The organism is Nocardia salmonicida NBRC 13393, from assembly GCF_001613085.1.
Classification (GTDB): domain Bacteria; phylum Actinomycetota; class Actinomycetes; order Mycobacteriales; family Mycobacteriaceae; genus Nocardia; species Nocardia salmonicida.
The window spans coordinates 1-173,150 of the sequence record NZ_BDBR01000022.1; the positions used below are offsets into that span (position 1 = coordinate 1).

Annotated in this window: 158 protein-coding genes; 104 read left to right on the plus strand and 54 right to left on the minus strand. The window is 67.7% G+C overall.

Annotated features, from left to right (window positions below):
- Positions 1-573, plus strand: a 573-nt coding sequence (locus tag NS1_RS21350; protein WP_218019959.1) for an NAD(P)-dependent oxidoreductase, incomplete at its 5' end; no start/stop codon positions are given.
- A gap of 1,823 nt (positions 574-2,396) precedes the next feature.
- Here NS1_RS21350 and NS1_RS21355 read toward each other — a convergent pair.
- The 4 genes from NS1_RS21355 to NS1_RS21370 all read right to left on the minus strand — a co-directional run bounded on the left by NS1_RS21355 (position 2,397) and on the right by NS1_RS21370 (position 6,906).
- On the minus strand, positions 2,397-3,401 hold the full coding sequence (locus tag NS1_RS21355; protein ID WP_084503893.1) for a helix-turn-helix domain-containing protein: 1,005 nt from the start codon (positions 3,399-3,401) through the stop codon (positions 2,397-2,399).
- A gap of 134 nt (positions 3,402-3,535) precedes the next feature.
- Positions 3,536-4,528, minus strand: coding sequence for an alcohol dehydrogenase catalytic domain-containing protein (locus tag NS1_RS21360; protein WP_218019960.1), 993 nt, complete (start codon positions 4,526-4,528; stop codon positions 3,536-3,538).
- Between the two features lie 136 nt (positions 4,529-4,664).
- Positions 4,665-5,396 carry an MmcQ/YjbR family DNA-binding protein gene (locus NS1_RS38625; protein WP_063816221.1) on the minus strand — a complete coding sequence of 244 codons (732 nt, stop codon included), beginning with the start codon at positions 5,394-5,396 and terminating at the stop codon, positions 4,665-4,667.
- Positions 5,397-5,469: 73 nt separating this feature from the next.
- Positions 5,470-6,906, minus strand: a complete 1,437-nt coding sequence (locus tag NS1_RS21370) for a carboxylesterase family protein (protein ID WP_062987097.1) — start codon at positions 6,904-6,906, stop codon at positions 5,470-5,472.
- A gap of 540 nt (positions 6,907-7,446) precedes the next feature.
- Here NS1_RS21370 and NS1_RS21380 point away from each other — a divergent pair.
- Positions 7,447-7,779: a hypothetical protein gene (locus NS1_RS21380; RefSeq protein ID WP_176580390.1), complete on the plus strand. Its 333-nt coding sequence runs from the start codon at positions 7,447-7,449 to the stop codon at positions 7,777-7,779.
- An 88-nt stretch (positions 7,780-7,867) separates the two neighbouring features.
- On the opposite strand, the gene NS1_RS21385 is transcribed toward NS1_RS21380, so the two are convergent.
- Positions 7,868-8,221 (minus strand): aminotransferase class I/II-fold pyridoxal phosphate-dependent enzyme, encoded by a 354-nt coding sequence (locus NS1_RS21385; RefSeq protein WP_062987101.1) that lies wholly within the window; start codon positions 8,219-8,221, stop codon positions 7,868-7,870.
- A gap of 243 nt (positions 8,222-8,464) precedes the next feature.
- Here NS1_RS21385 and NS1_RS39215 point away from each other — a divergent pair, with 243 nt between their 5' ends.
- The 3 genes from NS1_RS39215 to NS1_RS21400 all read left to right on the plus strand — a co-directional run bounded on the left by NS1_RS39215 (position 8,465) and on the right by NS1_RS21400 (position 14,480).
- Complete coding sequence (locus NS1_RS39215) at positions 8,465-9,412, plus strand: tyrosine-type recombinase/integrase (RefSeq protein WP_373864357.1); 948 nt, start codon at positions 8,465-8,467, stop codon at positions 9,410-9,412.
- Positions 9,413-9,786: 374 nt separating this feature from the next.
- Entirely contained in the window at positions 9,787-10,188 is a 402-nt protein-coding gene (locus NS1_RS21395) for a DUF1003 domain-containing protein (RefSeq protein ID WP_062987103.1), read from the plus strand.
- Positions 10,189-11,693: 1,505 nt separating this feature from the next.
- Positions 11,694-14,480 (plus strand): cation-translocating P-type ATPase, encoded by a 2,787-nt coding sequence (locus NS1_RS21400; RefSeq protein WP_062987105.1) that lies wholly within the window; start codon positions 11,694-11,696, stop codon positions 14,478-14,480.
- A gap of 965 nt (positions 14,481-15,445) precedes the next feature.
- Here the strand turns inward: NS1_RS21400 and NS1_RS21405 are convergent.
- Entirely contained in the window at positions 15,446-16,429 is a 984-nt protein-coding gene (locus NS1_RS21405; RefSeq protein ID WP_062987107.1) for an alpha/beta fold hydrolase, read from the minus strand.
- 212 nt (positions 16,430-16,641) lie between these two features.
- Here NS1_RS21405 and NS1_RS21410 point away from each other — a divergent pair, with 212 nt between their 5' ends.
- Both NS1_RS21410 and NS1_RS21415 read left to right on the plus strand, forming a co-directional pair.
- Positions 16,642-17,460 (plus strand): HpcH/HpaI aldolase/citrate lyase family protein, encoded by an 819-nt coding sequence (locus NS1_RS21410; RefSeq protein WP_062987109.1) that lies wholly within the window; start codon positions 16,642-16,644, stop codon positions 17,458-17,460.
- A 32-nt stretch (positions 17,461-17,492) separates the two neighbouring features.
- Positions 17,493-18,185, plus strand: coding sequence for a hypothetical protein (locus tag NS1_RS21415; RefSeq protein WP_062987111.1), 693 nt, complete (start codon positions 17,493-17,495; stop codon positions 18,183-18,185).
- Here the strand turns inward: NS1_RS21415 and NS1_RS21420 are convergent.
- From NS1_RS21420 to NS1_RS21460, 9 genes are read right to left on the minus strand one after another with little or no spacing between them, the layout of a single operon-like run.
- Positions 18,139-18,882, minus strand: coding sequence for a maleate cis-trans isomerase family protein (locus NS1_RS21420; protein ID WP_062987112.1), 744 nt, complete (start codon positions 18,880-18,882; stop codon positions 18,139-18,141). The genes NS1_RS21415 and NS1_RS21420 overlap by 47 nt on opposite strands.
- A gap of 3 nt (positions 18,883-18,885) precedes the next feature.
- A complete protein-coding gene (locus tag NS1_RS21425) occupies positions 18,886-19,527 on the minus strand; it encodes a hypothetical protein (protein WP_062987114.1) in 642 nt (213 codons plus the stop codon).
- Complete coding sequence (locus NS1_RS21430) at positions 19,524-20,312, minus strand: SDR family NAD(P)-dependent oxidoreductase (RefSeq protein WP_062987115.1); 789 nt, start codon at positions 20,310-20,312, stop codon at positions 19,524-19,526. The genes NS1_RS21425 and NS1_RS21430 overlap by 4 nt, the downstream gene beginning before the upstream one ends.
- The gene (locus NS1_RS21435; protein ID WP_062987117.1) at positions 20,309-21,226 is read right to left on the minus strand and encodes a hypothetical protein; all 918 of its coding nucleotides are present in this window, start codon (positions 21,224-21,226) and stop codon (positions 20,309-20,311) included. The genes NS1_RS21430 and NS1_RS21435 overlap by 4 nt, the downstream gene beginning before the upstream one ends.
- Positions 21,223-21,912: a hypothetical protein gene (locus NS1_RS21440; protein WP_062987119.1), complete on the minus strand. Its 690-nt coding sequence runs from the start codon at positions 21,910-21,912 to the stop codon at positions 21,223-21,225. The genes NS1_RS21435 and NS1_RS21440 overlap by 4 nt, the downstream gene beginning before the upstream one ends.
- Positions 21,909-23,030 carry an aromatic ring-hydroxylating dioxygenase subunit alpha gene (locus tag NS1_RS21445; RefSeq protein ID WP_062987121.1) on the minus strand — a complete coding sequence of 374 codons (1,122 nt, stop codon included), beginning with the start codon at positions 23,028-23,030 and terminating at the stop codon, positions 21,909-21,911. Before NS1_RS21445 ends, NS1_RS21440 begins: the two co-directional genes overlap by 4 nt.
- Entirely contained in the window at positions 23,024-23,989 is a 966-nt protein-coding gene (locus NS1_RS21450; RefSeq protein WP_062987122.1) for a dienelactone hydrolase family protein, read from the minus strand. Before NS1_RS21450 ends, NS1_RS21445 begins: the two co-directional genes overlap by 7 nt.
- A gap of 43 nt (positions 23,990-24,032) precedes the next feature.
- Positions 24,033-24,842, minus strand: a complete 810-nt coding sequence (locus NS1_RS21455; RefSeq protein ID WP_062987124.1) for an oxidoreductase — start codon at positions 24,840-24,842, stop codon at positions 24,033-24,035.
- Between the two features lie 19 nt (positions 24,843-24,861).
- On the minus strand, positions 24,862-26,475 hold the full coding sequence (locus NS1_RS21460) for a carbon-nitrogen hydrolase family protein (RefSeq protein ID WP_062987126.1): 1,614 nt from the start codon (positions 26,473-26,475) through the stop codon (positions 24,862-24,864).
- A 237-nt stretch (positions 26,476-26,712) separates the two neighbouring features.
- On the opposite strand from NS1_RS21460, the gene NS1_RS21465 reads away from it, so the two are divergent.
- From NS1_RS21465 to NS1_RS21480, 4 genes are all read left to right on the plus strand, one after another.
- Positions 26,713-27,831 carry a hypothetical protein gene (locus NS1_RS21465; RefSeq protein ID WP_157125329.1) on the plus strand — a complete coding sequence of 373 codons (1,119 nt, stop codon included), beginning with the start codon at positions 26,713-26,715 and terminating at the stop codon, positions 27,829-27,831.
- Complete coding sequence (locus NS1_RS21470; protein WP_062987130.1) at positions 27,828-28,418, plus strand: neocarzinostatin apoprotein domain-containing protein; 591 nt, start codon at positions 27,828-27,830, stop codon at positions 28,416-28,418. Before NS1_RS21465 ends, NS1_RS21470 begins: the two co-directional genes overlap by 4 nt.
- A 19-nt stretch (positions 28,419-28,437) precedes the next feature.
- On the plus strand, positions 28,438-29,016 hold the full coding sequence (locus tag NS1_RS21475) for a neocarzinostatin apoprotein domain-containing protein (RefSeq protein ID WP_157125330.1): 579 nt from the start codon (positions 28,438-28,440) through the stop codon (positions 29,014-29,016).
- 67 nt (positions 29,017-29,083) lie between these two features.
- Positions 29,084-29,383 (plus strand): Dabb family protein, encoded by a 300-nt coding sequence (locus NS1_RS21480; RefSeq protein WP_062987134.1) that lies wholly within the window; start codon positions 29,084-29,086, stop codon positions 29,381-29,383.
- A gap of 36 nt (positions 29,384-29,419) precedes the next feature.
- On the opposite strand, the gene NS1_RS21485 is transcribed toward NS1_RS21480, so the two are convergent.
- Genes NS1_RS21485 through NS1_RS21505 form a run of 5 tightly spaced genes read right to left on the minus strand, consistent with a single transcriptional unit; the run spans position 29,420 to position 35,127 of the window.
- Positions 29,420-30,841, minus strand: coding sequence for an aldehyde dehydrogenase family protein (locus NS1_RS21485; protein WP_062987136.1), 1,422 nt, complete (start codon positions 30,839-30,841; stop codon positions 29,420-29,422).
- The gene (locus NS1_RS21490) at positions 30,838-31,986 is read right to left on the minus strand and encodes an FAD-dependent oxidoreductase (RefSeq protein WP_062987138.1); all 1,149 of its coding nucleotides are present in this window, start codon (positions 31,984-31,986) and stop codon (positions 30,838-30,840) included. The genes NS1_RS21485 and NS1_RS21490 overlap by 4 nt, the downstream gene beginning before the upstream one ends.
- Complete coding sequence (locus NS1_RS21495) at positions 31,983-33,371, minus strand: aldehyde dehydrogenase family protein (protein WP_062987140.1); 1,389 nt, start codon at positions 33,369-33,371, stop codon at positions 31,983-31,985. Before NS1_RS21495 ends, NS1_RS21490 begins: the two co-directional genes overlap by 4 nt.
- Complete coding sequence (locus tag NS1_RS21500; protein WP_255284630.1) at positions 33,368-34,642, minus strand: acyl-CoA dehydrogenase family protein; 1,275 nt, start codon at positions 34,640-34,642, stop codon at positions 33,368-33,370. The genes NS1_RS21495 and NS1_RS21500 overlap by 4 nt, the downstream gene beginning before the upstream one ends.
- The gene (locus tag NS1_RS21505) at positions 34,639-35,127 is read right to left on the minus strand and encodes a flavin reductase family protein (RefSeq protein ID WP_062987142.1); all 489 of its coding nucleotides are present in this window, start codon (positions 35,125-35,127) and stop codon (positions 34,639-34,641) included. Before NS1_RS21505 ends, NS1_RS21500 begins: the two co-directional genes overlap by 4 nt.
- A 128-nt stretch (positions 35,128-35,255) precedes the next feature.
- On the opposite strand from NS1_RS21505, the gene NS1_RS21510 reads away from it, so the two are divergent.
- Entirely contained in the window at positions 35,256-36,041 is a 786-nt protein-coding gene (locus tag NS1_RS21510) for an IclR family transcriptional regulator (RefSeq protein ID WP_062987144.1), read from the plus strand.
- Positions 36,042-36,048: 7 nt separating this feature from the next.
- On the opposite strand, the gene NS1_RS21515 is transcribed toward NS1_RS21510, so the two are convergent.
- Positions 36,049-36,756, minus strand: coding sequence for a hypothetical protein (locus tag NS1_RS21515; protein WP_062987146.1), 708 nt, complete (start codon positions 36,754-36,756; stop codon positions 36,049-36,051).
- Positions 36,757-36,858: 102 nt separating this feature from the next.
- Between NS1_RS21515 and NS1_RS21520 the strand changes: the two genes are divergently transcribed.
- The gene (locus NS1_RS21520; protein WP_062987148.1) at positions 36,859-37,755 is read left to right on the plus strand and encodes a poly(ethylene terephthalate) hydrolase family protein; all 897 of its coding nucleotides are present in this window, start codon (positions 36,859-36,861) and stop codon (positions 37,753-37,755) included.
- Between the two features lie 73 nt (positions 37,756-37,828).
- Here NS1_RS21520 and NS1_RS21525 read toward each other — a convergent pair whose 3' ends face one another.
- Positions 37,829-38,446, minus strand: coding sequence for an isochorismatase family protein (locus tag NS1_RS21525; protein ID WP_062987150.1), 618 nt, complete (start codon positions 38,444-38,446; stop codon positions 37,829-37,831).
- 13 nt (positions 38,447-38,459) lie between these two features.
- Entirely contained in the window at positions 38,460-39,674 is a 1,215-nt protein-coding gene (locus NS1_RS21530) for a CaiB/BaiF CoA transferase family protein (RefSeq protein ID WP_062987152.1), read from the minus strand.
- 158 nt (positions 39,675-39,832) lie between these two features.
- Between NS1_RS21530 and NS1_RS21535 the strand changes: the two genes are divergently transcribed.
- Positions 39,833-40,750 (plus strand): hydroxymethylglutaryl-CoA lyase, encoded by a 918-nt coding sequence (locus NS1_RS21535; protein ID WP_062987154.1) that lies wholly within the window; start codon positions 39,833-39,835, stop codon positions 40,748-40,750.
- A 55-nt stretch (positions 40,751-40,805) separates the two neighbouring features.
- On the opposite strand, the gene NS1_RS21540 is transcribed toward NS1_RS21535, so the two are convergent.
- Genes NS1_RS21540 through NS1_RS21550 form a run of 3 tightly spaced genes read right to left on the minus strand, consistent with a single transcriptional unit; the run spans position 40,806 to position 44,259 of the window.
- Positions 40,806-42,218, minus strand: a complete 1,413-nt coding sequence (locus NS1_RS21540) for an MmgE/PrpD family protein (protein ID WP_062987156.1) — start codon at positions 42,216-42,218, stop codon at positions 40,806-40,808.
- Entirely contained in the window at positions 42,215-43,042 is an 828-nt protein-coding gene (locus NS1_RS21545) for a cyclase family protein (protein WP_062987159.1), read from the minus strand. Before NS1_RS21545 ends, NS1_RS21540 begins: the two co-directional genes overlap by 4 nt.
- A 29-nt stretch (positions 43,043-43,071) precedes the next feature.
- A complete protein-coding gene (locus NS1_RS21550) occupies positions 43,072-44,259 on the minus strand; it encodes a CaiB/BaiF CoA transferase family protein (RefSeq protein ID WP_062987160.1) in 1,188 nt (395 codons plus the stop codon).
- Between the two features lie 138 nt (positions 44,260-44,397).
- On the opposite strand from NS1_RS21550, the gene NS1_RS21555 reads away from it, so the two are divergent.
- The gene (locus NS1_RS21555; RefSeq protein ID WP_062987162.1) at positions 44,398-45,867 is read left to right on the plus strand and encodes a dihydroorotase; all 1,470 of its coding nucleotides are present in this window, start codon (positions 44,398-44,400) and stop codon (positions 45,865-45,867) included.
- A gap of 43 nt (positions 45,868-45,910) precedes the next feature.
- On the opposite strand, the gene NS1_RS21560 is transcribed toward NS1_RS21555, so the two are convergent.
- Entirely contained in the window at positions 45,911-46,804 is an 894-nt protein-coding gene (locus NS1_RS21560) for a DUF4437 domain-containing protein (protein ID WP_062987164.1), read from the minus strand.
- 83 nt (positions 46,805-46,887) lie between these two features.
- Here NS1_RS21560 and NS1_RS21565 point away from each other — a divergent pair, with 83 nt between their 5' ends.
- From NS1_RS21565 to NS1_RS21580, 4 genes are all read left to right on the plus strand, one after another.
- Positions 46,888-47,484, plus strand: a complete 597-nt coding sequence (locus NS1_RS21565; RefSeq protein ID WP_056810993.1) for a TetR/AcrR family transcriptional regulator — start codon at positions 46,888-46,890, stop codon at positions 47,482-47,484.
- Positions 47,481-48,224, plus strand: coding sequence for a maleate cis-trans isomerase family protein (locus tag NS1_RS21570; protein WP_062987166.1), 744 nt, complete (start codon positions 47,481-47,483; stop codon positions 48,222-48,224). The genes NS1_RS21565 and NS1_RS21570 overlap by 4 nt, the downstream gene beginning before the upstream one ends.
- A gap of 89 nt (positions 48,225-48,313) precedes the next feature.
- Positions 48,314-49,003: a hypothetical protein gene (locus NS1_RS21575; protein ID WP_157125331.1), complete on the plus strand. Its 690-nt coding sequence runs from the start codon at positions 48,314-48,316 to the stop codon at positions 49,001-49,003.
- A gap of 71 nt (positions 49,004-49,074) precedes the next feature.
- Complete coding sequence (locus tag NS1_RS21580; RefSeq protein WP_062987170.1) at positions 49,075-49,896, plus strand: class II glutamine amidotransferase; 822 nt, start codon at positions 49,075-49,077, stop codon at positions 49,894-49,896.
- Between the two features lie 35 nt (positions 49,897-49,931).
- On the opposite strand, the gene NS1_RS21585 is transcribed toward NS1_RS21580, so the two are convergent.
- The 5 genes from NS1_RS21585 to NS1_RS21605 form a co-directional block, all read right to left on the minus strand.
- Positions 49,932-51,638, minus strand: coding sequence for a SulP family inorganic anion transporter (locus tag NS1_RS21585; protein WP_062987172.1), 1,707 nt, complete (start codon positions 51,636-51,638; stop codon positions 49,932-49,934).
- A 132-nt stretch (positions 51,639-51,770) separates the two neighbouring features.
- A complete protein-coding gene (locus NS1_RS21590) occupies positions 51,771-51,998 on the minus strand; it encodes a three-helix bundle dimerization domain-containing protein (RefSeq protein WP_307591946.1) in 228 nt (75 codons plus the stop codon).
- Positions 51,999-52,056: 58 nt separating this feature from the next.
- Complete coding sequence (locus NS1_RS21595; protein ID WP_062987174.1) at positions 52,057-53,184, minus strand: glutamate--cysteine ligase; 1,128 nt, start codon at positions 53,182-53,184, stop codon at positions 52,057-52,059.
- A gap of 65 nt (positions 53,185-53,249) precedes the next feature.
- Positions 53,250-53,681, minus strand: coding sequence for a DUF7144 family membrane protein (locus tag NS1_RS21600; protein ID WP_062987176.1), 432 nt, complete (start codon positions 53,679-53,681; stop codon positions 53,250-53,252).
- A 541-nt stretch (positions 53,682-54,222) separates the two neighbouring features.
- Positions 54,223-54,738, minus strand: a complete 516-nt coding sequence (locus NS1_RS21605) for a MarR family winged helix-turn-helix transcriptional regulator (RefSeq protein ID WP_056810973.1) — start codon at positions 54,736-54,738, stop codon at positions 54,223-54,225.
- Between the two features lie 92 nt (positions 54,739-54,830).
- On the opposite strand from NS1_RS21605, the gene NS1_RS21610 reads away from it, so the two are divergent.
- The 7 genes from NS1_RS21610 to NS1_RS21640 all read left to right on the plus strand — a co-directional run bounded on the left by NS1_RS21610 (position 54,831) and on the right by NS1_RS21640 (position 64,192).
- Complete coding sequence (locus tag NS1_RS21610) at positions 54,831-56,936, plus strand: MMPL family transporter (protein WP_062987178.1); 2,106 nt, start codon at positions 54,831-54,833, stop codon at positions 56,934-56,936.
- An 89-nt stretch (positions 56,937-57,025) separates the two neighbouring features.
- Positions 57,026-57,469, plus strand: a complete 444-nt coding sequence (locus NS1_RS21615; protein ID WP_062987331.1) for a DUF5990 family protein — start codon at positions 57,026-57,028, stop codon at positions 57,467-57,469.
- 74 nt (positions 57,470-57,543) lie between these two features.
- Complete coding sequence (locus NS1_RS21620) at positions 57,544-58,137, plus strand: hypothetical protein (protein WP_062987333.1); 594 nt, start codon at positions 57,544-57,546, stop codon at positions 58,135-58,137.
- Between the two features lie 386 nt (positions 58,138-58,523).
- The gene (locus NS1_RS21625; protein ID WP_371852068.1) at positions 58,524-59,942 is read left to right on the plus strand and encodes a glyceraldehyde-3-phosphate dehydrogenase; all 1,419 of its coding nucleotides are present in this window, start codon (positions 58,524-58,526) and stop codon (positions 59,940-59,942) included.
- A gap of 165 nt (positions 59,943-60,107) precedes the next feature.
- Complete coding sequence (locus NS1_RS21630) at positions 60,108-61,592, plus strand: hypothetical protein (protein WP_255284631.1); 1,485 nt, start codon at positions 60,108-60,110, stop codon at positions 61,590-61,592.
- A gap of 132 nt (positions 61,593-61,724) precedes the next feature.
- Positions 61,725-62,972: an AAA family ATPase gene (locus tag NS1_RS21635; RefSeq protein ID WP_062987180.1), complete on the plus strand. Its 1,248-nt coding sequence runs from the start codon at positions 61,725-61,727 to the stop codon at positions 62,970-62,972.
- Positions 62,969-64,192: a vWA domain-containing protein gene (locus NS1_RS21640; protein ID WP_062987182.1), complete on the plus strand. Its 1,224-nt coding sequence runs from the start codon at positions 62,969-62,971 to the stop codon at positions 64,190-64,192. Before NS1_RS21635 ends, NS1_RS21640 begins: the two co-directional genes overlap by 4 nt.
- Before the next feature lie 12 nt (positions 64,193-64,204).
- On the opposite strand, the gene NS1_RS41350 is transcribed toward NS1_RS21640, so the two are convergent.
- Positions 64,205-64,615, minus strand: a complete 411-nt coding sequence (locus tag NS1_RS41350; RefSeq protein ID WP_218019962.1) for a hypothetical protein — start codon at positions 64,613-64,615, stop codon at positions 64,205-64,207.
- Between the two features lie 181 nt (positions 64,616-64,796).
- Between NS1_RS41350 and NS1_RS21650 the strand changes: the two genes are divergently transcribed.
- From NS1_RS21650 to NS1_RS21660, 3 genes are read left to right on the plus strand one after another with little or no spacing between them, the layout of a single operon-like run.
- Complete coding sequence (locus NS1_RS21650) at positions 64,797-65,729, plus strand: PDR/VanB family oxidoreductase (RefSeq protein ID WP_062987184.1); 933 nt, start codon at positions 64,797-64,799, stop codon at positions 65,727-65,729.
- A gap of 13 nt (positions 65,730-65,742) precedes the next feature.
- Complete coding sequence (locus tag NS1_RS21655) at positions 65,743-66,945, plus strand: NAD(P)/FAD-dependent oxidoreductase (protein WP_062987186.1); 1,203 nt, start codon at positions 65,743-65,745, stop codon at positions 66,943-66,945.
- Positions 66,942-68,453, plus strand: a complete 1,512-nt coding sequence (locus tag NS1_RS21660; protein ID WP_062987188.1) for a class I adenylate-forming enzyme family protein — start codon at positions 66,942-66,944, stop codon at positions 68,451-68,453. Before NS1_RS21655 ends, NS1_RS21660 begins: the two co-directional genes overlap by 4 nt.
- Here NS1_RS21660 and NS1_RS21665 read toward each other — a convergent pair.
- The 7 genes from NS1_RS21665 to NS1_RS21695 are packed head-to-tail and all read right to left on the minus strand — an operon-like array spanning position 68,431 to position 75,637.
- Positions 68,431-69,141: a 5'/3'-nucleotidase SurE gene (locus NS1_RS21665; RefSeq protein WP_062987190.1), complete on the minus strand. Its 711-nt coding sequence runs from the start codon at positions 69,139-69,141 to the stop codon at positions 68,431-68,433. The genes NS1_RS21660 and NS1_RS21665 overlap by 23 nt on opposite strands.
- Complete coding sequence (locus NS1_RS21670; RefSeq protein ID WP_062987192.1) at positions 69,116-70,297, minus strand: ABC transporter ATP-binding protein; 1,182 nt, start codon at positions 70,295-70,297, stop codon at positions 69,116-69,118. Before NS1_RS21670 ends, NS1_RS21665 begins: the two co-directional genes overlap by 26 nt.
- 5 nt (positions 70,298-70,302) lie before the next feature.
- Positions 70,303-71,118, minus strand: coding sequence for a carbohydrate ABC transporter permease (locus NS1_RS21675; RefSeq protein WP_062987194.1), 816 nt, complete (start codon positions 71,116-71,118; stop codon positions 70,303-70,305).
- A complete protein-coding gene (locus tag NS1_RS21680) occupies positions 71,105-72,052 on the minus strand; it encodes a carbohydrate ABC transporter permease (protein ID WP_062987196.1) in 948 nt (315 codons plus the stop codon). The genes NS1_RS21675 and NS1_RS21680 overlap by 14 nt, the downstream gene beginning before the upstream one ends.
- Entirely contained in the window at positions 72,049-73,035 is a 987-nt protein-coding gene (locus tag NS1_RS21685) for a sugar phosphate isomerase/epimerase family protein (RefSeq protein ID WP_062987199.1), read from the minus strand. Before NS1_RS21685 ends, NS1_RS21680 begins: the two co-directional genes overlap by 4 nt.
- Before the next feature lie 48 nt (positions 73,036-73,083).
- Positions 73,084-74,376: an ABC transporter substrate-binding protein gene (locus tag NS1_RS21690; RefSeq protein ID WP_062987201.1), complete on the minus strand. Its 1,293-nt coding sequence runs from the start codon at positions 74,374-74,376 to the stop codon at positions 73,084-73,086.
- Between the two features lie 37 nt (positions 74,377-74,413).
- The gene (locus tag NS1_RS21695) at positions 74,414-75,637 is read right to left on the minus strand and encodes a cytochrome P450 (RefSeq protein WP_062987203.1); all 1,224 of its coding nucleotides are present in this window, start codon (positions 75,635-75,637) and stop codon (positions 74,414-74,416) included.
- Positions 75,638-76,008: 371 nt separating this feature from the next.
- Here NS1_RS21695 and NS1_RS21705 point away from each other — a divergent pair, with 371 nt between their 5' ends.
- The 5 genes from NS1_RS21705 to NS1_RS21725 all read left to right on the plus strand — a co-directional run bounded on the left by NS1_RS21705 (position 76,009) and on the right by NS1_RS21725 (position 81,908).
- A complete protein-coding gene (locus NS1_RS21705; RefSeq protein WP_062987205.1) occupies positions 76,009-76,947 on the plus strand; it encodes a LysR family transcriptional regulator in 939 nt (312 codons plus the stop codon).
- 69 nt (positions 76,948-77,016) lie between these two features.
- Positions 77,017-77,538 (plus strand): DUF4442 domain-containing protein, encoded by a 522-nt coding sequence (locus tag NS1_RS21710; RefSeq protein WP_084465483.1) that lies wholly within the window; start codon positions 77,017-77,019, stop codon positions 77,536-77,538.
- On the plus strand, positions 77,538-78,416 hold the full coding sequence (locus NS1_RS21715; protein ID WP_062987207.1) for an alpha/beta hydrolase family protein: 879 nt from the start codon (positions 77,538-77,540) through the stop codon (positions 78,414-78,416). Before NS1_RS21710 ends, NS1_RS21715 begins: the two co-directional genes overlap by 1 nt.
- A 130-nt stretch (positions 78,417-78,546) precedes the next feature.
- The gene (locus NS1_RS21720; RefSeq protein ID WP_062987209.1) at positions 78,547-80,127 is read left to right on the plus strand and encodes a PfaD family polyunsaturated fatty acid/polyketide biosynthesis protein; all 1,581 of its coding nucleotides are present in this window, start codon (positions 78,547-78,549) and stop codon (positions 80,125-80,127) included.
- Positions 80,124-81,908: an AMP-dependent synthetase/ligase gene (locus tag NS1_RS21725; protein WP_084503898.1), complete on the plus strand. Its 1,785-nt coding sequence runs from the start codon at positions 80,124-80,126 to the stop codon at positions 81,906-81,908. The genes NS1_RS21720 and NS1_RS21725 overlap by 4 nt, the downstream gene beginning before the upstream one ends.
- On the opposite strand, the gene NS1_RS21730 is transcribed toward NS1_RS21725, so the two are convergent.
- Positions 81,905-82,435: a PaaI family thioesterase gene (locus NS1_RS21730; protein WP_082843840.1), complete on the minus strand. Its 531-nt coding sequence runs from the start codon at positions 82,433-82,435 to the stop codon at positions 81,905-81,907. The two genes, NS1_RS21725 and NS1_RS21730, sit on opposite strands and share 4 nt — an antisense overlap.
- Positions 82,436-82,649: 214 nt before the next feature.
- Between NS1_RS21730 and NS1_RS21735 the strand changes: the two genes are divergently transcribed.
- Genes NS1_RS21735 through NS1_RS21790 form a run of 12 tightly spaced genes read left to right on the plus strand, consistent with a single transcriptional unit; the run spans position 82,650 to position 101,898 of the window.
- Complete coding sequence (locus tag NS1_RS21735; protein WP_062987213.1) at positions 82,650-83,852, plus strand: NAD(P)/FAD-dependent oxidoreductase; 1,203 nt, start codon at positions 82,650-82,652, stop codon at positions 83,850-83,852.
- On the plus strand, positions 83,839-84,450 hold the full coding sequence (locus NS1_RS21740) for a GDSL-type esterase/lipase family protein (protein WP_214516732.1): 612 nt from the start codon (positions 83,839-83,841) through the stop codon (positions 84,448-84,450). The genes NS1_RS21735 and NS1_RS21740 overlap by 14 nt, the downstream gene beginning before the upstream one ends.
- A gap of 23 nt (positions 84,451-84,473) precedes the next feature.
- Positions 84,474-91,403 carry a type I polyketide synthase gene (locus NS1_RS21745; protein WP_063816223.1) on the plus strand — a complete coding sequence of 2,310 codons (6,930 nt, stop codon included), beginning with the start codon at positions 84,474-84,476 and terminating at the stop codon, positions 91,401-91,403.
- A gap of 29 nt (positions 91,404-91,432) precedes the next feature.
- Positions 91,433-93,661 (plus strand): hotdog family protein, encoded by a 2,229-nt coding sequence (locus tag NS1_RS21750; RefSeq protein ID WP_062987347.1) that lies wholly within the window; start codon positions 91,433-91,435, stop codon positions 93,659-93,661.
- Complete coding sequence (locus tag NS1_RS21755; protein ID WP_062987217.1) at positions 93,639-94,892, plus strand: MFS transporter; 1,254 nt, start codon at positions 93,639-93,641, stop codon at positions 94,890-94,892. The genes NS1_RS21750 and NS1_RS21755 overlap by 23 nt, the downstream gene beginning before the upstream one ends.
- 60 nt (positions 94,893-94,952) lie before the next feature.
- Positions 94,953-95,870, plus strand: coding sequence for an acyl-CoA desaturase (locus NS1_RS21760; protein WP_062987219.1), 918 nt, complete (start codon positions 94,953-94,955; stop codon positions 95,868-95,870).
- A gap of 12 nt (positions 95,871-95,882) precedes the next feature.
- A complete protein-coding gene (locus tag NS1_RS21765) occupies positions 95,883-96,140 on the plus strand; it encodes an acyl carrier protein (protein ID WP_062987221.1) in 258 nt (85 codons plus the stop codon).
- 2 nt (positions 96,141-96,142) lie between these two features.
- Positions 96,143-97,036 carry an SAM-dependent methyltransferase gene (locus NS1_RS21770; RefSeq protein WP_062987223.1) on the plus strand — a complete coding sequence of 298 codons (894 nt, stop codon included), beginning with the start codon at positions 96,143-96,145 and terminating at the stop codon, positions 97,034-97,036.
- Positions 97,033-98,292 carry a cytochrome P450 gene (locus NS1_RS21775; protein ID WP_062987225.1) on the plus strand — a complete coding sequence of 420 codons (1,260 nt, stop codon included), beginning with the start codon at positions 97,033-97,035 and terminating at the stop codon, positions 98,290-98,292. Before NS1_RS21770 ends, NS1_RS21775 begins: the two co-directional genes overlap by 4 nt.
- Positions 98,289-99,026, plus strand: a complete 738-nt coding sequence (locus NS1_RS21780) for a thioesterase II family protein (protein ID WP_218019963.1) — start codon at positions 98,289-98,291, stop codon at positions 99,024-99,026. Before NS1_RS21775 ends, NS1_RS21780 begins: the two co-directional genes overlap by 4 nt.
- An 8-nt stretch (positions 99,027-99,034) precedes the next feature.
- Positions 99,035-100,693: a fatty acyl-AMP ligase gene (locus NS1_RS21785; protein ID WP_255284632.1), complete on the plus strand. Its 1,659-nt coding sequence runs from the start codon at positions 99,035-99,037 to the stop codon at positions 100,691-100,693.
- Positions 100,690-101,898 carry a cytochrome P450 gene (locus tag NS1_RS21790; RefSeq protein WP_062987229.1) on the plus strand — a complete coding sequence of 403 codons (1,209 nt, stop codon included), beginning with the start codon at positions 100,690-100,692 and terminating at the stop codon, positions 101,896-101,898. The genes NS1_RS21785 and NS1_RS21790 overlap by 4 nt, the downstream gene beginning before the upstream one ends.
- Before the next feature lie 3 nt (positions 101,899-101,901).
- On the opposite strand, the gene NS1_RS21795 is transcribed toward NS1_RS21790, so the two are convergent.
- Positions 101,902-102,696 carry an MBL fold metallo-hydrolase gene (locus NS1_RS21795; RefSeq protein ID WP_062987231.1) on the minus strand — a complete coding sequence of 265 codons (795 nt, stop codon included), beginning with the start codon at positions 102,694-102,696 and terminating at the stop codon, positions 101,902-101,904.
- Between the two features lie 234 nt (positions 102,697-102,930).
- On the opposite strand from NS1_RS21795, the gene NS1_RS21800 reads away from it, so the two are divergent.
- The 14 genes from NS1_RS21800 to NS1_RS21865 all read left to right on the plus strand — a co-directional run bounded on the left by NS1_RS21800 (position 102,931) and on the right by NS1_RS21865 (position 119,740).
- A complete protein-coding gene (locus tag NS1_RS21800) occupies positions 102,931-103,716 on the plus strand; it encodes a tyrosine-protein phosphatase (RefSeq protein WP_084503899.1) in 786 nt (261 codons plus the stop codon).
- A gap of 208 nt (positions 103,717-103,924) precedes the next feature.
- Positions 103,925-106,150 (plus strand): SulP family inorganic anion transporter, encoded by a 2,226-nt coding sequence (locus tag NS1_RS21805; protein ID WP_062987235.1) that lies wholly within the window; start codon positions 103,925-103,927, stop codon positions 106,148-106,150.
- Between the two features lie 204 nt (positions 106,151-106,354).
- On the plus strand, positions 106,355-108,565 hold the full coding sequence (locus NS1_RS21810) for a SulP family inorganic anion transporter (RefSeq protein WP_062987237.1): 2,211 nt from the start codon (positions 106,355-106,357) through the stop codon (positions 108,563-108,565).
- A 48-nt stretch (positions 108,566-108,613) separates the two neighbouring features.
- A complete protein-coding gene (locus NS1_RS21815) occupies positions 108,614-109,105 on the plus strand; it encodes a TIGR02611 family protein (protein WP_056810880.1) in 492 nt (163 codons plus the stop codon).
- Positions 109,102-109,773 (plus strand): (2Fe-2S)-binding protein, encoded by a 672-nt coding sequence (locus tag NS1_RS21820; protein ID WP_062987239.1) that lies wholly within the window; start codon positions 109,102-109,104, stop codon positions 109,771-109,773. Before NS1_RS21815 ends, NS1_RS21820 begins: the two co-directional genes overlap by 4 nt.
- Before the next feature lie 118 nt (positions 109,774-109,891).
- Positions 109,892-111,964 carry a threonine--tRNA ligase gene (gene thrS / locus NS1_RS21825; protein WP_062987241.1) on the plus strand — a complete coding sequence of 691 codons (2,073 nt, stop codon included), beginning with the start codon at positions 109,892-109,894 and terminating at the stop codon, positions 111,962-111,964.
- Positions 111,961-112,515: an ATP adenylyltransferase gene (locus NS1_RS21830; protein ID WP_056810869.1), complete on the plus strand. Its 555-nt coding sequence runs from the start codon at positions 111,961-111,963 to the stop codon at positions 112,513-112,515. Before thrS ends, NS1_RS21830 begins: the two co-directional genes overlap by 4 nt.
- A 5-nt stretch (positions 112,516-112,520) precedes the next feature.
- Positions 112,521-113,198 (plus strand): phosphatidylinositol phosphate synthase, encoded by a 678-nt coding sequence (gene pgsA, locus NS1_RS21835; protein ID WP_062987243.1) that lies wholly within the window; start codon positions 112,521-112,523, stop codon positions 113,196-113,198.
- Positions 113,195-114,118 (plus strand): phosphatidylinositol mannoside acyltransferase, encoded by a 924-nt coding sequence (locus tag NS1_RS21840; RefSeq protein WP_084503900.1) that lies wholly within the window; start codon positions 113,195-113,197, stop codon positions 114,116-114,118. The genes pgsA and NS1_RS21840 overlap by 4 nt, the downstream gene beginning before the upstream one ends.
- Complete coding sequence (locus NS1_RS21845) at positions 114,115-115,239, plus strand: glycosyltransferase family 4 protein (protein ID WP_062987247.1); 1,125 nt, start codon at positions 114,115-114,117, stop codon at positions 115,237-115,239. Before NS1_RS21840 ends, NS1_RS21845 begins: the two co-directional genes overlap by 4 nt.
- Positions 115,239-116,285 (plus strand): NUDIX hydrolase, encoded by a 1,047-nt coding sequence (locus NS1_RS21850; RefSeq protein ID WP_062987351.1) that lies wholly within the window; start codon positions 115,239-115,241, stop codon positions 116,283-116,285. The genes NS1_RS21845 and NS1_RS21850 overlap by 1 nt, the downstream gene beginning before the upstream one ends.
- 275 nt (positions 116,286-116,560) lie before the next feature.
- Positions 116,561-117,748, plus strand: coding sequence for a Cmx/CmrA family chloramphenicol efflux MFS transporter (locus NS1_RS21855; protein WP_062987250.1), 1,188 nt, complete (start codon positions 116,561-116,563; stop codon positions 117,746-117,748).
- Positions 117,749-117,914: 166 nt separating this feature from the next.
- A complete protein-coding gene (pdxS, locus tag NS1_RS21860; RefSeq protein WP_056810852.1) occupies positions 117,915-118,835 on the plus strand; it encodes a pyridoxal 5'-phosphate synthase lyase subunit PdxS in 921 nt (306 codons plus the stop codon).
- Between the two features lie 332 nt (positions 118,836-119,167).
- Entirely contained in the window at positions 119,168-119,740 is a 573-nt protein-coding gene (locus tag NS1_RS21865; RefSeq protein ID WP_062987252.1) for a TetR/AcrR family transcriptional regulator, read from the plus strand.
- Between the two features lie 4 nt (positions 119,741-119,744).
- On the opposite strand, the gene NS1_RS21870 is transcribed toward NS1_RS21865, so the two are convergent.
- Both NS1_RS21870 and NS1_RS21875 read right to left on the minus strand, forming a co-directional pair.
- On the minus strand, positions 119,745-120,401 hold the full coding sequence (locus NS1_RS21870) for a response regulator (RefSeq protein WP_062987254.1): 657 nt from the start codon (positions 120,399-120,401) through the stop codon (positions 119,745-119,747).
- Positions 120,398-121,561: a sensor histidine kinase gene (locus tag NS1_RS21875; protein ID WP_169812811.1), complete on the minus strand. Its 1,164-nt coding sequence runs from the start codon at positions 121,559-121,561 to the stop codon at positions 120,398-120,400. Before NS1_RS21875 ends, NS1_RS21870 begins: the two co-directional genes overlap by 4 nt.
- A gap of 139 nt (positions 121,562-121,700) precedes the next feature.
- Here NS1_RS21875 and NS1_RS21880 point away from each other — a divergent pair, with 139 nt between their 5' ends.
- Complete coding sequence (locus tag NS1_RS21880; protein WP_062987258.1) at positions 121,701-122,315, plus strand: hypothetical protein; 615 nt, start codon at positions 121,701-121,703, stop codon at positions 122,313-122,315.
- Positions 122,316-122,333: 18 nt separating this feature from the next.
- On the opposite strand, the gene NS1_RS21885 is transcribed toward NS1_RS21880, so the two are convergent.
- Entirely contained in the window at positions 122,334-123,128 is a 795-nt protein-coding gene (locus NS1_RS21885) for a hypothetical protein (RefSeq protein WP_063816228.1), read from the minus strand.
- A gap of 175 nt (positions 123,129-123,303) precedes the next feature.
- Here NS1_RS21885 and NS1_RS21890 point away from each other — a divergent pair, with 175 nt between their 5' ends.
- The 3 genes from NS1_RS21890 to NS1_RS21900 all read left to right on the plus strand — a co-directional run bounded on the left by NS1_RS21890 (position 123,304) and on the right by NS1_RS21900 (position 125,597).
- On the plus strand, positions 123,304-124,038 hold the full coding sequence (locus NS1_RS21890; RefSeq protein ID WP_062987262.1) for a sulfite exporter TauE/SafE family protein: 735 nt from the start codon (positions 123,304-123,306) through the stop codon (positions 124,036-124,038).
- A 96-nt stretch (positions 124,039-124,134) separates the two neighbouring features.
- Positions 124,135-124,923 carry an inositol monophosphatase family protein gene (locus NS1_RS21895; RefSeq protein WP_157125334.1) on the plus strand — a complete coding sequence of 263 codons (789 nt, stop codon included), beginning with the start codon at positions 124,135-124,137 and terminating at the stop codon, positions 124,921-124,923.
- A 176-nt stretch (positions 124,924-125,099) separates the two neighbouring features.
- On the plus strand, positions 125,100-125,597 hold the full coding sequence (locus NS1_RS21900; protein ID WP_062987264.1) for a WKL family lipoprotein: 498 nt from the start codon (positions 125,100-125,102) through the stop codon (positions 125,595-125,597).
- A 78-nt stretch (positions 125,598-125,675) separates the two neighbouring features.
- Here NS1_RS21900 and NS1_RS21905 read toward each other — a convergent pair whose 3' ends face one another.
- Positions 125,676-126,284 carry a nucleoside/nucleotide kinase family protein gene (locus NS1_RS21905; RefSeq protein ID WP_062987266.1) on the minus strand — a complete coding sequence of 203 codons (609 nt, stop codon included), beginning with the start codon at positions 126,282-126,284 and terminating at the stop codon, positions 125,676-125,678.
- A 79-nt stretch (positions 126,285-126,363) separates the two neighbouring features.
- Between NS1_RS21905 and NS1_RS21910 the strand changes: the two genes are divergently transcribed.
- The 3 genes from NS1_RS21910 to NS1_RS21920 all read left to right on the plus strand — a co-directional run bounded on the left by NS1_RS21910 (position 126,364) and on the right by NS1_RS21920 (position 128,698).
- Positions 126,364-127,185 (plus strand): acyl-CoA thioesterase, encoded by an 822-nt coding sequence (locus tag NS1_RS21910; RefSeq protein WP_062987268.1) that lies wholly within the window; start codon positions 126,364-126,366, stop codon positions 127,183-127,185.
- A 44-nt stretch (positions 127,186-127,229) separates the two neighbouring features.
- Positions 127,230-127,850, plus strand: coding sequence for a pyridoxal 5'-phosphate synthase glutaminase subunit PdxT (gene pdxT / locus NS1_RS21915; protein WP_056810812.1), 621 nt, complete (start codon positions 127,230-127,232; stop codon positions 127,848-127,850).
- A gap of 92 nt (positions 127,851-127,942) precedes the next feature.
- Positions 127,943-128,698: a YebC/PmpR family DNA-binding transcriptional regulator gene (locus tag NS1_RS21920; protein WP_062987270.1), complete on the plus strand. Its 756-nt coding sequence runs from the start codon at positions 127,943-127,945 to the stop codon at positions 128,696-128,698.
- Positions 128,699-128,758: 60 nt separating this feature from the next.
- Here NS1_RS21920 and NS1_RS21925 read toward each other — a convergent pair whose 3' ends face one another.
- Entirely contained in the window at positions 128,759-129,259 is a 501-nt protein-coding gene (locus NS1_RS21925) for an SRPBCC domain-containing protein (RefSeq protein ID WP_062987272.1), read from the minus strand.
- 92 nt (positions 129,260-129,351) lie between these two features.
- On the opposite strand from NS1_RS21925, the gene NS1_RS21930 reads away from it, so the two are divergent.
- A complete protein-coding gene (locus NS1_RS21930) occupies positions 129,352-129,861 on the plus strand; it encodes an O-acetyl-ADP-ribose deacetylase (RefSeq protein WP_062987355.1) in 510 nt (169 codons plus the stop codon).
- Between the two features lie 21 nt (positions 129,862-129,882).
- Here NS1_RS21930 and NS1_RS21935 read toward each other — a convergent pair whose 3' ends face one another.
- The gene (locus tag NS1_RS21935; protein ID WP_062987274.1) at positions 129,883-130,575 is read right to left on the minus strand and encodes a FadR/GntR family transcriptional regulator; all 693 of its coding nucleotides are present in this window, start codon (positions 130,573-130,575) and stop codon (positions 129,883-129,885) included.
- Between the two features lie 199 nt (positions 130,576-130,774).
- On the opposite strand from NS1_RS21935, the gene NS1_RS21940 reads away from it, so the two are divergent.
- From NS1_RS21940 to NS1_RS21960, 5 genes are read left to right on the plus strand one after another with little or no spacing between them, the layout of a single operon-like run.
- Positions 130,775-131,917: an acetamidase/formamidase family protein gene (locus NS1_RS21940; RefSeq protein WP_255284633.1), complete on the plus strand. Its 1,143-nt coding sequence runs from the start codon at positions 130,775-130,777 to the stop codon at positions 131,915-131,917.
- 5 nt (positions 131,918-131,922) lie between these two features.
- Positions 131,923-133,251, plus strand: coding sequence for an amidase family protein (locus NS1_RS21945; protein ID WP_063816229.1), 1,329 nt, complete (start codon positions 131,923-131,925; stop codon positions 133,249-133,251).
- Between the two features lie 14 nt (positions 133,252-133,265).
- Positions 133,266-134,279 carry an ABC transporter substrate-binding protein gene (locus NS1_RS21950; protein WP_218019964.1) on the plus strand — a complete coding sequence of 338 codons (1,014 nt, stop codon included), beginning with the start codon at positions 133,266-133,268 and terminating at the stop codon, positions 134,277-134,279.
- Complete coding sequence (locus NS1_RS21955) at positions 134,276-135,145, plus strand: ABC transporter permease (protein ID WP_063816224.1); 870 nt, start codon at positions 134,276-134,278, stop codon at positions 135,143-135,145. Before NS1_RS21950 ends, NS1_RS21955 begins: the two co-directional genes overlap by 4 nt.
- 19 nt (positions 135,146-135,164) lie before the next feature.
- Positions 135,165-135,971, plus strand: coding sequence for an ABC transporter ATP-binding protein (locus tag NS1_RS21960; RefSeq protein ID WP_062987276.1), 807 nt, complete (start codon positions 135,165-135,167; stop codon positions 135,969-135,971).
- A gap of 64 nt (positions 135,972-136,035) precedes the next feature.
- On the opposite strand, the gene NS1_RS21965 is transcribed toward NS1_RS21960, so the two are convergent.
- Positions 136,036-137,301, minus strand: a complete 1,266-nt coding sequence (locus tag NS1_RS21965) for an amidohydrolase family protein (RefSeq protein WP_062987277.1) — start codon at positions 137,299-137,301, stop codon at positions 136,036-136,038.
- A gap of 89 nt (positions 137,302-137,390) precedes the next feature.
- Positions 137,391-138,050, minus strand: coding sequence for a GntR family transcriptional regulator (locus tag NS1_RS21970; protein ID WP_062987278.1), 660 nt, complete (start codon positions 138,048-138,050; stop codon positions 137,391-137,393).
- 164 nt (positions 138,051-138,214) lie between these two features.
- Between NS1_RS21970 and NS1_RS21975 the strand changes: the two genes are divergently transcribed.
- The 9 genes from NS1_RS21975 (at position 138,215) to NS1_RS22015 (ending at position 146,137) form a co-directional block, all read left to right on the plus strand.
- The gene (locus NS1_RS21975) at positions 138,215-138,961 is read left to right on the plus strand and encodes a sulfite exporter TauE/SafE family protein (RefSeq protein ID WP_062987279.1); all 747 of its coding nucleotides are present in this window, start codon (positions 138,215-138,217) and stop codon (positions 138,959-138,961) included.
- 45 nt (positions 138,962-139,006) lie between these two features.
- Positions 139,007-140,203: an amidohydrolase gene (locus NS1_RS21980; RefSeq protein WP_062987281.1), complete on the plus strand. Its 1,197-nt coding sequence runs from the start codon at positions 139,007-139,009 to the stop codon at positions 140,201-140,203.
- A gap of 73 nt (positions 140,204-140,276) precedes the next feature.
- Positions 140,277-141,089, plus strand: coding sequence for an ABC transporter ATP-binding protein (locus tag NS1_RS21985; RefSeq protein ID WP_084503903.1), 813 nt, complete (start codon positions 140,277-140,279; stop codon positions 141,087-141,089).
- Complete coding sequence (locus NS1_RS21990) at positions 141,086-141,940, plus strand: ABC transporter permease (protein ID WP_084503904.1); 855 nt, start codon at positions 141,086-141,088, stop codon at positions 141,938-141,940. Before NS1_RS21985 ends, NS1_RS21990 begins: the two co-directional genes overlap by 4 nt.
- A gap of 50 nt (positions 141,941-141,990) precedes the next feature.
- A complete protein-coding gene (locus NS1_RS21995; protein WP_062987283.1) occupies positions 141,991-143,124 on the plus strand; it encodes a hypothetical protein in 1,134 nt (377 codons plus the stop codon).
- Between the two features lie 188 nt (positions 143,125-143,312).
- Positions 143,313-143,882 carry a crossover junction endodeoxyribonuclease RuvC gene (gene ruvC / locus NS1_RS22000; protein WP_056810781.1) on the plus strand — a complete coding sequence of 190 codons (570 nt, stop codon included), beginning with the start codon at positions 143,313-143,315 and terminating at the stop codon, positions 143,880-143,882.
- A complete protein-coding gene (gene ruvA / locus NS1_RS22005) occupies positions 143,879-144,478 on the plus strand; it encodes a Holliday junction branch migration protein RuvA (protein ID WP_062987285.1) in 600 nt (199 codons plus the stop codon). Before ruvC ends, ruvA begins: the two co-directional genes overlap by 4 nt.
- A gap of 3 nt (positions 144,479-144,481) precedes the next feature.
- The gene (ruvB, locus tag NS1_RS22010; protein ID WP_062987287.1) at positions 144,482-145,570 is read left to right on the plus strand and encodes a Holliday junction branch migration DNA helicase RuvB; all 1,089 of its coding nucleotides are present in this window, start codon (positions 144,482-144,484) and stop codon (positions 145,568-145,570) included.
- A gap of 54 nt (positions 145,571-145,624) precedes the next feature.
- On the plus strand, positions 145,625-146,137 hold the full coding sequence (locus tag NS1_RS22015; protein WP_255284634.1) for a GtrA family protein: 513 nt from the start codon (positions 145,625-145,627) through the stop codon (positions 146,135-146,137).
- Between the two features lie 37 nt (positions 146,138-146,174).
- Here the strand turns inward: NS1_RS22015 and NS1_RS42190 are convergent, their stop codons facing one another.
- Together NS1_RS42190 and NS1_RS22025 are read right to left on the minus strand one after the other, a co-directional pair.
- The gene (locus NS1_RS42190) at positions 146,175-146,753 is read right to left on the minus strand and encodes a DivIVA domain-containing protein (RefSeq protein WP_062987289.1); all 579 of its coding nucleotides are present in this window, start codon (positions 146,751-146,753) and stop codon (positions 146,175-146,177) included.
- A 36-nt stretch (positions 146,754-146,789) separates the two neighbouring features.
- A complete protein-coding gene (locus NS1_RS22025) occupies positions 146,790-147,419 on the minus strand; it encodes a TetR/AcrR family transcriptional regulator (RefSeq protein ID WP_255284635.1) in 630 nt (209 codons plus the stop codon).
- A gap of 70 nt (positions 147,420-147,489) precedes the next feature.
- Between NS1_RS22025 and NS1_RS22030 the strand changes: the two genes are divergently transcribed.
- The 6 genes from NS1_RS22030 to NS1_RS22055 all read left to right on the plus strand — a co-directional run bounded on the left by NS1_RS22030 (position 147,490) and on the right by NS1_RS22055 (position 154,742).
- Complete coding sequence (locus NS1_RS22030; RefSeq protein ID WP_062987293.1) at positions 147,490-148,980, plus strand: flavin-containing monooxygenase; 1,491 nt, start codon at positions 147,490-147,492, stop codon at positions 148,978-148,980.
- A gap of 106 nt (positions 148,981-149,086) precedes the next feature.
- Positions 149,087-149,428, plus strand: a complete 342-nt coding sequence (gene yajC / locus NS1_RS22035; protein WP_056810762.1) for a preprotein translocase subunit YajC — start codon at positions 149,087-149,089, stop codon at positions 149,426-149,428.
- Between the two features lie 98 nt (positions 149,429-149,526).
- Entirely contained in the window at positions 149,527-151,224 is a 1,698-nt protein-coding gene (secD, locus tag NS1_RS22040) for a protein translocase subunit SecD (protein WP_062987295.1), read from the plus strand.
- On the plus strand, positions 151,221-152,405 hold the full coding sequence (gene secF / locus NS1_RS22045) for a protein translocase subunit SecF (protein ID WP_062987297.1): 1,185 nt from the start codon (positions 151,221-151,223) through the stop codon (positions 152,403-152,405). The genes secD and secF overlap by 4 nt, the downstream gene beginning before the upstream one ends.
- 25 nt (positions 152,406-152,430) lie before the next feature.
- Complete coding sequence (locus NS1_RS22050) at positions 152,431-154,146, plus strand: ABC transporter substrate-binding protein (protein ID WP_062987299.1); 1,716 nt, start codon at positions 152,431-152,433, stop codon at positions 154,144-154,146.
- Positions 154,147-154,169: 23 nt separating this feature from the next.
- Entirely contained in the window at positions 154,170-154,742 is a 573-nt protein-coding gene (locus NS1_RS22055) for an adenine phosphoribosyltransferase (RefSeq protein ID WP_062987301.1), read from the plus strand.
- A gap of 7 nt (positions 154,743-154,749) precedes the next feature.
- On the opposite strand, the gene NS1_RS22060 is transcribed toward NS1_RS22055, so the two are convergent.
- The gene (locus NS1_RS22060; RefSeq protein ID WP_062987303.1) at positions 154,750-155,358 is read right to left on the minus strand and encodes a GNAT family N-acetyltransferase; all 609 of its coding nucleotides are present in this window, start codon (positions 155,356-155,358) and stop codon (positions 154,750-154,752) included.
- 224 nt (positions 155,359-155,582) lie between these two features.
- On the opposite strand from NS1_RS22060, the gene NS1_RS22065 reads away from it, so the two are divergent.
- On the plus strand, positions 155,583-157,253 hold the full coding sequence (locus NS1_RS22065) for an ABC-F family ATP-binding cassette domain-containing protein (RefSeq protein ID WP_084503905.1): 1,671 nt from the start codon (positions 155,583-155,585) through the stop codon (positions 157,251-157,253).
- On the opposite strand, the gene NS1_RS22070 is transcribed toward NS1_RS22065, so the two are convergent.
- The gene (locus NS1_RS22070; protein ID WP_062987305.1) at positions 157,171-157,614 is read right to left on the minus strand and encodes a nuclear transport factor 2 family protein; all 444 of its coding nucleotides are present in this window, start codon (positions 157,612-157,614) and stop codon (positions 157,171-157,173) included. The genes NS1_RS22065 and NS1_RS22070 overlap by 83 nt on opposite strands.
- 93 nt (positions 157,615-157,707) lie before the next feature.
- On the opposite strand from NS1_RS22070, the gene NS1_RS22075 reads away from it, so the two are divergent.
- The 15 genes from NS1_RS22075 to NS1_RS22145 all read left to right on the plus strand — a co-directional run.
- The gene (locus NS1_RS22075) at positions 157,708-158,223 is read left to right on the plus strand and encodes a winged helix-turn-helix transcriptional regulator (protein WP_062987307.1); all 516 of its coding nucleotides are present in this window, start codon (positions 157,708-157,710) and stop codon (positions 158,221-158,223) included.
- Between the two features lie 95 nt (positions 158,224-158,318).
- On the plus strand, positions 158,319-159,266 hold the full coding sequence (locus NS1_RS22080) for a hypothetical protein (protein WP_062987309.1): 948 nt from the start codon (positions 158,319-158,321) through the stop codon (positions 159,264-159,266).
- Positions 159,263-160,579, plus strand: a complete 1,317-nt coding sequence (locus tag NS1_RS22085; RefSeq protein WP_084503906.1) for an adenylosuccinate synthetase — start codon at positions 159,263-159,265, stop codon at positions 160,577-160,579. Before NS1_RS22080 ends, NS1_RS22085 begins: the two co-directional genes overlap by 4 nt.
- A 58-nt stretch (positions 160,580-160,637) precedes the next feature.
- Entirely contained in the window at positions 160,638-161,267 is a 630-nt protein-coding gene (locus tag NS1_RS22090) for an NUDIX hydrolase (RefSeq protein WP_056810737.1), read from the plus strand.
- A gap of 222 nt (positions 161,268-161,489) precedes the next feature.
- On the plus strand, positions 161,490-162,506 hold the full coding sequence (locus tag NS1_RS22095; protein ID WP_062987311.1) for an alkaline phosphatase family protein: 1,017 nt from the start codon (positions 161,490-161,492) through the stop codon (positions 162,504-162,506).
- A 277-nt stretch (positions 162,507-162,783) separates the two neighbouring features.
- On the plus strand, positions 162,784-165,156 hold the full coding sequence (locus tag NS1_RS22100; protein WP_056810731.1) for a RelA/SpoT family protein: 2,373 nt from the start codon (positions 162,784-162,786) through the stop codon (positions 165,154-165,156).
- A 200-nt stretch (positions 165,157-165,356) separates the two neighbouring features.
- A complete protein-coding gene (locus NS1_RS22105) occupies positions 165,357-167,006 on the plus strand; it encodes a cutinase family protein (RefSeq protein WP_255284636.1) in 1,650 nt (549 codons plus the stop codon).
- A gap of 55 nt (positions 167,007-167,061) precedes the next feature.
- A complete protein-coding gene (locus NS1_RS22110) occupies positions 167,062-168,309 on the plus strand; it encodes a DUF8176 domain-containing protein (protein ID WP_157125335.1) in 1,248 nt (415 codons plus the stop codon).
- A 9-nt stretch (positions 168,310-168,318) separates the two neighbouring features.
- Positions 168,319-169,173 (plus strand): MinD/ParA family ATP-binding protein, encoded by an 855-nt coding sequence (locus NS1_RS22115; RefSeq protein ID WP_056810726.1) that lies wholly within the window; start codon positions 168,319-168,321, stop codon positions 169,171-169,173.
- On the plus strand, positions 169,170-169,811 hold the full coding sequence (locus NS1_RS22120; RefSeq protein WP_062987316.1) for a hypothetical protein: 642 nt from the start codon (positions 169,170-169,172) through the stop codon (positions 169,809-169,811). Before NS1_RS22115 ends, NS1_RS22120 begins: the two co-directional genes overlap by 4 nt.
- A 94-nt stretch (positions 169,812-169,905) precedes the next feature.
- Positions 169,906-170,199, plus strand: a complete 294-nt coding sequence (locus tag NS1_RS22125; protein WP_056815437.1) for a hypothetical protein — start codon at positions 169,906-169,908, stop codon at positions 170,197-170,199.
- On the plus strand, positions 170,199-170,453 hold the full coding sequence (locus NS1_RS22130) for a hypothetical protein (protein ID WP_056810720.1): 255 nt from the start codon (positions 170,199-170,201) through the stop codon (positions 170,451-170,453). The genes NS1_RS22125 and NS1_RS22130 overlap by 1 nt, the downstream gene beginning before the upstream one ends.
- 8 nt (positions 170,454-170,461) lie before the next feature.
- Positions 170,462-171,058, plus strand: a complete 597-nt coding sequence (locus tag NS1_RS22135) for a DUF8175 domain-containg protein (RefSeq protein ID WP_084503912.1) — start codon at positions 170,462-170,464, stop codon at positions 171,056-171,058.
- Complete coding sequence (locus tag NS1_RS22140) at positions 171,055-171,870, plus strand: DUF8175 domain-containg protein (RefSeq protein ID WP_062987320.1); 816 nt, start codon at positions 171,055-171,057, stop codon at positions 171,868-171,870. Before NS1_RS22135 ends, NS1_RS22140 begins: the two co-directional genes overlap by 4 nt.
- A 56-nt stretch (positions 171,871-171,926) precedes the next feature.
- On the plus strand, positions 171,927-173,150 hold a 1,224-nt coding region (locus NS1_RS22145), incomplete at its 3' end, for a hypothetical protein (RefSeq protein ID WP_062987367.1).

Sequence of the window (173,150 nt, forward strand, 5' to 3'; positions counted from 1 at the left end):
GGTGTCCGTCGACCGTCTGCTCGCGGCCGGGCACACCGTCACCGTCTACGCCTCGATCCGGCCAAGATCCCCGGCCGTTGGGGTGATCAGGTGCGGGTCGTGACGGGGCAGATGTCGGACGATGCCGCGCTCGATACCGCGATCACCGGGGCCGACGCTGTGGTCAGCGCGCTGGGCCCAAGCTTGGACCGCAAAGCTATTGGGCTGCCGTTGATCGAGGGTACCGCCAACATTCTCGACGCGATGAAGAGCCGCGGTGTGCACCGCTATGTCGGCCACGCGACGCAGTCGGTGCTGGACCCGCAGGAAAAGCCCACCCCGGTCACACGGATGATCGGTTTCATACCCAGCACTTTCATGCGCCGCGCCTACGACGAGGTCACCGGTATGTCCGACCTGATCATGGGCTCCGGCCTGGACTGGACGATCGTGCGGTTCATCGCTCGACGACTTTCTCGAGGGCCGTGTACGCCGCGACACGTTTTCGACGGTGACAACCCGTCCGTCGGCGTTTCGTTCCAGCTCCCAAGGCATTCCACGAGCCACGCGTATACGCGAGCAACGACAGGTTAAGCAGTGCAATGATTTGCGCTACCGAGGGCCCGAGGTCGGCACTGGCGGCGCCACGACTGCTGCACTCGTGATCCGGGTGGCGGGTCGGGTATGAGCTGGAGCCATTAGGGTCCGCTATGGGTTTGGCGGAGTGCCCATAGATTGTGGCGGTCGGGGACCTATGCTCAGGACTGAGGTTTGTTCGAGGTCGGCAAGAAGGGCTTGGCTGGCTCTACAGTCGTGGGCGTGTGCTCCCCGCGCGAGTGGGGATGAGCCCTCAGCGCCGAGCGGACCTCGCCGAGCGGGAGGTGCTCCCGTGTACTGCGGCGACCTCATAGGGACTGCAGCGTCGAGGCGATCAGGGTGGTGTCGGTGCGACAGGACGGGACGGCATCTTCCGTGGCTCTGTTGCCGGGATCCCTGCCCTATGTAGTTGCGTTCCAACGTGCAGTCGCTGAGCTTGGAAGGCGACCGCTCGAAGGTGATTCCATATAGCTATCAATCTCATATGCTCGGTCAATCTGGGCTTGGGGTTGGCCGGGCTCGTCGGCGTGCAATATACGTGCAATAGCGCAGCCCAATGTTGCCTATCAGTGCGTACATCTGCGCGATCGCGATAACAGGCAAAGTTCCAGTTAGATGCCGATTTTTCGAGGTAGGAGCGGGTTTCGGTCTCCTGGTGTCTGCCGGTTCGAAACCAGCTGGGACCACCAGAAAATACAGGTCAGGGCCTTTTTGGTGATGGTCGTGCAATATACGTGCAATAGCGTTAAGTGTCCGGGGCTTCGACGCTGACGGGCAGGGTAACCGAACGTGCTCGACAAGCCCGCTGAGGCGTGGTGCCCGTCACAATCGCCCTCGTCTGCCCGCTCCGTGCGGTGCATCATGTTCGGCAACTTCAGCCGACGAACTGGCGCATATCAGCGCGATCACGTGACGGAATACGTTGTATCCCAACGTATTCCGGTGGTTTGGCCACATCGCGGCGTTGATGTCTTCGATTGCTATCCGGATCTGCTTCTCGGAACCCTCCATCGAGCGTCGGCACGCCGACTCAACGTGCTGGTCGCAGGTCTTTCTGGGTCTGCTGGCTTGAAACCAGCTGGGACCACATATGGTGGCTGGTCAGCGGTGGGTTCCATGTCAGCCAGCCATTTTCGTGCGATATACGTGCAGAAGCGCTGTCTGTGAACCTGCGATTTTGCGGAGTTCGGTTGGCGATACGAACCATTCGGTATGTGATATAAGTTACATACCTTCGTTGTGTTGATGCGCAAGCCATGGTCCCGGCGCCGCATCCGCTTCCGTCGAGGCCCGTCACGAGCTCTGGGCGTCGGCATTGCGCGGCTGGGAGACCCGACCGGACAGCGGGATCTGCGGATCTGATGCGCAGGCGGGGGTCGATCGGCCGCCTGACCGCCGACAACCCCCTTTTACCGGTGGCCAGGTGAGTACACCGGTGAGCGGTTAGAACCGTTCGCGGCTTGCGGCTGGACGGGAGGTACCCAAACCGGAACCGCAGCTGAGCCCTTCCTATTCGCGCAGACGTTCACTCAGGCGCGGAACTGCGGGGGTGGCGATGCTGTGTCACCGATAGCCTGTGGATCGGGCTGTCTTGTTCGTTTCGAAGTCGCCTTCAGCGTTTTCGAAGTGGTGTTCAGTGGCCCTGCGGCGACCGCGTAGTTCGTCGCCCAGCCGTCGGCCTTCATCGAGCAGTCCCGTGAGGCGCTCGGGCGTCAGCGGAGTTATCGGAAGGCGGTGGGCGCGTGCCCCCTTGTCGACGGCTTGACCGGTGAGGCCGAGCGCTTGCCCGATCTGGTCCCCAAGCGGGCGGCGGTATCGTTTTATCCCCTCGTGCGTGGCGAGGACCGGTCCGTGGTCGCCTGTGGTGTGGCGGATTTCGGGGGAATCGCGGCTGGAGTGGGTGCTGCTTCGCGGGCGGCGAAGGCGGTGGGGGTGAGGTCGGTGTGTCCGCGGAAGAAGCGGCCGAAGTTGGCGGGATCGGTGAAGCCGAGATGAGCGGCCACGGTTCGGGTGTCCCAGCGGGCGGTTCCCAGGAGACGACGGGCTTCGAGGAGCCGACGCTCGTCGATGAGCTCGCGCGCCTTTTTGCCGGTGGCGTCGTGGGCCGCACGGCTGAGGGTGCGCACCGAACAGCCGAGCAATTCGGCGTAGTCCGTGGCTTGATGCATTTCGCGGAAGTGTAGCTCCAGGGCGTTCACGAACCGCCCGTAGGTGTCGCTGCGACGGGTGTCGATTGTCGCTGTGGTCGTGGGTGTGATGTCGGAGGCGTTGGTCAGACGCAGGAGCAGTGTTTCGAGCAGGCTTCGCCGCAGGGCGTGATGCAGATCGAGGGGCCGACGTCCGAGGGCGCGGTGTTCATCGAGGAGTTGGAGTGCGGTCTGCTCCAGCCAGGCGGTGTCCTTGGGGTGCGGGCTCAACACGGCTGGGGCCTTGTGTGCGAGCAGCGGTGCCAGCAGTCGGGCCGTGTCGGGCCTGAGGACGTCGGGCTCGAACAGGATGAAGGGGCCGCGGGTGGCACCGGGCGGGTGCCAGCACTGTACGTGGCCTGGTCGCACCCAGAGCCATTGGCCGGGGGTGATGGTTCGGGTGATGTGGTCGACGTCGTGTCGTAGTGCGCCTTCGGTGACCAGGATGAGGTAGTGGAAGGTCGCACGGCCGGGCAGCGGCGGGTTCCAGGGCCAGTCGTCGTGGTGGGCGAAGAAGTTCTCGATGGTGTTCACCTCGAGGCCGTACGGCGTGCCGACCGGGGGCTGGAAGCGGTACAGCGGCACCTCGCCCGCTCCGCCACCACGTCGCCCCGCCCTGGAGTGTCGCTTGTCGACCATCACGTGTCCGCACACTACCGCCCAGATTTCGAGGGGCGGGTCGGACCTGCCGTCGCGACCGCACGGTGTGTCGTCCGGATCCGTGCGAACCTGCGTAGGTCGTGTCCTGGTCTCCGGGCCCCATACCGCCCGGCCTAGTCGAGTACGACGACGTGTTTACCGGGGCTGGTGCCGGCTTCGAGGTCGCCGTGCGCTTGCCGTACTTGTTCGAGTCCGTGGTAGGCGCGGGCGAGGGTGGGTGTGAGGCGTCCGGCGGCGATGGCGTCGAGTTGGCGGGCGAACACCTCGGCGGGCAGATCGCTGGCTTCGCCGCCGTAGCAGGTCAGGCGGACTCCGATCGGGATGAATCCGAGAGGGCTGAAGTTCTCGGTGGCCCAGTCGCCGCTGAGTGCGCCGGCGAAGCAGCCGGTGCCGTGGATGCGGACCGCGGCGAGCGTGTCGGGAAGGGTTGCCATTCCGGCCAGTTCGAGTGCGGCGTCGACACCGTCGGGGACGATCGCGCGGACGGCGTCGGCGATCTGGCCGTCGTCGACGAGAGGGTGGTCGATTCCGCGTTCGCGCAGCCAGTCGATCCGGTTCGGGTTGCGGGTGGTGGACAGCACCGTGGCGCCCATGTCCTTGGCGAGGGTTGCGGCGGACAGGGCGACCGTGGAGGTTCCGCCGCGGATGAGCAGGGTCTGTCCGGCGCGCAGGTCCAGGCCGGTGGTCAGCGAACCGTAGGCGGTTTGGAACATCTCCGGTAGTGCGCCGACGATCTCCCAGGGCAGGTCGGTGTCGAAGGGGATGACCTGCGCAGCGGGGACGAGGGTGTATTCGGCGTAGTTGCCGTCGAACGAGCGGCCCATGCCGCCCATCATCGTGGCGACTTTCTGCCCCGGCTTCAGATCGCTGTCGGGGTCGGCAGCGTCGACGATGCCGACGGCTTCGATGCCGAGGATGCGCGGGAAGGTGAAGTCCGGGCTCGATTCGCCTTTCCTGCTGGTCACTTCGGACTCGTTGACGCCGAAGGCCTTGATGCGGATACGCACCCAGCCGGGCCGCGGCTCGGGTTTGGGCACTTCGGAGGGTATGAGGATGTCGAGGCCGCCGGGTCCGGCGAGCTTGATCGCGCGCATTGTCTCGGTCATGGCTTACTTCCTCTCGCTAGTGGTAATGCCGACGTCGAGTGCAGTGGCCGGGCAGCTCATCGTTGGCGGGCCGCGTTTCGTGATCGTTTGTGCTGCTTTGGTTTTCGTGCCGCCGTCGCTGTCTTGCCGTCAGTGGTCAGGTAGTGGCCGGTGCCTTCTTGCGTCGCCGACCCGCCATAGTGGGGCGGACCAGGTCGTAGGAATCGAGCACTAGCTCGGTCACCAACTCCGTGGTGACTCCGCGTCCAGCTCCGAGGGACATCCAGTGCTTTTTGTCCAGGTAGCGGCCCACGGTCATCGAGGGGAACTGTGCGCGCAGCGACATCCCTCGCGCCGGTGCGGCTTTGACCGTGATGATCTGCTCCTCGGGGTCGTCGGTGACGATGAGGAACACCTTGCCGCCGGTCTTGTACACATCGAGCTTGTCCACGAAGGGGTGTCCGTGGCTGACTGCGGGCAGGGACTCCGCCGCCTGGCGAGCCGCTGCCTGTAGCCGCTGGCCTGTCAGCCCGCCGCGCTGCGACCGAGCGGCGGGCAGGCCCGACACGACAAGGTGATGGGAGTCGGTGACCAGGTCCCGGACCAGGGGTGCGGAGATCCCGTCACCGGCGGTCGCCGTGATCCAGTGCCGCTTGTTCATGTGATATCCGGGCGTGATCTCCGAATATTGGGTATGCAACGCGATCGCGTCGTCGGGATCGGCCTTGACGATCACCATCGGTTCGCCCCGCACCTCGGTCACCAGCATGAAGACCTTGCCGCCGACCTTGTACACCCGCCAGTCCGGGCCGAAGGGCTTTTCCACCACCGCTCCTGGTAACCGGGCCGCGGTTTTCTCGGCGACTGCGAACAACTGCTGAGCACGCATCGAAGCTCCTTTCCGGCCAACAGCCTTGAAGGGCGGACCTAACGTCTGTACCTGTAGCGAGAGCTGCAGGCGGTCAGGGACGGTCGATGTGGTCGAACAGATCCAGAACCTCCCGGTAATGGGCGCTGGGGTCGTAGGGAAGGTTGCCGACGCCTCCCGAGACGGGCCGGTCCACGACCGCAGGCCACAGACGGGTCTGCTCGCCGGTGGCGAAGTCGAGCACGAGGTCGCGGATGCGGGTGTCACGGTCGGCTTGCTCGGGGCTGCGGCCCGGCTTTTCCTGGCCGACCAGGGCATACATCTCGGTGCCGTGCACGGCGGGTGCGCCCTCGGCGGGCCCGATGATGAGCAGGTGGGCGTTACCGCCCGCCGCGGCGTGAGCCGCAGCGCCGCGGGCGGCGGAAAGCCCGAAGATGTAATCGGACAAGAACGCGGCACGGACCTCGGCTGGAGTGCGGCCGCCCAGATCGTAGGCATCGACGAGTTTCTTCGCGCGGGAGCGGGGAACACGCCAGCCCGCCACTTCGTCGATCACACAGTCGACGGTGTGTGGGTCGAATCGATCGAGGTCGTTGGCCACCCACCAGCCCATGTCGTCGGTGGCCATGCTCAGCAGGATGTCGGCGTCGCGATGCGCGCCCGAGGCGAGGACGTCCATCGGGTGGGCGTGCAGAACGGCGCCGGGTTGTTCGGTATCCAGGACGACGCCGAGGCTCTTGCAATCCATCCCGCCGCGTTCGCCGAGATCGGTCGGGGTGACCTTGTGCAAAGCTGCCACCAGGGCGGTTGTATCGAAGTCGAACAGCTTGTTCGGATTGCTCGCGACACCGAGTTCGGTGACGAACCGGTGCGCGAGTTCCTCGGCCCACCACGCCGGCTGGAGCCGAGTAGGCCCGGCGGAGAATCCGGCCAGTCGCCGGTACAGGCCGTTCGCGGCGGCGGCACCGAGCAGTCCGAAGGTGGAATACGCCCCGGCGCTGTGGCCGTAGACGGTGACATTGTCCGGGTCGCCGCCGAAGTGGGCGATATTCTGCCTGATCCAGGTCAGCGCGGCGATGACGTCTTGCAGGCACAGGTTGCTGGCCTCGGCCAGTCGGCCCCCGTACTGCGAGAGCGAGACTGCTCCCAGGGCGCCGAGCCGATAGTTGATCGACACGCTCACCACACGTTCCGACGCGGCGAGACCCGAAGCGTTCGAAGTGATCTGGGTGTTGGCGCCGAACTCGAACCCGCCGCCGAAGATGTACACGGTCACCGGCAGCGCCTGCCCGGCCGGGTGCTCGGGAGCCCATACGTTCAGGTTCAGGCAGTCCTCGCCGGTGCCGCTGTCGGCTTCGAGCCAGTCGCCGCTATCGGGCTGGACCGGTGCGACGCCTTTGCGGTCATAGGGCCGGTCGGGATCGAAATCCGCGAGCACCGGGCGGCGGAACCGCTCGGCCGTGGCGTAGGGGATGCCCCACCACGACCGCACACCTGGTGCGGTCGGGGCCTTGGGTGCGCTAGCGGGCATGGCGTGTCCTTCCGACGGGATTCGGGTATTTCGCACATCGTGTCGCTGACTGATTGCTGCGGTGACGCCTTCCCATCATTCGCGTAGATCCGGCGAATCAACCGGCATTCAGAGGTCAGTTGATGGTCATCAGATGACACGTGGGCGGAGCTACTTGCGGTGGACGCGGTCGTGGACCGGATGGACAGCACGGGTACGCCATGCTTGCCGGCCATACGGTCGGAGGTGACCAACTTATCGGCGCGCTGATCCGTTCGTGCTCGCGCAGCAGGTCGAGATACCAGCGTCTGCGGATCGACACCGGCGGTAGGGCTGGTCGACGCGGAATCGACGACGCGGACTCGCTGAACCAGACCTACGGACCGGGGTTCGGCGGCGGGGAATGAGGGCTGGTTGCCGCGTCGGGGCGAGGAGCGGAGGTGGCGGGCAGGCGCGCTATCGGTGCCGGCCGGCTGAAAGCGAATTGCAAGGACCAGCGGTTACGGTCGGCCTGAACGTGCCCGGTCGCACCACGAGTTCGACATTCGCAGGAGGTTTCCGATGGCTGCTACACGTTCTGACCTGCGGGGGAGCAGGGAGTACCTTGTCGGGGCGCTGGTACTGCTGGTTGTCGGGCTGATCTCCGCGGCATACGGGTGGATGTTCACGGCGGCGATCCTGTTCGGCTCGCTGGTGTTCTTCATCATGGGCGTCACCAGGATGGTGCTGCGGCCGAAGCGGGGCGCAGGCGGCACGGCGCGCAGGTCGGGATGGCTTGCCGCAGGTAGTGCCGGTGCCTGGTTCGCCGGGACCGGTGACGGCGGTAGCGGTGACGGTGGCAGTGGGGGAAGCTGCGGTGGCGGGAGCGGTTGTGGTGGCGGTGGTGGGTGTTGAGCCGCGAATGACCGGGACCTGGTGGAGGGTCCGGGTCCCGGTCGTGCTGACCCGGTGCGCACCGGGTCGGGTTCCGTTGTCGAACTGACTACCACAGGTCGACGAGGGCGGCGTGGACTGCCCGGCCTGCGACGGGGTCGCCGACCGCGATGCGGGCGCTACCGTCGGGGTAGGCCTTTGCTTTGATGCCGGCGCGGCGCAGGGCGGTGGCTACTCCGGGTCCGGGCAGGTAGAGGAAGTTCGCGTGACTGCGGGGGACATCGATTCCGCAGGCCAGCAGGGTCATTCGCAGGAGATCGCGTTCGCCGTTGATGCGGTCGACGCGGTCGCGAAGTTCCTTGCCTGCCGCGTAGGCGGCGCGCACTGCGGCGACGGACGCGGTGGGGGTGCCGAAGGGCAACTGCTGGTGGCGGATTCGTTCGATCAGCTTTCCACGGCCCACGTGAGGGCCCGACGGAAAGATGCACCAGCAGATGGGCTTTCACTCGCTTCGCCACCTGTACGGGTTGCTGTTGGCGGACCAGGGCAACCATTCACCGCCCTCGGGGAGACTTTCCAGCCGAAGAAAGTGACGCGGACAGTCATCCTGCATCGGAAGACGATCGTCATCGACTCGACCGGTCGCCCCCGAAACCTCCGCACCGACGAGCATCGCGCGTTCTGGGCATGGGCAACAGTCGAGTTGTTGCGTCACACCGGCACCCGGATCGAGGAGATGCTCGAAACCAGCCACCACAGCATCGTCCAATATCAGCTCCCCGAGACCGGCGAGGTCACACCTCTGCTGCACATCGCACCATCCAAGACCGACGTCGAACGCCTGCTGGTGATCGATCCCGAACTCGCCGATGTCTTGTCCACCATCATCGCGAGGATCCGGCAGCCCGACGGAATCGTTCCTCTCGTTCCGCTTTATGACACGTCTGAAAAGGTTTGGAGCGCACCAACTCCTCTACTGTTTCAGTGGGTCTACGGCGGCATCGAAGCATCGCCGATCTCGGTCGAAGCGATCCGCCGCGCAGTCAGGGAGATCCTCGAAGACACCGACCTGCTCGACGCCGACGGCCAACGGCTCTACTTCGTCCCGCACGACCTGCGAAGAATCTTCACCACCGAGGCCATCCTCAACGGGATGCCACCCCACATCGCTCAGATGCTCTTGGGTCACAAGGACATCAACACCACTATGGGCTACAAGGCCGTCTATCCAGAGGAGGCGATCAACGGACATCGAGCCTTCATCGCGCGCCGCCGCACCTTGCGCCCGAGCGAGGAATATCGCATACCGACCGATGCCGAATGGGATGAGTTCCTCGGCCATTTCGAGCGTCGGAAGGTCGCGCTCGGCGAATGCGGCCGGGCATACGGCACGAGTTGCCAGCACGAGCACAGCTGCTTCTCTGAACTCACTGACCATGCCCATCCCGGCGTCGCCCGAACGCACGCTCATGCCGATGTGCGCATGGCACAGACCAGTCGATGTCCATCAAGGCACCCGGTGCCAGCCACCGGTCGCGCCATTGGCGCAGCACCGAGGGCCGGAACCGGAATGGGTTGCGCTCGAACAGCACCGAGTCATCACGGACGTAGGTGGCGAACACCTCGGCGGCGTCTCGCGGGGGCAGGACGGTGAGAATCTGTGGTGCAGGTTGGCCAGCTGCGGAGGCGCGGCATCGACCATGGAGCACGTGCCTGTCACGTGTCGCCAGTGCGGCTCAACGTGTGACCGGCACCCCCGGTCGGCAATCGCGGCTCGACCGGGCTCCAGCTTCAAAGCTCTATATTGCCGCGGTGATGTCGATCGGTCAGCTCTACGGGCTCAACGCCAGACCGGGCGGCCGGCACCACATCCGGGGCGGCGGCCCGAGCGGGCCCTTACTCAATTGCGTGCGCCCGAGATGGTTTCGGTTGGCCTCCTCGATCGCCGGAGTCCTGCCATGATTTCTGGAGTCCCGCCAGCGCACCTCCGGAGCAGCGATGGCCCGTCGAGAAAGCAGGCATGTTTCGATGAGTAACCGCGGAGTTCCGCAGCACCATCCCGTTGTCATCGCCCACCAGTCCAGCCGCGCGGGCGACCTCCAGTTGCGCATCGCCGATACGATCACCAAGTTCGCCGGCTCCATGATGTTCGTTTACCTCCATGCGGTCGCTTTTCTGCTCTGGATGCTGTTCGCCGAGACCAGCCCGTGGCCCACGCTGACCCTGGTCGTCTCCCTGGAGGCAATCTTCCTGTCGACCTTCGTCATGATCGGACAGAACCGGCAGGCGGATTTCCAGCGCGCCAAGGCGGATCACGACTTCATCGAGCAGGAACTCGAACTCAAGACGAACACCGAACTGACCCGTGCCATCCACGCGATGACCACTGAACTCCACCGCAGGCTCGTGCAGGACGCGGATCGGGATTGAGGATTCGCGCCACACTCTCGCCAGTGGCTGGTAACGATCGAACACACGATATGCCGCGAGCAAGCCACACTCGAGACCCACGGACCTGGGAGCGATCCCAGCCAAGGAGACGACCGCAACAGCCCCGGCTTACCTTGATCGCGCCGAACGTCCGCATCTGCCGCTGGGCACTCGGTCACGAACGTCCGCATCTGGCTCCCCTCTCGTGTCAAGGCGTGGGTTGCAGGTCGGGGCTATTCTGGTTGGTGGTGAGTCCGGGATGAGGCTTGTCCGAAGTGCCGGTGTGCGGGGTTGAGCCGGTCGCGCTGGAGTCAGTAGTCGTCCCCGATTGCCCTCCCGGGCTTGCCTTTTCCCGTCTGAGCTGGTCATCGAGCATGCGCCTGATGAAGGGCTTTCGTCACCGTCTGGCCCGACAGAGGTCTCACGTGGCCGAGTACGCGTCCTCGAACCGATCGAACGTCCACCTCACGGGCCGGCTGTTCGCGGCAGGTGGTCCACGTTCGCGCAGATTCGTGCATGACGTCGGCGACAGAACTCGACGCGCACTCGCGCAAAGCTTCGTCAGACGGCACCGTCGGTGGTGCTGGCCCAGGTACCGTGGGCAACTTCTCCGCTCGATCGCCGAGCTGAACGCCGAATGGCCCACTGACAGAGATCCTCTGACTCTGGCTCAGGGCGCGGCCACAGATGCACGCTGACAGCAACTAGGGCGCGTGCGGCCCTGGGTGTTGCTGCGGCTCTCGGGACCGATCGCCGGCATCGTCGATGTCCGATGTCGCCTGTGATCTTCGACCTGGCCGCCGCAATTTCGTGCAATCGAGGTCAGCAGCCCATGTAAAGCGATCGCAACCACCGGCCCACCGACCGTACTGTCGAAACCTCCGAGGCGCGCCCGCCGCAGGTGCGCTGGCCGGATCCGCGCCCGTTGCAGGCTTGGTGGGACGAGGTCAGCCGGCGCGGCGGCGAACCTGATCATGAGCGCAGTCCGCAGCGCCGAGGTTGGCAGCGGCTCGGCTTGACTTCGGCCATGCGTGCTTCCTCGTCGAGTCTGAGCCTGGCTCGTGCGGCGACAGGTGTCGGGAGTCGCCGCGAGGACGACGCGAGCAGGGACACCATTTCGGCCTAGGAGTCCGAGGGCGTCGCGTTGTGTGACCTTTGGTACTGGTCGCGGGCCGAGCGCATCAGCTGCACTAGGAGCAGAAGGGAGCGGCCGATGCATACGGTTGAAGTGGTGGTTTCGCTCATTGCTGTCGGTCTCGGCGCCGCGTCGGCATTGTGTTGGTCGGTGTATACGTCCGCCGTCGTGTGGGTGGAGACCGCGCGGCCGGATCGGCGCGATAGCGACCGGGACATTGTGTTCGGACACGATCCTCGGGCCTGAACAACGCCTGTACCCGCCGCTCGGCGGCGGTGATCCCGGTCGTGCAGAACAGAAGATTCCGCACGCGAGGCCATGTCACATCGGGTGGCGGTGTCGTTTGAAGCGATGACAGCGAGGTGTTCGGATGTCTGACAATGTCGGCAATGGCGCTGTGGGGGCCGAGGCCGAGACCGGTATTCGGTTGGACCCGACCGAGCAAGTCGACCTGCTGTTGCGTGACCTGCGGAGCGCGCGATCAGGCCTGACCGGGCGGGACGCGCGTCGGCGATTGGAGCACGTCGGGCCGAACCAACTGCACCGACGAGGTCGTCGACAGTGGCCGCGAGAGCTGATTCGGCAGTTCACTCATCCGCTGGCGTTGCTGTTGTGGGCGGCGACGGGTCTGGCGTGGGCGGTCGGTATCGTGCCGATCGCGATCGCGATCGTGGTGGTGATTGTGATCAACGCGGCGTTCGCGTTTGTGCAGGAGCAGCAAGCGGAGAAGGCCGTGGAGGCGCTGGCGGCCTATCTGCCGATGCGTGCATCAGTGCTGCGTGACGGTTCGGTCTGTGATGTCGATGTAGCGCAACTAGTGCCCGGCGATGTGCTGTTCATCAGCGAGGGCGATCGGATCTCGGCGGACGCTCGCTTGCTTGATGGTGGAATCGAGGTTGATGCCTCAGCGCTGACCGGGGAATCGATGCCGGTGTTCCGCGGGGCGGATCTAGTCGACCAGCAGGTGCCGCTGCTGCACGCGAGGGACCTGGTGTTCAGCGGCACGGTCTGTACCGGGGGCGAAGCCCGTGCTGTCGTGTTTGCCACCGGTATGCAGACCGAACTCGGCCGAATCGCGGCCTTGTCGGAGCGGGTGGAGCGAGAAGAGAGCCCGCTCGAACATCAGGTCCGGCGAGTGGCCTGGTTGATCGCGTTGGTGTCGGTCCTGCTCGGTGTGGCGTTCATTCCGCTCGCGACCTTGGCCGCCGGGCTTTCGTTTCTCAACGCGGTTGTTTTCGCCGTCGGACTGTTGGTCGGCAACGTCCCCGAAGGCTTGTTGCCGGTCATCACCTTGGCGCTCGCGATGGGGGTTCGGGAATTGGCACGTCGTGGCGCGGTGGTCAAACGGCTGAGTGCGGTGGAGACCCTCGGGGCTACAGATGTGATCTGTACCGATAAGACCGGCACACTCACCGAGAATCGTATGCGGTGCACGGTGGCCGCTACCAGCGCCGGAATCGTTGATCTCACCATCGACCAGCCGAGATCGGACACGATACTCACTCGACTGGCAATAGCGATGACCGCATGCAACAACGCACACCCCGGCTCCGGCGAGGACGACGCGGTCGGTGACCCGACCGAGATCGCGATGCTCGCCGCTGCCGCCTCCCTCGGTGTCCCAGGGGAATCGGAGGCGCTCGGATGGCGGCGTTTACGCCAGTTCCATTTCGACTCTGCCCGCAAACGGATGTCGACTCTGGACCAAGACAGCGGCGGCCGGGTGCGCGTGCACGCCAAAGGCGCGCCGGAATCGCTCTTGCCTCGCTGTAGCAGCGAACTCGACGCCGACGGCGCCCGGCAGCCACTCACAGCGGCGCGCAGGCATGCACTAGCCGACCAGGTCGAAGGTCTGGCCCGGCGCGGGTTGCGTGTGCTGGCGGTCGCCGAACGCGGCATCGACGACTCCGCAACCCCGCCTCAGAACAGCGACCAATCCGAGCGGGAACTGACTTTGCTGGGTCTGGTCGCGATGCTCGATCCACCGCGACCCGAGGTGGCCGCCGCGGTCACCGCCTGTCACACTGCCGGCATCCGCATCATCATCATCACTGGCGATCATGGCCTCACGGCCGCCGCCGTGGCGGCACAAGTCGGGATCACCGGCACCGAACCCACCGTCGTCACCGGCAGTCAACTGGATCGGATGAGCGAGGACGACCTCGACACACTTCTCGACGGCCATACCGATCTGATCTTCGCTCGCTCCTCGCCGGAAGCGAAACTCCGCATCGCCGATGCGCTGCGCGAGATCGGGCACGTCGTGGCCATGACCGGAGACGGCGTCAACGACGCACCCGCCCTGCGCCGCGCCGATGTCGGGATCGCCATGGGCCGCAGCGGTACCGACGTAGCCCGGGAAGCCGCCACCATGGTGCTCACCGACGACAACTTTGCCACGATCATCGTCGCGGTGCGGGCCGGTCGGCGGGTCTATGACAACATCCGCAAGTTCATCTTCTACATCTTTGCCCACGCTACCCCGGAGATCACACCCTTCTTGGTGTTCGCGCTGTCCGGCGGCGCGATCCCCCTACCACTGACTGTGCTGCAGTTGCTGGCCTTCGACGTCGGGACCGAGACTCTGCCCGCGCTGGCACTCGGTCGCGAACCGTCCGAACCGGGCATCATGAGCAAGCCGCCGCGCTCGCGTGCCGAATCGGTGATCAGCCGCCCTATGCTGCTGCGCGCCTGGCTGTTCGTCGGTGTTATTTGCGCGGTACTGGCCATGGCTGGGTTCTTCTATGTGCTTGTGCGTGCTGGGTGGCAGCCCGGTGACCCCACCGGTCCCGGCGAGCCGCTGCATCATGCCTACCAGCAGGCGACCACCATGACCTTCCTCGGACTCGTCGCCGGGCAGATCGGCACGGCCTTCGCTGCCCGCACCGAGCGAGCGTCCCTGCGATCGATCGGCGTGCTGTCCAACCCCCTGCTGCTGTGGGGCATCGCCTTCGAACTCACTCTCGCCGCGGCCATCATCTATCTGCCACCGCTGCAAGCCGTCCTCGGTACCGCGGCGCTGTCCCCCGACATGCTTGCCTTCGTCGCCCCCTATCCGGTGATCGTCTGGGGAGCCGACGAAGTGCGCCGCTGGGCGCTGCGCCGTCACACCGGCCACGAACCCTTTGGGCGCACAGTCAGCGGATCGGCCGACTGATCGGCCGAGGGATCGGCTCGTCGGCAGGATGCGGCCCTCGCCATCGAAAAGACACAGAACCTGCGGCGAGTGGCCTGATCAGGCGTGGGACTGCCTGCCGGTACCGGACGATCGTGGTTCGATACCGGCAGAACGGCAGCCAACTCGCCCAATGGGAGTCCTTTTTGTCGGCGATGTAGATCACCGAGTACCTGCGACCAGCAGGCCCTGCCGAGCCGAAGACGCCGCTAATCAGCGGCAGAGGTGACTGATGTATTCCGATCTGCCGGAGTCCCCGACAGACCCAGCGAAAGGACGGATTTCCATCAACACCGACGCGGCCTCGAGTCCCCTCCGAACGCCGCCGGGTCGCCGCGCGGTAGACGTACTAGTCCGCCCATGTCATCTGCTCTCACCATGTCCCTCACGGTAAGCGGGTGCAATGTGGCACTTCGACCGGCGTCGGGGCGGGGATGGGTGCGGTAACGCGCAATTTCGCCTGGGCTCTGATGCCCCTGGCTCGACTCTTCCCTGCCCAGTGGTGGCGGGCGAGTTGAAGGAGGGCACCCGGAGGAGTCATCCATTAGTGATATGAAGGCTTCTACGTGTGGGAATCTCTACGTGTTTCCGGTTGGCGCCGTTCGCCGTGCAATATACGTGCAATAGCGCAGCCCAATGTTGCCTATCGGTGCGTACATCTGCGCGATCGCGATGGCAGGCAAAGTTCCTGGTAGATGCCGGTTGTTCGAGGTGGGAGCGGGTTTCGGTCTCCTGGCATCTGCCGGTTCGAAACCAGCTGGGACCACCGAAAGGCAGGTCAGCATTGTTTACGATGCTGACCTGCTTTTTTCGTGCCGACTTCATGCCAAATGATCGCGGTTTGTTGATTCGCGGGGTCGACGGCCTGCGCGCAGATGTGATTCACATCATGCGCTACGGATTCGTCAAGGGCGCGCACTCGACCGCAGATGAGTGGCGGTTCCCGATCACTTTCCTCGCAGGATCGTCGCGGTCGGCGCTGCTGGGACGGTGGGGGTGGCTGCCGCTTCGGTGGTGGCGGGGTAATAGGCGGCGGTCTCGGTGCCTGCGAGGAAGTCGCCGGTCCAGCCGAGTGCGAGTGTGCGGAGCATCGTCGTGTTCGCGATGCTCGGGGTGCCGCACAGCAGCGTTCCCAGTGAATCCGAACTGGTGCCCTCGGCATCGGTGTGCATGCCGTCGCTCACGCTGATGCCGAGGAACGGTCGATGAAGCTGGTGCCGGACTGCCGTTGTGCCGCTGCCGAGGTTGTTGCACAGCGACGGTGCCGCGGCGATCGTCAGGATGGGGAGGTCGGTGGGGTCGAGGTCGGCGAGTGCGCGGTCGCTGTTGTCGCCGAGAAAGGATTTCACCGGATCCAGCAACACCAGACCACGCAGGTGCGCGAACGTCTCCGGGTGTGCGACATGGAGGCGATGTGCGGCGAACGTGACCGCCTCGGCACCGGCGGAGTGTCCGACGAATACAAAGTTGCCGGGCAGTTGTGGGGCGACCAGGCCCGCGCGTGCGGCCGCGGCCGCGAGGCTGCGCGCGAGTGCGCCGTCGGGGTCGGTGGCGGTACTGAACAGGGTCGCGACGTTGTCGAGGAATCCGGTGTTGTCGCCGAGATTCTGCAGCGTGCATCCGGCGAGATCCATGAACGGCAGTGCGGGCGCGAAGACCAGATAGCCGCTGTCGGCGAAGGCGGTCGCCAGCTGTGCGACATTGCTGTTGGTGCGGGCGAAGCCGTGCTGGATCCAGACCATGCCCCTGGGGGTTCCGGTCGGCAGGTACCAGTCCGCGCTCTGCTGCAGAGTGGTTGCGGCGCAGCGGATATCGATCGTCCCGGGGAGTCGCGACGCGTCCGCTCCGGCGGTCGGTGCGGTGATGGCAAGGGTGCAGGCGGCGATGATGGCGGCGCTTGCGGCGGCCAGGGCCGAACCTCGAGAACTCATGATGACTCCAACAACGACGCCGAACGCCTGTTTCGCTGTGCGAAATGACGTTTCTTAACTGCGATAGTTTATTAGCTCCCACGGGGGTGTGGATGTCAAGTGGTGGCCTGGCGACGTGCGGTTGCGAATCGGGGCTGGACGACGCCGATGTGGGCGCGATACGTTTCGATAGGTGAAACGCTGTTACGGAAGTCGAGAGGTACGGTGAGCGGGTGAGATCGGCGCTGTATGTCCCCGGCAATCGACCGGAACTGTTCGACAAGGCGCTGGCCGGTCCCGCCGACGTCGTGCTCCTCGATCTGGAAGATGCCGTCCCGCTGCGGCAGAAGGAGACGGCGCGAGCCGAGGTCTCCGCTTGGCTGCGCACGGTCGCCGATGCCGGACAACGGATCTGGGTGCGGGTGAACTCCGGTTCGCTGTGCCGGGACGACTTGCGGGCGGTGGCACTGCCCGCCGTTTCCGCAGTGTGCCTGGCGAAAACTGAATCAGCGGAACAGGTTCGGGCGGCGGACGAGGTGTTGCGGGAGTGCGAACCGCGCGCCGGCGCGATTCGGGTGTGTCCGCTGTTGGAGAGCGCTGCCGCCGTGCTCGATGCCGAGACGATCGCCACCGCCCCTCGGGTATGGCGGCTGCAACTCGGGGAGGCGGATCTGCGCGCCGATCTGGGGATCGAAACCAGTTCCGACGAACGCGAACTGCTGGCCATCCGCACCCACGTGGTCCTCGCCAGCGCGGCGGCGGGTATCGCGCCGCCGCTGGGGCCCGTCGACACCGATTTCCGCGATCTGGACCGGTTGCGTGAGCGGACGAAAGCGTTGGCGCGGATGGGATTCCGCGGGCGCGCCTGCATCCATCCCGCGCAGCTACCCGTGGTCAACGAGGTGTTCACCCCCGCCGCGGCCGACCTGGAGCGGGCCCGCGTACTCGTGGGCCGATTCGAATCCGCCGCCGGTGGCGTCCTGCTCGATGAGGGCGGCAAAATGGTCGACGCGGCCGTGATCCGGCAAGCGCGACGCCTACTGGAGGATTGACACGGCATGCCGAATAATCGGGGAGTTCTCGCGTGATCGTTTCGGCCCTGTTCGGCCTGCTCGCCCTCGGCCACCTCGCCCTCGCGTGGCTCGGTCTGTCCGGGATTCGTGCCGGTGGCGGCCGGATGCTGGTTCTCCCGACGGTGTTGTGCGTGGCGCTGGCCTACGACAACTCCGTCATCGCCATGGGGAGCACAGTGGGGGTCGGGCGACTGCTCGAAACGTTGAGCTGGCCGCGCTTCGCCTTGCACGCGGTGCTCACACCGCTGCTGGTGCTGTGGGCCCGTGCCGCGGTCGACCACGCGGGCGTGCCCGCGGCGCGGCGGACTGCTGTCCGGGTCGGCGCGATGCTACTGACCGCGGCGCTGATCGCGATCGGGATCTGGCACGGCGTCCTCGGGCTAGTGCTGGAGCCGAAGTGGTGGGCCGGGACGCTGCGTTACGGGTACACCGGCGGCTCGGTTCTCGGCGCGTTGCCCGCGATCATCGCGGCGCTGGTCGTGCTCGCGGCCGGGCTGGTGCTGTGGCGTCGACGCCGCTATTCGGTGTTGGCGGTCGCGGCCGCGACGATGACCCTGGTCGCAGGCGCGACGCCGGTGGTGCCGGTGCTCGGCAATGCGGGCGAGCTGGTACTCGCCGCCGGATTGGTGAGCACCGGTCTGTGGCTGCGGCGAGAATTCAGTGCTCCCGCAGCAGCGAACCCGCACCCTCGATCCGGTCGTTGATGCCGTTGTCGCGCAGTGCCATCCACCAGGTCGCGGCATTGATGGCGATCACCGGTTTACCCAGCCAGCGTTCGGCCTCATCGGCCAGCCTCACCATGGACAGGTTCGTGCCGCACTGGACGAGCGCATCGATATCGTCGCCGTCCACCTCCGCGAGAGCATCGCGCAGCGTGTCTTCGGTGACATGGGCGATCGATACCGCGGTGGGGCAGCGCAGCCCGGTGATCGCGGCGACGTCGAAGCCGAGTTCGCCGAAGAACCGGACCACGTTGTCGTCGCCGATCGGCTGATAGGGCGTGACGACGCCGATTCGCTTCGCGCCGTTGAGCGTCAGCGCCCGGCGGCATGCCTCGGCGCCGGTGGCGACCTCCAGTCCGGTCGCCTCGTGGATCTGCTGGATGAATTTGCGGTTGCCTTCGACGCCGCCCCAGAAGGTTTCGGCCGACATCCCCATCACCATGTAGTCCGGTTCGCAGGTCATGATCCGCGCACAGGTCTCGTCCATTTCGGCGCGGATCTGTTCGAGCAGATGGGACATGCCCGCGTCGTCGCTCATGTTCTGGTCGCGGATGTGGATGCGGCCGAAATGCGCGGTGACCCCTGGCACGCTCATGCGCCCGAAATCCGGTTCGACCACGGTATTCGTCGAGGGGGCGAGTACGCCGAACTTGCGTCGCCAGCCCAGTACGTCAGGCATTGCTTAACTCCCGGTTGCTACGGCTTTCTCGGAGGCCGCCAGCCGCCAGGCGGCGGCCAGGAACGCGGCTTGGGCCGCGGTGTTGCACAACTGCTCGATCCACTGCAACGTCACCGTCTGGTCCGGGCGGGAGGCGAGCGGACCGAGGACATAGAAGCTCAGCAGCTGCACGCCGAACAGGCCCGCGGCCACGGTGTCGCCGCGATCACGGGCGATGCCGATCAAGTAGATTCCGGTGATGGTCGCGAACACCGTGGTGCTGACCAGCATCGGGATCGAATCGCGGGCCAGCAGGGCACCGAGACCACAGGCCGCGATGAGCCCGACGGTCAAGTACCGGAGCCAGCGCGGCGAAGTTCCCGTTTTGGTGCGGGCCGCGGCCGTGCACAGCAGGCCGAATCCCAGCGTCAGCAACGGAAACAGCATCTCGCTCAGCCACGGCAGGTCGGGCCCGTCGGCCGCGGCGATCAGTTTCGCACCGGCCTTGGCGAGGCCGCCCGCGCCGATGAACACCGCGGCCGCTACCGGTGCCGGTCCGCCGCCGAGCACTCGGCGCAGCAGCAGTACGCCCGCGGTGGTGAACAGCACCGGCGCGAAATCCTCGATCGCCAGCGAGATCGGGTAGTCGATGGCAGCCGTGCTCATTCGGCGAACAGATCGCGTCGTCGGAAGCCGGCGGTGGCGAAGCGGCCGATCACCTTCGGTGTGGTGAGCCAGCGGACGTGGGCGCCGTTGCGTCGGTGGGTGAGGGCGCGCTCGGCCAGCCAGGGCGTCACGGTCTCGACGCGGTCGGCGAGGATGTTGAATATCTTGCGCGCCTTGGCCAGTTCCTCGGGATCGGCATAGCCGTGGGTCAGCAGGTCGGTGACTACCATGCCCGGGCTGAGCAGGCCGACGGAGACTCCGGCGGGGACCTCCTTCACCAAGGCCTTGGTCAGGTAGGTCAGTCCCCGTTTGCTGGCGCCGTAGACCGACAGTCCGGGCACCGTGCGACCGTCGCTGCCGAGGCCCTCCATATTCCAGACGTGTCCGCCGCCCGCCGCCGCCATTCCCGCGATCGCGACGGCGGAGCCGTTGATCGCGCCGAGCAGGTTGGTCGAGACGACCTTCGCGGCATCGGCGGCGGGCAGCTCCCACACGGGTGTGCGGGTGTGCGAGATGCCGGCATTGTTGATCCAGACGTCGACGCCCCCGAAGCGGGCCACCGTCGCGTCCCAGAGCGCCTGCAGCTGCTCGCGGTCGGTGACATCGGCGGGCACCACCAGCAGTTCGGTTTCGGGAAGTTCCGCGCGCAGCGCGTCGATCCGCTCGGTATCGGTGCCGCACACCGCGACTCGATGGCCGCGTCGCAGCAGCGCGCGGGCGATGCCGAGTCCGATGCCGCGGGTGCCGCCGGTCACCACGACGGTGCTGGTCGTGGGCCCGCTCATGCGCGCACCAGTACCCCGTGCAGGACAGCGCTGAGGCTGTTGTGCTCGAACAGTTCGTAGACCACGGCGAGCTCGGCGCCCGCGCCCATGCCAGGTTCCGCGTCCATCATGAACTCCCGTCCGTTGAGTTTGGCGCCGTCGGGGAAGTGCAACACCGGGTAGTTGGCCCGGCCGTACGACGTCGCGTTGCCCCAGGCGCCGGGCCCCTCGTGGAACGAGCGGACGCCGTCACGGCGCACCGTCGCCTGGTATTCGCGGTCGATCGCGCCGCTCCAGGTGACGTGGTGCTCGGCGGTCAACAGGCTCGACGGCGTCACCTCGACGGTGATGCGTACGGTGCCGTGGCGTCGCTGGTCGGCGCCCCACAGCTCGCAGTCGCCGACGTAGTGGCAAGCGTCTTTGGTCGGCAGCACGAAAGGGGTAGCTCCGCAGCGTGTTTCGTGCTCGATCAGTTCGTCGGCGAGCGCCGGATCGCGGGTGTAGACCCCGTTGAACACCCCGACCATGGCCGGTCCCTGGTACAGCACCGAGGAGTACACCTGGGTGTCACCGAGTGTCAGGTTCCAGGTGTTCAAACTTACCTGCCAACCCGGCCCGTAGTAGTGCGCGTCGACGAAGCTGCCATACGGTCGACCGGCACCGTAGAAGTCGGGGCCGGTGTAGAGGCGATCGCTGTCGGAGTCGACGACGCCGAAGGCGAACGGCGCACCGAGCGCGAACCGGCCTGCGAGTTCGCCGCCGCCGGTGAGACCGCCGTCCATGAAGTAGGTCGTCGTTCCGTCGGCGAAGACCGATGAGCGGCGGATGTCTTCGAAACCGCGCCAGACACCGTCGGCGGCGAACAGCGACGGCCTGCCGATCCATTCACCCGCGATGCGCTGCTGCCACTGGCTCGGCGCTTCGGCGGCGGTCATGCGAGCAGCTCCGCACGCACGCACGCGGTCTGATCGTCACCGAGCAGTCGGGCCACCTGCGCCCAGACGGGATCCACTTCCGGGCTGAACAGATTCGCCCGGTTCACGCGGTCGCGGACGGCCGTATCGGCGTCCACTGCCGGAACTCCCTTGTCCACCAAGGAGAGCCAATGCCGCAGATAGTCGTCGACGGTGGTGTCGAGCGCGCGGAAGGCGGTTTCGGTGGCTCGACAGACGACCATCCACGGCGACATCATCGCCCGCTGCCGCGGACCGACCGCCGCCGCCGACACACCGTCGAGCTGCCAGGCCGCCTCCAGTAGCGGGGTCAGCGGCAGGAACGCGGCATCGAGATAGGTGAGGTTCACCGCCAGATCGGCACGCGGAACGAGATCGAGGTGCATGGCGTAGTACTCGCCGCCGTGCACCGAGTCCAGCGTGAAATGTGGGACCGCGGAGTCGGCAGGGGTGAAGACGAAGAGCATATGGCTGTCGAGGTGGATCGCGGGGACCACCAGATCGACGGCGACGAGCTTGTCGATCCGGTCGCCGTGCAATACCCGCAGCCTGCCGACCGGTTCCGGCGACATCGCGCTGACCAGCGGAATATCCTCGGCGACAGCGAGTTCGAGTGCGGTGCTCAGTGTCCGCAAGGTGCGTTCGCTGAGTGCGGCGGGCAGGCTCATCGCGGTGTTCCTCCGTTGCGGGCTTTGTGCACCCAGGCTTGGGCGAGTTCGGGGTTGTCGCGGCGGGCCGGTGAGGCGATGACGGTGGCGGTTCGGCGCGGTCCGTCGCCGGTGATGGTGTCGTCCTCGCCCAGCCACCAGCCGTCCTTGATCAGCTGGGTGCGCCTGCGCCGGTAGGCGATTTGCAGCGCGTCGCTGCGGACATGCAATTCGTCGGCGAGGTCGAACGGCAGCAACTCCGGGCGCTGTCCCTCGACAATCGGTTTGTCCTGCAGCAGGATCGCTTTGATTCTTCTGCGGGTGTCGGCGTCGGCCCATTTACCGGTGAAGAAGTTCCGGTAGCCGAGGATCTTGATCAGGGTGCGGTCCTGCGACAGCGGGATATTGAAGTCGTAGAGCAGCAGATCGCCGATGGGCAGCCTGATGTGCAGTTTCACCACGTTGGGCAGGTACCAGCCGTTGGTGACCGTCACGAATTCGGGGCGTGGCTTGTTGCGGAACAGCAGCCCCCACAGCCCGCCGGGCGGCGGCGGGCTGAGCTGGATATCGGCCTCCGCGGACCAATCATCCTGGCGAATGGAAAAACTCGGAATCTCGGGCTTGTCCGGATTGCCGAACCTGGTGCCGTGCACGAAGGGCGTGTGCGAGGCGTCGACGACATTCTCGAAGGTCCGCTCGTAGTTCGCCTCGACCTCCATCTCGAACTGCACGACCCGGAAACTCGGATCATCGTGCACCGGGATCTCCGGAATAGGCGGGCGTTGATCCTCGGGCAGATCGCCGAGAAAGGCCCACACCATGCCGTAGCGCTCCTGGGTGGGGTAGGCGTCGACGCGGGCCTTCTTCGGGATGATCCGATCCTCGGCATTGGCCGGGATCCGCACGCAGGCGCCGTCGGCGTTGTACTGCCAGCCGTGGTACGGACAGGCGATGCAGTCGTCGGTGACGGTCCCCATCGACAGGGCGCCACCGCGGTGCACGCACAGGTCCGACAGGCACGCCACCGACCCGGCTGTGGTGCGGTACAGCACGAAGTCCTGGCCGAGACAGGTCACCTTCTTCGGCGTGCGGCCGACCTTGTCGGCGAATTCCAGTGCGTACCAGAAGTTCTTCAGCATTGTTCTCGCTCCGGTAGGTGGGGCCGCAGAACATCCGCGGCGACGAACTCGGCGAGCTCGGTTCGTGCTGTGCCCGAGTCGCACAGGTGGGCGCGCAAGAACGCGGAGGTCAGGCGCGCGAACGGGGTCAGCGCATCCGCGTCGTCGCCGCCGTCGAGGAAGGCGCGAGCGGCGGTCGGATCGGCGTCGGCGATGCCGAAATGATTGGCCCCTTCGATGACGGCCAGCAGGTGCTCGCCTGGTGGCAGCGCCTCGTGGAAGGTGCGGGCCACCGGATCGGGGCGGGTCTCGCCGTCCTCGCCGTAGCGGTCGGCACTGCCTGCGATGACGCCGTCATTGGTGCCGACGCCGAGCAGGACAGGGCACTCGACCTGCGCGGGCAGCACGGTGCCCGCGGGCCAGCCGAGCATGGTCGCCACCATGGTGTGCGCGCCCCACGCGAACACCGCCGCGACGGAATCGAAGAAGCGTGCCGACTGCAGGACCACGGTGCCGCCCGCCGAGTGTCCGCCCAGCGCGATCCGGTTCAGGTCGAGTGCCCCGCGCAGCGGGCCCTGCGCGTTCAACTCGGCGAGGGCGTCGATGACCGCGCCGATGGTCGGGCAGGTCGGGCGGGTGCCGTAGGTATCAGGGCGGGCGGCGGCCAGGTCGACGCCGCACGTCAGACCGCGCTGACCGCCGAACAATTCGGCCACCCGGTCGAAAGTCACGACGACGAAACCGCTGTCGGCGATCGAGGTGGCGAATCGGCGGTAGGAGTCCTGGCCGACATTGACACCGGACACGAACACGACCACCGGATACGGCACCGCCGCGGGATCGGGTGCGAAGACGCCGGTCAGACGTTCGGCATCGTCACCGGTGGCGATCGCGGGGTAGTAGACCTTCAGATGGGCGGTATCGAACGGTGCGGTTCCCGTGGTGCGAGCCGACCACCAGAGTGAGCGAACAAGTCTCACGCGGGCACCTCGTCGACGTGGTGTGGGCGGATCGGGTGCGCACTCATCCGACGGGCCTTGGCAGAACTCGGTCGCCGCCCCACAGGCCACGCACCAGACGCTGGGTCAGATCCGCGCCGAACATCCGCTCGCCCATGGCATTCGCGGGATCGCGTTCGGCGATATTGCGACGGATTGCCAGGTCTCGCTCCGCCAACCGGGCCCGCTCACCGACGGGCACCGGCGTCGCCGCGTCCACCCACCCGAGCCACTGCTCGACCCGCGCCGTGAGAATCTCGGCGACCGTTTCGCGATTGGCCTGATTCGGTGGGAAGGAGTAGCAATACGCGGTGGGGGACAGGCTGGACCGGATGAAGCCGGTGCGGCTGGTGAACCAGGTGAAATCGGGATGTTCTTCCTTGAAGGCCAACCACGGCGCGTCGTTGTCGGCGTAGTAGCTGTCGAAATAATCGCCGTCGCCGACCAGGTCGCCGCGTGGTACCGCGTCGACATAGAACCAACCCTGCGGCCACAGCAGCAGCGCGACGCCCAGATGCGGAACCTGGATCTGTGGTCCGAGCCACGCGGTGAGATGCAGATTGACGAAACCGGTGCGGGGGTCGCCGATCCAGGAGTGCACCAGCCAGTCGATCTCCGGGCCGGTATAGGCGGCCAGGCTCCCCGAGGGTCCGGTCGCCGCGTCGCCGTAGTTCTCCAGGGCCTCGGTCGAGGGATCTCTGGTCAGCTCGAAGCGTTCGGCGATCCGGGATTTCAGCCCGCTCAACAGCTCTCGCCATTCCTGGAATGTCTCGGTGACGTCGACTCTGGCGGTGGTGTCGACCATCTGCTCGACGTGTTGCACGGTTTCACTCATCGTTGCTCCGGTTCTGTCGTCACTGCGCGTGCCTGGTTATGGCGTCCAGCGGCCACCGAGGGCGTCCGTCCACCAGGTCGGTGCCTTTGGATACGGTGCGGTTCACGGCTTGCGCCGGCCGCACGGTCGCCCGGACCTCGGCTGCGTCGGGCGGTGTGACGGTCACGATCGGGTGACTGATCACACCGGTGAACGGGCCGCTCCACGCGGTCCACAGCGTGAAGTCGGGGCTGAGCGCGTACACCGCGCCGAGCAGTCCGCCGTGTTCGTCGCTTCCGGCGGCCACCACATTGAGCCGGTTCTCCGCCGCGCGTTCGGACAGACCGAGTGCCAACTCCCACGGTTCGGTCGGCGAGCAGGGTACTGCCACGATGTCGGCGTTCTGGAGCGCGGCCAGCCGGAAGGTCTCGGGGAAGAGCGCGTCGTCGCCGACCACGATGGCCAGTCGGCCCCAAGGCACGTCGAAGACGGTCAATTCGGTGCCCGGCTCCGTCAGCCACGGAAGACGTTTGGTCGGATGCAATTGAGCTTGACGGCCGAGCACTCCGTCGGCGGTGACCAGCACACCGTGGTGCGCACCGCCGACGCGCGCACTCAGCACCACGTGCGCCGTTGTGCCGTCCAGTGCGTCGACGACTTCCGGTATCGATATCGCCGCGAGCTCGGGGAGCACGATCAACTCGACTCCGTCGGCGGCGAGTCGGGCCAGTAGCCCCGGGTCGGCGACCGCGAGCGCGGTGCTCAGCGAATCGGCCCCGGCCGCCGCGCGTCGCCCGCGCGGTGTGGTGGTGAGTGGGGCGTAGAGCTCGGGCCTGCGCGCGGCGAGGATGTCGGTGCCGTCCGGTCGGCGCTTGTCATCGGCCAGTGACACGTCGATATCGGCGACGACGATCGCCTCACCGGTGGCAGGCGCTACCGCGACCGGAACGCCGTCGGGGCCGACGATCTGACTTTCGCCCGCGCCGTGCAGCCGATCCTGCGGCACCCCGAGGCGGTCCGCGATCGAGGGCAGCTGGTCGGCGGGGAGCAGTGGGCCGACCTTGTTGGCGGCCACCACCCAGACCTTGTTCTCCGCGGCTCGTACCGGAATGTGCAGGCTCGCTTCGTCGACGGCGAAGGAGTTGAGGCTGTTGAGCAACAGCTGGGCACCGCGCAGTGCCAGCGACCGGGTGACCTCGTTGATGACGCCCTCCATGCAGGCGTACATACCGATCCGGCCCAGGGGAGTCTCGAGCACCGGCGATTCGGTCAGGCCCGGATCGAGATAGTCGTTCTCGGCGCCCATCAGGATCTGCTTGTCGGATTCGCCGAGCAGTTCGCCGTCGGGGCCGAACAGCAGGCTGGTGCCGGTGGTGCGGCCGTCGGCCCGGGCCAGAGTGACGCCGATCTTCACGAACAGCCGATGTCGGCGCGCCCGCTGCGCGATCGAACCACAGAATGTGTCGCCGGGTGTGCAGGCCATTCGGCGCGCGTGCGCACGGTCCTCGTACCAAGATAGGTGGTTACAGAATTCGGGAAGAACCACCAGTTCGGCGCCCGCGGCGGCCGCGGCGTCGATCATGCGGAGGCAGGCGTCGAGGTTGACCGCGACGTCGGTTCCCGCGGCGAGTTGTGCGGCCGCGACTCGGGTCATGAACTCGGACCCTCTCACTCGTGCAGCGTTTCGTACAACGAAACGCTGTTTCCAACAGTGCCCTGATTCTGTACCCCTGTGAAGGATCTGTCCAGGGGTGGTTCGACATTTCACGCGCCCGTAATTCGTTGAAATCCCGCTTCTTCTGGTCTGTCTTGACAGTGGTCGGCACCGCGGGTTCAATGTGGCAATCGTGAAACTGTGTTTCGCTCAGCGGAACATGAGTGGAGGTTGAGGATGACGAGACATCGCGCATCCGTGTCGGCCGCCCTCTGCGCAGTCGCCGCCGGACCGGTCGCCGGTGGGCAGCTGGTGCTGCTCGCCAAACCCCTGGGCGGTATGGTCGGAGTGCCCGGCGCAGTGGTCGGCTACATCGTGCTCACCGGTGCGGTGCTGGGTCTGTTCGCCGCGTTGCTGTGTCTGTGGCGTGTGCGTTCTTCGGTCGAAATGGCAAGTGTGTGTGGTGTTCTCGCGGGCATCGCCGTTCTGGTGGCGGGCGCCGCGGATACCGTCGCGGTGTTCGCCGTCGCGGTGCTGGTGGCCGGTACCCTCACCGGGCCGCTGCTGGTCGCCGGCCGCACTCTCGCAGCCGATCTCGGACGCCAGAGTTTTGTCGTCATGCACGCCGCGGCGACAGCGGGACTGGCCGTCGCCGCGTTGCTGGCCGGCCGGTACTACGAGAATCCCGGAGCCGGTGTGATCGCCGCAGGGGCGCTGACCGCCGTCCTCGGTGCGAGCACTGGACTCCTGCGAGCACGCCTCGCCGAAGCACCGATTTCGCGCCGCCCTGCCACAATCGGCGCGGTGCCACGTCCCGCGCTGTCGGGATATGTCGCCGAAGGACTCGTGGTCGGGGGCACCGTGCTGCCCGCGCTGCATCTGCTGTTGTTCCGCTGGAACGAGTTCGGAGCCGAGCAACTCACCTGGCTGGCGTTCGCTGCCGCACCCGCGGTATTCGTGCTCGCGCTGCCGGGGCGTCGACCGGCCGCCGTGCCCGTGCTGTTGATCCTGGCGGCAGGCGGACCGGTGCTCGTGGCGACCGCATCGGGGCCGGTGTTGCTGACGGTCGGGCTGGCTGTGACCCTGACGGCGGCGGCACGTGCGATGACGGCCCTCGACGGGGAGATGTCCCTGCACGCCGATCGGGCCGCCGCGACCGCCGTTGTCACGGCGATCGCGGGTTTTGCCGGGCTGGGACTCGTCGATCTGCTCGGTCGGGTCATCGGTACCGGATCTGCGCTGACCGTGCTGGCCGCCTGCGTACTCGTCGCGGCCCGGCTCGGCGGCAGGCGCGACCACGCCGCATCACCTCCGCAGGGCGTGCTCAGCTCAATCAACGAAGGAGGCGCGCCGTGAATGGTTTCGCCACGATGACCCGAGCGGCCGCGGCCGCAGTGCTCGGCGGATGTCTGATCGGCTTTCCGGCAGCGGCATTCGCGCAGGAGCCCGCCGCGATACAGGTCAGCGCGAGCGCCGACCTGACCGAAGGACAGCGAATCACTGTCAGCGGCAGCGGCTTTCGAGCCGGTCTGGCGGCGGTCGCGGTGGGTATGTGTAAACAGGGCTTCACCAATGGGCTGAAGGACTGTGATCTCGACGGCGGCGCGACCTTCGTCAATATCGGTGGGGACGGCACCTTCGGCCCGCTGACGTTGACCGCGCACCACACGTTCCACGCCATCGACTGCACTCAGCAGCAGTGCGTGATCGCGGCCGCACCGCTGCCGGGCACCGAACCACCCTCGGTCATCGCAGCCAATTCGGCTGCGGTATCGGTGGCTTTCGCGGGTTCCGGCCCGCCGACTCCACCGGCCCCCGCCCCGGCTGCCGCGCTGCGCTCGGACTCCGATACCGAAGGCCCGTCCACCGTGCTGTGGGCGGTAACCGCGGGCTTGCTGGTGATCGTCGCCGGTAGTGCCCTCGCCGATCGGCGGCGATTGTGAAATCCATCAGGAGGAAGATATGAAACGCATCGGTACCCCGCTCGGGATTCTCGGGGCCGTCGCGGTCGCCGCGATCTGGAGTGCGACCCCGGCGACGGCCGCACCTACCTTGCAGGTGAGTCAGTCCACCGGACTGGCGGCCGGGCAGACCGTCACCGTGACGCTGGACGGACTGCCCGCGAATATGCCCGCGGTGGCGGTCGGGCAGTGCAAACCGCAGATCACCGGTCCCGCGGACTGTCATCTCGCCGGCTCGATGCTCGGCGCCGCCGACGGGCAGGGGCGGTGGCAACCCAACCCCGGCAAAGAGGCGATCACCCTGGTAGCCACCGTCGGTACCGCCGATTGCGCCTCGGCCCCCGGTGCCTGCACGATCAGCGTCACCAGCCTGACGAACGCGACCGAGATCCTCGCCTCGGTGCCGTTGACCTTCGGCCCCGCCGCCCGAACACCGGTGACCGCGACCGATACGGCCGAGGCCGAGTCCGAGGACGCAGACAGCAATACCGCCATGACGGTCGGCATCGCCGCCGGCGTGGTGGTGATCGCCGCGGTCGCCGTAGCCCTCGTGGTACGCAGGCGCGGCCGAAACAACTGAATCCCCGGACGGCACGGAGGTTTGTCGCCGCCGTGCCGTCCGGCCGATCCGCGAACGGAGGACCCCGATGCCGACAAACGACCAGGTACTGACCCATATCGTGCTGATGAAGTTCCAGCATCGAGCTGATGCGCGCCAGGCAAGTGCTCTGCTGTCGGGCCTCGACGGCACTGTCCCACACATCCGTTCGCTCACCGTCGTCCTCGACGAACTCGATACGCCGGTCTCCTATGACCTGTGCCTGACCACCACGCACACCTCCGAGGCGGAATTGGCTGCCTACCAACAGCATCCGGCGCACCGGGAGGTCGCCCGATGGCTCGTCCCCCGGCTGGCCGGTCGAGCCGTCGTGGACTATCGGAGGTAACCCGCGCTCAGACGGCCGTCCCTCCGGGATGTTTCGCTACGGGCGCGCCGTGGTGGGATAGGCCCCCGCGGGCAGTCCGGCGCCGTCGGCGCGGAAGGCGCCCGGAGCGTGCGTCACGGTCGTCTGGACGTACTCGCGCAGGCCCTCTTCGGCGTACTCGCGACCGAAGCCGCTGTTCTTGATACCGCCGAACGGGGCCCGCAGGGACATGCCGGTGCGGTTGTGGGTGTTGATGAAGGTGAAGCCTGCCTCGATGCGAGCGGCGAACGCGCAGGCGCGGTCTTCGTCGGCCGACCATACCGAGGCGGCCAGGCCGAGGTCGGAATCGTTTGCCCTGGCCAAGACTTCGGCTTCGTCACGATAGGTGAGCAGCGGGACGGCCGGGCCGAACTGCTCCAGGCGAACGAGGTCGGCGTCGTCGGGGACCCCGAGCGCGAGGATCGGGTCGAGGAAATAGCCCTCCGAGGTCGGCGCGGTGGCGAGCGTGACGATGTCGGCGCCCCGATTCCTGGCATCGGTGACGAGTCCGCGTACGCGCTCGGCGGCCGCCGTGGTGGCTACCGGGCCCATGGTGACATCGTCGTCCAGCGGATCATCGACGGTCAGGATGCGCTGTGCGGCAGCGATATAGGACTCGACGAACTCGGTCAGCCGAGTCTGCGGAACGTACAGCCGTTTGGCGGCCATGCACACCTGGCCCGCCGTGGCGAAGGAGGCGAGGACCAGGCGTTCGAAATCCGCTGGGGACAGGGCGAAGTCGTCCAGGAACACTGCCGGGTCGTTACCGCCGAGCTCCAGCGTCACCGGCTTGATCGCGCGTCCGGCGGCGGCGGCGATCGCGCGCCCGGCATCCTCGCCACCGGTGAAGGCGACCTTGCGCACCAGCGGGTGCGCGATCAGCGCGTGCACGGTATCCGGGCCGCCATGGATCACTGTCGTGGCGGGCAGTAGTTCGGCCGCGGCGGTGACGGTGAGCGGTGCCAGTGGCGACGGTTTGAGCACGACCGCATTGCCCGCGGCGAGTGCGGGACCCAGCTTGAGCATCGAGAGAATGATCGGGGCGTTCCAGGGGGTGATGGCGGCGACCACTCCGAAAGGTCTCGCGGTCAAGGTGATTCGGCCGTGCGCGTCGTCTGTTGTGCGCGTACGCAAGACCTCGGCCGCATGGCCGCGTACCCAGCGCAGATAGTGTGCGGCGAAGCCGATTTCGCCCCGGCAATCGGTGACGGGTTTACCGGTCTCGCGCGCCAGCAGGATCGCCAGGTCGGCACCGCGGTCATCGAGTGCGTCCGCGGCGGTGCCGAGCGCGGCGAAGCGGGTCTCGGGTGGGCATCGCGACCATTCGCGAAACGTGGCATGTGCCGCGCGTACCACGGCCTCGACCGCGTCCGGTGCGGTCGAGGTCACGGTGCCGACGATCTCGCGCGGGTGGGCCGGATTCTCGCGATCGATTCTCACGGCCGGATCTCCAGCGAGTCGAGCAGGCAGGCCCGCCGTAGATAGGCGCGCGCGGCGACCGGATCGGCGGCCAGTTCGCGCAGGTGCTCGCGGTAGCCGGCGTCGCGGTCACGCATCCGGTTCCAGTTGTTGTGACTGATGCGCTGAACATGGTCGACGGCAACGTTTCGACGGTGCGTCGCCACCTCGTCGAGCTGGGCTTCCGGGCCGCCCTCGAGGACATCGGACAGCGCGGACGCCAGCTGGACCGCATCGTGGATTCCGCTGTTCATGCCCATCCCGCCGAGCGGGTTGTTGACATGGGCCGCATCGCCCATCAGCAGGACCTTGCCGTATCGGAATCGGTCGGTGACCCGCTGATGCACCCGGTAGAGCGAGGCGTGGGCCAGCCGCCACGGTCTGCCGAGGTCGACAACCGCCGCCAGTCGCTCCGGCAGCCGCCGCAATTCGTCCTCGTCATCGGTGTCGACCGGAGTCGGCAACAGCACTCGCCAGTGTTGTGGGGTGCGCAGCAGCACCAGCCACTCGTCCGGGTCGAAGACATAGTTGATCGGCGCGATACCCGGTAGTGCGGCGGCCAGGTCCTCATCGACCGAGGCGACCAGGAACCGTTCCGGGTAGGTGCTGCCACCGAATTCGACGCCGAGGCCGCGCCGGACAGCGGAATGCGCACCGTCGGCGCCGATCACCCAATCCGCGCGGACCGGCCCCTTCGCGGTACGCAGCACCACCGAATCGGCGGTACTGAGCAACCCGTTCACCGGGTGGCCGAACCGGACATCGGCTACGGCGCCCAGGGCATCGAGCAGGATCGGCGTGAGTGTGCTCTGTTCGCACTGCACGCGGAACGGGAAGGGGGTGTCCTCGGCCAGCACGTCGAGATCCAGGGTGGCGATCTCGCCGCCGCCGCGCTCCCGGTACTGGAAGGTCGACGCGCGGATGCCCTTGCGTAACAACGCATCGAGGACACCGAGGTCTCGCAGCATCTCGAGGGTCGGTGGATGAAAGGTGGAGGCGCGCGACTCGGTGGCCAGTTCGTCGCCCTGTTCGAGCACGGTGACCGGGAAACCCCGGCGGGCGAGCGTGAGAGCGGCGGTGAGCCCGACCGGCCCGGCGCCGACGACGACAACGGTGGGCTTGCTCATGAGGTGTGCAGGGCGAAGCGACCTTCGACGCCGACGACGCGAGCACCGGTGAAGAAGCGCAGCGTCTCCGCCGTGCCCTCCTCGCCGAGTCCGGACAGCCCCCACGCGGGACGCGGCGTCATCAGGTGCAGGCTCATGATGGACGAGCCGTTCACCTTCACCTCACCGGCGCGGATCTGTCGAGCGATGCCGAGCGCGTGTTGTTCGTCCGCACCGCAGACGTAGCCCTCCAGGCCGTAGGGCACGGCATTGGCCAGCGCTACCGCCTCCTCGACCCGGTGATAGGTGAGGACACCGGCCACCGGACCGAAGACCTCATCCGGCAGATCACCGTCGAGTAGTGCGGGGGCGAGGAAGTTGCCGGCTTCCGGCACCGCGCCGAAGGTGCGGACTTCGCGGTCGAGGAACGATCGACGCACGGTCTGAACATGTTTCGAATGCAGGAGCGGCCCGAACTCGGTCAACGGATCCAGGGGGTCACCGACCCGAAGTCCGGCGAGGTGTCGACCGATCGCGTCGACCAATTCCTCGGCCCGGTCGGCGGGCAGGATCAATCTGCCCAGTGCCCGGCACCATTGGCCGTTCAGGGTGGTCAGCAGTTCGGCGGCCATCCGCGCGGCGGTAGCGATATCGGCGTCGGGCAGTACCACGAGTGGATTGTTGCCGCCGAGCTCGAGCTGGCAGGGGCGAAACATCCCGGCGGACGCGGTGGCGACCGAACGTCCGCCGCCGAGACCGCCGGTGAACGAGACCGCCTTGATCTCGGGCGCGGCGACGAGTTGTGCGCCCACCTCCGCACCACCCTGCACCAGCTGGAACATGCCGGCGGGCACGTGTTCGGCGATCGCCTCCGCCAGTGCCATCGAGCTGTAGGGAGCGAGTTCGCTGACCTTGAGGATCACCGGGCAACCGGCGGCGAGCGCGTTGGCGACTTTATGGGCGGCCATGGGCGCGGGCGCGTTCCACGGCACCAGGCACAGGGCAGGGCCGAGTGGCAGCCGATGCACCTCGACCCCGTCGCGGTCCTGGCGCAGTGCTCCGGTGCGCAGCTGCTCGGCCGCGAGCCGAAACGATCCGGAAACGATCGCACCGAGCAGCGAGGTCTGGGCGATCGGGACGCCGGTCGCGCGCGTATCCAGCTCCGTGATCCAGGGCAGCCGCTTGTCCAAGCCGGTGGCGATCGCGTCGAGCATGTCGGGGGTGATCCGTCCCGCCGCCGCATCGGCCACCGCGATGGCCCGCTCGACGCGCTCGGTCGCCGTCGCGACCGCCCTGCTGATGGGTTTCCCGGTGGCCGGATCTTCCAGCGCGACAGCGAGATCCACGGCCGGGGTGCCCCATTCCCCATCGATCAGGTCGGCGATGTCGGGGAGTTGGGCTGTCATCGGTCCGCCTTCGTCGGTGCGGTGGCGAACAATTCGTTCGCCTTGGCGTCGGTCACGATGCGGGCGACCTCGAGCATGCCGCGCTCGGCCGGGAAGGTCATCACCAATCCCATGGCCAGATCGCGCAGTGCGCGCCCGGCCACCCCGCTCATCCCCGCCGCGGACGTGCCGCCCGCCTTGAACGCGCCGAGCGCGACCTGGAAGCAGGCTTCGGTCACCGCGCCCTTGCCGAGACGCCACTGGGTGAACACCTCCGACTTCGGTTTGAACGGCGGCTCCGCGGTTTCCACGGTCAGCTGATAGCGCAACCAGAGGTAGGCGGTCTGCAAGTGTCGTGTCATCTCACCGATGAGGACCTGGTGCACCGGCGAGGAAGCGATCGGTTCGCCGGTATCGGCGAAGGTCTTCGTGGTCGTCGCCGCGAGCATCTCGTCGTAGACATTCTGCGCGCAGCCGGTGTAGGCCGCCGCGATGGCGAGCTGGTTGCCGACGAAACTGCCTCTGCTCATGGTGAGCATCTTCGCGAACGCGCCGGGCACCGCCAAGGCTTCGTCCTCGGGGACGAAGACCTCGTCGAGTCGAATGCCGTTGTTGGCGGTGGCCCGCATGCCGAGCCCGTCCCAGGGCGCCCGCACGCTCACCCCCGGCGCGTCGCGGGGCACGAAGAAGGTCGCCAGCCCCTCGGCGGTGTCGTATCCCTCGAGCTTGGCCGAGGTCAGGTAGAAGTCGGCCACTCCGGTCGCGCAGCCGAATGACTTCTCGCCCTGCAGGATCCAGCCGCCCTCGACCTTGCGGGCGGTGGTGGCGATGGTGATGTTCGCGGCGGCAGTCTTGATCGCTTCAGAGGCGAAGTTCGCGAGCCACGTGCCTTCGGCCATACGAGTGAGGACCTTCTCGGCGAAGGCCCGCACGACGGGGATCTCGTCGTCGGCGAACAGTCCGGCATCGATGGCCTCCAGCGGGAGCAGGCCGCGGGAGGCGCTCGTGTTGTGGAAGAAGAACGCCAGCGCGGTGGAAGGGCAGGCGGTACCCATCGCGAAGGTGGCGGCGGCCAGATCACGCAGGGTGCCGCCGAGTCCGCCGTACTTCTCTGGTACCACCAGCCCGAGCAGCCCGGCCGCGCGTAACAGTTCGACGTGGCCGGGTGGGAAAGTGCCGAGCCGATCGGCTTCCTCGGCGGCCGCGCGCAGGACAGGCAGCACGTCGTCGACCCGTTGTGCGCGTGCGCGTTCGGCGTCGGTCATGTCCTCGACGAGTCGTGCACCGATCATCGGATGATCCCCTCGTGGTAGTTACGGTCGTGGTAGATGAGTGGCGCGGCGGGCCGGGGCGTCGCGGCATCCTGCACGGACCCGACGACGATGGTGTGGTCGCCCGCGGTGTGGCAGTCGGTGAGAGCGCAATCGAGCCACGCGACGGCGTCGGTCAATACCGCCGCGCCGGTGCGAGCGGTGTCCCAATGCCCGGTGGCGAAGCGATCCGCTGGTGCGGACCCGGCGATGGACGCGAAGCGTCTGCCGATGGCCTCGTGATCGTGCCCGAGGACGTTGACCGCGAAAATACCGCTCTCGCGGATCATTCGGCAGGTCGTGCTCGTGGAAGCGAGGCAGATCGAGATGAGCGGCGGGTCGAGGGACACGCTGGTGAACGAACTGGCCGTCATGCCGTGTCGGCCGCCGTCGGCCCTGGCGGTGGTGACGACCACGACGCCGCTGGCCCATTGGGCCAGGACCGCGCGGAGAATGTTCGGCTCCACCTGGACATCCGTTTCGATAGTGGAAACATTGTTCCACTCACGGTAACGCTCGATACCGACTCGACGCAAGCGTCATCCCGATGGGGATGGTGTTTCCCATCGGGAAATCGACCACTTAGACTGTCGTTGTGCCCGAAATCGAATCCGACAACCAGAGCCGGTCGATCGCCGCGGTCGAACGCGCCATGGATGTGCTGCTGCTGTTCGGCCGTAGCGGCCGGCCCGACCTCGGCGTCACCGAGATCGCCACCGAACTCGGTATCACCAAGGCCGCGGTGCACCGGATTCTCACCGCGCTGCGCAATCGCGACCTCATCACCCTCGAACCGGCTACTCGGCGTTACGCACTCGGACATGCCGCCATCGCGCTCGGCCGGGCGTATCTGGCGCGCACCGATCTTCGGGTGATGGCCGCGCCGGAGCTGCGCAGGCTGGCGTCGGTGACCGGCGAGACCGCCACCCTGTCGATTCGCCGCGGCGACACCAGGTTGTACGTGGATCAGGTGGTGCCGGATCAGGAATTGCGGATGGAGGTCGTGCTCGGTGTGCCGTACCCGCTGTACGCGGGCAGTTCCTCCAAGGTGATCCTGGCGTTCCTGCGCAAGGAGGAGATCGACGAATATCTGAGCAGGCACGAGCTGACCGCGTTCACCGACGCGACGATCACGTCGGCCCGCAAGTTGCGCACGGAACTGAACGCCACGAAGAAGCGTGGTCATGCGATCTCGATGGGAGAGCGTCAGATCGGGGCGGCCTCCATCGCCGCGCCGATCCTCGACCACGACGGTGGGGTCGTCGCCGCGATCAGTGTGTGCGGTCCGCTCTCGCGCTTCCAGCCGCGCATGGCCGACTGTGTTCCGATGCTGCTGAAGGCGGCCGGGGCGATCTCGGCCCAATTGGGCTACACGGCGTAGCCACGTCTCACAGCTGGGCACCGGGCTTGACGACGCCGAGTGCCGCCGCCGCGAGCACACTGCCCCAGATCAGCCACACATAGGGGAGGCAACCGTCGACGCTGCGCCGCAAGGTGCGCTCGACGGCCTCGCTCGACCCCTCGGTCATCAGGGTGCCGAAGGCCGCACCGAAGGGCCGCAAGGTCATTCGGATGCCGAGCCCCGCGGCGATCGCCAGGGTGTACAGCAGAATTTTCGCGCCGAGCCAGCGTGGGTTGGTCGTGACGCCGAACGGCTCGCTCGCCAGCAGGGCGTAGCCGCCTGCTCCGGTCATGGCCGCGATCACCGCGATCCGGATGGTGAGGTCGGCGCGACGGATCGAGGCGACTTTCCCGTGCGTGCGGTGTGCCTGCACCGCCAGCGCCAACCAGCCCGCGGCGAAGATCCACACCAGCACGACCGACCACCAGGGAAACAGGGCGATGCCGAACAGGCTCGCACCGTGTGGCTCCAGTGCCATCAGCGTGATTCCGCTGGGTAGGAACAGGACCAGGCAGACCTTCGGCGCCAGATCCAAGCCGCTCATGATCGTCAGCGCCGTGGCGCGGGCGGGCGGACTGAGCGCCGGATCGATCACTGACCGGCTGGAATAGAACACGCCGAGATCGCCGCCGAGCCAGAACACGAACAGCGTCAGGTGCAGCACGATCCACCAACCGTGCGGATGTTGGCCCATGGGAATCCTCGTCCTCGACTTTCGGGAAACAGTGTTTCCAAGTACCGTTCCGCCTTAGTTTCATACCGAAACGCTGTTTCTGCAAACGAAACGGGGGGCTCCATGCGCGCCTTCTTCCTGACCGTCTTCTGTCTGCTCTCGGTGACTGTGACAACACCAGCACCCGCCTCCGCCGAGCTCGGCGTCGCCCACTTCGAGACCCACGTCGCCGGTGACGCGACCACGGTCTGGTATCCGCTGGGCGCCGATCGCGCACTACCGGTGGCGGCGGTGCTGCCCGGCGCTGACGTCAAGCGCGAGTACTACGGTCGGTTCGCCACCGAACTCGCCGGATACGGCTTCGTGGTGGTGATTCCCGAGCACTACCCGCTGCCGTTCGTCGACCGCAGCCTGGCCAGTGAATACTCGCTCACCGATATCGCGGCGTGGGCGCACGCTCAACCGGGGGACCCGTCCTCACCGGTGCGAACCGTCATCGACCCGGAAACCCTGGTGGCCGCCGGGCATTCCTTCGGTGGCGCGACGGCCCTCTACGCTGCCGCGAACCGATGCCAGCTGCCGTTCTGCTTCGGTGTGTCGTATCGGCACCCGCCCGAACTGCGCGCGATCGTCGGCCACGGCACCAACACCACGATCGGCGCAAGTGTGGATCCGGTGCGGGTGAACGACATTCCGACGATGCTGATCAACGGCACACTCGACGGTGTCTCCGAACCCGTCGAGGCCTACGACACCTTCACCCGATTGACCGGCGCACCGGCCGCGGCCTTCGTGAGACTTGTCGGGGCGAACCACTTCGGCCTCATCGATCAGAACAACCCGCCCGGCGCCGTACCCGACCTGCACGAGTCGACCATGCCTCGTGATCAGTCGGTGTACGCCGCCGCGCGGTGGACCGCACTGTGGTTCCGCGCCCAGCTCGGTGATGCCGAGGCGCGCGAGTGCATCGATCGCGCCGCCGCGGGATCCGACCCCACGGTGACCATCGAATTGCGCTGAAACACAGTGCGGTGCTGATGGTTCCGTCGCCGAGTAAAGCGGCGGAACCATCAGTCGATCCGAGGGCTCCGGTTCAGCGCAGTACCGCGAGGGCTTCCTCGAGGCCGAGGACATCGGCGTACTTGATGTCGAGGTCGGTGAGGTTGGCCTCGTGCAGGGCGGCGTCACGATCGCCGCAGGCGTCGGCGACGACCAGTGGTCGGAAACCGTGCTGCATCGCATCGGTCGCCGAGGCGCGCACGCAACCGCTGGTGGTGAGACCGACGATGACGAGGGTGTCGATGCGCTGAGCGGCCAGCGTCGCCGCCAGCGGAGTTGCGTGGAATGCGCTCGGGTACTGCTTGGTGATGACCACGTCACCGGGGGCCGGTGCCGGGTCGTCGAGAAAGTCGCCGAGCGGATTGCCCTGCTCGAAGACCCGGAGCACGGGTACCTTGCGACGGAACAGCCCGCCGTCGGGACCATTCGGCTCGAAACGGACCCGGGTGAAGATCACCGGCAGTCCGGATTCTCGTGCCCGCGCGACCACGGCAGCGGCGGCGCGCACCGCGTCCTCCACCGGTGCGCGCAGCGGTGAGCCGTCGGTGACGTAGGCGGCGCAGATGTCGACCACCAGCACGGCGGGGGAGTTGCCCGCGCCGAGGCGCGCGCTGTAGCCGGAGCGACGGTATTCGCCCGCACGATCGGTCATGGCGGCCTCCTTCTCAGATGACGCCGTCGGCGGCGAGTCGGCCGATGGCCTTCTCGTCGAGACCGAGCAGGCCGCCGTAGACATCCTGGTTGTGTTCGCCGAGCTCCGGGCCGGGATGGCGCACCGATCCCGGGGTCTCGCTCAGTTTCGGGAAGACGTTCTGCATCGGCAGCTCGCCGAACTCCGGATGCGCGAGTCGGACGATGGCCTCGCGCGCGGCGAAGTGCGGGTCGGTGAACATATCTCGCGCGGTGAAGATCCGGCCCGCTGGTACGCCCGCCGCGTGCAGCTGCGCGAGCAGCTCCTCGGTCTCGAACGTCGCGGTCCACGCGGCGATCAGGTCGTCCAACTCGGTCATCCGGGCGCCGCGGGCGTTGTGTGTCGAATACCGTTCGTCGGTCGCGAGTTCGGGGCGGCCCATGGCCTTGACGAGGCGGGCGAAGACGGTGTCCTGGTTCGCGGCGACCAGGATCATCTCGCCACCGAGGGTGGGGTAGATATTGCTGGGTGCGACATTCGGCAGCACCGATCCGGTGCGCTCGCGCTGATACCCGGTGACCGCGAATTCGGGGAGAAGTGACTCCATCATCGCGAGCACCGCCTCGTAGATGGCCGAGTCCACCATCTGGCCGCGCCCGGTATTCGCGCGGTGGTGCACCGCCGCGAGGGTGCCGATGGTGGCGAAGACCGCGGCGAGCGAGTCGCCGAGCGAGATGCCCGCTCGGGCCGGGGCATGGTCGGGATCGCCGGTCACATAGCGGATTCCGCCCATGGCCTCCCCGATGGAGCCGTATCCGGCGCGCGGCGAGTACGGCCCGGACTGGCCGTATCCGGTGACACGCACCATGATCAGCCCGGGATTGTGCTCGCGGAGCCGGTCGAATCCGAGGCCCCAGCGTTCCATGGTGCCGGGCCGGAAGTTCTCGATCACGATATCGGCGCGCTCGATCAGCTGCCGTGCCAGCTGCTGCCCGCCGGGATCGCGAAGGTTGCAGGTCACCGACTTCTTGTTCCTGGCCACCACCGGCCACCACAGCGACTTGCCCGCCGACTGCTCCCGGCCCCACTGCCGCATCGGATCGCCGGTGCCGGGGGATTCCAGCTTGATCACCTCGGCGCCGAGATCGCCGAGCAGCTGGCCGGCGAACGGTCCGGCGAGCAGCTGACCCATCTCCACTACCCGCAGGTCGGCAAGCGGACCTGTCGGTGTTGTCGCCTCGACTGCCATGTGGTCGTCTCCATTCCGTGGTGCCTGCGTCGATGTCGCGGTGGACATATCGCGAACCGCCAGCTTGGATACAATGTATCCCGTAGCGGAACAGACCGGCAAGATGGCTCGGCTGCCCCGCGCCGGGAGCGTTGTGTCGACAGCAATCTGGAGGATCTGTGAACGTCACGTTGGTCGAGGTCGCGCCGAGGGACGGCCTACAGAACGAGCCGGTCGTCATCACGGTCGAGGACAAGATTCGGCTGATCCAACGCAGCGTCGACGCCGGACTGCGCCGGATCGAGGCGGTCAGCTTCGTCCACCCGAAGCGGGTGCCGCAGATGGCGGATGCGGAGGCCGTCATGGCGGGAGTGCCACGGATCGACGGCGTGTCCTACGCCGGGCTGATATTCAACGACCGCGGCTTGGATCGCGCGCTGGCGGCGGGTGTCGACGAGATCAATGTGGTGGTCGTCGCCACGGATTCGTTCAGCCTGCGCAACCAGGGCTGCTCGACCGAGCAGGGGATCGAGCGCTGGATGACGTTGGCGGCCAGAGCGAAAGAGGCGGGGGTGCGCCGCACGGTGACGATCGCCGCGGCGTTCGGCTGTCCCTTCGAGGGAAACGTCGCCGAATCGGCGGCGCTGGAACTCGTGCGCCGAGTCGCCGAGGCGCAACCCGAGGAGATCGCCCTCGCCGACACGATCGGCGTCGGCATCCCGGATCAAGTCAGCGCGCTCGCCACCGGCGTGGCGAGGATCGCCCCTGATGCGGACCTGCGGTTTCATTTCCACAACACCCGAAACACCGGCTACGCCAATGCCGTTGCGGCGCTGAACGCCGGTGTCGGCATCCTGGATACCAGCACCGGTGGCATCGGCGGCTGCCCCTTCGCACCCGCCGCGACGGGCAATATCGCCACCGAGGATCTGCTGTACACACTGGACCGGATGGGCATCGAGACCGGCGTCCAGCTCGAGCGGGTCATCGAAACCGGTTCGTGGCTGGGCGAATTGCTCGGGCAGCCGGTGCCCGCTCTCCTCGGACGGGCCGGTCTGTTCCCGGAACCGGCCGGAACCGCACCGGTCGACGCGTAATCGTTGTTGTCGCACGCAGCGCTCCCCGCGGGCACAGTCTCGCGCGGGGGCGTCGCTACCGCGCCTCGCGCAGCAGCGCCATCAGAGCGTCCAGATCGGGCTGACTCGCCAGATCGGCGACCGCCTTGCTGATTTCGTCGGCCTGCTCGCCGGAGAAGGTGCGTTCGGTGTTGAGCCGGAACTTGGTAGCGAGTTCGTCTGCGGACAGCGGATTACCGGGACCACCCCGGTTCACCTCGACGCGCTCGGTACGGACGCGACCGTCGCGCAACCAGGCCGTGAGGACAGCGGGGAACTGCTGAGGGAAGATCGCGTCGCAGCGCGGATCCGCGACACAGGTGACCCGAGCCGCGAGGGCGAGCCGGGCGGGGTCCGCGGCCGCCGCATCGGTGAAGTCTTGGTGGAACACGCCCAGGCCGCCGCCGCCGAGGAGTGCTGCCGCTACGGTGTACGGACCGGAGAAGGCGGCGTGGTAGCCCGATTTCGGGCGGATCTTGTCGGCGTGCGGTTCGCCGATGGTGCGCGATACCGCGGTCGGCACACCGAGTTCGAGGCGCTCGATATCGTCGGCGGTGATGCCGTCGGCGCGGAGGCGCAGGGCCGCGTCGATGCCCGCGTGGGTGAAATGGTTGCAGGGGTAGGGCTTGAAGAACACGCCGGGCAGCTCCCAGCGGGTACCGAGACCGTCGAGGATCGCGGCCGGGTTGCTCTGCTCGCCGCAGAACGCTTGCAGTAGCCCGAATCGTCCCTCGAAGACCGTCGGCGGCCCGGTCAACCCGGCGCGCGCGAGGGCGGCGGCGGTGACCGCGGAGTGTGCGGCCCACCCGCAGTGCACCCGCTTCACCGTGCCGCCGGTGCGGTTGGCTTCTAGTAGCCCCGATCCCATACTCGCCGCGATGCCGATCGCGTGGGCGATGCCGTCGGCATCGGCGCCGGACAGCATCGCAGCGGCCGCGGCGCCACCGAGGGCGCCGCAGATGGCGGTCGCGTGCAGCCCCCGTTCGAAGAAGACCGAATTGCCCAGCGCTTCGTTGTAGCCCGCCATGCCGACGCGGACCGCGATTTCCACCCCGACGGCGATGGCATCCAGCAGCGCGGCACCATCGGCATGGCGGGATTCGGCGACCGCGAGGGCGGCAGGCACTACCGTCGCCGAGGGATGCAAGACCGAGGGCAGATGAGTGTCGTCGAAATCCATGGCATGCGCGAGTGTCCCGCCGAGTAGCGCGGCACTCGCATCGGGCCAGCGACCGGGCAGGCCGAGTGCCGTGGCCCGAGGTGCGCCGCCCCACTCCGTGATCACCGTGCGCACGGCGTGTACCGGTGACGTCCCGAGCGCGGCGATGCTGTTGCCCAGCACATCGAGCACTCGCTGCGCGGCGTTGGCGCGCAGCTCGTCCCCGACGCCACGCTCGCGCGCCGATGCGGCGAAGGCGGCCACTCGCGCCACGATGGTGGCGTCGTTCATCGGCTGACCGCCGCGAGCGGGCGAATAGGGGAGCCGGTGCCGCCAACAATGCGCAAAGGGGCGAGCAGGAAAGCGAATTCGCTGATCCCGGCATCGGCGAGATCCTCCAGCGCGAGGTGCTCCATGATGTAGATGCCGGAATCGACGAGCAGCACCCGGTGCACCGGCAAGATGCTGTGGCCTGCCCCCGGCGCTATGCACTCGTAGGCAGTGGTGTCGGAACCGGTCGCCGACACCTCGTGATCGGCGAGCCAGTGGGCCGCGTCGACGCCGATCCCCGGGACGCCGGTTGCCTGGCCCAGGTAGGCGCCGGGTTCGTCGAACAGCTGCGACCATCCTGTGCGGATCAGCGCGACGTCGCCCGCCGTCACCTGGACTCGTGCCTGCCGGGCCGCCGCTGCCAGATCGTCCACCGTGATCTCGTAGCCACCGGGGAGGGTGTCGGTCTCGTGCACCCGAGCGATGTCGAGCAGAACGCCGCGGCGCAGCATGCCGGGCAGATGTTCGGCGCCGTGCGCGCTGAACTTGCCGCCACGCTGGGCCTCCTGCGCGTCGACCCCGCCGTGCAGCGCGCCGTTGTGGCTGACGTGGCTGAGCGCGTCGATGTGGGTGCCGACATGTCCGCCGGTCACGATGATCTCGTTGGCGGCCGAGCCGCCGTCGGCACGCACCATGTCACCGTGTCTGCGGGCCAACGTCATGCGGAAGCCGGGATGATTCGGCGAGCACGGCATGCCGGTGAAGAAGGGCTGCCCCAACTCGATCAACCGGATATCGCCTCGCACGGCCACGATCAACGGATCGATGGCGGCTTCTTCGGGCATGGCGGACTCCTGTGATCGTGGTGTCGTTGTCATCGGATCACCCCGGCAGCGCGAAGCTCGGCGAGGTCGCTCGCGTCGACGCCGTAGCGACTGAGTACGTCGTCGGTGTGCGCGCCCAAAGGCGGCCCGGTCCACCGTATTTCGCCTGGCGTCTCCGACAGTCGGAACAGGATGTTCTGCATACGCACCTGGCCCAGCTCGTCGTCAGGCAGCGAGATGATCGATCCGAGAGCCCGGAACTGCGGGTCGGCCAGCACATCGGCGGCGGTATAGATCGGCGCCACCGCGGCCTCGGCATTGTCGAAGGCGTGTATCACCTCCTGGGTGCTGTGCTGTGCGATCCAGCCGCCGACCGCCGCATCCAGTTCATCGGCGTGCCCGGCCCTTTCGCTGCCGGAGGCGAACCAGGGGCGGTCGATGAAATCGGGTCGTCCGACCAACCGCACCACCCGTTCGGCGACCGATTGCGCGCTGGTGGAGACCGCGACCCAGCCCCCGTCGGCGGTGCGATAGGTGTTGCGCGGCGCGTTGTTCGATGACCGATTGCCCATCCGGGGTTGTAGCTCGCCGAGTTGGTCGTAGGCGATGATCTGTGGGCCGAGCAGGGTCAGGATCGGTTCGATGATGGCGAGGTCGACCTGCTGGCCGTGACCGTCGTGCTCGCGGGCACGAAGTGCGGTCATGATCGCGAAAGCTGTTGTCAGGGCAGCGATTCCGTCAGCGAGCCCGAAGGGTGGCAGGGTGGGCGGGCCATCCGGTTCACCGGTCACGGCCGCGAAACCGCTCATCGCCTCGGCGAGCGTGCCGAAGCCGGGCCGTCGCGCGTAGGGTCCGAACTGGCCGAATGCGGTGACCCGTGCCAGCACCAGGCGTGGGTTGATGGCACGCAGTTCGGGGTAGCCGAGTCCCCATCGCTCGAGGGTGCCTGGCCGGAAGTTCTCGATCACCACATCCGCGTCGGCGACCATGCGCCGGAAGATCTCCTGGCCCTGCGGCGAGCCGAGATACAACGTCACCGACTTCTTGCCGCGGCCGAGCATCTTCCACCACAGCCCGACCCCGTTGCGCTGGGCGCCGTGGCTGCGCACCGGATCGCCTTGGGGATGCTCGATCTTGATGACGTCGGCGCCGAAATCGGCGAGCAGGGTGGCCGCCAGTGGGCCGGCGAACAGCGTCGCCACATCGAGCACCCGGATTCCGGCTAGCGACTGCACCATTGCTCACTCCTTCACGCCGCGAGCGTTTCCCGTACCGAAACGGTGAGGGAGCTCACGACATTGACTACCAGCGCATGCTACTGCGATGATCGCCAAAGTGGAAATACTGTTTCGCACAGAGAAACTTGGAGGGTTGCTGTGCCCGCGACCGAACTGCTGATCCGCAATGCCCGCGTAGTACGTCCGCACGGCCCATTTTCGGAGAGTCCCGAACCCCTCGACATCGCGATCTCCGGGGGCACGATCGACGCGATCGGCCCGAACCTGCCCGTCGACGACCGGACGCGGGTGATCGATGCCGACGGCCTGCTCGCTTTCCCTGGCGTCGTCGACGCCCACCAGCACTGGGGGATCTACCGCGATCTCGCCGCCGACACCGAGAGCGAGAGCCGGGCCTGCGCCCAGGGCGGTGTCACCACCTCGTTGACCTACATGCGTACCGGGCGCTACTACCTCAACCGCGGTGGTTCCTATCGCGATTTCGTCCCCGAGGTCCTCGACCGGATGGCCGGGCGATCCCAGGTGGACTACGGCCTGCACCTGGCGCCGATGACCGCCGAGCACATCGACGAAATCCCCTATCTCGTCGAAGAATTCGGAATCGCCTCGTTCAAGATCTTCATGTTCTACGGCGGCCACGGCCTGCACGGCCGATCATCGGACCAGGCCGATTTCCTGATGATCCCGCCGACCGAACGCTACGACCTGGCCCACTTCGAATTCGTGATGCGGGGAATCCAGCGCGCTCGCGAGAAGTACGGCGACCACATCTCGCTGTCGCTGCACTGCGAGACCGCCGAGATCATGGCCGCCTACACCGCGCTGGTCGAACAGGACAGCACGCAGACCGGGCTGCGCGCCTACAGTGCCTCGCGCCCAGCGCATTCCGAAGGCCTCGCGATCACCATGGCCTCCTATCTCGCACACGAGACGGGCCTGGCGAACATCAATCTGCTGCATCTGTCGTCGGAGAAGGCAGTGGCGGCCGCGCTGACGATGGCCGAGGCGTTCCCGAATGTGAACTTCCGCCGCGAGGTCACCATCGGCCACCTGCTCGCCGATGTCGACACCGCCCACAGTATCGGCGGCAAAGTGAATCCGCCGTTGCGTGAGCGCGCCGATGTGGAGGCGCTGTGGCGGCATCTGCTGGCGGGCGAGATCGACTGGGTGGTCAGCGATCACGCGTGCTGCCGGGCCGAACAGAAGTTCGGCGCCGATCGCGAGGATGTGTTCCTCGCCAAATCCGGCTTCGGTGGCGCCGAGTATCTGCTTCCCGGCTTGGTCGGTGAGGGGCGCAAGCGTGGTCTGTCACTGCAACGCATCGCCGAACTCACCGCGGCCAACCCCGCCCGTCGTTACGGGCTGAGCCGCAAGGGGCACCTGGCCGTGGGATACGACGCGGATGTCGTGCTCGTCGACCCGGTCACACGATGGACGGTGCGGGCGGCGGACTCCGAATCCGCGCAGGAATACACACCTTTCGAAGGCTTCGAGATGACCGCGAGCGTCACCGATGTGTTCCTGCGCGGAAACCACATCGTGCGGAAGGGGCAACTGCAGGGCCCTGCGCACGGCCGCTACCTGCGGCGCGGCCCGGACGGCAGCTGATCGGCGCCGACCGCGCCGCAAGGGAGCGACGGCGGTGTCGCATTCACTGGTAGGTGGGGTCGGTCCACTGTCCGATGGAACGGGAGCGGACCGGCTCGACCAGCCGTGGTGCGAGGCTGTGCGCGAAGTCAGGTCCCCAGTTCGTCGCGTCGCCGGATATCTCGATCTTGGCGTTGTCGGTGTACCAGTCGACGAGATCGGCATCGGAGCGCACGATCCAGGTGCACCCGTGTTCGGCGTCGGCGGTGAAGTCGCCGTGGCGAATCAGGGCGGGCCGCCAGAAATAGGTTCCGGGCCACATCTTTCCGAAGTTGTAGTCGAAACCGCCGTCGAGGCAGTAGGCCTCCTCGCTGCACGGGTGATGAGCGAGGGGTTCCTCGCGCCATCCGGGCTTGGCCTTGATGAGACGGGTGTAGAAGCCGGTCGTCACATCGCGCTGCAGCAGCTTGATGTAGAGGCCGGGGACGGGGGTGCCGCCCAGGTCGAACCGCATCGGGCTGCCGTCCTTGACGTCGATCCACGGCATCGCCGCGGTGTCGAGGACAACCAGTTTCTGGTCTTCGCGGACGAAATCGCGGTCCGCGTCGGCGATATCGAAGTGCCAGTCGCCCCCTTCCCTGAACAGCAGGATCTCGGTGCCCTCGGCCACGGAGAGGGCCGGTGTCCACACCCCGGTCGGCGCCGTCCAGAAGCCGTGGGGACCGAGTTCGGTGTCGCCGATGGTTACCTGGCCGGACAGCACGTACCACTCGGTCGCGGCGTGGTGTACGCCGGCGGGCCGCGACCAGTCGCTGGTGAAGCGGACCTTGAGCGAGGCGGAGCCGTCTTCCTCGTCGTAGCTGAGATTGCGTTGTTCGGCACTGCCGGTGGCGTGCTGGAACTCGGCGGGGTGCTGGATCAGATCGCGTTCGTCGATGATTTCGACATGTGGACGCATGGGGTCCTCCTGAAGCGAAAGGTAATTCCACTACAGAATGTACTGGTTATTAATAACCAAGACAAGATGTATCGTTTATTCCTGTGAGCAAGCCAGGACGCCCAGCCGGTCCCGCCGCCGAGACCGCACAGCTCGTGCTCTCCGCGGCCTTGGATCTCTTGCTCACCGAGGGCGGCGCCGCGTTGACGCCGCAACGCCTGCACGCGGTGACGGGCGTGGCCAGGACCACGATCTACCGGCACTGGCCGATGCCGCGTGACTTCCTCGCGGCCCTGATCGCCGTCGCCCCGCACCCGGGTCCGCAACCGTCCGGCGACCCGGCCGCCGATCTGCACGCCGAAGTCGATCTGCTGTGTGATCGCCTGCGCGACAAACCCGTTGCCGCCTTCCTGCGCGCGCTGGTCACCGCCTCGGCCACCGATCCGGACTGCGTGCCGCTGCGTCAGCGTTACGTCATGGACTTGCTCGCACCGATCCATCGTTCGGTCCGCGCGCTCGCTGTCGACGCCGAGTGCGACGTCGAGGAGGCCGCCATGGCGATTGTCTCGCCGTTGCTCGTCGACGCGCTGCTGCTCGACCGGGCGGCCGATCGGAGCCGGGCGCATCGCGCCGTCGACGACCTACTGGCGCGGGCTACCGACCCGGCGCGCCACCCGACCTCCCGAGGAATGAGCAGATGACCAACGCTGTCGGCACCCGAGCCGTCTTCGGTGTGATCGTGCCGAGCACGAACACTGTTGTCGAACACGACTATTGGCGGGTCGCGCTGCCCGGCATCACCTACCGTTCGGGATCGATGTACATCCCGAACCCGGTGATGGGCAACGACGAGGACTTCCAAGCCCTCCTCGGTCAGATTCGCACCTCCATCGATACCGCGGTGCGCGATGTGCTGACCGCCGAACCCGATCGCCTGGTGATGGGCATGTCCGCCGAGACCTTCTGGGGTGGGGTAGCGGGCAACGCGGCCTTCGAGCAGCGCCTGCGCGAGCGCTCCGGATTACCCGTGACGACCGGTGCGAGCGCCTGCCGGGCCGCCCTCGGGGAACTCGGTTGCCGTCGGATCGCGGTGTTCTCGCCGTATCAGCCGATCGCGGACAGAGAGGTCGGCCGCTTCTTCACCGAGGCGGGATTCGACGTCGCCGCGATCACCGGACTGCGCTGTGCGACCGCGACGGACATCGCCCGCGTCGAGGCCGACCGGTTACGCGAGGTCGTCGCCGACATCGACGGACCGGATGTGCAAGCGATCGTCCAGGTGGGCACCAACCTGTCCTTCGTCGCGCTCGCCGACCAGTTGGAGCGTGAACTCGGCAAGCCCGTTGTCGCCATCAATGCCGCCACGCTGTGGCATGCGCTGCGCGAGCACGGCCTGGACGACCGTGCGCAGGGTGCGGGCAGCCTGCTGCGCGAGCGCTGATCCTGTGGCGCGACCTCGCGAGCGCTCTTGTTTCTCTCATCGGAACGGTGTTTCCTATATGAAACCTTGTTCCAGAAATGGAGAATCGCGTGTTCGTATCAACTCGGCGTGCTTCCGCACTCGCTCTCGCCCTGGCCGCCGCGGCGCTGAGCCCGCTCTCGGCCGCGCCCGCGGGGGCGGACCCGACCGACTACGGCAACCTGTGCATTCGCGCGCAGACGCAGACCGCGGATCTGCACCCGCGCAAGTTCGAACACGAGGGTGGAACCCTCGACAATGTGGACTATCCGGACGCGGCCGGTTTCGCCACGTCCAAGCCGCAGCTTCGCCCGCTCACCACCACGCGGTACACAACCTATGAGGACGCCGGGAAGACCCAGCCGAAACAGGTGCGGTGCAAGGGGAAATCGGCCGATCACATCGCCGCCGAATACGGTGCGCGCGTCACGGGCGAGGAAGGCACCTGCGCGGAGGTCAACGAGCGGACGGTGCGCGAGGTCGCCAAGGATCTCACCAACGACGAACGAAAAGCGTTGGTGCACAAGTCTCGCGACATCGTCATCGACCCGGACACCGTCGCGGCGACCGGTCAGGAGTGGGTCGCCGAATTCCCCACCACGACCATCGATGCCGACGGAGTCCTGCATATTCCGTCCAAGGCGTTGTACGTCCCCTATGACACCCCCGGTATCCCGGAGGCGTTCAAGGGGCAGCACTATTGCACGCTGGTCGCGCACGCCTATCTGAAGCGTATGATGCTCGGGCAGGCCACATCGTAAAAGCGTGCTTGATATCCCGGCTTCTTAACATCGGCGGTCCGGTCTGTTTGAATAGATGTATGTGCAGATGGATGGCTTATTCAGGGGAGCCGATTCTCGCTGAAGAACTGTTGTTCAAACCGCGGCACTCATTGATAGACCAGAGTTTGCATTCCCGCCTCGGCGCGACAACGACCAACGGCGACGGTTTCGGGATCGGCTGGTATGGCGAGGGTGACGAGCCGGCGATATTCAAGAGCATCGAACCGGCGTGGAACGATCGAAATCTGCGTGAGGTCGCCGGTCAGATCCGGACGTCGATGTTGCTCGCCCATATCCGCGCGTCGACCGGGACACCGGTGCAGCGGAGTAACTGCCATCCGTTCCGGCACGGGCGATGGCTGTGGATGCACAACGGCGCCCTGCGCGGGTTCCGCGAGGTCCGCCGTGACCTGGTCACCGCGATCGATCCAGCATTGTTCTGCGACCTCGAAGGATCGACGGATTCGGAGACGCTGTTCTATCTGGCGTTGACGTTCGGTCTCACCGACGATCCCCTCGGTGCCGTCGCTCGCGCGGTCGGATTCGTCGAAGATGTCGGGCGTATGCGCCGGGTGGAGAATCCGGTCCAGATGACCGTCGCGACGACCGATGGAAAATCCCTGTGGATCTTTCGTTACTCGAGTGAACGACAGTCCAGGTCGCTGTTCTTCTCGACAAAGATCGCTGACCTGCGGGCACTGCATCCGGAGGTGGACGTCTTGCACCGCCTAGGCGACCAGACCCGCTTCGTGGTGTCGGAACCACTACGCGATCTTCCCGGCGCGTGGAACGAGATACCCGAATCCTGTGCCGGAATAGTGCGGGCCGGGGCGGACGAACTGGTGGATTTCCAGCCCGTTTCGCCGGGCTGAGTTCGCGGGATCAATCAATCGCGGTGGCGGGCGGATCAACTGTCCGTGGCACGGTCGGTTCGATGGTGGAAAGCGTCGACCGCGGCTTCGATGGTGGGATAGAAGTGTGTCCTGTCGAACCGATCACCGACGCCGAAGCGGATCAGCTTGTCTTTGATCGGTCCCTTCATCTCGGCGAATATCAATTGAATTGCTTTGCCCGCGAGGTAGTTATCGAGATCGACGAGTTCGTCTACGGCCGTCGTGTCGAGATCGGTGATGGGTTCGGCGGCGATGATGACCCATTCGATCGGGGGCGGAGCATCGGCGACGACCGAGCGAACGTATTCGTCGAAGATCTGTCCGTTGGCGAAGAACAGGGGTGCGTCGAACCGCACCAGCACCAAGCCCGCGATGCGCTGCCCGTCGGGGTGGCGCTCGACGTCGTGATAGCCGGGACGGTCCGGCGTCCGGACGAGTTCGGTGCGGTAGGGCTGCCAGGCCCGCGCGACCACCGCGACGAAGGAGAGCCCGATCGCGACGATGATGCCCTGCAGCACGCCGACCAGCGCGACCCCGACGAACGCGGCTGTCGCGAGGGCGAATTCCACGGAACTCATGTGCCACATCCGGACCATGCCGCGGATATCGATCAACGCGGTGGCCGCGACGATCACGACCGCCCCGAGTGCGGCGTCGGGCAGGTATGCAGTGAGCCCGGGGGCGAGCAGCACGAAGAGCAGAACGGCGATCGCGCCGACGACGCCCGCCAATTGCGTGCGGGCGCCGCTCTGTTCGGCGACCGGAGTTCGCGACCCGCTCGCGGAGACAGGAAATCCACCGAACAGACCGCCCGCCACATTGGCGACCCCGATCGCCTTCATCTCGGTGCTGCCGTTGACATCTTCCCCGTGCCGGGAAGCGAAGGTCCGCGACAGCACGCCGCTGTCGGCGAACGCGATCAGCGCGATCCCCGCCGCGGGTCCGATCAGGTGCCCGATGTCGTCCCAGCCGATGCCGCCGATGGAGGGTAGCGGCAGGCCTTCGGGCAGGGCGCCGACCATGCCGATGTCGTCGGTGAGTCCGGCGGCGGCCGAGATCGCGATAGCGCCCGCCACCGCGACCAACACACCTGGTATCGCAGGCAGCCACCAGCGGAAGGCCACGATGACAGCGAGCGTGCCGAGGCCGATAGCGGCCGCGACGGGATCGATATCGCTGCGGACCACGGCCTGCCCGATCTCGGCGATCTCGGCGAGCACGCCGGTGGCATCGACGGAGAAGCCGAGCAGTTTGGGAAGCTGCCCGACGACGACGATGAGCGCGATCGCGTTCAGGTAGCCGAGTCGGATGGGCTTGGACAGCAGCTCGGTGACGAACCCGAGCCGAAGGAATCCACCGACGAGCAGAATGAGCCCGACGAGAACGGCGAGGACTCCGGCCAGGGCCAGCGCACGGTCGGGATCGTCGACGGCGGCCAGTGGTAGCACCGCGGCCGCGATCAGCGGGGCGAGTGAGGAATCCGGGCCGAGCACCAGGATTCTGGACGGCCCGACCACGGCGTAGGCCAGCAGCGGCACGATGGTCGCGTAGAGCCCGGCGTACGCGGGCAGTCCCGCTGCTTCGGCATAGCCCATCCCGGCGGGGATCAACAACGCGGTCAGGACGAGGCCCGCGGTGATATCGGCTCGCAGCCACGCACGGTGATATCCGCGGGCTGTCGCGATCCCGGGTAACGCGGTGACGCGGTCCTTCCACGACATGGTCGGGCGCCTCAGCGCACTCGTGCGCGGGCGGAGGCGGTCGCCACCGGGCCCGCGTGCACCGTGTGCGTGGCGGCCATAGCTCGCCGTCCTTCTCTCGATGGGGGCCCTTCAGCAGGGTGAGCGAATCAACTAGATCGTAGCCATGGACGGGACACTGTGCGGGTCCTCGCCGGTGACCTCGATCGGGTAGACGCCGACAGCTTGCCGAGCGGCCTTCTCGACGAGCAGCGGAACGAAATCGCGGACACGGGCATCGGCGAACCGCTCATGGATACGGCGCACCAGGAGCTCGATCTCCGCCGGTGATTCCGCGGGGAAACGGGCGATCAGGCGTTCGATCACCTGATCGATCTGCACAGATTCATTGTCGTCGCGCATCATCCACCGCCTGCTCGCTCAGGACTCACCGGTCTGGTCATATCGCCCGCTGGGAATCGTCGGCTTCGCACCCTTCGACGGTCAGGCGCGAGAGCACATCCACGACGTCGGCCGGGCCGCCGGCCACCAGGGCACCGCGTTGCCGGACGGCGCCGTTGCCGCTGGTGAGTACTGCCGCCAACGCGTCGCGGGTGAATTCGTAGTCACCGGATTCCTCCAGGGCGCAACGGACGTGGCAGAGCAGTTGGGTGAGGGCTGTGGGGAATCGCGTGCCGGAGAGCCCGTCGCGGGCGGCGTAACTGCACGCTGAGCGCAGGCGCGCGCCGGCGATCGGAACGGCGAGGTGCCCACGGTCGATGGCGGCGACCGAGGTGATGACAAGGGCCCGCACGAAACTCGCCAACAGGGCGGTTTCCACGACGGTGGCGGGCACGTCGCTGATTCGGATCTCGATGGTCGGCAGATGAGCGGACAATCGCACGTCCCAATAGACCATCGCGGGGTCGAGAATGTGTCCGTCCTCGGCGAGGTCCGCGACGATGTCGTCATAGTGGGCTGCTGACCGGAAATACGGTGGTGGGCCCGCGCTCGGCCACTGCGCCCACACCATGTGGCGCCAACTGGCGTGCCCGGTATCGATGCCCTCGGCGATCGGCGAATTCGCTGTCAACGCCAGCAGGGTGGGCAGCCAGTGACGCAGGTGATTGCTGACCTGCACCGCGAGGTCGCGCTCGGGGACGCAGACATGGACATGGCAACCGCAGGTCACCTGCTCGGCCGGCGCCCCGAAGCGTTCGGCCATGCGCCGGTATCTCGGCGTGTCGGTGATGGAACCGGTAGGCGGGCCCCAGATCGGCACCCCCACCGCCAGCGGAAGCGAACCGGACCGAGCCGCGGCGGCGATGATCGCGACCCTGGCCCGTCGAACCTCGCGATGTACCTCCTCGATACTCGCGCAGACGGGCGTGCAGGTCTCGATCTGGCATTGCGAGAGTTCCAGCTGCACATCGACGCCGGTCTCGGCTGCCGCCACGGTGGTGTTGGTCAGAGACGGGCATCCGGTGGCCGGGTCGATCAGCACGAACTCTTCCTCGACGCCGACGGTGTACGCGCGGACATCGTTGTGGTGCAACCGATCGCGTTGGTCGATCGACAGGGACGCCATCGTTCCTCCTGGTCGGCGCCTCGCTCACCCGTGGACGAGCTATCGGGGAGACATCCGACGAGGACTCAGCGTGCGGGTCGCCAGGTGGAGACTGCCCAGATGATCACGACACTCAGCGCGATGATCACGATGGACCAGGCCGGGTAGTAGGGCAGCGACATGAAGTTCGCGACAATGACCAACGCGGCGATTCCCAGCGCGCTGTATCGACCCCACGTCGATCCGATCGCAAGGCCGATGCCGCAGATCAGCGCGAGGGCGCCGAGCACGACATGAACCCAGCCCCACGTCGTGGTGTCGAACTCGTAGACGTATTCGATGCCGGCGACATACAGCTGGTCGTCCGCGATCGCGGAAATCCCTTGAAGAATGGAGACCGCCGCCAAAATCACGAGCATGAACGCGGCCGAGATGGATATCCCCTCGGCGATGGCCTGCCGCTGGAAGGGCTCTGCCTCGGGCGTGGCGTTGTGCACCGCAGATGTATTGCTGGTCATGTCGACTCCTCGGTGATGCTGAGGACCGCCCACTCGACACCAAGCGATCCGCCGTTTGAATGGATGCAGGTCCTGTCGGAAACTTCTACATGTTCGAATCCATTGTCAGTGGACCACCGGTGGTGGTTGTAGTGACGACGAGGGTTGATGCTCCCTCTTTTTTCGCGCGCGAGTGTTAGCTCGGTGTCGTGGTGCATCATCGAGAATCGCATGCCCACGAAATGGTCTGCAGGGGTGCAGTATCCACATTCGTGGGTTGCCCAGAGTTTACCGGAGTGGATTCCTTTTAACAAGAAGCGGCGCAATCGCGAAAGATGTATGCGATCGGGCGACCGGCTGTTGGTCGGTAAAGATCGGTGCTCACGAGGTGTCACGGTCCGCCATCCGAAGTAGGCGACGCCCCGGTTCGACCGAGACTACCTATCGATCGAATCGATTGCCGGACAATTGCCGTCGATGCTGACGTATGCACTCAGTCTGCGCGTTACGGGCGAGAGTTATCGTTCGGCTGAATCGGCGGCGTCAGCTCGGGCCGTGGCGCTTATTCGGCAGGATTCCCCGACGCCGGTAGCTCGGCGTAGAACTCGCGGAGCGCGGAGGTGACGCCGACGAGTACGCGGTGGGCGGCGGTCAGGTCGGCATCGGGCAGCGCGGCCAGCGCGGCGCGGGTGCGGGCGCTGAGCGGTCCGAAGAATCCGGACGCGACCGACATGCCGTGGTCGGTATAGCTCAGGTTTACTCGGCGTCGGTCCGTCGGGTCGGACATGCGTTCGAGGTGCCCGGATTCGATCATGCGCTCGACCAGGTAGGTGACGGCCGGTGCGGAGACGCCCATCAACCTGCTCAACTGGCCCGCACTCACCGGCGAGCCCTCGGCGTCGGCGGTCGCGACATGCATCAGGGCGCGGAAATCGTTCGGGCGCAGGTCGTGCGATCGCGCGAAGGCATGACCGATCTGTTCGGAGATCGCGGTCAGGGCACGCAGATCCCTGGCTATCTCGGTCTCCAACTCCGGCCGACCGACGGCTGGTTCTGTGTCGGCGGTGTCGTCATCCACGCGCGATCTCCTGTCTCTGCTCGACAGAGAGCTTAGCTGCCGCAACCATGGGCTTTGCCGATTGCTTAAGTTTCTGAAATAGTTTTCTTGTGATGCGAGCGAGCAGAGGAAACGGATGGGACCGCTTCGCCGGGCTGGTCACCGGCAGACGATCGTGGGCGGTGTTGCTGGTTGTCGTCGCGGCCGCCATGGCCGTGATGGGGCTGGCGGGCAGCAACGACAGCGCGGGCCAGGCGCCGGTGTCCTTGCCCAAGTCGGCGGAATCGGCCTTGGCCGCCGAGGCCGCCGCGAAATTCCCTGACGCTGGAACGGCTGCGGCGATCCTGGTGGCGACGCGCACCGACGACGGCACGCTGACGCCCGGCGACCTCGCTGCGGTGAACGCGGCGCTCACCAGGGTCGGCGTCTCGCCGGCCGACGGCGCCCGGGTGATCCCGGCTCCCGACGGGCGCGCCGTGCTCGCCCAGATTCCGGTGTCCGCGCAGCTCAACGGGTTCGCGCTCACCGACCGGATCGGCGAACTGCGCACCCAGGTCACCACCGATCTACCCGATACCCTGCGCGTGCAGATCACCGGCGGCCCGGCGTTCGGCGCCGACATCGCCGACTCCTTCTCCGGTGCGAACTCGCTGTTGCTGATCGTCACCGCGATCGTGGTGATGGTCTTGCTCATCGTCACCTATCGCTCGCCGGTGTTGTGGCTGGTGCCGTTGACGGTGGTCGCCTTCGCCGACCGCGTCGCCACCAGCGTCGGCACGCTGTTGGCCGATCTGACCGGCCTCTCTTTCGACGGCTCGACTTCCGGCATCACCAGCGTTCTGGTCTTCGGGGCGGGAACCAATTACGCGTTGCTGTTGGTGTCGCGATACCGCGACGAACTGCATCGGCACACCGACCATCGCGCGGCGTTGCGCGCCGCGGTGCGTCGTGCCGCGCCCGCCATCGTCGCCAGCAATGTCACCGTTGTCCTCGCTCTGCTCACCCTGCTGTTGGCGCTGCTGCCCAACACCCGCAGCCTCGGCGCGTTCGCCGCGGCCGGTCTCGTGGTCGCGCTGATCTTCGTGCTCGCCGCGTTGCCGCCCCTGCTGGCACTGTGCGGGCGCCGGGTGTTCTGGCCGTTCGTGCCGCTGGCGGACGGTCGCGATACGGCCGAGCAGGGCATCTGGGCGAGTGTCGCGACGCAGGTCGTACGACGCCCGGCCATCGTCGCCGGGGCGGCCTCGGCGGTGCTGATCGTCTTCGCGACCGGGCTCGCGACCACCGATATCGGCCTCTCGCGGACCGAGCAGTTCCGGGTCGAGGCCGAGTCGGTCGACGGACTGGAGACGATGGCCGAACACTTTCCGTCGGGCTCTTCGGATCCGGCTGTGGTGATCGCGCGCAGCGCGACCATCGCGCAGACGCAGGCGGCACTGGACGGCGTGCAGGGCGTTTCGCGCGCTACCGCTACCGGCACGTCCGCGGGCGGTTCGACGCGGTGGTCGGTCGTTCTGGACGCCGCACCGGGTTCGGCGGAAGCGTTCACCACCATCTCGGCGATCAGGACAGCGGTCGGCGCGGTTCCCGGAGCCGAGGCCCTCGTCGGCGGTTCCGACGCCGAGGCGCTCGACATCCGCGACGCGGCCCGCCGAGACCAGGCGCTGGTCATTCCGCTGATTCTCGCCGTCGTGCTGCTGGTGTTGCTGGCGCTCCTGCGCGCGGTGCCCGCCGCCGTGCTGCTCGTCGGCGTCACGGTACTCAGCGCGGTCGCCGCGCTCGGGGCGGGCAGCTGGATCAGTGGCACGGTCTTCGGCTTCCCCGCGCTGGACACCAACGTGCCGCTGTTCGGCTTCCTGTTCCTGGTCGCGCTGGGTGTGGACTACACGATCTTCCTGGTGACCAGGGCGCGCGAGGAGGCAGGTACCCACGGCACCACTCAGGGGATGGTGCGCGCCGTCGCCTCCACGGGGGCCGTCATCACGAGCGCCGGTGTCGTCCTCGCCGCGGTGTTCTGTGTTCTCGGTGTGCTGCCGTTGATCACCCTGACCCAGCTGGGCATCGTGGTCGGAATCGGCATCCTGCTCGATACGTTCGTGGTGCGGACGTTGGTCGTTCCCGCGCTGTTCGCGCTGCTCGGCGACAAGGTGTGGTGGCCAGGAGCGCCGACGAAAGCTGTGGCGGCGTCGCCCGCTTCGAGGAAAACAGCCGACGTGGGCTGATCGTCACACTTCCCGGTCGAGTTCGGCACCACATGCCGAACTCGACCGGGCAGTGTCCTTCGACCGGTCGAATGCACGAGGATGGTCGGATGCTCATCCGAATCGTGGGGACGCAACTGCCAGGGTTGTCCTGCCGACCGCCGGGGATCGAGACGGCCTACTCGAACATCCATGTGGGCGTGCAGCGGAAGAATCGTCCGCAGGAGTTGCTCGACCTGCAACGTGGCGACGCGGATTCCGTCACGTGGACTGTGGAATGCACCGTCGACGGCGCCGACGTCCGCGGACCCTACATCCAAGGCAGACCAGGGGAACGCTTCCTCTACCTCAGCTGGGGCGCCGTCGACGACGCCGGAACCGTCACCATGTTCCGGCGGGCCAAACTGATGCTCGCCGACGTGCCTGCCGAGGTTCTGGCTGCCGCGACGGAATCGGGAGTGCTCGAGGCTCGACTCGGTCTCACCGATACGACCGGAAACCCGTTGTGCGCGAGGGTGAAACCTCCCCAGATCCGGTGGACTGCCGCGACCTGACCGCGATGCCTGCCCTGATCGTCGGGTGCCGACAGGCCGCAGACAAGGTCGGTCCCCGGTGGCAGGATGTGGAGGTGGGTGATTTCTTCGAACGAATCGTCGACCTCGAGGTGGCGGCCGCGGACGCGGGCGCGTTGGCGGAGCGGATGGTCGACTGGATGGTGTCGCGGCGATGGCTGCTTCGGGAGACCTCGCGCGACGCGATGTACAGCCTCCAGGTCGACGAAGGGTATGTGGCGGGCCCGGACTGGGCTGAGATCGCCCAGAACTGGGGCGAGGACTGGATCCCCGCGCCGGTCGCCGTGATCGTCGGCAGAAACGCCCACTACGCGGGCCAGGGTGGCATCGAACCGGCCGCCGCGATCTGTCCCCACTGCGCGGCGACCACCGTGATCATCGACTACCCGCAGGCCTGGGAAGCCGATCCCGCAGTGTGGCAACCATTTTCGGACGCGATCGACGCCTGGATCGAATCCGGTGAAGGCTCGGCAACCTGCGCCTCCTGCACCACAGCGAGCCCGATCACGACCTGGCGATGGGCTGACGATTTCGCCCTCGGCACCCTCGCCTTCGACTTCTGGGGCTGGCCGCCCCTGACCGACGAGTTCGTCACCGAGTTCACCGCCGAGCTGGGCCACCGGACCGAACACCACACAGGCAAGTTCTGATTCGAGGCCACCCACGGCTGGTGCCGCGCCGCCGACCTGCCTGATCGCGCGCGGCGATGTCACCGGCGGGGTGCTGGCCGTCGGACTCGTCCACGATCGGGGCAGACACACACCAGAACGTCAGGAAGCGCTCGATCGGTTGCGGTGCTCGCCGCATCCGGATCTGTCCCAGCCGGCGTGGGATATCGGGCGCTGAGCGAACCGTGGTGACGTCGGCGCTCGTGCCGGCTGGGTGCGACGCCGATCTCACCGGTGGGGAGTGGTCTACGGTGAAAATTTCGCCCTCACTAGCATCGATGCAGCGGAAATATCGATGAACCAGAGGACGTGTGTTGATTACCGAACAACTTGATCGCTGGAACGCTCAGGAAGCTGCTGCTGAGGCGATGATTCCGATCATCGGGACGCTGTACCGCAGCAAGGGTGTGACGATTCTGCTGCACAGTCGGTCGCTGGTGAACAAGTCGGTGATCAGCATTCTGCGGACGCATCGCTTCGCGCGCCAGATCGGCGGCGAAGAGCTGTCGGTGGACGAGACGCTGCCGTTCCTTCAGGTGATCAGCCGGTTGGATCTGGGACCGTGCAAGATCGACCTGGGCCAGCTCGTGATGGCCTATCACGCCGATGGGCGTGGGCTCTCGGTCGAGGAGTACACCACCTCGGTGCTGGCCGAGGTGAGCGACAGCAACAAGGCCGTCTCGCAAGGACCGCGCGATGTGGTGCTCTACGGGTTCGGGCGGATCGGGCGGCTGGTCACCCGGCTGCTCATCGAGAAGGCCGGGTCGGGCAACGGGCTGAGCCTGCGTGCGGTGGTGGTCCGCCGGGGTGGTGACGACGACCTCGCCAAGCGGGCGTCGCTGCTGCGCCGGGATTCGGTGCACGGGCACTTCAACGGCACCATCAAGGTCGACGCGGACAACGATACGATCACCGCGAACGGCAACGTCATCAAGTTCATCTACAGCGATGACCCGACGACGATCGACTACACCGCCTACGGCATCGACAACGCGATCCTGATCGACAACACCGGTCGCTGGCGTGACCGCGACGGTCTGGAGCAGCACCTGCGCCCCGGCATCGCGAAGGTGGTGCTCACCGCGCCGGGCAAGGGTGACGTGCCCAACATCGTGCACGGTGTGAACCACCGCGACCTCGACCTGTCGCAGCAGATCTTCTCCTGCGCCTCCTGCACGACCAACGCGATCGTGCCGCCGCTCAAGGCGATGGACGACGAATTCGGCATCGTTCGCGGACACGTCGAGACGGTGCACTCGTTCACCAACGACCAGAACCTGCTCGACAACTACCACAAGGCCGACCGTCGCGGCCGCTCCGCGCCGTTCAACCTGGTGCTCACCGAGACCGGCGCCGCCTCCGCGGTGGCCAAGGCGATGCCGGACTTCAAGGCCAAGATCACCGGCAACTCGATCCGCGTTCCCACCCCCGATGTCTCGGTCGCGATCTTGAACCTGCAGCTGAAGCAGGACACGACCAAGGAAGACGTCCTCGCCTACCTGCGTCAGGTGTCCCTGGCGGGCCCGTTGAGCCGCAACCTCGACTACACCGCCGCCACCGACGCGGTCTCGAGCGACTTCATCGGCTCGCGCGCGGCCTCGATCATCGACGCCAACGCCACCATCGTCGAGGGTGATACCGCGATCCTCTACGTCTGGTACGACAACGAATTCGGCTATTCGTGCCAGGTCGTGCGGACCGTGCAGTACATCTCGGGCATCGAATACCCGACCTACCCGCAGCTGGGTGCGCAGTCCGACACGCGCGAGCTGACCGACGCACGGTAGCGACGCTCCGGCAGGGCGGGCATCTGGTCGCTGACCAGGGCCCGCCCGCCTCGTCGACTCGGTGGCAGACCCCGCGACCCGAACCTCACCGCTTGTCGGGTCGCGCGTTGTTGTGCATACTGGCGACATGACATCGAGTCGAAAGGGCGTTCTGCGCCCGGGCCGTTGAGCCCCCCGCCGGTCATCGCACCGGCTTCTCTCCCGCGTGAACGCGGGGAATTCACCGAAAATCCGCAGTACTCCCGTGCGTCCTATGACGATGCGCGCCTAGCCCTGTGGGTGCGTGTGCGTGAACTCGCTGTGCCGCCCGGCATGATCGAAGTCGCCACCGCACGGCGGCTCGTCGGCGACTGGTCGGGGGCCTGCACCGCGGCGCACGTCGATCTCGATGTGGATCTGCGAAGGCTGGCGCGGACCCACGGCCGAGGACTCGCCGCCCGAGTACGGGCCGACCTGCGGTACCTGGCACCGGACCTGTTGCGCTGGCATCTACCCAGAATCGCGCCGGACGGTCTGCTGCGACCCGGGTTGACGATGGTGCTGGCTCGCTACGGCGCCGAGGACATCACGAACGTCGAGGGCGGAACACAGTGTCTCCGTGAGGGTTCCGTGCATCTGGTGGTACGGACGCCACCGGCATGGGCGGCTGCCGGTCAGCGGATAAGCCTCGCACTGTGGGACGGGACGAGCCCCGGAACCGGTGCGCGCATGCACCCACATCCCCGACCCAACAGTCGCTACCGGCTCGACCTGCATCGTCACCTGTGGGATTCGCGCAGGGTGGGGGAGTTGCGAACCCGTGCTGGGGCAGGACAACGCGCGGCCGTGGTGACGCCCGGTGACGATCCCGGTCTCACGCTGTCCGGATCGGTGCTGCCGGGTTGTGCCGTCGACCGGTGGGCAGATGAAGCGGGAATTCTGCTGCGCGCCGAGGGGCAGCGGTCCGGGCTGGTGCTGGTGCGGTGCGGTGCACGGAAACGGGTGGTGTTGGACGTTCGCGCCGACGGGGAAAACGCTCCCGCGGTGCGCATTTCGAAGGCGCACTCGCGCGGCGGAATCTCGGCCCTTCCGGTCCTGCCCGACGCCGCTACCTGGGTGCTCCCCGACCTGGAGTTGCTGCGCGCGGGCGCGATCGCCGCCGACCAACTGCATCCACTGGTCGCTTCGGTGCTGGGCCACGACGGCATGCCGAGCGAGAACTCCGAGATCGACACCGCTCATCGAATCGTGGAGTGCCGGGGCGAACGTCATCGCATCGGGTTGGTGAACGGGGTGCTGGCCGCGCTGGATCACGACCCCACCGAAATCCGGCGCGAGGAACTCCTGGCGGCCCTGACCGGAACCCCGATGCCCTGCCTGCAGGCCATCGACCGGTCGCTGCGCCAACCGGATTGGCTAGTCGGCGTCTGCGACCGCCTCGACCACGGCGATATCGACGGCGCCCTCACCATCGTCGAAGGCAAGCTCGGCGCCGACGCGGTGCTGCGCGACGGACCACTTCGCGACGCACTCGAAGCAGCTGTACGACAACGGATTACCTATGGCCTGTTCCGGGCCGGTCTACCTGCGCCCGGTCGCGGCCACACCCCTCCCGACCGGTACGACCGCAAGGGTCGTCGCGCACGTCCGAAACGCCTGATCTTGCGCTGAGTTGTCTTCGGGCCATCGGGGTCACGCTGTGTCGCGCTGCCGACCTTCGTGCTTCGTCGACCGACCCGGGGACCGAGCTCGCTCCACTGCGCTCATCCATCGAATTCTTCTGAACCCAAAGGTGATTCACACATGACTGTTCACACCTTCCGCCCGCCGCTCCCGATTCGCGCCGCCGACTCCCAGCTCGACATCGCGAGCGAACTCCTCGCCATGCTGGGCGAAGTACACACAGAGCCGCGTCGCAATACCCAACTGGAAGCTCTCACCTTGGCCGCGGCCGCCGACCTGCCGGTACTGCTGTGGGGTGAGCCGGGCATCGGCAAGACCGCTGCGTTGACCCAGCTCGCCGAGTCGCTCGACCTGCCGCTGACCACGGTGATCGCGAGTGTGCACGAGCCGTCGGACTTCTCGGGCCTGCCGATCATCGGCGACGACCCCGCGACCCAGGGTGTTCCGATGGCGCCGCCGGACTGGGCGGTTCGACTCGTGCGGGCCGGGCGCGGCCTGCTGTTCCTCGACGAATTGTCCACCGCACCGCCCGCCGTGCAGGCGGCGCTGCTGCGCGTCGTTCTCGAAAGACGGGTCGGCGCACTGGAACTGCCGCCGGGTGTGCGCATCGTCGCGGCCGCCAACCCGCGCTCGTCGGCCGCCGACGGCTGGGAGCTGAGCCCGCCGCTGGCGAACCGCTTCGTGCACCTGCAGTGGACCCACGAGCACGACGTCGTCGTCCGTGGCCTCGGGGGAACATGGCCGCGCGCGACCCTGCCTCGGCTCGCGCCCGAAAAACTCTCGGAGGCAGTCGTATTCGCGCGTCGTGCGGTCTGCACCTTGCTCGCGGCCAGGCCCAGGCTCGTGCATCAGATGCCCACCACCGAATCCCGGCGGGGTGGCGCCTGGGCGTCTCCGCGGAGTTGGGAGATGACCGTGCGGCTGATCGCCTTCGCCACCGCGGCCGATGCGAGTCGTGATGTGCTGTCGCAGTTGATCCGCGGCACGGTCGGCGACGGCCCGGGTTTCGAACTGCTGACCAGCATCGATCGGATGGATCTGCCCGATCCGGAAGCATTGCTGGCCGATCCTGTCGCCGCCGAACTGCCGACCAGGGGCGACCTGCGCCAGGCCGTTCTCGACGGTGTGGTGGCCGCGGTGCGCAAGCGACCGGAGCGGGCGCGGTGGGATGCGGCTTGGTCGCTGCTGGTGAAGGCCGTGGAAACCGGAGCACCCGACCTGGTGGTCGTTCCCGCGACAACTCTGGCCACGCTGCGCCGCGACAATTGGGAGGTGCCCGCGGCGATCGAACAACTAGCCGGGGTGGTGTCGGTGTCGCGGAGTGCCGATCGCGCCGCGGCTCGCGTCGCCGTCCAGGCGGGCCGATGACAGCGGACACGACCGGGCTGGATTTCGACAAGCTCTATGCCGCACGGCTGCAAGCGGTTTCGGCCCGCCCCTATCTGGCGACTGCCCTGTACGCCCTGAACATCGTCGAGTCGGCAGGGGTGTCGACGATGGGCGTGGACAAACACTGGCGGTGCTACGTCTCGCCACGGTTCGTCGACTACACGCCGGTGGAAGAACTGGCGTCGATACTGGTGCACGAGGTTTCGCACCTGCTGCGCGACCATCACGCGCGCAGTGATCGCTACGCCCACACCCACGAGCTGACCGGCCGCGGCGAGCGGCTGCGAATGAATATCGCCGCGGATGCCGAGATCAACGACGACGCGTTCGGCGACGGGTTGGTCTGGCCCGAAGGCGCGGTTCTGCCGAGCACCTTGGGGCTGGACCCAGGGCAACTCATGGAGGACTACCTGGGTCAGTTCAGCCTCGGGCATCTGACGGAAAGCATGGCGTGGCTCGACTGCGGTAGCGGCGCGGACGGATCGGACCGGGAGTGGGAGCTGGGTCCCGACGGCGCGGACGGGCTCAGCGAACAGCAGCGCGACGGCGTCCGGTTCCTCGTGGCGCAGGGCATCGTCGGCCGTCCAGGGAACGCGCCCCAGGGTTGGCGACGCTGGGCGAACGAGGCCTTGCACCCTTCTCAACCATGGCGGGACCTGCTCGGTGCTGCCCTGCGCGCGGCCGCGTCGGCCCCCGGTGTCGGCGAGGACTACACCTACCGGCGCCCCGCCCGCCGCTCGACCGCGCTCCCCGGCATCGTGCTGCCGAGCCTGCGTCGCACCCCACCCAAGGTCGGCGTGGTCATCGACACCTCGGGATCGGTCAGCGACGACGAATTGGGCAGCGCGCTGCTCGAAGTCGCCGCCATCATCCGCGCCGTCGGCGGCCGCCGCGACCTGGTCACCGTGTTCTCCTGCGACGCCGCGGCACGCATCGCCCACCCGCTGTGCCAGGCCGAGGGGATGTCGCTCATCGGCGGTGGCGGCACCGACCTGCGCACCGGTTTCACCAAGGCCCTGCGCACCCGCCCTGATGTGCTCGTGGCCCTGACGGACGGTCAAACGCCCTGGCCGTCACAACAACCGGCCTGCCGAACCGTGGTCGGCCTCTTCCGCAGGGGCCATGCATGGCAGGAGAACGATCCCGATTATGTTCCGGACCGACCACCCGCGTGGGCGCGGGTGGTCGACATCGGCTGAAGTCGCGGTCGGCTATCCGCCGGAGGCAGCCCGGCGCGCCCGTGGTAGCGGCGACACCAGCATGACCGACCCCGACAGCAAGAGTCCGGCGAGTGGTATCAACGGCAGATATGACACCCACACCACCGGCTCTTGCTGCGCCAATGCGATGACAGTGGCGACAACGGCGACTACGAACACGACGGCCGACCAACGATGTAGCTGACGAACGCGCCCGCCGACCGCCGGACCCGTTCGTGAGCCGCGGTAGACCAGCACATATATCACCGAACCGGTGAGGAACAGTCCGGCCAGCGGAATCAGTGGCAGGTAGACAACCCATTCCGGTCCGCTCAGCGACAACCCGATCACCGTGATGAGTACTGCCGCGACAAAGCCGATGGCGAGCCATCGATGAGCTCGCCGAACTCCGATGATGTTCATCGAAAACCCTTTCGTCGATCCGTGGAAAAGCAATGCTGCCACGGCGCCGACCTCGGAACTTCTCGATTCCTGACCGTTTCTCCCCGCTGGCGACCGATCGCTGATCGCCCCGTTTTCAATCCGGCAATTCGTTGAAAGTATCAATCCCCTCGGGCCGCCGAAGCCCTGCCAGACTCGTCGTGTGATCAGCGCGATTGTGCGAATTCGGTCCATCACCTACGAATCAGAGGGCGTGCTGTCCTTTGTGCTCACCGACCCCGGCGGCGCGCCACTGCCGCCGTGGGCACCGGGTGCGCACGTGGATGTCGTCCTGCCCGACGGCGTCGTTCGTCAGTACTCGCTGTGTGGCGATCCCGCGAATCGGGACAGTTATCGCATCGCGGTGCTGCTCGAGGATCAGGGTCGGGGCGGGTCGGCGTGGATGCACGAGAAAGTACGGCCGGGCACGCTGCTGGAGATCCGGGAGCCCCGCAACAATTTCCCGCTCGCCCCGGCAGCGAGCTACCTGTTGATCGCCGGCGGCATCGGGATCACCCCGCTGCTGCCGATGATCCGTGAACTCGAACAGCGCGGCGCCGCATGGCAACTGCACTACGGCGGTCGCACCGATGCGCGGATGGCCTTCGCTGAGGAGCTCTCGGGCTACGGTGCGCGGGTTCGTCGCTACGCGCAGGACGAAGTCGGGCTGATGCCACTGGCCGAGATACTCGCGCCGGTGGGCTCGGACACGCTCGTGTACTGCTGTGGCCCCGAGCCGCTGCTCACCGCGGTCGAACAGCACTGTGTGTCGGAGGCTCTGCGCGTGGAGCGTTTCCATCCGAAGGAGATCGCGTCGACCGGACCCGACCGGCCGACGACGGTCGTGCTCAATCGCTCCGGCCGGACCATCGACGTTCCGGCCGACTCGTCGGTCCTCGACGCGCTCGAGCGCGCCGGTGCCGACGTGCTGTGGTCGTGCCGCGAAGGAACGTGCGCGACCTGCGAAACCACCGTGCTCGAAGGTGAAGTCGAGCATCGCGATTCGGTTCTCACACCGGCTGAACAAGAGTCGGGCAAAACCATGATGATCTGCGTCTCCCGAGCGCGCACGGACCGTCTTGTGCTCGATGCCTGAAAGGTCGAAGACTGTGCACGATGTCATTGTTGTCGGCGCGCGCTGCGCTGGTGCCACGGTCGCGATGCTGCTCGCGCGCCGCGGCTACCGGGTGCTCTGCGTCGACCAGGCCCTGTTTCCCAAGGACGCCGTCTCGACCCACATGCTGCGGCAGAGTGGTCTCGCGCGGCTGCGGGATTGGGGCCTGCTGGAACAACTGAAGGCCACGGGCTGTACGCCCATTCACTCGATCACGATGTCCTACGCCGACGCGCAGTTCTCCGGCTTCTCCGACCCCATCGATGGCATCGCCGAGACCTACGCCCCGCGGCGCATCGTGCTCGACAAACTGTTGCAGGACGCCGCTCGGTCGGCCGGTGTCGATCTGCGGGAGGGCGTCACCGTGCTCGATCTGGTGCGCGAGGGTGAGCAGGTCACCGGCATCGTCGGGCGTGACCGCGACGGCGAACCGGTCGTCGAACACGCCCGCCTCGTCATCGGCGCCGACGGTTACGCCTCCACCGTGGCCCAGCTCACCGGCGCCGAGAAGTACGACGTGATCCCGGGGGAGACCTTCACCAGCTACTCGTACTGGTCCGGTCTGACTATGCAGAGTCAGTTGCGCATCGGCGACAAGCAGGCGGTCGGCGGCTGGCCGACCAACGACGGCAAGACGCTGATGTGGTGTGTGCAATACGTCGACCGGTTCGCACCGTTTCGTACCGATGTCGAGGGCAATTTCTCGTTGGCGTTCAAGGAAACCGCGCCCGACCTCGCCGAACTACTCGAGACCGGCGAGCGCGAGGAGCGGTTCTACATCGCGCGCTACCCGGAGAACTTCTATCGGCAATCGCACGGCCCCGGTTGGGCATTGGTGGGTGACGCCGGATATCACAAGGACCCCTTCACCGGTCTGGGGATCAGCGACGCGTTCACCTACGCCGATCTGCTCGCCGAGCGCGCACACGAAGGACTGTCGTCGGCGCGGCCACTCGACGAAGCGCTCGCCGAGTATCAGGCGCAGCGCGATCGGTCGAGTAAACCGATGTACCGGTTCACCTGTGAGTCCTCGCGACTGGTGTTGCCGGACAAGCATGTCGAGGTGATGCGGGCGCTGCCGAGCAGCCCGAGACACACGCAGCAGTGGTTCCGGATGATGGCGGGTGGGCTCAGTGGTCGGGAGTTCTTCACCGAGGACAATCTCGCCCCGCTGCTGAATCCGCAGGGCGCACGATGACCGTGCAACCGTTCGACACCGTCGGAATCTTTCGCGATGAGCACGGTGTCGCGCACTACGCGGGCCTGCCGGATTCGCTGGTGGATATGCTGCGCCACACGGTGCGGACCTGGCCTGACCAGGAAGCCGTCGTCGAGATCGGCGGCGAGCGACTCTCGTACCGGCAACTGTGGGATCGGGCCGCCCGGGTGGCCGGCGGGCTGCGGGACCAGGGAATTCAACCGGGGGACCGCGTCGCCAGTCTGTTGGATGCCGGAACCGATTGGGTGGTCGGCTTCCTCGGCATCGTGCTCGCCGGCGCGGTGGCAGTGCCGGTCAACACTCGGTTCGCCGCCCCCGAGATCGAGTACGTCCTGACCGATTCCGCCGCCTCGTTCACTTTCGGCCCGAAAGAGACGCTGCCGCAGGGCGATCCCTATGTCTACGAGGGTGCGGCACCGAAGGATCCGGCCGCGATCTTCTACACCAGCGGCACGACCGGACGGCCGAAAGGCGCGATCACCACCCACCGCAACCTGCTGTCCACGGTGGAGAACGTGCGCCGACTCGCCGACATCGGCACCGACGAGGGCCCGACCCTGCGCAACCTGGTCTCGGTGCCGCTGTTCCATGTCACCGCGTGCAACAGTCAGCTGATTCCGCAGCTCGCCATCGGCGGCAGCACGATCATCCTGCCGCAGTTCAAGATTCAGGACTTCCTGCGGGCGATCGTCGACGAGCGGGTCACCTCGCTCACCAACACTCCCGCCATCTACTACCTCGCGTTCCGGCAACCGAACTTCGCCGATTTCGACCTGAGCGGGGTGAACCGGGTCGCCTACGGCGGTGCGCCGGTCGCGCCCGCGCTGGTCGCCGAGATCGCCGAGCACTTCCCGAACGCGCGCCTGGCCAACGGTTTCGGTCTCACCGAGACCTCGTCCATCTCGACCTACCTGCCCCATGAGTGGGCCACCGAGCACGCGGAATCGGTGGGGTTCGCCGCGCCGATCGTCGACCTGGCCATCGACGCGCCCGACCCGGTCAGCGGTGTCGGGGAACTGCTCATCCGCGGCGCCAATGTCGTGGCCGGCTACTGGAACAACCCCGTCGCCACCGCCGCGACCTTCGTCGACGGCTGGCTGCGCACCGGTGACCTCGCCCGCATCGACGAGCGAGGACTGGTGTCGATCGCCGACCGGGCCAAGGACATGATCAACCGCGGCGGCGAGAACGTGTACTGCGTCGAGGTGGAGAACGCGCTCGCCGGCGCCCCGGGCATCGGCGAATCCGCGGTCGTCGGGGTACCCGACGACATGATGGGTGAGAAGGTCGGCGCGGTGGTGGTGCCGGTGGCCGGCACCGAGTTCGATGAAGCCGCCGTGCTCGACTACCTGCGCGCACTTCTCGCGGATTTCAAAGTGCCCCAGTACTTCTCGGTGCGCACGGCGCCATTGCCGCGCAACCCCGGCGGGAAGATCGTCAAGACCACGTTGCGGTCCGAACCGTTCAAGCCCGCCGGACGAGGGTGATGCTGGTCCGCCGCTGCTCGGCGAAGGCGTGGATGTCGTCATCGGGCGCCAGATCCTCGGCACGGTAACCGATCGTGCTGAGGATGGCGCCGCTGGCGACGTCGAAGACGTCGGTGTAGTACAGCGCGCGGCTGACCCGGGTGTAGGCCGGATCGGCGCCCCGGTCGGTGCCGGAGAGATTGACGTTCGCGGTGAACCAGCCCGCCCGCGCTGCCAGCAGCGTGGTGAGTATCCGGGCGGTCGCCTCGGGTACCCAGCTCCAGTCCCAGGCGTGCGGCTCGGCCCACGGTCCACCGAACTCGCGCGAGAGCGCGATGCCGGGCACACCGCGCGCTCCCGCTTCCTGCACCGCACCGTAGGTGCCGCTGACATTCAGGGTGGCGCCGATGTTCTCGCCCGCGTTCACCCCGCTCAGACACAGATCTACCGGAGCGATGACCCCGGAGGTCAGCGCGAAGACCACGCAGGCCGCCGGTGTCGATCCCATGTGGATCGTGGGAATTCCGGCGGTCGGGGCCGCCCACTCCCACTCCGTGGCGACGCCACTGCGTCGCGACTGGCTCGCGCCCGACATCGGCCCGCTCGGTGCTACCACCGTCGCGTCGATGCCGAGCGCGCGCACGGCTTCCGCCAACGCCAGGAGACCCGGCGCGCGGAATCCGTCATCGTTGGTGATCAGCAGGTGCATCGAAAGCCGTCACTCTGGCACCGGTCTCCGGATCGAACAGGTGCAGCCGGTCCGCCGGGACGAAGACCTGGATCCGCGCGCCGATGGCCGGTGCCGGATCGTTCGCGGGCAGCGTCACGGCCCAGCGACCCGATTCGCCGGTGCACTGCGCGATCTTGGAGTCGCCGGTGAACTCGACCAGCTCCACCACACCGTGCACGAGCAGTCCCGGGCCGTCGTGGCGTCGGAGCGCGCCGTCGCCGGGCCGCCAGCCCAGCGTCAGTTCGGCAGGCACGCCGGGGACAGGTTGCGCGAGAAGCGCTTCCAGCCCGGACCCGGTCATCTCGTCGCCTGCCTGGTTCATGGTCACCGTCGCCAGGTTCATCGGCGGGCTACCGAGGAACGTCGCGACGAACAGATCGACCGGCCGCCGATACACCTGCGCCGGACTACCGACCTGCAACACCCGCGAATCGTTCATCACCACCAGATGCGTCGCCATCGACAGCGCCTCGAGCTGGTCATGGGTGACCAGCACGACGGTATTGCCGAGCTCACGATGCAGCCGCACCAGCTCCACTCGCGCCTGCTGGCGCAACTGCGCGTCGAGCGCGGACAGCGGCTCGTCGAGCAGCAGCACCTTCGGCTGCCGAACGATCGCTCTGGCCAACCCGACTCGCTGACGCTGACCACCCGACAACTGCGCGGGCCTGCGGTGGCGCAGCTCGCTCAGCCCGAGGCTGTCGCACGCACCGGCTACCCGCCGCTCGATCTCGGTGCGGTCCAACCCCGACTTACGGTTGTGCTTGCCCTCCAGCCGCAGGCCGAAGGAGATATTGCGCTCCACCGTCATGTGCGGGTACAGCGCGAAGTCCTGGAACACCATCGAGACGCCGCGCCGTCCCGGCGACACCTCGGTGACGTCGGCGCCGTCGATGAGCACCCGCCCCGCGGTGGGGGTGATCAGACCGGACACCACGCCGAGCGCGGTCGATTTACCGCAGCCGGACGGGCCGACCAACACGGTGAGCGATTGTCCCGGTACGTGCAGTAGGTCCAGGTCGAGAGCCGGGCGGTCCTCGCCGTATTGCTTGGTGATGCCGTCGAGCACCACACCGGCCGAGAGATCGAGCTCGGTGGTCAGCACCGGGGGCTCGCTCACACTGAGACTGGTCATGTCGTTTACCGAACCCCTGAATGAAGGAAGGCGTCCGCGATCCGTCGCGACGCCAGGACATAGATCACGACGACCGGCAGTGATGCCAGCATCGCCGCGGCGAGCATCGGCCCGTACTGCGCGCTCTCGGGGCCGACGAACAGCGCCAGACCCGGCTGGATGGTGGTGTCCTCCGGGTCGGGCATCACCAGCAGCGGCCACAGGAATTCGTTCCAGGTACTGATGAACAGCAGGATCGCCACCGCGCCGAGCGCCGGGCGAAGCACCCCGAGCACCACGTGGCGCAGGATCTCCCACGAGGTGGCGCCTTCGAGCACCGCCGCGCCGATCAGCGATTGCGGCACCGAACGAATGTGGTCGCGCAGCAGCAGAACTGCCAGCGCGCTGACACCGAGCTGCGGGATGATCACCCCGATCGTATGACCCTGCCAACCGAGCTTCGCGGTCATCAGGAACTGCGGGATGATCAGTGCCTGCGGCGGGATCAGCAGCGAAATGCCCACGGCGGCAAGGACGAAGCCTCGCCCCCTCGCCGTGTCGAACCGCACCAGCGCGTAGGCGGCGGGCACGGCGACGAGCATCGTCGCGACAGTGACGCCCGCGGCCATCACGAAGGTGTTCCACAGCAGCCTGCCGATCGGGAACTTGCCCACGGCCAGTTCGTAGTTCTCCATGCTCGCCGGAAACGGGAGCGGATTCAGATCGAAGATCGTCGACACCGGCTTGAACGAGGTGGCCAAGGCCAACGCCACCGGGAACAGCATCAGCACAATGGCTGTGATCAGTAGCAGGTGTCTGCCGATCGCGTCACCGCGTCGCACGGAATCTCCTCGAGAGCAGGGTGTGGAAGGTCAGGAGCAGCCCGAACGCGAGCGCGATCACGATGGCCGCCGCCGATGCGGTGCCCGCGTCGAAAAAGGTGAAACCGTAGGTGTAGAGCCGGTAGTAGACGTTGTCGGTGGCATTGCTCGGTCCACCTCGGGTGAGCACACCGATATTGGTGAACAGCCACGGCCACACCACCACCATCGACAGCAGTCCGAGCAGCACGATCGGGCGTCGCAGCTGGGGCAGGATGATCGACCTGGTGATCTCACCCTCGGTGGCGTCGTCCAGGCGCGCGGCGTCGATGGTGCGGCGATCGAGGTTCGCCAGTGCCGCACCGAACAGCAAGGTGTTGAGCGCCACCACTTTCGGCGCCGTCACCACGACGACGGTCGGCAGCGCGGTGGCCGGGTCGCCGAGCCAGTTGATCGGTTCCACCCCGGCGAACCCGAGTACCTGATTCAGGCTCCCGTACAGCGGATCCAGAATGAACTGCCACGACAGCGCGTTGGCCACCGGCGCGAGCACGACCGGCAGGAACAGCAGCATCCGGTAGAACTCGCTGGCCCGGCCGGGGCGCTTCCACAGTGCGATGGCGAGCGCGCACGGGACCACCGTCGCGAAGGGCAGCACGAACAGCGCGTACTTCAGCGTGTTCCAGGCCGCGTTGCCGAATTCCGGTTCGGTGATGAGGGTTTCGTAGTTCTCGAAGCCGTTGAACTCGATGTCGGGGGAGACCAGGTTCCAGTCGAGGAAGCTGAGCACCGCGGTGAACACGAGCGGCCCGTAGACCCACACGGCGATCGCGAGCATGGTCGGCGAGAAGTACAGCCAGGCAAGTCCGGTCGCGGCGGGACGTTCGACCGCGCGTACCTTCGGCTTCGCGTCGCGTACCTTCGCCTTCGCCTCGGGGGCCTCGGTGAGCGTCATGATCGGGCTCGCACGTCGACCAAGCGCAGGGTGGTCTCCAGTGCCTCGGCGTAATGGCGCGCGTGGCGCATTTCGATGATGATCGCCGGATCGCGGGGGAAGGTCGTCGCCATGACCTCGGCCAGCGGGATCGAGCCCCAACCGGGCGGCAGGTGCAGATCGCCTTCCCCGAGGAGCTCGAGTTCGTACGGGCTGGCGTCGGGCTGACGGGCCATCCGGCCGAAGTTGTCATGCAGGTGGACGTGGCCGACGACCGGGGCGACCTCGCGAATCGCGGCCAGGTAGTCGTAATTCAGGTAGCCGGCCGACAGGTACGCGTGGCCGACGTCGAGGCACATCGTCACCGCGGGGTGGTCGATCTGCTGCACCTGTTCGGCGACCATATCCAGGCGCATCCCGTAGGAACGGCGGGTGAGCACCGCGGGTCCGGGTGCCCGATTCTCGACCGCGATCATGACCCCGCGCGCGCCGGACTCGTCGGCGAGCTCGCGCAGCATCGTGCGTTCGGTTTCCATGCCCGCGGTCAGCGCCGCACCGTCGCTGTAGAGGTTCGGCAGCACCCCGGCGTGGTAGACCAGCACCTCGGCGCCGATCGCGGCGGCGACCTCCAGGTCCGCCAGCAGCCCGAGCTGCTGCGCGGACGCGGTGCCGACGTCGAGCAGGTTGCCGGTACGCCCGGACGAATACCACGAACTGTGCAGGGTCAGCCGGAGTCGGCAACCGGCCAGCGCGTCGCGCAGCGCCGCCAGTCGGGAGCGCTGTACCTGTCCGCCGATCACCACCCCGAGGCCGCAGCCGCCGAGTTCGGCATAGCCGAATCCGGCGGTCGCGGCCTCATCGAGGAATTCGCGCATCTCCTCGAAATCGGAGCGCAGGAGCTGCTTTCCCGACCACGGATTGACCGTCAGGCCGATCTTGTTCGGGATCGCGCCGCCGTGAGGCGAACCGTTCGGAGGCGTGTGTGCGAATACCTGGTGTGACAACGGTGTCTCTCCTCGAGGGGGTGGTGATTCAGCGGATGGTGCGCGAACTCAGCTGAGTCCGCGGATCTTCGTGGCCGCGGCGCGCAGGGTCGCCGCCGGGTCGGCGCCGCGCAGGACGATCGGTTCGACAGCCTCGTCCTGGAGGATGACGACGCCCTGGTTGGACTGCTTGCCGGGGAAGGCGGTGTAGGGCGCCAGGTCGGCCATCTGCTTGACGGCCGAGCCGAGGCGTGGGTCGGCTGAGGACTCCGCCGCGGTCCGCAGCGGCAGGTACCCCATCTGCGACGCGATGAGCTTGAAGCTCTCGTCATTGGTCATGAACTGCACGAACTTCCACGCCGCCTTCGCCTTGGCGGCGTCCTTGGCCACGATCGTCAGGCCGGAGCCGGAGAAAGTGGGGCGGGCGGGCAGGTTGTCGAAGGCGGGCAGCGGTGCCACCTGCAGGGCGAACTTGCCCTTGGCAGCCGCGTCGAGGGTCAGCAGACCGCCGCCGGTGGTGACCAGCATGCCGAGCTTGCCCGAGTTGAAAGCGCTTTGCGCGGAAGCGAAGTCGACGGCGGGCTGGACACCGGACTTGGTGAGATCCTGGATCGTCGACAGCGCGGTGATCACCGGGGCCGAGTCGACGGTGACTTCACCGCTGCCCGACACCAGTGCGCCACCGGCACTGTTGACCAACGACTGGGTCAGGTAGTCGGACTTGCCCGGGTCGGCCGCGGAGACGTACACGCCCTGTGCCTCGGTCTTGTCCTTGATCGCCTGCGCGGCCTGCTTCAGCTGGGCCATCGTCTTGGGCGGCTGGGCCGGGTCGAGCCCGGCGGCGGTGAACAGGTCGGCGTTGTAGAAGACCACCGGGGTGGCCATCATGAACGGCATCGCGACCGGCTTCTTGGCGCCGGCCACCGGGGTCGCCTTCAGCACCGACGGCACGAAGCCCGCCATGTGCTTGTTCCATTCGTCGGTCCCGGCGACCTCTTCGAGCGACCGCAGCGGCAAGGTCTGCGAGGCTTGCGCGACCTTGCTCCAACCGATTTGCGCGACGTCGGGCGGGTTGCCTGCCACCACTTCGCTCTGGAGTTTGGTGAGCGCGTCGGCCGTCGGGACCGACTGTGGTTTCACCGTGATCTTCGGGTTGGCGGTCTGGAAGTCGTTGATCAACTTCTCGATGCCCTTGCCCAGCGGGTTCGCCTGTCCGTAGGTGTAGGACAGGAAGGTGATGGTCACCGGGTCGTCGGCCGAGGCCGGAGCCGAGCTGTTCTGGCCGCAGGCTGCGAGCAGCGTGGTGACCGCGACGAGCACGATCCCCCATCCGGCCTTACGGCCGTGGTGGTGCGAGTTCATAACAGGCTTTCTGTGGAGGGGGTGGTCGAATCGGAGGTCAACGGAGTCGGACTCCGCCATGCGTGACGGTCATGGCCTGGATGCCACGCAAGTTCACATTGGGTCGGTACTGCAGCGAACCCGGAACGAGCACCGGGTCGATCACGCGCGAGGCGAAGGCGGACAGCGCCGCGGCGCCCTCGGCCCGGCCCAGCGCCGCGGCGAGGCAGAAGTGCGCTCCGGCGGAGAAGGCGAGGTGGTCGGCCGCGCCGCGGGCGACGTCGAAACGGTCGGCGTCGGGGTAGTGCGCGGGATCGCGATTGGCCGAGGCCAGCAGCACCAGCATCGCGGTGCCGGGGCTGATCGCCGTGCCGCTCACCTCCATGTCGCGGGTGGCGACGCGCATCACGAACTGGATCGGCGCGTCGTAGCGCAGCACCTCGTCGGCGGCACTGATCCCCAGTCCGGGATCGGCGCCGAGGATCTCACGCTGCGCCGGATGCTGCAGGAGCGCGAGCACACCGTTCGCGATGAGGTTGGCGGTTGTCTCGTGACCCGCGACCATCAGCAGCACACAGGTGGCGAGCAGTTCGCCCTCGCTGAGAACTTCGCCTTCCTCCTCGACCTCGATGAGCCGCGACAGCAGGTCGTCGCCGAGGTTGCCGCGCCGCCGGGAGATCAGGTTGACCAGGTAGTTCATCAGCTCGTTGCGCGCGCCTTCGGCATCATCGAGATCGTCGTTGTGGACGACCAGATTGAAATCGAGGACGCGGCCGAGTCGTCGGGCTGCGGGCTCGAAGTCGCCGAACTCCTCGACGGGGATGCCGAGCAGGGCGCACATGATCCGCACCGGCAGGGGCAGCGCGAATTCCGAGATCACGTCGAATTCGGTCTTACTCGCGATCTGTTCGACGAGTTCGTCCACGATGGAGTGGATCTGTGGCTGCGAGGCCCGAATAACCCTGGGAGTGAAGGCTTTCGAGACGAGTCGGCGAATGCGGGTATGCGCCGGCGGATCGAGGAACAGCAGGGACTCCGGACGCTCCGGGTGATCCCTGCCGAGTCGGGACAGTTTGGGGTCGTTGCGCACCGACGGGTCGCGCAGCACCTGCTGGCAATCGGCGTAGTTGGCGATGATGACGAGGTCGCCGCCTTTGGTGACCAACGGGGACTTCGTGCGCAGCGCGCTGTGGACGGGATAGGGATCGGGTCGGGTATCGGGAGCGAACAGTTCGGCCAGTGTCGACTCAGCGTCGTGCTGGTTGGCAACCGTGGTCGTCATTTTCTGGGCTCCTTCGAAATCGGCGTCGAAATTATTTCGCCTGCACCGGGTAAAAGTGTTCCACCCCGATGTCGCGGGCGACAACGCGGAACGCATTATTGATCAATTGCGGTACGAAATAGATCGCTGTGTCAAGACGGGGATCATCGGGCTTTTCGGGGTCAGCGATTCGATTGCCGAATCGACCGTGTTCGCGGTGCCGTTCGCGATGCGGGTCACCGCGAGGCGGGGAAGACACGCCGTGGAGTCGGCAGGAATTCGGTCGCTGCTCACCTGGGCTTCACGGGCGCGTTCCCCGATGACGTGCGGTGCCGCTATACAAGGTGCATATCTCGGACAAGTCACGTCACTGATTACGCGAGGCGCGCACTATGGAGACACGGCATATCGAGGCATTTTTGGCCATCGCCGACGAACTGCACTTCGGGCGGGCGGCCGCCAGGCTCCACCTCACGCAGCCGTCACTGAGTCAGCAGCTCAAGCGCCTGGAACGCCATCTCGGCGTCGAACTGGTGTCGCGGACGTCGCGGGTGGTGCAGTTGACCCCTGCGGGTGAAGCGTTCCGTACCGACGCCCGGCGGATTCTCGGAGAGGTGCACTCGGCGACCAACACCGTCCGCGACATCGCGGCCGGACGCATGGGCAAGATCAACATCGGGTTCAACGGCCGGGCTGGGCAGCTCATCATGCCCAGGTCACTGGCACAATTGCACGCCAACTATCCCAATATCACCACCAAACTCACCTCCGGCCGCTCCGGACCGCAGCTCACCGCTCTCACGCGCGGCGAACTCGATGTCGGGTTGCTCTACGGTGGCGCGTCCAACGGCGGGTCGGTGTTGTCGCGGTGTCTGCTGCAGATGCGCATCGGCGCGCTGGTCGGGCAGGGGCATCGGTGGGCGGACCGGTCGTCGATCTCGATCCGCGAACTGGCCGAGACACCGTGCGTACTGTTCAACCGCGAGGTGAGCCCGGCGATGTACGACGCCATCATGACGGCGGGCGAACGGGCAGGCGCCTTTCCGAAGGTCGCCGAGTACATGAACGACTCGGTGGCCACCGGGATCACCGTGGCGGCCCGCCGGTACGTGGGGTTCGCGTCGTTCGTCAGCATGGACGAGCCACGCCCGATGGGATTGAAGGTGGTGCCACTCGTCGATCCGGAACCGGTGGTGGAATTACAGGTCGCCTGGCGCGTCGACAGTCCCAACGAAGTGGTGCAGGTATTCCTGGACAGCCTCGATTCGACGAAGAATTTCCTGCAATCCACGATCAGTGGCAAGGTGTACGGAGAACCGTTGGCGAGTTGATTACCATTCGGTCGATTGAGATCGGCAATGGAAATCCGAATCGACGGCCGCGGATGGTGCAATTAAATCATGGCACCTGAACTGAAAACCTCAGCCACCCTCGGTTCGGTATTCGAGGCGATCGATCCGGATAACCCCGACTTCTTGCACCTGCAGCGAATTGTGAGCAAGTTGGTTCCTTTCGGTACCCACGCGGGTACCGAAATCACCGAAATCGGTCCGCACCGCGCGATCGTGGAGATTCCCGACGAGCCCTACATCCTCAACCATCTGCGTACCGTGCACGCGGGTGCGCAATTCCTGGCCGCCGATATCGCCGGCGCGTGCGCTTTCGTGGGCGCGCTGGCGTCACGGTTGTCCGCCATCGACACGTTGGTGCTGCGCGACGCGCGGCTGTCGTTCCGTAAGCCCGCCATCGGCCGGATCCGGGCGATCGGGGTCATCGACCCGAGCGACGTCGCGACGGTGCTGGCGGCCAAGGGCGGCCGGCGACTGGACGTGGACGCGCGGGCGCTGATGTACGACACGGCGGGTGTGCTGGTCGGCAAGGTCGCGCTCGACTACGTCTGCACCCTGGCCGCGGAGGCGTGATGAGCGAGCAACGCACCGAGATCGCCGGGCTGGAAGCGACCACCGTCGCGACTTCCGACGGCGCGGCCCTGTCGGTTCGTCTACTGCCGCAAGCGGATCCGGCCGCACCCGTCGTGCTGGTCCTGCCCGCTATGGCCATCAAGGCCAAGTACTACCTGCCGCTGGTCACGGCCTTGCACGCGGCCGGACTCACGGCCGCGGTCCTCGATCTCCGCGCGCAGGGTGAGAGCAAGCCCGCACTGGGGGAGGGCCCCGGGTTCGGCTATCGCGAGCTGATCGAGGTCGATCTGCCCGCCGTGGTGGACGCGCTGCGGGAGCGTTTTCCGCAGGCGCCGCTGCACCTGTTCGGTCACAGCCTCGGCGGACAGCTCGCACTGCTGTTCGCGGCGGCCGAACCGGAGCGGGTCGCGAGCATCACGACGATCGGCACCGGTTCGGTGTACTGGTGGTCGTTCGAACTGCGCAGGCGCCTCGAGGTGCTCGCGAGCGGACTCTCGGTCGGTGCGATCACCCGGCTGCGCGGCCGGTGGACCGGCGGTCGCGGCATCGGGCCGATGACCGCGGGCGTCATGCTCGACTGGGCACGTCACCTGCGGACCGGTCACTACCGGCCCAGTGGCAGCACCCGTGACTACGACCGGTTGCTGCGCGAACTCACGCTGCCGGTGCTGCTGATCTCGCTCGACGGCGACCCGCTCGGCCCCGAGTCCACGGTGCGGTTCCTGAGCAAGCGGATGGGCGCGGCGCGGCAGCACCGCTGGCACATCGACCGGACTTCGGGCTTCACTCACATCGGCCACGCGTCCTGGGTGAAGGACAGCGGTCTGGTCGCGCCCGCGGTCGCGGACTGGGTCACCGAAGGCCGACCGCCCCGGTAGCGAGGTCCCACACCACTCCCGATCACTCCCGACCGCTCCTCGGCGACGACGGCGTCGTTCGCGGCGCCGACCGTCTACGGCACCTCTCGCTAGCGACCTCTGCCCTCGGGCTCTCAGAAGGATTGGCACAGTGACGACTTCCCTTGCACCCTCGGCGCTCGCCAGGGACGACAACTCCATCTACCGTGCGCTGTCGGAATTGGACAAGCCGGTGTTCGTGGTCCGTGACGATGCCGGCGTCGCGGTGACCACCGACGCCGGTACCGCTCGCGGCAAGCAAGTGCTGGCAGCCGCTCCGGCGTTGCGACCGGAAACGCTGGGCAACAACGAGTTCCGGCAGACCCACGGCGTGGGCTACGCCTACCACGCCGGCGCGATGGCCAACGGGATCGCCTCGGCCGCGATGGTGGTGGCGATGGCGCGAGCGGGCTTGCTCGCCTCGTTCGGCGCCGCCGGTGTACTGCCCGCCCGGATCGACGAGGCCCTGGCCACGATCGGCCGCGAAGCACCGGGAAAACCCTTCGCCTGCAACCTGATCCACAGCCCCAGCGAGAACGCGCTGGAGCGGGCGATCGTGGACGCGTGTCTGCGGCACGAGGTGCGCTGTGTCGAGGCGTCGGCGTTCCTCGACCTGACCCCGCAGGTGGTGCGCTACCGGCTGGCCGGACTGCACCGCGACCCGAACGGCCAGGTGGTCGCCCGAAATCGGGTGATCGCCAAGGTATCTCGCGCCGAGGTCGCCGAACTGTTCCTGCGCCCGGCGCCGCAGCACCTGGTGCGCGGACTGCTCGACGCGGGGGAGATCACCGCCGAGCAGGCGGAGTTGGCTGCGTCGATCCCGATGGCCGACGACATCACCGGCGAGGCGGATTCCGGTGGCCACACCGACCGTCGTCCGCTGGTGGTGCTGCTGCCCTCGCTGCTGGCGGTGCGCGAACGGATACAGCGCGAATACGGCTATGCCCAGCGTGTTCGGGTCGGCGCTGCCGGTGGCATCGGTACTCCGGCCGCCGCCGCGGCGGCTTTCGCGATGGGGGCCTCCTACGTGGTCACCGGGTCGGTCAACCAGGCCACCGTCGAAGCGGCGCAATCCGAGACGGCGAAGCGGCTACTGGCCGCGGCAGGTGTCGCCGACACCACCATGGCGCCCTCCTCGGACATGTTCGAGCTCGGCGTCGACGTGCAGGTGCTGCAACGCGGCACGATGTTCGCGAGCCGGGCCCGGCGTCTGTACGACACCTATCGTCGCTACGACGGCATCGACGCGATCCCCACCGCCGAACGCGCCGAAATCGAACAGAAGATCCTGGCCCGCTCGTTCGACGAGGTGTGGAGCGACTGCCTCGGCTACTTCCGTGAGCGTGATCCCGAGCAGATCGAGCGCGCCGAGGGGAACCCGAAACGCCGGATGGCACTGATCTTCCGATGGTATCTGGGCCGGTCGTCGGGCTGGAGCACGGCCGCGACGCCCGATCGCACCCTCGACTATCAGATCTGGTGCGGACCCGCGATGGGCGCGTTCAACGACTGGGTCGCCGGAACCTACCTGGCCGCCCCGGCGCACCGCCACGTCGCCGAGATCGGGCTGCAGATCATGCACGGTGCGGCGTTCGCCACCCGGGTGAGTCAGTTGCGTGCGGCGGGGGTGCGGCTGCCGGGTCGCTGCTCGACCTACGTCCCGGCTCCGCTGACCAGCATCGAGTCACGATGAGCAGCGCCGTGCAGGGCCACCGAGTCGTGCGGGAATACACGGTCGAGCCACTGGTCACGATGGCCGACGACGACAACTTGGCCAACGTGGTGTTCCGCAAGGCCGAGGCCGACCCCTCGGCCGTGGTGTTCAGCCGCAAGACGGCCGAAGGCTGGCTCGACGTCGGCTACGACGAGTTCGCCCGACTCGTCCTCGAACTGGCGAAAGGCCTGGTGGCCAATGGAATCAGCGCGGGCGATCGGGTACTGATCCTCGGCGGGACCAGTTTCGAGTGGTCGGCGGCGGACTTCGCCGTGCTGAGCGTGGGCGCGGTCGCCGTGCCCGTCTATCCGACGTCGTCGGCCGAACAGATCCACCACATCGTGGCCGATGCCCGACCCAGCGCGTGTTTCGTGGAGACGGACGACCAGCGCGAGCTGATCGTCACGGCCGCGGGGCAGGCGCTGCGTGGGCGGGGCTGGCTGCTCGGCTCGTCGCTGCCCGCGTTGATCGAACAGGGCGCGGCGATCACCGACGCGGAGGTCACCGACCGTCGGCAGGGGGTGCGCGCCGATGATGTCGCGACGATCGTCTACACCAGCGGCACGACGGGCGTCCCCAAGGGCTGCCTGCTGACGCACCGCAACATCTTCGCCGCCGCGGCCAACGTGGTCGAACTCCTCGACACCGTATTCCGGCGCACCCCAGCAGATCCCGCGTCGACACTGCTGTTCCTCCCGCTCGCACACGTGTACGGGCGGGTCGTGCAGTTCGGCTGTGTGCTGGCCGGGGTTCGTACCGGTCTGGTCGCCACCCCCGCGCAGCTGCCCGCCGAACTGCCGATCTTTCGGCCGACGTTCCTGATCGGCGTCCCGTACGTCCTGGAGAAGATCCGCAAGGCGGCGCGCCAGGCACTCGGCGGCGATCGATACGACACCGCCGAGGCGGCGGCGATCGCGGTCGGCCACGCGCGCCGACGCGGTGAGCAGCCCCCGGCGAGTGCGGTGATCGACGCGGAGATCGGCAAGCAGTGGCGCGGCATGCTCGGCGGACGGCTCGAGCACATGGTCGCGGGCGGCGCCTCACTGGAACCGTCGACGGCGGACTTCTTCACCGGGATCGGCGTGGAGATCATCGGCGCGTACGGCCTGACCGAAGCCTCGTCGACGGTCAGCATGAGCGCGCCGCACGCCAATCGGGCCGGCGCGGTCGGTCGGCCGGTGCCGGGTACGACCGTCGCGATCGCCGACGACGGTGAGATCCTGGTCCGTGGCCCGCAGGTCTTCCCCGGGTACTGGCCCGACGGCGGGCACCCGGCCGAGAACTGGCTGGCCACCGGCGATCTCGGCCGACTCGACGAGGACGGATTCCTGTTCATCACCGGGCGGCGCAAGGAGATCATCGTCACCAGTGGTGGCAAGAACGTGGCGCCCGCGCCGCTCGAAGACCGGGTTCGCCTGCACGCCTTGGTGAGCAACTGCATGCTCGTCGGTGAAGGCCGGCCGTATGTGACCGCTCTGATCACCGTCGATCCCGTCGTGCTGGCTCGCTGGGCCGCGGAGCAGGGCGTCGATCTGTCCGGCGGCGTCCCGACCGACGACGCCCGGTTGCTCGCCGAGCTCTCCGCCGGGGTCGAGGCGGCGAACCGGCTCGTCTCCCGTGCGGAGTCGATTCGCCGGTTCGCCGTTCTCGCCGAGGACTTCTCGATGGAGAAGGGGCAGCTGACGGCGTCGCTGCGGCTGCGTCGCGCGGCGATCGAAGCCGACTTCGACGCCGTCATCGCCTCGCTGTATCCGGACTAGGCCGCGCCCAACCAGCAGAAGTACTCGAGATCTACCTTCGCGAGCAAGGCGCCACTGTCGTCGTGCAGCAGGGCCTTTCCGGTGATATCGAACTGCTCCTCGGTCCTGCGCCCGACCACGTCGGCCAGGATCGGGGAGCTCACCGTGCCGCTGGCGCGGATCCGGCCGCGGGCGGGCCGGAAGAAGGTGGCCTTGGTGCCGCGGAGCACGAACGTGCGCACATGCAGGATGCGCGGCGCGATGATGCCGGAAAACGCACCGGCACAGGCGACTTCGGCGGCCAGGAACAACGCCCCGGCATGCACGGTACCCAGGTGATTGCTCATCGTCGGCGCCTCGGGGATCTCGGCCACCGCCGAGCCGGGTCCCAGTTCGGTCATGCGCACTCCCACCAGATTCACGAACGGCACGAGAGTGTCGACGGTCTTGCGGATCTGTTCGTAGTCCGGCGTCGCGGCGCCGGTCATATTCGTCAGCCGAGCCTGCGCTGCGGCGATTCCGGGGGCCGGTTCATTTCCAGTTGGCATGCCCCAATTAGCCCATATCAAAACGTTTTTCGTGATGAACGGAAGTTGAATTCAACTATTCATCCGAGCTGCCGGATCGCTAATAATCGACTCCATTGTTCGAGAACGTCTATTCATGTAATCCGATTGGAAATCGGTGCGCGAATCATGCGGTTCGCCTCCGTAAAATCGCAACCGGGGCCATAAGCGTTTCATTTACTGAGGAGTCACCCTGATGTATGACGCGATTGTTGTCGGCGCGCGGTGCGCGGGTTCACCGGTCGGCATGTTGCTGGCGAGGCAGGGGCATCGAGTCCTGGTGGTGGACCGTGCCACCTTCCCCAGCGACACCGTCTCGACGCACTACATTCAGCAGCGCGGGCTGGCCCGGCTGGCCCAGTGGGGCCTGCTCGACAAGCTGATCGCCACCGGTGTGCCGGCGATCAAGCGCATGACGGTGTCCTACCTCGACATCGTCATCGCGGGCTTCGCCGATCCGATCCAGGGCATCGATGCCACCTACGCGCCGCGGCGCACCGAACTCGACGCGATCCTGGTCGAGGGCGCGAAGGAAGCGGGCGTCGAGGTTCGCACCGGCTACACCGTCAGCGAGCTGATCATCGAGGACGGCGTGGTCGTCGGTATTCGCGGTTCGGTAGCCGGTGGTGAGATCGCCGAGGAGCGGGCTCGCATCGTGATCGGCGCGGACGGCACCAACTCGTTCGTCGCCAACGCTGTCGGCGCCGAGACCTATACGAAGGTCGCGGCCGAGTGCTTCATCTACTACAGCTACTTCAGCGGCCTGTCGCAGACCGAGTTCCACAGCCGCATCGGCGACAAGCAGCAGATCGGCATCTGGCCGACCCACAACGACCAGACCCTCGTCGCGGTCATGCGCAAGATCGACACCTACGCCGATTTCCGCGCCGATGTCGAGGCCAACTTCGTGAAGGTCGCGCGCGAGATCCTGCCCGAGTTCGCCGAGGAACTGGTCACCAAGGGCAAGCGTGAGGACCGTTTCTACCCGATGCGGTATCCGGACAACTACCGCCGCCAGTCGCACGGCGAAGGCTGGGCACTGGTCGGCGATGCGGGCTACCACAAGGACCCGTTCACCGGACTCGGGATCTCCGACGCGTTCGACTACGCGGCACTGCTCGCCGAGCGGGTGCACGAGGGTCTCACCGAGCAGCGGCCGATGGCCGAGGCGCTCGCCGATTACCAGCGCGAGCGTGACGAGAAATCGCAGTCGGGTTTCGAATTCACCTGCACGATTTCCACGCTCGAGCTGACCCCGCAATTGCTGGCTGTTTTCCGTGCGCTGGAAAACAACGAAGAATATGCCAAAGACTTCTTCGCTATGGTCGGCGGCGGAATGACCGGCGAGGAATTCTTCGCGCCGGAACGTATCGCGAAATTGCTCGGTGCCAACGTATGAGCTGATGGTGCTCGGCGACAGTTTCGCGGAGGGGCGCGGCGGTTCGGTCAACGCCGACGGCTCCTTCGCGGGATTTGTCGCGCACGTCGAGCACCTGCTCGGAATCTCCGGCGCGACACTGAACCTCGGTTCCTACGGGGCCACCACGCAGGATGTCATCGACCGGCAGCTGCCGGTCGCCCTCGCCGCCGATGCTCCGCTGGTCGGCGTGATCGTCGGCGGAAACGACCTGGTCACCGACTACGACCCGGATCGCTTCCGCCGCAACCTCCGTCAGATCTATGCCGGGCTGGCGCGCCCCGGTCGGCTGGTGTTCACCACGAACTGGCCGAGTATTCCGGACCGCCTGCCCGGCCTGCCCGAATCCGTCCGCACGGTGTTGCGGTCGCGATTCGCGCAAGCCAACGACTATCTCGACGACCTCGTCCACGAGTTCGATCTCGTGCGACTCGATTTGGTGAACGCACCCATCACCGCGGACCCGGTCATGTGGTCCCCGGACGGCATGCATCCGAGTCCGGCGGGCCATCAGCTCATCGGCACGGCGATGGCCGACCTCATCGACGAGGTCCGGACTGTGCGAGTTTCGCAACTCTGAGCAGAAGACAAGGGATAGCAACCATGAACGACCAGCTTCGGCACTCCGAAGACCCGGCCATGACGAGGCGACTAGCCGACAATCCGATCGCGATCGTCGGACTGAGCGGACTGTTCCCGATGGCCGCCAACTTCCGTGACTTCTGGCAGAACGTCGTCGACGCCGCGGACTGCATGTCCGACGTGCCTGCCACGCACTGGAACCTCGACGACTACTACGACGCCGATCCCACGGCGCCCGACAAGACCTACTGCCGCCGTGGCGGTTTCGTGCCCGAGATGCCGTTCAGCGTCACCGAGTTCGGGCTGCCGCCCAATCAGCTCGAGGTCACCACGGTCGTACAGCTGCTGAGCCTGCTCGTCGCCCGTGACGTGCTCGCCGACGCGGGCGCCGTCGGGTCGGACTGGTACCGGCCCGAGCGCACCGGTGTGGTGCTCGGCGTGGCCGGGCCGACCACCTTGTCGCACCCACTGGCCGCCCGCTTGTCGACGCCGGTGCTCAAGGAGGTCATCCGCAGCTGCGGGCTGACGCAGGCCGACGCCGAGCAGATCGGGCAGAAGTACGCGGACGCCTTCCCGTCGTGGGAGGAGAACTCGTTCCCCGGTCTGCTGGGCAATGTGATCGCGGGCCGGGTCGCCAACCGGCTCGACCTCGGCGGTATGAACTGCACCGTCGACGCGGCGTGCGCGAGTTCGCTGTCGGCGGTGCACGTCGCGATCAGCGAACTGGTGTCCGGTCGTGCCGACATGATGATCACCGGTGGCTGTGACACCGAGAACTCGATCTTCGGCTACCTGTGCTTCAGCAAGGTCGGGGCGCTGTCGCGCTCGGGTGTGATCAAGCCGCTCGACGACACCGCCGACGGCACCCTGGTGGGCGAGGGCATCGGCATGATCGCCCTCAAGCGCCTCGCCGACGCCGAGCGCGACGGTGACCGGGTGTACGCGGTGATCAAGGGCATCGGATCGTCGAGCGACGGGCGCTTCAAGAGCATCTACGCCCCGCGCGCCGAGGGGCAGCAGGCAGCGCTGCACCGCGCCTACGAGGACGCGGACTGCTCGCCCGCCACGATCGGGCTGTTCGAGGCGCACGCCACCGGCACCCGCGTGGGCGATCAGACCGAACTCGCCGCGTTGAACGCGGTGCTGCGCGAGGCCACTGACGAGACCGGCTACGCCGCGATCGGCAGTGTGAAATCCCAGATCGGCCACACCAAGGGCGCCGCCGGGGCGGCCAGCCTGATCAAGCTGGCGCTGGCGCTGCATCACAAGGTGCTGCCGCCGACGATCAATGTCACCGCGCCGAACAAGGCACTCGACGACTCGTCGCCGCTCTACATCAACACCAGGACCCGGCCGTGGATCCGCGATCCGCACCGGCCGCAGCGTCGCGCGGCCGCGTCGGCGATGGGCTTCGGCGGCACCAACTTCCACGCGGTGCTCGAGGAATCCACCGGCGATCGTGCCCGCACGATGCACCGGACGGCGCGAGTGTGGCTGTGGCACGCCGCGTCCACCGCGGAACTGGCGAGCCTGCTGAGCTCGGGCGCCGAGCCCAACGGCGACGCCGGGATTCCGGACGAGCACGCTCGCGTGGGTTTCGTGGCGCGCGACGAGCAGGAAGCTTCGGCACTGCGCGCACTGGCGGTGACCGAACTCGCCGGTGACGCCGAGGAGTGGAACCATCCGCGCGGCATCGTCTTCCGTCGACGGGCCATGCCCGATCTGAAGATCGGCGCGCTGTTCGCCGGTCAGGGCAGCCAGTACGTGGACATGGGTCTGGCGGCGGTCCTGAACAACCCCACCGTCGCCACCGCCTTCGACGAGGCCAACGCGGTGTTCGCCGACGCGGCCCGCCCGCCCGCCGCGGTGGTGTTCCCGCCGCCGGTCTTCGACCCCGAGCTGCGCAACGCCCAGGAGGCGACGCTGCGGCGGACCGAATTCGCCCAGCCCGCGATCGCGGCGTTGTCGGTGGGGCAGTACCGGTTCCTGTCCGAGCGCGGCCTGACCTGCGCCGGCTTCATGGGCCACAGCTTCGGTGAACTGACCGCCCTGTGGGCGGTGGATTCGCTCGACACCGCCGACTACTTCACCCTCGCCAGGGCGCGCGGCGCGGCGATGGCGATCGACACCGACACCGACGCGGGCACGATGGCCGCGGTGCAGGCCGACCGTGAACAGGTCAGCGCGATCCTCGCCGATCATCCCGATGTGAGCGTGTGCAATCACAACGCACCCGACCAGGTGGTGGTCGGCGGCGGTACCGCGGCCGTCGCGGAGTTCGTCGCGGCCGGCCGGGCGCGTGGGCTGACCGTGCGTGAATTGCCGGTGGCCGGCGCGTTCCACACCCGTTATGTCGCCCATGCGGTCGAGCCGTTCAAGGCCGCGGTGAAGAGCGTCGGCATTCGCGCCCCGAAGGCCAAGATCTACGCCAATTCCCGGGATGCCGAATACGGTTCGCGGGTCGCGACCAACCGGCGGGTACTCACCGAGCAGCTGCTCGAGACCGTCGAGTTCGTAGCAGGTCTGCGGGCCATGCAGGCCGACGGCTGCAATGTGTTCGTCGAGTTCGGGCCGAAGGCCACGCTCACCTCGCTGGTGCGCCGGACTCTCGGCGCCGAGGTGATCGCCCTCTCGACCGACCAGGGCCCGACCGGCGACAGCGACGTGGCGCTCAAGAAGGCCGCGCTGCAGCTGGCGGTGCTCGGCGCGCCGATCGTCGATATCCACCGCCACGATGCCGCACCGTTCGCGGTGCCGGAGGCGCCCGGCATGGTGGTCCGGCTCAACGGCCGCGATTTCGTACCGGAATCCCGTAAGGAGCTCTACCGCAAGGGAATCGAGGAGCACGTCGTGTTGGAAGCTGTCACGCAGGCGCGGCTGGACGCCGAAGCCGATGCCGCGGCACAGGCGCAGGTGGTCGCGCAAGCGCACGCCGCCGCGCAGGAACGAGTCGCGGCCGAGTCCTACGCCGCCGCGCAGGCGGCCGCGGAAACGCACACCGCCACCAGGGAACTGGTGACTGTCGAAGCTCCGGCCGCCACGCAGGTCCGGGCGGGATCGGCGGTAGGGTCGACGGTCGCAGATCGGTCCGCGACGGGACTCGACGCGGCCGCCCAGCAGCACCTCGACATCCACAGCCGGTACGCGGAGGGGCAACTCGAGGTCGCCGAAGGCCTGGTCTCGGTATTGCGCGACGCGCAGCGGACCGGCGGTGCCGATGACCGCCTCCACTCGACCGTGCACGCCATCAAGGAACAGAGCCTGGCGATCGGCCGAACCCACGTCCGGGTCAACGAAATCCTCGCGTCGTTGTCCGGCCTCGAATACGGGTCGCCGGCGCCGACCGTCGAGGTTCCGAGCCGGAACGGGACGAACGGCTTCCACGCCGAACTGCCCACCGGCAATGGAAACGGCAGCCACACCCACGCGGCAGCGCTGCTCGGCCACCAGACCGCCACGCGCCCCACGGTGCCCGACAGTGTCCCGCAATCAGCCGCCCCACAACCGAATCCGGCTCCGCCGTCGGTTCCCGATGTCGTTGCCGAGCCGGCTTCGGCGGGCCGGACGGTCGAATCCGCGCTGCCAGTCGTAGCGACCGAGACTCCGGCACTCGATGCCGACGCGGTGTGGTCGGTGTTGTCGCAGGTGATTTCGGAGAAGACCGGTTATCCGCCGGAGATGCTGGCGCTGTCGCTGGATCTGGAAGCGGATCTGGGTGTGGACTCGATCAAGCGGGTCCAGATCATGGGTGCGGTCGGTGAGCGCATCGACGGTGTGCCCGCCGTGGGCCCGGAGCAGGTCGCGGAACTGCGAACCCTGAGCGACATCGTGGACTTCGTCGCCGCATCCGTGGTTTCGGGGCCGAGTGTCGCGCCTTCGACAACCGGTCCGGCGCTCGATGCCGACGCGGTGTGGTCGGTGTTGTCGCAGGTCGTCTCGGAGAAGACCGGCTACCCGCCGGAGATGCTGGCGCTGTCGCTGGATCTGGAAGCCGACCTCGGCGTGGACTCGATCAAGCGCGTGCAGATCATGGGTGCGGTCGGTGAGCGCATCGACGGTGTGCCCGCTGTCGGTCCCGAGCAGGTCGCGGAGTTGCGCACGCTGAGCGACATCGTCGATTTCGTCGCTGCCTCGGCGATTCCCGCACCGACTGGTGAACCGGCGACCGAAGCGGTGGTCGATGCCGACGCGGTGTGGTCGGTCTTGGTGCAGGTGGTTTCGGAGAAGACCGGTTATCCGCCGGAGATGCTGGCGTTGTCGCTGGATCTGGAAGCGGATCTGGGTGTGGACTCGATCAAGCGGGTCCAGATCATGGGTGCGGTCGGTGAGCGGGTCGATGGTGTGCCCGCTGTCGGTCCCGAGCAGGTCGCGGAGTTGCGCACGCTGAGTGACATCGTCGATTTCGTGGCCGGCTCCGCTGCCCCCGCAGCGACCACGTCCGCGTCGGCGGCCCCCGCGGACCCCGTGTCGGACAGCGATCGTGGACTTCAGCCGGGATCCGATCGTGGTGGGATCGTGGACGATCCGGTATTGCTGCGGATCGTGCCGGTCGAACTTCCCGATATCGACCGCGTCGCCGAGCCCTACGCCGCGCAGCGGACAGCCTTGATCGTCGACCACGGTGACGACACCGCGGCGACTCTCGCGAGTGGCCTCGAGCAGCAGGGATGGACCGTGCATACGGCCTCCGTCGCGGCCGCCGACAACGCCGGAATAGCCGCCTGGGACGGTGCCACCGTGCAGGGGGCGATCGAGTCCGCGCTGAAAGACGTTGTGCGGCTGGATCTGTGTTTGACCGTGCTGCCAGCCGACAGCCAGTGGCTGGTGGGTGGTCATCGGCTCGCCGATACGATCCACACCGCCACGCTGGTGCACGACCGCCTGGTGGCGACCGCCGAAGCCGGTACGCGAGCGGCGTTCGTCACGCTCACCCGCATCGACGGCGTGCTCGGCCACCGAGGTGATCGAGCGGCTGCCGCCGCCGTTGTCGGCGGGGTCAGCGGTCTGGTCAAGACCCTCGCGCAGGAGGCCCCCGGACTGTTCTGCCGGGCACTCGATCTCTCGCCGCACCTGACCGACGAAGCGCTGGTCGAAACCCTCCTCGCCGAACTCGACGACGCCGCGACCGACGCTCGCGAAGTCGGGGTCGACGCCGAACGGACCCGCCGGACACTGCGCCCGCAGGCGGTTGAAAGTAACCTCGCAGCAGCAGAACTCACCCTCACCACCGACGATGTTCTCGTTGTCACCGGTGGCGCACGGGGCGTGACGGCACGGTGTGTTCGTGAACTGGCCGCTCGCCGACCGTGCGAGTTCATCCTGCTCGGACGCACCGAACTCGACGACGAACCGGAGTGGGCGGCAGGTGTCGCCGACGATGCCCTCAAGGCCGCCGCCATCGCCGCCGTGCGCGCCGCGGGTGAGCAGCCGACACCGAAGCAGGTCGACCGGCTCACCCGAAATCTGCTGGCACAGCGTGAGATCCGCGCGACCGTCGAAGCGGTGGCCGAGACCGGCGCACGGGTGCGCTACCTCGCGGTCGACATCACCGATATCGAAGCCACCGAGCGGGCACTCGCCGAGGACGCGGGCCGGGTCACCGGCATCGTGCACGGTGCGGGCGCACTGGCCGACTCGCTGCTCCCCGCCAAAACGGCCGACGACATCCGCCTCGTCCTCGCGACCAAACTCGACGGGCTGTACAACGTGGTCAGTGCCCTGCGCGACGCCACGCTCGGCCATCTCATCCTGTTCGGGTCGGTAGCCGGGGTCTACGGCAATCCGGGTCAGGCCGACTACGCGGTCGCCAACGAGGCCCTCAACCGGGCGGCGGTGAGCTGGCGACGACAGGGTCTGGCCGGACATGTCACCACCGTCAACTGGGGCGCCTGGGACGGTGGCATGGTGACCCCGCAACTGCGCGAGGTCTTCCTCGCCCGCGGTGTCGCCCTGCTCGGGATGGATGCCGGTGCGCGGATGTTCGCCGAGCAGTTCGGCTCCGGTCGCGCCGACGACGTATCGGTGCTGGTCGGTCCCGCAGCTCCGCTGGCCACGGCCGTAACCCTTACCCCGACAAAGCCTTTCACCACCCATCGTGATCTGGCGGCACTGGCCACCGACCCGGTGATCGGCGACCATCGAGTCGGCAAGTTCCCGGTGTTCCCAGCGGCCGCCGGGCTCGGCTGGGCGATCAATGTGCTCGAGCGCGCCAACCCGGGCCTGCGAGTGGTGGAATGCACCGGTTTCGAGGTGCTGCGGGGAATCGTGTACGACGGAAAGGACGAGCGGTCCTACCGGCTCGAGGTACAGGCGGGCACGGTCGTCGAGGACCGCCTGAGCGTTACGGTCTGGATCCGCAGCGACGAACCCGGCAAGACGCTGGCGCCGTCGCACTTCACCGCGACGTTCGCCCTCGCCGCCGAAACATGGCCCGCCCCGGTACTTTCCGGCTGGCCGGGCTACGCGATCGGTGAAGGGGCGGAGAACGGCCTCGACGTCTACCGTGCCGCGGATCTGTTCCACGGGCCCCTGCTGCAGGGCGTGCGCCGCATTCTGGAGCGGACGGAGCGTCGCCTCGTCGTCGAGGGCAAGCTCGCCGACACCCGGATCGGTACCGGCAACTACGCGGGGGCACTGCACAGTCCGGTGCTGGCCGATGTCGCGATCCAGTCCGGTGCGCTGCTCGGGGTGTGGTTCATGAGCTCGGCCTGCCTGCCGCTGTCGGTCGGGCGGATCGAGTACTTCGCCCCGCTGCCCGACGACAGTCCGTTCGTGATCGTCGTCGACGACCTGCGCGCCAACGCGGGCGGCACGGAGGTCACCGTGACAGTCACCGCGTGCGATCCGAACGGCACTGTCCTGCAGCGCTATAGCGACCTCGCGGTGATCGCCACGCCGGAGATGACCGAGAAATTCGCCGAGGCCGTGCGCCTACGTGAGCAGCGCGCGTGAGCATCGTCGACGTCAGGAACGGAGATCCGATGACCACCACACCACTGGACACCCTCGACTTCGACGGTGAGCCCTTCGATGTCCTCGCCTGGACGTTGGCACTGGAGCCGGCCACCAGCCCCGCCTCGCAACCGTCCACCGCACCGGCGGGCCCGACGCACACCGCGTCGGTGCCCGCGTTGCAACCGCCCATCGTCCCGGTGCCCGCCGTTCAACGACCCACCGCACCGGTGGCGGTGGCCGGCCCCGTCGACGCCGTTGCCGCGCTCCTGCAGGAGGTTCGGTCCGAGCTCGTCACCGCACACCTGTCGGCGATGGACGTACAGACCGCGTTGCAGCGGCGCGCGCTCGACACCCTCGGCAGCAACGAGCAGGGTGCCCGGTCCCACCGGGCACCCGCACCCGCGCCGACCACCTGGGCGGAACAGACCTTCGCGGTCATGATCGACTACGCGCCGGCCACCGGATTGTCGGTCTCCGCCGCGCCGGGACACCCGGTGGTCTTCGAGCTGCCACCGCCGGCGACCACCATGAATGCCTTCAAGTTCCTCGCCCGCACACCGATCACCGCGCTGGACGGCGGTGCCCTCGCCGCACTGGGCAGGGGCGAGGTGGCTGCCGTCTTCGGCCCGGCTTACGACCAGGAAGGCGTCAACCCCGACATCCGGCTGACCGACGGCGTTCACGGCAACCTCACCGAGGTGCTCGAGATCGCCGGACGCGAAGGTCCATGGGCCAGAGGGCGGTTGCGGGCGAGCTGCCGCATCGATGGCCCGGATCCGGTCACCGCAGCGACCGAACTCGCCTGGCAGGCCGCCCAGGTCTTCGCGGTGCGCGCGGGCCTGCACCTGTGCCTGGCCGGTGCCCGATTCCAGGCGAGCGAGCCCCTCGAAGTGACGGTGTCCGCCCCGATGACCGGACCCGCCGAGCTGATCGCCGACGTGGTCCAGATCGACCTGCTGCCGCGTCCATGGCTTCGGATCAATGCCGAAATCCGTTGCGCGGGCGCAGTGGTGGCAACCGTGCACGGCCTCGCCCTGGAGATCAGGGAGGAGCAGGGTCTGGCGATCGGTCCGGATGCCGGTGGCGAGATTCCCCGATTCCTCGGCCGCCGCAACGTCTTCGGACAGCGGGCTCTGCTCGGTGAGTTCCACATGACCCACAGCGCGCGCGGCGATCTCGGCATCGCGCTCGGCCCGGAGTTCTCGGCGTACGCGGGTCGCAGGGCCACACGCATGCCCAACCACGGACTTCAGCTCTGCGATCGGGTCATGGCCGTCGACGGGCGACGGGGGCAGCTCGACGCGGGCAGCGCGCACACCGAATACGACTCGCCCGCCGACTCCTGGTACTACGTCGAGTCGGCCAACGCCTCCATGCCCAACGTCGTCTACATGGAGACCTCGCTGCAGTCGGCGTTGCTGCTCGGCTACTTCCTCGGCGCCACCCTCACCTCGCCCCAGGAGGACTTCAGCCTGCGCAATCTCGACGGCTCCGCGACGGTGCTGCGCGAGGTGGACCTGCGGGACAAGACGATTCAGCAGACCAGCAGGCTGATCGACACCACGGTCCTGGTCGGCGTCGTGCTGCAGACGTTCTCGTACGAACTCGCCGTGGACGGTGAACCGTTCTACGCGGGGGAGTCGCTGTTCGGGTTCTTCAACGCTCCGGCGCTGGCGAACCAGAACGGACTCGACAACGGCGAATTCGTGCCCACATGGCTCGACCGGCAGGAGCGACGCCCCGCTGTTCGCGTGATCGACGTGGCCGCGCGTCGAGCTTCGGGTACCGGCATGCCGTGCGCGGTCGGGCACCTGGCGATGCTCGACCGCATCGAAACCGTCGACGGCGCGGGAGAATTCGGGCTCGGTTACCTGCGTGCCACCCGTGCGGTCCGCGCTGACGATTGGTTCTTCGGCTACCACTTCTACCTCGACCCGGTGATGCCCGGATCCCTCGGTGTCGAGGCGGTCATCCAGGCGATGCAGGAGTGGACGGTCGACGCCGGTCTCGCCGCCGAACTGGTCGCGCCGGAATTCGTCGTTCCGGTCGGCGTGGCGTTGTCGTGGCGCTATCGCGGACAGATCCTGGCGAGCGACGAGCTGATGACCCTCGAGGTGCACATCAAGAGCGTCGAACGCCGCCCGGGCCGGATCCGGGTGCTCGCCGACGCGAGCGTCTGGAAGCCGAACATGCGGATCTACGAACTCACCGGTGTCGCCGTGGAGTTGCGCGATGGCGATGCCCAACCCTGGTGAGGCGCACGGGCATCCGGTGGTCGTCGCCGACGCCGCGCCCTCGTCGATTCGGTGGCTGCCGGTCCTGGTGCTTTCCCTCGGCGCGTTCTGCGCCGGGACCGACAACTACCTCGTCGCCGGGGTACTGGCGCCGATGGCGGCCGACCTACGGGTCTCCGTCGCCGGCGCGGGGCTGTTCGTCACGGGTTACTCCCTGGCGTACGCCCTCGCCGCGCCCGTCGTGGTCACCATGCTGCGGGTGCGCTCGCCACGGCGGCTGCTGCTCATCGCGATCGCGCTGTTCGTCGTCGTGAATCTGCTCGCCGCGGTGGCGTGGTCACCGTGGGTGATGGCAGTGGCGCGCGTCGCGGCCGGGTGCGTCGCGGGGATCTATGTGCCGCTCGCCGGCGCGGCGGCGGCAGCCATGGCTACCGCGAACCGTCGCGGTCGGGCGCTGGCGGTGATCCTCGGCGGCATCTCGATCGCCACCGTGGCGGGTGTGCCGCTCGGGGTGTGGGTCGCCGGGCTGTCGTCGTGGCGGATGGCGTTCGTCGCCGTCGCCGCGGTGGCGCTGATCACGACTGTCGGTGTCGCGCTCACGGTTCCGGCGGGCGAGGGCACACCCGTGGTGTCCCTGCGGCAGCGACTCGCACCCCTGCGGCACCCACCGGTGTGGCTGGGGCTCGCGGTGACGATCTCGGGCATGACCGCGGGATTGATGGTGTTCACCTATGTGGGCCCGATCTATACCGAGGTCCCCGCCGTGGGAGCCGATCACGTCGGCGCGCTGATCATGGCGCACGGCGTCGGGGCGATGTTCGGCCTGTGGGGCGGGAGCGTGCTGGTCGACCGATTCGGCGCGCGGCCGGTACTGCTCGGCGCGTTGACGATTTTCACCGCGAACCTGGCCTGGCAGCCGATCGCCGCCCACACCTTGGCGACCACCGTCGCCTTCGTCACGGTGTGGGGTGTGGTCGGCTGGGCCTTCCTGCCCGCGCAGCAGCACAGCATGATCGCCGACGCGACCCCGGAGCAGGCACCGATGTTGTTGTCGCTCAACGGGTCGGCGATGTATCTCGGGGCCGCGTTCGGCTCGGCGATCGGCGGAGCCGTCATCGCGGTCCTCGGTACCGATCACATCTGGATGTTCGCCACCGGCTTCGGCGCGATCAGTGTCGCGCTGTCGCTGGTCCGTCATAAACAATTCCGATCCGACGATCGGCAATTGTCACACGCCGTCGCCGACCGCTGAACGCCTGGCTACGGTAAATAATGTTCAGCCCGGTTCCATACCGCTGAGGTGAATTGCACAATGAATCCCGATCCGCGCAGAAAAACGATCAGTAGTCCCTATATCCACCGACTGCAACGACGACACTTCCTGCTGTTCGATATTCTCCCGATCATCGGCACGGTCGTCGCCTTCGCCTTCCTTCTGGTCCGGCCCTTCGGTGTGCTGGAATTCGCCCTGCTCTTCGTGATGTGGCTGCTCACCGGACTCGGCGTGACGGTCGGCTATCACCGGCTGTTCACCCATCGCACGTTCAAAGCCGCGCCGTGGGTGACGTGGGTCCTGGCGATCCTCGGCTCGATGGCGGGCCAGGGCCCGGTCATCTCCTGGGTCGCCCTGCACCGGCGCCACCACGAATACAGCGATCGCGAAGGCGACCCGCACTCACCCAACCTCGCCGGTGACGGCCTGCGCGGTGCGCTGCGCGGCCTGGCCCACTCCCATTTCCTGTGGATGCGCCGCCACGAGTACCCGAACGTCGTGCACTACGCGCCCGACTTGATCAAGGACCGGGGGCTCGTCCGCATCGCCCGCCTCTACTACTACTGGGTGGGGCTCGGGCTGTTGATCCCGACCGTGATCGGTGGCCTGGTCTCGATGAGCTGGACCGGCGCGGTCGCCGGCCTGCTCTGGGGTGGGTTGGTGCGCATCTTCGTCCTCGAGCACATCGTCTGGGCGATCAATTCGTTCCTGCACATGTTCGGAACCCGAAACTACGAATCCCGCGAGAACAGCCACAACGGTGGCGTATTCGCCCTGGCGACGCTGGGGGAGTCGTGGCACAACAATCACCATGCCTTTCCCGAGTCGCCTTCCTTCGGATTGGACTGGTACCGCCTCGATCCCGGTTTCTGGCTCATCCGAACACTGGCATTCTGTGGTCTCGCCTGGGACCTGAAAATGCCGTCCGCCGAACGCATGGCAGCCAAGCGAATCTAAGGAATTCTCACCGTGGATACAAGTAAAGAAGCCATTGTCATCTGGTGCCAGGAATACCTCGCGAGTCTGCTCGAGGTACCGGCCGCCACCATCGACCCGGCCACCGATTTCGATCGCCTCGGCATCGACTCGGCCCTGGCCGTCGCGCTGCTGATCGAGGTCGAGGACCGCTACGGTGTCGATCTGGCGCCCGAGGACCTGTTCGACAACCCCAACCTCGACGCCGTCGCCGCCTACCTGCACGAGCAGAGCCGGCGGAGTGTGGGGTAGCCATGTCGGTCCATACCGAGCGGTCCACCGCGGCCGCCGCAGCGATCCGTCACCACTACGACGCGGGTAACGACTTCTATCGCCTCTGGCTCGACGAGTCGTTGTCCTACTCCTGCGCCCTGCGCGAAAACCCCGACGACACACTGGAACTCGCCCAGGATCGCAAACTGCGATTCCACCTGGACGCGATCGACGCGCAGCACGCCGCCACCGTCCTCGATATCGGCTGCGGGTGGGGCGCGATCCTCGACCGGCTGGCGCACGCCGGGGTCGCCAGGTCCGTCGGGCTGACGCTCAGTCCCGAGCAAGCCGAGTTCGTCCGATCGCGCCATTGCCCCGGCGTCGAAGTGCGGACCGAGAACTGGCTGCACTACGAGCCGGACACCCGGTTCGACGGCATCATCTCGATAGGCGCCTTCGAACACTTCGCGACTCCCGACGACGCACCGGACCAGAAGATCGGGGTGTACCGGGACTTCTTCACGCGGTGCCGCGACTGGCTCGAGCCCGACGGCACGCTGTCGCTGCAGACCATCGCCTACGCGAACATGTCTCGCGAACAAGCCAGCGCCTTCATGCAGCAGGAGATCTTCCCCGACGCCGACCTGCCGACGCTGGCCGAGATCACCGCCGCGGCCGAGGGTCTGTTCGAAGTGCGCTCGATCAGCAACGGGCGCCTCGACTATGCCTGGACGTGCGAACAGTGGGCACGCAGGCTGCGGGCCCACCGCGCCGAAGCCACCGAGATCGTCGGCAGCGACGTGGTGGCCCGCTACGAGCGCTACCTGAAACTGTCGGCGCTCGGTTTCCGGATGGGCAAGATCGGCCTGCTGCGCCTCGTGCTGGTGCCCTACCTCACCGGATTCTTCGCCGACACTCGGGTGCGGTCGGCATGACCACGCATTCGCCCGAACCCGTCGCACCGAGCAGGGCGCGGGTGCGGTTCAACCCGTTCAGCGCCGAATTCCGGCAGGACCCGTACCCGCTCTACCAGCAGTTGCGCGAAGCCGAACCGGTGCACCGGACACTCGGCATGTGGGTGCTCACCCGGCATGCCGAGGTGCGTGGGGTGCTGCACGATCGCTCGTTCAGCGCCGGTCTGATTCCCAGTCTGGTGAGCAGACAGGCCGAGCGGCTCGGGCACTGCAGCGTCGCGCAGATCGAACGCCTCGGGCGTAAGTCGTTGGTGTTCACCGACAATCCCGATCACGCGCGGTTGCGCGGACTGGTGAACCGGGTGTTCACCGCCCGGTCGGTGGAGTCGCTGCGCCCGCTGGTGGCCCGGGTCGCCGCCGACCTCATGGAGCGGGCCTGGCGTGACGGCGGCCTTGATGTCATCGCCGACCTGGCCGCGCCGCTGCCGGTGGCGGTGCTGTGTGAGTGGATGGATCTGCCCGAGGAGTTGCGCCCGCGGGTCGGGCCGTGGACCCACGACATCCGATTCCTGCTCGAGCCCGGCATGATGAAAGCCGGGGATTTCGAACGGGTCCGGGTGGTGGTCGAGGAGTTCGCCGCGGCCATCGATGCCGTGCTGCCCGAGCGACGTGCCCGGCCCGGCAGTGATCTGATCAGCCAATTGCTCGCGGCGCGGACCGCGGGCGGCGATGTGCTGACCGACGAGGAAGTGGTCTTCGTCTGCGTCATGTGTTTCGTCGCGGGCAACGAGACCACCAAATCGCTGATCGGCAACGGGACGCTGGCGCTGCTGCGCCACCCCGCCCAGGCCGCGCTGCTGTGCCGCGGACCGGAATCGGTCGAGGCGGCGGTGACCGAGGCCCTGCGCTACGACCCTCCGCTGCAGTTGACCAAGCGCCTCGCCACCCGCGACATCCAGCTCGACGGCGCCAGGATCTCGGCGGGCGAACAGATCCTGGTGTGTCTCGGCGCGGCCAATCGCGACCCCGACGTCTTCGCCCGGCCCGACGAGTTCGACCTCACCCGCACCGGCGGTGGACATCTCGGATTCGGCCACGGCATGCACGGGTGCCTCGGCGGACTGCTCGCCGAACTACAGGCGCAGGTCGCCTTCGAGTACCTGTTCGTCCGTTCGGAGCACCTGGAACCACGGCAGACGGATCTCGAATGGCAGGACCACAGTTTCATCGTGCGTGGTCTGAAGAGCCTTCCCGTCGACGTGCGGCGGGCACGATGACGGGCACCGGACTGGTCACCTCCTGGTTGCGCGGCGACACCGCGCCCGCTGGGGTGCGGCTGGTGTGTATCCCACACGCGGGTGCCGGCGCGTCGTCGTTCAATCGCTGGCCCGACCTGTTCGGACCGGGGATCGGGGTCGTGCGGGTGCAGCTCCCCGGCCGCGAGGATGTCGCGCAACGTCCGCCGCTGCACCGGGTCGGCGAGGCGGTCGACGAATTGTCCGGACAGATCATGCAATCGGGCGACGAACCGGTGGCCCTCTACGGCCACAGCATGGGCGCGCTGATCGCCTATGAACTGGCTCGCGCGCTGACCGTGGCGGGCAGGCCGCCGGTCCACCTGTTCGTGTCCGGTCGCCGGTCACCACACCTGGCGGCGAGCCGCGCGGTCCTGCATCGCCTGCCCGACAACGACTTCGCCGCGGCACTGGACGCGATGGGCGCCTGGGGTGCGGCGGGCCGCAGCGCGAGTTTCCTGCGGTACGCGCTGCCGCTGACCCGTGCGGACCTGGAGTTGTCGGAGGAATACACCCACCGGCCCCAGCCCCGGCTCGCCTGCCCGATCACGACGTTCTACGGCGACGAGGACCCGATCGCCGACCCGGACGAGGTGTGGGCGTGGGGGTCGTTGACCGACGGCCCGTTCGCCACCCACGAGTTCACCGGTGATCACCTGTTCCACCATCGACATCGCGCGGCAATCGCGGCGATCATGACCGCCGCCCTGACCTGAGGACCGACGTGCAGCTACTTCCCGAGATCCTCGCGCGTCGCGCCGTCGACGAGCCGGACCGCATCGCCTACATCTTCCTCGACGACAACGGTGCCGAGCACACCACCACGACCTATCGCGAACTCCACGAACAAGCGATGGCGGTGGCGCGACTGCTGCGCGCGCGGTGCGAACCGGGCGAGCGCGCGCTGTTGGTGTTCCCGCAGTGCGTCGAATTCATCACCGCCTACTTCGGCTGCCTCTACGCGAATATCGTTGCCGTGCCGGTCAATCCGCCGCGCCGCGGCAAGGTTCAGGACGCGACGCGCTCCATCGTCGGCGACTGCGCGCCCACAGCCGTGCTGACGATCGCAGGGCTGCTCGAGACGCTGCGACCGGCGCTCGAGCCGCTCTGCACCGCACGGCAGTGGCTGGCCGTCGACGAGTTGCCCACGACGCAAACGTCTTTCACCGCGACCGCCGCCGATCCCGATGCCGTGGCGTTCCTGCAGTACACCTCCGGGTCCACCTCCGCGCCCAAGGGCGTGATGGTGACGCATCGAAACCTGGTGGCCAACGAGGAGATGATCCGGCACAGCTTCGGCCACGACCGGGAATCGACCGTGGTCGGCTGGGCGCCCTTCTTCCACGACCAGGGCCTGATCGGCAATGTGCTGCAACCGGTGTACGTCGGCGCGACGACCGTCATGATGTCGCCCACCACGTTCATCCGGCGGCCGTTGCGGTGGCTCGAAGCCATCTCGCACTATCGCGCGCACACCAGCGGCGGCCCGAACTTCGCCTTCGACGCCTGTGTCGCGCGCGCCGCCGCCGGTGAACTGCCCGACCTGGACCTGAGCAGCTGGAAGGTCGCCTTCAACGGTGCCGAGCCGATCCGGGCCGAGACCCTGGACCGGTTCGCGAAGACGTTCGCGCCACTGGGGTTCGGCGCCCAGGCGGTGTTCCCGTGCTACGGCCTCGCGGAGGCCACCCTGCTGGTGTCGGCGAGCGGGAAGGGCCGCGGTTCCCGGTTGCTCGACGCCGATATCGACGCACTCGCCGATCGACGGTATGTCGCGGCCGCGGTGGATCGGGGCCGCACGCTCGTCGGCTCCGGGGTGGCGCTGCCCGGTGAGGACCTGCGCATCGTCGACCCGGAGACGGGCAACCCCTGTCCGGAAGGTCTGGCCGGCGAGATCTGGGTGGCGGGCGACCATGTCGCCCGAGGCTATTGGGGCCTGCCCGAGGCGACCGCCGAGACCTTCCACGCCCGCATCGCCGACGATCCCGAGCGCACCTACCTGCGCACGGGCGACCTCGGAGTGGTCGTCGACGACGAACTGTATGTGGTGGGCCGCCTCAAGGACATCATCATCCTCCGGGGCCGCAACTACTACCCGCACGACATCGAGCACACCGTGCAGCGCGCGCACCCGGCGCTGCGACCCGGTAGCGGCGCGGCGTTCGCGGTGCCGGGGCGCGACGGCGAGAAGCTCGTCGTCGTCCAGGAGCTCGAGCGCGACGCCGACGCCGACACCGACGACATCGTGGGCGCTGTCCGCGCGGCGGTGCTGCAGGAACACGAACTCGCCGTCGCGGAGGTGGTCCTGGCCGCGCCGGGCACCGTGCAGAAGACGAGTAGCGGAAAAATCATGCGATCAGCGGCAAGGAAGCGATACCTGCAATGAGCACCGAGACCTTCGTCTTCGACCCCACCGCACCGGGATTCGCCGATGACCCGTATCCGCACTACGCCCAGCTGCGCGCCGCGGGACCCGCGCAGGAGCACCCGATGGGGTTCTGGATCATCTCCCGGCACGAAGACGTGGCCGCCCTCCAGCGCTCCCCGCATTCCGTCGACGAGCAGCACCTGCGGCACCTGCCCGCGTGGAAGAGCGGCAGTACCGAGGTCCGCAAGGAGAGCCGCGTGATGGGCGGGCTGTCGATGCTGGATCAGGACCCGCCCGACCACACCCGCCTGCGGCGACTGGTGTCGAAGGCCTTCACGCCCCGCTCCATCGAATCGCTGCAGCCGCGCGTCGAGGAACTGGTCGAGGAGGCGCTGGCCCGCATCGCCGCCGCGGGCACCGCGGATGTCATTGCCGAACTGGCCTTTCCGCTGCCCTTCACCATCATCTCGGAGATGCTCGGCATCCCGGTGGGCGAGCACACCCGGCTGCGCGAGCTCACCGAGATCGTCGTATTGGTGTTCGAGCCGTTCGCGAGCCCCGCGACCCAGGACCGGATCCGAGCAGCCAACCAGGAACTGTTCGGGATGGTCCGGGAACTGATCCGCTGGAAACGCGCGAACCCCGGTGACGATCTGCTCACGGCGCTGATCGGCGCCGAGGACAACGGCGACATGCTCAGCGAGGACGAGCTGATCTCGCAGGTGATGTTCCTCTACATCGCGGGCCACGAGACCACGGTGACCCACCTCGGCAGCGGAATCCTGTCGCTGCTGCGGCATCCGGACCAGGCGCGGCGGCTGCGGGACGAGCCCGAGCTGGCGGCCGGCGCCGTCGACGAGCTGATGCGTTTCGACACCCCCGTGCACCTGATGCGCCGGATCACCCTCGCGCCGTTGCGCGTCGGTGACCACGAGATCCCCGCGGGCTCCTGGGTGATCGGCGCCTTGGCCGCCGCCAACCGGGACCCGGAATTCTGGGGCGCCGACGCCGACCAGCTGCGTCTGGACCGGCCGAACGCGCACCAGAATGTCTCGCTCGGTGCCGGCATCCACCACTGCCTCGGCGCCGCGTTGGTCCGGATGGAGGCCCGGATCGTGTTCCCGCGCTTCGTGACCCGCTTTCCCGAGGCCGCGGTGGTCGATCAGACGTGGAACGGTCGGATCAACCTGCGCGGCCTCGCGACCCTGACGGTGGCGGTGTAGCGCTCAGCGCGGCTGTTCGGCGGGCACCGAGAACCGCATGCCGGGTCGGCTCAGGTGCACGGGTCCGTCGAATTCGGCGGACACGTCGTCGCGCCGAGCCTGCTGCCACTGGTCCTGTGCCGAACCGAAATGGGTCAGCACCACCGAGCGCGCGCCCGCGGCGGCGGCGACCCGCCCGACCTCGCCGGCCGAAAGGTGGCCGTGCGGGGTGCGATCGGGCTCGGCCAGGGTGGACTCGGCGAGAAAGATGTCGACGTCGGCGGCGAGCGCGACCAGGTTGTCGTTCCAGCCGGTGTCGCCGGTGAACGCGAGACTGCCGGTGGGGCTTTCGATCCGGACGCCGCAGGCGGGTTCGGTGTGCACCATGGGCACCAACTCGATGCTGCAGTCGGTGAGCGCGTAGGTGGCGCCGCGCTCGTATTCGATGACCTCGTAGGCCAGGTCGAACGCCCGGTTCAGATCAGGGAAGGTCTTCACCGGGAACAGCGCGGCGAGCTGGTCCAGTTTCGCGCGAGCCCCTTTCGGCACGAACAGCTTGATCCGGCGGTCCGGGGCGTCGGCGGCCTTGCGCATCGCCTGTTTGCCGATGGGCAGCACGTCGTAGCAGTGATCCAGGTGCAGGTGGCTGATGACCACCGCGTCGAGCAGGCTCGCGTGCACGTAATTGCCGAGCATCACCGCGATTCCGGGGCCACAGTCCAGCAGAACTCGCGACTGGCCGGTCTCGACCAGATAGCCCGAGCTGGCGCCGCCGTCGGCGGGCATGCCTGCTCGATTTCCGACGATTGTCAGGTGCATTCGACGTACCTTTCGACACGGAAGTTTCGAGCCCGACGGTATCGAGGGAAACCGGCGCCGCCGACTCGTATCGAACATTCCGATCCGTCCATCGCATTTCCTGATCGAATCGACGAGGTCAGTGCTCTGACCTGTGAAAACGTCCGGAAGATCATTCGGGGAGAGCGAATTTCGGAATTTGCGGTATCCGACACCGAATACCGTTGACCAACGGTGCGAATAGGTGCTGCGAAAATGAGAACGGGGATTGTGATGACCAACGGTGTGAGTTCTTCGATGGGCCGGGAATTGCCGCTGCGCGGTGCGGTGAACGCGCGGGACCTGGGTGGGTTGCGAACGATGGACGGGCGGCAGGTGCGCCGCTTGCGGGTGCTGCGGTCGGACCTGCTGACCTCGCTGGACGCCGCGGATGTGTCGTTCCTGCTCACCGAATGCGGGCTTCGCACGATCGTCGACCTGCGTGCGCCGAGCGAGATCGTCACGGACGGAACAGGTGCCGTGGTCGACGCCGTCGCGGACTACCGCAACCTGCACGTCTACGGCGCGGACCGGGTGCGCCTCGACCTCACCGAGGTCTCGCCCGACGGGAGCATGTTCGACCGGTACTGCGAATACCTCGAGCACAGCAGCGAGAACATCGCCGCCGTGCTGCGCCTGCTCGCCGGGCCGGGCCAGTTGCCCGCGCTGGTCCACTGCGCCGCGGGCAAGGATCGCACCGGGGTGGTGGTCGCCCTGCTGCTCGCCGTCGCCGGGGTGCGCGCGGACGACATCATCGCCGACTATGCCGCCACCGCACCGAATATCGCGGCGCTACGGGCACGAGGGGCGCGCGCCGCTCGACCGGAGGGCGACGCGGCAGACCGCCTGCCCGCCTGGGTTTTCGCCGCCGACGCGGAAACCATGCGCCAATTCCTGGCCCACCTGGACGCCGAGTACGGCGGTCCCACCGTGTGGGCGACCGACGCCGGTCTCGACCAGGCGACGCAACGACAGTTGGCCGACAACCTGCTTTGTGACTGAGGTCACAGATCGACGGCGATTTCGTCCCATTCTTCCCAGAACGTTTTCTAATGCTTGGGAACTTCTTTACTATTGTCAGGACTCTGTGTCTGGAGTCCGAGCTCTTCCGAGCAGTGCTGCAGATCCGCCGTTCGCTCGCAGCTCAGCATCAATTGCCAGTGCATGTTCGACCGATGAACCGGGACCTCATCCGCCCCGGCGAAGGAGAATGATGACCGACAATGATCCGGGCACCACTACTACGGCGACCGCGCGCACGCTGTCGCATGCTTCACTGAAATCGGTTCTCCAGCAAGATCTTCCAGCGTCACTCGTAGTGTTCCTCGTGGCGCTACCGCTGTCGCTCGGGGTCGCGCTGGCCTCCGGCGCGCCTGTCGTCGCCGGGCTCATCGCCGCCGCCGTCGGCGGCGTGGTCGCGGGATTGCTCGGCGGCTCGAAGGTTCAGGTCAGTGGGCCGACCGCGAGTCTGGCCGTCGTGGTGGCGGGAGCGGTCCAGCAATTCGGTTGGGCCGCCATGTGTTTCATCACCGTCGGGGCGGGTGTGCTGCAGATCCTGTTCGGGCTCAGTCGCGTTGCGCGCGCCGCGCTGGGAATCGCGCCGGTGGTGGTGCACGCGATGCTGGCCGGCATCGGGGTGGTCATCGCCCTGCAGCAGGTGCACGTGCTGCTCGGTGGAACGACGGTCAGCTCGCCGTTGGCCAGCATCGTCGCGCTCCCGCATCAGGTGGTGTCGGCGCAGAAGGGTGACTTGTTCGTCGGACTGCTGGTGATCGCCGTGCTGATCGGATGGCAGTATCTGCCGCGCCGGGTGCGGGTGGTGCCCGGCCCGCTGGTCGCCGTGGTGGCGGCGACGGTGGTCTCGCTGGTGCTGCCGATGACGGTGGAACGGGTGCGCCTGGACGGCTCGCTGCTCGACGGCATCGGGTTGCCCGCGCTACCGCACGGCGGGTGGTTGCCGCTCGTGCTCACCATGCTCACCGTCGCCCTCATCGCCAGTGTGGAGACGCTGCTCTCGGCCGTCGCGGTCGACAAACTGCGCCCCGACCAGCGCACCGACTTCGATCGGGAATTGCTCGGTCAGGGCGCGGCGAACATGGTCTCGGGCGTGCTGGGCGGTCTGCCGATAGCCGCGGTCATCGTGCGCAGCATCACCAACGCCAACGCGGGCGCTCGCAGTAGGGCGGCCACCGTGCTGCACGGTGGGTGGATCCTGGTGTTCTCGGTCGCGTTGGTCGGCCTGGTCCGCCAGATCCCGACGGCGGCGCTGGCCGGATTGCTGGTGCTGATCGGGGTGCAGTTGGTGAAGCTGGCCCATATCAAACGCGCCCGCCGCACCGGCGACATCTACGTCTACCTGGTCACCGTGATCGCGGTCGTCGCGCTGAACCTGTTGCAGGGCATGGTGATCGGACTGCTTGCCTCGTTCGCGCTGCTGCTGTGGCGGGTCGTGAAGTTCACCATCACCGCGGCGCCGCGCACCGATGGAACCTGGCTGGTGCGGATCGCGGGCACCTGCACCTTCCTGGCCGCGCCCCGGCTCACGACCGAACTGGCGAAGGTGCCCGCGGGGGTGGACGTGACGGTCGAACTGAGCGTGGACTTTCTCGACCACGCCGCGTGCGAGTTGCTCTCGGAATGGGCCGATGTCCGTGAATCCAGTGGCGGCACAGTCGAGTTCGTAGAGCTCGGCGCCGCGCGGATGGCCCGCACCCACGACGGGCCGCCCGACCACGGGCACGCGCGCAAGGCGGTCGTCGACCCGATTCGGCCGTGGCGGCGCAGCGGCGGCGTCGACCCGATCGCCGCGGGCATCGCGGCCTACCATCGCGAGCACGCGCATCTGATGCGGCCGCACCTGGCCGGACTGCAACACCGGCCCGATGCCGACACCTTCTTCCTGACGTGCGCCGACGCCCGCATCGTGCCCAACGTCATCACCAACAGCGGCCCCGGCGACCTGTTCACGGTGCGCAATGTCGGCAATCTGGTGCCGGTCGGCGGCTCCGACGTCTCGGTGGAGGCGGCGCTGATCTACGCGCTGGACAAGCTCGATGTGCGCTCGGTGGTGGTGTGCGGGCACAGCGGCTGCGGGGCGATGGAAGCGCTGTACCGGCAGGTGCAGGCCGGGCCCGGCCTCGACGACTGGCTCGCCCATGCCCAGCCGACGCTGACGGCGTTCCACAGCGGCCACCCTGTCGCCGAGGCCGCCAGGCTGGCGGGCTTCGGCCCGATCGACCAACTCGGCATGGTGAACGTGGCCAGGCAGGTGCAGACCCTGATCGATTATCCGGCGGTGCGAAGCGGCATCCAGGAGCGCGGGGTGGCGGTGTCGGGACTGTTCTTCGACCTGGCGACGGCGCGCGTCATCGAGATCACCGCCGACGGGATCGCCGACTTCGACGACGCCCGTCGGGCTGCCGCCGAGCCCGTGTAAGGGGGTAGTTGTGGGTCACACCACAGACTGCCTGCCGTTATGGCGACTCCCACTGTTTGTGCGGCACACTGGCTTTGCCAATTCTTTACCAATAGGTTGGATCCACCCAGTACCCGGTTCGCCGTCGCACCGGTGTCCCCTTTGCTTCACCGTCCTCGTGATGATCGGCCTCGGCCCAGCGCCGGGAGCCGGCGAAGGAGAGTCATGTCTATCGAGAACGACCTTGCTCCGCCCCGTGCGGACGAGTCATCCCGCCCCGCGTGGCAGCAGACGCTGCTACGACATGATCTACCCGCTTCCATCGTAGTTTTCCTGGTCGCGCTGCCCCTGTCGCTCGGCATCGCGGTGGCCTCCGGCGCACCGATCGCCGCCGGTCTCGTCGCCGCCGTGATCGGTGGTGTGGTGGCAGGTCTGCTCGGTGGGGCAGTTCTGCAGGTCAGCGGACCCGCCGCGGGTCTGACCGTGGTCGTCGCCGAGTCCATCGCGCAATTCGGTTGGCGCGTCACCTGTTTCATCGTGGTCGCCGCGGGCGTGCTGCAGATCCTGTTCGGGCTCAGCCGGATCGCGCGCGCCGCCCTCGCCGTGGCTCCCGTGGTGGTCCACGCCATGTTGGCCGGTATCGGCATCACCATCGCCCTGCAGCAGGTCCATGTCCTGCTCGGCGGCTCCTCGCACAGCACCGCGCTGCGCAACTTGACCGAACTGCCCGGGCAGCTGCTGTCGCTGCACGGTGGTGACGCGCTCGTCGGCGCCGTGGTGATCGCGGTGATGCTCGGCTGGAAGTACGTCCCGCCGAAGCTGCGCGCGGTACCGGGCCCGCTGATCGCGGTGCTCGTCGGCACCGTGCTCTCCCTCGGCCTGCCCGAAATCGAGCGCATCGCGCTGAGCGGGTCGGTCTTCGACGCGCTCGGCCTGCCGGAACTGCCGTCGGGCAACTGGTCGGCCGTGGCCATGATGGTGCTGACCATCGCCTTGATCGCCAGTGTGGAGAGCCTGCTCTCGGCCGTCGCGGTCGACAAGATGCACACCGGTCCGCGCACCGGATTCGATCGGGAACTGATCGGCCAGGGCACGGCGAATGTCGTCTCGGGCCTGGCCGGCGGCCTGCCGATCACCGGCGTGATCGTGCGCAGCGCCACCAACGTGCAGGCGGGAGCGCGGACGCGGGCCTCGGCCGTCATGCACGGCCTCTGGATTCTGCTGTTCTCGGTGGCGCTGGTCGGTCTGGTGGAGCAGATTCCCAAGGCCGCGCTGGCCGGCCTGCTGATCGTCATCGGCATGCAACTGGTGAAACTGGCCCACATCCGGTTGGCTCGGCGGACCGGCGACCTCCTGGTCTATGTGGTGACCGTGCTCGGCGTGGTGTTCACGAATCTGCTCGAAGGCGTGGTCATCGGGTTGGGACTGGCCTTCGGGCTGCTGCTGTGGCGGGTCGTGCGCGTGCAGGTGACGGCGCAGCCGCTGCCCGACGGGCGCTGGCAGGTCCACATCGACGGATCGTGCACCTTCCTGGCCCTGCCGAAACTGTCGGGCGAACTGGCGAAGGTGCCCGCGGGCGTCGACGTGACGGTCGAGATGACCGTCGACTTCCTCGACCACGCCGCCTTCGAGGCGATCGAGGACTGGCAGCGTCAGCACGAAAGCAGCGGTGGCCGTATCGATTTCGTCGAGATCGGGCACGCCCGGATGGCCGACACCCCGGGCGCGCCGCCGACGCGTGGATTCGGTCGCGCCGCGATCGACGACATGCTCCGCCCGTGGCGGCACCAGAAGTCCGGCGGCGACGCGATGACGGCGGGTATCGCGGCCTTCCATCGCGGCTCCGCGCATGTGGTGCGCCCGCACCTGGACGGCATGCACCAGGACCCGGATTCGTTCTTCCTCACCTGCTCGGATTCGCGGATCGTGCCCAATGTGATCACCAACAGCGGCCCGGGTGACCTGTTCACGGTGCGCAATGTCGGCAACCTGGTCCCGGTCAGCGGCGACGATTCGGTCGAAGCGGCGCTGACTTTCGCCTTGGACTCGCTCGCGGTCCGCTCGGTGGTGGTGTGCGGACATTCCTCGTGCGGCGCGATGAAGGCGGTGCACTCCGCCGCCGACACCGGCGGTGGGCTCGGCTCCTGGTTGCGTCACGCCGAACCCGCGCTGCAGCGATTCCGCGCCGGTCATCCCGTCGCCGTGGCCGCCGCGGCGGCCGGGTACAGCGAGGCGGATCAGCTGAGCATGGTCAATGTCGCCGTGCAGCTCGAGACGCTGGGACGCAATCCCGCCGTGCGACGCGCGGTGGCCGAGCGCGGGTTGGTGCTGTCGGGGCTGTTCTTCGACATCGCGGGCGCCCGGGTGCTCGAGGTGACCGTCGACGGGGTCGGCGCGATCGACGATCACGCCGCACTCGCTGTCACCGGTGGCTGAACAGCCACGTTGCTACTCGGCGGCGATCGGACTCGTAGTCTGGACTTCATGACCAGCGATCCGACCGCCGCCGAGCGCGTCACCGACGGCTCCGATTCCGCGGACAACGAGGCCGCCGCCGAGTCGGGGCGGTGGGACGGGTTCAAGGACCGCTGGCGCGCCTTCCGGGAACACATCGCCCAGCGCCCTACCCTCAACCTCGGCTACCGCATCGTCGTCGGCGTGGTCGGTGGGTTGGTGCTGATCGTCGGGATCGTCACGATCCCGTACCCCGGACCCGGCTGGGCGCTGGTGTTCGCGGGATTCGGCATCCTGGCCACCGAATTCGTCTGGGCCCATCACACCTTGAACTGGGTGCGCGGCAAATACCGGATCGTCATGGACTGGTACACCTCGCGCGGTTGGTTCATCAAGGTACTCGGCGCGGTGGGCACCTTCGCCCTCGTCCTGGTGACGTTGTGGCTGCTCGGTACATTTTCGATGGTCGCAGGGTGGATCGGAGTCGATTGGCCATGGTTGCACAGTCCCCTGATGTCGTGAGCACGGTTCCCGGCCTGCTCCTCACCGACCCAGCCTGGGTCGCGGCCCGGATCGACGCGATGAGCCATACCTGGGGCACCGATGTGCCCCGGGTCGCGGGCACCCTGTGGTGGTGCATGGTCGCCTCGACCTTGGTCGAGCAGATCACGTTCGCCTACGCGGCGGGCACGCCCGCTCCGGTCGCGGCGCTCGGCGAATTCGACTGTGTGGTCCGTCCGGACGGCGGCGTCGAGCACGCGCGGTTCCACCGGATGCCGGTTGATGCCGCCGGGCGCTCCGTGCGCTCGGATGTGGGTGGCGAGACCGGCGCGGCAGCGGCCGAGGAGGTCGCGACCGCCTTGCGCGACACCTTGACCGCCGTGATCTCCCAGGTCGCGGCGGTTTCCGGGGCCGGGATTCCCGCGCTGTGGGCGGTCGTCGCCGATGCCATCGGCAACCGGGCCCTCGACGCGGGCGCCCCGGAGGCCGCGAGCCGGCTGGCCGCGGACGTGGGCCCGTGCCTGCCCGCACCACGGTTCGTCACGGTGGCGGGCCGTACTTTCGTCCGCCGCGCCTCGTGTTGCCTGGTCTACGAGGCGCCCGGTCGACAGATGTGCACGAGCTGCCCCAAGCGCGCGCCCGCCGATCGAGCCGAACAGTTGGCCGCCGCCGCGCGCGCTCGCTCCTAGGTCCATCGACACGCCCCGTCGGCGGTCCCGATAGCATGGGCGGCGCAGGATCCCCTGCGTGACCGACGCTGCGCGACCTGCCGGATGACCCGGCACCGACGTCAAGGAGAACATTCCCGTGACCACCTCTGCACCCATCAGTCCCGTCGCTCTCGTTCGGGTGCCGGCCGGGACTACCGCGGGCGCAGCGGTGCGGGAAGCGGGCTTGCCCACGAAGGGCCCGGACACGGTCGTCGTCGTGCGTGATGTCGACGGCGCGCTCAAGGATCTGTCCTGGATCCCGGAGGAGGACGCCGACGTCGAGCCGGTTCCCACGAACAGCGAGGACGGGCGCAGCGTGATCCGGCACTCGGCCGCGCACGTACTCGCCCAGGCGGTGCAGCAGGAGTTCCCGGACGCGAAACTCGGGATCGGCCCGCCGATCAAGGACGGCTTCTACTACGACTTCCAGGTCGACAAGCCCTTCACCCCCGAGGATCTGGCGAAGCTGGAATCGCGGATGAAGAAGATCATCAAAGGCTCGCAACGCTTTTCGCGTCGCGTCGTGGAGATCGACGACGCTCGCGTCGAACTGGCCAACGAGCCGTTCAAGCTGGAGCTGATCAGCGACAAGTCCGGCGCCAACCTTGCTGCGGATCCCGAGATCATGGAGGTCGGCGGCAACGAGCTGACCATCTACGACAACCTGGACCCGCGCACCGGCGAGAAGCTGTGGGGCGACCTGTGCCGCGGCCCGCACATCCCCACCACCAAGTTCATCCCCGCCTTCAAGCTGACCCGTTCCTCGGCCGCCTACTGGCGTGGCGACCAGGACCGCGAGGACCTGCAGCGCGTGTACGGCACCGCGTGGGAATCCACCGAGGCGATGGACGCCTACCTGGAGCTGCTGGCCGAGGCCGAGCGCCGCGATCACCGCAAGCTGGGCCTCGAGCTCGACCTGTTCTCCTTCCCCGATGCGCTCGGTTCGGGGCTGCCGGTGTTCCACCCCAAGGGCGGCATCATCCGCAAGGAGATGGAGGAGTACTCGCGGCAGCGCCATGTCGACGCGGGCTACGAGTTCGTCAATACCCCGCACCTCACCAAGGGGCATCTGTACGAGATCTCGGGCCATCTCGACTGGTACAAGGACGGCATGTTCCCGGCCATGCACCTGGACGCCGAGCTCAACGAGGACGGCTCCGTCCGCAAGCCCGGCCAGGACTACTACGTCAAGCCGATGAACTGCCCGATGCACAACCTGATCTTCGGCGCGCGCGGCCGTTCCTACCGTGAGCTGCCGCTGCGGATGTTCGAGTTCGGCTCGGTGTACCGCTACGAGAAGTCCGGCGTGATCCACGGCCTGACCCGCGTGCGTGGCATGACCCAGGACGACGCGCACATCTACTGCACCAAAGAGCAGATGCACGGCGAGCTCACCAGCACCCTGCAGTTCGTGCTCGGCCTGCTGAAGGACTACGGCCTCGACGACTTCTACCTCGAGCTGTCGACCAAGGATCCGAAGAAGTACGTGGGTTCGGACGAGCTCTGGGCCGAGGCCACCGAAACCTTGGAGAAGGTCGCCGAGGCTTCCGGCCTGGATCTGGTGCCCGACCCCGGCGGCGCCGCGTTCTACGGGCCGAAGATCTCCGTGCAGGTCAAGGACGCGCTGGGCCGCACCTGGCAGATGTCGACCGTGCAGCTCGACTTCAACCTGCCCGATCGTTTCGACCTCGAGTACACCGCCTCCGACGGCACCAAGCAGCGCCCGGTGATGATCCACCGCGCGCTGTTCGGCTCGATCGAACGCTTCTTCGGCGTGCTCACCGAGCACTACGCCGGTGCGTTCCCCGCCTGGCTCTCGCCGGTGCAGGTGGTCGGCATCCCGGTGGCGGAAAACTTTGTCCCGCACCTGGATTCGGTGATCGAGCAGTTGCGCGACGCGGGCGTGCGGGCGCAGGTGGACCGCAGCGACGACCGGATGCAGAAGAAGATCTTCAACCAGACCGCGCAGAAGGTGCCCTTCATGCTGCTGGCGGGCGCGCGCGACGTGGAAGCGGGCGCGGTGAGCTTCCGGTTCCGCGACGGCACCCAGGTCAACGGGGTGCCCGTCGCCGACGCGGTCGCCACCATCACCACCTGGATCGCTCACCGCGAGAACGCCTCACCCACCGCCGAGGGGTTCGAGGTCGTCTCGGCGGCGGTCGGGTCATGAGCGAGAACCTCGCCCCCGACGCCGGCTCGATCGTCGACGCCGGGGCGGGCCAGCCCGACCGACTCCAGCGGTTGTGGACGCCGTACCGGATGTCCTACATCACCGGTGAGGTCAAGCCCAAGGACGCGACCGGGCATCCGTTCACCGATATCCCGAAGATGTCGGACGAAGACGGCCTGATCATCGCGCGCGGCGAGAATGTCTACGCCGTGCTGAACTTGTACCCGTACAACCCAGGGCACATGATGGTGGTGCCGTACCGCCGGGTAGCCGACCTGGAGGACCTCACGACCGCCGAGAGCGCGGAACTGATGGCCTTCACGCAGCGGGCCATTCGCGTGATGAAGCAGGTCTCGCGGCCTGCCGGATTCAACGTGGGTCTCAATCTCGGCGGCGTGGCAGGTGGTTCGCTCGCCGACCACCTGCACCAGCACATCGTTCCGCGCTGGGGCGGGGACGCGAACTTCATCACCGTGGTCGGCGGGGTGAAGGTGATGCCTCAGTTGTTGCGCGAGACGCGGCAGCTGCTGGCGGAGGCATGGGAGGAATAAGGACCGTGCTCAGCTTCTTCGGCCGCCAGACGTTTGCGAAAGCGACTGCGCCGCTGGGCAAAGCGCTCGTCGGGACGGGGCTCACCCCGGACGCGATGACACTGATCGGTACCACGGCGACCATCGCCGCCGCGGTGACCCTGTTTCCCTCCGGACACCTGTTCTGGGGAACGATGGTCATCTGGCTGTTCGTCATGTTCGACATGCTCGACGGGGCGATGGCGCGCGCCCGCGGCGGCGGCACGAAGTACGGCGCGGTCCTCGACGCCACCTGTGACCGGGTGGCCGACGGCGCGATCTTCGCCGGACTCGCCTGGTGGGCGGTCTATCACGAGCACAGCAAGCACCTGTTCGCGCTGACCTTGATCGTGCTGGTCACCTCGCAGGTGATCTCCTATGCCAAGGCGCGTGCCGAGGCCAGTGGCCTGTCCGCCGACGGTGGACTCATCGAACGCCCGGACCGCCTGGTCATCGTCCTGGTCGGCGCCGGACTCACCGGCATCGGCGGGCACTGGGGGATCGACTGGCTGACCTGGGCCGTCTACGTGGCGATGTGGGTGCTGGCGGTGCTGAGCATCGTCACGGTGTTCCAGCGGGTGCTCGCGGTGCGCAATTCGCCGGGCGCCAGGGTGGTCATCCCACCGGCGCCGCAGCCGGACGCGGCAGAGGGATCGGCGTCGTGAGCCTCAAAGATCGAATGAGTGACTGGGGCTACGCCGCGGGCTGGGGTCTCGTGCGTTCGGCGCCGGAAGGATTGGTGCGCAAGGTCTTCGACCTCGGCGCCGATCGTGCGGTGAAGGGCGGCGGACCGCAACAGTTGCGCCGCAACCTCGCCCGTGTCCTCGGTGTGCCCGCCGATCAGGTGCCCGACGACCTGATGCGGGCGAGCATGCGCTCCTATGCCCGTTACTGGCGTGAGGCGTTCCGGCTGCCGTCGATGGACCACACAAAGATCGACTACTACGTCGGTGGCCTGGAGAATGTCGACGCCGCGCTGGAACAGGGCCGCGGTCTCATTCTGGTGCTCCCGCACTCGGGCAACTGGGACATGGCCGGTGTCTGGCTGGTGCAGCACTACGACAACTTCACCACCGTGGCCGAGCGACTGAAGCCGGAATCGCTGTTCGAACGGTTCGTCGCCTACCGCGAGAGCCTCGGATTCGAGGTGTTCCCGCTGACCGGTGGCGAGCAGCCGCCGTTCGCCGCACTCGCCGAACGACTGCGCCAGAACCGGATCGTGTGTCTGATGGGCGAGCGCGACCTCACCGGCAAGGGCGTGCCGGTCGACTTCCTCGGTGAGCGCACCTGGATGCCCGGCGGCGCCGCGAAACTGGCCATCGAGACCGGCGCCGCGCTGGTCCCGGTGCACGGCTGGTTCACCGTCGACGAGGACGGCACCGAAGGCTGGGGCCTGAAAGCCGAACCGGCACTGGATGTTTCCGGTGGCGTGGCGGCCGCGACGCAGGCGCTCGCCGACCGGTTCGCCGCCAATATCGCCGAGCATCCGGCCGATTGGCACATGCTGCAACCGCTCTGGGAGGGCGACCTGTCGCCCGAACGACTGTCGCGGATCACCGCGCAGGACACAGGGGGCCAGCGGTGAAGATCGGGATGATCTGCCCGTATTCGTTCGACGTCCCCGGCGGCGTGCAGGCGCATGTGGTCGAGCTCGCCCGGGTGTTCATCGAACGCGGGCACAAGGTGAGCGTGCTGGCCCCGGCCTCCGACGACACACCGCTGCCCGATTTCGTCGTCTCGGCGGGTCGCGCGGTCGCGATTCCCTACAACGGGTCGGTGGCGCGGTTGTCGTTCGGTCCGATGGCCTACACCAGGATCCGCCGCTGGATCGACAGTAACGACTTCGACGTGCTGCACATCCACGAACCCAACGCCCCGAGCCTGTCGATGCTGGCGCTCAAGATCGCCGAGGGCCCGATCGTGGCGACCTTCCACACCTCGACCACGAAGTCGTTGGTGCTCAGCACTTTTCAGGGTGTGCTCCGCCCGTATCACGAGAAGATCAGCGGGCGGATCGCCGTCTCCGAGCTGGCAAGGCGCTGGCAGGTCGAGGCGCTCGGATCCGACGCGGTGGAGATTCCCAACGGTGTCGATGTGTCCGCGTTCGCGCTCGGCGAGCCGCTCGACGGATATCCGCGCGCGGGCCGCACGGTGCTGTTCCTCGGTCGCTACGACGAACCGCGCAAGGGCATGGATGTGCTGCTCGGCGCCCTGCCCGCGCTCATCGAACACCATCCCGATGTGGAGATCCTCATCGTCGGGCGCGGCGACGAGGACCGGCTGCGCCGCGAGGCGGGCGAGCACGCGGGGCACCTGCGGTTCCTCGGACAGGTCTCCGATGCGGAGAAGGCCGCCGCGCTGCGCAGCGCCGATGTGTACGTCGCGCCGAATCTGGGCGGGGAGAGCTTCGGCATCATCCTGATCGAGGCGATGGCCGCGGGCACCCCGGTGGTCGCCAGTGAACTCGACGCCTTCCGGCGGGTGCTGCGCGACGGCACCGCGGGCCTGCTCACCCCGATCGGTGACTCCGCCGCGCTCGCCGCCGCCATCGACACCCTGCTCACCGACGACGAGACGCGCGAACGCCTGGTCAGCACCGCCACCCAGGTGGTCGCGGGCTACGACTGGCCGGTCGTGGCCGAACAGATCCTGCGGGTGTACGAAACTGTCACCGTCGGCGACAACCGGGTGCGGGCCGCCGGATGATCACCTTCTCCGCGACCACCGTTCTCGTTCTCGGGCTGATCGCCCTGCTCGTGCTCGCCCTCGGCGTGTGGGCCTACTCCACGGCGAACCGGCTCGACCGGCTGCACGTGCGTTCCGATCAGTCCTGGCAGGCCCTCGATGCCGCGCTCGCCCGCCGGGCCGTGGTGGCGCGCGCGGTGGCGATGTCGGAGGCCGGGCCGGTGAGTACCGATCCCCGCCGAGCCGAACGGGCCTCCCGGCTCGCCACCCTCGCCGATCGTGCCGAACGTGCCGACCGCGGTGACCGGGAAACGATCGAGAATCAGCTCTCCGCCGCGCTGTCCCTGGTCGAGATCGACCACCTGCGACCCCAGTTGGTCGCCGAACTCGCCGACGCCGAGGCCCGCGTGCTCATCGCGCGCCGCTTCCACAACGACGCCGTGCGCGACACCCTGGCCCTGCGCACCCGCAGGCCCGTACGCATCCTGCACCTCGGCGGCACCGCACCGCTGCCGCACTACTTCGAGATCACCGAGCGCGCGACGCCCGCCGCCGCGACCGGCCTCGTCGTGCACACCACCCGCACCTCCGCGCGGGTGATGCTGCTCGACGAGCAGAACCGGGTCCTGCTGCTGCGCGGCCACGACCCGATGATCCCCGAGGTGGCCTTCTGGTTCACCGTCGGCGGCGGGGTCGAACCGGGGGAGAACCTGCGCGACGCCGCGGTCCGCGAGATCTACGAGGAAACCGGTCAGCGTGTCGACCCCGCGTCGCTGCGCGGCCCGCTGTGGCGACGCGTGGCGGTGTTCCCATTCAACGGCGAACTGATCCGCTCCGAGGAACTGTTCTTCACCCTGCGCTCGCCGGGTTTCCACTGGAGCCCGGCCGACCTCACGGCCCTGGAGCGTCGCACGATCACCGATCACCGCTGGTGCACCGCCGACGACATCCGCGCGCTCGATGCCGCGGGCGAAGCGGTGTACCCGTACCACCTCGACGAGTTGCTCGTCGAGGCCGTCACCGCGGCCGAGGACGATGCCGAGCACGTGGTCCGCTCCATCCGCTGACGCACACGCGGATAACCCCGTGCGTCTGTGTCCGGCCGTTGTTACGGTGAGGGCGTGAATTCTCCGGAGGCGTCGAGAAGGTAGCCGTCCGGCCTACGGGCTGGGCGGCGTTGTGTGGGTGCGCGTCGTCGGCCGGGTAACCGGTGCGACGTGTCTTCCGCAACGCCGGACGATCGTCGATTTCTCGCGGCCAGGCCCCTTTTCGCCTGGTTTCGCCATCGTCTCGGACGCCGCGCTCGCGGTGTGGCGTCCCGGTATCGGGAGAGTTGATATTCATGCCCATCGGGGTTTTCGTGCTGGCTGTCGCCGTTTTCGCGCAGGGCACATCGGAATTCATGATGTCGGGGCTGGTGGCGCGGACCGCCGCCGACTTCGGGGTCTCGCTCGGGACCGTGGGGTTGCTGACCTCGCTGTACGCCGTCGGTATGGTGCTCGGCGCGCCGACCATGGCGGCCACAGCGGGTCGCCGGCCGCTACGGCGTTCGGCCACAACATTTCTCGCGCTGTTCTGTCTCGCGCACGTCGTCGGTGCCGTCACCACCGAGTTCGGGGTGTTGGTGGCGACGCGGGTCATCGCCGCGGTGGCCAACGCGGGGTTTCTGGCGGTCGTTCTGGCCGCCCTGCCTCGGTTGGTCGGTGCGGCGCAGATCGGGCGGGCCACCTCGGTCATCGTGTCGGGGGTGACGGTGGCCTGCATCGCGGGTGTTCCCGCCGGAACGGTGCTCGGTCAGCTGTGGGGGTGGCGCTCGGCGTTCTGGGCGGTGGCCGTGGTCGGTGCGGGGGTGCTCGTCGCGATGGTGCTGACGCTGCCGCTCGACGATAGAGACCGGTCGACGGTGTCGATTCCCTCGGTGCGGTCCGAGTGGGCTGTGCTCGGCGTGCGGCGGGTGCGGGCGGCTGTCGTCGTCGGGATCCTGGTCAATGCCGCCACTTTCGCCGGTTTCACGTATCTCGGCACGATCACCGCGCAGCTCGCGGGACAGGACAGCGGGTGGGTTCCGGTCGTGCTGGCCGTGTTCGGGATCGGCTCGTTCGCGGGCGTCACGCTGGCCGGTCGCCACAGTGACCGCCACGGCGAGCGCATCATCGGTGTCGGGACGGTAGGCCTGGTCGGCGTCTGGGCGCTGGCCGCGCTGACGGCAGAGTCGATCGCCGCGGTGGTGATCATGACGTTCGTCGTGGGTGCTGTCGCATTCGGTGTCGGGTCGACGTTGATCGCGACGATCGTGCGGTCCGCCACCCCTGTGGCACCTCGCTCGGCCGGTGCGTTGGCCACCACCGCGCTCAATATCGGTGCGGTCCTCGGTCCCGTCACCGCCGGGGTGATCGTCGATCGGGTCGGTGATCCGGTCGCCGCGCTGTGGTGCGGCGCCGCATCGGCCGCCGTCGCAGCGGTGATCGTGCTGGTCGGTCGCCGCGGGCGTCATCCGGCGCCGGACGAGGTCGGAGTCGACGTGCGGTGAATCACGTCGGACCCCGGCGGGGCCCTCGGACCAGGCCAGCTGGGGGCGGAGTTCGCATCGCCGCTGGTCGTGACAAGGCCAGTGGTGCTCAACTGGCTATGAAGGCCGAATTCGGGCAGATCTAGAATCGACGGTGACCCGAACCCGAGCGACTTGATTGGCGCCCATGACACAGGAGACATTCGTGACTACGCCTGAGACCACCAACACCGTCGGCACCGCCCGCGTGAAGCGCGGCATGGCCGAGATGCTCAAGGGTGGCGTGATCATGGATGTGGTCAACGCCGAGCAGGCCAAGATCGCCGAAGACGCCGGCGCCGTGGCCGTGATGGCGCTCGAGCGGGTGCCCGCCGACATCCGCGCCCAGGGCGGCGTGTCCCGGATGAGCGACCCGGACATGATCGACGGCATCATCGCCGCCGTCTCCATCCCGGTCATGGCCAAGGCCCGCATCGGCCACTTCGTCGAGGCGCAGATCCTGCAGAGCCTCGGCGTGGACTACATCGACGAGTCCGAGGTCCTCACCCCCGCCGACTACGCCAACCACATCGACAAGTGGAACTACACCGTCCCGTTCGTCTGTGGCGCCACCAACCTGGGCGAGGCCCTGCGCCGCATCACCGAGGGCGCGGCCATGATCCGCTCCAAGGGCGAGGCGGGCACCGGCGACGTGTCCAACGCCACCACCCACATGCGCACCATCCGCGGCGAGATCCGTCGCCTGACCTCGCTGTCCGAGGACGAGCTGTTCGTGGCCGCCAAGGAACTGCAGGCCCCGTACGAGCTGGTTCGTGAGGTCGCCCAGACCGGCAAGCTCCCGGTCGTCATGTTCACCGCCGGTGGCATCGCCACCCCCGCCGACGCCGCCATGATGATGCAGCTCGGCGCCGAAGGCGTGTTCGTCGGCTCGGGCATCTTCAAGTCCGGCAACCCCGAACAGCGCGCCGCCGCCATCGTCAAGGCCACCACCTTCTACGACGACCCGGACGTGCTGGCCAAGGTCTCGCGTGGCCTGGGCGAGGCCATGGTCGGCATCAACGTCGAAGAGATCCCGCAGCCCCACCGTCTGGCCGAGCGCGGCTGGTGATCACGGGCCCGATACCGTTCGGGCACTGAAGAATTCGCCTCGGCGGGCGTCGTGATGATCGCGACGCCCGCCGAGGCATTTTCGGGCGAGGCTCAGCGCCGCAGGAGTTCGGTGGTGAGGGCGTCGAGGCAGATCGCGTTGTCCGGGTCGAAGTCCTTGCGCGTCACAGGTCGTCCCAGTGGATTCGGCCGGGGAGGCCGCCGGGGCCGCGGATGTTCATGATCACCGTGGCGCTCGTGCGTTCCAGCGCTGCGATCAAGTCATCGGCCGATATCTCGAGGCTAGAAACGGGGACGCCACCAAGTCAACATCTGATGACTTAGCATGACTTCATGGAACCGAAGCCCGAACCGCGTCGCCGCGATCGCGCGGCCACCCGCGCCGCGCTGCTCGATGCCGCGCGTATCCGTTTCGCCGCACAGGGTTTCGACGGCACCGGCCTGCGCGAGATCGCCGCCGAGGTCGGCGTCGACCCCGCCTTGGTATCGCGCTACTTCGGTTCCAAGAAGCGGCTCTACGCCGAGGCGATGCACATGGAGATCCCGACCGGAGTGGCCGCGGATCCGCACCGGCCGGTCGTCAGCATCGCCGACGCCCTGCTCCATGACGTCGTGTACCAGGACTGGTCGCAGTACGGCGGCGAACACCCGCTGCTGGCCATGCTCCGATCGGCAGGCCACGGCGACGTGCGCGATCAGCTCCGTACCCAACTCTGCGACGGCTACCTGCGCGAATTCGCCGACCGACTCGACAGTCCCGACCCGCAACTGCGCGCGGAGCTGATCGGAGCGCTGCTGATCGGCCTCGGGGTCCTGCGCTCGGTGATCGGCACGCCCGCCGTGAGCGCGGCTCCGTTCGACCGAACCTGGGTGCTCGTGGGCCGCATGGTGAACGCCCTGACCTGACGGCTCAGAGGATTCCCTGTTCGTGGGCGTAGATCGCGGCCTGGGTGCGGTCGCGGACGCCGAGGCGTTGGAGGATGCTCGAGACGTGGTTCTTCACGGTGCCCTCGCTGAGGTAGAGGGACCGGGCGATCTCGCGATTGGCGGCCCCGGCGGCGAGCAGGCGGAGGACCTCGGTTTCGCGGCCGGTGAGGTCGATGGTGGGGCGTGGGATGCGGGAGCGCACCATGGCGGCCAGACGCGCGGTGACGGCGGCCGAGTACTGGTCGACGCCCGCGTGCGCGAGGCGGATCGCCTGGGCGAGTTCGGCGGCGGGGAGATCCTTGAGCAGGTAGCCGGACGCGCCCGCGTGCAGGGCCGCGACGATGTAGCCGTCGTCGTCGAAGGTGGTGAGCATCAATACTGTGACCCGCCCGCGCAGCCTGGTGGCCGCCTCCACGCCGTCGGTTCCCGGCATACGAACATCCATCAGCACCACATCCGGCTCCAGTGCGGTCGCGAGTTCGACGGCCTCGGAACCGCTTTCGGCCGCACCGAGCACTTCGATGCCGGGCTGCAGGGCGAGCAACGCGGCGATCCCTTCACGAACCAGGCGCTCGTCGTCGGCGATCAGCACGCGGACCTTCGGGACAGTGCCCGATACCTCGGGATCGTGTCCGGTCATCGTCCCACCACGGGGATCGTGGCCAGCAGACGAGTTCCGTCGGGACCGGAGGTGATGCGCACCTCGCCGCCGACCAGGTCCAGGCGTTCACGCATTCCGGACAGCCCCTGACCTTCCGTCGCGCCGGGCGCGAAACCTGTTCCGTTGTCGGCGATATCGAGGATGCCGGTGCTCGCGGTGAGGTCGACGCGGACCGCGACGGCGGTGGCGTTGGAGTGGCGGCGTGCGTTGGTGAGTGCTTCCTGTGCGGCGAGGTACAGGGCGAGACGGACGGGTTCGCCGACGGTGTCCTCGGTGCCGGTGAGGTCGAGGGTCACGGCGAAGCCGGTGTCGTCGAGCCGGGTCGCGAGCGCTCGCAACGCGGTGGCGAGGGTGAACTGCGTGTCGTCGGCGCGCAGGGTGCCGACCGCGCGCCGCACCTCGTCGAGAGCCAGGCGCGTGGAATGACGCCCTTCGGCGAGTGCCCGGTCGGCGATATCGGTGTCCAACGGCCGGTAGGCGGCCGATTTCTCCAGTTGGATCGCGGTCACCACGAGATGGTGGCCGACGCTGTCATGGATATCGCGGGCCACCCGGGTGCGTTCGGCGACGGTGGCGAGGGAGACCGCCTGGTCGGCGTATTCCCGGAGCCGGGCGTGCGCGTCGGACAGTTCGGTGAGCAGTGTTTCGGCGCGGCGCCGCCCGGTTTCCTCGCGTTCGGCGATCACCGCGATCGCGAGGGCGAAAACGACGCCGATCGTGAACATCAGCAGATCCGAGAGCGCTTCGGGATTCGCCCGCAGCGCCGGTCGCCCGAGGACGATGATCGCGGCGAGGAGTAGACCGCCACCGGCGAGTGCGTAGGCGACACGATGCCCGACGGTGAAATAGGCAGTGAGCGGAAGCAAGACGAACAGGACCTTCGCATTGCCACTGCTGTCGAGCACGGTGATCACCGTGTACAGGACGGCGCGGACGACCAGCCCGGCGATCGCGAGGGTCCTCGACCGGGTGAACCGCGCTGCGGCGAGCTCCAGCCCTCCTGCGAGCGCGAGGGCCCCGGCGAACGCGCTCGACCTGGCGGGGTCGACAGGCCCGGTCGAGGCGACGGCGAGCCCGGCGACCAGCACGGAGACATAGAGGAAGCACGCGACCCAGGTCAGTGCGCGCGGTCGATGCATTCGCTGAGCGTATGGCCAGATTCGTCGCACGGCCACGGTCGCGAGGAGATTGTGGCCGAAGGTCATGGGTCGCCCGGCACTTACCGCCGTGACCACCGGATTCCTACCGTCGAGCTCGACATCGAGAAGGGATTTCGACATGGACACACGAGCACTACTGCGACTGGGCGGCGTCTCCGGCTTCGTCTGCGGCGGAGCGATCGCGGCGGCCGGCATAATCGAACTGATCGCCGCGGGCAAGATACCGATCACTCAGATTCTCAACGGGGCCGCCGTCCCCTTCGGGATCGGTCTGCTGGTGGCGTTGTACGCGCTGCTGCACCAGCGTCTCGGCCGCTTCGGAGCACTCGCCTTCGTCGTGCAATTCCTCGGCTTCGGCTATTTCGCGGGTATCGCCTTCGCCATGAACTTCGTGCTGGTCTATCTGGACAAGCCGGTGGTCGACGAATTGCTCACCAGCCCGGCGAAATTCGCCTTCCTCGCCACCGCGGTCCTCGCACTGAGCGGGACGCTGCTGTTCGGCACAGCGCTGCTGCGTAGCGCGGCGGTTCCGCGCGGCGCGGCGATCCTCTACACCGCGGGCCTGTCGGTGCTCTGCCTGACCTTCCTGCTCCCGGCGACGCTGGTCCGCGTCGGACACATCGCGGCCGGATTCGGCATGGTGTGGCTGGCCTGGGCCGTGTGGTCGAGCGTGACAGTGAACTCGGCGGCTGCCGCTCGCGCGTGGCAGCCGACACCCGATCCGGCGCGCTAGCGCTACCAGGGCCGCGGCCTACGGCTGACCCGCCGCGCCTTCGGTATCGGTGGTGAGGGCGTCGGCGAAGTTCTCGGCGTAGCCGAGGATGAGCTGGCGCTGGGTGGGCAGCAGAACGGCCAGCTCGTGCCAGGCGATGGCGGTGGGGGAGCCGTAGAGGTGGGTCAGGTCGGTGACCAGAGCCGCGGCCTGTTCGGGGGTGGGGGCGGTGGGGCGGGCGAAGGCGAGCAGGGACGCGCCGATGGCGATGTGGCGGTAGCCGTGGAGGGCCATGCGGCGGATGACGGTGTGGTTGTCGTAGGTGCTCCAGTCGTCGGCGAAGTACCCGTTCGGGATGCCGGCGATCGCGAGGTCGTCGCGGTCCACTGGGACGCGCTGGATCAGCACGACGTCGTCGACCACGCGGTCGGGGGAGCGGTTGGCGGCGACGAGCGCGGCGAGTTCGTCCTCGGACGCGTTGCGGGTGTCGCGCAAGGATTCCCACGGGACGCGCGCGGACGGATTGTCCAGCAGCGCGGCGATCCGGGAGACCGTGGCGTTCTCGGCGTGGTGGGTGGCGGCGGGATCGTCCGGGTAGTCGTGGCCCGCGCCGTCGCCTTCCACGAGTCCGAGGGTGGCGTGCATGCTCGTGTACGCGCACTGGCCGAGATCATCGAGCGTGCACAGGATCCGCGCGTCGGGATGGTCCATCCGGACGAGCTCTAACGCGTCGAGCAGCTGGGCGAAGGTGGTGACGTCGTCGAGGCGGGCAACGGTGTTGGAGTCCAGCCGGTTACGTCGAACGGGTGGTTCGCCCGGCTCGAAAGTCGTCATCTGCACCCCGCCATCCTGGCACGGCCTTCGGCGCGTCGGAGTGATCCCGGCGCCGGTGGGCGATGTGGGCCGCGTCTGCGCCGTGCGCTGTGCCCTCGCAGGCGCGTCGTTCCGCGATGTCGGCGTCGGTTGGCCCAGGATTTGCTGCCAACTGGGCGTACCGTACAGTCGGTCCGTGACCGCGCTCGACTTCTGCTTGCTGGTCGTCGCGGGTTTCTTCACCGGCTTGATCGGTTTCGTCACCGGGATGGCCTCGATCGTCTCCTATCCGGCGCTGCTGGCCGCCGGTTTGCCGCCCGTCGCGGCCAATGTCACCAATACTGTCGCCATGGTCGCCGTCGGCGTCGGGGCGACCGCCAATTCCGGACGCGAACTCGTCGGACGCGGGTCCACGCTGGTGCGCTGGGCGGTGTTGTCGGCGTTGGGTGGGCTTCTCGGTGCGCTCGCACTGCTGGTCGCCCCGGACGGCGCGTTCGAGGTGGTCGTGCCGTTCCTGGTGGCCATGGCGTCGATCGCGCTGCTGGTGCAACCACTGGTGCGCCGCCACATCGGTGAGCTCAGCGCGCCCTGGATCGTGCCGGTCGGCATCCTGCTCACATCGGTGTACGGCGGGTATTTCGGCGCGGGCGCGGGGGTGATCTACCTGTCGATGATGCTGCTGTGCACCTCCGAATCCCTCTGGAGCGCCTCGATTCTCAAGAGCTTCCTGCTCGGCATCGCGAACCTGGTCGCCGCGATCGGGTTCGCGGCCTTCGGGCCGGTGCACTGGGGTGCGGCGCTGGCTCTCGGTGCGGGTGCGCTGGCCGGTGGCTGGTGCGGTCCGCCGGTGGTGAAAGTGATTCCACCGAGCGTCTTGCGGGTGACGGTCGGGATCTGCGGACTCGGTCTCGCCGTGTACCTGGCTCGATAGGCGGCCGCGCGGCAGTCGAGGACCGTTGCGCGACTGTGCCCCGCGGGGCCGTTGTTTCGCCTGCCGGGGTGTGGTGCGGTCCGTAGCCTGGAAGCGGTGCACCACTCAGATAGTGAAATCGCCATCCACGCAACAGAGGTCGCTTCGGCAGTGATTCGGTCGGCGTTCCACGCTCCGCTCACGCGCTACGCCAAACAGGGCGACGACTTCGCCACGCAGGCCGATATCGCGGCCGAGAAAGCCATCCTCGATGTCCTCGCGACCGCGTGCCCGGACGACCGGTTCGTCGCCGAGGAATCAGGAGTCACCGGTCCGGCCGGCAGCGACCGCACGTGGTTTGTCGATCCACTCTGTGGCACAAGGAATTTCGCTGTCGACACCGCGTTCGTGGCGGTCAATGTCGCCCTGCGCGACGGCGACACCGTGACGGCGGCGGCCACCGCCGACCCGTTCGCCGAGGAAGTGTTCTGGACAGCGGGGGAAGGTGCGTTCCTGCGCGCCGAGGGTCGCGACGAGCCGTTACGGCCGTACTCGGGAAGTCACCTCGTCGATGTCGACCTCGACCACCCGTTCCCGTGGTCGACCCCGGCGCGACTATTCGACGCCGAAGGCTTCGCGGGCGAATTCCATCCGCGGGTGTTGTCGACCTCCCTGGCCCTGGTCTGGGTCGCGGCGGGACGGCGCGCCGCCTACATCACCGGCGGCGATCTCCGTGACAGTGTGCATTTCACCAGCGCGATCGCGGTGTGCCAGGCGGCGGGCTGCGTGGTCACCGGCCTCGCCGGGCAACCGCTGCACACCCCACCACACGGACTGATCGCGGCCGCGGACGCGCCGACCCACGCCCGACTGGTCGACGCGGTGGCAGGTCTGCGCGCCGGGTAGCACTGGGGTGCATCACAATCGAATCCTTCTCACAGACCCACGTTGTGTGTATCTCAGAGTTTCCTCAACATCGCTGGGTAGCGTCCGGGCCGTGGCATCGAGGCCTGCGCTGTGTGGCGCCGGTGCGACGCCGTCGCCCAGAGGGCGAGATTCCGACCCGACGTAAGGACGAGTGGATGAAGTTTCGTAGGACCGGACGAGTCGCGATCGCAGGACTGGCTGTGGTCGCCGCCCTCGGACTGAGTGCGTGCAGTGACGACAAGGGTGACAAGCCCGCCGCCAAAACCACCACCAGCGCCAAGGCTCAGGGTTCGGCAGCCGCGAACCTGCCCGCCGTGCCGACGGTCGAGCAGCTCAACGCACAGCTCGGCACCTCGCTGGATCCGGCGGTCCCCAACGACCAGAAGCTGGACTTCGTCCAGGGCATCGAGGCCGATCCCGAGCTGCCGAACCGCCTGGCACAGGCCGTGCAGGACAACAACGTCCAGGTGCAGGTCACCGAGGTGACCTCCTTCGGTGACAGCGTCAACGCCAAGGCCAACTTCACCGTCAACGGCCAGACCAATGTCGTCGACGTGCCGTTTGTGGCCGAAGAGGGCAAGTGGAAGGTCCAGAAGTCGTGGGCCTGCACCATGCTGACCAACCTGGGTCAGACCTCGGTCGCCTGCGCCTGATCGTTCTCGCCGAAGCCCCGTTCGCTCGTCGCGGACGGGGCTTTCGCGCGCCTGCGTGACGCCGCGGTTTCCGCGATCTCAGCTGCGCAGCGCCGCCCGATCGGGATGATCCCAGCGAACGGTCCATGTCGCTTCCTCGGGATGGTCGGCTGTGTGATCGCGCACAGCGGGCAACGTCCAGTGCTGCTCGGCGGGCGTGCGTCGCAGCGCCGCTTGCGTACTGAGTTCCAAGCGGACCGTGAGATCGAAATCCAGACCGCGACCCAGCAGCATCGGCCCGGCGAGCACCAGCACCAGATCGGCCTGCGCCACGCGAATCGCCGCCCGTGCGGACCTGTCTCTCTGCTCGTCCCACAGCGCGGGCAGCCAGCGCCCCTCGGTGCGCATCGCGTCCACGATCTCTCGCCGGATCGCCTCGTAGTCGAACCACGCTGTGCGATAAGACCATTCGTCATCGCGCCCGTATTCCATGCGCAGCGACGCGGGGCGCACGTAGTCGTGCACCGACACCACCGCCGCCGATCGGCCCCGATCCGCGAGCGTCTGCGTGATCCGGCGGCCCAGTTCGACAGGCATCGCGGCATCGGCACCGTCCACCGCGAGCAGCCGTCGCCCCGGCAGCTCGACGAGCCGGTCGGCGACGAGCCGGGCGAGGGCGGCGGGGGAGGTGGGAGTGAACGTCGGCACCGGACCATCTCAGCAAATTCCGGGCCGCTGCGCAGAGCCGGACATACCGCCCGGTCGGCAAGGCGATAATCTCGAGCGCATGGCGACAATCGACGAGGCGCTCGCGATCGAGCGACTGGAGCGCGACATCTTCCGCGGTGCTTCCACGGAGTCTCAGCTACCGCGCACCTTCGGCGGTCAGGTGGCCGGGCAGGCGCTGGTCTCGGCGGTCCGCACCGTCGACCGCAGCTTCCAGGTGCATTCCCTGCACGGCTACTTCCTGCGACCGGGCAATCCGGAGGAACCCACCGTCTACCTGGTGGAACGCATCCGTGACGGCCGGTCGTTCTGCACGAGGCGGGTCACCGGCGTGCAGGACGGGCAGGCGATATTCACGATGTCGGCCTCGTTCCATCACGGTGACGAAGGGCCGGAACACCAGGACGTGATGCCCACGGTCGACGGTCCCGACGACCTGCCCGACGCCAGCGTGACCATGACCCCCGAGCGGCTGTGGGCAATGCGTGAATGGGAGCACTGGGACATCCGCACGGTCCCGCAGGAGCAGGTCGTCGCGCGCGACGGCGCCGTCTCCCCTCAGCAGGTGTGGTTCCGGTACCGGCACCCGCTGCCCGACGACCCGATGTTCCACGTCTGCACGCTGGCCTACATGAGCGATATGACGCTGCTCGGCTCGTCGAAGGTGATCCACCCCGACGAACCGACCCAGAACGCGTCGCTCGACCACGCGATGTGGTTCCTGCGCCCGTTCCGTGCCGACGAATGGCTGCTCTACGACCAGTCCTCACCCTCGGCCGGTTTCGGTCGCGCGCTGACCGGCGGCAAGATATGGGACCGCGAGGGCAACCTGGTCGCCGCTGTCGTCCAGGAAGGGCTGATCCGCACGCCGCGCCAGAAGTGAGCGTGAGCGGGCCCACATCGGGCGCGCTCGTAAGCTCAACGGCTGTGAACGCAACCTCGACCCCCACCCGGCCGACCATCGGCGTCCTCGCGTTGCAGGGCGACGTGCGTGAACACGTTGCCGCGCTGGAGCACTGCGGGGCCGATCCGGTGCTGGTGCGGCGCGAGTCGGAGCTGGCCGCCGTCGACGGGCTCGTGCTGCCCGGTGGCGAGTCGACCGCGATCTCCAAGCTGTTGCAGGCGTTCGACCTGCTGGAACCGTTGCGGGCCCGGCTGCGCGACGGGCTGCCCGCGTTCGGGTCCTGCGCGGGCATGATCCTGCTCGCCTCGGAGGTCCTCGACACCAGGGCCGATGCCCAGCACCTGTCCGGCATCGATATGACGGTGCGGCGCAACGCGTTCGGTCGGCAGGTCGATTCCTTCGAAACCGATCTCGACTTCGCGGGCCTCGACACGCCCGTACGCGCGGTGTTCATTCGCGCCCCGTGGGTGGAGCGGGTGGGCGACGGTGTCGAGGTGCTGGCGCGGGTGCCGCACGGGCCCGCCGAGGGACGTATCGTGGCTGCCAGGCAGGGCAACGTGGTGGCGACCTCGTTCCACCCCGAGGTGACCGGCGATCTTCGAGTGCACGAACTGTTCGTCGACCTGGTTCGCGCCGCCCGCTAAAGCCCGCGTCGGCGGGCGTGGCGGACGGTGAGTAGGCTGGATCGAGCTTGTCCGCCCGGGCAGACGCGCAACCGACTTGAAGGAAGTAGGGCATGAGCGGCCACTCCAAATGGGCCACCACCAAGCACAAGAAGGCGGGGATCGACGCCAAGCGCGGCAAACTCTTCGCCAAGCTGATCAAGAACATCGAGGTGGCGGCCCGCACTGGTGGTAGTGACCCTGCGGGCAATCCGACGCTGTTCGACGCCATCCAGAAGGCGAAGAAGACATCGGTCCCCAACGACAACATCGAGCGCGCCCGCAAGCGCGGCGGTGGTGAAGAGGCCGGCGGCGCCGACTGGCAGACGATCATGTACGAGGGCTACGGGCCCAATGGTGTCGCCGTGCTGATCGAGTGCCTCACCGACAACCGCAACCGCGCCGCGGGCGAGGTCCGACTGGCGATGACCCGCAACGGCGGCAACATGGCCGATCCGGGTTCGGTGTCGTACCTGTTCGCCCGCAAGGGCGTGGTGACCCTCGAGAAGAACGGCCTGTCCGAGGACGACGTCCTCGAGACGGTCCTCGACGCGGGCGCCGAAGACGTCAACGACCACGGCGATCTCTTCGAGATCATCACCGAGCCCGGCGATCTGATCGCGGTGCGTTCGGCCCTGCAGGCCGCGAACATCGACTACGACTCCGCCGAGTCCGGTTTCCAGGCGTCGGTGTCGGTCGCGGTGGACGCCGAGGGCGCTCGCAAGGTGTTCAAGCTGGTCGACGCGCTCGAAGACAGCGACGATGTGCAGAACGTGTACACCAATGTCGACATCTCCGACGAGGTCGCCGCGGAACTCGACGACGAGTAGGGTTTCCGGTCCGTCGAACCGCCCCGGCCGTGAATTCGGCCGGGGCGGTTCACGTTCGGGCTACGACGCGCGCTGCTGGTAGTAGCTCGACATCGACGGGTAGTAGTCGGCGAAATCGGGGCGTTCGGTGTGCGTGCTCGCGGCGACGAACATGTCCGCGTAGTACTCCCAGCCCGGACCGATCTGCGGGATCTCCGCCAGCTGGTATTCCGAGGTCAGGTGGTGGACCAGGCGCAGTTCGGTGGCCGCGCCGGTGTCGAGCAGGGTCACCTCGAGTCGCCACACGCCGATCTGGTCGGTCGAGGAGAGGCCGAGGTGGATCGGCGCGGTGCAGTCGTCGATGCGCATCGACGACCACGGCTCACCCTCCTCGAACCGCATCTGTACCCGGATGGTGTTGCCGGTGCCCGCGTCGCCCTCCCAGGTGCCGTACCAGCTCGCGGTCAGATGCGGGTCGGTCAGTCGCGCCCACACCTCCTCGATCGGCAACCCCAACGACCGGGTGATCACCAGATCCCGCCCGTCGGGTGTCGGCACGATGTCACCGGTGGGTATGGCCATGTGGGGTTCTCCTCGTCTCGGACGGACCGACCATGCCTGACTTCCTCGACGGTACCCGTGGTCGACGGCCGATCCCCGGCAGAATGGGGATCATGACGCGAATCGATGCGGTCCGGGGCGACATCACCGAACAGCAGGTGGACGCGGTGGTCAACGCCGCGAACTCCTCGCTGCTCGGCGGCGGTGGCGTCGACGGGGCGATCCATCGCAAAGGGGGCCCGCAGATTCTGTCCGAATGCCGCGACCTGCGCGCCTCGCACTACGGCAAGGGTCTGCGAACCGGGCAGGCGGTGGCGACGACCGCGGGGCTGCTCCCCGCCCGCTGGGTGATCCACACCGTGGGCCCCGTGTGGTCGGCCACCGAGAATCGCTCCGAACTGCTCGCCTCGTGTTACCGCGAATCCCTGCGCGTGGCCGACGAATTGGGGGCGGCGACGGTCGCGTTCCCGGCGATCTCCACCGGCATCTTCGGCTGGCCGATGGACGATGGCGCGCGGATCGCGGTCGAGACCGTACGCGCGGCCGAGACGGCGGTGACACAGGTGCGGTTCGTGCTGTTCGACGATCGTGCGCTCGAGGTCTTCGCCGCCGCTGTGGGGTAGGGGCCCTGTCCTGTGGTGTCGCTAGCGGGTGCTGATCTCGCGAACTTCACGTAGGTGTTGTTCCATCGCGGCAGCGGCGGCGGGGCCGTCTCGATCGTCGACCGCGAGCAGGATCTGGGTGTGGCCGTGGACGGAGACGCGGCGGCCGAGCGGAGTGCGGTGCGAGAGGGCTCGGGTGTGGCGGGTCCACTCCGTGGTCATCGTGCAGAGCGTGACCAGCAGTGGGTTCTGGGCGGAATGTGCCAGTAGCGTGTGGAATTCGATGTCGAGTGCCATCGAGTCCGCCGGGCTGAGGGCTTCGTCGGAGCGGTCGATGATCTCGTGCAGTGACAGCAGATTCGATTCGACCGCGTGGAGGGCGGCGAGCTGGGCGATGCGCGGTTCGACCAGCTCGCGGAGTTCGGTCGCGTAGGCGAGTTCGGTGTCGAGGTCGGCGAGGTTGCCGTGCAGTTCGGCGGCGCCGCGGGGGAGCTCGGTCACGGTGCTGCCGCGGCCCTGTCTGCGATCGACCAGTTTCTTGGATTCCAGCTCGAACATGGCTTCGCGCAGCGAGGACCGTGACACGTTCAACTGCGCCGCGAGTTCGCGTTCGGGCGGCAGGCGATCGCCCGCGCGCAGGGTGCCGTCGATGATCAGCCGCTCCAGATGCGCGGCGACTTCGGCGCTGACGCTGCCGGTGCGGCGGCGTAGCGGGGGGATCGGCGCGACGGTCACCTGGCTCCTGTCGAAATCTGTTGATTGGTCCGGCCAAGTGTAATCGAGGCAGGGTCCGCAGGCCGATATTGCCGAGGTGTAAAGCCTCGGTTACGCACGTTTCGCCCGGTAGCAACGCTGTTCATAGTGGAATACCGTTACCGCATCAGATGGTCGGACCAATGTTCGGCTGAGTGTCGCGAAGACCGGAGGAACCACTGTGACCTCGTTGGCTGAGGACCAGACCGCCACAGCATTCCCGGTGTTGCAGCGGGGGATCCGCATCACGCCGGGGATCACCTATGTGCCCGCCGATCCCGATCAGGTGCTGTGGGGCAGGCTGCCGCGTCGCGGCGATACGCCGGTCACCACCGTCGCGCCTGGCACGAGCGTGGTGATCGACACGATCAGTCACGAGGGCATCCTCGACGATCAGGGGTCGGACCCGGTCGCTTACTTCGGCGGGCACGGCGTGGCCCGCGATCAGATCCTCGACGACACCGTCGAGGTGGTCGCCCGGCGCGTTCGCGAGGCCGGAGCCGGGCCACACATCGTGACCGGCCCGATCGCCGTCGACGGCGCCAGGCCCGGCGATCTGCTCGCCGTCCGGATCGAGCACCTCGCCCTGCGCGCGCCCTACGGTGTCATCTCGACCCGGCACGGTCGCGGCATGCTGGCCGGAACACCACACGACGGTTCCTACGGTCAGTTCTGCACGGTGACCGGGCAGGACGACGAATGGTTCGGCAGTATGCCGATCGGGCCGGGCAGCCCGCACCGGGCGCGCTTCCCGCTCGCCCCGTTCCTCGGCATCATGGGCGTGGCCACCGACACCGAGAACCGTGCGCACTCCGTGCCACCGGGCGCGCACGGCGGCAATATCGACGTCAAACTGCTCACTCCCGGCGCCACCCTGTTCCTGCCGGTGCAGGTGCCCGACGCGCTGTTCTACGTAGGCGACCCGCATTTCGCGCAGGGCGACGGAGAGGTGGCGCTCACGGCGCTGGAGGCGCCGCTGCGGGCGACCGTGACCCTTGACCTCGTTCCGGCGGAACAGGTCACCGATATCGGTTCGGGCACAGGGCCGTTCGCCGCCGGGCACGGCCTCGTCATCCCGACCGGGCTCGATCCCGATCTGGATACCGCGCTGTCGCTGTGTGTGGGCAACGCTGTCGAGCTGCTCGGCGCGCTGTTCGACACCGATCCGCGCAGTGCCTACCTCTACCTCAGTGCCGCCGCCGATTTCACGATCTCGCAGGCCGTCGATCTGACCCGCGGGGTACACGGCAAGATCCGCGTCGCCGACTTCGCGCATACCACCGGCACCGATCTGGCCCGCTACATCCTGGAGCGGGCGCGGTGATCGCGATGGCGCGGTGGGGCACCGAAAAGTCTCGTGGGGTGGACGCCACGGTGTGGCGCGTGGTCGGTTCGCCGCTGGTGGGGGCGACATCGGCAGGCCCACTCGCCGGGCACACGGTGGCTGTGAAAGACCTGTTCGCGGTCGCCGGACACCCCATCGGCGCGGGTGTCGAGGACTTTCTCGCCGAGCGCGCCCCCGAACCCCGCCACGCCGCGGTCGTCGCCGCCCTGCTCGCGGCGGGCGCCACCATTACCGGCATCGCCCGGACCGACGAGTTCGCCTACAGCATCACCGGCGGCAACGGACACACCGGCATGCCGCTCAATCCAGCTGCCCCGGAACGAGTTCCGGGTGGTTCGTCGAGCGGGCCTGCCGTAGCGGTCGCCCGCGGCGAGGCGAGCATCGGCCTCGGCACCGACACGGCGGGTTCCATCCGCGTACCCGCTTCCTACCAGGGACTCTGGGGCATCAGGACAACCCATCAGAGCCTCGACACCACTGGCCTACTGCCGCTGGCGCCCTCGTTCGACACCATCGGCTGGCTCGCCCGTGATGCCGGTGCCCTGCTCGCTGTGGCCGATGCGCTGCACGCGGATTCCGTCGTGCCCCAACAGGGCACGCTCTCCGACTCGGCGCAGGCTGACGTCGGCGAGTCCGCCCAGCGCCCATCAGCGGCGAATGCCTGCTGGACGACGCGGGCCGACTCGGCATCGAGATCCGGTGCGCCGAGTGCCGCCGAATCCTCGATGGAGGGGATGGAACTCGTCGTCGACCCGGCCCTTTCGGCGGCAGCGGAGTCCGAGATCGCCGAACAGTGTCTGCGGGCCGCCGTGGAACTCGGTGCTCGACCGATTGCCCTGCGTGGTGACCTCGACCGCTGGTTCGCGGCGTTTCGGACAGTGCAGGCGTACGAGGCTTGGGCCGGGCACGGTGCCTGGCTCAGAGCGCATCCCGGCGCGCTCGAACCCGAGGTCGGCGACCGTTTCGCCTGGGCCGCAACGGTGACCGCCGACGGTGCCGCCGCCGCGCGCAAGGTCGTGGCCGAGGCCGCCGCGCGGATTCGCGGGACCATCGGCCACGGTGTGCTGGTGCTGCCGACGACGGCGGGACCGCCGCCGTTGCGCGAGGCCGATCAGCGCACGCGCGACGCAGTGCGTAGCGCGACCCTGCGACTGACCTGCCTGGCGTCGATCGCCGGCCTCCCCGCGGTCACCCTGCCGCTGCCCAACCGTCACGGTCTCCCCGCCGGGTTGTGCCTGATCGGCGCCGCGAACACCGACCGTGCCCTCATCCACCGCGCGACCCGCTGCGCCGCCCGACTGGCGAACCTATGAGAAATGGACCCGCAATGCCTGCCTCCGACACGCCGTGGACCGCCACCACTCCCGCGATGAATCGCCCACTCGGCCGGGTTCTCTCGGCCCTGTTCGCGGCATTGCTCATCGCGACCGGCCTGACCGCCTGCGTGTCGACACCGGGCGGCGACAGCGACCCGGCGTCGGTGCGGATCGGCACGCTGCGTGGGCAGCCGCATCTCTACGCGCCCTACTTCATGCAGCGTTTCGCGCCCGCGGGCACCACGTACGAGATCGTGCTGTTCGAGAATTCACCCGATATCAAGAACGCGATCGCCTCAGGCGCCATCGATTTCGGCGTGCTCGGCGCACCGTCGATGCTGGCGGGCAGCGCCGCGGGGCAAGATGTGAAGATCGTTGCCTCCGCCGCCGACGGTGGGTCGGCGCTCGTCGGCAAGCCGGAGATCACCACGGTGAACGGCCTGCGCGGCAAGAAGATCGGATTCCCGCAGGGCTCCTCGCAGGAGATCCTGCTGCGGCTCACCTTGACCGCGCACGGCCTCGACCCGGCCACCGACGTGCAGTTGGTCAACCTCTCCTACTCGGATATGGCCAACGCCTACAAGTCCGGCCGGATCGACGCGTTCCTGAGCGCCGAGACCGCGCCGTCGATCGTCATGCAGGTCGGCGCGCACCCGATCGCTTCGCCGTACGACACCGCGATCGGCGCGGTGAACATCGTCTTCGGTACCAGGGGCGCGCTGATCGACCGGGATCGCGACCGGGTGCAGCAGGCGGTGCGCAGCTTCGTCCAGGCGATCGAGTACATGAAGGGCGATCACACCGCCTGGGTCGATGGGCTCGTCACCACCTTCGGCCTCGACCGCGCGATCGTCGACACCGCCACGAAGAACGTTCGGTTGCGGTGGGAACTCGACGACGAGTATCGCGGCCGGGTGGTCGCCCTGGCCGAGCAGATGCAGGCCTTCGACCAGCTGTCCAAGGCGCCCGACATGGCGAAGGTGTTCGACACCGGATTCCTGACCCCCGCGGGTATCGGGCGATGACGGCGCTCGACGCATCACCGGCCGTGCGCACCACCGAGGCGCCGCCCGACAGCCGGTGGCGGATTCCTGATCGGGCGCTGACGGTGCTGTGGGCGCTCCCGGTCCCGCTGCTGCTCGGGCTGCTGTGGGATCGCGGTGTCGAAGGCGCGTGGACGCTGCCGTTCGGCATCCAGATGCAGTTCCTACCCACACCGTACGACGTGGCGCGGCGCTCGGCCGACCTCGCGTTCGGCGGCGTCATCGGGGACACCTACAGCGGCACCCTGTGGTTGCACCTCTACGCCAGCACGCTGCGGGTGCTGCAGGGGTTCTTGTTCGCGGCCGCCGTCGCGATCCCGCTCGGGATCGTGATGGGTCGCTCCCGGCTGGTCTACCGGATGCTCGAGCCGACCATCAACCTGGTGCGACCGATCCCGGTGACCGCGTGGGCCCCGCTGTCACTGCTGATCATCGGCTTCGGCGACCGCTCGACGATCTTCCTGGTGTTCCTCGCCGCGGTGTTCTCGATCCTGCTGAACACGATCGCCGGGGTGCGCGCGGTGCCGAAGCGGCTGCTCGAAGCCGCCGCGATGCTGGGCACCCCACCCGCGCACACGCTGTACAAGGTGGTGCTGCCCGCCGCCGTGCCGAGCATTGTCTCGGGGCTGCGGATCGCGCTCGGCCTGTCGTGGGTGATCCTCGTCGTCGGTGAGACGGTCGGCATCCGAATCGGGTTGGGGGCGTTGATCACCCAGGCCAGAGAACAGTCACGCACCGACCTGATCATCGCGGTGATGATCGTGATCGGGCTGGCCGGATTCGTCGCGGACCGGTTGCTGATGCTGCTGGTCAAGCTTGTCGCGGGCCGTAGGCCGCTCCTTCCGTGATCGCGCAGACAGGACCCTCATGAAGATCTACTCCACTCGCCGCCGCCCACAGCGCCCCGCGCGCATCGTCGTCGACAGCGTCGGTAAGCGCTATTCCCGTGCACCGGGATTCGCCGTCGACCATGTCGAACTCGACATCGCCGCAGGCGAATTCATCTGTGTCGTCGGCGCCAGCGGTTGTGGCAAGTCCACGCTGCTGCGGATTCTCGCCGGGTTGGAGGCAGCCACCACCGGCACGGTCACCGTCGCCGACGAACCGGTCAGCGGGCCTGGCCCCGAGCGCGGTGTCGTATTCCAGGACTACGGGCTGTTCCCGTGGCTCACGGTCGCCGAGAACATCGCCTACGGACCGAAGCAGGCCAGGATGACCCGGCCCGACATCCGCGAGGTCACCGACCGCTGGCTCGAGACCGTCGGCCTGACCCGAGTGCGGAAGTCGTTCCCGCACCAGCTCTCCGGCGGAATGCAGCAGCGCGTGGCGATCGCCAGGGTGCTGGCGAACAGCCCCGCCGTCCTGCTGATGGACGAACCGTTCGGCGCACTCGATGCCCTCACCCGCACGGACATGCAGGTCGAGCTGAAACGCATCCACCACGAGACCGCCGTGACCGTCGTGTTCGTCACCCACAGTATCGACGAGGCGGTCTACCTGGCCGACCGCGTCGTGGTGATGGCCGGTGGCGCGGCCCACGGCAACGCGGGCCACGTGCGCGAGATCGTCGAGATCGACCTGCCCGCCGAACGCGACTCCACCACACCGGAATTCAACGCCTATAAACGGCGCATCGACGCCCTCGTCCACCGCGGCAACCACAGCGCGGCCTGATCCGTCGTCGCGCGATCCGGTCGAAGTCGGTGAGCCGTGTGCGGCATCGTGCGCAAGCGCCGCATCAGCGTGCGGGGACCGCGCGGGCGAGGATTTCGGTGACTCGGGTGGTGCGCGCGATGATTCGGCCCGCCTTGATGACATAGCAGCGGTCGGGGCGGTCGAGTAGGGCGTCGGCGAGGCGGTGTGTGCCGAGGACGACGAGGTCGGCTCGGGCGCCGACGCGCAGGCCGTGGCGGTCGGCGATGCCGAGCACCCTGGCCGCGTCGGTGGTGGCCATGTCGAGGACCCGGCGCAGGTCGGTATCGCCCGACAGATGACCGGTCTGGGCCAGGAACAGGCCGATGTCGAGGAGGTCCGTGTTGCCGTACGGGGTGAAGGCGTTGCGAATGTTGTTGGAGGAGTACGCGGTTGTCACACCGGCTGCCCACAGCTCGCGGACCGGCGCGACGCCTCGACGTACCGCGGCCTGATCACCGCGCCCGCCGAGGTGCATGTCGGTGGCAGGCAGCGGAACCACGGCGACGCCGGCCTGGGCGAGGCGGGCCATGGTCGCCTGTCGCTCGCGCGGGGGACGGGCGGCCAGGGAGGTGACATGGCCGATGGCGACCCGGCCGCCGAGTCCGGCGCGCTGGGTGGCATCGGCGATGTAGTCGGCCATCGCGAACCGGGGGTCGGTGGCATCGTCGGCGAAATCGGCGTGGATGTCGACGGGGACGCCGAATTCGGCGGCCAGCTCGAAGACCAGGTCCACGTGGCGGCGGCAGTCGGTGACGTCGGTTTCGTTGTAGGAGCACCCGCCGATCACGTCGGCACCGAGGTGAAGCGCCGCGCGCAACAGGTCGAGGGTACCGGGCGCGCGCAGGATTCCTTCCTGGGGAAAGGCCACGATCTGGAGGTCGATCAGGTCGCGATACTCGTCGCGCAGACCCAGCAGCACCTCGACACCGAGCAGCCCGACGATCGGATCGACATCCGGGTGCGCCCGAAGTGCGGTGGTGCCGTGGGTGATCGCCTGATCGAGGACCCGGCGCGCCCGGTCGCGCACGCCGTCGGCGGTGAACCCCCGTTTGAGTTCGCCGGTCACCTCGATCGCGCCCGCGAGGGTGCCGTCGGGCGCGCTCCGCTGACGATCGAGCAGCGCCTTGTCCAAGTGCACATGGGATTCGATCAGTCCAGGAATGACAACCCTTGTCGCGCAATCGATCTCGGTTGTCCCGATGGCAGGTAGCGCGGGCCCGATCGCGGTGATGACGCCGTCGGTGACGGCGATATCGACCAGGTCGGCGTCATCGGCGATACACGCGCGACGCAGCAGCAGATCGACCATGACAACCTCCAGTCGCAGAACGGGACCTCGTTTGTATACGACTCTGAGGTTTCGGGCGATGACGGCGATTGCTGCGCCCGTGTTACGTCCTAGGGCGTAGGTACGGACGCGGGGGCGGGCTCGGCTTCGGCCCGTGGTCGCAGGCGATAGGCCGAGGTGGCGTGGGCGATGTGTTCGGCGACCACCGTGCTCGCTCGGTCGGGATCCCGCGCCTCCAGTGCCGCGCAGATCTCCTCGTGCTCCTGCCAGGAATCCTCGGCGCGGCGAGGGAGTTCGACCGAGTACACCCAGGCGATCTTCCAGCTCAGCTGGGTGATCAGCTGGCTGAGCAGCGCGCTGCCCGACGCCTCGGCCAGCACCTCGTGGAAGCGGCTGTTGAGCCGGGCGAGCTCGCCGAGTCTGCCGTCGCGCACCGCTTCCTGGCCGAGGGAGGTGAGTTCCTTGAGTCGTCCCAGCTGTTCGGGGGTGCGGCGTACGGCGGCCCTACCGGCGCACATCGGTTCCAGCAATGCCCTGATCTCGAGCAGATCGGCCGCCTCCGCCTCGGTGAGCTCGGCGACGAAGGTTCCCGCATAGGGGCGTGACCAGGCGAATCCCTCGGCTTCGAGGGTGCGCAGCGCCTCACGGACCGGGACGCGGGAGACGCCGTACCGCTCGGCCAAGGTGTCCTCGGTGAGGCGCTGGCCGGACCGGAACTCGCCCCGAATGATGTCGTCGCGGATCGCGCGGCACACCTGCTGCGGTGTCATGCGCCCAACGGTGTTGCTCACGTCGCCCCCAACGGTCGAATGGCCTTCGCAGGAATTGCTCCAAATCTACGGCATTCGGGTGGGGGTTCTGCCCCGCCATCGCTCGGCGCGAACGCGTGCCAATTATCGTATACGATCGCACGACGTTCTGTCGGAAGGATTTCATGGACCCCGTGCATCTAGCGCTGCTGCTGGCCGCAGGACTCGGCGCAGGCTTCTGCAACGCCATCGCGGGCGGCGGCAGCCTGCTCTCGTTCCCCGCGCTACTCGCACTCGGCTTGCCCCCGGTGACCGCCACTGTCACCAATTCGGTCGCGGTCTGGCCGGGCTACCTGGGGGGTGCGGCCGCACTGCGCAAGCGCGCCGAGGACTACCGCGCACTGCTGCCGCGGCTCGTCGTGATCAGCGTCGCCGGCGCCGGGCTCGGGGTGCTCGCGCTGCTCGCCGCGCCGGCCGAGGTGTTCGCCGCGCTGGTGCCGTTCCTCGTCCTCGGGGCGACCGCGGTGTTCGCCGCGCAACCATGGCTCTCGCGCACTCTCGGTGTCCGCCACTCGGATTCGCGCACCACCCTCTACCTCGGGGTCTTCGCGGGCAGCGTCTACGGCGCCTACTTCAACGGCGGCATGGGCATCGTGCTGCTGACCGCTCTCGCCCTCGGCCTCGATGCCTCCGCGCAACTGCTCAACGGACTGAAGAGCCTGCTCACGCTGACCGTGTCGACCACCGCCATGGTGGCCGTCGCACTGTTCGGACCGGTGGACTGGCTCGTCGTCGCGATCCTCGCACCGGCCTGTCTGCTCGGCGGTGTCCTCGGCGCGAAGTTCGCCGACCGGCTGCGACCCGCCGTCTTCCGGACCGTGGTGATCGTCTTCGGCGTCGGCGCCGGGTCCGCCATGTTGATCACCGGCTGATCGCGCCCACCCGACCGCCACACCCCGCGACCGAAAGGACCCCTGATGACCGACCTACTCCTGCGCGGTGGCCGACCGTGGACACCCGGCGCCACACCGGAACTCGCTGACCTCCACCTCGCCGACGGCCGGATCGCCGCGATCGGCACGAGCCTCGCCGCGCCCGGCGCCGAGATCATCGACCTGGGCGGTGCGTTGGTGCTGCCCGGCCTGGTGGAAACCCACTGTCACCTGGACAAGACCTTGTACAGCGCGCCATGGGTGGCCAACTCGGGTGGGCGAACGCTGGCCGGGCGAATCGCCAACGGGGAACGCCGCCGCGCCGAACTCGGCATTCCGAACGCCGAATACGCCGCGAACCTGTTGGGCGCCATGGTCGGATACGGCACGTCCCATGTGCGCAGCCACGTCGATATCGATCCCGACATCGGGTTGCGGGGCGTCGAGCAGGTGCGGGCCGCCGCCGAACGCCACGCGGGGCGGGTCGAGGTGGAACTGGTCGCCTTCCCGCAGGGCGGGCTGATCACGCGCCCCGGCACCGCCGAATTGATGGCGGCGGCGCTGGCCGACGGTGTCGAGGTCGTCGGCGGCCTGGACCCGGCGGGCTACGACAACGATCCGGTCGGCCAGCTCGATGTGATCTTCGATCTCGCCGACAAGTTCGGCGCCAAGGTCGATATCCACCTGCACGACGGTGGCGCCATGGGCGCCTGGGAGTTCGGTCTGATCATCGAACGCACCAAGGCGACAGGGCTTTCGGGCCGGGTCACCATCAGCCACGCCTACGCGATGGGCCAGCAATCCGACGACGAACAGCGCCGCATCGCCGACGCGCTCGCCGAGGCCGGTGTCGCCATGGTGACCTGTGCGGTCGGTGAGGCGGCGGTCGTTCCCGTCCGCGTGATGCACGAGGCGCGCGCCACCCTCGCGCTGGGCAACGACGGCATCCGCGACCTGTGGACGCCCTACGGCGACGGCGACATGCTGCGCCGCGTCAACACTGTCGCCTACCGTGACCGTCTCGTCGCGGACGCGGAGATCGAACTCGCGCTCGCCGCGGGAACCTATGGCGGCGCGCGGGTTCTCGGCCTCGACGACTACGGCCTCACGGTCGGCGCGCCCGCCGATCTGTTCGTGGTGGAGGCCGAGACGCCCGCCGCCGCGGTGGTGCGACTGCCCGCCCGGCAGCTCGTGGTGAAGTGCGGCCGGATCGTGTCGCGGTCGGGCGTTCCGCAGAGCTGAAGTAATCGTATACGAAACAGGGACGTAATCGCGTAGACCGCTGGCGGCAATGGTATGCCACTAGAAATAGTGCATGAGCGCCACGGTTTCCACCGCCCCCGCACGATCGGGCCGGGACTCGTATACGACTGCTGAACGCGACGAGCCCGGTCCCGCCCTGTCCTTCGATCACGTGACGTTGACCTTCGGCAACGGCACCACCGCCGTCGCCGACATCGACATCGCCGTTCGCAGTGGCGAATTCGTCTCGCTGGTCGGGCCCTCCGGCTGCGGCAAATCGACCCTGCTCCGCCTGGCCGCCGGATTCGAGATACCCACGGCGGGCACGGTCGGGATCGGCACCCGCCGCCTCGGCTACGTCTTCCAGGAATCCACCCTGCTGCCATGGCGATCGGTGCGGCAGAACGTGGAACTCCCGGGCGAGCTGGAAGGTGTCGACAAGGCCACCCGTCGCGCCGCCGCCGCGGACGCCATCGAACGGGTCGGGCTGGCGGGGTTCGAGAAGCACAAACCCGCCCAGCTGTCCGGCGGCATGCGGATGCGCGCCTCCATCGCGCGCGCCCTCACGTCGCGGCCGGAACTGTTCCTGTTCGACGAGCCGTTCGGCGCGCTGGACGAGATCACCCGGCAGCGGCTGAACGAGGAGGTGAGCACCCTGTTCCGCCGTGACGGGTTCGCCGGAGTGTTCGTCACCCACTCGGTGGGGGAGGCGGTGTTCCTGTCCACGCGAGTGGTGGTGCTGACCGGTCAGCCGGGTCGGGTAACTGCCGACATTCCGGTTCCGTTCGACTTCCCGCGCACCCCGGAGCTGCGCTACACCCCCGAATTCGCCCGCCTCTGCGCCGAGGTGTCGGCGGCGCTGCGTGGACAGGAGACCGCCGCATGACCACCGTCGCCATCCCAGGGGCAGTCGTCGCGGAATCGGCGGCGAAACCGAAGTACCGCTGGCCTTTTCGGATCGCCCCGGTCCGTGTCATCGCCCCGATCCTGGTGTTCGTCGCCGTCCTCGGAATCTGGTCGCTGGTCAGCCACCAACTGCTGGCCGAGGAGTCCCGGTTCCTGCTGCCCGCGCCGGAACAGGTGATCGGCAAGGGGTTGCTCGATCCGCTGGCGCGGTCGACGATCCTGACCGCGCTGTGGTCGACGGTGCAGGTCGCGCTCGTCGGGCTGGTGATCGCGATCGCGCTCGGCGTCGGCTTCGCGGTGGTCATGAGTCAGGCGCGCTGGGCCGAATACTCGCTGTATCCGTACGCGGTGGTGCTGCAGACGATTCCGATCCTCGCGGTGGTGCCGCTGTTCGGGTTCTGGTTCGGCTACGAGTTCTCCAGCCGGGTGATCGTCTGCGTGATGGTGGCGCTGTTCCCGGTGATCACCAATACGCTGTTCGGCCTCAAATCGGTGGCGCCCGCCGAGCACGACCTGTTCACTCTGCACGGCGCCTCGCGGTGGCAGCGTTTGGTGAAACTGCAACTGCCCGCCGCCCTTCCGGCGATGATCTCCGGCTTCAAGATCTCCGGCGGCCTGGCCATCATCGGCTCCATCGTGGCCGACTTCTTCTTCCGTCAGGGCGAACCCGGCATCGGCCGGATGATCGATGTCTACCGTCAGCAACTCGCGACCGAGGAACTGCTCACCGCGCTGCTGATGTCCTCACTGGTCGGCCTGATCCTGTTCTGGTTCTTCGACTTCCTGGCCGGGCGCGTGGACCGCGCGCACGGACTACGTCGCGGCAAGTAACTCACTTCCTATGTCCCACTCGTACATTCGCTCGACCCGAAGGATTTCCGGTGCGCAAATCTCTCCTCGCCACGGCCGTATTCGCCGGCGCCACAGTGCTGACCGCCTGCAACAGCGCGACCTCGGTGCCCGGCCCCACCGGTCAGGGTGTCCTCGCGGGTGTCTGCCCGTCGACCGTGGTCATCCAGACGGATTGGTTCGCCACGCCGGAGCGGGCCGCGGCCTATCAGCTGGTCGGACCGAACGGCACGGTCGACGTGAAGAAGGGCGCTTACTCCGGTCCGCTCGGTGACACCGGCGTGAATGTCGAAGTGCGCCTGGGTGGCCCGTTCCTCGGTGGCCAGCCGGTGCCCGCGCAGATGTATCAGGACCAGAGCATCACCCTCGGTTTCGTGCCGACCGACGACGCCGTGCGGGCACAGTCGAAGTTCCCGGTGACGGGGGTGTTCGCCTCGCTCGACGTCAATCCGCAGATCGTCCTGTTCGATCCGGCGACCTACCCGCAGATCACGTCGTGGAAGGACGTTCCCGCATCGGGCGCACCGGTTGTCTACAGCGAGGGCAAACTATTCATGGACTATCTGATCGCCCACGGCGACGTGAAACCCGATCAGGCCGATGCCTCCTTCGACGGCACCCCCAGCCGGTTCGTCGCCGAACGCGGCCGGGTGATGCAGCAGGGGTACGTCTCCAACGAGCCCTACCGGTGGGAACACGACGTGAAGGGGTGGCTGAAGCCGGTGAAATCGTTGCTGATCCACGAGTCCGGCTACGAGATCTACCCGCACGCCTGGTCGGTGCGCGCCGGGGAGATGGAAAAACTCAGCCCCTGCCTGAGCAAGCTGGTGCCGATGCTGCAGCAGGCCCAGATCGACTACATCAGCGATCCGGACCCGGTCAACGCGGCGCTGCTGCGCATCGCCGAGACGATTCCCGATGGTCCGCCGATGACCGCGGGCGGCAACACCGACTCGGTGAAAGTCCAGCTCGCCCAGAGGATCGTCGGCAACGGCCCCGACAACAGCCTCGGTGATTTCGATACCGCCCGAGTCGACCGGGTGATCAGCGCCGTCACTCCGATCCTGCGCAAGCGTGGCGTCGAGGTTCCCGACGGCCTCGCCGCCGACGCGATCGTCACCAACAAGTTCATCGATCCGACGATCGGACTGAAGAGCACGCCGTAGCGGCCTGCTCGACCTGCGCACGCGCAGGTTGGTCGCGGATCCGGCGCGGGTCCGGGCCGAGCACGCCCGCGATCCCGCGCTGCTCGGGCTGTCGCCGCGACCGGCGTGAGATCGTGTCGTTGGTGGGTCCGAACCCGGGGATGCTCTAGACTTTCGAACAACTGTTCGTGTCTTCGAAGGGGTGGCCGGTGCGGGTGATGGGCGTCGATCCGGGGCTTACCCGGTGCGGGCTCAGCATGGTGGACAGCGGACCGGGCCGGAAGGTGGTCGCCCTCGATGTGGGGGTGGTGCGGACGCCGCCGGACGCCGAGCTGGCCTTGCGATTGATGGCTGTCGCCGATGCCGCCGAGGAGTGGATGGATACCCACCGGCCCGAAGCTGTCGCGATCGAGCGGGTATTCGCTCAGCACAATGTGCGCACCGCGATGGGGACGGCGCAGGCCGGTGGGGTGATCGCGCTGGCCGCGGCGCGGCGCGGGATCCGGGTGGCCTTCCATACGCCCAGCGAGGTGAAAGCCGCTGTCACCGGGAACGGTACGGCGGACAAAGCGCAGGTGACCGCCATGGTCACGCGAATTCTCGGGTTGCAGGTGGCGCCGAAACCGGCGGATGCCGCCGACGCGCTCGCACTGGCGATCTGTCATTGTTGGCGGGCGCCGCTGATGGATCGGATGGCGGCCGCGCAGGCGCAGGCGGAGCAGGTTCGCCGCCGCTACGAACAACGGCTCGCCGAACAACGGAAGGTGGTGCGCGGGTGATCGCGTCGGTACGCGGCGAGGTACTCGAGATCGCGCTCGATCACGTGGTGATCGAGGCCGCGGGCGTCGGGTACCGCCTCAATGCCACCCCGGCCACTCTCGCCGGGCTCACCCGTGGCGAACAGACCCGTCTCTACACGGCGATGATCGTGCGCGAGGACTCGATGACCCTGTTCGGGTTCGCCGACACCGAGGCGCGCGAACTGTTCGGGCTGCTGCAGACCGTCTCCGGCGTCGGCCCTCGTCTGGCGATGGCGGTGCTCGCCGTGCTCGAACCCGAGGCGCTGCGAAAAGCACTGGCCGAGAGCAACGTCTCCGCCCTCACCCGGGTCCCCGGCATCGGCAAACGTGGCGCCGAGCGGATGGTCGTCGAGCTGCGCGACAAGGTGAACCAGGTGGCTGTTCCCACCGGTCCGCCCGGCGCGGAAACGCCGAGTACCCCTGTGCGCGAACAGGTTTCCGAAGCGCTCGTCGGCCTCGGGTTCTCCGCGAAACAGGCCGAACAGGCCGTCGACACCGTCCTCGCCGACCAGCCGACCGCCACCACCTCGGTGGCATTGCGCGCGGCTCTCGGCCTGCTCGGCAAGAACAGGTAGACCGTGTTCGACGACGACATCGACGAGACCGACGAATCCGACCTCACCGCCCGGTATCTCAGCACCGACGGCGAAGCCGAAACCGGACTGCGTCCGACCTCGCTCGACGAGTTCATCGGCCAGCCCCGCGTGCGCGAACAGCTCGCACTCGTGCTGCGTGGCGCCCGCCAGCGCGGCGCCACCCCCGACCACGTCCTGCTGTCGGGACCACCCGGCCTCGGTAAGACCAGCATGGCGATGATCATCGCGGGCGAACTGGGCACCGCCCTTCGCATCACCTCGGGACCGGCCCTGGAGCGCGCGGGCGACCTCGCCGCCATGCTGTCCAACCTGGTCGAGGGCGATGTCCTGTTCATCGACGAGATCCACCGAATGGCCCGCCCGGCCGAGGAAATGCTGTACCTGGCGATGGAGGACTTCCGCGTCGACGTGGTGGTCGGCAAGGGCCCCGGCGCGACCTCGATCCCCCTCGACATCGCCCCGTTCACCCTGGTCGGCGCCACCACCCGCTCGGGCGCGCTCACCGGCCCGCTGCGCGACCGCTTCGGCTTCACCGGTCACATGGACTTCTACGACCCCGCCGAACTACTGCAGATCCTCACCCGTTCGGCCCGCATCCTCGGCGTGCAGATCGACCAGGACGCCGCCGCCGAAGTCGCCGGACGCTCCCGCGGTACCCCACGGATCGCCAACCGGCTGCTGCGCCGGGTCCGCGACTACGCCGAGGTCAGAGCCGACGGGTTCATCACCCACCCCATCGCGATGGCGGCGCTCGAGGTCTACGACGTCGACGCGCTCGGCCTCGACCGGCTCGACCGCGCTGTCCTCGGCGCGCTCGTGCGTGGCTTCGGTGGGGGACCGGTGGGTGTGTCGACCCTGGCCGTGGCGGTCGGCGAGGAGGCGGCCACCGTGGAAGAGGTCTGTGAACCGTTCCTCGTTCGCGCCGGGCTCGTCGCCCGCACGCCCCGAGGCCGGGTCGCGACCGCGGGGGCCTGGGAACATCTGGGCCTGGTGCCGCCGCCCGATCTGGTCATCGGCGCCATCGAAGTGCGTGGGCGTGAACCGCAACCGAGTGTCGAGGGCTTGGACTGAAATACCCCGCCTCCGGACGGGCATCGCGCCGCAACGTCGTCTACTGTCGATTCGGTGGCAGTCCTAGAGGTGGTGCAACGACTCCCCGAGCCGTTGCGTTCCCTGCTGATGAAGCATCGGGAACTTCTGAAATTCGCCGTGGTCGGCGCGGTCACCTGGTTCATCGACACCGGGGTCGTGTACGCGGTGAAACTGACCGTGCTCGGGGACAAGCCGCTCACCGCGCGCCTGCTCGGCGCGCTGATCGCGACCATCGCCTCCTACATCCTCAATCGCGAGTGGTCCTTCCGCGCCCGCGGCGGCAGGCAGCGTAGCCATGAAGCGGCCCTGTTCTTCGCCGTCAGCGCGCTGGGCATCGTGGTCACCATGATCCCGCAGGCTATCTCGCTCTATGCGCTGAACCTGCGTGTGCCGCACGTGGATCCGACGGTACAGATGGTGGCCAACTTCATCTCGGGACAGATCCTGGGCGTCCTGCTGGCCATGGCGTTCCGCTTCTGGGCCTTCCGTCGCTACGTCTTCCCCGACGACCTGCGCGAAGCCGAACTCCACAGCATCCAAGGGTAGGAACGGGCGTAACCCCCATCGGCGCCAGCCGCCAGAATCACGGACGGCGTTCGGGGTGCTCCAGTGCGGTGATCACCAGGTCGATGAAGGCGTCTACTTCTTCGCGGGCGTAGCCGCGAGTGCCGAGGCGGGTGTCGTTGAAGCGGACGCCGCGCACATCGGAGGTGGTGAGGCTGCCGGGGCCGTTGTGGGCCAGGGTCGCCGCGACCAGGTCGAGGAAGGCGTCGACCTCTTCCTCGTGGTAGCCGCGCCTGCCGACGGCGGACTGGGTGAAACGCATGCGGTGCACGTCGTCGGGGGTGAGCATCTCGGCGACATCGTCGCCGGCACGCGCCGCCGGAACGGGCGGGCCACCCTTCTGCCGGTGTTCGAGCTCGGTCCGTACGCGGTCGAGGAAGTCGTCGACCTGGTCGGCCTGATAGCCGCGACCACCGAAACGCGGTGCGCCGAAGTGCACGTGGCGGATGTCGTCGGCGGTGAGCCCGCCCTGCCCGTCGAGGGTGGCCGACACCTGTTCCAGGAAGGCGTCGACCTCGTCTGCGTGGTAGCCGCGATGGCCCAGAGTCGGCATGGCGAAGTGGGTGCGGCTCACATCGTCGGGCGTCACAGCGGTCATTGTCTCAGGATTGCCCTTCTATCCCACGGCTTTTCGCTATCGGGCAGCGGCGCGCACGCCATCGATGAACAGCCGCCGCACGGCGTGACTGTACACCGACATCGATGCCGGATCAGGGGTACGCATGCCCGATACGAGCCCGGCGACGATCATGCCCAGTGCCGCCTTGGCGGTATTGACGGTGTCGATATCGGCGCGTAGGTAACCGACGCGCACACCGTGATCGAGGTAGCGCGTCATGAGGATCTCGGTGGCGTCGACCAGGCCGTACACCCGCGCCGTGAGTTCGTCGTCGATACCGGTGGCGTGGAACAGCAGCAGGTGCGCCGTGCGTGGATCGTCGAGCAGGACGCGGGTGAGCGAGTCGCCGATCCGGTCGATCAGCGCGGCGTATTCGTCGATGGTGGACGCACTCTCGGGCTCCATGTCCTTGTCGAGCGCGCCGAAGATGCGCCCACTCACCTCGTCGATGACATGGTCGATGATGTCGCGTTTGTTCGCGAAATAGCGGTAGAAGGTGCCGTGCCCGATGCCCAGACGCGTGGCGATATCGGCGATTCCGGTGGCGTGATAGCCCTTCTCGGCGAAGCAGTCGAACGCGGTATCGATGATCTCCCTGCGCAATTCGGCTTTGCGCTGGTCGATTCGCGAGGGTGGCTTCGTCACATTGACGATGTTACAGTCGGCGTAATCAGAATGACATGTCATTCTCGTGATCTCAGTGTGGAGGTTCGACATGGTTCCTCAGTTCGACGCGGTCGTGGTCGGAGCGGGTTTCGGCGGCATCGGCGCAGGTATCGAACTCGACCGGCTCGGGCTGCGCGATTTCGTCATCCTGGAACGCGAGGACGACCTGGGTGGCACCTGGCATGTGAACAGGTATCCGGGTCTGGCGGTCGACATCGCCTCGGTGACCTACTCCTACTCCTTCGAGCCGAACCCGCGCTGGACCCGGCTGTTCGCGCCCGGCGCCGAGCTGAAGAAATACGCCGAGCACGTGGCCGACAAATACGATCTGCGCAGGCGGATGCGGTTCGGGACCGTCGTCGACGGTGCGCGCTGGGACGCGGAGAACCAGCAGTGGGTGGTCACGATCGCCGGTGGTGAGACGCTGACCGCGCGCTATCTGCTCACGGCGACGGGGTTCCTGTCCCAGCCCTACACTCCGCCGTTCCCCGGCATCGAGACCTTCGCGGGCAAAATCATCCACACCACCGACTGGGACGCCGACTACGACCTGACCGGTCGCAGGGCCGCCGTCATCGGCACCGGCGCCACCGCGGTGCAGTTGGTGCCCGAGGTCGCGAAGAAGGTCGATGAGCTGACCGTGTTCCAGCGGACCCCGATCTGGGTGGTGCCCAAGGTCGACGCGCCGATTCCAGGGGTGGTGCGGGAACTGTTCGACAAGGTTCCGCTCACACAGAAGGCGGCTCGGCTGGTCAACACCGGCATGCTCGAGGCATTGATGGTCGTCGGCGTGCTGCATTACAAGCAGGCCGAACCGTTGAACCGGGCAGCCGCCGCGTTGGCCAAGGCGCACCTGTTCGCGCAGGTGCGTGACCCCGAGACCAGGGACAAGCTCACCCCGCACTACGACTTCGGCTGCAAGCGCCCGACGTTCTCCAACACCTATTTCAAGACGTTCAACCAGCCGCACGTGCGGCTGGAGACGAACTCGATCGACCATGTGGAGCCCGACGGCATCGTCACCGCCGACGGCCACAAGACCGAGATCGACACGCTGCTGCTCGCCACCGGCTTCAATCTCTGGGACGTGAACTTCCCGGCGATCGAGATCGTCGGGCGCGACGGCGTGAACCTCGGGAAGTTCTGGCGCGACAACCGTTTTCAGGCCTACGAGGGCATCACCGTGCCCAAGTTCCCCAACTTCTTGAGCCTCAACAGCCCCTACTCCTACAGTGGGCTGTCGTACTTCACCACCATCGAGGCCCAGATGAAGCACATGGGCAGGTTGTTCACCGAGCTGTTCCGCCGCGGTGAGCAGACCTTCGAGGTCACCGAGGACGCCAATGCGGAATTCCTCGACCGGATGACCGACAAGCTGGGTTCCTCGGTGTTCTACGGCGGCGACTGCGCCACCGCGCGCAGCTACTACTTCAACCAGCACGGTGAAGCGGCGCTGCTGCGCCCGACCAGCACCGCCGCGGCGCACCGCGAGGCAGTCACCTTTCCGCTCGACGACTACACCTACGGCAGCATCACGTGAGCTGTTTCACGCGCGCGTCGGTGTCCGGTGTGTCGCCGCGACGGGGAACTGGCAGACTGTCAGGCGTACTTGCACGTCCACCACTGACTAGGGACTGACTTCGACGATGGACTTCCTGTTTCCGCTGCTGATCCTGGCCCTGCTCGTGCCGATGTTCTTCGGTATCCGCAAACAGAAGCGGGAGGCCGAGAAGGTCTCGACGATGCAGGAGGCCTTGAAGGTCGGTGACGCTGTCGTCACCACCTCGGGTCTGTACGGCACCATCGTCGACCTCGACGAGAACACCATCGACCTGGAGATCGCCGAGGACGTGGTCACGACGTGGCTGCGCCAGGCGATCCGCGAGGTGCGCGTCGACGAGCAGACGGTCGAGGAGACCCCCGAGGTCACCGACGCCCCCGCCGAGGAAGCCGTGGAACAGACCGAGACCCGGCTGACCAAGGACTGACCAGTCCCTTTTCCCGCCCGGGCGCGTACTGCGTTCCGGGCCGGGCACCGTTGTGCCTACCGATTCAGCCTCGACTTCCGCCTAGGAGATGACCTGCTGTGCCACCTTCCCAAGGATCGGCGCATCCGTTCCGGTTGCTCGGCGTCTACGCCGCGCTTCTGGCCGTGATCTACGCGCTGGTGTTCTTCACCGGTGACCATTCCCCGTCGGCCAAGCTCGGCATCGACCTGCAGGGCGGTACCCGCGTCACGTTGACCGCGCGTACCCCCGACGGCAACAGGCCGAGCCAGGACAGCCTGAAGAAGGCGCAGGAGATCATCGAGAGCCGTGTCAACGGTCTCGGCGTCTCCGGCTCCGAGGTGGTCATCGACGGTGACAACCTGGTCATCACGGTGCCCGGCGAGGACAGCCAGCAGGCACGCGCGCTGGCCACCACCGCCAAGCTCTACATCCGCCCGGTGCTGTTCGCGACCGAGCCGCAGGCAGGCGGCGCGGCTCCGCCCGCGACCGGCACCGCGCCACCGGGTGGCACCGCGCCCCCCGCGGCCACGGAGACTCCGGCGCCGGTGCCCGGTGAATCGACCCCGCCCGCCGAGGGTGCGACGACCCCGGCTCCGCAGTCGCGGGTGTTCCCCGCGCAGGCACCGCCGACGCCGACTCCGCCGCCCGGTGGGCTCACCACCCAGCAGCAGCAGGCCAAGGAGATCGCCGACGCCAAGGCGCTGCGCCAGAGCACCGATCAGCAGGTTCAGCAGGTTGCCGTGGCGGCCATGGACTGCACCAAGCCCGACCCGCTGACCGGTAACGACGACCCGGCCCTTCCGCTGGTCACCTGCTCGCAGGACGGCGCCGAGGTGTTTCTGCTCGGCCCGAGCCGCATCGACGGCCAGGAGATCGCCGACGCGACCTCCGGCCTGAACTCCCAGCAGGCCCGGCACGAGGTGAACCTCGAGTTCAAGTCCTCCGGTGCCGATGCCTGGTCGAAGCTGACCGGTGAGTACGTCAACAAGCGAGTCGCGTTCGTGCTCGACTCGAAGGTCGTCAGCGCCCCGCAGGTGCAGCAGGGCCCGCAGCTGGGTGGTCGTACCTCGATCTCGGGCAGCTTCACCGCCGACAGCGCGGAAGAGCTGGCCAACACGCTGAAGTACGGTTCGCTGCCGCTGTCGTTCCAGACCTCCGAAGCGGAGACAGTCTCGGCCACGCTGGGCCTGTCCTCGCTGAAGGCGGGTCTGCTGGCCGGCGCGATCGGCCTGATCGCGGTGCTGCTGTACTGCCTGCTCGTGTACCGGATGCTCGGCCTGCTGGCCGGGTTCTCACTGATCGCGGCCGGTGTCGCGGTCTACGGCATCATCGTGCTGCTCGGGCGGTGGATCGGGTTCACCCTCGACCTCGCGGGCATCGCCGGTCTGATCATCGGTATCGGTTTGACGGCCGACTCGTTCGTGGTGTTCTTCGAACGCATCAAGGACGAGATGCGCGAAGGACGCAGCTTCCGCTCGGCGGTGCCGCGCGGCTGGCAGCGAGCTCAGCGCACCAACCTGTCCGGTAAGACGGTCAGCTTGATCGCCTCGGTCGTGCTCTACCTGCTCGCCGCCGGTCAGGTGAAGGGCTTCGCCTTCACCCTCGGTGTCACCACGGTCCTCGACGTGATCGTGCTGTACCTGGTCACCGCACCGTTGCTGATGCTCGCCGCGCGCTCGCCGTTCTGGGCCAAGCCGTCGGTGAACGGACTCGGCTCGGTTCAGCAGATCGCCAGGGAACGCGGCCAGGCCAGGTCGAAGGAGATGTCACGATGAGCAACGACAACCCCACCGAGGAATCGGTGAACCTGGACTCCTACGAGCCCACACAGGGCCCGAAGCACGGCTTCTTCGAGCGTCTCTACACCGGCACCGGCGGCTTCCCCATCGTCAGCAGGCGCAAGTTGTTCTACACGCTGTCGGCGGTGCTGCTGCTGATCTCGCTGCTCAGCATCGGCGTGCGCGGTTTCACCCTCGGTATCGACTTCGAGGGCGGCTCGCGTATCCAGATCCCCGCGGCCGAGGGCATTACCACCCAGGAGGTGGAAGACGTCTACTCGCAGGCGCTCGGCCACGGACCGGTGTCGGTGCAGAAGGTCGGTTCCGGGGACGCGGCCACCATCCAGGTGCGTTCGGAGACCCTCGACCTGGAACAGATCGACCAGCTCCAGACCGCGCTCTACGACGAATTCCAGCCCAAGGACTCGTCCGGGCAGGTGAGCCGCAACGCCATCAGCATCGCCGAGATCAGCGAGACCTGGGGCGGGCAGATCACCCAGAAGGCGTTGATCGCGCTGGCGGTGTTCGTGTTGTTGACGATGGTGTACATCGCCATCCGCTTCGAACGGGACATGTCCGTCGCGGCGATCGTGTCGCTGTTCTTCAACCTGTTCGTGACGGCGGGTATCTATTCGCTGGTCGGGTTCGAGGTGACACCGGCCGCGGTGATCGGCTTGCTCACGATTCTGGGTTACGTGCTCTACGACAACGTGGTGGTCTTCGACAAGGTCGAGGAGAACACGCGAGGCGTGCTGCACCTGAACAAACGCACCTACGCCGAACAGGCCAACCTGGCCGCCAACCAGACCCTGATGCGCTCGATCAGTACCACGATCATCGGCATCCTGCCGATCATCGGCATGCTGGTGATCGCGGTGTGGCTGCTCGGTGTCGGCACGCTCAAGGACCTCGCGCTGGTGCAGTTGGTCGGCATGATCGTCGGCGCCTACTCCTCGATCTTCCTCGCCGTGCCGGTGCTGGTCTCGATCAAGGAACGCTGGGGTCCGGTGGCCGCGCACACCAAGAAGGTCCTGGACAAGCGCGCCGGTGTCGGCGCGGGCGCCCGGGTTCCGGTGGGCGCAAGCGCTTCGGCGGCCCGTGGCCCCCGACCGACCGACAGTGGTGCGCCGCGGCCGGGTTCGCGTCCGAGCGGAAAGCGTCAGAAGAGAAGGCACTGACGACCGACAAGCAGGGGGTCTCATCATGCGACGCAGCACGATTCGACTGATCACCGCCCTCGCCACGGCGGCCGTGACCACCTCCGTGGTGGCCGGGTGCTCGGCGAAGAACCAGGTGCCCTCCATCGGGTACGCCGTGGACGCCTCGATCGCCAGCTACAACGGCGCGAGCACGCGCGGTGCCAGTAGTGGCGCCGCCGCGGTGTTCGGCCGCGTGCTGACCGGGTTCTTCTACACCGGACCCGACGGTCAGCAGGTGGCCGACACCGACGTCGGCACGGCCAAGGAAGTGCCGGGCGAGACCCAGACGGTGCAGTACCGGCTCAACCCGGACGGGGTGTACTCCGACGGGGTGAAGACCTCCTGCGACGACCTGGTGCTGGCGTGGTCGGCGCGCTCGGGCAAGTTCACCCGCCCGGGCGATCGCGGGCCCGTCTCGCTGTTCGACGCGGCGAGCACCGTGGGCTACGACGAGATCGAACGGATCGACTGCCAACCGGGATCCAAGGACGCCACCGTGGTGTTCCGGCCGGGCAAGCACTACCTGCCGTGGCGGACGCTGTTCACCGCGACCGAGGTGATGCCGGCGCATGTGGTGGCGCAGGCGGTCGGCGTGCCGAATGTGGTAAACGCCCTGCAGACCGGCGACGGTCCGGTGATCGGCCGGATCGCCGATTTCTGGAACAGCGGCTGGACCGTCAAGGCCGGGGCGCTCGACCTGACCAAGTTCCCGTCGTCGGGTCCGTATCGGATCGAATCCTTCAGTGCGAAGGACGGTCTGGTGCTGGTCGCCAATGAGAAGTGGTGGGGTGACGCGCCCGAGACGAAGCGGATCGTGGTGTGGCCCAAGGGCACCGACTTCGCCGCCAAGGCGAAGGAGAACGCGCTCGGGGTCGTCGATCTCGGGGCCGGGTCGGTCGCGGATCTGAAGCTCGACGGTTTCGACGAGCAGACGGTCGCGAGTCGCGGCGCCGAACAGCTCGTGCTCGCCAGCGGCGGGGTGTTCTCGCGGGTGGAGGTGCGCCGGGCGTTCGCGCAGTGCGTGCCCCGGCAGGCTCTGTTCGACACCCTCGGCAAGGCGGGGAAGGAGCCGCCGAAGTACGGGCTCGGCGCGGGCGTTCTGGATGCCCATGTGGTACAGCAGGATGCGTTGTACTACCCGGCGGTGATCGGGGGCGCCGATCGGTATCGTGGCGCCGACATCCCCGCGGCCACCGCCACCTTGGCCTCCGCGGGCACGGCGCAGCCGACGGTGCGGATCGGCTACCAGGGGCCCGACGTCCGCCGTGCGCGGACCGTGGCGATGATCGCCGAGTCGTGTCGTGGGGCGGGAATCACCGTGGTCGACGCGGGTGCGCCCGACTTCACTCCGCTCAGACTGCCCGAGGGCGCCGTCGACGCGGTACTCGGCGGCACCGGTGCGGTGCCGGGGCCCGCGGGATCGAGCGAGGGTGTTGTCGCGTTCGCCGCGTTGCGGGCAGGTAGCGGCCTCGATTTCGGTGGCTTTGCTAACGGTCGCTACGATGCGATCACCGATCAGCTTGCGGGCGAGTCCAATTCGACCGCGACGCTGAATTTGCTGACCGAGGCCGAGAACCTATTGTGGGCGCAGCTCCCGAGCATTCCGTTGTTCGCGACGCCGCGCGTCATCGCTTTCGGCAACGGGATGCAGAACGGGATCGCCGGGCCGACACAGGCCGGTACCGGGTGGAACATGGATCGCTGGGTGTTGCAGCGATGAGTGGACGTGATGAAAGAGGGTTGATGAGCAAGCACGCGGTGGTCGAGTCCGAGGATCAGGCCAGTGAGCGGACCGCCGAGGCGGCCGAGGCGGTCACCCGGCTGACTCGCTGGCACGACGACTTCCCCACGCCGGGTGTGCGTTTCGCCGATCTCACCCCGGTCTTCGCCGACGCGGCCGGTTTCCGCGTGGTCATCGACTGCTTCGCTGCCATCGCCCCCGACGCCGACCTCGTGGCCGGTGTCGACGCGCGTGGCTTCCTGCTCGGCGCCGGCGTCGCGGCGACCCTCGGCACCGGGGTGCTCGCCATCCGCAAGGGCGGCAAGCTCCCGCCGCCGGTCGTCTCGCGCGAGTACGAACTCGAATACGGTTCCGCCGCACTGGAGATCCCCGCCGACGGCGTCGATCTCGCGGGCAAGCGAATCCTGCTGCTCGACGACGTCCTCGCCACCGGCGGCACCCTCGCCGCCGCGGCCGCCCTGTTCAAGGAGGTCGGCGCCGAGGTGGTAGCCGCCGCGGTGGTGATGGAGCTCGAGTTCCTGCAGGGCCGCGAGCACCAGGGCGACTACCCGGTGACCTCGATCGTCAAGCTCTGACCCGTTCTCAGCGCGGTGTTCGCAGCATCGGCCAGAGCGGCGGGCCGTCCGGGAGCTGGAGTTCGCCCGTCACCGCGAAGCCGAAGCGTTCGTAGTACGGAACGTTGACCGGGTTGCTGGATTCGAGATAGGCGAGGGCGCCCTCGACGTCGACGGTCTCGAGGGCGGTGCGCAGCAGGGCGTGGCCGAAGCCGCCGCCTCTGGCATCGGGGGCGGTGCCGATCATTCCCAGGTACCAGTGTGGTTCGGTGGGGTGGTTCTTCTTCAGCAGGTCGCCGACCTGTTTGGCGGCCGGGACGCGGCGGCCGAAGGCGCGCCAGAGGCCGGGCAGCGTGCGAAGTTCGCTCATCGACGACTGCGCCGTGCGCGGCGGGGTCCACAGGGCCGCGCCGCCCACCGTGCCGTCCGGGCGGAGGGCCACCTCGGACGCACCGCTGGGAACGAAGATGTGGCGCGCCATAGTGGCGAAGAATCGGGGTAGACCGAGCGCGCGCCGGTGTGAGTCCGGCAGGATCCAGCTCATCACCGGGTCGTGCTGGAAGGCTTCGGCCAGTGTCTGTGCTGCCGCGTCGACGTCGCTCTGACCGGCCGTTCGCACCACAATCGTCTCCGACATCGCACTCCTCGACTAGGGGGCTGTGCTTTTCGAATTCAGACTAGCCGCGACATGAGCGGGCTCACAGGTCCGGAAAAAGGGGTGGCGCGCCGGGGCGTCGGGGTGTTATCAATGAAGGGTCTTGTTCCCGGCGATCGGAGTCACGCGTTGATTTCTTGAGGTAGCGCTCTCGGGCGGTCCGCATTCTGCGCACCGTGTATCCGTCGCACCTCCAGGGGATCCGCATGACCTCTCTTTCTTTTTCCGATCTCACTTTTCACTGGCCGGACGGCACCGCTGTCTTCGACGGGCTCGATGCTGTCGTCGGACCCGGGCAGATCGGTCTGGTCGGCAGCAACGGCGCCGGAAAATCCACGCTGTTGCGGCTGGTGGCCGGCGAGCTGAAGCCGGTGCGCGGGTCGATCTCCGTGCCGGGCAACCTCGGGTACCTGCGTCAGGACCTGGGCATGCGAACCGGTCAGCGGGTCGACGCCGTGCTCGGCATCGCCGAGGTGCGCGACGCACTGCACCGCATCGAAAGCGGTACCGGTGAGCCCGCGGACTTCGACACCGTCGGCACGGCCTGGCAGGTCGAGGACGAGGCCCTCGCTCTGCTCGGCAAGCTCGGGCTCGACTACGTCGCCGAGTCGGTCGAGGACCTGGACCGGACCCTCGACACCCTCTCCGGCGGCGAAACCGTGTTGCTCGGCGTGGTCGCCGAGCTGTTGCGCGAGCCCGACGTGCTGTTGCTCGACGAGCCGACCAACAACCTCGACGCGGTCGCCCGGGGACGCCTCTACGAGGTGATCCGGCAGTTCACGGGCACCGTGATCGTGGTCAGCCACGATCGGGATCTGCTCGACCGGATGGACGGCATCGCCGAACTGCGCGCGGGTGAGATCCGTTCTTTCGGTGGTGGTTTCAGCGATTACGAGCGGATCATCGAGGCCGAGCAGGAGTCGGCGCGCGCGGCCGTTCGCGACGCGCGCTCCGATGTGCGCAAGCAGGCGCGCGAACTCGTCGACGCGCGAACGAAACTGGACCGGCGGGCGCGCTTCGCCCAGAAGATGCAGGACAACAAGCGGGTCCCGAAAATCGTCGCGGGACTGCGCAAGAACGCCGCGGAGGTGTCGGCGGGCAAGCTGCGCAACTCCCACATCGACAAACTCGACTCCGCTCGCGAAACCCTCGGCCAGGCCGAGGAATTGGTGCGCGCGGACCGGGAGATCCGGGTCGAGCTCCCCGGCACCCGGCTGTATCCGGGTCAGGACGTGCTCGACCTCCAGCAGGTCGAGCTGGCCAACGGGCCGGTGGTCGATCTGCGCGTGAGCGGACCGGAGCGGATCGCGTTGACCGGGCGGAACGGGGCGGGCAAGACCACCCTGTTGCGCCGGATCGTCGCCGAGGAACCGAAGGTGGCGTGGCGGTTGCTGCCGCAGCGCCTCGATGTGTTCGACGAAACGCGGACGGTGTTCGACAACGTGGCCGCCGCCGCGCCGCACGCGACACCGGAACAGATCCGCGGTCAGCTCGCGCGCTTTCTGTTCCGCGGCGCCGACGCCGACATCGCCGCGGCCGCGCTCTCGGGCGGAGAACGGCTGCGCGCCGCCCTGGCGACCCTGTTGCTCGCCGAACCCGCCCCGAAGCTGCTGATGCTCGACGAACCCACCAACAACCTCGATCTCCCCAGCCTCGCTCACCTCACCCAGGCGCTGGCGAGTTTCGAGGGCGCGTTGATCGTGGTGAGTCACGACGAGCGCTTCCTCGACGACATCGGGGTGACCCGCAGGCTCGAGCTCACCCCGGACGGCCTGGTCGAAGACTGCCGGGTGCCTACCGAGCAGGGCGCGCGGCCCGGCGAATCGCTCCTGGATACCGGAGCAGATTCGGGCCCAACCACACCGCTACCGCGGTGAGCGCGAGCCAGGGCCGCAGATGTGGGCGCATCCGTCGGATGCGGCCGTCGGTATCGAGGTCGAGCACCATGGCCTCGGTCATCCGAAAGGGACCGAACCTGGCTTCGCCCAAGAGGACTCGGGTGTCACCGGTGCCGAGGGTATCGGTCCACCGCAGATCGCTGACCGCTCGATAGACGAGGGTGAGCAACGGGGCGAGATCGTTTCGGCCACGGAATACGAGCTGTCCCGACACCGGTGAGACGAGTTCGGCATCCTCGGTCAAGGTGTCGAGCAGGGCGGTGATGTCGTTGGTGGTGGTCGCGTGCCGGAATCGGGCCACCGAATCGATGGACACCGGATCGGCGAGGGCATCGGACATGGGCATTACACCTTCCCTTTATGGCGAATCCTTCAGGTGCCTCCTGACCGTAACCAGCTGACTTGCGAAAAGCAATGGACTACCCTCGGCGCTATGGCAAAAGCGGACCTCGCCGATACCGCGTGCTCGATCGCCCGCACCGTAGGCATCGTGGGGGAGCGGTGGACTCCCCTGATCCTGCGTGACCTGTTCCTCGGCATCACCCGCTTCGAGGAACTGCGTCGCGATCTCGGCATCGCGTCGAACGTGCTGACCGACCGTCTTCGCACTCTGCGCGACCACGAGATCGTGGAAACCCGGGTGTATCAGGAGAACCCGACCCGCACCGAGTACGTCCTCACCGACCGTGGTCGCGACCTCTACCCGGTCCTGACCATGCTGCTGGCCTGGGGTGATCGCTGGCTGGCCGGTGCCGACGGGCCACCGCTGTCGGTGGTCCACCGCGACTGCGGTCGGGTGACCGAGGGCGTCGTCGTCTGCCGGGAATGTGGCGCTCCCCTCGCCTCGGACAACGTCACGTGGCATCCCGGGCCCGGTGGTAAGCCCGGTCCGGGTGTTGTCCTCGTCGCCACGCGCTTGGCGCCGCTGCCGGTCGGCGGTTCCCCCTAGCGGGGGAGTCCGGGCGAATCTGCTGGGCGCCTTGACGATCATCGTTTTGGTGAAATAGACTAAAACAACGATCAAGGCGAGAGGGAGTGGTTCGGATGGGGTACGGGAATTGGGACGACACCGCCTACCGGGCGGGGAAGACGTTTCGGGCGCGGCAGGGGGTGGATGACTTCGGCTACACGGCCGAGATGCGGGCGAAGCCGTATGACACGTGGTGCGCGCACCCGCTGCTGGATCCGTTCGGAGTCGGCAAGCGCGAGTGCCGGGACTCGGCCGAGCACGGGAACTCGCTGCCGGTGGCCGTGCTGTTCGATGTGACCGGGTCGATGGGGCGGGTGCCGCGCATCATGCAGGACAAGCTCGGAAAACTGCACGGGCTGCTGAAGAACAAGGGGTACGCGCAGGACCCGCAGGTCCTGTTCGGCGCGATCGGCGACGCCGACACCGATCGGGTGCCGTTGCAGGTCGGGCAGTTCGAATCCGACAATCGGATGGACGAACAGCTGCGGGCGATCCTGCTCGAAGGCGGCGGTGGCGGACAGAAATCCGAAAGCTATGAGCTGGCCGCGTATTTCATGGCCGAGCACGTCGCGACGGACGCCTGGGACAAGCGTGGCAAGAAGGGGTATCTGTTCCTGATCGGCGACGAGTTGAACAAGCCTCGCCTGGCCGCCCGGCACATCCGCGCGGTGGTCGGTGACCATGTGCGCCGCGATGTGTCCGTGGAGTCGATCTATCGCGAGCTCGAGCAGCGCTGGCACGTGTACTACATTCTGCCGAATCAGTCGTCGTACTACCGGGATCCGGAGATCGCCGAACACTGGCGGGCGTTGCTCGGGCAGAATTTCCTGAAACTCGACGACCCCGGCGCGGTCTGCGAATTGATCGCGCTGACCATCGGATTGGGCGAGGACCGGGTCGATCTCGATACCGGGCTGGCCGATCTGCGCGATGTCGGGTCGGGTGACGAGGCCGACGCGGTCGGCCGGGCGCTCGGCTCGAAGCCCACTCCGACGATGCGCGCGCTGCCGCCGGGGCGATGAGTTCGATGTTCGGTGAACGTCATCTCGTCGTCGTCGATCTCGGCTTCGGCGATGCCGGTAAGGGTGCGACGGTCGACTGGTTGTGCTCGGCCGAGGCGGATCTGGGAGTGTCGGCCGTCGTGCGGTTCAACGGCGGTGCGCAGGCCGCGCACAATGTCGTGGCAGACGGTCGCCACCACACCTTCGCGCAGTTCGGGTCGGGGACCTTCTCCGGGGTGCCGACCGTGTTGTCGCGGCACATGCTGGTCGAGCCGATCGCGCTCGCCGCCGAATCCGAGCAGTTGGCCGCGCTCGGAGTCCGCGACCCGCTCGGACTGCTCGCCGTCGACGGTCGCGCCCTGCTGACCACGCCGATCCACATCGCCGCGAACCGTGCGCGCGAAGACGCGAGGGGTGCCTCGCGGCACGGTTCCTGTGGTCGTGGCATCGGCGAAACAGCCTGGTACGCACTGGAACACGACGCACCGACGGTGGCCGACTGCCGGGCGCCTGCCGTGCTGCGCGCCAAGCTGGATCGGCTTGCCGCGCACTACGACAGCCTCGTCGGGCCCAGCGCGCACGGATACGAATCGATCGATGCCCTGGTAGCGATGTACCGCGATTTCGCGCGCGCCGTCCGCATCACCGGTGCGGGTGAACTCGCGCGGTCCGCGAGTGAGGGGCGATTGGTGTTCGAGGGTGCGCAGGGTGTGCTGCTCGACGAGTGGCGGGGCCTGCACCCGCACACCACTTGGTCGACGGTCGAGCCGCGCAACGCGCGCGCCATGATCCGCGAAATCGGCGGAACCGCCGCGGTGCTCGGCGTCACCCGCACCTATATGACCCGGCACGGCGCGGGCCCGCTGCCGACCGAGGCGCCGCTCGGATTTCCCGAACCGCACAACGCCACCGGGCACTACCAGGGCGCGTTCCGGCAGGGGCACCTCGATCCGATCCTGTTGCGCTACGCCGTCGAGGTGTGCGGCGGGATCGACGGGTTGGTCGTCAACCACCTCGACATGCCCGGAACTGTCTGTGCCGCACAGGCATACGACACGCCTGCGGGCGGAGTGACCGAACTCGTCCCCGGACGGTGGCGTGATCTCGATCACCAGCAGCGGCTCACCGACCAACTCGTGGACGCGACACCGATTCTCGCGCCGATCGACGACGACCCGGCAGCCTGGCTGGCCGAGCGGTTGCGGGTGCCGGTGGTGCTGACCGGTCACGGTCCGGATCGGCGCGACCGTGCTGTCGCGGCTGTCCCCGCCGACCGGAGGGGGCAGCCCGATGATGTCGGCAGGCAGGGAAGAATCGAGGCATACGTACCGTGAACCGCGGTATCGGCGCACTGTGCCCGGAGCAGGGCAGCTCGAGACAGGATGGGGTGACGTGGAGCAATCCGTTGTGTCGATCGATGTGGTGACCTTGCGGTGCTGGGACGCCGACAGCGGCGTTCGTCTCGGCATCGCCCCCCGCGAGTTCGAGCCGTTCACGGGCCGACTCGCGCTACCCGGCGTGCTGCTCGGCCGCGGCGAACGTCTCGTCGACGCCGCCCGACGCGCTGTCCACACCAAACTCGGGGTGCCGACCGAGGCGATCGGCGCGGTCGGCCAGCTCGTCACCTTCGACGAACCCCATCGAGACCCGCGCGGCCCGACGCTGGCCATCGCGATGTGGGCGGTGGTCGCCGAACACGAGGGCCCGGCCGAGTGGGTGGGCTTCGACGACGTCCCGCCGCTGGCGTTCGACCACAACCGCATCGTCGAGACCAGCCGCGGCCTGCTGGCCGGACTCCTCTGGAAGGACGCGACGCTCACCCGAGCGCTGGCGGGCACCGAGTTTCCCGCTACCCGTGCGGTCGATCTCAGTACTTCCCTGCACGGCGCTCGTCCCGACCCGGCCAACCTCAACCGCACGCTCGCCGCGATTCCCGGACTCGGTCGCACCGGTGAACGTCGCCGGGTGAAGGCCACCGGCAGACCCGCCGTGGTGTGGGCGTTCGACGTCGACGAGAACTGAGCGGCTCATCGCACAGCGGTGGTTCCCAGGTCGTAGCGGGCGTAGGCGTGGCGCAGGACCGAGGGCCACACACCGCTGCTGATGTCAGCGGAATTCGCGGCTCGACGCTGTGGTTCGCCGGTTGTTCAGCGAAGCGTCCGAGGGGTGCGAAGGCGATGAAACGTCGATGAACACCGTCGCGTCGGTCTCGCCGCGGCGGCACGGATCCCTCATCGTGATGGCATGCGCGAGATGTCGGCCCCGGCGAAAGTGCTTGTCGCGCTGGTGACCGCGTTGGTGACGATTCCGCTGGTCGGGTCGGCGGCGGGGTCGGTGGCGGCGTTCGACGATGTGGGGGCGACGGTCGACGCGGCGGCCGAGTTCGGGGCTCCTCGACGCGGGGTCGGCGAGGTGGTGAACAAGGTCGTCGTCATCGGGATCGATGGCCTGATGTTCGACAAGGCCGATTCGGCGCAGGCGCCGCGGTTGCGCCACCTCGCCGCGCAGGGGCTGCTCTCGCAGGGCGACATCGCGGGGCACATCACGATTTCCGGGCCGTCGTGGGCGAGCGCGCTGACCGGGGTGTGGGACACCGAGCACGGGATCACCGACAACGAATTCGACGCGAGTCCGTTCCTGGCACACCCGAGTGTGTTCACCCGGATCGAACGGGCCGACCCCGCCCGGTACACCGTGTCCATCGGCACCTGGCACCAGATCGCGACGATCGCCGCCACCGGTGACCGGCGCGCCGACGTCGCCCTCACCACCGTGCCGGTCGCCGACGACCCCGACGAATCGGCTACCGATGCCGCGACCGCGACCGACGTGGTGTCGGCGATCGAGCGTTGCGGCCCTGATCTGGTCTTCACCCACCTCGACCAGATCGACCTGGCAGGCCACCAGCACGGCGGTGCGTCCCGCGCCTACCTGGCCGCGATTCGCCGGGTGGACGCGCTGGTCGGCCAGATCGTCGCGGCGGTCGACCGGCGCGCGCAAGCCTTTCCCCGCGAACAGTGGACCGTCCTGGTCACCACCGACCACGGACACCTCCCGACCGGCGGCCACGGGGGCCAGACCCCCGCCGAAACCGCCGACTTCGTCATCGCCCGCGGCCCCGACTTCACCCCCGGCACCGTGACCAGCGCCCACACGCTGATTGATCTCACCCCCACCGTCCTCGACCTCCTCGCCGCCCCACCGGGCCGCCTGGACGGCCACAGCCTCCGCGCCCGCCCGACCCACGCCGACGAGCGCTGACAGATCCCACGACTCGGGTCAGAACAAACCGCTGATCACGCTAGGACGTGGGTAACTCATCGGGGATGACCAAAACCTGTCGAACACCTATCGGCAGGCCCGGAAACTCACTACGCTGCCCGGGAACGACCGGCAGAAACCGCGGAGTGGCGGATTAGCCGCAGGCCTGTGACCCCGGTGACTCGAACACCAGGTCGGTGCGGGGACTAAAGTTGAGGACCCGGGCGGTTTGCAGCACTCGGCCGACAGGTCCGAATGCAGCGTGAGAGGTGGTGGCATGACTCGACAACTCGGCGAGGCGAAGGTCGGGCAGGAATCCACCGGCGCCACGCCAAGCGAAGGTGCCCCGGCGAAGACCCCCGAAACCGCCAAGCAGTCCCCGACAGCCTCGGTGCCCAGTTCGGCCTCCCGGCGCGTCCGTGCGCGGCTGGCTCGACGGATGACGGGTCAACGTGGGATCGCGGCGGTCAAGCCGGTGCTGGAACCGCTGGCCACCGTCCACCGCGAGCTGTACCCCAAGGCCAACCTCGGCCTGCTCCAGCGCGCCTTCGACGTCGCCGACGAGCGCCACGCCAAACAGTTCCGCAAGTCCGGCGACCCCTACATCACGCACCCGCTCGCGGTCGCCAACATCCTCGCCGAACTCGGAATGGACACGACCACCCTGGTCGCGGCCCTGCTGCACGACACCGTCGAGGACACCGGCTACTCCCTCGAGCAGCTCAAGGAGGAGTTCGGCCAGGAAGTCGCCCACCTCGTCGACGGCGTCACCAAACTCGACAAGGTCAACCTGGGCGCGGCGGCTGAAGCCGAGACCATCCGCAAGATGATCATCGCCATGGCGCGTGACCCGCGCGTGCTGGTGATCAAGGTCGCCGACCGGTTGCACAACATGCGCACCATGCGTTTCCTGCCGCCGGAGAAGCAGGCCAAGAAGGCCAAGGAGACCCTGGAGGTGATCGCGCCGCTGGCGCATCGCCTCGGCATGGCGACCGTCAAATGGGAGCTCGAGGACCTCGCCTTCGCGATCCTGCACCCCAAGAAGTACGACGAGATCGTGCGCCTGGTCGCCGACCGCGCGCCCTCGCGCGACACCTATCTGGCGAAGGTGCGCGCCGAGATCACCAACACCCTGGCCGCGTCGCGGATCAACGCGATCGTCGAGGGCAGGCCCAAGCACTACTGGTCGATCTATCAGAAGATGATCGTCAAGGGCAAAGACTTCGATGACATCCATGACCTGGTCGGCATGCGCATCCTGTGCGAGGAAGTGCGTGACTGCTACGCCGCGGTCGGTGTCGTGCACTCGCTGTGGCAGCCCATGGCGGGCCGGTTCAAGGACTACATCGCGCAGCCGCGCTACGGGGTCTACCAGTCGCTGCACACCACCGTGGTCGGCCCCGACGGCAAGCCGCTGGAAGTGCAGATCCGAACCCAGGACATGCACCGGACCGCCGAGTTCGGCATCGCCGCGCACTGGCGGTACAAGGAGACCAAGGGCAAGCACTCCGGTGACGCCGCCGAGGTCGACGACATGGCGTGGATGCGTCAGCTGCTCGACTGGCAGCGTGAGGCGGCCGACCCCGCGGAGTTCCTGGAATCGCTGCGCTTCGACCTGAAGTCGCCGGAGATCTTCGTGTTCACGCCCAAGGGCGACGTGATCACGCTGCCGCAGAAGTCGACCCCGGTCGACTTCGCCTACGCCGTGCACACCGAGGTCGGGCACAAGTGCATCGGCGCGCGGGTGAACGGGCGACTCGTAGCACTGGAACGGCAGTTGGAGAACGGCGAAGTCGTCGAGGTGTTCACCTCCAAGGCGCAGAACGCCGGACCAAGCCGTGACTGGCAGAAGTTCGTGGTCTCCCCGCGGGCGAAAGCCAAGATTCGCCAATGGTTTGCCAAGGAGCGGCGTGAGGAAGCGCTCGAGAGCGGCAAGGAGCAGATCTCCAAGGAGGTCCGCCGCGTCGGGCTGCCGCTGCAGCGGTTGATGAGCGTCGAGGCGATGACCGCGGTCGCGCACGAGCTGCACTACAGCGACATCTCCACTCTCTACACCGCTGTCGGCGAGCACCAGGTGTCGGCTCACCATGTGGTGCAGCGGCTCATGGCCCAGCTCGGCGGCATCGGCGATGTCGAGAACGAGCTGGCCGAGCGGTCGACGCCGTCGACCACGCCCAGCAGGCAGCGGGTCACCGGTGATGCCGGTGTGCTCATCCCCGGTGCGCCGGGAACGGTCGCCAAGCTGGCCAAGTGCTGCACGCCGGTGCCGGGCGACGAGATCATGGGCTTCGTCACCCGTGGTGGCTCGGTGAGCGTGCACCGCACCGACTGCACCAACGCCGATTCGCTGCAGGAGCAGTCGGAGCGGATCATCGACGTCGAATGGGCGCCCTCGCCCTCGTCGGTGTTCCTTGTCGCCATCCAGATCGAGGCGCTCGACCGCACCCGATTGCTCTCGGACGTGACCAAGGTGCTGGCCGACGAGAAGGTCAACATCCTGTCCGCCTCGGTGGCCACGCACGGTGACCGCGTCGCGATCAGCAAGTTCACCTTCGAGATGGGCGACCCCAAGCACCTGGGCCATCTGCTCAATGTGGTGCGCAACGTCGAAGGTGTCTACGACGTGTACCGGGTGACCTCCGCCGCCTGACCTCGACCACGGCCCGGGCACTCTCGCCTCGCGAGGGTGCCCGGGCCGCTGTCTATCCAGGTGATCGCCGAAAAGTTGCCGGCCGCAGCGGGTTTGCCGGGGGCAGTGAAAGGGCCGATTAGGGCAGCGGTTGGGTTACCCGGAATCTGTTACGGTTTAGTGCGTTTCAACGCTCCACTGGTCAGCCGAAACGGACTGTGATGCGGATCGATATGGCTCGGTGCACGACACGACTCACGGGGACGCTGATAGCGTTCACCGTCGCTTCGCTGTCGGTTACGGCGGGGGTGGCCGGTGCGGAAGACCGTACACCCACCACGCCGTCTACGCAGGTATCTATCGCGGCGTGTCCGGCGCTGTACGCCTTGGGAATTCAGGGCACGGGCGAGTCATCGCCCGACGCGGCGCCCAGCACCGATACCGGAATGCTGTCGACGGTGTTCCGCCCGATGATGGCCGGCGCGGCCGACGCGGGACTCGTCGATCGTGCGTATGTGCCCTACGAGGCGGGTTTCGGTGGCGCGGTCCAGGGCGGGGCGGTGCCGTACACGGAATCGGTCGCGGGTGGGTTGGAGCGACTCCGCTCGATGGCTACCCAGGTGATCCAACGCTGCCCGGACTCCCGGATCGCGGTCGTCGGGTACTCCCAAGGCGCCCATGTCGCCTCGCTGTTCGCCCAGGAGGTCGGCGCGGGCGGCGGTGCGGTGCCCGCGGACAAGGTCGCCGCGGTCGCGTTGTTCGCCGACCCGACCCGCGGCGAGAACGCGCCGCTGTTCCCCGGCGCACCCGACCGGTCCTCGCCGCTGGCCGCACCCGGCACCTCCGGCGAGGCGCTGACCGCCATCGGTGAGGTGCGCCAAGGTATCGCGTCCGGCGGCGGACTCGCTCCGCGGAGTGAGCAGACCGACGACTTCGGCAAACTCACCGGTCGTGTCGCAAGCTTTTGTGCCACAGGCGATCTCGCGTGCGACGCCCCCCAGGGCGCGCCGATCGTGCGGGCCGTCACCAACCTCATGAGCCAGACGAAACTCTCCGGCGGCGACCCGATCGGCTCGTTGACCTCGATCGCGCAGGCGCTGGCGTTCACCTCCATCAAAACCGCCACCGCGGTGGTCGAGGAGGACATCTCCGGCACCACCCTGAGCGATGTGTCGATCTCGCCGAAGAAGTCGATCTCGCAACGACTGTCCGACGCCTCGGACCCGAACAGCAAGCTCGATCTGAACGCCGCGTACCGGGCGCTGCTGAAGGTGGGCATGATCGGCCTCAACGCCGTCGCCACCGTGGTGAAGTCGGTGATCAGCCCCGCGAGCATCAGCGAATTGGCCACGGCCACACTGTCGAATCCGCTGGCCGGGCTGACGCTGCTCGGGACGAAACTGGTAGGCGCGGTCCCGCAACTCGTCCCGCCGACCACCGGGGTGCGGCTGGTCAACGAGGCGTTCACCGCGGTCAAGCAGAACGTCACCGACAACGCCGAGCTCCTCGACATCACCACCTGGGTGCGCTACTGGAACACGCTGCAACGCCATGACGCGTACTCGCGCATGGGCGTCGGCGCGAACGGCGCGACACCGACGCAGTACGTGGGCGAGTGGTTCGCCGCGCTGGCCCGCGACGCGGCAGGCGCTTCCGGGAAGGGCGCGGTACCGGTCGGCGGGTCCGACTCGCGTGGTATGGGAATATTCCAGAGCCCGAACGGCGCGTCTCCGACACCCAAACCCTCCGGTGGGGGACAATTTCCGTTCGGGACAGGAGCCGATGGCGCCTCATCCGGCGGCGCGACGACTCCGCCTGCCGCGACACCCGTAACCACCGCACCCACCACCCGTCCGTTCTCTGTGAACTGATCACCGAGAGGTCTTCGATGCGAACTGTGCCCGGCGCCGTGGAAAGGGGGGAATGTTGAAGTCGTACAACGAATTGTCGCGCTGGTACTCGGCGCTGGAGCCCGAGTCCGATACCGATACCGGTGCCCCCACGCGCCCGGGCACCACCGAACCGGTGGCGGGCGACGACGACAGCATCGACCGATATTCGACGAGTCCCGACTCCACCCCGACGCCGGAACCCGCGCCGGCAGGGGAGCGTCAGCCGGAACCGTTCAGCCTCGACCTCGACGATCAGTCGAACGCCACCGGCGACTCGCACAGCCGGGTCACGGGACCTCAGTCGAAAGTTGTCGGCGACCCCCACGACTCGAACACCGAGTCCGAGCCGAAAATCGGCGATCCGGACGGCTGGAACGTCGAGCCGAAGCCGAATGTCGACGACGACCGCCGACCCGTTCAGCACCTGTCGAACGCGAAGGGCGACCCGTTCGATCGAGCCACCGAGTTCGATGACGCGACAACTGAATCCGCCGACTTCGCCCCGGCCGCGTACGGAAAGCGACCCCACCCGGTCGAACCCGACCCGGTACCACCGCCCCCCGCGCAACTGGCCAGACGTCGCAGCGACTTCACCGGCGGCTGGTCGGACTGGGTCGCCGAGCCGGCACCCGGCCCCGACGACGACTACGACGCCGAACTCGTCCAGTTCCCCTGGCCCGAGGCCGCCGCCGACGAATACGACGACGCCCGCGTGCTCGAACCCTCGGGCGCGCTGCGCGCGAGCCGGAAACGGCAGCGCGCCTGGGTGGTTCTCGTGGTCTCGGTGCTGGTGCTCGTCCTCGCCGCGACCGGTGTGTTCTTCCTGCTCTTCGGGCGCGGCGACGGCGACGCGGCCCGGCACGCCGCCCCGCCGCTGCATTTCACCGCGGGCAACCTGACCGCCGACACCGCGGGCTCGTGCCCGACCGAACGCACCGACATCGTGGTGCGCAGCGCGGAGGCGGGCGGTACCGGCTCGGGCCCCGACGCCGTGCTCGCCTTCCAATACGCCTACTACGTGACCCGATCGGGGGAGCAGGCCAGAGCGGTGGCCACCCCCGACGCCGACGTCTCGCCGGCCGCCGTGATCCAGCGCGGTATCGACACCATCCCGGTGGGGACCACCCACTGCGTGCGGATCACCACTGTCGCGGCCGACCGGTACACGGTGGAGGTCACCGAGTTCCGGCCCGCGGGCGCACCGGCCACCTACACCAAGCAATCGGTGCGAACAGCGCTGGTCGGCGATCGCACGCTCATCACGGGCATCGCGGCAGGGTAAGGAGAGGCGATGACAGACGACTGGAGCCGATGGCTCGACGAGGCCCCCGAGGGGGACCCGTCCGATGACCTGGCGCGTGATCCGGCTCCGGTGGTGCGGTTGCGGCGTCGCAACGGTGAGCGTCGCGACGGTACCCGCAGGCCGATCCTGGTGGTCGGTGGCTGCGGCGGTGCGGGCACGACAACGACGGTGCTCGGCCTGGCCGCGGAACTGGTCACCGCGGGTGCCACGACGGTGGCGGTCGACGCGACCGCCGCGGGCAGCGATATCGCCCTGCGCGGCGCCGACAAACATCTGCACCCGGTGAATCTGCAGTCCTGGGTATACGGCCGCGGCGACGACGAACCGGCACCGCTCGAGGAGTGCCTTTCCCGTTCCACCTCCGGTTTCGGGCTGCTGTGGCGCGACGCGACCCCGCTGCGCCGGCGCGCGACATTTCTCACTGTCGCGCGGGCGCTGGACACCGGTGGGTACACGGCGGTGTACGACGGCGGCAACCCGATTGCCGGACGGCAACTGCGCCCCCTGCTCGACGATGCCGATATCGCACTCGTCCTTGCCATTCCGGCCCGCGTCGACGCCGCCAACCGGCTGCGTGTGACCCTGGAATGGCTCGACGACCACTACGGTGACGACGGCGCAGGTGTGGTGGCCGACACCACCATCGTTGTCTCGCACCAGTACTCGCACGACGACTCGCGCGTAGCGGAGCATTTGCGCGAGCATCTGTCGGGCTGGGTGCGCGAGGTCGTCGAGATCCCCTACGACCCGCATCTCGCGCGCGGGGAACTCGTCCGCCACGCCGAGCTCGCCGAGGCGACGCGTTCGGCGTATGCGAGCTTGCTCGCGGGGGTGGCATCATGACGGCAGCCATGAATCTTCGTCGTCGTCGTGAACCGGACGCCCCCGCCGGTGTAGTCGCGCCGCCAGAATCGCTGCGCGCCAAGATCTGGGAGCGACCGGTGCCCGGGGTCGGCCGGGCGCCGCTGGTGTGGTTGCTCGGGGTGCACGGAGGCGCCGGCGCGACCACCCTGGCGCACGTGCTCGCGCCCGCCGCCGACGCGCGCGGGCGCTGGCCCGGCGTGTTCGACCGGGAGTCCCCCTATGTCGTGCTGGTCGCCAGGGAAACCATCTCCGGACTCACCCGCGCGCACGATCTGCTGCGCCAGCACCACGCCGGGCTCGCGGGCCCCGCACTGGTTCTCGGTCTGATCACCGTCGCCGCGCGGCCTGGCCGGATGGCGCCGGAGATCCGGCGCTACCGGGAGGTGGTCGGCTCGCTGGCCGGGCACGTCTGGCAGGTGCCGTGGTTCGAGGAATGGACTCTGGTGGAGTCCGACGCGCTTCCGGTGTGGTCGCCGGGCGACGAGGTGGCGGTCAGGAAACGCCGCCCCGACCCGCTCGACGACGTGCCGGTAGAAATCGGTGACCTCGGTACCGATGTGGTCGCCGCGATCCGCACCAGTCTCGGCCCGCCCACGTCGGGCGGGGGTCGATCATGAACGCCGGGCGGTTCACCGGTCGGTGGTGTACAAACGTGTGTCGTCGTCGAAGTGTTTGTGGCACAACACCTTTACAGTGGGAGAAAGGCACCCGATGAGCATGCTCCTCCTCGCCGTGCAGGACACGTACGGCACCGTGCTGGCCCAGGTCGGTAATCCGACTCCGGAAGCTCCGCCCGGCTCGGAGAAGATTCTGCAGCTGGTGCGTTACCTCACCTGGTTCGTACTGCTGTCGGGCATCTGCGGCATCACCTACGCGGGCGGCAAGTTCGCGTGGGAGCGCTGGACCGGTGGTGGTCTCGAGTCGCCGAAGATGGTGGCGGGCGCCATGATCGGTGGCGTCGTCGCGACCAGCGCGGGCACGATCATGAGTGCGGTCATCGGTTAGTGATCACCGTGCTCGCCTACAAACAGATCCCGGCCGACGTGTTGGCGCCGATGATGCAGTTGCTCAACTGGCTGCTCTGGTTCGTCCTGCTGTCGTGCCTGGCCTGGATGATCCTGTCGGCGGGTCGACTGTGGATCGCGTTCCGCAGCGACCTCGCCGTGAACGACGCCTCACACGGCGTCCTGATGAGTCTGATCGGTGCTTCGGTGGCCAGTACCGCGTCCGCGATCGCGCTGGCCTTCCTGCCGGCATGAATTCCACAGTGACACGACCGGTTGCGGTCGGTATCGCATTGCTCGCGGCAGCCGTCGGCTGTGGTGGCGGTGGTGATACCGGCCCCGACCTGACAGCCGCACCGACCGGGATCGGCTGGCAGGACTACCAGGGCATCTCCCTGCCGCACACCGACCAGGGCCCGAAAACGGTGGACCAGGGCGCCGCGACCGGTTTCGAGCATTCCCCGCGCGGGGCCGGGCTGGCGGCGCTGACCCACACCATCCGGTTGTCGGTGGCGCCGGACAGTCAGTGGGCCCAGGTGGTGAACGCCGAACTCGTTCCGGGACCGGCACGTGACGAGTGGGCGATCAACCGAGTACAGCTGTCGATCACCGGACCCGCTACGGCGGAGTACGCGCCGAAATTGTTGGGTTACAAAATTACCGAATATCGTGACGAGCGAACGACAGTCGACGTCTATACCGAATACTCCGACCGGTCACGGGCGGTGAACCACACCACGGTCAGCTGGTACGGCGGAGACTGGCGACTGCAGTTACCCGATCCGCGCTCGGTCGACCGACCGGTCGACCCGATCGACGAATTACCGCAAGACATCGTGACATTGGAGGCATCGCAGTGAGCGAGAAGGAGCCGGGCACGCGCGACCGCGCGTCCTTCGGCATGATCGCCTCCGGTGCCCTGCTCGCCTTGATCATGGTCGTCGGCGCCGTCGTGTACTTCAGTCGCGACGGCGACAGCGCCGTGGACAACGCGCCGCCGCCCGCCCAGGCCGAGGGTGGAACGGGTTTCGCCGAACCCGATGTCGACCTGCTCGGCAGGCGGGTGGACATCCCGAACAACCCGGCGGGTCAGCCGCTGGCCCAGGAACCGGGTACGCAACGTACCGCCGCGGACCCGGATTGGCTGACCGGCGCGCCGAGGGGCACCACGAAACCGCACGGCTGGCAGCGTGTCTACGGCGCGTCGGTGCCGTTCTCCACTTCCGACGGGCCGTCGCGGATCGAAGACGGACTCGCCGTCGGCTACGCGCGCACCCCGCAGGGCGCCGCGCTGGCCGCCGCGCAGATCACCTACCGGCTCAACGCCCGCCCGGGCGACCGCGACCTGTACGTGACGCAATTGCGGGTCAGTACAGCGCAATTGGCCGCCTACGACTCCGCGCTGTCGGGTGACAAGCTGCCCGCGCAGCAGCCGAAGAAGGTGACCCAGTACTTCGTGGCGTCCGACGCGTTCAAGATCGACGACTTCGCCGACGATCTGGCGATCGTGCGGCTCGCCTCGCGCGGCCCGGTGATCGACGGCAAGCAGTTGTACGCCGCGATGCGGATGATCGTGGTGTGGGACGCCGGTGACTGGCGGCTCAAACCATCGACGACAGCAAATACCCAGACCGAATACGTGGAATCGCTGGCGGGGTGGACGACATGGTGATCGAGGTACAGCACAGCCCGGATCGATTCCGCGCGGACCATCGAGGGGTGCCAACTATGCTGAGACGGATCGTCACCATCTTCGCGGTGATCTTCACCGTGATGATCGCGACGCCGACGGTGGCCTACGGCCAGACCTACGGCTTCGACGAGGCGTGCAACGAACTGCACGACACCCTCGACAGCGTCGCGATCCCCGGAGTCTCGCTCGGCGACGCGGCATCGGCGGTGTGTAAGGCGGGCAATGCCGCCTCCCATCCCGGCGACGCGGCCACCGCGGTCAAGGACAAGGCGTGGGATTCGACCTTCGGCAAGGTAGTCGACTCGCTGATGAAGGGCCTCGGCGAGGCGCTGATCCTGGCATTGACCTTCTGGATGAAGGTGCCCAACGAGGCGGTGAGCGACTCGGGGGCACTGTTCACCAAGATCAACGACTACACCTATCAGATCCAGATATTGCTGTTGATCGCCTCGGTGATCATCACCGGCGGCAGATTGGCCGAAGCCAGACGCGGGGCGGCCGTGAGCGAGGCCGCCGAATCGTTCCGCCTGTTCGCCAGGGTGGTGTTCAGTTCGTGGATGCTGGGCGCGGTGATCGTCGCGGGGACGCGAGCCTCGGACAAGTTCTCCGAGTGGATCATCGAAGACGCCACCGGCGGCAATGCCAAGAACATGGCCGAGTTGATGGTGAAAACCAGTAAGTTGCAGGCTTTTTCGCCGGGTCTGGTGCTGATCATCGCCATCGTCGGATTGCTCGGCGCGCTCGCCCAGATCGTGCTCGCCATCGTTCGGCAGGGTCTGCTCGTGGTCGCCGCGGGTGTGTTGCCGCTGGCGGCCGCCGCGTCGGCGACCGGAACGGGCAAGCAGTCGTATCAGAAACTGGTCGGCTGGATCATCGCGTTCATGCTGTTCAAACCGGTGGCCGCGATCGTGTACATGATCGCGTTCACCACCGCGGGCCATGTCGACGAGACCACGGAGTCCGGCGGATTGCCCAGCGGCGAGGACGCGCAGCGGATGCTGGTGGCGCTGGTGCTGCTGTGCAGCGTGGCGTTCGTGCTGCCCGCGCTGATGCGCCTGGTCGCACCCGCGGTGGCCACGGTCGGCACCGGTGGTTCGGGTCTGATGGTGGCCGGTGGTGCGGCGGTCGGCGCGATGGCGCTGGGTGCGATCGGCACCAAGGCCGTCGCCTCCCGGCCCGCGGCGGCACCCGGTTCGGCGGGTTACTTCGGTAGTGGCGGTGCGGGTCCGCGGCCCGGTGGGCCCGGCGGCGGCGCGGGT

What these genes read in the sequence shown, in the direction of transcription:
- NS1_RS21540 (WP_062987156.1), bottom strand. Translation starts at nt 42,218, where the DNA reads ATGAACGACGCCACCATCGTGGCGCGAGTGGCCGCCTTCGCCGCATCG.
- NS1_RS21960 (WP_062987276.1), top strand. Translation starts at nt 135,165, where the DNA reads ATGAAGATCTACTCCACTCGCCGCCGCCCACAGCGCCCCGCGCGCATC.
- NS1_RS21580 (WP_062987170.1), top strand. Translation starts at nt 49,075, where the DNA reads ATGGCTTATTCAGGGGAGCCGATTCTCGCTGAAGAACTGTTGTTCAAA.
- NS1_RS21585 (WP_062987172.1), bottom strand. Translation starts at nt 51,638, where the DNA reads ATGTCGTGGAAGGACCGCGTCACCGCGTTACCCGGGATCGCGACAGCC.
- NS1_RS22115 (WP_056810726.1), top strand. Translation starts at nt 168,319, where the DNA reads ATGACAGACGACTGGAGCCGATGGCTCGACGAGGCCCCCGAGGGGGAC.
- NS1_RS22125 (WP_056815437.1), top strand. Translation starts at nt 169,906, where the DNA reads ATGAGCATGCTCCTCCTCGCCGTGCAGGACACGTACGGCACCGTGCTG.
- NS1_RS21405 (WP_062987107.1), bottom strand. Translation starts at nt 16,429, where the DNA reads ATGAGTTCTCGAGGTTCGGCCCTGGCCGCCGCAAGCGCCGCCATCATC.
- NS1_RS21865 (WP_062987252.1), top strand. Translation starts at nt 119,168, where the DNA reads ATGGAACCGAAGCCCGAACCGCGTCGCCGCGATCGCGCGGCCACCCGC.
- NS1_RS21550 (WP_062987160.1), bottom strand. Translation starts at nt 44,259, where the DNA reads ATGGTGCAGTCGCTAGCCGGAATCCGGGTGCTCGATGTGGCGACGCTG.
- NS1_RS21610 (WP_062987178.1), top strand. Translation starts at nt 54,831, where the DNA reads ATGCGAGCGAGCAGAGGAAACGGATGGGACCGCTTCGCCGGGCTGGTC.
- NS1_RS22075 (WP_062987307.1), top strand. Translation starts at nt 157,708, where the DNA reads ATGGCAAAAGCGGACCTCGCCGATACCGCGTGCTCGATCGCCCGCACC.
- NS1_RS21495 (WP_062987140.1), bottom strand. Translation starts at nt 33,371, where the DNA reads ATGACAGCCCAACTCCCCGACATCGCCGACCTGATCGATGGGGAATGG.
- NS1_RS21560 (WP_062987164.1), bottom strand. Translation starts at nt 46,804, where the DNA reads ATGCGTCCACATGTCGAAATCATCGACGAACGCGATCTGATCCAGCAC.
- NS1_RS21400 (WP_062987105.1), top strand. Translation starts at nt 11,694, where the DNA reads ATGTCTGACAATGTCGGCAATGGCGCTGTGGGGGCCGAGGCCGAGACC.
- NS1_RS21395 (WP_062987103.1), top strand. Translation starts at nt 9,787, where the DNA reads ATGAGTAACCGCGGAGTTCCGCAGCACCATCCCGTTGTCATCGCCCAC.
- NS1_RS21880 (WP_062987258.1), top strand. Translation starts at nt 121,701, where the DNA reads ATGGACACACGAGCACTACTGCGACTGGGCGGCGTCTCCGGCTTCGTC.
- NS1_RS21480 (WP_062987134.1), top strand. Translation starts at nt 29,084, where the DNA reads ATGCCGACAAACGACCAGGTACTGACCCATATCGTGCTGATGAAGTTC.
- NS1_RS21475 (WP_157125330.1), top strand. Translation starts at nt 28,438, where the DNA reads ATGAAACGCATCGGTACCCCGCTCGGGATTCTCGGGGCCGTCGCGGTC.
- NS1_RS21805 (WP_062987235.1), top strand. Translation starts at nt 103,925, where the DNA reads ATGATGACCGACAATGATCCGGGCACCACTACTACGGCGACCGCGCGC.
- NS1_RS21875 (WP_169812811.1), bottom strand. Translation starts at nt 121,561, where the DNA reads ATGCATCGACCGCGCGCACTGACCTGGGTCGCGTGCTTCCTCTATGTC.
- NS1_RS21855 (WP_062987250.1), top strand. Translation starts at nt 116,561, where the DNA reads ATGCCCATCGGGGTTTTCGTGCTGGCTGTCGCCGTTTTCGCGCAGGGC.
- NS1_RS21900 (WP_062987264.1), top strand. Translation starts at nt 125,100, where the DNA reads ATGAAGTTTCGTAGGACCGGACGAGTCGCGATCGCAGGACTGGCTGTG.
- NS1_RS21440 (WP_062987119.1), bottom strand. Translation starts at nt 21,912, where the DNA reads ATGAGCCTGCCCGCCGCACTCAGCGAACGCACCTTGCGGACACTGAGC.
- NS1_RS21500 (WP_255284630.1), bottom strand. Translation starts at nt 34,642, where the DNA reads ATGATCGGTGCACGACTCGTCGAGGACATGACCGACGCCGAACGCGCA.
- NS1_RS21355 (WP_084503893.1), bottom strand. Translation starts at nt 3,401, where the DNA reads ATGGTCGACAAGCGACACTCCAGGGCGGGGCGACGTGGTGGCGGAGCG.
- NS1_RS41350 (WP_218019962.1), bottom strand. Translation starts at nt 64,615, where the DNA reads ATGAACATCATCGGAGTTCGGCGAGCTCATCGATGGCTCGCCATCGGC.
- NS1_RS22055 (WP_062987301.1), top strand. Translation starts at nt 154,170, where the DNA reads ATGAGCAAGCACGCGGTGGTCGAGTCCGAGGATCAGGCCAGTGAGCGG.
- NS1_RS21730 (WP_082843840.1), bottom strand. Translation starts at nt 82,435, where the DNA reads ATGCCAACTGGAAATGAACCGGCCCCCGGAATCGCCGCAGCGCAGGCT.
- NS1_RS21750 (WP_062987347.1), top strand. Translation starts at nt 91,433, where the DNA reads ATGACCACCACACCACTGGACACCCTCGACTTCGACGGTGAGCCCTTC.
- NS1_RS21635 (WP_062987180.1), top strand. Translation starts at nt 61,725, where the DNA reads ATGACTGTTCACACCTTCCGCCCGCCGCTCCCGATTCGCGCCGCCGAC.
- NS1_RS21945 (WP_063816229.1), top strand. Translation starts at nt 131,923, where the DNA reads ATGGCGCGGTGGGGCACCGAAAAGTCTCGTGGGGTGGACGCCACGGTG.
- NS1_RS21810 (WP_062987237.1), top strand. Translation starts at nt 106,355, where the DNA reads ATGTCTATCGAGAACGACCTTGCTCCGCCCCGTGCGGACGAGTCATCC.
- NS1_RS21870 (WP_062987254.1), bottom strand. Translation starts at nt 120,401, where the DNA reads ATGACCGGACACGATCCCGAGGTATCGGGCACTGTCCCGAAGGTCCGC.
- NS1_RS21970 (WP_062987278.1), bottom strand. Translation starts at nt 138,050, where the DNA reads ATGACACCGCAGCAGGTGTGCCGCGCGATCCGCGACGACATCATTCGG.
- NS1_RS21640 (WP_062987182.1), top strand. Translation starts at nt 62,969, where the DNA reads ATGACAGCGGACACGACCGGGCTGGATTTCGACAAGCTCTATGCCGCA.
- NS1_RS21780 (WP_218019963.1), top strand. Translation starts at nt 98,289, where the DNA reads ATGACGGGCACCGGACTGGTCACCTCCTGGTTGCGCGGCGACACCGCG.
- NS1_RS21910 (WP_062987268.1), top strand. Translation starts at nt 126,364, where the DNA reads ATGGCGACAATCGACGAGGCGCTCGCGATCGAGCGACTGGAGCGCGAC.
- NS1_RS21705 (WP_062987205.1), top strand. Translation starts at nt 76,009, where the DNA reads ATGGAGACACGGCATATCGAGGCATTTTTGGCCATCGCCGACGAACTG.
- NS1_RS21615 (WP_062987331.1), top strand. Translation starts at nt 57,026, where the DNA reads ATGCTCATCCGAATCGTGGGGACGCAACTGCCAGGGTTGTCCTGCCGA.
- NS1_RS22065 (WP_084503905.1), top strand. Translation starts at nt 155,583, where the DNA reads ATGACCTCTCTTTCTTTTTCCGATCTCACTTTTCACTGGCCGGACGGC.
- NS1_RS38625 (WP_063816221.1), bottom strand. Translation starts at nt 5,396, where the DNA reads ATGCGTGCTCAGCAGTTGTTCGCAGTCGCCGAGAAAACCGCGGCCCGG.
- NS1_RS21790 (WP_062987229.1), top strand. Translation starts at nt 100,690, where the DNA reads ATGAGCACCGAGACCTTCGTCTTCGACCCCACCGCACCGGGATTCGCC.
- NS1_RS21830 (WP_056810869.1), top strand. Translation starts at nt 111,961, where the DNA reads ATGAGCGAGAACCTCGCCCCCGACGCCGGCTCGATCGTCGACGCCGGG.
- NS1_RS21680 (WP_062987196.1), bottom strand. Translation starts at nt 72,052, where the DNA reads ATGACGCTCACCGAGGCCCCCGAGGCGAAGGCGAAGGTACGCGACGCG.
- secF (WP_062987297.1), top strand. Translation starts at nt 151,221, where the DNA reads ATGAGCAACGACAACCCCACCGAGGAATCGGTGAACCTGGACTCCTAC.
- NS1_RS21545 (WP_062987159.1), bottom strand. Translation starts at nt 43,042, where the DNA reads ATGCCCGAAGAAGCCGCCATCGATCCGTTGATCGTGGCCGTGCGAGGC.
- NS1_RS21710 (WP_084465483.1), top strand. Translation starts at nt 77,017, where the DNA reads ATGGCACCTGAACTGAAAACCTCAGCCACCCTCGGTTCGGTATTCGAG.
- NS1_RS21525 (WP_062987150.1), bottom strand. Translation starts at nt 38,446, where the DNA reads ATGACCGATCGTGCGGGCGAATACCGTCGCTCCGGCTACAGCGCGCGC.
- NS1_RS21490 (WP_062987138.1), bottom strand. Translation starts at nt 31,986, where the DNA reads ATGAGCAAGCCCACCGTTGTCGTCGTCGGCGCCGGGCCGGTCGGGCTC.
- NS1_RS21770 (WP_062987223.1), top strand. Translation starts at nt 96,143, where the DNA reads ATGTCGGTCCATACCGAGCGGTCCACCGCGGCCGCCGCAGCGATCCGT.
- NS1_RS21920 (WP_062987270.1), top strand. Translation starts at nt 127,943, where the DNA reads ATGAGCGGCCACTCCAAATGGGCCACCACCAAGCACAAGAAGGCGGGG.
- NS1_RS21570 (WP_062987166.1), top strand. Translation starts at nt 47,481, where the DNA reads ATGACCAACGCTGTCGGCACCCGAGCCGTCTTCGGTGTGATCGTGCCG.
- NS1_RS22070 (WP_062987305.1), bottom strand. Translation starts at nt 157,614, where the DNA reads ATGTCCGATGCCCTCGCCGATCCGGTGTCCATCGATTCGGTGGCCCGA.
- NS1_RS21955 (WP_063816224.1), top strand. Translation starts at nt 134,276, where the DNA reads ATGACGGCGCTCGACGCATCACCGGCCGTGCGCACCACCGAGGCGCCG.
- NS1_RS21990 (WP_084503904.1), top strand. Translation starts at nt 141,086, where the DNA reads ATGACCACCGTCGCCATCCCAGGGGCAGTCGTCGCGGAATCGGCGGCG.
- NS1_RS21950 (WP_218019964.1), top strand. Translation starts at nt 133,266, where the DNA reads ATGCCTGCCTCCGACACGCCGTGGACCGCCACCACTCCCGCGATGAAT.
- NS1_RS21775 (WP_062987225.1), top strand. Translation starts at nt 97,033, where the DNA reads ATGACCACGCATTCGCCCGAACCCGTCGCACCGAGCAGGGCGCGGGTG.
- NS1_RS21665 (WP_062987190.1), bottom strand. Translation starts at nt 69,141, where the DNA reads ATGCACCTGCTGATCACCAACGATGACGGATTCCGCGCGCCGGGTCTC.
- NS1_RS21625 (WP_371852068.1), top strand. Translation starts at nt 58,524, where the DNA reads ATGATTCCGATCATCGGGACGCTGTACCGCAGCAAGGGTGTGACGATT.
- NS1_RS22030 (WP_062987293.1), top strand. Translation starts at nt 147,490, where the DNA reads ATGGTTCCTCAGTTCGACGCGGTCGTGGTCGGAGCGGGTTTCGGCGGC.
- NS1_RS21735 (WP_062987213.1), top strand. Translation starts at nt 82,650, where the DNA reads ATGTATGACGCGATTGTTGTCGGCGCGCGGTGCGCGGGTTCACCGGTC.
- NS1_RS21690 (WP_062987201.1), bottom strand. Translation starts at nt 74,376, where the DNA reads ATGAACTCGCACCACCACGGCCGTAAGGCCGGATGGGGGATCGTGCTC.
- NS1_RS21435 (WP_062987117.1), bottom strand. Translation starts at nt 21,226, where the DNA reads ATGACCGCCGCCGAAGCGCCGAGCCAGTGGCAGCAGCGCATCGCGGGT.
- NS1_RS22050 (WP_062987299.1), top strand. Translation starts at nt 152,431, where the DNA reads ATGCGACGCAGCACGATTCGACTGATCACCGCCCTCGCCACGGCGGCC.
- NS1_RS21760 (WP_062987219.1), top strand. Translation starts at nt 94,953, where the DNA reads ATGAATCCCGATCCGCGCAGAAAAACGATCAGTAGTCCCTATATCCAC.
- pdxS (WP_056810852.1), top strand. Translation starts at nt 117,915, where the DNA reads ATGACACAGGAGACATTCGTGACTACGCCTGAGACCACCAACACCGTC.
- NS1_RS21985 (WP_084503903.1), top strand. Translation starts at nt 140,277, where the DNA reads ATGAGCGCCACGGTTTCCACCGCCCCCGCACGATCGGGCCGGGACTCG.
- NS1_RS21515 (WP_062987146.1), bottom strand. Translation starts at nt 36,756, where the DNA reads ATGGGCCAACATCCGCACGGTTGGTGGATCGTGCTGCACCTGACGCTG.
- NS1_RS22060 (WP_062987303.1), bottom strand. Translation starts at nt 155,358, where the DNA reads ATGTCGGAGACGATTGTGGTGCGAACGGCCGGTCAGAGCGACGTCGAC.
- NS1_RS21885 (WP_063816228.1), bottom strand. Translation starts at nt 123,128, where the DNA reads ATGACGACTTTCGAGCCGGGCGAACCACCCGTTCGACGTAACCGGCTG.
- NS1_RS21795 (WP_062987231.1), bottom strand. Translation starts at nt 102,696, where the DNA reads ATGCACCTGACAATCGTCGGAAATCGAGCAGGCATGCCCGCCGACGGC.
- NS1_RS21815 (WP_056810880.1), top strand. Translation starts at nt 108,614, where the DNA reads ATGACCAGCGATCCGACCGCCGCCGAGCGCGTCACCGACGGCTCCGAT.
- NS1_RS22085 (WP_084503906.1), top strand. Translation starts at nt 159,263, where the DNA reads ATGAGTTCGATGTTCGGTGAACGTCATCTCGTCGTCGTCGATCTCGGC.
- NS1_RS21800 (WP_084503899.1), top strand. Translation starts at nt 102,931, where the DNA reads ATGAGAACGGGGATTGTGATGACCAACGGTGTGAGTTCTTCGATGGGC.
- NS1_RS22120 (WP_062987316.1), top strand. Translation starts at nt 169,170, where the DNA reads ATGACGGCAGCCATGAATCTTCGTCGTCGTCGTGAACCGGACGCCCCC.
- NS1_RS21360 (WP_218019960.1), bottom strand. Translation starts at nt 4,528, where the DNA reads ATGACCGAGACAATGCGCGCGATCAAGCTCGCCGGACCCGGCGGCCTC.
- NS1_RS22100 (WP_056810731.1), top strand. Translation starts at nt 162,784, where the DNA reads ATGACTCGACAACTCGGCGAGGCGAAGGTCGGGCAGGAATCCACCGGC.
- NS1_RS21660 (WP_062987188.1), top strand. Translation starts at nt 66,942, where the DNA reads ATGACCGTGCAACCGTTCGACACCGTCGGAATCTTTCGCGATGAGCAC.
- NS1_RS21520 (WP_062987148.1), top strand. Translation starts at nt 36,859, where the DNA reads ATGCGCGCCTTCTTCCTGACCGTCTTCTGTCTGCTCTCGGTGACTGTG.
- NS1_RS21370 (WP_062987097.1), bottom strand. Translation starts at nt 6,906, where the DNA reads ATGCCCGCTAGCGCACCCAAGGCCCCGACCGCACCAGGTGTGCGGTCG.
- NS1_RS21755 (WP_062987217.1), top strand. Translation starts at nt 93,639, where the DNA reads ATGGCGATGCCCAACCCTGGTGAGGCGCACGGGCATCCGGTGGTCGTC.
- NS1_RS21930 (WP_062987355.1), top strand. Translation starts at nt 129,352, where the DNA reads ATGACGCGAATCGATGCGGTCCGGGGCGACATCACCGAACAGCAGGTG.
- NS1_RS21530 (WP_062987152.1), bottom strand. Translation starts at nt 39,674, where the DNA reads ATGGCAGTCGAGGCGACAACACCGACAGGTCCGCTTGCCGACCTGCGG.
- NS1_RS21745 (WP_063816223.1), top strand. Translation starts at nt 84,474, where the DNA reads ATGAACGACCAGCTTCGGCACTCCGAAGACCCGGCCATGACGAGGCGA.
- NS1_RS21695 (WP_062987203.1), bottom strand. Translation starts at nt 75,637, where the DNA reads ATGACGACCACGGTTGCCAACCAGCACGACGCTGAGTCGACACTGGCC.
- NS1_RS21600 (WP_062987176.1), bottom strand. Translation starts at nt 53,681, where the DNA reads ATGACCAGCAATACATCTGCGGTGCACAACGCCACGCCCGAGGCAGAG.
- NS1_RS21425 (WP_062987114.1), bottom strand. Translation starts at nt 19,527, where the DNA reads ATGAGCACGGCTGCCATCGACTACCCGATCTCGCTGGCGATCGAGGAT.
- NS1_RS22105 (WP_255284636.1), top strand. Translation starts at nt 165,357, where the DNA reads ATGCGGATCGATATGGCTCGGTGCACGACACGACTCACGGGGACGCTG.
- NS1_RS21670 (WP_062987192.1), bottom strand. Translation starts at nt 70,297, where the DNA reads ATGACCAGTCTCAGTGTGAGCGAGCCCCCGGTGCTGACCACCGAGCTC.
- NS1_RS42190 (WP_062987289.1), bottom strand. Translation starts at nt 146,753, where the DNA reads ATGACCGCTGTGACGCCCGACGATGTGAGCCGCACCCACTTCGCCATG.
- NS1_RS21715 (WP_062987207.1), top strand. Translation starts at nt 77,538, where the DNA reads ATGAGCGAGCAACGCACCGAGATCGCCGGGCTGGAAGCGACCACCGTC.
- NS1_RS21465 (WP_157125329.1), top strand. Translation starts at nt 26,713, where the DNA reads ATGACGAGACATCGCGCATCCGTGTCGGCCGCCCTCTGCGCAGTCGCC.
- NS1_RS21460 (WP_062987126.1), bottom strand. Translation starts at nt 26,475, where the DNA reads ATGACCCGAGTCGCGGCCGCACAACTCGCCGCGGGAACCGACGTCGCG.
- NS1_RS21980 (WP_062987281.1), top strand. Translation starts at nt 139,007, where the DNA reads ATGACCGACCTACTCCTGCGCGGTGGCCGACCGTGGACACCCGGCGCC.
- NS1_RS21455 (WP_062987124.1), bottom strand. Translation starts at nt 24,842, where the DNA reads ATGAGTGAAACCGTGCAACACGTCGAGCAGATGGTCGACACCACCGCC.
- yajC (WP_056810762.1), top strand. Translation starts at nt 149,087, where the DNA reads ATGGACTTCCTGTTTCCGCTGCTGATCCTGGCCCTGCTCGTGCCGATG.
- NS1_RS22080 (WP_062987309.1), top strand. Translation starts at nt 158,319, where the DNA reads ATGGGGTACGGGAATTGGGACGACACCGCCTACCGGGCGGGGAAGACG.
- NS1_RS21595 (WP_062987174.1), bottom strand. Translation starts at nt 53,184, where the DNA reads ATGGCGTCCCTGTCGATCGACCAACGCGATCGGTTGCACCACAACGAT.
- NS1_RS21965 (WP_062987277.1), bottom strand. Translation starts at nt 137,301, where the DNA reads ATGGTCGATCTGCTGCTGCGTCGCGCGTGTATCGCCGATGACGCCGAC.
- NS1_RS21430 (WP_062987115.1), bottom strand. Translation starts at nt 20,312, where the DNA reads ATGAGCGGGCCCACGACCAGCACCGTCGTGGTGACCGGCGGCACCCGC.
- NS1_RS21445 (WP_062987121.1), bottom strand. Translation starts at nt 23,030, where the DNA reads ATGCTGAAGAACTTCTGGTACGCACTGGAATTCGCCGACAAGGTCGGC.
- NS1_RS21975 (WP_062987279.1), top strand. Translation starts at nt 138,215, where the DNA reads ATGGACCCCGTGCATCTAGCGCTGCTGCTGGCCGCAGGACTCGGCGCA.
- NS1_RS21925 (WP_062987272.1), bottom strand. Translation starts at nt 129,259, where the DNA reads ATGGCCATACCCACCGGTGACATCGTGCCGACACCCGACGGGCGGGAT.
- NS1_RS22095 (WP_062987311.1), top strand. Translation starts at nt 161,490, where the DNA reads ATGCGCGAGATGTCGGCCCCGGCGAAAGTGCTTGTCGCGCTGGTGACC.
- NS1_RS21420 (WP_062987112.1), bottom strand. Translation starts at nt 18,882, where the DNA reads ATGCCTGACGTACTGGGCTGGCGACGCAAGTTCGGCGTACTCGCCCCC.
- NS1_RS21380 (WP_176580390.1), top strand. Translation starts at nt 7,447, where the DNA reads ATGGCTGCTACACGTTCTGACCTGCGGGGGAGCAGGGAGTACCTTGTC.
- NS1_RS21725 (WP_084503898.1), top strand. Translation starts at nt 80,124, where the DNA reads ATGAGCAGCGCCGTGCAGGGCCACCGAGTCGTGCGGGAATACACGGTC.